A 230686-nucleotide genomic window follows, 5' to 3' on the forward strand; every position below is an offset into this window, starting at 1 on the left:
CGGTCAGCACCGGCGTCAGGGCAGCGCCGGTGCTGAGAGGCGGCGCCGGGGGGTTGCGCCGCTGGCTTATGGGCCCGTATGTCAGGGGTGTCTGAACGGCGTACGCCCGCGTGGTCGGACCAATGTCGGGGTGTGACCGGGGGCGTTGTCCCTCACTGCATCGTGGTGGATGTGGAGCGCCGGGCGCAACCATTTCGACCGGATACGGTCGGCCCCAGGCGTCCCCAGGGCCGACCGTCCTTTGGTGGTGACCGGGCTGCTGTCCCCTGCCGACCGGTCACCTCGCCGAAGCGAGGTCCCACGACGGGCCGCCTGAATCACCACAGGGGCCGCGTCTCATCGCTGCGGCGGATCTGAGCCACGCGTGGATTTTTCCGGGCCGCTCCTGGCTGGCGCGGCACCGGGCACAACGAGCCCGCGCGCGGGCCGGTCACGCGCCGTACGGGTGATGACATGCGAGGCAGAGTGCCCGTCGCGGATTCTGTGACCATTCTGTGAGCAACTGTGAAGGCAACCTTTCAGCCATTCGCTTGGTCATGTACGTGCAAACGCACGGCCATCCCGCGCCCCACCGCGACGGCCTTCCACACGCGTATCGCCCCCAGGGGATACGTACGGACCCAGAGAGGTCTTCATGAAGCTTCGCCGCGCCCTGGCGGCCGCCGCAGCTACGGCCGCCATAGCCCCCGCCGCGCTTCTCGCGGCCCCCGCTGCCTTCGCGGAGACGCCGCCGAGCGAGAGCCCGTCGCCGTCCGCCTCCGAGACCGTGACGCCGTCTCCGGATGACCCGTCGCCGTCGCCGACGGAGACCACTCCGACCGAGGAACCCACGCCGACCACCCCGGCGCCGTCCACGAGCGCCACCCAGGCGCCGACCCCCGGCGACCCCTCCGGCACTCCCTCGTCCACCCCGACCGAGACCGCCAGCCCGACCCCGACCCCGACGTCGACCGAGGAGCCGGGCGACGGCGAGTGCGCGGACGACGGGGACTACAACGAGGACCCGGAGCTCAGCACGACCCTGGTCGGCCTGCCGTCGAAGGTCGTGGCGGGCAGCGGCTTCCACGGCTTCAAGTTCCAGGTGAAGAACGAGTCGGACCGCAGCTACCAGCGGGTCGACTTCGGGGTCTTCGCGGGCACGGTGCACGAGTCCGCCCCGGACGGGACGGGCAAGTACCTGACGCTGCAGTACAAGGACCCCGAGTCCGGCGCCTGGAAGGCGATCTCCACCGACGAGAGCGACCCGGGCTCCGGCTACATCGGCTACACCGATGTGCGCCCCCACGAGACCCTTACGGTCGACCTCCGGCTGAGCGTCGCCAAGAGCGCGCCCGAGGGCTTCGGCTACGCCATCAGCGTCGGCGTGTACGCGGACGACGAGGGCAACTGCGTCTACTCGACCGGTGAGTACTACGAGTTCGACGTGCTGAAGGCGGGTTCGGAGCCGGGCCATGTGCCGCCGGCCGACCCGAAGCCGCAGGGTGGCAAGAAGCCGCTGCCGCACAAGCCGGAGGGCAACACGGAGATCAGCCCGAAGGGCAGCCTGGCCGAAACGGGTTCCTCCTCCGCGCTGCCGATGATCGCCGTGATCGGTGGTGTGGCGATGGCCGCGGGCGGAGGCGCGGTCTTCGTGGTCCGTCGCCGTCGCGCCACGGTCTGACGGTCCTCGCGACGGTTCTGAGGGGCGCCATACGGGCTGGTCTCCGGCCCGTACGGCGCCGCCGCGCTCAACTGCCCGGCGCTCAACTGCCAGGCGCTCAGGCGCCCGGCGGAGGCCCGTACGGCGCCCCGGCGCTCAGGCGCGCGGCGGGACCTTCGGCACCGGCAGCAGCGGGAGCCGCAACGCCCCGAACGCGTCCGCCGGTACGGCGGGGCCGCGCGGCGGGACGGGCCGCAGGCGCTCGTACGGCGCCTCCGGGGCCGGGCGCGGGTCGGACTCGCCCTTGTTGGGCCACAGGGACATCGCCCGCTCGGCCTGGGCCGTGATGGTCAGGGACGGGTTGACGCCCAGATTGGCCGAGACGGCGGCGCCGTCGACCACATGGATGCCCGGATGGCCGTAGAGCCGGTGGTACGGGTCGATGACGCCCTCCTCCGGGGACGCCCCGATCGGGCAGCCGCCGAGGAAGTGGGCGGTCAGCGGGGTGCCCATGAGCTCGCCGACGTTGCTGCCCGCGAAGCCGTTGATCGAGTCGGCGATGTGGCGGGCCGCTTCCGCGCCTTCGGGGATGTGGTCGGGATTGGGCTCGCCGTGCCCCTGGCGGGCGGTGAGCAGCCCCTTCCCCGGCCCCTTCGGCTTGCGGTAGGTGGTCAGCGAGTTGTCGTGCGTCTGCATGACCAGGCCGATGATGGTCCGCTCCGACCAGCGGCGGTTGGACAGCGAGCGCACGGCCAGGGTGGGATGCCGGAGGTTGGCGCCCAGGAAGCGCAGCCAGCGCGGAACACGCCCGCCGTGCGGGATCTGCAGGATGGAGAGCATCCCCATCGCGTTGGAGCCCTTGCCGTAGCGGACGGGCTCGATATGGGTGTTCTCGTCCGGGTGGATGGACGAGGTGATCGCGACACCCCGGGTGAAGTCCGCCCGCCCCTCCCCGCCCCGCGCGCGGCGGTAGCGGCGGTCGGTGGTCTGCGCGCCCACCAGGGCCTCGGAGTTGGTGCGGGTGAGGATGCCGAGCCGCTCCGAGACGCGCGGCAGCAGCCCCTTGTCCCGCATCGTGTGCAGCAGCGTCTGGGTGCCGTACGTACCGGCGGCGAGGACGACGTACCGGGAGCGCAGCGCCTTCGGCTTGCTCTTACGGCGGTTGTCGGTCGGGACGGTGGTGACCGTATAGCCGCCGTGCGGGTCATCGCACAGGGCGACGACGGTCGTCATCGGGTGGACCACGGCTCCGGCCCGCTCGGCGAGGTGGAGATAGTTCTCGTTGAGGGTGTTCTTGGCGCCGTGGCGGCAGCCGGTCATGCACTCACCGCACTCCGTGCACGCCTTACGGGACGGGCCCGCGCCGCCGAAGTAGGGATCGGGAACGGGCCCGCCCGGCGCGGCCTTCGTCGTGCCGTCGGCGTCGTGGCCGTCCCCGAAGAAGACCCCCACGGGCGCCATATGGAAGGTGTCGCCCACGCCCATCTTCTCGGCGGCCGCCTTGAGGTGGACATCGGACGGGGTGAGGGTGTGGTTGAGGCGCGCCCCGAGCATCCGCCGCGCCTGGTCGTAGTACGGGCTCAGCTCCTCCTGCCAGTCGGTGATGTGCCCCCACTGGCGGTCCCGGAAGAACGGCTCGGGCGGTACGTAGAGGGTGTTGGCGTAGTTGAGCGAGCCGCCCCCGACCCCGGCGCCCGCCAGCACCATGACCTTGCCCAGGACATGGATGCGCTGGATGCCGAAGCAGCCGAGGGCCGGGGCCCAGAGGTAGTTGCGGAGGTCCCAGGAGCTCTTGGGCAAGGTTTCGGGGGTGAACCGGCGGCCGGCCTCGAGGACGCCGACCCGATAGCCCTTCTCGGTCAGGCGCAGGGCCGATACCGATCCGCCGAATCCCGAACCGATCACGATCACGTCGTAGTCGAAGTCACCGTCGTCGGCGTGGGTGTCGGCATGGGCGTCGGCATGGGTGTCGGCATGGGTGTCGGCATGGGCGTTGAGACCGTTGGCGAAGTCCTCGTCGTGGCCGGGCTCTCGCACCCGCTTTTGGGCAGACCTCTCCCCTGACACTGGTACCTCCATTGAAATGTGCTGATCAGCGCAGGCGCAGTGCCTTGAGCGCGCGCAGGCTGCGGGTCATGAAGTCCGCGTATTTCTCGTCCGTCATCCCGAAGGCCGGGCCGAGCGGCATCAGCCGCTGCTGGGCGACCGTCTGCGGTTCGGTGAACCTGAGGATGCCCTCGGAGCCATGGCGGCGGCCGAGTCCGGAGTCGCCCATGCCGCCCATGGGCGACGCGACGCTGCCGAAGGCGGCGGCGTAGCTCTCGTTGAGGTTGACCGTGCCCGCGCGCAGCCGGGTGGCGATCGCGCGGCCGCGCCGGGCGTCCTTGGTCCAGACGCTGGCGTTCAGACCGTAGGACGTCGCGTTGGCGCGCTCGATGGCCTCGTCCTCGTCGCGGAAGCGGTAGACGGAGACGACCGGGCCGAAGGTCTCCTCGGTGCAGACGGCCATCGGGGACTCCACGCCGTCCAGGATCGTCGGCTCGTAGAAGTACGGGCCGATATCGGGGCGGGCGCGGCCGCCGGCGAGCACCGTGGCGCCCTTGGAGACGGCCTCGTCCACATGGCTGGTGACGGTCTCCAGCTGGCGCTCCGACACGAGCGAGCCCATCTCCGCCCCGTACGCCAGGGCGGTGCCGAGCCGCATGGCCTTCGTACGGGCCGCGAAGCGCTCCAGGAAGTCGTCCGCGATCGACTCGTGGACGTACAGCCGTTCCATGGAGATGCACAGCTGCCCGGCGGAGGCGAAGCTGCCGCGCACCGCGCCGTCGACCGCGCGGGCGAGGTCGGCGTCGCGCAGCACCAGCATGGCGTTCTTACCGCCGAGTTCGAGGGAGCAGCCCACCAGGCGGGCGGCGGCGACCTGGGCCACCTCACGGCCGGTGCGGGTGGAGCCGGTGAACGCGACGTAGTCGGCGCGCTCGACCACGGCCGGGCCGACCACCGGGCCGTCCCCGATCACGACCTGCCACACCCCGGCCGGAAGTCCGGCCTCCACCATGAGTTCGCGCGCCCACAGGGCGGACAGCGCGGTCTCGGTGTCGGGCTTCATCACCACGGCGTTGCCCGCCACGAAGGCGGGGATCGCATCGCCCACGGAGAGCTGGAGGGGGTAGTTCCAGGGCGCTATGAGGCCCACGACCCCGCGCGGCTGGCGCAGTTCGGTGACCTTGGTGAGGGTGGGCACCGCGCCCAGATGCCCCTTGGGGCGCAGATACGCGGGCGCCTTACGGCCGTAATGGCGGGCCACGATGGCGACGCCCTGGACCTCCTCCTGGGCGTGCAGCCGGGTCTTGCCGGTCTCCAGCTGGATCAGGTCCAGGATCTCCGGCTGGCGGCGCAGCAGCAGATCGTGGAAGCGGAGGAGGACGGCGGCGCGCCGGCGGACGGGCGTCGCGGCCCAGGCCCGCTGGGCGGCGCGGGCGTTCTCGAAGGCGGTGGCGACGTCCTCGGGGGTGGACTCGGGCAGGGCGGCGGCGAGGACTTCCCCGGTGAACGGGGTGTGGCTGACGGTGGTGCCGCTGCCGCCGACGCCCCGGGTGAGCCGGGTGATCAGCTCGGGAGTGACGACGTCGGCGGCGGTGCGGGTGCCTTCGGGGGCGACCGGGTTGCCGGCGCCGCCCTGCGTGATGTGCGAGTCCGTCATGGGGGCGAGAGTAGGCCCGCCCGGCGGCTTTGGGTACCCGGCGGTAACAACTTTCGCCCCGTGGCCCCGGGCGGGACCCGCCCAACTCCCTCAGGGCTTGTCGATACTCCCTCAGAGCTTGTCGATCTTCAGATTCCGCACGATCCGCTCGTAGAGCTCCTCGCCGTCCCTCTGTGCGTCGCCGTTGGCGGGCATGGAGACCGTCAGATCCCAGGCGACCTTGGCCTTGTTGACGTAGAGGTGATCGCGCTTCACGTACCGGATGGGGTTCTTGTTGCTGCTGGTGCCGTACGGCAGATAGGAGGTGGTGACGTCCCGCGCCTCCTTCCCCTGCTGCTTCGACCCGGCCTTCTCGCTCCTGGCCTCCTCGACCGTCGCCCCGCCGCCGTCCTTGTAGAAGGCCACGATCTGGTCCGCCGCCGCGTCGAGGTCCGCGGGGTCGTTCTCGCCGTCGGGGGTGGACCGCCGCAGGGAGACGCTGAAGACACCGCTGGGGTCGTAGTACGTGACCACCGGGTTGTCCGAGTCGCTGTCGTCCTGGACCCGCCGGTACTCGCCCGGCACGGCCACGGACGCGCCCACGACATCGCGCTCCTCCCGGACCGTCCAGCCCGGCGGCAGCCCCTCACTGGAGAACGGCTTCATGATCGTGAGCACCAGGGCGGCCGCCACCACCAGCACCAGACCGCCCAGCCCGAGCTGCGCCTTACGGTTCCGGTGCAGGATCGGCGGCACGAAGCGGCCGCCCGTGGACTGCCCGCCGCCCGGCGGGTATCCGGCCGTGGCAAGCATGGTGGGCACCGACTGCGGCTCCCGCGCCGCCGCCTCCAAGGCCTGCCGCACCTCGGGCGCCGCCGGGCGCATCGCCGGGTCCTTGCGCAGCAGTTGCATGATCAGCGTGGCGAGCGGGCCGGTGGCCCGCGCGGGGACCTGCGGTTCGGAACCGAGCACGGCCTGGAGGGTCGCGGGGGCGTGGGAGCGGCGGAACGGCGACATGCCCTCGACCGCCGCGTACAGCACGACGCCGAGCGACCACAGGTCGGACTCCGGCCCCGGCCGCTGGCCCAGCACCCGCTCGGGCGCGATGAACTCGGGCGAGCCGACGAAGCCGCCCGTCTCGGTGAGCCGCTGCTCGCCCTCGATCTGCGCGATGCCGAAGTCGGTGAGCACCACCCGGTCGCCCCGGCCGAGCAGCACATTGTCCGGCTTCACATCGCGGTGCAGCACGCCCGCCTCATGGGCCGCCGCCAGCGCGCCGAGTACGGCGAGGCCGATCCGGGCCGCCTCGCGCGGATCCAGCGTGCCCTCCGTCAGCCGGTCGCCCAGCGACTGGCCGCGCACCAGCTCCATCACGATCCAGGGGCGCCGGTTCTCGACCACCACGTCGTGCACGGTGACGACGGCAGGGTGGTCGATCCGCGCCGCGGCGCGCGCCTCGCGCTCCATCCGCTGATAGACGGTCTGCCGCTCGCGCTCGGGGAGTTGGTCGGGGACGCGCGGCTCCTTGACCGCGACATCGCGGTCCACGATCTGGTCGTGCGCCCGCCAGACGGTGCCCATACCGCCGTGGCCGAGGCGGGAGACGAGCTGATAGCGGCCGCCGATGAGCCGCCCGCTGCTCGGGTCCGGCGCGGCGGGCCGGGCTTCGGCTGACGCCTCTTCGCCGGGCCGCTGTCCGGCGGGCGGCTGGGCGCCACCGCGCGGATCGGCGAACTGCGTCGGCTCGTACGCGCCCCGCGACGGCCCCGCCGCCCCGGCCTCCTGGCCCGGCTGCCGGGCCCCCTGGGATCCCTGGGATCCCTGGGGCGCCTCACGCGCCTCACGCACCTCGGGTGGCGGCTGCGGCGCCGGCACCGGGGCGGCCGGAGCGTGCGGTGGCCGCAGGCTGTAGCTGGTGGGCTCGTTCACCCGTCCCCCGTCGTTCGTCATGCGCCCATCATTACCCAGTCGGCGGCACCGCTGTGGAGACGCCGTGGGCGCTCGTGACAAAGCCGTTGCGACGTCGCTCAGTTCTCCGCGCCGGGGCGCGTGAACGTGGCGGCGGCGGTGTCGAAATGCCGCTTGCCCAGGGATTTCTCACCCACGGGGGCGGATAGCCACAGGTCGTACATTTTGCCGTTTTCATTCCAGCTCAGGTCGTATGTCTGCCGTGAGCCGCCGTCGTCGGCCGAGCCGTTCCAGATGAACGCCCACAGGGCGGCGGGGCGGCCGTTGTGCTCGGTCTCGATGACCTGGCCGCTGCGGTAGCCCGGATAGTCCTGCGTGCCCTTGGCGTCCGCCTTACGGCTGAGCCCGAGCGGGCCCTCGGGGCTCTGCTCCTGGACGTGGATCCCGATCCGGAACTCCATACCGGGCGAGTTGTAGTAGACCCGGGGCGCCTTGTACTCGCGGGCGAACCCCTCGGGCACGGCGAGCGAGAAGCCGACCGGGTCCTTGATCAACTCATAGCCGTCGGGGATCCGGTCCGACGGGCTCGCCGTGGGCTCGGAGTCCTTCACGGGCCGCTGCGGCGCCTTCTCGGGGGCGCTCGGGCTCCGCGAACTCTCCTTGTCGGCGCTCTGGCTCGTACGCCCGCCCAAGGCCGCGTCGCCGTCACCGCCCCCGTTGTCCCGCAGCGCCACGACACCCGCGGCCACGCCGGCGAGCGCCACCACCGCGGCGGCGGCCATAAGGACGACACGGCGGCGCCCGCCACGACCGGAACGGGACCGGGCGGCGGGGGCGGCCGGAGCGGCTACGGGGGCGAAGGCGGCCGGGGGCCCGGAAGCGGGGAACGGCGCGGGCGGGGACACCGGAGACACCGGGGGCGGCACGCGTACGGACGCCGACGAACCGCGGCCGTCCGGCCCGAACGGCACGCTGGGCTGGGTCGGGGTGTACTCCAGCGGGATCTCCGGAGTGTCGCCCACCTCCTGGGCCATCAGCAGCATCCGCTCGACCTCGTCGGCGCTCAGCCGCTCCTCCGGAGCCCGCCGCAACAGCCCCTCGATGACCGGCGTCAGGGGCCCTGCCGCCTCCGGCATCGGGATCTCGTCGAAGACGACGGCGTGCAACACCCCGGCCAGCGACTCGCGGTGGAACGGGGATTCACCGCCCACCAGCGTGCAGAGCAGCACCCCGAGCGACCACAGGTCCGACTCCGGCCCGGTGCGCCGCCCCGACATCCGCTCCGGCGCGGTGTATTCGGGCGAGCCCACGAACGAGCCCGTCTCGGTGATCGTGGTGGACCCGGTGACCTGCGCGATCCCGAAGTCCGTCAGCACGACCCGGCCGGTGCCCGACTCCACCAGCACATTCGCCGGCTTGATGTCCCGGTGCAGCACACCGCGTGCGTGCGCGGCCCGCAACGCGCCCAGCAGCGCGGTCGCGATCCGCCCCGCCTCACGCGCCCCGACGGGGCCGTCCGCGCCCAGCCGGTCCGCGAGCGAGAACCCGTCGACCAGCTCCATGACGATCCAGGCGCAGTCGTCCTCCTCGATCACATCGTGGAGGACGATCACATTCGGATGCTTGATCTGTGCGACGGTCCGGGCCTCGCGCAGGGTGCGCTCACCGCGCAACTGCGAGTCGAAGGCCGTGAGCCCCTCGTCCACATGGAGTTCCTTGACCGCGACATCGCGGACCAGCAACTCGTCGACGGCCCGCCAGACCGTGCCCATTCCGCCGCGTCCGAGCCGTGTGGCCAACCGGTAGCGGTTGGCGATCAGGCGGCCTTCTCCCCCGGTACCCATGGGCTCATCTTGCCTCACCCCACCGAGGCCCTCGAACACCGGACCACCGAGCCGCCCTCACGGGCGATTGAGCCCGGGCGCGCCATACGGAAGCCTAGGACCCGCCGATGTTAAAGGGGCGGACCGCGGCCGCCCCCATCGGGCACAAAAGTGGGCCGCCCCGCAGCGGGGGTCCACGGGGCGGCCAGTCAGGGAGAACGGGAAGGTCAGTTGGTGACCTTCCACGTCCGGGAGCCGCTCAGCAGCTTGCGCAGGGCCGGGTCCTTCACCGCACTCGTGCCGTCCGTCGCCTTCGCGGTGACCTTGTGGCTCGCACCGTCGCTCGGGACGCCCAGCCCCGCCGGCGTGACGCTCGTCTTACCGTTCGCGGCGGTGACTTCCGCCCCGTCCACGTACCACTTCAGCGACGCGCCCTTGGGCACGTCCACCTCGATGCCCGCCGACCGCTTGACGGCCGTGGCGGTGGCCGTACGGCTGCTGAGCGCGCTGGCGTGGCTGTAGAAGCCCGCGATCATCGCCTCGCGGCCGGGGAGGCTGTACTCCCGCCCCAGAGTGCGCATGATCGAGTTGTCAGTGGGGCGGTTGATGCCCTTGGGGTAGTAGCGGCCGCCCTCGTAGGCGCCGACCGTGCCGCCGTCGGGCGAGGTCTGGCCGATCCAGCGGTACCACTTCTTCTGCTGGGCGGTCAGCTGCGCCGCGCTCAGCTTGGTGGCGTTGGACTCGCCGGGCTCGGCGCCCGTGTAGGTGCCGTACTCCGGGTAGAAGTACTCGTCGGCCAGCTTGCCGAGCGAGTGGCCGGTCTCGTGGACGGCGATCTGGTCGGAGTCGGGGTGGTCGGAGGCGGCGGTGGCGATGCCGTCATAGCCGACCTGCGAGGTGAGGGTGTAGCCCGCGCCGCCGTACTTGGTGGAGTTGGACAGCACGACCACCAGATCGGCCTGCGGCGCCTTGGCCGCGTACGACTCGACCTTGGCGGTGTCGACGCAGAGCAGCCGCTCGATGTCGTCGCACCAGAAGTACGAGCCGAGGGCGGTGTCCTTGACGACGCCCTTGGACGGGTCGCCGGAGACGCCGGACTGGTTGGAGACGGCGTCCACGGTCCAGACGTTGAAGAGGTCCTTGTACGAGGCGTAGGGCTGCACGGCGGACATCTGCTCCCACTTGGAGCGCGCGTCGGCGTGGAAGTCCTCCTGCTGGCCCGAGGTGTAGCCGTCGCCGATGAAGACGACGTCCAGCTTGTCGGCCGTGGTGCCGTTGTCGACGACCGAGCCGACCTGGCCGTCGGCGGCGGCCTCCTTGGCGGACAGGGAGCGGGCGGCGCGGGTCAGCCGTTCCGGAGTGGCGGCCGGGACCTCGGTGTGGCGGGGGTGGCCGCCAGGGCCGGTGAAGTACTCCACGTCCAGGGCGCGCCGCGACGAGGCGGCGTCAGCGGCGGCGGCCGAGCCGGACGCTCCCGGCGACGCCGTGGCCGGCGCGGACATGGCCGCGGCCGCCGCCAGGGCGATGCCTCCGGCGACGGCCGCGGTGCGCAGGGAGATGCGGCTGCGTATGCGGCTCCGTATGCGTCTGCGCACGGTGACTCCCGAAGTCCTCGCGATAAGCGGCCAGTTAAGCAGGATTAATTCGCCGCTCAACCTAAGGGGTCCGGGTGTCGGGGGCAATGGGAATTAGGGAAGTGGCTAGGAAATCGGGCACCGCACAACCATGCGGCGGGCTCCTCGCTCAGCCCCCTCCCCTCCTCCCGCTCAACCCCTCCCGACCTGCCGCTCAGCCCCTCCCCGCGCACTCCCTCCCCGCTCATCCCCTCCCGTCACGCGCCAGCCGCAGCAGCCGGTCCAGCACCCGGCGGCCCCCGGCCCGGATCCCGTCGTGCTCGAACTCGTCCGTCACCCAGGTGCGCAGGCCCCGGATCGCCCGCGCGGTGGCCAGGGAGTGCTCCGTCTCCACGTACAGGTCGTCGTGGTAGATCACGGCGGCCACCGGCACGGTGTTACGGGCCAGCCGCTCGGTGTCGTACAGCGGGCCCCAGCCGGTGCGCGCGGCGAGCAGCTCGGCGGTGCGGGCGAGCGGGCGCAGCGCCGCGTGGGTGTCCAGCATCCAGGGGTGCACCGTCTCGCCCGTAAGGAGCGCGGGACGGTCCTCCGCGACCGCCTTACCGGCGTCGAACGCGGGGAATTCGGCGCGGACCCGCTCCGCGGCCCAGTCGGTGGCCCGGCCGTCCTGGGCGTAGGTGGACTCCAGCAGCAGGCTGTAGAGCGGGGTGGCGGCGCGGGAGAGCACGGCCGCCGCCTGCTCGCGGAAGGCGTCGCTCAGCCGCGGCCCGTCGGCGGTGGGCACGAACGCGTCCTCCAGCAGGTAGTGCAGCCGGTGCGAGCCGTCGCCGCTGCCGAGCAGGAAGCCGAGCTGCTGGAGGGCGGGGACGGTGAGCCGGGTCCCGTCCGTCAGGACCTCCTCGTGGTCGGTCAGATGCCGGACCAGGGCCCGGACGGTGTCCGCGTCCCGCGGATAGCGGGCGTAGTGGGCGAGGGTCTTGCGCTCCATCCGCGGATAGGCGGTCCGGTAGACGGCGTCCGCGTCGGTGCCGGGGTCGATCGCGGGCAGTCCGCCGGCCAGCAGTACCGCGTCCAGTCCCTCGGGCGCGTGGGTCAGGTAGCTCACCGCGCAGAAGCCGCCGAAGCTCTGGCCGAGCACGGTCCACGGGCGGTCCCCCATGAGCCGGTGCCGGATCAGCTCGCAGTCGCGGACGATCGCGTCGGCGCGGAAGTGGGAGAGGTACGCGGCCTGTTCCCCGGGTCCGCCGCGCAGCGGCAGCGTCTGGCGGTTGGCCGGGGTGGAACGGCCGGTGCCGCGCTGGTCGAGCAGGAGCACGCGGTATTCGTCCAGCGCGCGGTCCAGCCAGCCGGAGCGGCCCACGGGGCGGTCCGCGCCACAGCCGGGCCCGCCCTGGAGGTAGAGCAGCCAGGGGAGCCGCTCGCGCTCGGCGGCGGATTTGCCCGCGGCGACGACCTCTCGTGCGTAAAGCCGGATCAGCTCGCCCTCGGGAGCCTTATGGTCGAGCGGTACGTCGAAGTGATAGTCGGCGAGGAGCAGTTCCGGCTGACGGACGGTCGTCACGGCGCCCGGCCCGGCCGGTACCGCTGTGCTTGCCTGCTGCATCCTTCAATCCTCACGTTAAATGGACTTAGCCCGGCGATTAAGTTACCGCCGGGGAGAAGAGGGCACGGTGGCCGACAGAAGCGCCGGTGACGGGCGGACGGCGGGAACGGCGACGGGGGCGGCCGGGGCGGAGTCGACCGCCGATATAGGGCGCCGGGTGCTCAGACTGCGTACCGAACGCGGCTTCACCCAGCGGCAGCTGGCCGAGCCCGCGTACACCGCCGCCTATGTCTCCACCCTCGAGGCCGGGAAGGTGCGGCCCTCCGAGGCCGCGCTGCGCCATCTCGCGGACCGGCTCGGCATCAGCTACGAGGAACTGACCACCGGCCGCTCACCCCGCGACGCCACCCGGCTGCGGGCCGCCGTCACCGACGCCCGGCGGGCGCTGGCGACCGGCGCCGCCGAGGACGCCGCCGTGCTCTTCGCGGGGGTGCGCGACGAGGCGGAGCGGCTCGGGTTCGCCGAGGAGCGCTCGGCGGCCCTGCTGGGGCTCGGCGACTGCGCGCTGGAGACCGGTGACCTCACCGTCGCCCGCGACCACTTCGAGGCCGTGGAGCGGCTGCTCGCCGGGGAACCGCTGCCCCGCCGGATCCCGGCGATCCGCGGCCGGGCCGTGGCCCATCTCCTCGCGGGCGAACTGCGCTACTCCTGCTATCTGCTGGAGAGCTCCATCGACGAGCTCAACGCCTCGGGGCTGCACGACCCGTACGCGCTGCTGCTGCTCTATACGGCGGCCATCGCGCCCTATATGGACATGGGGGCGCACGCCCGTGCCGTACGCGCCGCCGAGTTGGCGCTCGCGCTGGCGCCGAGCGTGGACGACCCGGGGCTCATCGCCCGGATGCACCGCGGAGTGGCCCGCACCCTGATCGCCGAGGGGCGGACGGCCGAGGCCGACGCCTCCCTGGCCAAGGCGCAGGAGCTGTACGAGCAGCTGCGCATCCACACCGACCTGGCGCACTGCCACTGGATGCGCGGCTATGTGCACGCCCAGGACGGCAATCTGGAGCGCGCCGAGCGCGAACTGCGCACCGCCCGCGACATGCTGGCCTCCAAACGGGCCGCGCTGTTCACCGGACAGGTCGAGGTCGAGCTGGCGGATGTGCTGCGCCGTCGCGGCCGTACGGCGGAGGCGGAGGCCCTGCTGCTGCCACTGCTGGCGAGCTCCCCCGCCGCGGGGGCCGCGGACACCGCCGGGGAGCCGGAGGCGGCGTCGGGCGAGGCCGGGCCGGGCGAAGCCGGGCTGACCGCCGACCGCGGCGCGGTCCACGCGGGCGGCGCCCACCGGCTGCTGGGCCTGATCGCGGACGAACGCGGCGACGCCGAGGCCGCGGAGGAGCACTACTGCGCGGCGCTGTCCCTGCTCGAACGCACCGGCGCCGCCGGTGACCTGGCCGACCTCTGCCGGCTGCTGGGCGATCTGCTGCGCCGGGAGGGCCGCCAGGAGGCCGCGATGGACGCCTATCGCACCGGGCTCGGCCACCGCGCCGCGCCCGGCACCACCACCCTGGGCCCGGCTCCCGCCGAGCCCCCCATGTGAGGCGTCCATCGGCCCCTCCCCGCCCCCACCGACCGCCCGCCCGGCCCCTCCCCGTAGCTTCTCGGGGGCCGGCCGGCGCCTGGGTCGCCGGGCCGAGCGCCTGGTCGGGGCGCACCGCACGGCAGGCGGTCGGAGAGATGAGCAGGCCGCCGCGTGTGGGGGTCGCGGCGGCCTGACCGCGGCAACGCCCCGCTGCCGTGTCCGCCGATCGCGCATCGGGAGGCACTCCGGCGCGGTCACGGGGCTGGGGTTCGGGACGACCCCACGGGGTGATGCGGCTTGACATCCACTCTGCCTGCCGGGAGCCGCCGGGGAAATCCACCATTGGTCTGCCGTCACCCCCTCCGACCGGCGGGGGTGTTCCCGCCCACTGACGGAGCCAACCACTCCATATTCGCTCTCCGATGAGGCAGGCTGTCCGGACAATGGGCATGACAGCTGAGGCGAGGGAGCGGCCGGTGATCCGTGTGGCTGTAGTGGACGACGAGGCGCTCGTACGATCCGGTCTGCGACTGATTCTGGGCACCGCCCCGGACATCGAAGTGGTCGCCGAATGTTCCGGAGCCTTCGCGGTGGACACGGTGCTGAGCAGCAAGGCCGATGTGGTGCTGCTCGACATCCGGATGCCGGACGCCGACGGGCTCAGCGTCCTCAGACAGTTGCGGGCCGCGCCCGCCTCCCCCGCCGTGGCGATGCTGACGACCTTCGACGTCCAGGAGTATCTGGCGGCCGCGCTGCGCGCCGGGGCCGCGGGCTTCCTCCTCAAGGACACCGATCCGGAGCAGCTTGTACGGGCCGTGCGCACGCTCGCCGACGGCGGCAGCGTGCTCGACCCGGCCGTCACCCGCGCCGTGATCGGCGGCTATCTCGCCGCCGAGGCGGAGGCGACGGCGGCCGAGGCCGTCGAGGCGCTCACCCCGCGCGAGCGCGAGGTGCTGACGCGGCTGGGCGAGGGTCTCGCCAATCCGCAGATCGCCGAGCGGATGGGGCTGGCGCCCAGCACGGTCAAGGACCATGTACGGGCGGTGCTCGGCAAGTTGGGCGGGCTCAACCGCGTCCAGGCGGCGATCGTCGCCGACCGCGCCGGGCTCGTCACCAGCCGTCCGCCGATAGGTGGCCCCCGATGACCGTCTCCCCGCTGCCCCCGCCCCGGAGTTCGTCCCCCGGTACGCCGGGCGCGTCTCCGGCCGCGTCGCCCGCGCCGGACCCGGCGCGCTCACCAGCGCCCGCCTCCTCCGCCCCCTCCGCCTCCTCGCCACCGCCCGCCCCGGCACCACGGCGGCGGCCGCCGCAGCGGGTCATGCGCTGGGGCTCGCTGATCGTCCCCGTCCTCCTCGCGATCGCCGACGCGCTGCTCGTCAACGGCGTCACCTTCGGCCTGGAGCTCAACGTCTCGCTGGCGGCGGCGGCCGCGCTGCTGGTGCGCCGGAAACTGCCCGCGCTGGTCTTCCTGGTCACGCTGCCGGGAATCCTCATCGGCTACGTCTGGTTCGCGCCGATGATCGCCCTCTACACGGTGGCCCGGCTCCGCCCCGACCGGCGGCTGCTGGGCATCTCCGCACTGCTGCTGGCCGCCGCGCACTTCATCCCGTGGCCGGTCTCCGACTTCGAGCCGACCGCGTACCGGGAGAACACCCTCACCCTGATCGACGCGTGTGTGACCTCGGTGGGACCCATCGCACTGGGCCTCCTGGTGCGTACGCGCGGGGAACTCGCCGCCCGGATCGAGGACCTGACCCGCAGCCGCCGCCACGCGGACGAGCTGATCGCCGAGCAGGTGCTGTCCACCGAACGCGCCCGGCTCGCCCGCGAGATGCACGACGTGGTCGCCCATCAGGTCAGCCTCATCAGCCTCCAGGCCGGTGCGGTGCAGATCAGCGCGGAGGACGCGAAGGCGCGGGAGGGCGCGCGGACCATCCGCGAGCTGTCCGTGCGGACCCTGGACGAACTCCGCCATATGGTCGGCATCCTGCGCGCGGCGGGCGGCGACCACGAGGAGCTGACCCCGCAGCCCCGGCTGGCCGATCTGCCCCGGCTGATCGAACTCAGCGCGCTGGACGTCAGCTTCGAGACGGACAGCGCGACCCAGCGGCCGGGCCACTCGGAGGCGGTGGAACGGGCCGCCTTCCGCATCGTCCAGGAGGCGCTCACCAACGTCCGCAAGCATGCGCCGGGGGCGCGGGTGACCGTACGGGTCAACGACGCGCAGCCGGAGGGGCCGGAGGCGGCGGACGGGCCGGGAGGGGATCGCGGGGCGGTTCGGAAAACGGCTCAGGAAGCGGCTCAGGAAGCGGCGCCCGGGAGGACCCCCGGGACGGCGCCCCGCACGGCGCCCCGGACGGCTCAAGCGGCGGAGGAGACACGGGGCCTGCGGGTCGAGGTGCACAACGGCCCGCCCGACGCCTCCGCCGTGGCCCCGGGGCTGCCGGGCGGCGGTCACGGTCTGGTCGGGCTGCGGGAGCGCGCACAACTGCTGGGCGGCACGCTGGAGGCCGGGCCCACGGAGGAGGGCGGCTTCGTCGTACGGGCCGACTTCCCCAAGACCCCGCGCGTCACGGGCCCGGCATGAGCGGGCCGCGTACCGCCCTCCTGGGCGCACCCGTAGCCGTACGGGCGCCCTTGGGCGGATGGACGGCTCTGGGCGGATGGACGGCTCTGGGCGCCCTAGGCCGACAGGGGGTCGGCCGCGTCCTCGTCGTCCTCGTCCAGCTCCGTGGCCGCCCCCAGGTCGGGGTAGACGTCGAACAGCCGACGCACCCCCAGGGCCGCCAGCACCCGGTGCACATGCGAACCGTGCGCGGCGTCCTGCGGCGGCAGGAGCAGCCGCAGCCGACCCGAGCACGACCGCATCAGCCGACGCGCCGCGATCAGTACGCCAACCCCGCTGGAGTCGCAGAACCGGACCTCCGAGAGGTCCAGAACCAGCCAATGGCGGCCCTCGGCGACCGCGTCGTGGACGTGTTGCCGGACTGCGGGCGAGGTCACCAGGTCCATCTCTCCCGAGACCTGGAGAACGACCCACTCCCCCCGCCGGTCCTCCATCACCTTCAACGTCACGCGCCCGAAGCCCTTCGCTCGCCGCTAACCGGAATTTGCTGTTCCCGGGCGGCTGCCCGCCCGTCGGCGCATGAAACTCCCCCAGGCATACGCCTTGAGGAACGACCCTATGCCGCGCCGAAGCGTTTCGTCTCCCCGATCCTGCGCAAAGCGACCGTCCCAATACCATGCGCAGCCTCGTTCTCACGCACTTTGCCTGATGGACGCGTGTTGTGAGAGCCACCGGCATTACATTCGATATGAACGTGGGCATAGTGCCTGGAGGGCCGGCCGGACAACTCGGGATTGGGGGCCGCATGGCGAATGACGCACCGCCCCGCTGGGACCGCAGGATGCAACAGCGCCTGGCACGCGGCGAAGCGGCCGCACTTGCCGAGCTCTATGACCGATTTGCCTCGCTTGTCCATACTTTGGCGTATCGGGTCCTCGAGGACGACACCGGTGCCGACCGCGTCACCCGGGAAGTCTTCGGCTACGTCTGGGAGAACCCGGACGCGTACGACCCCCAGCAGGGCTCGCTGCGCGCCTGGATCGCCATGCTCACCCAGCGCCAGGCCGTGCACCGGCTACGCGTGTCGCAGACCGCCTCGGCCCACGGGGACACCCTCACGAGCGAGGCCCTCGAGGAGCGGATCCACGAGGCGTCCGTGGCCGCCCGCGCCGACTACATCGTCACCTCGATGCCCGCCCCGCTGCGCGCCGCCCTGGAACTCGCCTACTTCGACCGCCGCGACTACCGCCAGGCCGCGGCCGCCCTCGGGGTGACCGAGGACGAGGCCAGGCGCCGCCTCCGGCTGGGCCTCCAACTGCTGTCCACGGCCCATGTCCAGCCGCCCCGCGCGGTCTCGCCTCCCGGCTACGGGCGGGCGCTGTGACCGGGCGCGGCGGGCCGGACCCGTACGACGACGCCTACGGCGAGAACTCCGGCGGCTCCGGCGACGGAAGAGACGGGCCCGGACGGGGCAGCGACGCGGATCTGCCGTCCCACCCCGCCGGGCCACCACGCATACCGCCGCCGCGGTCGGCCGCCGAGGACAGCGGCCACTGGCCGGGCGCCCTGGACGGCGGCATCCCCGCCCCGCGCCCGCCCACCGCGGACGAAGCATGGGCGGACAAGACACGGGCGGACGAGGCACCGGCGGACGAAGTACCGGCGGAACGGGCACCGGAGCCCGGACCGGAGCCCAATACGACACCCGACTCGGAGTCCGAAGCGGAGCCCGACACGGCCCCCGCCCCGGAACCTGCCGCAGGCTCCGAACCGGAAGCGACACCGACACCGGATCCGCGCCCAGGCCATGGGCCAGAACCAACCCTGGGCCCCGAACCGGAACCGACCCCGGGCCCCGGTCCGGAAGCGAATCCGGAACCGAAAGCGGAACCAGAACCGGAGCCGCGTCAGGCCCCGGAACCGCCCGCCTCCGCGGCGCTGCCCACGCCCGCGGTCACGCCCGCCCCACCGGCCGCGCCCGCTCCACCAATCACGCCCGCCCCACCGGCCCCGCCCCTGGCGGCGCCCACGCCCTCCGCGGCCCATCCGCTCTCGCACGATCTGCTCCGCTCGCTGCTCGGCGCCTGGGCGCTGACCGCGTGCTCACAGGAGGAGACCTCCGCCGTCGAGGCGCACCTCAACCACTGCCCCTCCTGCGCCGAGGAGGCGCTGCGGCTGCGTGACGCCGTCGGGCTGCTGCACACCGAGCACAGCCTGGACCTCGACCCGATGCTGCGCTCCCGGGTGCTCGCGGGCTGTCTGGGCCGCCGCCCGGCCCGGATACCCATGCCCGGCTGGGCCGGCGCCTACGACGCCGAGGCCGCCCGGCTGGACGCGCTGTTGCGCGACATGGGCGAGGCCGAGTGGCGTGCGCCGGTGCGGCTCAAGTGGTTCGACGGGCGGCGGCTCACCGGCCGGGACACCACCGTCGCCGGGGTGATCGCCCATCTGATGGTCGTGGACGGCATCGTCGCCGCCTCCCTCGGCCTCCCCGACCCGATGGGCGTCGGCGCCCCCGGCTCGCCCCTGGCCCGTACGGAGGCGTGCTGGCACCACGAGCCCGGCGCCGCGTACGGGGCCGGTCCGCCCGGGGCGGTACGGGAGTTGTGGCGCGAGCAGGGTCATGCCCTGGTCCGTACGGTGTCGTTCGCCGGGCGCGGGGTCGCCGAGCTCGATGTGGCGTACGGGGACTTCGCGCTGCCGATCCGCGACGCGTTCCTCGACCGCGCCCTGGAGTGCTGGGTGCACGCCGGGGACATCGCCGAGGCCATCGACTACCCCTATGAACCACCGGCCTCCGCCCATCTCAAGGCCATGATCGACCTGTGTGCCCGGCTGCTTCCGGGGACGCTGGCCGAGCGGCGCCGGGCCGGGCTCGCGTCCCCGCCCCGCCGGCTGGTCGAGGCGGGCACCCCGGGCCGTACGCTCCATCTCCAGGTGGAGGGCACGGGCGGCGGCGACTGGTATATCCCGTTGGACTCCCCGGCGGCGACGGCCGCGCCGGAGGAGGCGGTGGCGACGATCGCACTGGACCAGGAGGCGTTCTATCTGCTGGCGTCCGGGCATGTGCCGCCGCAGGAGGCGGCGGCAGGACTGTCCGGGGACACCGAGGCGATCCGGGACGTGCTCTTCGCCACAGCGTCCCTGTCCCGCCTCTGAGCGGGTCCCCCGAGACTCCCCCGACTCCCCGAGTCAGTCGAAGACGACCGTACGGTGCCCGTTGAGCAGCACCCGGCGCTCGCTGTGCCACTTCACCGCGCGGGCCAGCGCCTGGCACTCCACATCGCGGCCGACCGCCACCAGCTGGTCCGGGGTGAGCTCATGGCCGACGCGCTCGACCTCCTGCTCGATGATCGGGCCCTCGTCCAGATCGGCGGTCACATAGTGGGCGGTGGCCCCGATCAGCTTGACCCCGCGCGCATGCGCCTGGTGGTACGGCTTGGCGCCCTTGAAGCTCGGCAGGAAGCTGTGGTGGATGTTGATGATCCGGCCCGACAGCTCCTTGCACAGGTCGTCGGAGAGCACCTGCATATAGCGGGCCAGCACCACCAGTTCCACCCGCTCCGTGCGCACCAGGTCCAGCAGCCGGGCCTCGGCCTCCCGCTTGGTGTCCTTCGTCACGGGGATGTGGTGGAACGGAATCCCGTAGGTGCCGACCAGCTCCTGGAAGTCCGTGTGGTTGGAGACCACCGCGGCGATCTCGACCGGCAGCGCGCCGATCCGCGACCGGAAGAGAAGGTCGTTCAGGCAGTGCCCGAACTTGCTGACCATGAGCAGGATGCGCATCTTCTCGTCGGCGCGGTGGATCTCCCAGTCCATCTGGAAGGAGTCGCCGACCGCCGCGAAGCTGGCCCGCAGATCCTTCACCTTCACCGGCGAGACGGCGCGGAAGGCCACCCGCATGAAGAAGAGCCCGGTGTCACGGTCCCCGAACTGCTGGCTGTCCTCGATGTTGCAGCCGGTCATGAACAGATAGCTCGACACGGCGTGCACGATGCCCTGCTTGTCCGGGCAGGACAGCGTCAGGATGTACTGGTCGGGGACGGGATGCGACTCGCTCATGACTCCATAGCGTCCCACATCCGCGACCACGCCCGACACCCGCGACCGCGCCCCGCACCCGCGGCGTCGTTCAGACCGCCTGCGTCATGATCGCCAGTACTTCGAGGGTGCGCGGTGGGATGTCCGGATCCTCGCCGTCGTTGGTGGCCAGCCGCACATGGGCCTCGCGGGCCGCCCGTACGGCCTCCGGCCAGGCATGGTGCTCGAGGTACGCCGAGACGGGGGCGTCCGCGCCCGCCTGGTGCATGATCCTCAGCACCCGCAGCACGGCGACATCGACCAGCGCCGCCTCCTGCGAGTCACGGAAGATCGTGCCGACGTACTTCTCGGCGGACCAGTTGTCCAGCCAGGTGTCCTCGACCAGCCGGTAGACGGCGTCCGTCACATCCCCGTACCCGGGCTGGCCGCCCAGCCAGCACTCCTGCTGGAAGACGGGATCCGAGAGCATATGCAGCGCCGAGCGCACATTGGTGCGCCAGCGCCACCAGGGCATGTCGTTGACAGGCATGCCCCCCATGGTGGTCGAGCGACGGGCGCGACGGGAAGACTTCTCCGAACCTTGCACAGTCACTGATCGTACGTTCTTCACACATAGAGACGGATCGGCCCCCGCTGTTCACCCCTACGTCACCATCCCTTGTCTTGTCATAGCGGCTGCGTTCCTCGCGAAGCACCAAGCTCGGTTGCCATGACCGGACGGCGACGCCCCTCCTCCCGCCCCTTCCGAGCCGCCGTCGCGGCACTGTGTACGGCGGTCGGCGCGTCGCTGCTGTCCGGCTGCGGCGCGGTGCTGTCGGACAAGAGCGACAGCGACCCCATCACCGTCATGACCTGGGCCCCCGAGGGCACCAAAGCGACCAATATGCCGGGAATGCCCGCGATGGCGAAGGCATTTGCCCGCTGGGTCAACGACTCCGGCGGCATCCACGGCCGCAAGCTCCAGGTCATCACCTGCAACGAGCGCAACGACGCCGTCCAGGCCGCCGGCTGCGCCCAGGAGGCCAAGAAGGACAAGGCCGTCGCGGTCGTCGGCTCGTACAGCCAGTACGGCCGGTCCTTCATCTCCCCGCTGGAGGTGGCCGGCATCCCCTACATAGGCGGCTACGGGCTGACGCAGGAGGAGTTCGACAGCCCGTACTCCTATCCGGTCAACGGCGGCCAGGCCGCCCTGCTGGTGGGCAACGGCCGCCAGCTGGCCTCCCGCTGCGAGCGCACCGCGCTCGTCCGCCCCGACACCATCGCGGGCGACGAGCTCCCCCAGCTCCTCAACACCGGCCTCAGCGCGGGCAATCGCGCCGCCGCCCATGACGTCCGCGCCCCCGAGGACGCGGGCGACTACAGCAGGCAGGCCACCACCGCCCTGGAGGGCGTCGGCGCCGACAGCTCCCTCGGCGGCGCCGACCAGGGCGCGATCCTGGAGAGCTCCTGCGTCACCGCGGCGCTCGGCAACCGCACCGGCGCCTTCTTCGACTCCTTCCGCCGGGTCCAGGAGAACCATCCGAAGGTGCGGATAGCCTCCATCCTCGGCGGCGTCCGGCAGTCCCTGATCGACTCCACCGGCGGCACCTCCAGCCCCCTGGAGGGCACCTACGCCACCGGCTGGTACCCGGCCGGGGACGATCCGCGCTGGAACCCCATGAAGAAGGTCATCAACAAGTACGCCTTCGACGACAACCGCATCGACCCGGACGACCCCGGTACCCAGACCACCTGGATCGGCTACACGGTGCTGCGCTCGGTGCTGATGTCCCTGCACGCCGACGACATCAGCGCCCGCACCGTGCGCAACGCGCTGGACGACGGCCACGCGGTCAACACCGGCGGGCTGACGCCGACGCTGCGCTGGGGCTACGACGACACGCTGAACGTGCCCAACTACTCGCGGATCGTCAACGCGGACGTCACCTACCAGATGGTGCGCGACGGCCGGCTGGTGGCGGTGCGCAAGGGCTTCGTCAACGTGTCCAAGATCCTGGAGCGCTACCGCCCGGCGGACTGAGCCACGGACTGAGCCACGGGCCGGGCCGGGGACGGCGGCGGCGCCGCCCCCGGCCGCCCGGTCACAGATCGGTGGCCTGGTGCGAGGTGAGGCCGTACTGGGAGGCGATCGGGTTCCACAGCCCCGAGGCCGTCTTCTTGGCCTGGGTCGCCTCGCCGCTCGCCCGCTCGGCCGCCCCGACCCGGGGCGAACGGCGGGCCTTGCCCTTGGGGCAGCCCTTCTTGCCGCCGACCTGGTCGGCCCAGGCCGCGTACTCGTTGTCGGCCCTGGCCGAGGACTTCCACGCCCTGGTGAGCGACGCGGTCAGCCGCGCGTGATCGGGCAGCTTGTCCACCGACAGCTTGCCCAGCCGGGTCACCAGGTCATTGCGCTGGCCCGCGGCGGTCCGCAGATCCGATGCCGCGGTGGTCAGGTCCTTGCAGGACTTGATGTTGTCCACGGCCTTGATCACCGACGACCGGCTGTTGTTGCTGTCGGCGAGCAGCGCGTCCAGCGCCTTCGCCTGCGTCTCGACGGGGTCGGCGGCCTTGGACGGCTCCGCGGCGCTCGGCGAGGAGCTGCTCAGCGTCGAGTTGTCCTTACCGTCGTCGTCGCCGCCCATACTGAGCACGGCTCCCGCGGCGAGTCCGGCGACGGCGCAGCTCGCCACCACCACAACGCCGATGATCATGCCCCGCGACATCCGGCGCCGCCCACCGCCGCCGTGACCGCCATGACCGCCGTCACCACGGCCGCCGTACGGCGGTTGCGGAACGTCCGGGCCGAACTGCGGAAGCTGTTGCGTCTCATCGGCGCCCCCGCCACCGGCACCGCCGGAGTCGCGGAACAGACCGTCGAACTCCGAGGGCGGCGGCCGGTCCCCGGGGAGGCCGGGACGGATCGCGTACGGGGCGCTGCCGGGCCGCTCCGGAATCGGGGCGGGCGCGGCGGGCGTGGGCGGGAGCACCGCGGTCTCCTCCGCGGCCGCGGCCGGGGCCGCGGGGGGCTGCTGGCGGTGGGCGCCCCGGCGGCCGGGGCGGACGGCGCGCAGCTGGGTGGTGGACTCGGCCGGTGACTCGGGCCGGTTCTCGGGCGGCAGCGGCGCGCTCTTGACCGGGGCGAGCGTGGTGGTCGGGGTGTCCAGCGGCGGCGGGGCCTCACCCGGGACCGGGGGTATGACCTGGGTCGCGTCCGCGTCCCCCGCGGGCAGCGGCGGCATCACCTGGGTCTCGTCGGCGGCCTGGTACGGCAGCTGCTGGGGCTGGTACGGCGACGGGACGTTGTGTGGCGGCTGGGCGTTGTACGGCGACGGGACGTTGTGCGGTGGCTGGGCGTTGTGCGGTGGCTGGGCCGGTCTCTCCGGAGCCGTCCAGCCCTGCTGCTGCCCGTACGGCTGCACCTCGGGCGGCGGGGCGCCGAACTCGGCCGGCGGGGGCAGCTCCCCCTGCGGCGGCGGGGCGCCGAACTCACCCGGCGGCGGCAGATCGCCCTGCTGCGGCGGTTCCGGAGCGCTCTGCGGCCCCCAAGGCTGCCCCCACGCCTGTCCCCCGGCCGGGGCCCCCTGTTGGGCGTCCGAGTGCCTGTAGTCCCCCTGGGCAGGCAGCACAACCCCCTCGCGCACAGGCTGCGCGGGCGGGATCGCGGGAAGCCGCGGCTCATTCCCCTGACCGCTCTGCGTCACCGGGACTCCTTGGTTATACGGAACGACGGAATCGTCGGGTCACGCTACCGGTTCCCCAGAGGGCGCGGTGCCGATGAGCCCATCGGGACGGAGAGAGACTGGTCACCGCGACATGGGGCACATCGCCACGATCGGGGGCGATATGAACCCCACCCGTACCCGCGGTAAACACAACGCAACACACTCCACAACACCCATGCCTCACCACACGCGCATCAGCCACCACAACACAACGCACTCGCCGGACCTCAGGCCGGACCTCAGGCCGGACCTCAGGCCGGACCTCAGGCCACCTGCACCTGGAGCCGCGCCCCGAACTCCCGCACCACCGGCTCGTCCCGGTACGGCTCCAGCCGCTGCTGGAAGTCGTCCAGATACTCCGCCCCCCGGTTGGACCGCAGCGTGCCCAGCAGATCCACCGCCTGGGTGCCCACATGGCACGCCTGCTCCACCTCGCGCTGCTGCACATGCGAGGTGGCCAGCAGCAGCAGTCCGATCGCCCGCCGCCGCACCCGCCCCTCCGGAAGCCCCTCCAGGGCCTCCTCGGCGCGCCGCCTGGCCTGCTCGGCCTGGCCCAGGTCGCGGTGACAGTGGGCCAGCTCATCGGCGAGATAGGCATGGTCGAAGTGGCGGATCCAGTTGGGTTCGTCGCCCGTGACGGAGCCCGAACCGCTGCCCACCGCCCGCTCCATGGCGTCCAGCGCCCGCCCGGCCGAGGACTGGCAGGCCCGCGCGTCCCCCATCAGGGCGTGGCCGCGCGCCTCGGCCGCCAGGAACATCGATTCGGCACGCGGCGGCACCTGGCCCCGCGCGCCCTCCTGCGCGGCCTTCGCCAGTTGGGCGATCTCCCGGGGATTGCCCAGCTGGGCGGCGAGATGGCTCATGCTGGCGGCGAGCACATAGCCGCCGTAGCCCCGGTCCCCGGCGGCCTGGGCGAGCCGCAGCGCCTGGATGTAGTAGCGCTGGGCGAGACCGGACTGACCGGTGTCGACCGCCATATAGCCGGCCAGCTCCGTCAACCGCGCGACGGCCGCGAACAGTTCGCGGCCGACCGCCTCGGTGTACGAGCCGGCCAGCAGCCCGGAGACCACGCTGTTCAGATAGTGGACGACGACGGGGCGCACATGGCCGCTGCCGTAGCGGTGGTCCAGGTCGACGAGCGCGTCCGTGGTGGCCCGCACCGCCGCGACGTCGGACCGCCCCACCCGGGCGCCCGCGGTGCGCGCCACCTGGGCGTCCGCACCGGTGATCAGCCAGTCGCGGCTGGGCTCGACCAGTGCGGAGGCGGCGACGGTCGAGCCGCTGAGGAAGTCACGGCGCCCCACATCGCTGCGCCACAACTCGCAGACCTGCTCTATCGCGCCGAGGACGGTGGGCGAGAACTGCAGACCGACCCCTGAGGCGAGGTTCTTGCCGTTGGCCATGCCGATCTCGTCGATCGTGACCGTACGGCCCAGTTTGCGGCCGAGCGCCTCGGCGATGATGCCCGGCGCCCGGCCCCGTGGCTGCTGGCCACGCAGCCAACGGGCCACCGACGTCTTGTCGTACCGCAGATCGAGACCGTGCTCGGCGCCGCACATGTTGACCCTGCGCGCCAACCCGGCGTTGGAGCAGCCGGCTTCCTGGATGAGCGCCTGCAGCCGTTCGTTCGGCTGCCGCGCCACAAGCGGCCTAGCGGCCATGGCATTACCCCCAGTGACTGCTTGCGTTCTCGGCGTATCCGTCCCTGTTGCTGAGTGATGCCCCGCAGATATCGCAGGTATACGGCGAATGCGGAACTTGCCCGTATTGACCGCATAGACCGCATCGTTCGCGTACGGCGCCGATCCGAGTCCGGGACCGCCCTCCCCCTGGCGCTACGGCATGGCCGCCGGACACTCGCACGCCCGTCACGCATGGTGGCTACCCGCTCACGCAGGCGCAACCCCATACGCGCCCCCGCCCGTGCACCCATGCGCCCCGCCATGCCGTCACCGCGCACCCCGGACCCCCGGCCGCACCGCCCGTGCGGGGGCCCGGCCGTAACCCTCGTTGACGGCGGAAGTTGTCCTGTGCGTGGAAGAGACCATGGACGTGACAGGACCAACGCGGTTCCCCGCGGGAACCTCGCAGATCCCTCAGCAGCGCGGGGAGCGGCTGCGCGACACGGCGGTGCGCTACGCCGAGGAGCGGCATTGGGACGTGCTCTCCGGCGCCTGGCTCGAGGCCGTGGACGGAGTGGAGCGCTGCTCCTGCGGAACCGCCGACTGCCCGGCCCCCGGCGCCCATCCGACCGGCCGGGACTGGGTGAACCAGGCCACCGGCAGCGCGGTCGTGATCCGCCGCATGTGGGCCAGGACGCCGCGCGCCGCCATCCTGCTGCCCACCGGCCGCACCTTCGACGCGCTCGACGTCCCGGAGTCCGCGGGCTGTCTGGCGCTCGCCCGCATGGAGCGCCGCCAGGTCGAACTGGGCCCGGTCACCTGCACCCCCGGGCGCCGGATGCTCTTCTTCGTCCTCCCCGGCGCCGCCGCCAAGGTCCCCGACCTGGTACGGAATCTGGGCTGGCCGCCGAACTCGATCGACCTGACCGCCCGCGGCGAGGGCGACTACGTGGTCGCGCCGCCGACCCGGGTGGGTGTGCGCGGCCCGATCCAGTGGGCCCGGCGGCCCACCGCCGCCAACCGCTGGCTGCCGGACGCGGAAGAGCTGGTGAGCGCCCTCGCCTACGCCTGCGGCCGCGAGCGCCGCTGACGCCCCGGAGCGCTCCCCGGGACGGCCCCTATCGTGGAGCGACGGCGGGGGCGTCGCGACCGGCCCCCGCGTGATACGTCAGTGGGACACGTCCCACAGGAAAACGGGGTAAGCCGGTGCCGCAGGAGCAAGCAGCAGACAGCACGCAGCCACAGTCGTCCCGGGCCGCCGCCGTGCGGGTGAGCGGCCTGTGGAAGCGCTACGGGGAGCAGGTCGCGGTCGCCGGGATCGATCTCGAGCTGCCCGCCGGGCAGTTCATCGGACTCGTCGGACCCAACGGCGCCGGTAAGACCACCACGCTTTCGATGATCACCGGCCTGCTGCGCCCCGACAAGGGGACCGTGGAGATCGGCGGTCATGACGTCTGGCGGGACCCGGTCGAGGTCAAGGCGCGGATCGGGGTGCTGCCCGAGGGGCTGCGGATGTTCGAGCGGCTCTCCGGCCGGGAGCTGCTCACCTACACCGGGCGGCTGCGCGGGCTGCCCGGCGCGGAGGTCGACCGGCGCGCCACCCAGCTGCTGGACGTCCTCGATCTCGCGGTCTCCCAGAGCAAGCTGGTCATCGACTACTCCACCGGTATGCGGAAGAAGATCGGACTGGCCGCCGCGCTGCTCCACAACCCCGAAGTCCTCTTCCTCGACGAGCCCTTCGAGGGCGTCGACCCGGTCTCCGCCCAGACCATCCGCGGCGTCCTGGAGCGCTACACCGGCTCCGGCGCGACCGTCGTCTTCTCCAGCCATGTCATGGAGCTGGTGGAGTCGCTGTGCGACTGGGTGGCGGTGATCGCGAGCGGACGGATCCGGGCCCATGGCCCGCTGGCCGAGGTGCGGGGCGACGCGCCGTCCTTGCAGGACGCCTTCCTGGAACTGGTCGGCGCCAACCGGCGCGAGGCGGGCCAGAGCCTCGACTGGCTGGGCGGCGGCGCCCGATGACGCTCACCGACCCGCTCGACGCCAAGGGCCCGCTCGGCACCGCGGCTCCCGTACCGCCCGCGGTCCCCACCGGCTCCCCCACCCCCGTCTTCGTCTCGCTGAAGGTGGCGCTGCTGCGCAACGGGCTGCGCCAGTCCGGCGGCCGGCGGGCCGCGTACCTCACCTCGCTGGTGATGGCCATGCTGTTCGCCGTGTTGCAGCTGCTCGGCCTCGTGCTGCTGCGCGGTACGAACCACGTCGACGCGCTGGTCACGCTGCTGACGGCGGTGCTCGCGCTCGGCTGGGCGGTGATGCCGCTGTTCTTCCCCGGCGGCGACGAGACCCTCGACCCGACCCGGCTGGTGATGCTGCCGCTGCGGCCGCGCTCGCTGATCACCGCCCTGCTGGTGTCCTCGCTGATCGGCATCGGCCCGCTGTTCACCCTGACCCTGGTGGCCGGTTCGGCGATCGCCGTCGCCCACGGAGCGGCCGCCGCGGCGGCGGGGGTCCTGGCCGTGGTGCTGACGGTGCTGGTGTGCGTGGCGCTGGCCCGCACCGTCGCCACGGCCAACACCCGCCTCCTCACCAGCCGTAAGGGTCGCGATATGGCGGTGCTCAGCGGTCTGTTCGTGGCGATCGGCGCGCAGTTCGTGAACCTCGGGGCCCAGCAGCTCGGCGGCAAGAACGGCCTGTCCGCGCTGGAACCGGCGTCCGCGGTGCTGCGCTGGGTGCCGCCCGCGGCGGCGGTGGACGCCGTCCAGGGCGTGAGCGACGGCGCCTACGGGGTCGCCGCGGCCCAGTTCGCTATCACCGTCGCGGCGTTGGCGCTGCTGATGTGGTGGTGGCGCTCCACCCTCACCCATCTGATGACCACCCCGGACTCCTCCACGATCCAGGCGGCGGCACCGCGCGAGCGGCGGTCCTCCGGCGCGGCCGGCGCCCCGGACGCCTCGGGCCCGTTCGCCCGGCTGCTGCCCTCCGGCCGCACCGGCACGGTGCTGCTGCGCACGCTGCGCTATGCCGTACGGGACCCGAAGACCAAGTCGGCATGGGTCACCTCGCTGGGCGTCGGCCTGCTGCTGCCCTTCATCACCGCGGCCCAGGGCAACGGCTCGATCTACTGGGCCTGCTGGGCGTCGGGGATGCTCGGCATGCTGATGTACAACCAGTTCGGCCAGGACACCTCCGCCTTCTGGATGGTCGCGCAGACGATCTCCTCGACCCGTGACGCCTATCTGGAGCTGCGGGGCCGTGCGCTGGCGCTGCTCCTGGTCGCGGTGCCCTACGTGGCGGTGGCGGTGCTCGGCTGCGCCGCCTTCCTCGAGAACTGGTCGGCCGCCCCCGAGGCGCTCGGGATCGCCCTGGCGCTGCTCGGCTCGATGCTGGCGACCGGCGCCCTGACCTCGGTGCTGGCCCCGTACTCCATTCCGCAGGACAGCGGCTTCAAGAACGTCGTCCCGGCGCAGGCGGGGATCGCCTGGATCAGCATCCTCGGCGGAATGATCCTGGGTTCCGTGCTGTGCGCGCCGGTGCTGGGCCTGACGATCTGGCTGCATGTCTCCGGGACGCACGGCTTGCTGTGGGTGGTGTTCCCGCTGGGCGCGGTGTACGGCGCGGCGATCGCGGAGACCGGCCTGCGGGTGGCGGCGCCGCGGGTCGCGGCACGGCTGCCGGAGATCCTGGCCGCGGTCAGCAAGGGGTGACGACGCGGGTACGGGACTGGCACGGGCGGCGGGGCCGGGGGCGAACCCCCGGCCCCGCCGCGCGCCGTCGTACGAAGCCGCCGCGCACCCAACTGCCGTAACGTTCCGGCTAGTCGAGATACTTGCTGTAGACCCAGCCTCTGGTCCCGGGATGAATTCCGGTCGTTGTCCGCTTGAGAATCTTTCCGTACGACCAGCTGTTCTCAAAGCCCCGGGTGCGGCAGAAGTACCGGAAGGAATCCCCTCGGTAAAGCGTCCCTATAGCGCGGTACCGCTTTCCCGGTCCGGTGCGGAATCTCGCACCACTGGTCGAGACCTTGAAATTGACATCCGGAGAATTGAACTGACACGCCGATGACCCCACCGCCGACGCCGTTGGCGCCAGGGCGATGGAACCGCCCAGCATCAGCGCCGTCGAGAGCACGACCATCGAGGCTTTACGTTTGATCTTCACGCGACCACCCCCCATGATCAGTTAATTCATTGCGCGCCAAGGAGCGTAGCACCCGTCAATCCGGAAGCTGAGGACCCGGTAAAACCCCGACGCCCCCTCGGCGAGTCGCCGATGGAGCGGTGTGGCTGACAAGTTGAAAGCCGTAGGGAATTGTCAGCCGAGCGCCTCCGGGGTGAGCCCCGCTCCATCGGTATGGCCCGACAGCGCCAGCGTCAGCTCGAACTCGGCCAGCAGCGCGCGGATCACATGCTCCACCCCCGACTGCCCGTCCAGCCCGAGCCCATAGGCGTACGGCCGCCCCAGCAGCACCGCGCGGGCGCCGAGGGCGAGCGCCTTGAACACATCGTCACCGGTGCGCACTCCGCTGTCGAACAGCACCGCCAGCCGGTCGCCGACCGCCTCCACCACCCCCGGCAGCGCGTCGGCCGCCCCGATCGAGCCGCCCACCTGGCGGCCGCCGTGGTTGGACACGACGACGCCGTCCATCCCCGCGTCCGCCGCGCGCCGGGCGTCGTCGGGGTGCAGCACGCCCTTCAGCACGATCGGGCCGTCCCAGTGTTCGCGCAGGAACGCCAGGTCCTCCCAGGTCTTCCCGGGATCGCCGAACAGCTGCACGAAGTGCAGCACCGCGGCGTCAAGGTCCTCGTGGACCGGCTTGGCGAGTCCGGCCTGGAACGCCGGATCGGTGAAGTAGTTGGCGGTGCCGACACCGTGCAGGAACGGCAGATACGCCTGGTCGAGATCGCGCGGCCGCCAGGCCAGCAGCGGAGTGTCGAGGGTGACCACCAGGGCCGTGAATCCACCGGACTTGGCCCGGCTCAGAAAGCTCCTGGTGACCTCGCGGTCCTTGCCCCAGTAGAGCTGGAACCACCGCTCGCCGTCCCCCATCGCCTCCGCCACCCGCTCCATGGGCGTACTGGACGCGGACGAGAGGATGAACGGCACGCCCTGCGCCGCGGCGGCCCGCGCCGCCGCGCACTCGGCGTCCGGGTGCATGATCGACAGCACGCCGATCGGCGCGAGCGCGAGCGGCGCGGGCAGCCGGGTGCCGAACAGCTCGACCGACAGATTCCGCCGCCGTACGTCACGGAGCATCCGGGGCACGATCCGATGCCGGTCCAGCGCCGCCCGGTTGGCCCGCTCGGTGCTGCCGCTGCCCGCACTGCCCGCCACATAGCCCACCGGCCCCGGCCCCAGCCGCGCCTCGGCCAGCTCCTCGAGCCGGGTGAGATCGGCGGGAAGCCGGGGAACGGCGCCGGTCATCCCGTTCAGATAGATCTCGTACTGAAATGCCGCCCAGTCCTTGCCGGGTTCCGGTTCCGTGATGTCGCCACCGATCATGTGCTTCCCTTCACCTGTCCATCACTGGTCAATTTCCCATTGCTGTAAGGGAGTAGAGGACTCGTAGGATCGACGAACCGTCGATCGCGTTCAAGGGATCACACCCGAACGCGATGAGGCCACGTTCCCGCATTGGAGTTCCACTTGCCGTTGACCAAGACAACGTGGCTGCGTACCGGCGCGCCCGTTGCCGTACTGGCTCTCGCCCTGACCGCGTGCGGACCATTCGGCGAAAAGGGCGATACATCCGAGAACGCACGGCACACTTCCCCCTCGGGTGTCACCGATGGTCGCCAGAGCGGTACGCAGAAGGTCGGTATGCGGTCGGAAGGTGAGCCGCCGCTCCAGCCGGGCCAGACCGGTACGCGTGCGTTCAAGGAGGACACCGGGGTCGAGCCCACCTACCGGATCACGGCACAGAAGGTCGACATCGGCACGGCGGCCGAGGCGAAGGCGCTGGTGTCGAACCCGGCGGACGCCGAGGGCAAGGTGCCCGCGGTGGCCTATGTGAAGTACACCCATGTGCGCGGGGCCACCGTGAAGGAGTATCCGCGGGTCGGGGACTACGCGGAGGTGTACGCGGACGGGCGGCGCGGAGCGAAGGTCACCGGCACCGCCGGACGGCCCGAGGGATGCGCGGACTCGGATGAGATCAAGAACTGGAGGAGCGGGCAGAGCTATCTGCTCTGCAACACCTTCCTGATTCCCGCGCGGGCGAGGTCGGTCGAGGTCATGTGGACGGAGATCGGCGGCGAGCCCTTCGTCTGGACGTTCTGAACGGGACGTCCTGAACGGGACGTTCTGAACCGGGCGCCGCATCATCGGGGTTGGGCCCCCGCGGTGCCGTTAGACGGGCAGGACCGAGGCCAGGAAGGGTTCCACGGCGCGGCGCCAGCCGTCCGGCTGGTCGTAGTGGACGAGATGGCCCGCGTCCACGACCTCCGCATACTGCCCGCGGGGCAGCACCCGGACCATCTCCTGCGCCTCCGCGCGGCCCAGCTCACCGTCCAGCCCGCGCACGACCAGAGTGGGGCACTCGACCAGCGCGAGCTCCTCCCAATGGGCGTCATTGACCCAGGTGTCACGGACCTTCAGCATCTGGCGGCAGGAGAACGCCGGGCGCCAGCCGTCCGAGCGCTCGGCCATGACCTCGGCGAAGAAGTCACCCCGGGGCGGATTCGGGCGCTCCAGCGTCGGATCGTCCTCACCGAACCACTTGCGCACATCGGCGAGCGTCGCGAACGGCACCGGCCAGGAGCGGAACCACTCGGCCCACTCGCGCTGCGAGGCGGCGCCGAGGGCCGAGGCCCGCATATCGCAGATGACCAGCGCCCGGACCAGATCGGGGCGGCGGGCGGCCAGCTGCCAGGCGGTGAGGGCGCCCATGGCATGGCCGATCAGGGTGACAGGGGCGAGGCCGAGCTGCTCCACGGCCGCCTCGGCGTCGTCCACATAGCTGGAGCGGCCGAACGGCCCCTCGGCCGGCTTCTGGCTGCGGCCATGGCCGCGCTGGTCGAGGGCGACGGCCCGATAGCGGGTGGAGAGCCAGCGGGCCGTCTCCGCCCAGTGGGCGGCCCGGCCCAGCAGCCCATGGAGCAACAGCACTCCGGGGCCCCGCGCCCCCTCGCGGCCAGCGCCTGCCTTGGGCGGATCGGTGAACTCCCAGGCGGCGAGCCGCACGCCGCCGGCCCCGCTCACTTCGATACGTCGCACCATGTGGTCTGGCACCTCCCATCCTCTCGAACACCCTCACAGTATCGAACTCATATTCGAACACGGGGGCATTGCCGTCCAACACCCCTCGTTCGAGTGACCGTGCTCGGGGATTGATCGTCTGCGCCCTGGGGAGACAGCTAGCGGGAGGCGGACTGCTCGGGGAAGGGAGTCCGCGGGGGACGACCCTGGGAGCTCGGGGCTCCGGGTCACCAGGGCCCCGGGTCGCACCGGCCGCGTTCGCGCGGTCCGTGCGCACCGGGGCCCAGCGGGGGGACATGGGGAAGCGGGGCCCCGGCACCTGACGGCACCGGGGCCCTCGCTCGAGAACACCCCCTCGGCGGCACAGCCCACTGGGCCCACCGGACCCCCTCCCCTGACGATCCGAGCGTCAGCGACAGCGTCGCACGCGGCGGCCCGGCCCGCTCGGTTTCTGTCGACTCCGGTATCGGGAAAATCCGTCGTCGCAGGTCGTGACGGCCGAATGGCTTGAACCGGGTGTATCGGTCAGCGTGTCGAGGCGCGGGAGGGTGCGCGGGGGTGTGCGCGGGGGTGTGTTCGCGCGGTGTTGGGGAGCGCGGCCAGGGCGGTGTCAGGAAGCGAGGCCGGCGCGATGTTGGGAGGCGAGGCCAGGGCGGTGTCAGGAAGCGAGGCCGGCGCGGTGCAGGGGAAGCGAGGTCAGGGAGCGTCAGCGCTTGGCCACGAAGACATGCGAGGCGATCTCCGCCTCCAGCTCCGCCGCCTCACCGCTGCTGCCGACCAGCACCCCGCCCGGCGACTCGGTGACGCTCACCACGGAGCCCGGCTGCACCCCGGCCCGCCGCAGCGTGTACATCACCTGGGCGTCGGCCTGGATGGGCTCGCCGATGCGGCGCACCACCACCGTCTTGCCCTCCGAGCCCGGCTCCAGCTCCCGCAGGCTCACCATGGACTCGTCCAGGAACGGATCGGCCTCGGCCTTCTCGCCCAGCTCCTCCAGGCCCGGAATCGGGTTTCCGTACGGCGACTCGGTCGGATGGCGGAGCAGCTCCAGCACCCGCCGCTCCACCGCCTCGCTCATCACATGCTCCCAGCGGCACGCCTCGGCGTGGACCTGCTCCCACTCCAGCCCGATCACATCGACGAGCAGGCACTCCGCGAGCCGGTGCTTGCGCATCACGCGCGTGGCCAGCCGGCGGCCCTCCTCGGTCAGCTCCAGATGGCGGTCGCCCGCGACCGTGACCAGCCCATCGCGCTCCATCCGCGCCACTGTCTGGCTGACCGTCGGACCGCTCTGCTCGAGCCGCTCCGCGATCCGGGCGCGCATGGGGACCACGCCCTCCTCCTCGAGCTCGAGGATGGTGCGGAGATACATCTCCGTGGTGTCGATCAGTCCGGACATGCGTGCCCCTCGAAGTGTCGTGCGGTGGCCCTCAACCAATTCTGACGCATCCCACCGACAACGGGGCCGAGTCGGCCCCTTCCGCCGCAAGGGACCGGGCTGCTATTCACAGCGTCATGATCGAAACCCCCCACAGGGAAGGCGACGCTTTGATGAGCGAGTCCAAACCGGCCGGGCGATTCTTCGACGCGGCCATCGGCCTGCTGCGGCAGGTGCGGGACGAGGAGGGCGAGCATATCGCCGCGGCGGGCACTCTGATCGCCGATACCGTCGCCGCGGGCGGCCGCCTCTTCACATTCGGCGCCGGGCACTCCTCCCTGCCCGCACAGGACGTCGTCTACCGCGCGGGCGGGCTCGCGCTGATGAACCTGCTGCCGGTGCCGGGTGCGGTGGGCGTGGACGTCGTCCCCGCCACCCTGGGCAGCGCGCTCGAACGCGTCGACGGGCTCGCCACGACCGTCCTCGACAGCAGCCCGCTCCAGGCCGGGGACCTGCTGATCGTGATCTCGCTGTCCGGGCGCAACGCCCTGCCCGTGGAGATGGCCATCAGCGCGCGGGAGCGCGGCATCAAGGTGATCGGGTTGACCTCGGTCGGCTACGCGACCGGCACGACCTCGCGCAACCCGTCCGGTGGCTTCCTCAAGGACCACTGCGACCTGGTCGTCGACAACAAGATCGCGGTCGGGGACGCGGAACTCACGGCGGACGGCGTCGGCGCGCCCTTCGCGCCCGCGTCCACCGTCGTGACGAGCGCGATCATGCAGTCCATGGTGGCGGCCGGGATCGGGGAACTGGCCGAGCGCGGGATCGAGCCGCCCATGCTGAGGTCGGGGAACGTGGACGGCGGGCACGAGTGGAACCGTAAGGTGATGACCGAGTACGGGGACCGGATCTTCTACCGCCGATGACGGCCCGCCGGTGACGGTCCGCCGCCGGTGGTCCGCCGGTGACGTCACGCCGCCGGTGGTCCGCCGGCCGGCGCCCCCCGTGGGCGCCGGGCGCGCGGCGGTTGCGGGTGCCGCGTCAGCGCCGCCCAGCACGGTCTCAGCGCCTGCGTACGGCCAGGTCCACCGAGGCCGCGACCCGGGCCGCGACGTCCTCCGCGTACGTCGCGTCCGTCCGGTCGAAGGCCCGGCGGCTGGAGGTGCGCAGGAAGGTGACCACGCCGAGGGTGCGGCCGCGGCTGCGCAGCACCGCGCACAAACCGTGCACCGCGCCCTCCGGCCATTTGCGGGCCGCCGCCCACTGGGCCGCCCCCGACTCGTCCGAGCGTCTCGCGCTCGCCCGTACCGAACCGCAGCGCTCGGCCGCCTGGAGCGCCGGATGGCCCTCCGGATAGGCCAGCGGGATGCCGCCGGGGACGACGGGCGGGCAGGGACCGGGGGCGCCGTTGGGCGTGGCCGCCGCCCGGACCAGCCGGATCCGGTCGGCCGGGGCGCCCGGCGGCGGGTCCAGGACCAGGTCGATCAGGGCGTGGTCGGCGAAGCCCGCCAGTGCGAAGTCCAGGTGGACCGAGGCGGCCTCCATCGGGTCCTCGCATTCGGCCGCCGCCCGCGCCGCCCGGTGCAGCTGGTTGCCCCGGAAGCGCATCCGGGCACTCTCCTGCTCCTGGCCCTTCACCTCCGTCACATCCTGGAAGATCCAGGCCACTCCGAGCGGCGTCGGTTCCTCGGTGAGCGGTGAGGCCAGCCGGAGGAAGCCGCTGCGCCAGCAGCGGCGCCGCGCCGCCGCCCCGGTCTCGCCCCGGTCGCCGCCCTCGCCGCGCACCGCCTCGTCGTCGTCGAGCAGTTCGTAGCGCACGCCCTCCGCGCCCTCGAGGCCGTCCGCCGCGTCGGCGTCGGCGTCCCGCAGCGTCACCCACAGCTCGGTGGGCGCCGGGGGCGCGCCCTCCGCCAGGACGTGCTGGAGCGCGGCCTCCGCCTCCTCCACGCCCTGGTCCAGGAAGTCGCCCAGCGGCCGTCCGGGCGCGGCCTTACGGGCGGTGCGCAGCGCGCCCGCCGCGTTGGCGTTGACGACGGCCACCCGCAGATCCGCGTCGACCAGGACCACGTTCCAGGACGCGTCGTCCAGCAGCGCCTCGCTCAGCGCGATCGACCGCTCCAGGTCGACCTGGGCGTGCACCTCGCTGAAGGCGCAGTACACCCCGGCCGGGCGGCCGTCCGCGCCCGGCACCCCCGAGGACTGGGTACGGACCAGGACCCGGCCGCCGTCCTTGGTCAGCAGCGCGAACTCGTGCACGCGGCGCCCTGTGGCGCCCATGGCCTCCGTAAGGCGCGCCTCGACGTCCCGGGCGTCCCCCGGGCGGGCCGCCCAGCCGCCCAGCCCCTTGCGGCCGACCGCCTCCGCCGCCGTCCACCCGAGGATGCGCTCGGCCTCGTGGTTCCAGTGGGTCACCGTGCCGTCGGCGTCGAACGCGCACAGGGCGGCGTCCATCCCGTCGAGCAGCGCGGCGAGCAGTTCGGAGTCGGGCCGCTCGGGGCCGTCCGGACAGTCGGGGTGGCCGGACGCCGACGGGGCCGCGCCCGGCTGTCCCGGGACCCCCCGCGAGGACCGGGCGGAACGCGCTGGACGTGCGGGTTCGGAACGTTGTGAAGCGCTCACCTGACACCCCTTGCTGGACGTGGCTGTCTGTGGTGGGGCACGTCGGACATTGAACTCGAACGTGACACGCGCCACACCGCATTCGTCGAAATCGTTGCCTCACGGAAATTCGCTTGTGTGTGGCAGGAGGGGGTTCTTAGTGTGGCGGTACACGAGAAGGGAGGTGGTTCGGCCGATGTATGAAATCCGGACGCGTGAGGTGACTGCGGGCTAGCAGTCCGTCGTCGCGCTCAGCGCATTCGCCGGACAGGCGCACCAGAGGTGCGCGGCCGGCCAATCCCAAGCAGTCACCCGACCCGCGGGTCGCCGGTACGTCCGACCGGCCCCCTTCCGCCTCAGGGCGTCAGGGGAGAGACCCGCGGGTTGTCTGCGTTCTCAGGGCGTTCTCAGTGTGTTCCCGGGGCGTGTTGCCGGGGCGTGTTGCCGGGGCGTGTTGCCGGGGCGTGTTCCTGGGGCGTGTTGCCGGGGCCGAGCTACGGGTACAGCCGCTCCACCCGCCAGCCGCCCTCCTCCTCGGGCAGCCGGACGTACCGCAGCCGGTCGTGCAGCCGGTTCTCCCGGCCCTGCCAGAACTCCACCGCCTCCGGCACCACCCGGAACCCGCCCCACTCCGGCGGCACCGGCACCTGCTCGCCCGGCGGATAGCGGTCCGCCAGCTCCTCGTACGAGCGGTCCAGCTCCTCCCGCGAGCCCACCACCGTGGACTGCGAGCTCGCCCATGCCCCCAGCTGCGAGCCGTGCGGCCGGGTGCGGAAGTACGCCGCCGTCTCGTCCCGGCCGGTGCGCCGCGCGGTGCCCGTCACGATCACCTGCCGGGCGATGGGGTGCCAGGGGAAGAGCAGGGCGATATGCGGGTTCTCGCCCAGCTCACGGCCCTTGCGGGAGCCGTAGTTGGTGTAGAAGACGAAGCCGCGCTCGTCGAAGCTCTTCATCAGGACCGTGCGGGAGCTGGGGCGGCCCTGCGCGTCGGCCGTCGAGACGACCATGGCGTTCGGCTCGAACAGCCCGCTGCCCACGGCGTCCTCGAACCACCGGGTGAACTGGCGGAACGGATCACCCGCCAGGTCCGCCTCGTCGAAGCCGGCCGCGCGGTAGTGCTCGCGCATGGCGGCCGGGTCGTACGTACGCGCGGAGGAAGCCGAGGGCTCCGAGTCAACGTGAGGCACGGGCATATCTTGCAACATCATCGGTCCGTCGCACGGGCGACCCCGGAAGAGCGCTCTCCCTCCCCCGCCCCGGCACCCCGTAACCCTCCCGCGTTCCGGAGGGGATGTGCCACTTCTCACGCTTCCCCATGGGCAGTGCACGCACCAGACTGAGCGGACCACGCGCCGCCCGTTCGGCGCCTGGGCAAGGCGCCACCCCCCGTGTCCCGGAGGTCACTCCCCGCCGCGGTTGGGTGACCACCACCCGCACGGGGCACATCACGGAGTGACCGGTACGGACCGCGAGCCGTGTCAGGCGGCCGCGTAACCGTTCCGGCACCGTCCGCCGCCGACCGTCGTCCGCATCATGAGGAGCCGCCTGATGTCCGACTTCGTACCCGGACTCGAAGGAGTCGTCGCGTTCGAGACGGAGATCGCCGAACCCGACAAGGAAGGCGGCGCGCTCCGCTACCGAGGCGTGGACATCGAGGACCTGGTGGGCCATGTCTCCTTCGGGAACGTCTGGGGTCTGCTGGTCGACGGCGCCTTCAACCCGGGGCTGCCGGCCGCCGAGCCGTTCCCCATCCCGGTCCACTCCGGGGACGTCCGGGTCGATGTGCAGTCCGCGCTGGCCATGCTCGCGCCCGTCTGGGGCCTCAAACCGCTGCTGGACATCGACGAGCGGCAGGCCCGTGAGGACCTGGCGCGCGCGGCGGTGATGGCCCTGTCCTACGTGGCCCAGTCGGCCCGTGGCCAGGGGAAGCCGATGGTGCCGCAGCGGGAGATCGACAAGGCCGGAACCATCGTGGAGCGCTTCATGCGGCGCTGGCGCGGTGAGCCGGACCCCAAGCATGTGGCCGCCGTCGACGCGTACTGGACCTCGGCGGCCGAGCACGGCATGAACGCCTCCACCTTCACCGCCCGCGTCATCGCCTCCACCGGCGCCGATGTGGCCGCCGCGCTCTCCGGCGCGGTGGGCGCCATGTCGGGGCCGCTGCACGGCGGCGCGCCCTCCCGGGTGCTCGGCATGATCGAGGAGATCGAGCGCACCGGGGACGCCACCCGCTACGTCAAGCAGGCGCTGGACCGGGGCGAGCGGCTGATGGGCTTCGGCCACCGGGTCTACCGCGCCGAGGACCCGCGGGCGCGGGTGCTGCGGCGCACCGCCAAGGAGCTGGGCGCACCGCGCTTCCAGGTCGCCGAGGCGCTGGAGCGGGCCGCCCTGGACGAGCTCCACAACCGCAGGCCGGACCGGGTGCTGGCGACGAACGTGGAGTTCTGGGCGGCCATCGTGCTGGACTTCGCCGAGGTCCCGGCGCCCATGTTCACCTCGATGTTCACCTGCGCCCGTACGGCGGGCTGGAGCGCGCACATCCTGGAGCAGAAGCGGACCGGCCGTCTGGTGCGGCCGTCGGCCCGGTACATCGGCCCCGGCGCGCGCAGCCCGCACGAGGTCGACGGCTACGGGAACACCGCCTCGCGGTAGGTCAGGAGGCGGCCGGGGCAGAGTGGTCGTGGGCCGGGCGGTCGTGGGCAGAGTGGTGGTGGGCAGAGTGGTCGTCCGGGTCCCTCGGGGTCAGGATCCCCTCCAGGATCCGCGACCACTGGGCCACGACCCGCTCCCGACGGTGGCCGTCGTCCGTCAGCAGATTGGCCAGTCCCAGGCCCCGTCCCATGTCGAGCAGGCCCTGGACGGCCTCCCGGACGCCCGGCACCGACTCGTCGGCACCCAGCAGTTCCACCGCCATCCGATGCGTCTCCCGGCCGATCTTCGCCTCCAGGGCGGTCACCCGGGCGCCCAACTGCTCCTCGCACGAGGCCGCCACCCACAGCTGGAGGGCGGCCCGGAAGAGCGGGCCGGTGTAGAGGGTGACCAGCGCCTCGACAACCGCGGGGACGCGGCCCTCCCCGCGCGGGGCTGGGAGGGCGCGCACCTCGGCCGAGCGCTCCTCGGCGACATGCTCGACGGCGGCCGTGAAGAGGTCCTCACGGGTCGGGAAGTGGTGCTGGGCCGCGCCCCGCGACACCCCCGCCCGCTCGGCGACCACCGCGACCGTGGAACCGGCCCAGCCGCGCTCGGCGAGGCAGGCCACGGCGGCCTCCAGCAGCCGCCTGCGGGTGGCACGGCTGCGGTCCTGCTTGGGGTCGCGCAATGCCGTACGGGGGGTCATCGGGGCGCCCCGGCGGGGCCCGTGGTCCCCGTGTCCCCTGCGGCCCCCGTGGCCCCCGTGTCCCCTGCGGCCGCCGCGTCCGGTGCCCGTCCCGCGTCCGGTGCCGCGTCCGGTATCACCCGCGCCTCGGCCGCCGTCCCCGCGTCGGAAGCTGCCCCCGCGTCAGCCGCCGCCCCCGCCTCGGAAGCCGTCTGCCGCACCCACGCCGGGTCGCGCCGCTCCAGGAACGACGTCATGCCCTCACGCGCCTCCTCGGAGGCGAAGAGGCGGGCCGACAGCGCGGCCAGCGCCTCGCCGTCCCGGTCGAAGGCGCGCAGCACATCAGCGGTCACCAGCCGCTTGGACTCGGCCAGGCCCTGCGGGGAGCCGCGGCGCAGCCCGTCGAGGACGGGCGCCAGCGCCTCGTCCGCGTCACCCTCCGGGTCCGCGAGCGTCACCAGCCCGATCCGGGCCGCCTCGGCGGCGTCGAACCGCTCCCCCGTGAGGTAGTAGCGGGCCGCCGCGCGCCGGTCCAGCCGCGGCAGCAACGGCATCGAGATGACGGCCGGGGCGAGGCCGAGCCGCGCCTCGGTGAAGGCGAAACTGGCGCCGCGCCCGGCCGCCGAGATGTCGCAGGCCCCGAGCAGCCCGAGCCCACCGGCCCGTACGTGCCCGGTGACGCGGGCGACCACCGGCTTGGGCAGTTCCACGATCGACCGCAGCAGATCCACCAGACCGGACGCCCCGGACGCCGAGGGCGGTTCGCTCAGATCCGCGCCCGCGCAGAAGGTGGTGCCGGTGTGGGTGAGCAGCACCGCCCGCACGCGGTCGTCCCGCCCGGCCGCCGCCAGCGCCTCGCGCAACTCGGCGACCAGGCGCGAGGAGAGGGCGTTGCGGTTGTGCGGCGAGTCCAGGGTGAGGGTGGTGATCCCGCGTGCGAAGGCGGCCAGTACGAGCGGCTTTCGCGCGTCGGCCGTAAGGCCGTCAGCCGTGGAGCCGTCAGCCGTAAGGCCGTCAGCCGAGGAGCCGTCAGCCGTAAGGCCGTCGGTCAGCGGGCGGCCGGTCGTGGGGGCGGCCGTGGGGCCGGTCGTGGGGCCGTCGGTCATGGGGCGGTCGAACTCCTTTCCCTGGCGCGCAGTTCACGCCTGAGGATCTTGCCGGTGGCCGAGCGCGGCACGGCGTCCGTGAACTCCACACGGCGCACCTTCTTGTACGGGGCCACCTGTCCGGCAACGTACGCGATCAGGTCGTCCTCCGAGATCCGGGTCCCGGGCCTGGGCACCACATACGCCTTGGGGATCTCGTTGCCCGCCCCGTCCGTCACCCCGATCACGGCGGCGTCGACGACGGCCTCATGGGCGAGCAGCACGGCCTCCAGGTCGGCCGGGGCAACCTGATAGCCCTTGTACTTGATCAGCTCCTTCACCCGGTCCACCACATACAGCCAGCCGTCCGCGTCCACATGTCCGACGTCGCCGGTGTGCAGCCAGCCCTCGCCGTCGATCATCGCGTCGGTGTCCTCGGGGCGGCCCAGGTAGCCCTTCATCACCTGCGGTCCGCGGATGACGATCTCGCCGTCCTCGCCCACTGCCAGGTCCGCACCGCTGTCCGGGTCCACGATGCGCATCTCGGTGCTCGGCAGCAGCTTCCCGACGGTCCCGGGCGGGGCGTTCTTCGCGTCGCGCGGCACCAGATGGGAGCCCGGGGACAGCTCCGTCATCCCGAACGCCTGCAGCAGCGGCGGTACGCCGAGCCGCTGGGCGCACGCCTCCGCGAGCCGGGCGTCCAGCGGGGCCGCCGCGCTCAGCACGTACCGCACCGACGACAGGTCATGGCCGTCCACCGCCGGATGCTTGGCGAGCGCGAGCACGATCGGCGGGGCCACGTAGAGCGCCTGGGCGCGGTGCTTCTCGATCGCCGCGAGGAAGGTGTCGAGTTCGAAGCGGGGCAGCACGATCACCGTGCCGCCGTTGCGGAGCGGTGCGTTCATGAGCGCCGTAAGGCCGTAGCTGTGGAAGAACGGCAGAACGGCCAGCACCCGCTCCCCCGGCCGGCTGGGCACCAGCGTCTCCACCTGCGCGAGGTTGGTGGCCACGTTGCGGTGGGTGAGCATCACGCCCTTGGGGGTGCCGGTGGTGCCGGAGGAGTATGGCAGGACGGCGATGTCCTCGGCCGGGTCGATCTCCACCACCGGTTCGGGCGCGGTGCCGCTCAGCATGGAGCGCAGCGAGCGATGGCCGCTCGCCTCGTCGCACACGAAGACCTCCCGTATCCCCCCGGCACGTTCGGCGGCCTGCCGGGCCACGCCCAGCAGCGCCGAGACGGTGATGATCCAGGACGCGGCCGCGTCCCGGAGCTGCTTGGCGAACTCCTCGGGTGTGGCCAGCGGATGCACCGTGGTGACCGCGGCCCCGGTGCGGGTGGCGCCGTAGAACGCCGGTGGGTACATGATCGAGTTGGGGCTGTGCAGGGCCACCACATCGCCCTTGCGCACCCCCGCCTCGGCCAGCGCGGCCCCGATCCGGCGCGCCGCGCGGTCCAGCGCGGCATAGCTCAGGGCCGCCCCGGTCACGCCGTCCACCAGCGCGGTCAGGTCGCCGAACTCCTCGGCCGCGCGGGCCAGCACGGCGTCGTGGATGGGCAGATCGACGGGCGGTACATCGGGATACTCGCTGCGCAGCACCATGGCCGCTCCCCTCAGCTCGATGGACCTACCTGTCCGTTCTGCCCTATCCACGCGGTCCGTACGACTGCGGCGGGCCCGGCGCAGGCTCAGTACGACTCGGGAACGTTCAGTACGACTTGGGCAGGCCCAGGGTCTGGTGGGAGACGTAGTTGAGGATCATCTCCCGGCTGACGGGGGCGATCCGGGCCACCCGGGCGGCCGTGATCAGCCGCGCCAGCCCGTACTCGGCGGTCAGGCCGTTGCCGCCAAGGGTGTGCACGGCCTGGTCCACCGCCCTCACCGCGGCCTCCCCGGCCGCGTACTTGGCCATGTTGGCGGCCTCGCCCGCGCCCGCGTCATCGCCCTCGTCGTACAGGTACGCCGCCTTCGCCATCATCAGCCGGGCCAGCTCCAGCTCGATATGGGCCTGGGCGAGGGGGTGGGCGATCGCCTGGTGGGCGCCTATGGGCTCCTTCCACACCTGGCGGGTACGGGCGTAGACCACGGCCTTGTCGAGCGCGTAGCGGCCCATGCCCAGCGCGAACGCCGCCGTCATGATGCGCTCCGGGTTGAGCCCCGCGAACAGCTGGAGCAGCCCGGCGTCCTCGTCGCCCACCAGCGCGTCGGCGGGCAGCCGTACGTCGTCCAGCACCAGCTCGAACTGCTTCTCCGCGGCGGCCAGTTCCATGGGGATGTGGTGGTGGGTGAAGCCGTGGGTCTCGCGCGGGACGATGAACAGACAGGGCTTGAGCTTCCCGGTCCTGGCATCCTCCGTGCGGCCGACGATGAGGATCGCGTCGGCGTTGTCCACACCGGTGATGAAGACCTTACGGCCGTTGAGTACCCAGCCGCCGCCCTCGTCCCGGCGGGCGGTGGTGGTGATGCGGTGCGAGTTGGATCCGGCGTCGGGCTCGGTGATGCCGAAGGCCATGGTGATGCTGCCGTCGGCCAGACCGGGCAGCCAGCGCTCCTTCTGCTCGGCGGTGCCGAACCGGGCGATGACGGTGCCGCAGATGGCGGGCGAGACGACGAGCATGAGCAGCGGGCAGCCCGCCGCGCCCAGCTCCTCCAGGACGATGGACAGCTCGGTGATGCCGCCGCCCCCGCCGCCGTACTCCTCGGGGAGGTTGACGCCGAGGTAGCCCAGCTTTCCGGCCTCGGCCCACAGTTCGGCGGCCCCCTCGCCCTCCTGGGGGCCGCCCGGGGCGTGTCCCTTGGCGAAGGACGACACCGCGGCGCGGAGCGCCACGCGCTCCGGGGTGTCCACGGGCGTGTGCGGGCTGGTCATGGACGGCTCCTCCCACGTGCGTGCGTTGTGCGGGCCATGTGCGCTGTGCTGTGCGGGCCCCTTGCGGTGCGTTGTGCGGTCCAGCTGCTGTGACGCGTTGCGTCGCGGGCCGCTGCGGTGCCGCGCGACCCGTACGGACTGCGCGGGGGGTGCGACCCGTACGGACTGCGCGAGCTATGCGGCCCGTACGGACTGTGTGGCCCGTACGGTGTGCGGGGCCGGGTCACTCCCCCGCCGCCACGACGGCGAGCAGGGCTCCGACCTCGACCTGGCGGCCGGGGGCGGCGTGCAGGGCGGTGAGCACCCCGGCGGCGGGCGCGGTGACGCGGTGCTCCATCTTCATGGCCTCCAGCCACAGCAGGGGCTGTCCGGCCTCGACCCGGTCCCCGGCCGCCACCTCGGCGACCCGCACCACCGTGCCCGGCATGGGCGCCAGCAGCGAGCCGGGCTCGGTGCGGGCGGTGGGGTCGGGGAAGCGGGGCAGCGCGGTGAACACATGGCCGCCCTGGGGCGTGTCGACATAGCGGCGGTCCCCGTAGGCCGTCACCTCGAACGTCCGCCGGACCCCGGCCACGACAAGGACGACCCGCGCCGGATCGGCGTCTCGCCCCGGCTCGGCCTCCCGCCCCGGCTCGGCGCCCAGCAGCCGGACGTCGGAGAGGCCCTCCGCGAGCAGCCCGTCACGGGTGAGGCGGTAGCGCACCTCGTGCTCGGTACCGTCCGGTTCGGCGCGGTAGCTCCTCAGCTGCGGCTGGGAGGGCACATTGCGCCAGCCGCCCAGCCGCCCGGCCACGGTCGCCGGCCGCCGCGCCGCGTCGGCCAGGGCGGCGGCGAGGGCGGCGAGCGCAGCCGCCTCGTCGCCATCGGAGTCGTCATCGGAGTCGCCGTCGGAGGGAGCGTCGGAGGGAGCGGTCAGCTCGGGCAAATGGCGTTCGAGGAACCCGGTGTCCATACGTCCCGCCGCGAACTCCGGGTGGCGCAGCGCCCGTACGAGCAGCTCCCGGTTGGTCACCGGACCGTGGATCCGGGCCCGCTCCAGCCCGTGGGCCAGCCGCCGCACCGCCTCGGCCCGGGTGGGGGCCACGGCGATGACCTTGGCCAGCATCGGGTCGTAGTGCACGCCGATCGCGTCGCCGCCGTCCGGCCCGGAGTCCACCCGCAGCCCGGGGATCTCCAGCCGGTGCAGGATCCCCGTCTGCGGCCGCCAGTCGCGCGCCGGGTCCTCGGCGTACAGCCGCGCCTCGACGGCGTGCCCCCGGGGCTCCGGAGGCTCGGCGTCGAGCCGCTCCCCCTCCGCGATCCGCAGTTGCAGCGCCACCAGGTCGAGGCCGTGGATCTCCTCGGTGACCGGGTGCTCGACCTGGAGGCGGGTGTTCATTTCGAGGAAGTACGCCCGCCCCGAGGGCGAGACCAGGAACTCCACGGTGCCCGCGCCCTCGTAGCCGATCGCGCGCGCCGCGTTCGCCGCCGACTCGGCCAGGGTGTGCAGCGATTCCTCCGCCAGACCGGGGGCCGGGGCCTCCTCGATGACCTTCTGGTGGCGGCGCTGGAGGGAGCAGTCGCGGGTGCCGAGGGTCCATACGGTGCCGTGGGTGTCGGCGAGCACCTGGACCTCGACATGGCGGGCGCCCTCCATATAGGGCTCCACGAAGATCTCACCGTCGCCGAAGGCGGAGGCCGCCTCGGCGCGGGCGGAGTCGAGTTCGGCGGGGAGCGCGGCCAGCTCGCGCACCACCCGCATGCCCCGGCCGCCGCCGCCCGCCGCCGCCTTGACCAGCACGGGCAGATCACCGGCGGTGACCTCGGCCGGGTCGAGCGGATCGAGCAGGGGTACGCCCGCCTTGCGCATGATCTCCTTGGCGCGGGTCTTGGAGGCCATGGCCTCCATCGCCTCGGGCGGCGGCCCCACCCACACCAGCCCCGCGGCCCTTACGGCGCGCGCGAAGTCGGCGTGCTCGGAGAGGAAGCCGTAGCCGGGGTGGACGGCGTCGGCCCCGGCGGCCAGGGCGGCCTTCACCAGGAGATCGCCACGCAGGTAGGTGTCGGCCGGGGCGTCGCCCGGCAGCCTTACGGCGGAGTCGGCCTCGCGTGCGTGGGGCGCGTCGGCGTCCGCGTCGGAGTGCACCGCGACGGTGGCGATGCCGAGGTCACGGCAGGTGCGGACGATACGCCGCGCTATCTCGGCGCGGTTGGCGACCAGGAGGGAACGAATCACGGGTTCCTCACTCACATCCGGAAGACGCCGAAGCCACCGCGCGCGCCCTCGACCGGCGCGGTGTGCAGGGCGGACAGACACAGGCCGAGCACGGTGCGGGTGTCGCGCGGGTCGATGACGCCGTCGTCGTAGAGCCGCCCGGAGAGGAAGAGCGGCAGCGACTCGGACTCGATCTGCTGCTCCACCATGGCGCGCAGCGCGGCGTCGGCCTCCTCGTCGTACGGCTGCCCCTTGGCGGCGGCGGACTGCCGGGCGACGATCGACATCACCCCGGCGAGCTGCTGCGGGCCCATCACGGCGGACTTGGCGCTGGGCCAGGCGAAGAGGAAGCGGGGGTCGTACGCCCGGCCGCACATCCCGTAGTGACCGGCGCCGTACGAGGCGCCGATGAGCACCGACAGATGCGGGACGCGGGAGTTGGAGACGGCGTTGATCATCATGGCGCCGTGCTTGATGATCCCGCCCTGCTCGTAGTCGCGGCCGACCATGTAGCCCGTGGTGTTGTGCAGGAAGAGCAGCGGGATGTCGCGCTGGTTGGCGAGCTGGATGAACTGCGCGGCCTTCTGCGACTCCTCGCTGAACAGCACCCCCTGGGCGTTGGCCAGGACCCCGACCGGGTAGCCGTGCAGCGCGGCCCAGCCGGTGGCCAGGCTGTGCCCGTACAGCGGCTTGAACTCGTCGAAGTCCGAGCCGTCGACGATCCGGGCGATCACCTCGCGCGGATCGAAGGGGACCTTCAGATCGCTCGGAACGATGCCGAGCAGTTCCTCGGTGTCGTACTTCGGCGGCTCGGCGGGCCCCGGATCGGACTGCGCCTTGCGCCAGTTGAGGCGGGCCACGACCCGGCGGGCCTGGCGCAGCGCGTCGGGCTCGTCGGTGGCGAAGTAGTCGGCGAGCCCGGAGGTGCGGGCGTGCATCTCGGCGCCGCCCAGCGACTCGTCGTCGCTCTCCTCACCGGTGGCCATCTTCACCAGCGGCGGACCGCCCAGGAAGACCTTGGAGCGCTCCTTGACCATGATCACGTGGTCGGACATCCCAGGGATGTACGCGCCCCCGGCGGTGGAGTTGCCGAAGACCACGGCGATCGTGGGGATTCCCGAGGCGGACAGCCGGGTGAGATCCCGGAACATCGCCCCACCGGGGATGAAGATCTCCTTCTGGGAGGGGAGATCGGCGCCGCCGGACTCGACGAGGCTGACCAGCGGAAGCCGGTTGGCGCGGGCGATCTCATGGGCGCGCAGCGCCTTCTTGAGCGTCCAGGGGTTGCTGGCCCCGCCCCGTACGGTCGGGTCGTTGGCGCTGATCAGGCACTCCACACCGGAGATCACCCCGATGCCGGTGACGATCGAGGCGCCCACCGGATAGTCGCTGCCCCAGCCGGCCAGCGGCGACAGCTCCAGGAACGGGGTGTCCGGGTCCAGCAGCATCTCGATCCGCTCGCGGACCAGCAGCTTGCCGCGCTTGCGATGGCGCTGGACGTATTTCTCACCGCCCCCGGCGAGCGCCTTGGCGTGCTCGCCCTCCAACTCGGCGAGCTTGGCGAGCATCGCCTCCCGATGGGCCGTGTGGTCGGCGCCTGCGGGGTCGAGCGCGGACGCGAGCACGGTCACAGCGATACCTCCGGTATGTCCAGGCGGCGACAGGGCGGCCCATCGCCAACGGCTGTGGCCCGGAGGCCGGAACGGGGGTTCAAAGCAGTACCTCCGGTATGTCCAGATGGCGGGAGCGCAGCCATTCCCCGACGGCCTTGGCCTGGGGGTCGAAGCGGGCCTGCGCGGCGACGCCCTCGCCGAGCAGGCCGTCCACGACGAAGTTCAGGGCCCGCAGCCGGGGCAGCGGATGGCGGGTGATGTTCAGCTCGGCCGCCTCCGGGAGCAGTTCCCGCAGCCGGTCGGTGGTGAGGGTGTGGGCCAGCCAGCGCCAGGCGGCCTCGCCGCGCGCCCAGACGCCGATGTTGGCGCTGCCGCCCTTGTCGCCGCTGCGGGCCCCGGCGACCGCGCCGAGCGGGGCGCGGCGGGTCGGGCCCGGCGGCAGCGGGGGCGGCAACGGCAGTGGGGGCTCCGGCACCCGGCCCATGGCGGCTGGGGTGGGGGCCGGGGGAACGGACAGCCGGGAGCCGTCCGGCAGCACGGCGGAGTGCGGCACGGTGTCGGCCGGGGTCTCCACGGCCTCGAAGACGCCGTAAGGCGAGCCCTTTCCGGGCGGTGCGGTGACATGGAAGCCGGGGTAGCTGGCGAGGGCCAGCTCCACGGCCGCGCCGCTGATCACCCTGCCCACCGCTGCCGGGTCCCGGTCGCGTACCACCAGCCGCAGCAGTGCGCTCGCCTCCTCCTGCACGGCCGCGTCGGGATGGTCGGTGCGGGAGAGGGTCCAGCGGACCTCGGCGGGGCGGCGCTTGGTCATCGCCCCCTCCATCTGGTCCCGTACGAGCGCCGCCTTGGCCTCGATGTCCAGGCCGGTGAGCACGAACACCACCTCGTTGCGGTGGCCGCCGAGCCGGGTCAGCCCGGTCTTGAGGGTGCGGGGCGGCGCCTCGCCCCGTACGCCGTGGACGCGCACCCGGTCCGGGCCGTCCTGGGCCAGCCGCACCGAGTCCAGCCGGGCGGTGACATCCGGGCCCGGGTAGCGGGCGCCCGCCGTCTCGTAGAGGAGCTGGGCGGTGACGGTCCCGACCGTGACGGCGCCGCCGGTGTGCGGATGCTTGGTGATCACGCTGGAGCCGTCGGGGTGGATCTCGGCGAGGGGGAAGCCGGGGCGGCGGACGTCGTGCTCGGCGAAGAAGGAGTAGTTGCCGCCGGTCGCCTGGGTACCGCACTCCAGGACGTGCCCGGCGACCACGGCTCCGGCGAGCGCGTCCCAGTCGTCGGCGGCCCATCCGAAGTGCGCGGCGGCCGGGCCCGTCACCAGCGCGGCGTCCGTCACCCGCCCGGTGACCACCACGTCCGCGCCACCGCGCAGACAGGCCGTGATCCCGGCCCCGCCGAGATACGCGTTGGCGGTGACCACGCCGGCCCCCCAGTCGCGGGCGCCGAGGAGGTCGTCACCCTCGACATGGGCCACCCGGCAGCCGATCCCGAGCCGCTCGGCGAGCTCGCGGATCGCGTCCGCCAGCCCGGCCGGGTTGAGCCCGCCCGCGTTGGTGACGAGCCGTACGCCGCGCTCCATGGCGAGCCCCAGGGTGTCCTCGAGTTGGCGCAGAAAGGTCGTGGCATAGCCCCGCGCGGGGTCCTTGGCGCGGTCCCGGCCCAGGATGAGCATGGTCAACTCGGCGAGGTAGTCACCGGTCAGCACGTCCAGGGGCCCGCCGGTGAGCATCTCGCGCAACGCGTCGAAGCGGTCGCCGTAGAAGCCGGAGGCGTTGCCGATACGGAGGGGGCGGGGCGGAGGGGTCACGGGGCGCCTCCGGGGCGGTGTCCGGGAACGTCGCTCTGCGGGGCGGGGCTTATAGCGCGGGCATCACCGCCGTTGTGGTCCGTCCGCTGCCCCGGGGCGCGGCCCTTGCCGGGCGGGCCCGCGAACGCCTGGGCGATGTCCAGCCAGCGGTCCGTGTCCGGCCCTTCGGCGCGTACGGCCAGATCGTCGCGGTGAGCCCGCTGGGTCACCAGCAGACAGAAGTCCAGCGCGGGCCCGGTGACCCGCTGACCGGCGCCCTCCGGCCCGTACGCCCACACCTCACCGTCCGGGGCGGTGAGTTCGACCCGGAACTCCTCGGCCGGCGGCTCCATCCCCCGCGCCGCGTACGCGTAGCCCCGCGCCCGGACGCCGATCCGGGCCACATGGCGCAGCCGGGCGGTGGGGGCCCGGTGCACGCCCAGGGCGTCGGCGACGTCCTGGCCGTGTGCCCAGGTCTCCATCAGCCGGGCGGTCGCCATCGACATCACGCTCATCGGCGGCCCGTACCACGGCAGCCGGGCGCGCGGCGGCTGCGCGGCCAGCGTCCGGAGCAACCGCTCCCGCCCCTCGCGCCACTGGCCCAGCAGCACCTCGGGCGGCTCGGCCGCGCCGCGCTCGGCGCCCTCGTCCACGAACGCGTCCGGCGCGGCCCACGCCCGGCGCACCTCGTCCGCGAACCCCTGGACGTCCTCGGCGGCTTGTACGGCCCGCTCGTCGGTCCACGCGAGATGGGCGATCTGGTGGGCGATGGTCCACCCGGGCGCGGGCGTCGCCATCCGCCACTCCGCGCCCCCGAGCCCGGCCACCAGGCCGTCCAACTCGTCCCCCTCCGCCCGCAGATCGCCGAGCAGAGCCTCCGTCTCGGACACGCGTCGCTCCCGTCGTCGGGTCTGTCGTGTGTCGGCCTTCTCTTGCCCTCGCCGAGTGCTTCGAGTGCTCTCGTCGAGCGAGGGTGGCAGCGCGACGAGAAACAATCAAGCACGCTTGCATGATTCAGCCGGTTGAGACGGCCCGTCAGGGCGCGCTGACATCAGGGCGCGCCGACAGCTGGGCCGGTCGGCTCGATGAGGTGTGTGGCTCGGCCGACCAGCCCCCGGCAACCGCGACCGGCTCGCCTTACGGCAGCCGCTCCGCCAGGACCTCGGCCAGGTGGCGGCCCTTCCGGCCCGCCAGCTGGGTGAGTTGGGTGCGGCAGGAGTAGCCGTCCGCCAGGACTTCGGTGCCGGGGTCCGCGGCCCTTACGGATGGCAGCAGTTGCTCCTCGGCGCAGGCCGCCGAGACCTCGTAGTGGCCGTCCTCGAAGCCGAAGTTGCCCGCCAGGCCGCAGCAGCCGCCGCTCAAGGTGCCGGTAAGGCCGGCGCGTTCGCGGAGGCGGCGTTCGGCGGTGTCGCCCAGGACGGCGTGCTGGTGGCAGTGGGTCTGGCCGACGACGGGGCGGTCGATCCTAGGGGGCTGCCAGTCGGGGGCGTACCGCTCCAGTGTCTGGGCGAACGTCGAGACGGACTCGGCGAGGCGCGCGGCGCGCGGGTCGGTGGTGAGGAGTTCGGGGAGGTCGGTGCGGAGGGCGGCAGTGCAGCTGGGTTCGAGGCCGACCACCGGGAGCCCGGCGTCCAGGGCCGGGGCCATGACGTCCAGGGTGCGCCGCATGACCGTGCGGGCGCGGTCGAGCTGACCGGTGGAGACCCAGGTCAGCCCGCAACAGACGGGCTTCGGCGGGACGACCACCCGCAGTCCGGCCGCCTCCAGCACGGCGACCGCCGACCGGCCGACGGACGGGGAGAGGTGGTTGGTGAAGGTGTCGGGCCAGAGGACGACGGTCCGTCCGTGCTCGGGCCGTCCCGGTTCGGATACCGGTGGGGCTCCTGTCTCGCGTGCCGCTACCCGCCCGGCTCCGGTATCGCGTGCCGCCACCCGCCCGGCCCCCGCCTCGCGTGCCGCCTCGCGGACCCGGTCGCGCCACCACCTCGTGAAGGGCTCGTGGGCCAGTTCCGGGATGTCGCGTTCGGGGGCGATGCCGCCCAGGCGTTTGGCCAGGGTGGCGAGTGGGCTCACCCCGGCCAGCGCGTTGGCCGCCGGGGCCGCCCGCAGGAGGGACGCCGCGCGCAGCCACAGCGGGAGCCAGCCCATCGAGTAGTGGGCGGCGGGGCGCAGCCTGCCCTCGTAGTGGTGGTGCAGGAACTCCGCCTTGTAGGTGGCCATATCGACCTCCACCGGGCAGTCGCTGCGGCAGCCCTTGCAGGACAGGCACAGGTCGAGCGCGTCCCGTACCTCCTCCGAGCGCCAGCCGTCCTGGACGACCTCGCCCGCGAGCATCTCGTGCAGCAGCCGGGCGCGGCCGCGGGTGGAGTGCTTCTCCTCGCCGGTGGCGCGGTACGACGGGCACATCACGCCGTCGCCGGACACCGACTCGTTACGGCACTTGGCGACGCCCACACAGCGCCGGACGGCCGCCGAGAAGTCGCCCTTGTCGTGCGGATAGCCGAACTCGACATCCACCGGCCGCCTCGGCAGCGGATCGAAGCGCAGGTTCTGGTCCAGGCGCTGGGGGCGGGCCAGGACGCCGGGGTTGAGGCCGCCCTCCGGGTCCCACAGGTCCTTGAAGCGGGAGAAGAGGCCGACCATCTCCGTCCCGTACATGCGCGGCAGCAGCTCGGCGCGGGCCAGGCCGTCGCCGTGTTCGCCGGAGAGCGAGCCGCCGTGGGCGACGACGAGATCGGCGAGGTCGGCGGAGAAGGCGCGGAAGACCCGGATGCCGGGCTCGGTCAGCAGGTCGAAGTCGATACGGACGTGGATGCAGCCGTCCCCGAAGTGCCCGTACGGCGTGCCGCGCAGCCCGTGCTGGGTCATCAGGGCGCGGAAGTCGCGCAGATACGCGCCGAGCCGGGGCGGCGGCACCGCGCAGTCCTCCCAGCCGGGCCAGGCCTCGCTGCCGTCGGGCGTCCGGGTGGCGGTGCCGGAGGCGTCCTCGCGCACCCGCCACAGGGCGCGCTGTCCGGCCGGGTCGGCGACCACGGTGTGGTCCGTGGTGGCCTCGGCGGCGGCGCGGGCCACCTCCTGGGCGCGGGAGAGCGCCTCCTCGCGGGTGGCGCCGCCGACCTCGACGAACAGCCAGGCGCCGCCCTTGGGCAGCCCGGTCGTCCCGGCGACCAGGTCGGCGGCCATGCCCTCGACGGTCAGCGGACCGTACGGCAGCAGGGTGTGCGCGGCCTCGGCCGCCGCGCTCTCATCGGGGTAGCCGAGCACGGCGAGGGCGCGGGCGCCGGGCGCCTCCACCAGCCTTACGGTCGCCTCGGTCACCACGCCGAGGGTGCCCTCGCTGCCGGTGAGGGCGCGCGCGAGGTCGGCGTTCTTCTCGGGCAGCAGCTCGTCCAGGGCGTAGCCGGAGATCCGGCGGGGCAGCTCGGGGAAGCCGGTGCGCAGCAGGGCCAGATGCTGGCCGGCCAGGGACCGTATGCCGTCACGGAGCCGGGCGGGCAGGTCGTGGAGACCCTGGGCGGCCCGCACCCGCTCCCCGCCGTAGGTGAGGACGTCCAGCTCGTGGACGTTGTCGGCGGTGGTGCCCCAGGCCACGGAGTGGGAGCCGCAGGAGTTGTTGCCGATCATGCCGCCGAGGGTGCAGCGGCTGTGGGTGGACGGGTCGGGGCCGAACGTCAGCCCATGGGCGCCGGCCGCCGTACGGAGGTCGTCGCAGATCACGCCCGGCTGGACGACGGCGGTGCGCCGCTCGGGGTCGAGCGAGAGGATGCCGCGCATATGGCGGGTGAAGTCGAGGACGATACCGAGCCCGGTGGCCTGGCCCGCGATCGAGGTCCCGCCGCCGCGCGCGACCACCGGCACCCCGCGCTCCCGGCAGACGGCCAGCACCGCCGCCACATCGTCGCCGTCGCGGGGCGCGACCACCCCGGCGGGGACCCGCCGGTAGTTCGACGCGTCCATGGTCATCAGGGCCCGGCTCGCCGTATCGAAGGAGACGTCCCCGCGAACGGCTCGTCGCAGCGCCTGCTCCAGCTCGTCTGCCTGGTGATCAGCCATGCCCTCCATGGTCCACGGCGAGGCGGCCATTGAGAATGTCCAATTCCGATTCATGCCCGCTTCATGGTCAGCATGCATGACCTGTGCATGGCCCGTACACGGACGCTTCACAGCCTCGGCGCATGGCCGCTTCATGGTCGCCATGCATGGCCCGCATGGCCTGCGTGGCCTGCGTGGCCTGCGTGGCCCGCATGGCCGCCTTAAGGCCGCCCCCGCATGGCCCGCATGGCCGCCTTAAGGCCGCCATGTTCCGTGATCGGCCCCTTTACCGGCACACCCTCCATACCGGCACATCCTCCATATCGGCACATCCTCCATATCGGCACATCCTCCATATCGGCACATCCTCGCGCGTCAACAGGATGTGGACATACCGTCTCACCCGCTGGACGGACGGTCGGACCGCGGCGGCCGACGGATTAGGCTTCGGCTCGTGGCTGAGATCCGGATTCCCGATGACATCAAGCCCGCCGACGGACGCTTCGGCTCGGGCCCCTCCAAGGTGCGCACCGAGGCGCTGAGCGCCCTGGCCGCGACCGGAAGCTCCCTGCTGGGCACCTCCCACCGCCAGGCCCCGGTCAAGAACCTCGTCGGCGCCGTACGCGAAGGGGTGCGCGAGCTCTTCCAACTCCCGGAGGGGTACGAGGTCATCCTGGGCAACGGCGGCTCCACCGCCTTCTGGGACATCGCGACCCACGGGCTGATCGACACCAAGTCCCAGCACCTGTCCTTCGGCGAGTTCTCCTCGAAGTTCGCCAAGGCGGCGAAGCTGGCGCCGTGGCTCGAGGAGCCCACGGTGATCACCTCCGACCCCGGCACCCACCCGGAGCCGCGCGCCGAGAGCGGCACGGACGTCTACGCCTACACCCACAACGAGACCTCCACCGGTGTCGCCATGCCCATCCAGCGGGTGGCCGGCGCCGACGAGGGCGCGCTGGTGCTGGTGGACGCCACCTCCGGGGCGGGCGGTCTGCCGGTCGACATCGCCGAGACGGACGTCTACTACTTCGCGCCGCAGAAGTCCTTCGCGGCCGACGGCGGCCTGTGGATCGGCGTCTTCTCGCCCGCCGCGCTGGAGCGCGCCGCCCGGATCCACGCCTCCGGCCGGCACGTCCCCGAGTTCTTCTCGCTGCCGACCGCGATCGACAACTCGCTGAAGAACCAGACGTACAACACCCCGGCGCTGGCGACGCTCTTCCTGCTGGACGACCAGCTGAAGTGGATCAACGGCCAGGGCGGTCTGGACTGGGCGGTGCGCCGCACCGCGACCTCCTCGCGCACGCTGTACGGCTGGGCCGAGGAGTCCAAGTTCGCCACCCCGTTCGTGGCCGACCCGGCCAAGCGGTCGCAGGTCGTCGGCACGATCGACTTCAACGAGGAGATCGACGCCGCAGCGGTCGCCAAGGCACTGCGGGCCAACGGCATCGTGGACACCGAGCCGTACCGCAAGCTGGGCCGCAACCAGCTGCGGGTGGCGATGTTCCCGGCCGTCGACCCGGCGGACGTCGAGGCCCTGACGGCGTGCGTGGACTACGTCATCGACCACCTCTGAGGACTCGCTCCGCACGCGAAGGGGCCCGCGGCCGGTGACCGGCCGCGGGCCCCTTCGCGTGCGCTGACGACCAGCCCCGGGCTCAGCTCCGCAGCCCCGGGCTCAGCTCCGCAGCCCCGGGCTCAGCTCCGGCGGAAGAGCTTGCGCAGGCCGAGGAACACCACCAGCGCGCCGACGAACGTGAGCCCGGCCTTGACCAGGTTGCCGTTCTTCTCGCCGTCGGTCAGCTTGCCGTCGACGCGGTCGGAGTACTCACCGTTCTTCTTCTGCTCCTTCGCGGTGGCGTCCGGCAGCAGCTCCCCGCCCAGGTCCACCGGCGTCACCTTGGAGCCCGCGCCCTCGGTGCCGTACATGAGCGTGCCGCCGTCCGGGGTGAAGGTCACCGACTCGCCCTGCCGCTGGAGCGGCAGCCCCGGCTCCTCCTCCAGCCGCGTCGGCTTTCCGTTCCGCCAGCGGTACTCGGCGGCCGAGAAGTAGCCGCGGAGCACCAGCCGGGTGCCGTCCGGGGAGAACGCCCCGTCCGTGACCTCCATGTCGATGTCGGAGACCCGCTGGAAGACATTCACCCCCGAGGGGCTCAGCGTGGTCGGTCCGGCGTACAGCCCGCCGTCCTCGTCGCTCTTGCTGGCAATGTAGACACGGCCCGTCTTGGGATGGACCATCAGCGCCTCGGCGTTGCGCGGCCCGCCCTGGTACTTGACGGTGAACTGGGTCGCGGTGACGGTGGTGTCCTTCAGCTGCTTCGGCTCCGGGAAGCGGTAGATCCACACATGGGACCACTGACCGCCCAGGTTGTCGCCGATATCGCCGACGTAGACATTGCCGTCCGGCCCTATCGAGATCGCTTCCACATCGCGGGGATCCCCTATGCCGCGCAGGGTGACCCGCGCGACCGTCTTCCCGGTCCTGCCGTCCACGGCATAGATGTACGGGCCGTCCGAGCTGTCGTTGTGCGTCCAGTAGACGCCGGGGTGGAGACGGCTCGCGGCGAGGCCGCTGGACTCGGTGATCCGTGGATCCTGGATCGTGAAGGGAGACGGCGACGACGAGTCGTCGGCGGCGGCCGGGGCGGCTGCGGACACGGCCAGCAGCGCGGCGGCACCAAGTACGAACGGAAGCGGACGCATGGGCCCAAGCCTGCCATCCCGCCGGGGGCGTCCGGCGCCGGAACCACGCCGAGGGCCCCCTCCGGCCACGCACGGCTTCCGGTCCGGGCATGCCTGGCCTTCCGCCCGCGCCTGACTCCATGATCAAGCCGGACTTCCGTGATCGCGCATGACTTCCGCGATCACGGGCAGATAACGTCTGTCAATTATTTGTGCGGGCGACCACCCCGAAATAACCCCGAGATTATTTGACCTCATCCGAGGATTATTTCGGCGAGAAATTTATCGGTCATTGACGGCATAGCGGGCGGCGGCATTGCAATGCAGAAAGGCCCCGCTTACGGTCTGAGCTCATGAGCGAATACAGCCAGTCCTCTTATGCGCAAACCGCGCCGCCTACGCATTCCGCCGGTGCCCCGAACCATGGCGCGGCACCGGCCGCGCCGTCCAAGAAGATCGCGATCTTCGCGATCGTCGGCTCGGTCATCGCGCTGGTCGGCTCCATGGTGAACTGGGTGATCTCCGACGCCGAGGGCGCCACCGGGGGCATCAAGGGCATCGACGGCGACGGCATCATCACGCTGATCATCGCCCTGGTCGCGGCGATCCTGTTCATCGCCGCCATGGCCACCAAGAAGGCGGCGCTCTACCTGGTCGGCGGCGTTCTGGGGCTGGCCATGGCCATTGTCGCGGTCATCAACATGGCGGACACCGAGCGGCTGGTCGTCCAGAAGCTGAAGGACGAGGAGGGGGTGTCGCAGCAGGTCGCGGAGAAGGCTGCGGAGCAGGCCGCGAAGCTGTACGACATGACCGCGGGACCGGGGCTCTACATGGTCCTGGTCGGCGCACTGATGGCCCTCGCGCTCGGCGTTCTCGGCTTTATGAAGTCCCGCGCCGCCCGGTAATCCGAAAAGACCGGTCGCATTCGGCGACCATACTCAGCGGCCCTCTCCGGCGATCATGCTCGATTGAATTCCGACCGGAGCCGCGAAACCCCAAAGACGCCCGCTTTTTGACCGCACGGGGGGCCAAAAAGCGGGCTTTCGGGTTTTCCACAGGGAATTCCCGGCCGGGAACCTGCCGCCGCCGATGACCGGGCACCCGGCCCACCCCCCTTGATTAGAGCGCACTCCAACGGCTTGGCTGATCCCCATGGAGTACACGCAGCTCGGACGCACCGGTCTCAAGGTCAGCCGTATCGTCCTCGGCACCATGAACTTCGGTCCGCAGACGGAGGAGGCCGACAGCCACTCGATCATGGATGCCGCGCTCGACGCGGGCATCAACTTCTTCGACACCGCCAATGTGTACGGCTGGGGCGAGAACAAGGGCCGCACCGAGGAAATCATCGGGAGCTGGTTCGCCAAGGGCGGCGGGCGGCGCGAGAAGACGGTCCTCGCGACCAAGGTGTACGGAAACATGGACGCCGAGGGTGAGCCCTGGCCCAACAGCGACAAGCTCTCGGCCGTGAACATCCGCCGGGCCGTGGACGCCAGCCTCAAGCGGCTCAACACGGACTACATCGACCTCTACCAGTTCCACCACGTGGACCGCTCCACCCCGTGGGACGAGATCTGGCAGGCCATCGACGTCCTCGTACAGCAGGGCAAGATCGTCTACGCGGGCTCCTCCAACCACGCGGGCTGGCACATCGCCCAGGCCAATGAGGCCGCGGCCCGCCGTGGTTCGTACGGGCTGGTCAGCGAGCAGTGCCTGTACAACCTGGCCGAGCGCCGCGCCGAGATGGAGGTCATCCCGGCCGCGCAGGGCTATGGCGTGGGCGTCATCCCCTGGTCGCCGCTGCACGGCGGGCTGCTCGGCGGCGCGCTCCGCAAGGAGCGCGAGGGCGGCGGTTCGCGCAGCACGTCCGGGCGCAGCGCCGACGCGCTGAAGAACTCGACGGTGCGCGATCAGATCCAGCGGTACGAGGACCTGCTGGCCAAGCACGGCATCGAGCCCGGCGAGGCCGCCCTGGCCTGGCTGCTCACCCGGCCCGGGGTCACCGGTCCGATCGTGGGTCCGCGCACGGCCGAGCAGCTGGCGTCGGCGGTGCGGGCGTCGGAGCTGAAGCTGGGCGAGGAGGTGCTGGCGGAGCTGGACGAGATCTTCCCGGGTCCGGGGCCGTCGCCGGAGGCGTTCGCCTGGTAGCCGAGGGCGAGAGCTATTGAGGGGGTGTGGGCCGCGCCGCGGTCCACACCCCCTCCTTCTTCAGCCTCCGAGGGCGGCAGCCGCGGCGACGACGACGAGAATCAGCACCAGCGCGCCGCTCATGATCATGTTTCTGGTCTTGGGGTCCACACCTCGAGATTAGCCGGACCGCTCAGTGCCCCAGCGGCCAGGCCGCCACCACCTCGTAGCGCGGCTGCTGCCCGGGGACGCCCGGGGCCGGTGGATGGCTGCGCACCAGGTTGAGCTCGCCCACGGTCCACTCCCGGCCCGCGAAGTCCGTGAGCCCGTCGACGTACGGCGCGAGGCTGGTGGCGGAGGTGTGGCGCGGGAAGCCATGCCGCGAGGAGCGGGCGCGGGCGATGGTCAGATGCGGGTGGTACGGGCGGTGCCGGTCCATCGGGACCCCGGCCCGTCGGCCGCCCGCCTCGGCGGAGTCGGCCAGCCGTCGCAGGGCCTCGCTGTCGCCGTCGGCGCCCACCCACACCACCCGGTCGTCGAACCGGCCGCCGCCCGCGAGCCGCAGCTCATGGGGGTGGTGCCGATGGGCGGCGCGGGCCAGCCGGGTGTGCAGCTCGGGCAGTACGTCCTCGGCCACCTCGCCGAAGAAGGCGAGCGTGAAGTGCCAGCCCTCCCGCTCGGTCCAGCGCAGCCCGTCCGCCCCCGGCAGCGCCCGGAGCGCCTTGACCCGCGCGGCCAGCTCGGCGACGGCCGCCTCCGGCGGCAACACGGCGGCGAAGAGTCTCATCCGCCCAGTCTCCCGCACCGGGGTTGGCAACTCGGCCCCTCCAAAGGGCACCTCCCAGCGGTAGCTGGGGGAGTTTGAGGAGCGGGGTACGGGGCGGAGGTCCGGCGAGGCCAAAGAGGCGGAGCCCCGGCAAGGCCGAAGGGGCGGTTCAGGCCGTGGCGGCCAGCGGCTTCTCCTCCGCCTCAGGCGTACGCGGCACGAAGATCACATGCGGGTGGCCGCGGCGCAGATCCAGCTTCAGCCGCAGGCCGCCGGCCCGGACCAGGATCAGCCCCACCGCGGCCGCGGCGGCCGCCGAGATCAGGCCGCCCGCGGCGAAGCCGATGCGCGCGCCGTAGGTGTCGGTCACCCAGCCCACCAGCGGGCCGCCGATCGGGGTACCGCCGACGAAGACCATCATGAACAGGCTCATCACCCGGCCCCGCATCGCGGGATCCGTCGCGAGCTGGACGCTGGAGTTCGCGGTCACGTTGAACGTCAGGCTGAAGATCCCGATCGGCACCATGAGCGCCGCGAAGAGCCAGAAGTACGGGGTGGCCGCCGCGACCATCTCCAGCACGCCGAACATCAGCGCGGCCCCGACCAGCAGTCGCCGCCGGGCCACCACCCGCCGGGCGGCGAGCAGCGCGCCCGTCACCGAACCGATCGCGATCAGGGTGTTGAGCAGGCCGTACGTGCCCGGCCCGGCGTGGAAGACATCGTCGGCGAAGGCGCTCAGCCAGATCGGGAAGTTGAAGCCGAAGGTGCCGATGAAACCGACGAGCACGATCGGCCAGATCAGATCGGGGTTCCCGGCCACATAGCGCAGCCCCTCCCGCAGCTGCCCCTTGCCGCGCGGCGCCCGCTCGACCTTGTGCAGCTCGCTGGTGCGCATCAGCAGCAGCCCGATGATCGGGGCGACGAAGGAGACTCCGTTGATCAGGAAGGCCCAGCCGCTGCCCACGGCGGTGATCAGCACACCGGCGACCGCCGGGCCGATCAGCCGGGCGGACTGGAAGTTCGCGGAGTTGAGGCTGACCGCGTTCCGCAGGTCCTTGGGGCCGACCATCTCGTTGACGAAGACCTGGCGGGTCGGGTTGTCGACGACGGTGACCATGCCGAGCAGGAACGCGATGAGATAGACGTGCCAGACCTGGACGTGTCCGCTGAGGGTGAGGGCGGCGAGCGCGAGCCCGCACAGCCCCAGCGCGGTCTGGGTGAAGAGCAGCAGCCGGCGCCGGGGACATCGGTCCGCGAGGACCCCGCCGTAGAGGCCGAAGAGCAACATGGGCAGGAACTGCAGCGCGGTGGTGATGCCGACCGCGGTGGAGGAGCCGGTGATGCTCAGGACCAGCCAGTCCTGGGCGATCCGCGACATCCAGGTGCCGGTGTTGGAGATCATGGCACCGGTCGCGAACAGGCGGTAGTTGCGGATCCTCAGCGAACGGAAGGTCCCGCCCCGGGTGCGACCCGCGGTGACGGCGGGCGCGGGGTCGGATACGGAGATTCCCGGGTTTCCGGAGGTTCCGGTGAGTCCGGAGGTTCCGGTGAGTCCGGGAGTTCCGGAGGTTCCCGGGATTCCGGGGGGTCCGGAGGTTCCGGGGGGTCCCGGGTTTCCGGGGTTTGCGGGGTTCTTCGGTGCGGGTGCGGAGTCTGCTCCGGGTCCCGTACTCAAGTGCGTTCGCCTCCTGGCTGTCTCGGGTCGTTCTTACATATGCGCGAGCTTCTCCAGCACGGGCGCGGCGGCGCGCAGCACGTCCCACTCGTCCTCGGTCAGCTCCCCGACCAGCTCGGCCAGCCAGGCGTTGCGCTTGCGTCGGCTCTCTTCGAGCATGGCCTCTGCCCGCTCGGTCGGCGAGACGACTTTCTGCCGCCGGTCCTCCGGATGCGGCTCGAGTCTGACCAGTCCCTTGGCCTCCAGCAGCGCCACGATGCGGGTCATCGACGGCGGCTGGACGTGCTCCTTGCGGGCCAGCTCGCCGGGGGTGGCGGAGCCGCACTGGGCCAGCGTGCCCAGGACCGCCATCTCGGTCGGGCTGAGCGATTCGTCCACGCGCTGGTGCTTGAGCCGCCGCGACAGACGCATCACTCCGGACCGCAGGGCACTCACGGCGGCCGCGTCATCGGGGGGCGCCTCCGCCTGGTGCTGGAGACGGGACAGATCCGGCATGGTCTTTAGCATAACTCATTACCTCGTCTAATGAAAACCCTAGTGACATCCCTATTTCCATTTCACCCGAACGAGTGAGTCAACTCCGGGCAGTGACGTACGGCGGCACGCATGAGCGCCCAGGACCACGGGGGTCCGGGGCGCTCAGGGCGGAACGCTCATGCGCCAGGAGGGACGGCGTACCGGCGGGACGGCGTACACCAGGGCGGGACGACGACTCGGCCTAGGCGGGGCCGAGCCCGACTCAGGAGACTCGGCTCAGGAGACGCCGAGTGCCTGTTCGATCGGGTTGAGCAGGAAGTACACCAGGAAGCACAGCCCCACCACGCCCAGCAGCCACGGGATCTCCCGGGTCCGCCGGGTGGCGATGCGCAGCAGCAGGAACGAGAGGACACCCAGCCCGATCCCGTTGGTGATGCTGTAGGTGAACGGCATCGAGATCATGGTCAGGAAGGCCGGGATCGCGATCGTGAAATCGCTCCAGTCGATCTCCTTGACGTTCGCCGCCATGATCAGGAAGCCGACGACCACCAGCGCGGGGGTCGCGGCCTGCGAGGGCACCACCTTGGCCAGCGGGGTGAAGACCAGCGCGAGCAGGAAGAGCCCGCCGGTCACCACGTTCGCGAGTCCAGTGCGCGCCCCCTCCCCGACGCCCGCCGTGGACTCCACGAAGCAGGTGTTGGCCGAGGCCGAGCCGAAGCCGCCGCCCGCCACCGCGACGCCGTCCATCATCAGGATCCGGCCCATGCCCGGCAGCTGACCGCGCTCATCGGTCAGCCCGGCCTCCTCGCCGACGCCGATGATCGTGCCCATCGCGTCGAAGAAGCCGGAGAGCAGCACGGTGAAGACGAAGAGGCAGCCGGTGAGCAGGCCGACCTCATGGAAGCCGCCGAAGAGGCTGACATCGCCGACGAGGCCGAAGTCCGGGGTGTCGACCACCTTCTCCGGCACCGAGGGGATGGTCAGCCCCCACTGGGCGTCCGGGATCTGGGCCAGAGAGTTGATCACGATCGCGACCACGGTCATGGTCACGATGCCGATCAGGATCGCGCCGCGCGTCTTGCGGACGATCAGGATGAAGGTGAGCGCGAGACCGGCCACGAAGACCAGCACCGGCCAGCCATCCAGCCGCCCGGCCACGCCCAGGCCCAGGGGGACGGTGGTGTGCGCGGAGTCGGGGTTACGGCTGACGAAGCCGGAGTCGACCAGACCGATCAGGGCGATGAAGAGACCGATGCCGATCGCGATCGCCCGCCGCAGCCCGGACGGGATCGCGTCCATCACCCGCTGCCGCAGCCCCGAGGCGACGAGGATCATCAGCACCAGACCCGCGAGCACCACCATGCCCATCGCGTCCGGCCAGCTCATCTTGGGTGCGAGCTGGAGCGAGACCACGGCGTTGATGCCGAGACCCGCGGCCAGCGCGATGGGGACGTTGCCGATGATCCCCATGAGCAACGTGGTCAGGCCCGCGATCAGGGCGGTGGCGGTGACCAGCTGGCCGTTGTTGAGCTGATGCCCGAACTTGTCCGTACCGGCCCCGAGGATGATCGGGTTCAGTACGACGATGTAGGCCATCGCAAAGAACGTGGCCAGTCCGCCCCGGATCTCCCGGGAGATCGAGGAACCACGCTCGCTGATCTTGAAGAACTTGTCGATGCCGTTGGCGGGGGGAGTCGGAGCCTGCTTACTGGCGGCGTCGACCGGCGCGGGGGCCGAGGGGGACATGAAGGACCTCAGTGTGCGTGAACATCAACAGCGGGCCCTTTGGACGATCGAACAAGACATTCCGCTCAGACCCAGAAGTATTCAGTATGAAACTATCAAGGCCCGATCACCAAACCGGTCTCGGCGAGATCCCGGCGAGGTCGGCACGGCCCCGGTCGGGCCCATGACTGGCCCCCTTAAGCTGTGGCCATGACGAAGTGGACCCCCAAGCACGAGGCGCCGGAGCCCCTTGAGGGCAATGTCGTGGCCACCATCACCGGCGGCACGATCGTGTGGTTCGTCCTCTTCCTCGCCCAGCTGCCCTTCTACGGCTGGTTCCACGAGCACGGACATCTGTGGTGGCTGTGGACCTGCCTGGCCGGCGGCGGCCTCGGACTGCTCGGCATCTGGTACGTACGGGCCCGGGAGGCGGCGATCCACCGCGACTCGCGGAACGGCGACGCGCAGACGGCCGACGCACAGAACGGCTGACGCACAGCACAGCCGACGCACAGAACGGCTGACGCGCTGCACTGCTGACGCGCGGAACGCCTGGCGCACTCCGCGACGGCGCGGCGCCGGGCCGTCCGCCGTTCCCGGCGGCGGCCCGGCGCCCTGGCCTGGCGCGCGGGCGCGCTCCCCTCCTCATGGCGCACCCGCTCACCCGTCCGCGATGCGCGCAGAAAGATGGCGGCCCCGCCGCGGGGACGCGCGGGCGGGGCCGGATAGGCCAACTGTACGATCTTCACCGGCTGTTCACAATGTTGCGGAAGCCTCACGACGGGCACTTTGTTCGGGAACTACCGTCTTGCGGTCGTCAACTCACCAGTAATGTGAGGGATATGACCGGTAACCGCTTTCGTGCCGATGAGATCGACACCAGCAAGCCGCACTCGGCTCGCATGTACGACTACTTCCTGGGCGGCAAGACCCACTACGCGGTCGACACCCACGCCGCCGAACAGGTCGAGGCCGTCTGGCCCGAAGTCAAGCCGTGGACGCGTGCCAACCGGTCATTCATGCACCGCGCGACCCGCTGGCTCGCGGACGTGGCGGGCATACGTCAGTTCCTGGACATCGGCACCGGCATCCCCACCGAGCCCAACCTCCACCAGGTCGCCCAGAAGGCCGCCCCGGACTCCCGGGTCGTCTACGCGGACAACGACCCGATAGTGCTGGCCTACGCGCAGGCCCTGTTGCTCTCCACGCCCGAGGGCCGCACCGCCTACATCCACGCGGACGTCAGCGATCCGGAGGGGATCCTGGCCGCCGAGGATCTGAACGACACCCTCGATCTGTCCCAGCCGGTCGCCCTGTCGCTAAATGCGATCATGCACTTCATCGCGGATGAGCAGAAGCCGTACGAGATCGTGCGCCAACTGGTCGAGCCCTTGGCCCCGGGCAGCTATCTCGTGCTCTCGCACGGCGCGCTCGACCCCCGCCCCGGGGTCTCGGACGCGGTCACCAACCTCTACCGCAGCAGCGGCATCCATGTGCAGGGCCGCACTCAGGAAGAGATCCTTCCGTTCTTCGACGGGCTGGAGCTGGTCGATCCGGGCGTGGTGATGCCGCACCGCTGGAAGCCCGAGAGCGAGCAGGCCAGGGCCGAGGCGGAGGCCAAGGAGTTGTGGATCTTCGCGGGCGTGGCACGCAAGCCCTGACCCGGGAACGGGCCCTGCCCAAGGGCAAGCGAACGGGCCTTGCCCCGGGGCAAGGCCCACGCACACCCCGTACGCACGCACCCGTCAGTCGAACCAGCGGGCCCGCGCCAGCTCCTCCGTACGGGTCAGATCCTCCAGCAGGGCCGCCACCTCGAACCGGCGCGCCCAGTGCCCGGCGGCCCAGGACAGACCGGCCGCGACGCCCTCGACCGTCGAGGCGTGCAGCGTGCCGTCCACATACCGCCAGTCCAGCTCGATCTCACCGGCGCCCGAGCCCGACCCCTCGTCCTCCGAGCCCTCGCCCTCGCCCTCGATCAGCAGTTCCTCGTGCTCGATGTACGACAGCGGGGCGCCCGGGAGGAGTTCGCGGACCGCCTCGGGCACCTCGTGCGGATCGCCCTGTGAGATCACCCGCGCCGGGTACGCCTCGCTCAGCCGCCGCACCTGGAACAGCTCGGCCAGCTCCGCCGCCCGCGTCGGCCGTACGGGCAGCAGCGCCCGGCCGTCCGCCTCGGCCAGCGGCATCAGGTCGGGGGCGTCCGCGACCAGCGCCTCGCCCGCCTCGACCACGGTCGGCTCACCGTCCACGATGGCGCGCAGCTCGTCCGGCAGGGTCACCTGCTCGGGCTCCAGGTCGGCCAGCTGCCCGTAGATGGCGTGCAGCTGGGCGGGGGTCACCTCGCGGTCCGGGTCGGCGAGGCGCGCCAGCAGCTCGGCGGCGCCGCCCGGCTCGTCCAGCAGCGCGGCGACGGAGGTCCGTACGCCCAGCGCCCGCAGCACCTGCTCGTCCTCGAACCCGGCGGCGTCCACCGCCTCGTACAGCCCGGCCAGCAGCGGATCGCCCCCGGCCGCGCGCAGCCCGGCGGGGCGGCGGCCGTCCAGCACCGGATGGCCGCGCAGCCACCACGCGGTGTACGAGCGCACGATCTCCGTCGTGCCGTCCGGCAGCAGCACCCGCACCGGCGCGGTCAGCGCGTCGCGCAGCGGCGGCTCGGCGAGCATGGCGAGCGCCCGCGGCCAGGCGTCGTCGTCGACCAGGTCCAGGTCGCGTACGGCCACGATCTCGGTGGCCACCGGCGGCACCGGCGTCTCCGGCAGCCGGTCCAGCACGTCCTCGCACCACACGTCGACGGCGTCCAGCACGCCGACGTCGTCCGGTTCGGTGAAGTCGCCCTCGCGCGGCTCCAGTTCATCCGGGTCCAGCACCACATCGGTGGCCCTGGCCAGCGTGAAGCCCGCCAGCACACCGACCGCGGCGAGCGGCTGCTCACCCCAGCGTTCGGCCAGCTCGGTGTCGCAGGCGGCCAGTTCGCCCTCCCGCATCACCTGTTCGAAGGCGCTGCCGGGCAGGACCAGCTCACCGGCCGGGGCCAGCTCCCCGTCCTCGTCCGGCAGCGCGAGCGCGGCCAGCCACGGCTCGTCGCCGGGCGCCAGCCGGGCCTGCTGGACCAGGCCGAGGACGGTGTCGGCCAGCGTGTCGGCGTCCAGCGCCGCGCCCAGGCCGCCCTCGCCCTCCTCCGCGAACGGGTCGTACTCGTCCTCCGCCTCCAGCGAATGCGCGACGGCGGTCCGAACCTGCGGGGTCGTCAGCACGGCGCGGGGCGTGGCGGGGGTCGCGCCGAGCTTTTCCAGCAGCGGATGGGCGGCGTCCGGATGTGCAACTTTCAGGCCGAGGCGGGCGAGGGTGCGATGCGTATCGCTGACCGCGGCGCCGCGGTCGGGGGTCCGCGCGGGCACGGCGGACCCGACGGTTCCGGCGGGGGCGGCGATCCCGGCGGACTCGGCCGGTCCGGCGGACTCGGTAGGCCCGGTAGTGAAGACGGAACCGGTGATTCCGGCGGACTCGGCGGTTCCGATGCTGTCCAGGCTGTGCAGGCCGTCCACGCTGTGCAGGCCGTCCAGGTCGCCGTCGGCCTCGCCCGGCAGCGGCAGCAGCACCTGCCGGGGCCCGATCGTCGTCCGGCCGTCCGCCAGCGGCACCGGCAGCCCGCTGAGCCGGTCCGGGTCGATGCCGCCCAGCGAGTCGTACAGCCGCCGCCACCACGCCGGGGCGCGCTCCACCCCCGCGAGCCGGTCGATGAGCTCGCCCAGCGGCACCCGGGCCACGCCCAGCACCCGCAGCTCCGAGCGGCGCTCGAGACCCGCGGGCAGCAGCGTCGGGAACAGCTCGGCCAGCACCTCCACCGTCTCCGCGCCCGCGCCCTCGACGATCTCGGCGTCCCGGGGCCGCAGCGCGTACGGCTCACCCTCGGCGCCGCCGCGCGCCAGCACATCGTCGTCCCAGTCGGCCGGGGCGGGCGCGGGCGGGGCGGCAGCCGGCTCCCCCGCGACGGGGCCGCCCTGGGCGGCGTCCGGGCCGAGCGCCTCCGGCGAGCCGAGCCAGCCCGCCGCGGCCTCGGCCACGGCCACGGCCGCATCCTCCGTGCCCACGCCCACCGCCGGTGCGGCGGCGCTGGGCAGGAACGGCACCCTCGGCAGCCTCTCCAGCACCCGCTGGCGCAGCTCCCCATCCAGCTCGCCCCGGCCCAGCTGGCCCGGGACCAAGTCGATCGAGCCGACCGAGACCGGATGCCAGTCGCGCAGCAGCGTCGCGTACGCCTCGGCCGCGCGGTCCAGCAGGAAGTCCGTGAGCGGCCCGGGGGCGGTGTGGCGCCGGGTGGGCTCCAGCGGGAAGGACGCGATCAGCAGCGCGGGCATGCCCAACGGCTCGTCGGTCGGCGTCGGGGCGTGGACCACCGGGGCGGTCGCGCGCCGCGTCGGCGCGCCCTCCGCGTCCACCGGAACCGCCCAGGTCACCGACCACACCGGGCGCAGTCGCTCCTCCACCGGGCGGTCGGCGAGCAGCTCCGGCTCCAGCCGCCCGCCGGCGCTCTCGGTGCGCCAGCGCGTCGTACCGCGCGCGCCGCTGTCCTCGACGACGGTGTACGGGCCGTCCTGGCGGCGGCGCAGCGTCCGGGTGCCCTCGACGGTCTCGACCACGACCTCGGCCAGACCGGGGAGGGTCAGCAGCAGCGCGTCGTCGATCCCGGCCAGCAGCCGCTCCACCACGTCCAGCGCGGCGCCGTCGCGCAGCGGCAGCACCACGACGGTGTCGTAGCCCTCCGGGGCACTCCCCTCGGCGGGCAGCGGCAGCCGCAGCAGCGGTACGTGGCCGTCGCGGCGGCGCAGCTCCTCGGCGAGGCCGGGGCCGGCGGCGGTGGCCCGCTGGGTCAGCTCCCGCGCCTCGGCCAGCGACCAGCGCACCCCGCCGGTGCGGCCCACGACCGCGGGCTCGTCACTCACCGCGAGCACCGCCGCGAAGCCGACGCCGAACCGCCCGACCGCGCTCTCCGGCTCGTCCCGCTTGGCCGACGCCCGCAGAGTGGACAGCGACTCGACCCCGGCCGCGTCCAGCGGCGCCCCGGTGTTGGCGACGGCCAGCACGGCGGGCTCGCCGTCGGTGGCCGGCCGCAGGGTCAGCCGCAGCCGCCCCGACACCCCGGCGCGGGCGGCGGCGTCCGCCGCGTTCTGAGCCATCTCGACGACCAGCCGGTCCCGGTGGCCGCCCAGCGCCAGGTCCTCCTCGGCGTTGGCGTCCTCCCGGAACCGGGCGGGCGACGCGGCCCAGGCGTCCAGCACGCCGCGCCGCAGCCGCGCGGTCCCGAACGGGTCCGCGTCCTCGGTCGCGCCTCGCACCATCGCCGTGCTGCTCACGTCTCGCCTCCGGAAGTTCCTGGTCGGGGTCCGTCCTGCGCCACGGCGCCACACCGCCGAGTCCCCCGCGGTGCGGATCGCCTTACCGCGCTCGCCGTTCCCAAGCGTGCCGCCCTTGCTAGCCGCGAACGTACCGCTATCCGCCCTCAAACGACGCCCCGGGCCCCACACAACCGGATTCTCCCCCTCACCTTGGCCCCCTCGGGACCTTGGCCCCTCGAGACCTTGGGGCCCTCGGGCCCCTCCCGCCGGGTCCCTGCCTCGTGCGCCCAAGCGGAGGCGCACCCTCCACCACCGCCGGGGCCCCGCTGCGGCGGGCGCCCCGGTGCCGTCGTGACCGCTTACCCCGGGCGTGACCGCTTACCCCGGGCGTGACCGCTTGCCCCGGTGGATGTCCGACGGCTCGTGATGCCTGCGGCGGGCTGCTTTCCCCTCCCCGCCCCTTCCCGCAACTGGGGCTCCGCCCCAGACCCCGGGGTGCGGGGCGGAGCCCCTGGCATGCCCCTGGCCGCCGCCCGGCAGGGCCGAACCGGGGCAGCCGAACTCACCGTTGAGACCTGACGACAACGCAGCGGACGGGCCGAAGTGATACGGCGCGGCGCCGCGCGCGTCCGGACAGAGCGCGTCCGGGCAGGGCGCGTCCGGGCAGGGCTCGGCTGGTCCGCATCGCTCGAAGCCGCCGCCAGGGCGACGCGAGACCCCGCCAAGGCACGCGGGGCCCGGCCACCGGCCCGGCCACCCTGCCCACACGTCGCCCAGACGAGCCTGAGAGGCGGCGTAACCGGGACGACGGCGGTGGGCAGCGGCCCACCCGGCGGGGGCGGCAACCGCGGGCGATCGGGGGCGCTGACGCCGCGATGAGCCGGGATGTGCGCGCTCCCGCCGGGACGGGAGTCCACGGCCGCCGTCGCGGCGACGGTGGACCGGACGGGCGGCCCGGGACCGCCGCTCCCCAGTGACCTGGCCAGGGCCGGTGCGGGGCGGGCCCCGCGCCTTCTCTCAGCTGTGGCCCAGTTCCTCCGGGGGCGTGTCCGGCTCGACGGAGCCGCTCGTGCGGTCCGGGTGGAGGGGGAGGGGTTCGACGACGGTTTCGTCGACTACGGGTGGGGCCGGGCGGGGGGGCTTGGGCATGACGGCGGCCTCGGAGTGGGCGCCGCAGCCGTAGGAGAGGGAGACGACGCGGCCGTCCGCCGGGCTGAACTCGTTCGCGCAGACCCCGAACGCCTGTCCCAGCGAGCCGCCGAGGGCCACCAGGAAGCCGCAGCTCGCGCAGGTGCCGGGGGCCGCCTGGGCCATGGGGGTCTTGGGGCCGTACGCCTCGTCCCAGCGGTCGGCCGCGTCGTGGAGACCGTAGCGGGACAGCACCCGGGCGCGCCGCATGCCCAGTTCCTCGGCGATGGCCGCGATGGAGCCGGTCGCGGGCGCGGCGGTCTGCGCCGCGGGGGCGCCGGCCGTCACATCGGCCTCCTCCACCGCCGCGAGCTGCTGCATCTCCTCCGAGACCGCGGAGTTGGGCGGCGGGGCGTCCTCGCCGGAGTAGCCGGGTTCCAGGCGCAGGTCCTCGGCCTCGGTGGGGAGCAGATCGCCCGGCCCCATGTCGCCGGGGCGCAGCCGCTCGCTCCAGGGCACCCACTCCGGCGCGAGCAGCGCGTCGGGGCCGGGGAGCAGTACCGTCTCGTCCAGGGTGACGGCCTTCGCGCGGGAGGCGCGGGTCACCGTGACCGCCCAGCGCCAGCCGCGATAGCCCGGCTCGGGGCTCTCGAAGAGATGCGTGACCACGCGGTCGCCCTCGGCGACAGCGCCCAGATACTCGCCCACCTGCCCCGGATGGGCGGCTTCCGTGGCCGCCTCGCGGGCGAGTTCGACCGCCTCGGCGCACAGGCGGTCGGGGGTACGGCTTCGCATCGCACTCACAGGATCGATTCTCTCTTCCACGCCGTCGCAGCCGTCTGACCTGGTGCGCCAGCCGTACGGCCGTCGCGGGACCACGGACGGAGCGGACCATGGGGCCGCGTCGACGTCCGCGCCCATCCGGCCTTCGGGCGCACCTTGTACGTCCCATTCTGCGGGATGGCTACTCGGCACACGGCCAGGAACGACCCTCGGTGGCGCGGTTACGCACGCTACCTTGTCCGGCCGCACCGGCCCTACCCCCGTCTCATCCCCACCTCCGGCCGCGGCGCCGTACGCCCCCTCCCCTCCCGCCCCCGCGAAAGCGCATTTCCGCTGGACAGCGGGGTGTTGCCGATCTCTGCCGACGGCGCCGCCATCCGGAAAGCCGTCGAAGGTCTGACGCTTCGGCCGCGTTGGCTGCACCATGGTCAGGTGGCAGGAACGCGGTGGTACAGCGGCGGCTCGACCGGGAGGTCGGGCCGCTGGGTCGTCCACGCCCTCCGTCTCCCCTTCGCGCTCCGCCTCCCTTTCACCGCGGCCGGGCGGGGCATCCGCCGGGCCACTCACGCCCACGGCGCCGGCGAGTCGGGGCTCGGCAAGCTGATCGAACTGCACGCGGTGAACTCCGCGGGCGACATGCTGATCACCGTCGCCCTCGCCTCCACGATCTTCTTCTCGGTCCCGACCGACGAAGCCCGCGGCCGGGTCGCGCTCTACCTGGTCATCACCATGGCGCCGTTCGCGCTGCTCGCCCCCGTCATCGGCCCGTTCCTGGACCGCATTCCGCACGGCCGCCGCGCGGCGATGGCGGGCGCGATGCTGACCCGCGTGGTGCTCGCGCTGACGATGGCGGGCGCGGTGGCGGGCGGCGGGCTCGAGCTGTATCCGGCGGCGCTGGGCGTGCTGGTGGCGTCCAAGGCGTACGGAGTCGTCCGTTCCGCCGTCGTGCCACGGCTGCTCCCACCCCACTTCTCCCTGGTCAAGGCCAATTCACGGGTCACCCTTGCCGGGCTGCTCGCCACCGGCGCGGCGGCCCCGCTGGGGGCCGGGCTGCATCAGATCGGGCCGAGCTGGCCGCTGTACGGGGCGTCCGCGATCTTCCTGCTGGGCGGATTCCTGTCGTTCACCCTGCCGCACAAGGTGGACTCCTCGAAGGGCGAGGCCAGGGCGCAGCTGACCTCGGGACAGCGCCATCTGCATCTGCCGGTCACGGTGCGCAAACCCAAGGCCAGGGTCGGCGGGGCCAGGACCGCCCCGGCGGTCGGCGGGGACAGGACCGCCTTCTCCCGGACCGCGTTCTCCCGGACCGCCTTCTCACGGATCGCCTTCTGGCGGCGCCGGTCCCGGCGGCCCGGCCTCAGTACGGTCGGCCCCTCCGTGCTGCACGCCCTCCAGGCGTGCGCCGCGCTGAAGACCCTGTCCGGGTTCCTCACCCTCTTCCTCGCCTTCCTCCTCCGCGACCAGCCGCTGGCCGGGCTCGGCCCCGAGATCTCGCTCGGCCTGGCCGCGGTCTGCGCGGGCGGCGGCAACGCGCTGGGCACCGCGATCGGCGCCTGGCTGCGGGCGCGCGGCCCGGAGCTCATCATCGCGGTGGTGCTGAGCTCCGCCCTGGGCGTGCTCATCGTGTCGGCGGCCCTCTACGGCGCGGTGACTGTGGCCGCCGTGGCCGCCACCGCCGGGATCTCCCAGGCGCTGGGCAAGCTGTCGCTGGACGCGCTGATCCAGCGTGACGTCCCGGAGGACGTCCGCACCTCGGCGTTCTCGCGCTCCGAGACGACGCTCCAGATGGCGTGGGTCGTCGGCGGCGCCATCGGCATCGTGCTGCCCCTCCACGGGGTGCTGGGGATGGCGGTCGCCGCGGCGGTGATCGCGCTGGGCACGGCGCTGAGCGTCCGCGGACTGCTGAGCGCCTCCCGGCAGGGGGCGCCGTATCCGCGGGTTGCGTGAGTCCCGAGCCGCGCCCGAGCCCGGCGGGGACCGCCATCGGCGAGTCGTACCTGCGCGCACGGCGGTCCGGTAGTTTTGGGCAGGAAATAATTGAGGCCTGCGGAGTCCTACCCGCGCGTGAGGCGATCGGTGGGGCCAGATAGCCTGCCCGCATGACCGCTGCGCTGTTTTCCAGGGGCAAGGGCCGCCGCGCCGTCACCGCCGCCTGTGCTGTGTCCCTCGGGCTCGTCGCCCTCTCCGCCTGCGACAAGCCGACCCCGCTGGCAACGGTGACGGTCGGTTCGAACACCGTGACGGCCGAGGCGAGCAACGGCTGCTACGGCGACGGCAAGGACCTGAGCTCGAAGAAGTTCAAGGACTGCCTGTCCGCCAAGCCCGAGAAGACGATCAGGGTGACCCCTGGGGACAAGGTGCGGATCGGGGTGGACCCCGAGATCGCCAAGTCCAGCTGGGGCCTGATCGCCAACAACCCGGTCATGGCCGAGGCGAGCAAGGAGACGTACCGCAGCTTCGACAGCGAAACGCTCTTCGCCCGGCAGAACCCGCAGACCGGCCAGACCACGCTCGAGAAGAAGGTCACGATCACGGTTGCCGAGCTCGGCAAGAGCAGCCAGGGCGTCAAGGGCATCTGGCGCTTCACGCTGGAACGGGACTCCTGACGGGACGCTTGACGGGGCCTGGTCCTACCGGGTCACCGCCGCGCCGCCGTGACAGGGTTGTGTGTGACAAGGGGGAGTCACCCATGCGCGTACTGATCGTCACGGCCGTACCCGCCGAGCGGGACGCCGTCGTACGGGGCGTCGGCGCCACGGCCCCCGAGCCGGCCGAGCTCCCCGTCCCCGGCGGGGTGCTCCACCGGCTGAGCCCGGCGCCGCCCACCGGGCCGCCGCTCACCGTGGACGTCCTGGCCGCCGGAGTCGGCCCGGCGGCCGCGGCGGCCGGAACCGCCGCCGCCCTGACCGCGGCCGCGGTCGCCCGCACCCCCTACGACCTCGCCGTCTCGGCCGGTATCGGCGGCGGCTTCACCATCGCGGGGCCCGCCACCGCGCGCCCCGTAGCCGCGGGGTCCGTCGCCGCAGGGCCCGCCACCACAGCGCCCTCCACCGCGGGACCCGCCGCCGCGCCGCCCGCCGCCGCGCGCCTCGGCTCCGTCGTCGTCGCCGACGCCATCGTCGCCGCCGACCTGGGCGCCGAGACCCCCGACGGCTTCGCCGCCGTCACCGACCTGGGCTTCGGAACCGTCGAGCACCTCCCGCCCGCCCCGCTCGTCGCCGCCGTCGCCGAGGCGACGGACGCCGTGCGCGGCACTGTGCTCACCGTGTCGACCGTGACCGGGAGCGCCGAACGGGCCGCCGAGCTGCTGCGCCGCCATCCGCGCGCCGTCGCCGAGGCCATGGAGGGCTTCGGCGTCGCTGAGGCCGCCGCGGCGCAGTCCGTGCCCGCTCTGGAAGTACGGACAGTCTCCAACGCCGTCGGACCCCGCGACCGCGCGGCCTGGCGGATCGGGGAGGCGCTCGAGGCGCTCACCGGCGCCTTCGCGACCATCGCCCCCCTCCTCGGCACCTGGACCTTTGACCCGGAAGGAACCCGGCAGTGACTGAGCCCCTGAGCGATCCCCTGAGCGATCCCCTGACTGAGCCTTTGAAGATCGCCTACTCCCCCTGCCCCAACGACACGTTCGTCTTCCACGCCTGGGCCCACGGCCGCGTCCCCGACGCGCCCGCGCTCGATGTCACCTTCGCGGACATCGACATCACCAACGGGATGGCCGAGCGCGGTGAGTTCGACGTACTGAAGGTGTCGTACGCCGTACTGCCGTGGGTGCTGGACGACTACGCGCTGCTGCCCTGCGGCGGCGCGCTCGGCCGCGGCTGCGGTCCGCTGGTGCTCACCCGGCGGCCCGGCGAGGGGCAGCAGCTCACCGGGAAGGACCTGGCGGGGAAGACGGTCGCGGTGCCGAGCGAGCGTTCGACCGCGTATCTGCTCTTCCGGCTGTGGGCCGCCGCCGAGGTGCCGGGTGGGGTCGGCGAGATCAAGGTGCTGCCGTTCCACGCGATCATGCCCGCGGTGCGGGACGGCGAGGTCGACGCCGGGCTCGTCATCCACGAGGCCCGGTTCACCTATCAGAATTACGGACTGCACTGCCTGGCTGACATGGGCGAGCACTGGGAGCAGACCACCGGACTCCCGATCCCGCTCGGCGCGATCATCGCCAAGCGCTCACTGGGCGCCGATCGGCTGCGGGAGCTCGCCGACGCCGCCCGGACGTCGGTACGGATGGCCTGGGACGACCCGGAGGCGTCGCGGACGTATGTCCTGGACCACGCCCAGGAGATGGACCCGGCCGTCGCCGATCAGCACATCGGGTTGTACGTCAACGAGTTCACCGCCGACCTCGGCGAGAGCGGCTACGCCGCGGTCCGCGGGCTGCTGACCCGCGCGGCGGCCGAGGGGCTGGTACCGCCCCTCGGCCCCGGGGCGCTGGACGCGGTCTGACACTTCGGCAAACGGTCTGGCCCTTCGGCAAGTGGTCCGACGCTTCGGCAAACGGTCACACACCAAGCGGAGCCGGATGGATACCCATCCGGCTCCGCTGGCGGAATGTCGTATGACGGAATGTCGTATGTGCCGATGCGCGCCGGGCCGCTCAGGCCGAACTCGGACCAGACACGGCCCGGACTCAGCCCGGACTCAGGTCAGACGTCGAGCTGGTCGGCCACCGCCCGCAGCATGCCCGCGATTTTGTGGCCGTGTGCCTTGTCCGGATAGCGGCCGCGCTCCAGCTGCTGCGTCACATTCTCCAGCAGGGTGGTCAGGTCCTGGACGATGGACGCCAACTCGTCCGGCTTGCGGCGCTGGGCGGCCGCCACGGAGGGAGTCGGATCGAGAACGGTGACGGACAATGCCTGATCCCCGCGATTTCCGGCCACTACGCCGAATTCCACGCGCTGCCCCGGCTTCAGTGAGTCGACGCCTTCCGGAAGCACCGACGAGTGAACGAAGACGTCGCCACCGTCATCGCGGGAGAGAAAGCCAAAGCCCTTCTCACTGTTGAACCACTTGACCTTGCCGGTAGGCACGTCTGTCTCGTCCTCGTCGCTCGTCGGAAAACACGGAAAAACAGCTCTCGATAGCACTACAGCGGGTCGTAAGACCCGCCACCACCAAGGCTAATGGTCCCGAGCCTGGTGACAAGACGTACCCGGGTGGTTCCTATGCGCGCTCTGGCACGGATCTACCCTGGTCCGGTGAGTAATGAAACCCCGCACCGCGGCGGCTCCCCCAGCCACCCTCGAGAGGCGCCCCTTCCCGGCGACCGGCTCATCCGGTCCGGCGTCATCGTCTTCGCCATCGGAGCGGTGGCCACGCTCGTCACCGTCGCGCCGCTCTTCCTGGGCGCGGATCCACTGCCCTCGGTGGCGTACTTCGTCTGCATGCTGATGGGCGTCGGCTTCGCGCTCGCCGCCGTCGGGCTGCTGCGCTCCATCGCGGCACAGCGGCGGGAGGCCGCGGCCGCCGCCCGGGTGTCACCGCCCCCCGTACCGCCGTCCGGGTGAACCGGCCGCATCAGGCGAACCAGGTGCATCAGGTGAACCGGCTGGGCTCATGGGCTGGTGGGCTCATGGGCTGGTGAGTTTGTGAGTTTGTGAGCTGATGGGCCGAGCCGGTGAGTTCATGAGCCGGTGAGCTCGTGAACTGGGCAGGTCAGCCCGCCGTGCGATCGCCTATGTAGCCCGACAGCCAGACCGGGAACGCCGTCAGATCGTCCAGCACGACATCCGCGCCGGCCGTGAGCAGCTCGTCCGCCGCGCAGGGCCCGGTGGCGACCGCCACGGAGAGCGCACCGGCCGTACGGGCGCCCCGTACGTCACCCGTGTGGTCCCCGACGTACACCGTCGCCCCGTACTCCCGCAGCGCCTCCGCCTTGGCCTCGGCCCACAGCCAGCCGATGACCGCGTCCGCCTCGATGCCCAGGTGGCTCAGGTGCAGCTTGGCGTTGGGCTCGTGCTTCGCGGTGACGACGATGGCCCGGCCGCCCGCCCGCCGCACGGTCTCGATCGCCTCCCGCGCCCCCTTCATGGCCGGGGTGGGCGCGATCGCGTACTCCGGGTAGATCTCGCGGTAGAGCTCGCCCATCTCCTCGACGCGCTCATCGGGGAACCACTGCACCAGCTCCTGCTCCAGCGGCGGGCCGAGCCGGGTGATGGCGAGGTCGGAGTCGATGTAGGTGCCGGTCCGGGCCGAGAGCGCCTCGTACGCCGCCTTGATGCCCGGCCGGGAGTCGATGAGGGTCATGTCGAGGTCGAAGCCGACGGTGAGAGCGGAGTGCGAAGCCATGCCCGCCATTGTGCCTCGGCCCACCCCATACACTTAGCCTCGCCTAACTTCGTAGCCGACGAGCGAACGGACGCGATGACCGCCGACCGGACCAGCAACCGCCCTCCCAGAGCCCCCCTGGTCCGCGCCTCCCCGGTCCGCGCCTCTCCGGCCCCCAACTCCCCGGTCCCCGCCTCCCCGGTCCGCGCCTCCCTGGTCCGGCGCCGCCTCGGCTGGACGGCCGTGGCCGTCGTCGCCCTGCTGCTCGCCGTTCTGCTGAGCCTCGCCGTGGGCAGCCGCCAGATCGCGCCGAGCGCGGTCCTGGACGCGCTGCTGCACGGCGGTTCCAGCGACGCCGCCGACATCGTGCGGTCCCTGCGGCTGCCGCGGACCCTCATCGGGCTGATGGTCGGCGCGGCGCTCGCGATGGCGGGCACCGTGATGCAGGGCGTCACCCGTAACCCGATCGCCGACCCCGGCATCCTCGGCATCAGCCAAGGCGCCTCGGTGGGCGTGGTGCTCGCGATCGCCTTCGCCGGAGTGCATACGCTCAGCGGCTTTGTCTGGTTCGCCTTCGCGGGCGCGGGGCTGGCGTCGGTCGCCGTCTACGCCATCGCCACCAGCGGGCGGGGCGGCGCGACCCCGGTCAAGCTCGCGCTCTCCGGCGCCGCGATCAACGCCCTGCTGGTGTCCGTGACGACGGGCGTGCTGACGACGAAGGCGGCGGCCCTGGATGAGTTCCGCTTCTGGCAGATCGGCTCGCTCGCCGGGCGGGACACCGGGATCGTCGGCCAGATCTGGCCGTTCCTGCTGGTCGGCACGGTGCTGGTGATCGCGGTGGCACGCGGTCTCGACGCACTGGCGCTCGGCGAGGACGTCGCGAAGGGGCTCGGCCAGAACGTGGCGGTCGTACGGATCGTCGCCGCCCTCGGCGCCACGATCCTCACCGGCGTCGGGGTCGCCGCCGCCGGCCCGCTCGCCTTCATCGGCCTCGCGGTCCCCCATATCGCCCGCGCGATCGTCGGCACCGACCACCGCTGGGTGCTGCCGATGGCCGCCCTGATCGGCCCGGTGATGCTGCTGGTCTCGGATGTGGTCGGCCGGGTCGTCTTCCCGCCCAGTGAGGTCCCGGCGGGCGTGATGACCGCGCTGATCGGGGTGCCCTTCCTGGTGACGCTGGTGCGCCGGAAGGCGGTGGCCGCGTGAGCGCGACGGAGAGCCGTACTGACAGCCGTACGGTCCGCACGGGGGTCCGCCCGGCCGGGTACGGGCTGATCCGCGTCAAGAGCAAGGGGCACGGCGGACGTGGCGGAGGCGGCGGACATGGCGGAGGCGGCGGACGTGGCGGATCGTTCCTGCTGCACCGCCGCTCGGCCCTCGTCGCGATCGGGCTCGCTCTGGCCACCGCCGCCGTCTGCGTGACGTATCTGTGCGTCGGCGAGAGCTTCATCGCCCCCGGCGACGCCGTGAAGGCCGTCCTCCACACCCAGTGGGGCCTCGGCCGGGCCACCCCGAACGACCTCGTCGTCGGCACGCTGCGGCTGCCCCGGATGACGCTCGGCCTGATGGTCGGCGCCGCCTTCGGCATCGCGGGCGCGCTGATCCAGACGGTGGCCCGCAACCCCCTCGCCAGCCCCGACATCATCGGCGTCAGCCAGGGCGCGAGCGCGGTGACCGTGGGCGCGATGACCTACGGGGTCAGCTCCTACACCGTCCTGCCGTACCTCTCCGTCGCGGGCGGTCTCGCCGCCGCCGCGCTGGTGTACGTCTTCGCCTGGCGCGGCGGGCTCCAGGCGGCCCGCTTCGTGCTCATCGGCATCGGCTTCGCGGTCGCGCTGCGCTCGATCACCCATCTCTTCCTGACCAAGGGCGACTATCTCGTGGCCCAGCAGGCGAAGGTGTGGATGACCGGTTCGCTCAACGGACGCGGCTGGGGCGAGGCCGCTCCGCTCGGCTGGGCGCTGCTGGTGCTGCTGCCCGGTGTGCTGTGGGCGGCGCGGGCGCAGCGCACGGTGTCCATGGACGACGACACGGCGACCGCGCTGGGCGTACGGCTCGGACGGGTGCGGCTGGGCCTGGTGGCCCTCGGCGTCGTCCTCGCGTCGATGGCGACGGGCGCGGCAGGCCCGGTGGACTTCGTGGCGCTGCTCGCCCCGCAGATCGCCCGCCGGATGACCCGGACCGCCCAGATCCCGCTGCTGTGCTCGGCCCTGACCGGAGCGTTCATCGTCGTCACCGCCGATCTGCTGGCCCGCAAGCTGTTCGCGCCGACCGAACTGCCGGTGGGTGTGCTGACGGCCGCCGTCGGCGCCCCGTATCTGATCCATCTGCTGCTGTCTTCCGGGGGACGCGGCCGTAAGGGAGGCACCGCCGCATGACCGCTTCGGCGTCCACAACGGGAACGAGCCCGGAAGCCGATCCGGCGAGTCCGGCGGAAACCGGTCCGGCGGAAGCCGCTTCCGTGAACCGGCCGAACCAGCCGAATCGGCCGAACCAGCCGAACCGGCTCAGCGCACGCGCGCTGACCCTCGCCTACGAGGACCGCACCGTCGTGGACGGGCTGGACCTGGAGATACCCGATGGCGAGGTCACGGTCATCGTCGGCCCCAACGCCTGCGGCAAGTCCACCCTGCTGCGCGCCCTCGGGCGGCTGTTGCGGCCACGCGGCGGCGCCGTGCTCCTCGACGGCACGGATCTCGCGCGCATCCCGACGAAGAAGATCGCCCAGTCCGTGGGGCTGCTTCCGCAGACCCCGGTCGCGCCCGAGGCGATCACCGTCGCCGATCTCGTCTCCCGTGGCCGCCAGCCGCATCAGCGGTGGTGGCAGCAGTGGTCGGAGGAGGACGAACGGGCCGTCACGGACGCCATGGAGCGCACGGACGTGACGGCGCTCGCCGACCGCCCGGTGGACGAGCTGTCGGGAGGGCAGCGGCAACGCGTATGGATCGCGATGGCGCTCGCGCAGGAGACCGATCTGCTGCTGCTGGACGAGCCGACGACGTACCTGGACATCTCCCACCAGGTGGAGGTGCTGGACCTGGTGCGCCAGCTCAACCACGAACGCGGCCGTACGGTCGTCGCGGTCCTGCACGACCTCAACCAGGCCGCCCGCTACGCCGACCATCTGATCGCGATGAAGGGCGGCAGCATCGTGGCACGCGGCCGCCCGGAGGGCATCGTCACGGCGGAGCTGGTGCACGAGGTCTTCGGCCTCGACTCGGTGGTCGTCCCGGACCCGGTGACCGGCAGCCCCCTGGTCGTCCCGGGCACGCCTTGGCAGGCCGCCGAGCAAGACTGACCGCGCGGGCCGAGCAAGGCTGAGCGCGAGGGCCGAGCAAGACTGAGCGCGAGCGGCCGACCACGGCTGAGCGGGACCAGGGCCGGCGCCCGGCGTCAGCGCTTGCGGCTCGCGCGCCAGAGGAGGAACAGCACCGAGGCGATGGCCGCGCCCCGGACGACGAAGGGCCAGGTCTCGGTCAGGGCGTCCTTCCAGCCGTGTTCGGGGATCGCCTTGCCCCACTTGTGGTCGGCTCGGCCGTACAGCCAGATCGCGGCCCCGGCCGCGACCAGGCCGGGCATGCCCAGGGCGGCCCACCTCGCCTCGGCCGGGGAGCGGCGGTAGGTGCTGTAGTACGCGATCACCCAGCCGAACGCGATCGGGATGATGTTGCCCAGGGCGGCGCCCGCCACGAGGAGTCCGACCGCCACCAGCAGCACCGGGCCGAGCCCGGACACCCATTTGGGGACGCCGCCCCCGCCCGCGGGCTGACCGGCCGCCTTACCCGCCTTACCCGCCTGACCGGGCCCGAGCAGTACGCGGCGCAGCCCGCTACGCGGCTTGCCTCCGGCCTCCGCCTTCTTGGCCTCGGCCTTCGCCTCCGCCTCCGCGGCGGCCTCGGCCTCGGCGGCCTCCTTCTCCGCCGCCGCCTTCTCCTCGGCCTCCCGCCGCTCCTGGCGCTCCTGCTCGGCCGACTTGCCCTTACCGAGCAGTTCGGGGATCTCGATCCCGCCGGTGAACCCCTCGACCGCGCCGTACTGCGCGTCGCGCTGCTCGGGCTGGGCGAACGGGCCCGGCTCGACGTGCCACCAGTCCATGTCGGACTCGCCGGGGCCCAGTTCGTCCTCGCCCGCGAGATGCGGCGGCGAGGCGGCGTTGGACGGGGGCGTGGCGGGGGTGGCGGGCCTCGGCTTGATCAGGGAGGGGGTGCCGTCGCCCGGGGTGCGGTTGGCGCGGCCGTCCCTGTTCCGGCCGTCCCCGTTCCGGCCGGTGCCGGGCACCCCCGGGGCGTCCTCCTCGCGCGGAGCGGGCACCTTACCGGTGAGACCGCTGCTCTTGGCGAGCCCGGCCAGCTTCTCCCGGGCCGCCCGCGCCGCCCCGGCGGCCCCTCGCGGCGCCACACCGCCACCCGCACCGCTGCCCTCCGTACTGGGGTCACCGCCCATTCCCCCCGACCCCGGGTCGGGGACCCGGCCGCCCGCGGCGGCCACCACATCGGCCGGTGAGCCCAGCTTGGACAGGATCCGCTTCACCCCGGCCGGGCTGTCCGCCCCTCCGGTGGCAGTGGCCCGTCGATGGTCGATATCGGCACGAAGCCCGGAGACCAGCCGCATACGTTCACCGGACGACAGACCTTGCTGCTGAGCCAGGTCACCGACACGGCTCAGATAGTCGTAGACGAGCTTTTCGCTCTCGATCCCCACCAAGACCCCTGAGAATGCGCACCGTCGGCGTATCAGTCGGCTCCGACGGTACCGCGCGGAACCGGAATCCCGCCGCACCCCCTCCGTCCCGCACCCCGCGGGTACTGTGGATCGAATGAGCAGTTCATGGAATCGAGAGGGCTGACATGCCCGAAGAGACCAGCTCGCGCAACCGGGAGGCATGAGTTGCCCGCAGACACCGGCCACGGGGGCAGCGGTCCGCAGGATCGCGTCCCCCCGGGCGGCGGCCCACGAGACGGCGGCCACGGCGACCGTGGCCGCGGGGTGCCGCGCACCCTCGCCGATGAGCTGCGCACCCGGCCCGACGACGCCCTCGCCGCCCTGCTGCGCGCCCGCCCCGATCTGCTCTCCCCGGTCCCGAACGACCTCACCCAGCTCGCCACCCGCGCGGGCACCCGCGCCTCGGTGGTACGAGCCGTGGAGCGTCTCGACCGATTCGCGCAACAGACCGCCGAGGCCCTGGCCGTCGCGCCCGACCCGTGCTCGTACGAGACCCTGCGGGACCTGCTGACCGGCGACGAGGGCCCGGAGCCGGAGGAGGCCGGGGTCAGCGGAGGCAGCGGGGACTCCCGAAGCCCGGAGGAACCCGGTGGCCCCGGAGGCGCCGGGACCCCCGCGAGCATCGGCGCGCCCTTGCCCGCCGAGGAACGCGCCGCGATCGTCGCCGAGTTGCCGCGGGCCGTCGCCACGCTGCGCGAGCAGGCCCTGATCTGGGGTGGGGACGATCGGTTTCGGCTCGTCCGGACCGCTCGGGAGCTACTCGCGCCCTCGCCCACCTCGCCCTCCCCGACCGGGCTCGGCCCGACCGTGCAGGAGGCCACGTCCGGGATGTCGCCGGGGCGGCTTCAGGAGCTGCTGGCGGCGGCCGGGCAGTCGCCGACCCACGATCCCGTCACGGCGGCGGCGGCCCTGGCCGAGCTGTTCCGGGACCGCGCCCGGATGGCGGCGCTGCTCGACGGGGCGCCGGCGGGAGCGGCGGGCGTGCTGGCCAAGCTGACCTGGGGGCCGCCGTACGGGGAGGCGTCCGTCGCCTCGCCCACCCCGCCCATCGGCTGGCTGCTGGACCACGGGCTGCTGCTGCCGTCCGGCCCGCGCAATGTCGTACTGCCCCGCGAGGTCGCCCTGCATCTGCGCCACGGCCGCGCGCACCGCACCCCCGAGCCGTTCGCTCCGTCGCTCTCGCCCACCACCGAGCACGATCCACAGGTTGTGGACAACACCGCGGCGGGCCAGACCTTCACCGCCCTGGCCACCGTCGAAGAGCTCCTGGGGCAGTGGGAGACCGCCGGGCCGCCCGTCCTGCGCGCGGGCGGGCTGAGCGTCCGCGACCTCAAGCGGACCGCCGTGGCACTCGACGTGTCAGAACCGGTGGCCGCCTTCTGGATCGAGCTGGCGTACGCGGCCGGGCTGGTGGCCTCCGACGGCGAGACCGACGAGCGCTACGCCCCCACCCCCGCCTACGACGACTGGCTGCGGCTGCCCGCCGAGGAGCGCTGGGCCCGGCTCGCCGCCGCCTGGCTGCCCGCGACCCGTACGTCGGGCCTGGTCGGTGGCCGGGACAGCAGGGGTCGCACCCTCGCCGCGCTCGGCCCGGAACTGGACCGTTCCCCGGCCCCCGAGGTCCGCCGCCGGGTCCTGGAACTCCTGGCCACCCTCCCGCACGGTGCCGCGGCCGCCCCCGATGTCCTGCTGGCCCGGCTGCGGTGGGAGCGGCCGACCGGCCACCGCGGGGCCCCGGCCCCCACCGCGGCCGCCCCCGGTGCGGCCACGCCTTCCGGGTCCGCCCCCGGGGCCGCATCGTCCACCCCCGGGGCCGCATCGTCCGCCGCCGGAGCCACATCGTTCGCCGCCACCTGGTCTTCCGCGGCCGTCCCCGGAACCGCCTCCACCGCCGCCTCGCCCACCGGCGCCCCGCCCACCGGCGGCTTCCCCACCGGTGAGGACCTGCGCTCGCGGCTGGCCCGCTGGGCCGTCGCCGAGGCCGAAATGATCGGGGTCACCGGCCGGGGCGCGCTCTCCGCCCACGGCCGCGCCCTGCTGGAACGCCACCCGGACGAGCCGACGGCCGCCGAAAGCGACCTCGCGTCCGCGCAGGCCGCGCGGCTGCTCGCGCCGCTGCTTCCCGAGCCCCTCGACCACGTCCTGCTCCAGGCCGACCTGACCGCCGTCGCGCCCGGCCCGCTGGAACGGCCGCTCGCCGAGACGCTGGGCATCCTCGCCGATGTCGAGTCCAAGGGCGGCGCGACCGTCTACCGCTTCACGCCCGAGTCCGTACGGCGCGCACTCGACGCCGGGCGGACCGCCGACGATGTGCACACCTTCCTCGCCGCGCACTCCCGCACCCCGGTGCCCCAGCCGCTCGCCTACCTCGTGGACGACGTGGCCCGTAAGCACGGCCGACTGCGCATCGGCGCCGCCTCCGCGTATCTGCGCTGCGACGACGACGCGCTGCTCGCCGAGATCCTCGCCGACCGCCGTTCGGCGGGGCTGCGGCTGCGCCGCCTCGCCCCCACCGTGCTGGCCGCCCAGGCGCCGCCGGACACCCTGCTGGAGGGGCTGCGGGCCATGGGATACGCCCCGGCGGCCGAGTCCGCCGAGGGCGATGTGCTGGTCAGCCGCGCCGAAGCCCAGCGCACCCCGCCCCGTAGGCCGCCCGTCCCGGTCCCTGAGGGCCCGCCGGTACCCGACGCCACCCTGCTGGGCGCGGCGGTGCGCGCCATCCGTGCCGGGGACCTCGCCGCGACCGCGCCCCACAAACCGGTGGTCGCGGCCGAGGCAAGGTCGGAGACCGCCACCGGCTCACGGGCAGGGGCCGGGGCCGGATCCAGGTCCGGTTCCGGATCCAGGTCCGGGGCCGGGGTCGGTTCCGGGTCCGCCGCCGGTGGCGACCGGCTGCCCCGCACCACCTCCGCCGACACCCTCGCCACCATGCAGGCCGCCGCCCTGACCGGCTCCAACGTCTGGATCGGCTACGTCAACGCGAACGGCGCGGCCACCCAGCGTGTGATCGCCCCGGTCCGGGTCGAGGGCGGCTTCGTCACGGCGTACGACCACACGGCCGACGAGGTCCGTACGTACCCCCTCCACCGCATCACGGGCGCCGCCGAACTGGCCGAGGACGCCACGTAACACGCCGGGAGGGCCGTCCGCCCGGAGGGCGCTCCGGTCCAGGGGCGGGGTGGGGCTGCGACACGCAGGGACAGCTCACGCCGCGGGCGGTGTCTCGGTCTCTCGCCGGGTCCATCGGTGCCACCAGTGGCGGCGGCGCGGGTGCAGGGCGTGGCCGAGCCAACGGCCGACCACGACATAGCCGAGCAGCGCGCCCGACGTGTTGAGGATGACGTCGTCGATGTCGAAGGCCCGGCCCTCGACGATGAGCCCCTGAACGGTTTCGACGGCCACCATCACCAAAGCCGTCACCACGACCACCCGCACCGCGCCCCGCGCCTTGGGCACCAGCATCGGCAGCAGCACCCCGAAGGGCGCGCCGAGCAGCACATTGCCGCCGATCTGCTTCACCGTGTCCTGGAAGGCGGGCTGGTCGACGTAGGCGCGCAGCGAGCGTCCCGGATGCAGATTGGTGTGGACGAGGTCGACGGAGGCGGGCGAGGGCACGAGCGTGGCCTTGGCGAGCGCCGCCGCGAAGCCGACCATGCAGACGAACGCCAGGAGCAGCACCATCACCCGCGCGAAGCGCGCGCCGAACGAGGTGCGCTGCAGCAGCGCCTTCTCCGGGGCGCCCTGGGGCTCGGGGGTCTCGGTGGTCCGGCCCGTGGTGGACTGGCCCTTCGCGGGCTGCGTCTTCGTGGGCTGGGCCTTCGCGGACTGCGCCTTCGCGGGCTGGCCCTTCACGGCCGGCGACTTCGCAACCCGGGCCTTCGCCGTCGGCGACTTCGCGCTCTGCATCTTCCCGGTCGCGGGCGCCTTCTTCTGACCGCCCGGCGCCTTCTTCTGGCCCTGTCCGCTCGCCTTCTTCTGGCCCTCCGCCGTCCGGGAACCCGCCTGCGGCTTCTTCTCCGCGGACTGCCTCTCCCCCGACCTCTTCTCCGCCGTCGGCTTTCCCGCCGTCCGCTTCACCGTCGTCCGCTTGTCCGCCGTCCGCCGGATCTCCCATCCAGCGATGCTGATCACAGGGACTCCCTCCCGCCCATGTAGTTCGGGCTGTTGTCGTGGCCCCGTCGATCCATATCCGTCTTCGCCGCTTGCCCGTAGCCGCCCGGAGTATCCCTGTGGCTCTCCGCCACGCCTTCTCGATGGGGGACACTGGTTCTTTGGCCGGCTGTACGAAAGGACCCAGGCGCGTGAATGGACCCCTCATCGTCCAAAGCGACAAGACGCTCCTGCTCGAGGTGGATCACGAGCAGGCGGGCGCCTGCCGCCGCGCCATCGCGCCCTTCGCCGAGCTGGAGCGAGCGCCCGAGCACATCCACACCTACCGGGTGACCCCGCTCGGGCTGTGGAACGCCCGCGCCGCCGGGCACGACGCCGAGCAGGTCGTGGACGCCCTCGTGGCGTACTCCCGCTACCCCGTCCCGCACGCCCTCCTCGTGGACGTCGCGGAGACCATGGCCCGCTACGGGCGGCTGCGGCTGCTCAAGCACCCCACCCACGGGCTGGTCCTGGAGACCAGCGACCGCCCGATCCTCGAGGAGATCCTGCGGTCGAAGAAGATCCAGCCGCTGGTCGGCGCCCGGATCGACCCGGAGACGGTCGTCGTCCACCCCTCCGAGCGCGGCCAGATCAAGCAGACTCTGCTGAAGCTGGGCTGGCCCGCCGAGGACCTGGCCGGCTATGTGGACGGCGAGGCGCACCCCATCGAGCTGCGCGAGGACGGCTGGGCGCTGCGGCCGTATCAGACGCAGGCCGTGGAGGGCTTCTGGCACGGCGGCTCGGGCGTCGTCGTGCTGCCCTGCGGCGCCGGAAAGACGCTGGTCGGGGCGGGTGCGATGGCCACCGCCAAGTCGACCACGCTGATCCTGGTCACCAACACCGTCTCCGCCCGCCAGTGGAAGCACGAGCTGGTGCGCCGCACCTCGCTCACCGAGGAGGAGATCGGTGAGTACAGCGGTACGCGGAAGGAGATCCGCCCGATCACGATCGCCACGTACCAGGTGCTCACCACCAAGCGGAAGGGCATCTACCCGCACCTCGAGCTGTTCGACTCCCGCGACTGGGGCCTGATCGTCTACGACGAGGTGCATCTGCTGCCGGCGCCCGTCTTCAAGTTCACCGCCGATCTGCAGGCGCGGCGGCGGCTCGGGCTCACGGCGACGCTCGTCCGGGAGGACGGCCGGGAGTCCGATGTCTTCTCGCTCATCGGACCGAAGCGCTTCGACGCCCCCTGGAAGGAGATCGAGGCGCAGGGCTACATCGCGCCCGCCGACTGTGTCGAGGTCCGGGTCAATCTGACCGAGGCCGAGCGCCTGACGTACGCGACCGCCGAGACCGACGAGAAGTACCGCTACTGCGCCACGACCGACTCCAAGCGGCGGATCACCGAGGCGCTGGTCGCCCGGCACAAGGGGCAGCAGACGCTGGTCATCGGGCAGTACATCGACCAGCTCGACGAGCTGGGCGAGCACCTGGACGCGCCCGTCATCAAGGGCGAGACCACCAACGCCCAGCGGGAGAAGCTCTTCGACGCCTTCCGGCAGGGCGAGCTGTCGGTGCTCGTCGTCTCGAAGGTCGCCAACTTCTCCATCGACCTCCCCGAGGCCACGGTCGCCATCCAGGTCTCCGGCACGTTCGGATCGCGCCAGGAGGAGGCCCAGCGGCTCGGCCGGGTGCTGCGCCCGAAGGCCGACGGCCACCCGGCGGTCTTCTACTCGGTGGTCGCGCGCGACACGATCGACCAGGACTTCGCGGCGCACCGCCAGCGGTTCCTGGCCGAGCAGGGGTACGCGTACCGGATCGTGGACGCGAGCGAGCTGCTCGCGGACGAGGACGTCTGACGTCCGGGCCGTCGCCGCCGTGACCTTCCGCGCGCCGCGGCTCGCCTGACTGGCCGAGGGCGACCGGCCCGAGGGCGACCGGCCCGAGGGCGACCGCCCCGAGGGCGACCGGGCCGAGGGCGACCGGGCCGAGGGCGACCGGGCCGAGGGCGACCGGGCCGTCATAATTCATTCGCCTCCCCGACATGCCCTGGCTACAATCGCCGGTCTTGCCGCCTCCCGCGTTCCGAACGGGAGAGCCGCCGCCCGGACGGAAACCGGTCGGCATCTCGTATCGCGCGTCATGTACGTACCGCTACGTACCGCGCATCCGTTTTGTGCACTCGCTTTTGTGTACTCGCTCGCCGGAGGCTACGCCGTGCCCTCGCACGCCCCTGACCACCCAGACCCCCTCGCGCGGGAGCGCGCCCATCTGACCGCGTCCCGCGCCGCGCTGCGCGCCATGCGCGCCGACGTGGAGGCCCTCGACCTCCGGGACGTCGCCGCGAACTGGGTCAACGCCGAAGCGCTGCACCACCAGGTCAGCGAGCGCATCAAGGCCCTCGCCGACCTCGCCGACACCCCGCTCTTCTTCGGCCGCCTCGACTATCTGCACGCGCCGGGCGCGGAGGTGGCGGAGGGCGCCGAGGGAGAACGCTTCTATATCGGCCGCCGCCATGTGCACGACGCGGACGGCGACCCCATGGTCATCGACTGGCGCGCCCCCGTCTCCCAGCCCTTCTACCAGGCGTCCAAGAAGGCGCCGATGGAAATCGGGCTGCGCCGCCGCTTCGGCTATACGGGCGGCGAGTTGACGGCGTACGAGGACGAACGGCTCTCCGACCCCACCACTGAGACATTTTCCGGCTCCGCCGGGGGGTCGCAGACCAGCAAGCTGCTCCAGTCCGAGATCGAGCGCCCGCGTGTCGGCCCCATGCGGGACATCGTCGCGACGATCCAGCCGGAGCAGGACGAGATCGTCCGCCAGGGGATCGGCGGCACCATCTGCGTCCAGGGGGCGCCGGGCACCGGTAAGACGGCCGTGGGGCTGCACCGGGTGGCGTATCTGCTGTACGCGCACCGCGAGCGGCTGGCCCGCTCCGGCACCCTGGTCATCGGCCCGAACCGCTCCTTCCTCCATTACATCGAGCAGGTCCTGCCCGCCCTGGGCGAGCTGCAGGTGGCCCAGGCGACCGTCGAGGACCTGGTGACCCGGCCGTCCCTGGGCGCGGTGACGCGGGGCACCGACTCCGCCGACGCGGCCCGTATCAAGGGCGACGCCCGGCTGGCCGAGGTGCTGCGCCGCGCCCTGCGCTCGTACGTCACCCGGCCCACCGAGCCGTGCGTCGTGGTGCGCGGCTCACGCCGCTGGCGGGTGCCCGCGTACGAACTGGAGGAGATCGTCGAGGAGTTGCTCACCCGCGACATCCGCTACGGCGCGGCCCGCGAGGCGCTTCCGCGGCGCATCGCGCACGCCGTGCTGGTCCGGATGGAACAGGCGGGCGAGGCACCCGACGACCGGGTCCAGGACACGGTGGCCCGTAACCCCGCCGTGAAGGCGGCCGTCAAGGCGGTCTGGCCACCGGTCGACCCGGCCAAGCTGGTGCTGCGGCTGCTCTCCGACGCCGACTTCCTGGCCGAGCACGCGGAGGGCGTCCTCGACGCCGACGAGCAGAAGACCATCCTGTGGGCGAAGCCGTCGCGCGGGGTGAAGTCCGCGAAGTGGTCCCCGGCGGACCTGGTGCTGATCGACGAGGCCGCCGATCTCATCGAGCGCACCCCGTCCCTCGGCCATGTGGTCCTGGACGAGGCGCAGGACCTCTCCCCCATGCAGTACCGCGCGGTCGGCCGCCGCTGCAGCACCGGCTCGGCGACCGTGCTCGGCGACATCGCCCAGGGCACCACCCCGTGGGCGACGGCCAGCTGGGAGGAGGCCCTGATCCACCTCGGCAAGGAGGGGGCGGGGATCGAGGAGCTGACCCAGGGCTTCCGGGTGCCGCGCGAGGTGATCGCGTACGCCTCCCGGCTGCTGCCCGCGATCGCCCCCGGCCTGTCGGAGGCCACCTCGATCCGCGAAGCGGCGGGCGACTTCTCCGTACGGGCCGTGAGTTCCGCGGAGCTGGACGCGGCCGTGATCGCCGCCTGCCACGAGGCCCTGAGGCACGAGGGCTCGATCGGGCTGATCGCGGCCGACGCCCGCATCCCGGCCCTGGCCCAGGCCCTCGACGCGGCGGGCCTGACCCACCTCACCCCCGGCGAGGAGACCAGCGCCGAGTCCCGCCTCACCCTCGTCCCGGCGACGCTGGCCAAGGGCCTGGAGTACGACTACGTGGTCCTGGACGAACCGGCCGCGGTGGTCGACGGCGAACCCGACGAACGCACCGGGCTGCGCCGCCTGTACGTGGCCCTGACGCGTGCGGTGTCCGGGCTGACGGTGGTCCACGGCGCACCCCTGCCGGAGCGGCTGAGCTGACCTGGCCTGACCTAACCTGGCTGAGCTGACCTGGCCTGACCGTTATGCCTCGGCTTCAGCGGTCTGCTGCTCGTATCGCTTGAGGGCGTCCGGGGTGACGGGCGCGAAGAAGTTGACCAGATTGCCGTCGGGGTCCCTGAACAGCAGCGAACGGTTGCCCCAGGGCTGCGTGGTGGGCTCGTTCACGATCTCGACGTCGAACTCCTTGAGCCTCTCGTACTCACCGTCGACATCGGCGACGCGGAACTCCACGATCACGCTCTGGTTCGCCGCGGGCCGGGGCGCCTGCTCACCGAGCACCCGCACCGTGCGGGTGCTCGCAAGGGCGAGGGTTCCGCTCGATGTCATGAGCTCGGCGAAGTCGTCCGTATACCGCTTCGCGGTCAGGCCCGTGGCCCGCTCGTAGAAGTCGACGATCCGGGCGACGTCCTCGGTGATGATGCGGATCGAGGCAAAGTGCATGGCAAGCTCCCGTGAGGTGTTGTGTGCCGTGCGGATGACCGTACGGTCGATACCGGGCAGAAGCCGCCCGGTATCGAACCCCGGTTTCTGGGCTCGGTGTGCGGGCCCAGCACCCAGCCCAGCAGGAGCTTGTCGGCACAGCCGCCACGCAGCCCGCCTCAGCGCCACGCAGCCCGGCGCCACGCAGCCCGCCTCAGCGCCGCGCAGCCCGTCTCAGCGCCGCGCGGCACGCCCTCAGGCGACCGGAACGGGCGCGTCCAGGGCCGTACGCCACTGGCCGACCGCGGTGGCGGCCACCGGGCCGGCCCATCCCGCCGGGCGGGCCGCGCCGCCGATGTGGAAGGCGTTGATCCCGGCGGCGCGCAGGGCGGGCAGGTGGTCGAGGCGCAGCCCGCCGCCCGCCATGATGCGCGCTTCGTAGCCCGGGGTACCGGCCCGCTCGGCCTCGGCGTGCAGGGTGGGCAGACCGTCGTCCACGCCGCGCGCCGACCCGGCGGTGAGATACGTGTCGAGGCCGGGGATGTCGGCGAGCCGCTTGCGCAGGCCGTCGCGATCGGCGGCGCGGTCGATGGCCCGATGGAAGGTCCAGCGGCTCTCGTCCACGCCGCCACCCGCGCCCACGACCTCGGTCAGCGCGGTCACGGCGGCCAGGTCGACCCCGCCGTCGTCGGTCAGGAAGCCCAGGACGAACTCGTCCGCCCCCTCCGAGTGCAGCGCGGCGGCGGCCTCGCACAGCGCGTCGAACGCGTTCCCGGTCGCGAAGCCGTCCGACGCGCGGAGCATCACCCGCACCGGCAGATCGACGGCCGAACGAACGGCGGCGAAGGTCTCACGGGATGGGGTGAGCCCGTCGGCGGCCATGTCGGTGACCAGTTCGAGGCGGTCCGCCCCTCCGGCCTGTGCGGCGATCGCGTCCGCAGGGGTCAGGGCGATCACCTCGAGCAATGGTCTAGACATGCAGGACAGCTTGCCACACCGCACAAGAGGGCAAACCGCTACCCCACAATTGGCTCATGCCCGCACCCGCACCCACCCGCCATCCGGCCCATGACGCGCTGCTCGCCCGCTGGACGGACCTCCTCACCAGCGCCCGCGACGCCACGAACCCGTCTCCCGTTCCCTACGGCGAAGACCTCCTGACCCGCTGGGCCGAACCCCAGCGCCGCTACCACACCACCGATCACCTGCTCGCGGTCCTGGACCGGGTGGACGAGCTGCTCCCCCACGTCCAGGCCCCCGACCCCGCCGCGATCCGCCTCGCCGCCTGGTTCCACGACGCCGTCTACCTCCCCGACCGCTCCACCAACGAGGAACGCAGCGCCCGCCTCGCCGAACGCGCCCTCCCGGAAGCCGGCGTCCCGGACCCCCGCGTGACCGAAACCGTCCGCCTCGTCCTCGTCACCCGCGACCACGACCCCGCCGACGGCGACACCAACGGCGAAGTCCTCTGCGACGCCGACCTCGCCGTCCTGGCGGGCTCCCCCGAGGACTACGGCGCCTACGCGGCCGCGGTCCGCGAGGAGTACGGATTCGTCCCCGACGACGCCTTCCGCGAGGGCCGCGCGAACGTCCTCCGCCATCTGCTGGGGCTGTCCCGTCTGTTCCGCACACCGATCGGCCATGACCGCTGGGAGACCGCCGCACGCCACAACATGGCCACTGAGCTGGAGCTGCTCGGTGCGTAACATATGCCGTTCGCGGCTCTGAATTCGCGGCTCCAAAACTCCGGCCCCGGGACCGCTGTTGCCAGATAGGCGGCCCATTCGTCCGGCGTGCCCGGGCCGTTCAGGTCGCTGGTCGTCTCCTCCGTCACGTCGATCACCCCCCATGATCTCCTCAACCCGCCTCCCCCAGCGGGTTCACATCTCCATCCTTCCTCACTCAGCGTGACGACACCAGGCCACAACCTCCAGTCCACACGATCGAGTGAACGTTCGAGAAACGCACATCCCGATGTTCCGCGCAGGAATGCCGACGTCGTTCCACGATGTTGAGCCTGGCATGCCCTCCTCCTCCCCAGCGGATTCCGCTCGCTCCCGCATGCCCCTGGCGGTCTACGTCCTCGGGCTGTCCGTGTTCGCCCTCGGTACCTCCGAGTTCATGCTGTCCGGGCTGCTGCAACCCGTCGCGCGGGACATGGGGGTGTCGATCCCCACGGCCGGGCTGCTGATATCGGCGTTCGCGATCGGGATGGTGGTCGGGGCGCCGGTGCTGGCGGCGGCCACGTTGCGGTTGCCGCGGCGGACCACGCTGCTGGCGCTGCTGGCGGTGTTCGGTCTCGGGCAGATCGCGGGGGCGGTGGCGCCGTCGTACGGGGTGCTCTTCGCGTCCCGGGTGGTGAGCGCGCTCGCGTGTGCCGGGTTCTGGGCCGTGGGCGCCGCGGTGGCCGTGTCGCTGGTGCCGGTGAACGCGCGGGCCAAGGCGATGGCGGTGATGGTCGGCGGGCTGAGCATCGCGAACATCGCCGGGGTCCCGGCCGGGGCGTTCCTCGGGCAGCACGCGGGATGGCGGGCCGCCTTCTGGGCGGTGGCCGGGCTGTCGGTGCTCGGGCTGGTCGGGGTCGTCGCGCTCGTTCCGCGTACAGAGGTGCCGACCGGGGACGACCAGCCGCGGCTGCGGACCGAGTTGCGCATCTACCGCGACCGGCAGGTGTGGCTGGCGCTGGCCGCCACCGCGCTGAGCGGTGGCGCGGTCTTCTGCCTGTTCTCCTACCTCGGGCCGCTGCTGACGGATGTGGCGGGGCTGGACGAGGGCTGGGTGCCCACCGTGCTCGCGCTGTTCGGGGTCGGCGCGCTGCTGGGTACGGTGATCGGCGGGCGGATCGCGGACGCGCATCTGTTCGGCACCATGTTCTGGGGCATCGTCGCCTCGACGGTCGTGCTGAGCGCGCTGGCGCTCACCGCGCACAGCGCCGTCGCGGCCGTGAGCCTGGCGCTGATGCTCGGCTTCACCGCCTTCTTCACCGCGCCCGCGCTCAACGCCCGGATGTTCAACCTCGCCAACGCCGCGCCCACGCTCGCGGGCGCGACGAACACCTCGGCCTTCAACATCGGCAACACGGTGGGCCCGTGGCTCGGCGGCCTCGTCATCGACGCGGGCTGGGGCTACCCGGCCGTGGCCTGGACGGGCGCGGCCCTCGCCGGTACGGGCGCGGTGACGACGGTCGCCGCGATGCGCGTACACCGCACGACGGCCGCCTCGCGCGTCATCGCCACGTCGGCCTCCCCGGCGGGTACGGAAGCGGCGTACGGCGCGGCCCCCGACCCTTCGCACACCACGCGCACCACGCGCTGAGAGAACCCGCTCCGGTCAGTCCGCGTTCGCGGCCCGCTTGGGGCGGCGGAGGCCCGCGGCCTTGAGGCGGCGGAGGAGTTCCTTGCTGCCGACCTCCTCCGCGCCCGCCCGTACCGCCTTCGCGTACAGCTCGCTCGGCACGTCGTAGTGGTCGCGGTCGAAGCCTCGGCGCGGGGCGCCGATGCGGGCGGCGAAGGCGTGGAGTTCGGTGTAGGAGACATCGCTGACGAGGTGGGACCACATGCGGCCGTGGCCCGGCCACGAGGGCGGGTCGATCAGGACGGCCATCAGAGGGTGGTGCCCAGCGATCCCACGGGCGCCACTGCGACCGCCGTCTTGCCGCAGACCCAGTGCGGGTCGGGGCCCAACTCGGGCTCCACGTCGAGGGCGTGGAGGTCGCCGCCCTGGGTACAGACGGGGCACAGCGGCCAGCGGCCGTATCGTTCCAGCAGGGCGTCCTGGACGTCCTGGGCGACCAGACCGGCCACGTACGCGACGCCTTCCGGCCACTGCTCGACCCACCACCGCCGGTGCGCGATCGCGTCTTCGACCAGCGAGACGATGTCGGCGCGGGCGACCTCCCCCGCCGCGAGGTCGGCCAGGACTAGGGCGCGGGCCGCGTGCAGTGCCTGTTCGAGCTTCATGGGTCCCATTGTCACCTTTGCTTCCTCCCGGCGCCTGTTCGCTTCGTCCGCTGTTTGCTTCGTCCGTGTTCGTTTCGTCCGCGGTCACGGTCCACCCCGGCTCGCCCCGTCCGCCCCGTCCGCCCCATCCGCCCCGGCCGCCGCGCGCCCGCTCGCCGACTCGCCGCGTCGTCGTCCGGAGGGTTGACGGGCACCGTGGCCGGAAATAGTTTTCGCTGGTGAGTAGCGATCTGAAGGAAACTTTCATGCCTCCTCCACAGCCCGACCCCACACCGCCCGCCCCACCCGCCCCGGCCGCCCTCGCCGCCAAGGTCCGCACGTTAGCTCCCTCCATGACCCGCTCCATGCACCGCGTCGCCGAAGCCGTGGCGGGCGATCCGGCCGGTTGCGCGGCGCTCACCGTCACCGGGCTCGCCGAGCGGACCGGCACCAGTGAGGCCACCGTCGTCCGCACCTCCCGGCTGCTCGGCTACCCCGGATACCGGGATCTGCGCCTCGCGCTCGCCGCGCTCGCCGCCCAGCAGGCCGCCGGCCGGGCCCCGGCCGTCACCGCGGACATCGCGGTCGACGATCCGATCGCCGACGTGGTCACCAAGCTGGCGCGGGAGGAGCAGCAGTGTCTCGCCGACACCGCCGCCGGGCTGGACACCAGCCAGGTCGAGGCGGCCGTCTCGGCGCTGGCCGCCGCCCGCCGGATCGATGTGTACGGGGTCGGGGCGTCCAGCCTGGTCGGCCAGGACCTGGTCCAGAAGCTGCTGCGCATCGGGCTGATAGCCCACGCCCACGCCGATCCGCATCTCGCGGTCACCAACGCGGTCCAGCTGCACTCCGGTGACGTCGCCATCGCGATCACCCACTCCGGGCGCACGACGGACGTCATCGAGCCGCTGCGGGTGGCCTTCGAGCGCGGGGCGACCACCGTCGCGATCACCGGACGGCCGAACGGCGAGGTCGCGCAGTACGCGGACCTGGTGCTCACCACCTCCACCGCCCGCGAGAGCGAGCTGCGCCCGGCGGCCATGTCCAGCCGGACCAGCCAGCTGCTGGTGGTGGACTGCCTGTTCATAGGGGTCGCCCAGCGGACGTACGAATCGGCTGCGCCCGCGCTCTCCGCGTCGTACGAGGCGCTCGCGCACCGCCACGATCCGCGTCCCGGGCACCGCTGAGCCCGGCCGGTCCCGCCCGACGGTCTCCCTGGCCCCGCTGGTCCCGCTGGCCCCGCCCTCGCGCTCCCACCCCCGATACCGGTCACTGTTCCGCCCGGTGACTGCCCATCCAAGTCACCGTCACCCCCACCCTCACGCTGACGTACCGGAAAGAGCCGCTTCGCCATGACTACCGCCGACTCCGCACGGCTCCGCGCCCAGCTCGACACCTTGACCACCGAGGCGTTCCGCCCCGAACTCGCCGAGATCGACCGGCTCGAAACCCTCGAGATCGCCCGGATCATGAACGCGGAGGACGCCGCCGTCCCCACCGCCGTCGCCGGTCAGCTCCCCCGTATCGCCGCCGCCATCGACGCCATCGCCGTACGGATGTCCCGTGGCGGCCGCCTCCTCTATACGGGCGCGGGCACCGCCGGACGGCTCGGGGTGCTCGACGCGAGCGAGTGCCCGCCCACCTTCAACACCCGGCCCGAGCAGGTCGTCGGAGTGATCGCGGGCGGCCCGGACGCCGTGGTGACCTCGGTCGAGGGCGCGGAGGACAGCGCGGAGCTGGCCGCCCGGGACCTCGACCGGCTCGGCATCGGGCCCGACGACAGCGTGGTCGGCGTCTCGGCCTCCGGCCGCACCCCGTACGCCGTGGGCGCGGTCGAGCACGGCCGGCGGCGCGGCGCGCTCACCGTCGGGCTGTCCTGCAACGCCGGGTCGGTGCTCGCCGCCGCGGCCGACCACGGCATCGAGATCATCGTGGGGCCGGAGCTGCTCACCGGCTCGACCCGGCTGAAGGCGGGCACGGCCCAGAAGCTGGTGCTCAACATGATCTCGACCATCACCATGATCCGGCTGGGCAAGACCTTCGGGAATCTGATGGTCGATGTGCGCGCCTCCAACGACAAGCTGCGCGCCCGTTCGCGGAGGATCGTCTTCCTGGCGACCGGCGCCTCCGACGAGCGGATCGAGAGCGCGCTGGCGGCCACGGACGGCGAGGTGAAGAACGCGATCCTCACCATCCTGGGCGGGGTGGACGCCCCAACCGCCGAGAAGCTCCTCGCCGAGGCGCACGGCCATCTGCGCGCCGCCCTGGAGGCGGCCACGGGGTGACGCCCTGGAGGCGGCCACGGGTGACCCCGGGGCTGGGCCCGGATCCGCACGGGCCGGGATACGCACGACCCCGCATCCGCACGGCCCCACTTCCACACGGCCCCGCATCCGCACAGGCCCCGCATCCGCACGGGCCCGGATACGCCGTCGGGGCGGCACCCCTGGGAGAGGGTGCCGCCCCGACGTTGGACGGTACGACCGACCGGCGAACGAACGCGCCGGATCGATCAGAAGTCCATGTCACCGCCCGGCATGCCGCCCGGAGCGCCCGCCGGGGCGGCCTTCTCCGGCTTGTCGGCGATGACGGCCTCGGTGGTGAGGAACAGCGCGGCGATCGACGCGGCGTTCTGCAGCGCGGAGCGCGTGACCTTGGCCGGGTCGATGATGCCCTCGGCGATCAGGTCCACGTACTCACCGGTCGCGGCGTTGAGGCCGTGACCCGGGGTCAGGTTGCGCACCTTCTCGACCACGACGCCGCCCTCGAGACCGGCGTTGACCGCGATCTGCTTCAGCGGGGCCTCCAGGGCCAGGCGCACGGCCTGGGCACCGGTGGCCTCGTCACCCTCGAGCTCCAGCTTCTCGAAGACCGAGACGGTCTGGAGCAGGGCCACGCCACCACCGGCGACGATGCCCTCCTCGACGGCGGCCTTGGCGTTGCGCACCGCGTCCTCGATGCGGTGCTTGCGCTCCTTGAGCTCGACCTCGGTGGCGGCACCGGCCTTGATGACGGCCACGCCGCCGGCCAGCTTCGCCAGGCGCTCCTGGAGCTTCTCGCGGTCGTAGTCCGAGTCCGAGGACTCGATCTCGGCGCGGATCTGGTTGACGCGGCCCTGCACCTGCTCGGTGTCGCCGGCGCCGTCCACGATCGTGGTCTCGTCCTTGGTGACCGTGATCTTGCGGGCACGGCCGAGCAGGTCGAGACCGGCGTTCTCCAGCTTGAGGCCGACCTCCTCGGAGATGACGGTGCCACCGGTAAGGATGGCGATGTCACCGAGCATGGCCTTACGGCGGTCACCGAAGCCCGGGGCCTTGACGGCGACGGACTTGAAGGTGCCACGGATCTTGTTGACGACCAGGGTCGCCAGGGCCTCGCCCTCGACGTCCTCGGCGATGATCAGCAGCGGCTTGCCCGACTGCATGACCTTCTCGAGCAGCGGGAGGAGGTCCTTCACGCTGCTGATCTTGGAGTTGACGATCAGGATGTACGGGTCGTCGAGCGACGCCTCCATACGCTCCATGTCCGTCGCGAAGTACGGGGAGATGTAACCCTTGTCGAAGCGCATGCCCTCGGTGAGCTCGAGCTCGAGCCCGAAGGTCTGCGACTCCTCGACGGTGATGACACCTTCCTTGCCGACCTTGTCCATCGCCTCGGCGATGAGCTCACCGATCTGGGTGTCGGCGGCGGAGATGGAGGCGGTGGAGGCGATCTGCTCCTTGGTCTCCACGTCCTTGGCCTGCTCGAGCAGCTGGGCGGAGACGGCCTCGACGGCCTTCTCGATCCCGCGCTTGAGCGCCATCGGGTTGGCGCCCGCGGCGACGTTGCGGAGGCCCTCCTTGACCAGCGCCTGGGCGAGGACGGTCGCGGTCGTCGTGCCGTCACCGGCGACGTCGTCCGTCTTCTTCGCGACCTCCTTGACCAGCTCGGCGCCGATCTTCTCGTACGCGTCCTCGAGCTCGATCTCCTTGGCGATGGACACACCATCGTTGGTGATCGTGGGGGCGCCCCACTTCTTCTCGAGGACGACGTTACGGCCCTTGGGGCCGAGGGTGACCTTGACGGCGTCGGCGAGCTGGTTCATCCCGCGCTCGAGGCCGCGCCGCGCCTCCTCGTCGAACGCGATGATCTTGGCCATGTGAAGTGGTCCTCCCAGAGACGGGGTGGATTGCTCCGGACCGCGCTGGCGCCCGCGACGGACGGCCTGCCTGCCTCACGGTTCCTTGCCCCGCGTGGCCGTGGCGGGCCTCACCGACCCGGTCCTTCTGTCACTCTCAACGTCAGAGTGCTAACGCCAATGATTAGCACTCGGGCCATTCGAGTGCAAGCGCCCGAAGGGCGTCCTTGAGGGGCGGTGGCCGGTCGACGGGTGGGCGCAAGCGCCTGAAGTGGCGTCCTCAAGGGGTGGTGGCCGGGCGACGGATGGGAGCAAGCGCCCGCAGGTGGTCCGGAGGACCGGGGGGGGAGGGTCCGGGCATGCCGAAGGGCCCGTATCCTGTTCGGGACACGGACCCTTCGAACTTCTTCGTTTCAGCTGCGTCGCGTCGGCGCGTCAGCCTACGGCCACGCGGACCATGTCGGCCTGCGGGCCCTTCTGACCCTGCGAGATCTCGAACTCGACCCGCTGGCCTTCCTCGAGGGTGCGGTACCCGTCCATCTGGATCGCGCTGTAGTGGACGAACACGTCCGCACCACCGTCGACCGCGATGAAGCCGTACCCCTTCTCCGCGTTGAACCACTTGACGGTGCCCTGAGCCATTCCTAACTCCCCTATTGCTGGCCCTTGCACAGGACCGCACTCCGCGGACCCGGGTCAGACCTCACCCCCCGTATGTGGGGGGTGTGCGCCGGAACGCGTCGACCGCCGCTGAATGTATCCGTCCCAACGCCCTCTGCAACAGGTCAATCGGACGAGAATTCTGGGCACGGCCGAACGGTTAAAAGTGAGAAATTATGTGAAGTTCGGGCAAGCCGGGCCGGACATAGGGAACCAACCCGACAATTCGCGCTCACACTTTACGCACAACTTGACGAGTTCTCATATGTGGCTCCGACCCCGGAACCGTCGGGGAATCCGGGCAACTGTATCGCGATTCCACACACGGAATCGCCCCGTCCGGTTATCCCCGGACGGGGCGATGTCAAAGGTGAGAAGGGGGACGCGGGGTCAGCAGCCGCCCGCGACCGCCGGGATGATCGAGATCCCGGCGCCGTCCGGGGTCGCCGTGGCCAGGCCGTCGGCGAAGCGGACGTCGTCGTCGTTGACGTAGACGTTGACGAAGCGGCGGAGCTTGCCGGTGTCGTCCAGGACGCGGGCCGAGATGCCCGCGTGGTTCTTCTCCAGGTCCGCCAGGACCTCGGCGAGGGTCGCGCCCTCGGCCGGGACCTCGGCCTGACCGCCGGTGTAGGTGCGGAGGATGGTCGGGATTCGGACGTTGACGCTCATGCGAGGCCAGCCTCTCGGAACGAGTCAAGGGTGGGGCGGATGATGGCAGAGGGACCCGTGGTGGGGGCAACCGCGTCGAGGGTCTTGAGGCCGTCGCCGGTGTTGAGCACGACGGTCGTCAGGGACGGGTCGAGCAGACCGTCCTCGATCAGCTTCTTGGTCACGCCGACGGTCACGCCGCCCGCGGTCTCCGCGAAGATCCCCTCGGTGCGGGCCAGCAGCTTGATGGCGTCGACGATCTGCTCGTCGTTCACGTCCTCCACCGCGCCGCCCGTACGGCGCGCGATGTCCAGGACGTACGGGCCGTCCGCGGGGTTGCCGATGGCCAGCGACTTGGCGATGGTCCGCGGCTTCTGCGGCCGGACGACGTCATGGCCGGCCTTGAAGGCGGCGGAGACCGGGGAGCAGCCCTCGGCCTGGGCGCCGAAGATCTTGTAGGGCCGGTCCTCGACCAGACCGATCGCGATCAGTTCCTTCAGCCCCTTGTCGATCTTGGTGAGCTGGGAGCCGGAGGCGATCGGGACGACGATCTGGTCCGGCAGCCGCCAGCCGAGCTGCTCGCAGATCTCGTACGCCAGGGTCTTGGAGCCCTCGCCGTAGTACGGCCGCAGATTGACGTTGACGAAGCCCCAGCCCTCGCCCGCCGGGTCGCCGATCAGCTCGCTGCAGAAGCGGTTGACGTCGTCGTAGGTGCCCTCGATGCCGACCAGCTCACCGCCGTAGACGGCGGCCATGACGACCTTGCCCGCCTCCAGGTCGTGCGGGATGAAGACGCAGGAGCGGAAGCCCGCGCGGGCGGCCGCGGCGCCCACCGCGCCGGCGAGGTTGCCGGTGGAGGAGCAGGAGAGGGTGGTGAAGCCGAAGGTGCGGGCGGCCTGGACGGCGATGGCGACGACCCGGTCCTTGAAGGAGTGGGTCGGGTTCCCGGAGTCGTCCTTGATGTGCAGCTCACCGGTGACGCCGAGCTCACGGGCGAGGTTGTCGGCCTTGACCAGCTGGGTGAAGCCGGGGTGCAGGCTCGGCAGATCCGCCACGTCCGCCGGGACGGGCAGCAGCGGGGCGTAGCGCCAGATGCTGTTCGGACCGGCCTCGATCCGCCGACGGAGCCCCTCCGGGTCGCCGGCCGGGAGCTCGTACGCGACCTCGAGGGGCCCGAAACAGGCCTCGCACGCGAAGATCGGACCCAGCTCGAACCGCTCACCGCACTCCCGGCAGGACAATGCGACGGCGGGGCCGAAGGCACCGGAGGCGGAGGGAGTGGTTGAGCTTTCTACTGACTGCACAGCCATGGATGGCGAGGCCCTTTCTCCTCATCTTCCTCGCGACGCATTTCGCCACGAGACGGAATTGGCACCTTCCCGAGCTGGGAGCCTCGCTGCGGAATGCGAGATCAGCTGGAGGGTTGCCGGGGCTTCAACGGGCCGTTCCCTCTGCCCCTCTGGATGAGCGGTATGGCGCCGGGCGGACCCGGGGCGTTTGTCGGCACGGGCTTCGTCGGTACGTCGGTAAACATCGAGGTCGACCCCGACATACGACGGCCATATGCGTTGTTCAAGACTGTAACCGAAGGCCCGGATGGTTGAGCTAGCCGTCCGATGCGCGAGATGGATCACAGCGATCACAACAGGCCCGATCACAACAGGGGAGACACACAGGTGCTGGATGAGGTGGAGCGCTGGCTGAAGCGCCGCTCCTGGTCTGCCGACGACCGTCCGCTGGATCGCCTGCTGGCCGCGAAACGGGCCGCGGCGACGACGGTGAGCGTGGTCCTGCCCGCCCTGAACGAGGAGGCCACGGTCGGCGAGATCGCCGACATGATCCGGCGTGAGCTGATGGGCGAGGCGGTGCCGCTGGTGGACGAGCTGGTGGTGCTGGACTCCGGTTCCACGGACCGCACCGCCGAGGTCGCCGCGGCGGCGGGCGCCACCGTCGTCCCCCGCGACTCGCTGCTGCCCCGGCTGCCCGCGCTGCCCGGCAAGGGCGAGGTGCTGTGGCGGTCCCTGCTCGCCACGAGCGGCGACATCGTCTGCTTCATCGACGCCGACCTGCGGGAATTCGAACCGCGCTTTGTCTCGGGGATCGTCGGTCCGCTGCTGACGGACCCCACGCTGGAGCTGGTCAAGGGCATGTACGACCGCCCGCTCGGCGAGGTGGCGGGCCAGGGCGGCCGGGTCACCGAGCTGGTCGCCCGCCCGCTGCTGAATCTGCACTGGCCCCAGCTGGCCGGATTCGTCCAGCCGCTGGGCGGGGAGTACGCGGCGCGCCGTTCGCTGCTGGAGCGGCTGCCCTTCCCGGTCGGCTACGGCGTCGAGCTGGGACTGCTGGTGGACGCGCTGCACACGGTGGGGCTCGACGCACTCGGCCAGGTGGACATCGGGGTGCGCAAACACCGCCACCAGGACGGGCAGGCGCTCGGCCGGATGGCGGCCGCGATCTACCGCACCGCACAGCTGCGGCTGGCCCGGGGCCACTTGGTGCGGCCGCGGCTGACCCAGTTCGACCGGGGCGAGAACGGCTTCGAGCCGCGCACCACGGCCGTGGACACCGAGGAGCGGCCGCCGATGATCGAGATCCCGGAATACACGGCGCGGCGCGCGGCGTGACGCCGGGCCGGCGGGCGGGCGGCTCGGCGGGCCGGCGGCTCGGCGCTCCACGGACGGAATACGTCTTGGCGCTTACGTGGCCGGAACCGGAATAGCACCTACGGGGCAAGAAACCGTACGTACGTTTGCGCGGGGCCGCGCCTGGCTAGGCTCGCGACATGGCAGTTCCGCGCACCGCCCCGATCCTGGTCGCGTCCAACCGCGGCCCGGTCTCGTACACCCTGGGCGAGGACGGCTCGCTCACCGCCCGGCGCGGCGGTGGCGGGCTGGTCTCCGGGCTCAGCGCGATCGGCCCGGACGCGAACGCGGTGTGGGTGTGCGCGGCGCTCGGGGAGGGCGACCGCGAGGCGGCCCGGCGGGCCGGGGACAGCCATCTGAACCCCGGTGACACCGGCGGCCGGCAGGTGCGGATGCTCGACATCGCGCCGGACGTCTTCGCCGCCGCGTACAACGGCGTCGCCAATTCGGTGCTGTGGTTCGTCCACCATCTGCTCTACCAGACCCCGGTCGAGCCGGTCTTCGACGCGGAGTTCGCCGAGCAGTGGGCGGCCTACGAGAGCTATAACGCGGCCTTCGCGGACGCGCTCGCCCAGGAGGCGGTGGACGAGGCCGTCGTCCTGGTGCAGGACTATCACCTGGCGCTGGTGCCCGCGATGCTCCGCGAGCGCCGCCCCGATCTGCGGATCGGTCACTTCTCCCACACCCCCTGGGCCCCGCCGGACTACTACCGGCTGCTGCCGGACGACGTCGCGGCGGGTGTGCTGCGCGGCATCCTCGGCGGCGACCGCGCCGCGTTCCTCACCGAGCGCTGGGCCAACGCCTTCGCCGACTGCTGCGCGGCGGTGCTGGGTGCGGAGATCGTCCGGGACGGAGACAGCAGCGGGGACCGCAACAGGGACGGGCACGGTGACGGCATGGCGACGGCCGTGCGCTTCGAGGGCCGGGAGACCCGGCTGGGCGTCCACGGCCTGGGCGCCGACGCGGACTTTCTGCGGGAGCGGTCGCGCCGGGCCGATGTGGATGAACGGCTGAGCACTCTGCGGGCGCAGATCGGGCCGGGCCGGAAGTCGATCGTCCGGGTGGACCGCACCGAGCTGTCCAAGAACATCGTGCGCGGGCTGCTGGCCTACCGGCGGCTGCTGGAGACCCACCCCGAGTGGCGCGAGCGCGTGGTGCACGTCGCCTTCGCCTACCCCTCGCGCCAGGACCTCGCGGTCTACCGCGACTACACCGAGCGGGTGCGGCGGATCGCGGACGAGATCAACGAGGAGTACGGCACGGAGGGCTGGACCCCGGTCGCCCTGCATGTGAAGGACGACTTCGCGCGGTCCCTCGCGGCCTACCGGCTGGCGGACGTGGCCCTGGTCAACCCCATCCGGGACGGGATGAACCTGGTGGCCAAGGAGGTCCCGGTGGTCTCCGAGCGGGGCTGCGCGCTGGTGCTGTCGCGGGAGGCGGGCGCGTACGCCGAGCTGGGCGAGGACGCGCTGGTGGTGAACCCGTACGACGTGGAGGGCACGGCCCGCGCGCTGCACGAGGCCCTGCGCATGAGCGACGACGAGCGCGCGGATCGCACGAAGCGGCTCGCCGCCGCGGCGACCGCGCTACCGCCACAGGCATGGTTCCTGGCGCAGCTAGGGGCGCTGTAAACCGGCGCCGTCCGGGTACAGCGCTGCAGACCAGCCGGGTACAACGCTGCAGACCGGCGCCGGCCAGGTACAGCGCTGCAGACCGGCGCTGTCCGGGTAGCGGCCGCCGTCCCGCCGAGCCCTACGCGGCTTCGCCGCTGACCGCGGTGGCCAGAGCCGACAGCAGGTCCACCACGCCCGCCGGACCATCCACCACCAGGTCGGCCCGCTTCGCGAGCTCGGTCACCTCCGTGCTGCCGCTGCACACCAGCACCCCCGGCACGCCCTCCTCGCGCAGCCGCTCCACCGCCGCGAACGCGGCCAGGTCACCCAGGTCGTCGCCCGCGTAGAGCACGGCTTCCGCGCCCGTCCGCCGTACGTAGTCGGTGAGCGCGACGCCCTTGTCCATGCCCGGCGGGCGCAGCTCCAGCACGAAGCGGCCGGGCTCGACGATCAGCCCATGGCGTTCGGCGAGGGCGTGCAGCGGCGCGCGCAGCCGCTCGAACGTGGCCTGGGGGTCCTCGGCGCGGCGGGTGTGGACGGCGACGGCGCGTCCCTTGTCCTCGATCCAGGTGCCGCGCGAGGCGCCGTGCTCCTCGAGGACGGCGGGGAGTTCGGCCTGGACGGCGGCGACGCCGGGGTGCGGTTCGGGCGCCTGGACCTCGCCGCTGCCCGCGTCCCAGCGTTCCGCGCCATAGAGGCCGAGGACGACGAGCCCGTCCAGCCCCTCGGCCCCGGCGAACCCGCCGTACCGTACGGCGATCTCGGCCGGGCGTCCGGTGATCACCGCGACGGAACGGATCCCCGGGGCCAGCCGGGAGAGCGCGGGGACGGCGCCTGGGTGGGCGCGGGCCTGGTCGGGGTCGGGGACGATCTCGGCGAGGGTGCCGTCGAAGTCGAGTCCGACGACGGCGCGTCCGGGCCGTTCGAGGAGGGCGGCGAGGCCCTCACGGCCGGCGGAGGTGGTGGGTACGGGGACGGGGTGACTTCCCATAGCGCTGCCCATGGCGGTGACCCTACCGGGCCCGGCGACACGGCGGGCTTCGCCCGAGCGTCCCCCGCGTGAACGCCCCCGGGCGCCCGGCCGGTGAACGGCTCGCGCGGGCCCGGCCGGTGAACGCACCACGGTCGTGCGGCCGGTGAACGCGCCGCGGGTGTCCCGCCGTGCACGGCCGGTGAACGCGCCGCGGGCGTCCCGCCGTGCACGGCCGCACGACCGCCCGGCCGCCGCATCGGTGAACGCCACACGGCCGTCCCACGGGTCGACGGCCCGGCCGTCTCGCCGACGATGCGTGTCAGCGCCGTTCGCGGCGCTCGTCCCTGATCCGGCGCAGCCGGTTGACGGTCACCGGGTCGTGCTCCAGGGCCCTGGGGTCGTCCAGCAGCGCGTTCAGCAGCTGGTAGTAGCGGGTCGGGGAGAGGCCCAACCGCTCCCGTATCGCCCGCTCCTTGGCGCCGGGGCCCGGCCAGCCGCGCCGCTCGACGGCGAGCACGGCCAGGTCGCGCTCCGACAGCCCGGCATCCGGGCCCGGATCCTGTTCCTGTTCCTGCTCCCGCCCCTGATCCCGCTCCCGCCCCCGGTCCTCGGCCTGATCCTGGTCCCCGGCCTGGTCGGCGGGGTCGTCGGAAGGGCCGGGGCCGGGCGTGTCCACTGTCATGCCCCCGCATTCTCCATGGCGTCGGCCTCCCGCTGGATCTGGCCCAGCACGCTCGCCGGGTCGCCGCCCTTGGCCACGGTCGAGCCGATCTTCTGCTTGATCAGCTTGCTGACCTCCGCCCATGAGGTCTTGTCGGCCGGGTAGAACTCCGCGCTCTCCAGCTCGTCCAGGAACCGCCACAGCCGCTTGTACTCACGGTCGCCGAGCATCGTCTGCTCGACGGCGGTGGTCACCGGCAGCAGGTCGTACTCGGTGACGAAGTCCAGCACGTTGTCCTCGGTGTAGACGAAGTCGAGGAACTTCCCGATCTCCTTACGGTGGCCGTTCTGCTTGAAGGCCATCAGCCAGTCGGCGACGCCCATCGTCGACGGGGACTTGCCCCTGCGGCCGGGCAGCGGCGCGGTGCCGTACGTGATGCCGCGGCCGGACGCCTGCTGCATCAGAGTGGGGTGGCCGTTGAGCATGCCGACCTCGCCGCGGGCGAAGGCGTCGAAGATGTCCTGCCGGTTGGTGCGGGCCGGGGAGCCGGGGCCGGTGAGGTCCGCGCCGACGAGTTCGTCCCGCAGCCATTCGAAGGCTTCGATGTTCTGGGTGGAGTCGATGGTGTAGCTGCCGTTGCCGTCGGTGTAGCCGCCACCGCCGCTGAGCATCCACATCATGGTCTCGGCCTGGCACTCCTCGGGGCCGAGCGGCAGCCCGTACGGGATCTTCACCCCATTGGCCTTGAGCCGGGTGGCCGCCTCCTTGAGCTCGTCCCAGCTGGTGGGGGCGGAGGATATCCCGGCCCGGTCGAAGAGCTTCTTGTTGTAGAAGAGCAGCCGGGCGCTGGCCACGAACGGCACCCCGTACTGCACCCGCCGCACCTCACCCGCATGGGCGATCGAGGTGATGAAACCGGCCTGGGTGGGGATGGAGAGCATCTCGTCGGCGCGGTAGAGCTCGCCCTGCGCGGCGTAGTCGGCGTACGCGCCGATCTGTGCGATGTCCGGGGCCTGACCGTTCTTGACCATCTCGGCCACCCGCCGGTCCACCTCGGTCCAGCTGTAGACCGTGACGTCGACCTTAAGGCCGCCGTTCTTGGCCTCGAAGGCGCGGGCCACCTTGTTCCAGTACCTCTGGGAGCCGTTGGCGGTGCTGTCGCCGTAGTCGGCCGCGACCACCTTCAGGGTGACATCACCGTCGGAACCGGAGCTGTCACTGCCGCAGGCCGTGAGTCCTGGTGCCGCCGCCACCGCCGCGACACCCGCCGTTGTCAGACCCAAGAACCGTCGCCGCTGCACCGCTGTTTTCCCACCCTATGGATTGTTTCATCCTCAAGAGTCCTCCCCCGAGGTCGAGCGAGTCTGTCTTGCAAACCTCCACAAGGTCTACACCATGGGCATATCGCTTCGGTATCGGAGCCCAATTGCCCAGGTGAGCGGGGTGCTACACGCGTAAGTGGGATGTATCACCCAGTCACAAACGGAGGGGTTGGTTCACACCAACTCCGCTACGGGCGACGGCGTGATCTCCCGACGAGAAGCGGCGAGTGGACTAGACCTCTCATGGTGGATCGCGCGAGACTGTTCCATGTGAAACACGTCATCGCCCTGGATGTGGGCGGCACCGGTATGAAGGCCGCCCTGATCGGGGCGGACACCACACTCCTCCACGAGGCCAGGAGGCCCACCGAGCGGGAGCGCGGACCCGAGGCGGTCGTGACCGCGATCCTCGACTTCGCCGCCGAGCTGCGCGCGATCGGCGAGCGGCGGTTCGGCGGGCCCCCGCTGGCCGCGGGGGTTGGCGTGCCCGGGGTCCTGGACGAGGACCGCGGGGTGGCCGTCTTCGCCGCCAACCTCGGCTGGAGCGACGTCCCGCTGCGGGCGATGCTCACCGATCGGCTGGGCGGGATCCCGGTCGCGCTCGGCCATGACGTCCGGCTGGGCGGACTGGCCGAGGGGCGCATAGGAGCGGGCGAGGGCGCCAGGCGCTTCCTGTTCGTCTCCGTCGGCACCGGCATCGCGGGCGCCATCGGTGTCGACGGGCGCATCGACCCCGGAGCCCACGGCTCCTCCGGCGAGATCGGCCATATCGTCGTCCGGCCGGGCGGCGCCGCCTGCGGCTGCGGTCAGTCCGGCTGTCTGGAGACGCTCGCCTCGGCGGCCGCGGTGGGCCGCGCCTGGGCCGACGCGAGCGGCGATCCGGCCGCGGACGCCGCCGACTGTGCCAAGGCCGTCCGGTCCGGCGATCCCAGGGCCGTGGCCGTGTGGGGGGAGATGGTGGGCGCGCTCGCCGACGGCCTGGTCACCGCCCTCACCCTGCTGGACCCCGGTGTGCTGATCGTCGGCGGTGGGCTGGCCGAGGCCGGGGAGACGCTGTTCGCGCCGCTGCGCACCGCGGTCGAGGAGCGGCTCACCTTCCAGCAGCTCCCCCGTATCGTCCCGGCGGCCCTCGGGGACACCGCCGGCTGCCTGGGCGCGGGTCTGCTCGCCTGGGACCGACTCTCCACGGAGGTAACCGCCTGATGGTCCAGCGAACGCATCTCACCGGCGCCCGGGTGGTCCTGCCGGACGGCGTGGTCGACAACGGGCGGGTGACGGTCGAGGGCACGCGCATCACGGCGGCGGGACCGGTGGCCGCGCACGCTGCGGGATCAGCGGCCGGGTCCTCGACGGGCTCCGTGGCCGGGTCCTCGACGGGCTCCGCGTCCGGCGGCGAGCGGGCGCTCGACCTGGCGGGCGGCTGGATCGTCCCCGGCTTCGTGGACCTGCATGTGCACGGCGGCGGCGGTGCCTCGTTCTCGGCGGGCACCCCCGAGGAGGCCCTGACCGCCATCCGTACGCACCGGCGGCACGGCACCACCACGATGCTCGCCTCCACCGTCACCGGCGATCTGGACGACCTCGCCCGACAGGCCGCCGCCCTCTCGGAGCTGGTGGAGCAGGGCGAGTTGGCGGGCATCCACTTCGAGGGACCGTTCATCTCCCCCGACCGCTGCGGCGCCCACCAGCCCTCGCTGCTGCGCGCGCCCGACCCGGCGGATGTGCGCAAGCTGGTGGACGCGGCGCGCGGCACCGCGCGGATGATGACCCTCGCCCCCGAACTGCCGGGCGGGCTGGAGTCCGTACGGCTGCTGGCCGACAGCGGGGTCCTCGCGGCCGTCGGCCACACCGACTCGACGTACGAGGCGACGCTGGAGGCCATCGACGCGGGCGCGACCGTGGCGACCCATCTGCTCAACGCGATGCCGTCGCTGCTGCACCGCGCCCCCGGCCCGGTGGCCGCGCTGCTGGAGGACGAGCGGATCACCGTAGAACTGATCAACGACGGCACCCATCTGCACCCCGCCGTCCTGGGGCTGGCCTTCCACCGGGCGGGCGCGGACCGGGTCGCCTTCATCACCGACGCGATGGGCGCGGCGGGCATGAGCGACGGCCGCTATCCGCTCGGCCCCATGGAAGTCGAGGTCAAGGACGGTGTCGCGCGGATCAGCGACGGGCCGACGGCCGGTTCCATCGCGGGCTCCACCCTCACCCTGGACCAAGCCTTCCGGCGGGCCGCCACGATCGACGGGCTCGGCGTCGAGGCAACCGTAAGGGCGCTGTCCGCGACTCCCGCCCGGGTGCTGGGCATCGCCGACCGGGTGGGTTCGCTCGAGCCCGGCAAGGACGCCGATCTCGTCGTGCTCGACGACGACTTCCGGCTGCGGGGCGTAATGCGCCGGGGCACTTGGGTGGTCCATCCCGAACTGGACTGAAGTGCCCTGATTTCAGGCCGGGGTGACGGTGTGCTGACACTGTCCGAGACTGTCCGGAACGACGCGGAGGTCTGGGCCGAAGCCACTCGTTTTGGCATGATCGCTCGGGCACGGGAACGGGCACGCACGACTCGGGTACGCACTGCTCGGCACGGGTACGGCTCGGGTACGAGTACGGCTCGGGTACGGCACGAGTACGGGTACAGCTCGGGTACGGGTACGGCTCGCGCATGGGTACAGCTCGGGTACGGCTCGCGTACGGCTCGGCACACAGTCGCATTCAGCACAGGAGTCTCCGTCCGGCGGGGGGACGGGAGAGGGGATGCCAGGGTGATCCTCACGGTCACGCTCAACACCGCCCTCGACGTCACCTACCGGGTGCCGGAACTGCGCCCGCACGCCACCCACCGCGTCACCGAGGTCACCGAACGGCCCGGCGGCAAGGGCCTCAACGTGGCCCGGGTGCTGGCCGCGCTGGGCCATGACACCGTCGTCACCGGCTTCGTCGGCGGGGTCACCGGCGCGGTGCTGCGGCAGCTGCTCGCCGAGATCGCCACGCCCGGCAGTGGTCCCAAGGCCCCTCGCGGCACGATCACCGACGCGCTGGTCCCGATCGCCGGCACCACCCGGCGCACCATCGGCGTCGTGGACGCCGCCACGGGCGACACCACCCAGTTCAACGAGCCGGGCCCGATCGTCACCACCCCCGAGTGGTCCACCTTCATGGACGGTTACGGCCGGCTGCTGCGCGAGGCGTCGGCGGTCGCGCTGTGCGGCAGCCTGCCGCCCGGGGTCCCCGTCGGGACGTACGCCCAGCTCATCCGGGAGGCGCATGCGGCGGGCGTGCCCACCCTGCTGGACACCAGCGGCGAGCCGCTGCGCCGGGGCATCGCCGCCCGCCCCCATCTCGTCAAGCCCAACGCCGACGAGCTCGCCGGGCTCACCGGCTCCACCGACCCGCTGCGCGCCGCGCGCGACGCCCGGCGGCGCGGCGCACGCGCGGTGGCCGCCTCGCTGGGCCCCGACGGCATGGTCGTGGTCACCGCCCACGGCGCCTGGCGCGCCACCCCGCCGCGCCGGCTGACGGGCAATCCGACGGGCGCCGGGGACGCGGCGGTCGCGGGGCTGCTGTCCGGGCTGGTCGAGGAGGCACCCTGGCCGGACCGGCTGGCCCGCGCCGTCGCCCTGTCGGCGGCGGCCGTAAGGGCCCCGGTGGCGGGCGAGTTCGACCCCGCGGTCTACGACGAGGCGCTGGCGCGGGTCGAGGTGACGGAGCACCCGGCGGCGGCCTGAGCAGCCGCCGAGCGCCGCCCCGCTCCTAGCCCTTGCCCTTCTCCAGCCACATCTGATCGATGTTGGCGTCGCACTTGTCGCCGGGGTCACACGACACGGTGATCGTGTTGGTGCCCTTGGAGAGCTGGACGATCGACCAGGTCTCGGTCCAGCCCTTCTCGTAGTCACCCTTCGGCGCGCCCGAGAAGTTCTTCATGTTGAGCGGCCGCGCCTCCTTCTTGCCGTTGATCGTCAGCGACATGCTCTGGTCCTCGCCCGGCACGCCGTAGGTGACGTACAGCCGGTAGGACTTCGCCTTGGCCACGTCCAGGCTCCAGGTCGCGGACGAGCCCGGGGTGTTGAGCCCGCCGACGTAGGTGCCGCCCGCGGCCTTGGCGCCCTTGATGTCGCTCGCGGCGGCCGCGCCGCCGGTCAGCTTCATCTTCGCGGCGTCCTCGGTGGGCAGCTTCCCGTCACCCGGTCCCTTGGCGGGCCCGGAGGGCTCGCTGGGCCGGACGGAGGAGCCCGCCGTGGGCTGACCGGTCGGGTCGGCCTGGTCGTCCTTGTTGTCGTCACCGTTTGTGATCATGGCGACGCCGATGCCCACGAGGACCACCGCTACCACGGCGATGGCGCCGATGAGCAGTCCCTTGTTGTTGGGGCCGCGGCCGCCTCCGCCATGGCCGCCGCGCGGGGCGGCCGCACCGGGCTGGCCGGGCGCGCCGCCGGGCAGGGTCTCGGGGGCGGCGTAGTGGGCGTTCTGCCGGCCGTAGCCGCCCTGCTGGCCGTACCCCTGCGGCTGCTGGTTCGGGATCTGCTGGCCGTAGTTGCGCTCACCCACCGCGCGGACATGGTTGTACGAGGTGCGGGGAACCCCTGGCTGGGCCGGGCCCGGGTAGCCATAGCCACCGGTGCGGGGGGCGGCACCCGGCTGGCCCGACTGACCGCCCTCGTTCCCTTGATCGCCCTCCGAGCGATACAGGTAGGCGAACGGGTCGTCGTTCTCCGGTGTGTCCGAGCCGTTGTTGCCGGCCGTCATCCCTCGTCACTCCCCTATGCATATGGCCATCGGCGCAGGATCAGAACGCGCCACGACAGCTCATATCAGGGTCGAGAGGGCCTCAACAGGGCGTGTGCTGTCCGGATGGCCAATATTCACGATCGGTTCACTGTCGGCGGCAGGGCCGCATCGGCGCAGCCTACCGCGACCGACCGCCCCCCTACCTCATCCAGCCCGGCGGCGCTCCTTGGAGCGGGACCGCTTCTCGATGTACATCCGCTGGTCAGCGGAGTGCAGCACTTCTTCGGCCGACATTCCGCAGCCCGCCCAGCCAATGCCGAAGCTGGCGCCGACCCGGACGGCCCGGCCGTCCACCCGGATGGGCGGAATGATCGCGTTGCGCAGCCGTACCGCCAGGTCAGCCGCGTCGGCCCGGCCGAGGCCGTCGGCGAGGACGACGAACTCGTCACCGCCGAGGCGGGCGACCGTGTCCCCTTCCCGCACTCCGTTGGTCAGCCGGCGGGCGACCTCGATGAGTACGGCGTCGCCCGCGTGGTGCCCGAACCGGTCGTTGATGGACTTGAAGCCGTCGAGGTCGCAGAAGAGCACCGCGAGGCCCTTGTGGCCGTCGTCGATGTCGGAGTCCTCGTTGGGCGGGACGGTATGCACATGGCCGTCGAACGGGGCGGTCTCGACCGGGGGCGGGGTGCCGAAGAACTCGAAATCGTCGAAACCGTGCAAATGCCCCGCCGCGTCCACATAGACCCCGCCGGAGCCCGCGACACCGCCGTCCGACGCGCCCCCGCCCTCGTACCCCCCGCCCGGCCGGGGCGGGGTGGCGCACAGCCGGGCGGCCAGCCGGGCGCGCAGCTCGGCGCTGTTGGGCAGGCCGGTCAGGGAGTCATGGCTGGCGCGGTGGGCGAGCTGCAGCTCATGGCGCTTGCGCTCCTCGATGTCCTCGACATGGGTGAGCAGGAAGCGCGGGCCGTCGGCGGCGTCGGCCACCACCGAGTTGCGCAGCGAGACCCAGACGTATGAACCGTCGCGGCGGGCCAGCCGCAGCTCGGCGCGGCCGCCCTCGGCGGAGGTGCGCAGCAGGGTGCCGATGTCCTCGGGGTGGACCAGGTCGGAGAAGGAGAAGCGGCGCATCGTGGAGGCCGGGCGGCCCAGCAGTCGGCACAGGGCGTCGTTGGCCCGCAGCAGCCGGCCGTGCTGATCGCCGCCCATCTCGGCGATGGCCATGCCGCTGGGCGCGTACTCGAACGCCTGCCGGAAGGACTCCTCGCTGGCGCGCAGCGCCTGCTGTTCGCGCTCCAGGCGCAGCAGGGCGCGCTGCATATTGCCGCGCAGCCGGGCGTTGCCGATCGCGACGGCGGCATGGAAGGCGTACATCTGGAGGGCCTCGCGGCCCCAGGCACCGGGGTGGCGGCCGTTGCGCGGTTTGTCGACGGACAGGACGCCTATGAGCTCACCGCCGGAGGCGCCCGCCGCGTGGAGCGGCGCGAACAGGCGGTCCATCGGATGCCATTCGTCGGGGAAGCGGGGCGCGGGTCCTGTGGTGTGCCACTGCGGGACGTCGTCGTCGTCGAGGACCCAGCCCTCGCTGTACGGGATGAAGCGCAGATCGCCCCAGCGCTCACCCATGGACAGCCGTCGCTCCCAGGAGCAGCGGGAGCCGACCCGCCCGGCCATCAGCGCCTCGGCCCCGGCGCTGCCACCGACCGCGGCGACGACGAGGTCCCCGTCGGGGCGGACGAGGTTGACGGCCGACAACTCGAAGCCGAGCCCGGCGATGACACCGTCGGCGACGGCCTGAAGCGTGTCGGCGAGGCTGCGTGCGGTGTTCAGATCGGCGACCACCTGGTGCAGCTGCCGCAGTGTCGTAAGGCGGATGTACGGCTCCGACTCGGTCTCCATCGATCGCACTCCCCCGAGACCTCGACAGCAAACTCCTGGCGTCTTGTCGTCCCATTGCCACGGCCACTGAATCACAGCGAGCTGTCCACTCGGTACACAGGGTCAACAATTACTGCCTGCTGTGACTCATGTCACAGACCGTGTTCACTTCTTCAACAGCGCGGGTGGGAGCGCTCCTAGTTTTTGTGATCGCAAATCCCGGAACGAGGGCGCCTGGCCATGCAAGGCGGCCGCCCGGGAAGCCCGGACACCCTCCGGCTCGGCGCCGGGCCTACGGCCCGCGACCTACACCCTGAGTGGTCCCCGGGCCCGATGCGGGGACCGGCCGGGGGCGGTTAGCGTCGAAGGGTGCTCCCAACGACTCCTTCCAGCCCAGCCGAGCCCGCCGTCCCCCATGCTGGTGGGGTGAGCGAGGACGAGTTCCGCATCGCGCTGTCGCGGTTCACCGCGGGCGTGGTGCTGGTGACCGCGCACGACCCGGAGGAGGGGCCGCGCGGCGAGGACGTCGGCATGACGGCCACCGCGTTCATGTCAGTGTCACTTGACCCGCCGCTGGTGATGGTGAGCGTTCGCAACGGGTCCCGGATGGACGAGCTCCTGGAGCGACAGCCCCACTGGGCGGTATCGGTCCTGTCGCAGGGTCAGCGGCACATCGCGGGACGATTCGCCATGAAGGGTCGCATCAGCGACAGATTGCTGTTCGAGGACATGTCCGTGGTGCGGGGCGAACATACGGACGCGCCGCTCGCGGTGGGCGCGCTGGCGACGCTGGAGTGCCGCACCGAGCAGCGGGTGACGGCCGGGGACCACACGCTGGTGGTGGCCCGGGTGCTCGCCGCGGCGGCACCGGCCGCGGAGGGCGGGCCGCTGACGTACTTCAGGGGGCGCTACCGGACGCTGGGGTGAGGGCGCCGGGGTGAGGAGCGCCGAAGAGGTGGCGGCCGGGGAACGGTGACCGGGCGGACCGGGCGGCTCGGCCCGGGGCTACGTCCGGCCCGACCCGGGGCTACGTCCAGCGCCGCCCGGGAACACATCCAGCCCCGCCCGGGGCTACGTCCAGCCCCGCCCCGTACGCCCACGCTTGGTCTCGCTCCGCTGCTTCTTCTCACGCAGCCGCCGCTCGTTGATGCCCCGGGGGATCCGGGTGGGGCGGCGCGGCTTGGGCGGTGGCGCGGTCGCCTCCGCGAGCAGTGACGCGAGCCTTACGGCGGCCGTCTCGCGGTTGCGCCACTGCGAACGGTGCTCGGAGGCCCGTACGGTCACCACCCCGTCCACCAGCCGGCCCGCCAGCCGCTCCAGGGCGCGCTCCTTCCATACGGACGGCAGCGCTTCGGTGCGGGCGAGGTCGAAGCGCAGCTCGACCTGGCTGTCACTGGTGTTGACGTGCTGTCCGCCGGGCCCGGAGGACCGCGAGAAACGCCACATCAACTCGGCCTCCGGCAAGAAGACCGAACCTCGGATGACATAGGGCGCGGGCATGTCCCCCATGGTCGCCTGCCGACCCCGGCGGCGTCATCTCGTTATCTCGTCGTACCCCGACATCAGGGTTTGGCAAAGAAAGTAAAGAGAGCTGGAACCTGTCGGGGCGTTCATGGCGTTGTGGAGGGTGACGACGGCTTCGCCCGTCGCCTCGGACCATAGAGACCACGAAAGGGACTCCCCATGGCTGTAAGCCTGTCCAAGGGCGGCAACGTCTCGCTCACCAAGGAGGCACCGGGCCTGACCGCCGTCACGGTCGGCCTCGGCTGGGACGTCCGCACCACCACGGGCACCGACTTCGACCTCGACGCGAGTGCCATCGCCGTGAACACGAACGGCAAGGTCTACTCCGACCAGCACTTCGTGTTCTTCAACAACAAGTCCACGCCGGACCAGACCATCGTCCACACCGGTGACAACGTCACCGGCCAGGGCGAGGGCGACGACGAGCAGATCAACATCAACCTGGCCGGTCTGCCGGCCGACGTGGAGAAGATCGTCTTCCCGGTCTCGATCTACGAAGCCGAGTCCCGTAGCCAGAACTTCGGCCAGGTGCGGAACGCGTTCATCCGCATCGTCAACCAGGCCGGCGGCACCGAGATCGCCCGCTACGACCTGAGCGAGGACGCGGCCACCGAGACCGCCATGGTCTTCGGCGAGCTGTACCGCAACGGCGCGGAGTGGAAGTTCCGTGCCGTGGGCCAGGGCTACGCCTCCGGCCTGGTGGGCATCGCCAAGGACTTCGGCGTCAGCGTCTGAGGTTCCACCAGCGCACCACCACCGAGGGCCGCCCCGCATCCGGGGCGGCCCTCGCCGTGTCCGCGGCGAAAGTCACCCCTGCTCCCGTCCGGCACCGAAGGCGCCCGAGACCGCCTGGGAGAGGGCCCGCTTGCGGCGGGTGTGGGCCTTGGGCGGGTCGTCGGGGGCGGCGGTGGCGGAGAGGCCGGCTGCGGACCAGGTCAGGGCCATGGCGAGGACCAGCGCGAGGACGTCCTGGGGGTCGATCGAGGCGGTGACACGGCCGGCGCGCTGGGCCTCGGCGATCGCCTGGAGTTTGACGGTGACGGCGGATGACTCGGTCGCCAGGTCGTCAGTCGCCAGGCTGCCGGTCGCCAGGCTGCCGGTGACCAGGTTGTCGGTGACCACTCCTTCGAGCTTGGCCCAGGTGGCCAGGCGGATCAGTTCCGGCCGTTCGACGGCGGTCTCGTAGAGCCGCACGGCGTACTGGGGGAGGTCGTCGGCCGTGAACGGGACGGCGTCGACGACGGCGTCGGCGTGGAGGCGGAAGACGGCGCCGAAGAGGCCGAGCTTGTCCCCGAAGTAGGCGTACAGCTGCGCCTTGTTGACACCCGCGGCGGCCGCGATGCGGTCGACCCGTGCGCCCGCGATGCCATGGGCGGCGAAGTCGGCGGTGGCCGCGTCGAGCAGGCGGCGGCGGGTGGCATCGCTTTTCCGGGGAGACACGGGGGTCAGATTACCAACTGGTTAGTTGCCAGCGCTGGGCGTGGGCGCGTAGCGTACAAAAAACCAACCAACTAGTTAGTTAGAAAATGAGGTGGGGACGCATGTCCGTGCGCGCGTACGCGGTGGAGCGGGCCGGTGGGCCCATACAGCGGCTCGAGTACGAGCCGGAGCCCCTGGGCCCCCTGGAGGTCGACGTCGCCGTGACGCACTGCGGCGTCTGCCAGACCGATGTCAGCCTGGTGGACGACGTGTACGGCTTGTCCCGGTACCCGGTGGTCGCGGGGCATGAGGCGGTCGGTGTGGTCGAGGCCATGGGCGGCGCCGTCGACGGCACGCGGCTGGCCGTGGGTCAGCGCGTGGGTATCGGCGCGGTGGCCGGGGCGTGCTTCACCTGCGAGTGGTGCCTCACCGGCCGACAGTATCTGTGCCCGCACAAGGACGACACGGCGCTGCGCGGCGACCGCGGCGCGTTCGCCACCCGGGTGCGGGCGAGTGACTGGCGGTATGTCCAGCCGCTGCCCGACACGCTCGCCTCCGAGCACGCGGCGCCGCTGCTGTGCGCCGGGATCACGGTCTTCTCGTCGATCGCCCGGAACGGGGTGCGGCCCACGGACCGGGTCGCCGTGGTGGGCGTGGGCGGCCTGGGCCACCTCGCGATCCAGTTCCTCGCCAAGTGGGGCTGCCATGTGACCGCCATCTCCTCGACGGCGGCGAAGGCGGACGACGCCCGGCGGTTCGGCGCCCATGAGTTCATCGTCGCGGATGAGGGGCTGGAGCGGGCCACGGGCTCGTTCGACTTCATCCTCTCGACCGTCTCGGCCGATCTGCCGTGGGACGCGTACCTCGCGGCGCTGCGCCCGGAGGGGACGCTGTCCGTGGTCGGCGTTCCCCACGGGCCGTTCAGCTTCCACCCGTTGAGCCTGCTGCCGGGCGAGAAGCGGATCGTCGGCGGCGTCGTGGGATCAGCGGAGGAGAACCGGCGGATGCTGGACTTCGCGGCGCGGCACGGCATCCGCCCGGCCGTCGAGACGTTCCCGGTCGCGCGCATCGACGAGGCGCTCGACCACGTCCGCCACGGACGCGCGCGCTACCGGGCGGTGCTGGAGTTCTGACGCCGGACCGGCGGTGCTGGAGTTCTGACGCCGGGCCGTGCCCCCGGTAAACGCGGCCGCGCCCGCGCCCCGCGCACAGATCGCCTTCTCGTCGCGTACACAGCAACGCACGGCAACCCCGCCCGCCGCGCCCGCCGATCGCCCCGCCGCGCTCGTCACCTGGGCGATCGGCCGGGCCCTGCCCCCGCCCCGGCCGGCGGCACCGATGCGGCAGGGGCATGACGTAGTGGCATAAGTCGGCATCAACCAGCCGTTGTTGCCTCATGCCTCGCTGACCGAATTCGCCCCTACTTGAATAACGTCGAGTCAAATTCTTGTTACGCGTCTATCCCAACCGATCGTTCAATGACAATCTCTGGTCGGCCCGCCGCACGTCTTCTGACCCCGCGGTAAGGCCCTCATGCACCTCTCTGTGCACCACTCGCACCACTCCTGCTCGACCGGACGGCCCACCCATGGCCGTCCGTACCCCCTACACAGGGCCGCGACCCGGCGGCCCCAAGGCAAGGAGACCGAGTGAGACCCATCGCTTCCTCCCCCCGTAAGAAGACCGTCCGCGTGGCGGCGCTCGTCGCCTCCGCCGCCATGGTCGTCATCGGCGTGCAGACCGGCCAGGCCAGCGCCCAGCCGGAGCACTCCCGCGAGGCGGGCGCCACGGCGCTTCCGCTGACCGCGGGCGAGCGCGCCACCGCGATCAAGGCGGCCCAGGCCGACGCCTCCGCGCAGGCCGAGTCCCTCGGGCTCGGGGCCAAGGAGAAGCTCCTCGTCCGCGACGTCATCAAGGACGCGGACGGAACCGTTCACACCCGCTACGAGCGCACCTACGCGGGGCTGCCCGTCCTCGGCGGCGACCTGGTCGTCCACGAGAAGACCAGCGGCGCGCGCTCCGTCAACAAGGCCACCGACGCGCGGATAGCGGTCAAGAGCACCGACGCCGCCGTGGCCTCCTCGGCCGCCTCCGGCACCGCGCTGAAGGCCGCGCCGAAGGCGACCACCGGCGAGAAGGCCAAGTCGCCGCGGAAGGTGGTCTGGGCGGCCACCGGCACGCCCGTCCTGGCCTGGGAGACCGTCGTCACCGGCACGCAGGCCGACGGCACCCCGAGCGAGCTGCACGTCGTCACCGACGCCACCACGGGCAAGAAGCTGTCCCAGTGGGAGGGCGTCGAGACCGGCACCGGCACCAGCAAGTACAGCGGCACGGTGCCCCTGGGCACCACCAAGAGCGGCTCCACCTACAGCCTCACCGACTCCACCCGGGGCAACCACAAGACGTACGACCTGAACCAGGGCAGCTCGGGAACCGGCACCCTGTTCACCGACGCGGACGACACATGGGGCGGCGGACGCCAGACCGCCGGTGTCGACGCGCACTACGGCGCGGCCGAGACCTGGGACTTCTACAAGGAGTTCCTCGGCCGCAACGGCATCAAGAACAACGGCGTGGGCTCGTACTCCCGCGTCCACTACGGCAACAACTACGTCAACGCCTTCTGGCAGGACTCCTGCTTCTGCATGACGTACGGCGACGGCTCGGGCAACGCCAACGCGCTGACCGCGATGGACGTGGCCGGCCACGAGATGAGCCACGGTGTGACCGCGGCCACCGCGAACCTCAACTACGCCGGTGAGCCCGGCGGTCTCAACGAGGCCACCTCCGACATCATGGCCACCGCGGTGGAGTTCTACTCGGGCAACTCCGCGGACGTCGGTGACTACCTCATCGGCGAGAAGATCAACATCAATGGCGACGGCACCCCGCTGCGCTACCAGGACAAGCCCAGCAAGGACGGGGCGTCCAAGGACTACTGGTCCTCGACGCTCGGCAACATCGACGTCCACTACTCCTCCGGCCCCGCCAACCACTTCTTCTACCTGCTGTCCGAGGGCAGCGGCGCGAAGGTGATCAACGGCGTGAGCTACAACAGCCCGACCTACGACGGCTCGACCGTCACCGGGATCGGCCGGGACAAGGCCATCAAGATCTGGTACCGGGCCCTGACCACGTACTGGACCTCGACGACCAAGTACGCGGGCGCCCGCACCGGCACCCTCAGCGCCGCCTCCGACCTCTACGGGGCCAACTCCACCGAGTACAAGGCGGTCGCCGCCGCCTGGACCGCGATCAACGTGAAGTAACCGGTCCGCTGAAGCGATGACGGGCCGCACCGGGGGACCGGTGCGGCCCGTTCCGGACGGGCCTCGTCATCCCTGTCGTAGCCGCTGGTCGCCACTTACGCTGCTGTCATGACTCAACAGGTACGCGGCGTGGTGGCCCCCGGCAAGGGCGAGCAGGTCAGGATCGAGACGATCGTGGTGCCGGACGCCGGCCCCGGCGAAGCGGTGGTAAAGGTCCAGGCGTGCGGCGTCTGCCACACCGATCTGCACTATCGGGAGGGCGGGATCAACGATGAGTTCCCCTTCCTCCTCGGCCATGAGGCGGCGGGCATCGTGGAGTCCGTCGGCGAGGGCGTCACGGAGGTGGCCCCCGGGGACTACGTGATCCTCAACTGGCGCGCGGTCTGCCACGAGTGCCGGGCCTGCCGCCGCGGCCGCCCCTGGTACTGCTTCAACACCCACAACGCGAAGCAGCCCATGACCCTGACCGACGGCACCGCGCTCACCCCGGCGCTCGGCATCGGCGCGTTCGCCGAGAAGACGCTGGTGGCCGCCGGGCAGTGCACCAAGGTCGACCCCTCGGCCTCGCCCGCCGCGGCCGGGCTGCTCGGCTGCGGGGTGATGGCCGGCATCGGCGCCGCGCTCAACACCGGCAACGTCCAGCGCGGTGACTCCGTCGCCGTGATCGGCTGCGGCGGGGTCGGCGCCGCCTCGGTCGCCGGGGCGCGGCTGGCCGGGGCCGCGAAGATCATCGCGGTGGACGTGGACGACCGGAAGCTGGAGTGGGCCCGCTCGCTGGGCGCCACCCACACCCTCAACGGCAAGAGCGCCGACGTCGTCGAGGCCGTCCGCGAGCTGACCGACGGCAACGGCGCCGACGTCGTCATCGAGGCGGTCGGCCGCCCCGAGACCTACAAGCAGGCGTTCTACGCCCGCGATCTGGCCGGCACCGTCGTCCTGGTCGGCGTCCCCACCCCCGAGATGAAGCTGGAGCTGCCGCTCCTGGACGTCTTCGGGCGCGGCGGGGCACTCAAGTCCTCCTGGTACGGGGACTGTCTGCCGGACCGCGACTTCCCCATGCTGATCGACCTCTACCAGCAGGGCCGCCTCGACCTGGACGCGTTCGTCAGCGAGACGATCGGGCTCGAGGACATCGAGGAGGCGTTCGCCAAGATGCACCGCGGCGAGGTGCTCCGCTCGGTGGTGATGTTCTGATGACCCCTCCGCCCGTACGCGTCGACCACCTCGTCACCTCCGGCACCTTCTCGCTGGACGGCGGCACCTGGGAGGTGGACAACAACGTGTGGCTGATCGGCGACGACCACGAGGTGTACGTGATCGACGCCGCGCATGACGCCGACGCCATCGCGGACGCCGTCGGCGGCCGCCGGCTGCTCGGCATCATCTCCACCCACGGCCACGACGACCACATCGACGCGGCCCCCGCGCTCGCCGAGCGCACCGGCGCGCCGATCCTGCTGCACCCGGAGGACGAGGTGCTGTGGCGGATGCGCCACCCGGACCGCGCCCCGGACAAGCCGCTGGCCGACGGTGACGTCCTTACCGTGGCCGGGACGCGGCTGCGGGTGCTGCACACCCCCGGCCACTCCCCCGGCGCCGTCTGTCTGTACGCACCGGCGCTGACCACGGTCTTCTCCGGGGACACCCTGTTCCAGGGCGGCCCGGGGGCCACCGGGCGCTCGTACTCGTCCTTCCCGACGATCATCGAGTCGATCCGGGAGCGGCTGCTGACGCTGCCCCCGGAGACGGTGGTCCGCACCGGCCACGGCGACTCCACGACCGTCGGGGACGAGGCCCCGCACCTCGAGGAGTGGATCGCGCGCGGGCACTGAGCCGCGCTCGAACGGCGAGCGCGGGGCCGCCCGCCCGGCGGGCGGCCCCGCGCCCCATGACACCATCGACCGCGTGATCGACCTGGGCTACTCCCTCTCCCGCCGCTTCCCCGACCCGCCACAGACCGACTACCGGCGCGCGGATCCGCACACCCTGCGGCACGACCTGTTCTGCGGCGATGTCTACCTCGCCGATACGGAGACGGACCGCGAGCTGTCCACAGCCTGGGGATGGGTGCCGGTGCTCGACTTCTCCTGGGCGCTGTGCGACATCGTGGAACGGCTCGACCGGGACCCGCGCGGCAGCCGCTCGGCCACCCCGGTCCACGCCGAGCTGGACTTCACCGAATCGACCGACCGGCTGCTCTTCGAGCGCCGCTTCGGCTGGGTGGACATCACCGCCGACTGGGCGCCGGCCGAGGAGGCGCCGCTGACCTTCAACCACGCGGCGCTGCGCCGCGAGGCCCGCGACTTCCTGCACGATCTGATCGCCGACCTCACGGATCTGCACGAGGGGCTCGGTGACAACCCCGTGGTGTGGGATCTGCAGTCGCGCTTCCCGCGCGTATGAGGACCGGCGATACCCGCGAGGTCCTGGCGGGTGCCGCGAAGTCCCGGCGGGTGCCGCGAAGTCCCGCGAGGTCCCGCGAGATGCCGTGTGTCCCGCGAGAGTTCGCGGAGGTCCGGTGGGGCTGGAAACCGTCGCCGAACCTCCGCTCCGGCAGCGTTCTCGGGGGTTGAATGCCGCCGGCGGGGAAACTCCCCCGCGCCGCGGCACGGGGGCTGAATTCCCTCGTCGCCATATGTATCGACCGCCGAGAACCCTCCGCAAAGGGCGCTACAGGAAGCTGCCAGACCCGAGCGGGACCTCGCCGATCACCGGCGTTTCCGGCCACCGGAGGCCCCGCTCGGCTCGCCGTTTCCGGCCATCATGACCATGGCTTCGGCGGGTCCTCATCATGACCATGGCTTCGGCGGGTCCTGGGACGGTGTCATGGGCAGCAGGCCCAATTCCGCCGCCCGTACCCCCGCCTGAAACCGTGAGTTGGCCCCCAGCAACGCCATGATTTCGGCCACATAGCGACGGTATGTACGAACGGAGACCGCCAACTCGCGGGCCGCGACCTCATCGGTGGCCCCCAGCCGCAGCCGCTCCAGGATCGGCCGCACCAGTTCGCCGCGCGATCGCTCGCCCAGCTCGATGCGCTCGCTGACCGACAGCGCGGTCCGCCAGATCCCGTCGAACAGCGTCTGGAGCGTCTCGATGACGCCCGAGTCGCGGAGGGTGGAGGCGCGCCGGCCCGCGGCCGAGTCCGCGCACACCAGCGCGGCCCGGCCGTCCACGATGAGGGCGGCGAGCAGCGGAATGCGCGCCACCCGGACCTCCAGGGCGTTCTCGTCCCCCACATGCCGCTGTACGAAGCCCCAGTCCACGGTGTTCTGGGCGCACAGCATCCGAGTGCGCACGGTGTCGCCGCCCGACCGCAGCCAGCCGTCGAGCGCGCCGTGCAGCACGTGCACATGCGCGGCCTCCGCCGCCAGCACCACGTCCACCCGTTCCGTGGCCGTGCGCAGCAGGTCCTGCGCGGCGGCGTGCACTTCCTTGTCGTCCGCCTCGACGGCCGCGACCCATGAGTTCCGCAGCTGCCGGTCGCGGTGTTTGACCACCGTGGACTCGATGAGCGCGCGGACCGCGAGGAGTTCCTCGGTGATGTCGTCCGCGGGGCGCCCGTCGTCCTCGGAGCCACCGGAGGGCCCGTCGTCCCCCGGGTGCCGGGGCCCGTCGTCCCCGTCGTCGTCATCGTGCTGTCGCTGGACCCCGGCCCCCGCCGGCGTGGGAACCCTCATTGCCCTCACCCCCGTGAATTCGCTCAATCCACCAGCTCGCGGTCGGCCGCGGAGAGCAGCCCGAGCTCGACCGCGCGCACGCCCGCCTGGAAGCGGGAGCTCGCGCCCACGTCCCGCATGATCGTCGCCACATGGCGGCGGTAGGTGCGCAGCGAAATCTGGATCTTCTTGGCCGCGACGTCGTCGGTGTGCCCCTCGCTGAGCCGCTCGAGGATCACCCGCATGGAGTCCGAGCGGAGCCGCTCGGCCAGCCGCAGATGTTCGTGCACCGGCATCGCGCTGCCCCAGGCCCCGGCGAACATCAGATACAGCGCGCGCACGGAGGCGAGGTCGGTGTTGACGGTGGCGTAACGGCCGTCGCGCTCGGGTCCGGAACGCCCGAACGCCGCCTTGCCGTCGACGATGACGGTCCCGTGCAGTTCGGCGTCGGTGACCCGGACGTCGAAGCCCAGCTGGCCGGTGCGCACCGCGGCGAGGACGCCGTGGGGGACCGCGAGCACCTGCGGGGTGCACAGCAGCCGTACGGTGACTCCGGACTTGGCCACCGCGGCGAACCGCCCCATCATCGCGAGCATCGGCCTGGCCCGCTCCAGGTCGCCCGGCACGATCACGCTGACGCTGTACTTGGCACCGGCCAGCAGACGCCCGACGGCCTGCGCGACCGCCACGCCATCGGTGACGAGCACCATGGGCGAGGGCTGTGGCGGAATGCTGCGATGCAGGGTCACCGCCGATTCGATGAGCTCACATACCTGCTTGAGCGTCTCTTCTACGCCGTCGGATCTTCCACTCGAATTCGACAGTTCTGACATGACTCCCCCACTGGCACACGACAGACCTGCCGCGTACCCGTCGATGAACACCGAGCGGCCGCACGGCCGAGCTGCGGCCGCATGACGCCCGACGATTTCCCCAGCGTTTTAATCCACGAATGACACGGGCATCGGAACTGCCCGCTCCCCCCTGCATCGCCGTACATTCACGTACGTTCAAGTGCGCGTTAACCAGCGTGCGTTCTCTCCAGAAGGCCGCCCCCCAGGCCGTGCGGCGGCGAGATTAGTTCGCTGGCCGCACCTCAGTCAACGCATCATAGTTGATAACGTTCGGATAAATCGGCCACGTCAGGAGCGGAAACCGACCCCGCTCCGCATCCGGGCCACGGGATTGACATCAAGTTGCACATCTGTCCGGAAACACAGCTCGGACGATCGCGCTCCGGGTGCGCAACGCAGCGGTAGGGGCACGGTGCGCAATCACGGCGATGCCCGATGACCGCTTGCTGTCAGCTATGCGCCCACGCCGCCCCGACACGGCCCGCTATCTTCGCCCACTGCCGGTCAACACTACGAAACCCCAGGTCACTTAGGGTTTCACCGTACCCCGCGACGCATTTCGCAGCGGACCGCACCGCCCCGGCTGTGACGCGCTTTACACCGATGACAGCGCCGTCCATACACGGGCGCGGACGCGGCGCAAGGGTGCGATCCACCCCGTACCGGCCGAGACCGGCCCACCGGGTACACCGCCGCGCTTCCGGTGACAAGCCACCTCAGGCCGCCGCACACGCGTCCTTCATGTCATCAATGAGCGCCAGTACGGCCCGCGCTGACGGCAGAATCGCACGCCCCGCCTTGGTCAGCTGAGTACCGGTGGAGTCCCGCCTGAAAAGCCGCACGCCCAAGGCTTGTTCAAGACACTTGATCTGGTAACTGATGGCCGGCTGTGAATAGTCGAGTGCCTTCGCTGCCTCGTCCATGCGGCCGATCTCGGCGATGGATACGAAGGCACGGAACTCACGCTCATGCATTTCTTCCCCCTGATATCCGCGTGCAGGCCATATCAACGGATCGAATCCCGATCGGCAACAGCGGATGCAGGAAGCTGCAAGGGCCAACATGATCAATCCATGCGCCCGGACGGGCCCCGCCCCCGCCCTCGCCACCCGCCCTCGCCGCCCGACCGGCACACCCCCGACCGGCACACCCCTGGCCGCGACACCGGCCCGCGACACCGGGGACCTCCCCCTGGGGCGCCGTGGCAATGAAAAAACCGCAGAGTCACATGGGTGATCTGCGGTTTCGAGAGCCGACTGTCGGGTTCGAACCGACGACCTTCGCTTTACAAGAGCGGTGCTCTACCAGCTGAGCTAAGTCGGCGTCCCCTGCAGTGTACCCGGCCCCGAGGCGTGATCCGTTCGAAAATTCCCGGGTCCTGGCTAGAGACATGGCCGCCCTCGCCGGTATAGCGTCACGCCAATCCACCTCCGGTGGACTAGACCCCTCCTTTACTCGGATCGTCCGGCACGTTCCTGCCGGTGAAGGGACAGATCACCATGGCCACGGTCACGTACGACAAGGCAACCCGGGTATACCCGGGCACCGAGAAGCCCGCTGTCGACCAGCTCGACATCTCCATCGAGGACGGCGAGTTCCTCGTACTCGTCGGCCCCTCCGGCTGCGGGAAGTCGACCTCCCTGCGGATGCTCGCGGGGCTGGAGGACGTCAACGGCGGGGCCATCCGGATCGGGGACCGCGATGTCACCCATCTGCCGCCGAAGGACCGGGACATCGCCATGGTGTTCCAGAACTACGCGCTGTACCCGCACATGTCCGTCGCCCAGAACATGGGCTTCGCGCTCAAGATCGCCGGCGTGAACAAGACCGAGATCCGGCAGAAGGTCGAGGACGCGGCGAAGATCCTGGACCTCACCGAGTACCTCGAGCGCAAGCCGAAGGCGCTGTCCGGTGGTCAGCGGCAGCGTGTCGCGATGGGCCGGGCGATCGTCCGGGAGCCGCAGGTGTTCCTCATGGACGAGCCGCTGTCCAACCTGGACGCCAAGCTGCGTGTGCAGACGCGTACCCAGATCGCCAGCCTGCAGCGGCGGCTGGGCATCACGACCGTGTACGTCACCCACGACCAGGTCGAGGCCATGACCATGGGCGACCGGGTGGCGGTGCTGAAGGACGGTCTGCTCCAGCAGGTCGACTCGCCGCGCAACATGTACGACCGTCCGAACAACCTCTTCGTCGCGGGCTTCATCGGCTCGCCCGCGATGAACCTGGTCGAGGTGCCCATCACCGACGGCGGGGTGAAGTTCGGCAACAGCGTCGTCCCGGTCTCGCGTGAGGCGCTGAGCGTCGCGTCCGACAACGGCGACCGTACGGTCACCGTGGGCGTCCGGCCCGAGCACTTCGACGTGGTCGAGCAGAACGGCGGCGCCGCCCAGGGCCTCACCAAGGCGTCCGAGGACGCCCCGGCCGGTCTCGCCGTCACCGTCAACGTCGTCGAGGAGCTCGGCGCCGACGGCTACGTCTACGGCACCGCCGAGGTCGGCGGCGAGGTCAAGGACCTGGTCGTCCGCGTGAACGGGCGCCAGGTGCCGGAGAAGGGCGCGCAGCTGCACGTCGTGCCGCGGCCGGGCGAGACGCACGTCTTCTCGACCTCGTCCGGGGAGCGGCTCAGCGACTGAGGCCGCTTGCCCGTCAGTTCGTACCGACGGCGCCGTTCGTCCGCTTCCCGCGGACGGGCGGCGCCGTCGCGTTGGGTGGGGTGCCGTTGGGTGGGGTCGCGTTGGGTGGGCAGGGAGCGCGTCGCGGTGTTGCGTTGTCGATAAATTCCCCGACATTCCGCGTATTTCGCCCCCGAGCGTCAACACTCCGAACGCCAAGAGTGGGTTTCCATCACCCGGCCTGGTGACTGAATGTCGCCAAATCGTCGCTCCTCGCTACGATCACCGCGTACCGCAGTTCCGCACCACCCACTCCGCACCACCCACTCCGTACCACCCACTCCGTACCACCCACCCGCGAGGAACCACCCCGTGAACCACGCAGCCCGCCGCATCGGCAGAACGCTCGCCCTCGTCCTCCCCGTCGTGCTCGTCCTCTCCGGCACCCTCGCGGTCACCCGCGTCCCCTGGGCCTCGCCGAGCGCCGAGTCGCAGATCCTCACCGCCTCCTCCGACCGGGCGTCCACCCATGCCACCCACCGGGCCCCGCATGAGCTGCTGCGCGACCGGCTGCTCGCCGAGCTCCAGGAGAAGAACCCCTCCGTGGCGCTCACCCACCTCCAGGTGGCGACGGCCGAACGGCCCTCACTCGCCAAGCACTGCGCCTCCATCGCCCGTGCGCTCGGCCGCGCCGCGGTCGCCAAGTACGGCGGGGTGAACCGCGCCCAGGCGTACGCACGGCCCGTCTGCGACACCTCGTTCGCGTCCGGGACCACCCAGGCGTACCGCTGACCGCGCCCCACGCCGTACCGCCGGGGCTCTTCCGGCCCTTCCCGCCCATCTCATCCTTCCTGTCCTTCTTCCTGTCCTACTCATCCTTGTTCTCGCTCCGGCTCCGCCTGTGGCGGTCCCCGCACCGCATATGGTGCGGTTCATGAGCGATGACGACGAGCGCAGGCCCGGGCATCACCACCAGACCGCGCGCCCCACACAGGCCGTCGTCCTGGCCGGAGGCCAGGGCTCACGGCTGCGTCCGTACACCGACGACCGACCCAAGCCGATGGTCGAGATCCCGGGCACCGGGACTCCGATCATCGGCCACCAGCTGGCCTGGCTGGCCGCCGAGGGCGTCACCGACGCCGTGGTCTCCTGCGGCCACCTCGCCGCCGTCCTCCAGGACTGGCTCGAGGCGGCGGAACTGCCGCTGCGGGTGAGGACCGTCGTCGAGAAGGAGCCACTGGGGCGCGGCGGCGGCCTGAAGTTCGCCGCCGCCAGGCTTCCGGAGCCCGACCAGCCCTGGTACGCCACCAACGGCGACATCTGGACCCGCTTCTCGCTCCGCGACATGGCGGACTTCCATGACGAGCGCGGCGCCACCGCCACGCTCGCCCTCGCCCGGCCGCGCATTCCGTGGGGGGCGGTGGAGACCAACGAGTTCGGCCACGTCCTGGACTTCATCGAGTCGCCGCCCTCCCCGTACCTCATCAACGCGGGCGTCTACGTCTTCTCCGCCTCCTTCACCGCGCTGCTGCCCGACCGGGGCGACCACGAACGCACCACGTTCCCGCGCCTGGCGCGGGAACGTCGGCTGGCGGGCTTCCCACTGCCCCAGGGCGCGTATTGGCGGGCCATCGACACGGCCAAGGACCTGACCGAGGCCGCCAAGGAACTGGCCGCGGGCCCTCCGCCCCACGGCCACGGCCCCTTCGACACGACCCCTGTGCCACACGGCTGAGCCCTGGATACGCGGCGGTGCGGCGGTGCGGCGCCGGCAGGGTTGGGCGCTGCTCAGCGTCCACCCGGCGGTTCGCCGTCCGCTCACCCGGCGGACCGTGACGCCTGCGGCGGGCTGTTCCCCTCCCCGCCCCTTCCCACAACTGGGGCTCCGCCCCAGACCCCGGGCCCTGCCGCGCGGGAAGGGGCGGGGAGGGGAAAACACCGCTGTGCGGTTCCGCCGCGTGGCCCGCCGCCCGCGCCTAGGCTCGGGCGCCGTGGCAGGCGGGCATCGCAGGCATCGCGGCCGTCGCGGGCGTCGGTGGGGCCCCAGGCGCGGGAGCGGGGTCGTGCTCAGCCGAGGAGGCCGCCCAGGGCGGCTTCCTCGGCGGCCGGGTCGCTGTAGTTGTACGTGTTGTCCTCCGGGGGCCCGCCCTCCGGGCCGCCCCCCGACAGGCCGCCGCCGGCGCCGCCCAGCGAGGACGGGCCCGGCGCCGTCGGGGCGAGGGGGTGGCGCGGGGAACGGGGGGTCGTCCCCAGGCCCGGACGGGGCCGGGATGCGCCGCTGGGGCGACCGGACCTGCCGGACGCCGAATCCGTCGCGCTCGGCACCCCGGACGAGGATGTCGACGCCGAGGAGTCCGAGGCGGACGGCTCGGGGCGGTGCGACACCCGCTCGCGCGGCGACAGCGCGCCCGCCGTACCACCGCCCGTGCCCACCGTCCCGCGCTGCCCGCCGCGCGGGCTCTCCGCGGGCTTGCTGGGCAGCGGCGAGCCTGGCAGGTTGTTCGTCGGCATATCGCTCGGCTCCGGCGCCTTCACCACCTCCGAGGACCGTACGGCGGCGCCCAGCATCGAGCCCACCAGCAGCGTCAGCCCGGCGACCACCATCGCCATCACGCCGCCGCGGCGCAGCACCCGGCGCCGCAGCTCCCACAGTTCGGCCCGGGGGCCGAGCCGCCGCCACGCCTCGCCGGCGAGGCGGCCGTCCACCGAGTAGACCGGCGCGCCCGCGATGATCAGCGGGCTCCAGGCGGCGAGGTAGATGATGTCGGGCGCGTCGTAGACCGGCACCGTACGCCAGCTCACGGTGACGATCAGCGCGGCGGACAGCAGCGCGCCGAACGAGGCGGCCAGCCGCTGCCACAGCCCGAGCACGGTGAGCACCCCGACCACGATCTGCAGGAACGCCACGGTCAGCCCGGCGCCCACCGGATGCTCCAGCGCCAGGTCGCGCAGCGGCTCGGCGATCGGCCAGGGGTGCAGCCTGCGCAGCCAGGTGACCATCGAGCCGCGCTCGCCGCCGTCGAAGTAGACGGGGTCGGAGAGCTTGCCCATCCCGCCGTAGACGGAGATGAAGCCGAGGAAGATGCGCAGCGGGAGCAGGACGACGCCGAGGTTCATCCGGCGCCCGGGGTAGTAGGCGTGGCGTACGGACTCGGAGTGGCGGCGCGGGCGCGGAACCGCGGCGCGCCGCGGCTCGTCCCGCTCGCCGTCGTGGGCGCCCGGCCGTCCGGAGGACGCGCCGCGCCGCTCCGCCCCGGCCGCCCTGGCCACCGCGCTCGCCGCGCTCGCCGTGCCCGCCGTGCCCGCTCCGCGCGGTCCGCCCGGCTCGGCCGGGCCGTTCGCGCCCGGACGCCGCCGCCCGCCGGACGGCCGGGGCACGCTCTCCGTACGCGGGCTGCGCGGGCCGATGACCGTGGGCGCCGTGTCGTCGTCGAAGGCGATCCGCGGCAGCACCTGCGTGGCGCCCACGTCCTCGGCGCCCTCGCCCGGCCGGGAACGGCCCAAACCATCGTTCAGGCCATCGGACAGACTGTCGGTCAGACCCTCGGAGGAGTACCGCACGGCCTGCAACAGCCGGGTCGCCGCGGTGTCCCCGCCGGGGCGGGTGCGGCCGCTCCACACCACGGGCGGCCGACGCCGGCCGGGGGCCGGGACGCGGGTGAGCCGGGCCGTGTCCGTCAGCGTGTTGCTGACGACCGGGACGCTGAGCTGCACCCGGAAGCTCGGGGCATTGACGGCGACCTGCGCCGGATCGCATGGCACCTTGGCCATGGTCAGCTGTGGTTCGTCGTCGAATCCCCCCGCGCGTCCCGCCAGGGGCGAAGGCATGCGGGCTTTTCTGGTCTCCACGTCCAACTAACCGAGTGACGGACGGGAAAGACACTGCCGAGGACGTCCCGATCTGTCCGAGGCCCGTCAAGATCATCGGCCGGATGGCACATGACGGACCGGCGCAACACCCACGCCCCGGCCCACGCCCGCGCCAGGCCTACCCACGCCCGGCAGCACACCGCCCACGCCCGCACCCGACCCGCCCACGCCCAACGGCGCACCGCCCATGCCCGTGCCAGACCTGCCCACGCCCGGCGGCGCACCGCCCGCGCCCGTCGGCGCACGCCTCACGCCCGACGGCACACCGCTCACGCCAGAGAATTCAGCCCCGGCGGCGTGCCGCCTCGTACAGGACGACGCCCGCCGCCACGCCCGCGTTCAGCGACTCCGCGCCGCCCGGCATCGGAATCCGCACCCGCAGATCGCAGGTCTCGCCCACCAGCCGCGACAGCCCCTTGCCCTCGCTGCCGACGACGATCACGACCGGACCGTCCAGCACCTCGAGGTCCTGCAGCTCGACATCGCCGTCCGCCGCCAGCCCGACCACCGTCAGGCCCGCCTTCTGGTAGGCCTCCAGGGTCCGGGTGAGGTTGGTCGCGCGGGCGACCGGGGTGCGGGCGGCGGTGCCCGCGGAGGTCTTCCAGGCGCCCGCGGTCATCCCGGCCGCGCGCCGCTCCGGTACGACCACGCCATGGCCACCGAAAGCGGACACCGAGCGGACCACCGCGCCCAGGTTGCGCGGATCCGTGACGCCGTCGAGGGCGACGATCAGTGGGTCCTCGCCCTCGTCGAAGGCGGCCGCGCTCAGGTCCTCGGGGTGGGCGTACTCGTACGGCGGGACCTGGAGCACCAGGCCCTGGTGGTTCAGGCCGTTCGTCATCCGGTCCAGCTCGGCCTTGGGCGCCTCCATGAGGTGGATGCCGCCGCGGTCGGCCGCGAACTTCAGCGCCTCGCGCACCCGGTCGTCGCTGTCGATGAACTGCTGCACATACAGCGTGTTCGCCGGAACGCCCTCGCGCAGCGCCTCGACCACCGGGTTACGGCCCACCACCAGCTCGTTCGAGCCCTTGCCGCCGCGCCGCGGGACGGGGCGCTTGGCGGCCTGGCGGGTGCGGGCGTTGGCCATGCGCTGCTTGGCGTGGCCCTTGCGCGCCTCGGCGGGCGGGGTGGGCCCCTTGCCCTCGAGGCCGCGGCGCCGCTTACCGCCGCTGCCGACCGTCGCGCCCTTCTTGTTGCTGGTACGGCGGTTCCTGCGCTGGCTGTTGCCGGCCATGAATGTCACCTGTCTCTTCACTGCTCAGCGCTGCTCGGCAAACGGCAACGGAAAAACGTCGAACGCCACACGCGTCTACGGTCGTACGGTCGTATGTACGGTCACAAGTGTGCCGCCCGACGCGGCGGGCGGCACAAACAGCGAGGTCAGCGGTTGCCCAGCTCCCAGCGCGGCCCGGACGGGGTGTCCTCGATCACCAGACCCGACTGCTGGAGCTGATCGCGGATCGCGTCCGCCGTCGCGTAGTCCTTACGGGCCCGCGCGGCCTGCCGCTGCTCCAGGACCAGCCGGACGAGGGAATCGACCACGCCGTGCAGATCCTCACCCCGGTCCGATCCGCCCGACCAGTGCTCATCGAGCGGATCGAGGCCCAGCACGCCCAGCATGGCCCGCACCTCGGCGAGCCGGGCGACCGCCGCCTCCTTGTCGTCGGCGGTCAGGGCGGAGTTCCCCTGGCGGACGGTGGTGTGGACGACCGCGAGCGCCTGCGGCACCCCGAGGTCGTCGTCCATCGCCTCGGCGAAGGCGGGCGGCACCTCGGCGGCGGGCTCGACGTTCCCGGCCTTCTCCACCACGCGCTGGATGAAGCCCTCGATCCGCGCGAACGCGGATTCGGCCTCGCGCAGGGCCTCCTCGCTGTACTCGATCATCGACCGGTAGTGCGGGGTGCCCAGGTAGTAGCGGAGCACGATCGGACGCCAGCGCTTGACCATCTCGGAGACCAGCACCGAATTCCCGAGCGACTTGCTCATCTTCTCGCCGCTCATGGTCACCCAGGCGTTGTGCGCCCAATAGGCGGCGAAGTCGTCGCCGAACGCCTTGGCCTGCGCGATCTCGTTCTCATGGTGCGGGAAGATCAGGTCGACGCCGCCGCCGTGGATGTCGAAGGCTCGCCCCAGGTACTTGTGCGCCATCGCCGAGCACTCCAGGTGCCAGCCGGGACGGCCGCGCCCCCACGGGGTCTCCCAGCTGGGCTCCCCCGGCTTCGCCGCCTTCCACATGGCGAAATCGCGCGGGTCGCGCTTGCCGGTCTCGCCCTCGCCGGAGGGCTGGCGCAGTCCGTCCAGATCCTGGTTGGAGAGCTTCAGATACTCGGGGAACGAGCGCACATCGAAGTAGACATTGCCCTCGGCGGCATATGCATGACCCCGGTCGATCAGCTCCCGCATCATCTCGATCATCTCGGGGACGTGACCGGTCGCCCGCGGCTCATAGGTCACGGGCAGGCAGCCGAGGATGTCGTACGCCTGGTTGAAGGCGCGCTCGTTCTCGTAGCCGATCGCCCACCAGGGGCGCTTCTGCTCCGCCGACTTCGCGATGATCTTGTCGTCGATGTCCGTGACATTGCGGATGAACGTCACGTCATAGCCGCGGTGGACGAACCAACGGCGCATGATGTCGAAATTCAGCCCCGACCTGATGTGCCCGATATGCGGGGCAGCCTGCACGGTCGCGCCGCACAGGTAGATCGAGACGCAGCCCGGCTTGAGCGGGATGAAGTCACGGATCTGCCGGGCGCTGGTGTCGTACAGGCGAATAGTCACGCATCAAGGGTAGTGGGAAGAGAACGGTGCCCCGCGCCCCTTCCCCTACGGGGACACAGAAGCGTGACACTCGGGACGCGGGTGACACTCCGGACGCACCCGCGCGCCGTCCAGAACGCCGGAGCACCGGAGCACCGGAGCACCGACGCCACCGCCGGAGCACCCGCGCCCCCCGCGCCCCCTGCGGACCACCGGTCGTCTCTACCGCCGGAACACCAGCGCCGTCGCGATCGCCGCGAGCCCCTCGGCACGGCCGGTCAGCCCCAGCCCGTCCGTGGTGGTACCGGACACCGAGACGGGGGCGCCCACGGCCGCCGTCAGCGCCTTCGTCGCCTCGTCGCGCCGTTTGCCGATCTTCGGGCGTACGCCGATCACCTGGATCGCCACATTGCCGATCCCGAAGCCCGCGTCCCGGACGATCCGGGCGGCCTCGGCGAGCAGCGTGGTGCCGGCCGCGCCGGACCACTCGGGGCGGTCGGTGCCGAAGTGGGCGCCGAGATCACCGAGACCGGCGGCGGAGAACAGCGCGTCGCAGGCGGCGTGCGCGGCCACATCGCCGTCGGAGTGCCCGGCGAGTCCGTACTCCTCGCCCTCCCACAGCAGCCCGGCGCACCACAGCTCACGGCCCTTCTCGAAGGCGTGCACATCCGTGCCGATGCCCACCAGGGGGAGCATCGCCGCGTCAGAAGCCATCGTTCGCCCTCCTGCGGGCCAGGACCGCCTCGGCCAGCACCAGGTCCAGCGGGCGGGTCACCTTGAACGCCTCCTCGTGGCCAGGGACGACCACGACTTCGACGCCGAGCCGCTCCACCATGCCCGCGTCGTCCGTGGCGCCCTCGCCCTCCAGGACGATCTTCTCGTGGGCGGCCACGAGCGTGGCGCGGTCGAACCCCTGGGGGGTCTGGACGGCGCGCAGCAGCGCGCGCTCGGGAGTGCCGACCACCGGCTCGGGCTCACCGGCCCGCTCCCCGGTGCGCGGCTCGACCTGCTTCACGGTGTCGGCCAGCGGCAGCGCCGGGACGACGGCGGGCGCCCCGTCCCGTACGGCGGCGACGACCGCGTCCACCGTGTCCACGGGCACCAGCGGCCGCGCCGCGTCGTGCACCAGCACGGTGGTGACGTTCTCGGGGACGGCGGCCAGCCCCCTGCGCACCGACTCCTGGCGGGTCTCGCCGCCGGGCACGACGACCAGCTCGGTGGTGTCGCCGAGGCTGCCGCTCAGCGGATACGCGTCCAGCAGCCGCCGCACCTCGTCGGCGCCGTCCGGCGGGGCGACCACGACGACGAGGGAGACGGAGCGGGATCCGGCCATCGCCCGTACGGCGTGGACGAGCATGGGCGTGCCGCTCAGCGGGCGCAGCGCCTTGGGGGCGCCCGGGCCCAGCCGCACTCCGCGGCCCGCGGCGGGGATCACGGCGGCGGTGCGGGCGGTGCGGGCGGTTCGCCCGGACGCGCCGTAGCCGCCGTGATCCGGAGTTGCGGACATTGAGTTGGCGTTCAGGTTTGCTTCCTCAGCCGAGATGGGTATGGCCACAGCGTGCCGGGCGCGATGCCCCGACCGGCCCCTTCCGTGACGACTGGTCGAGCCAGCTGCCCGGGCCCGGCACACCTATACCGCGCACCGTGCGCGCGGTGGCACATCGGCACCAGGTGCGATGGACCACCAGGTGCGGTGCGATGGACCGGGGGCTCGGAGATCGCTCGGGGGATCAAAGGAGATCGCCCAGGGGGTCAATGACGTCCAGGTCAATGACATCGTCCAGGTAGGTCAATGACATCGGGGATCAATGACGTCCGGCACGTACGCATGCCGCAGCGCCCGGCGACAGACGATTTAGCGGGAATTCACGTCTGAGTCACTCGGGCACCACGGCATTGATTTGTCAGGACGCGAGAACCTCATCGAGCAGGGCCTCGGCCTTGTCCTCGTTGGTGCTCTCGGCGAGGGCGAGCTCGCTCACCAGGATCTGGCGGGCCTTGGCGAGCATGCGCTTCTCACCGGCGGAGAGTCCGCGCTCACGCTCTCGGCGCCACAGGTCACGCACGACCTCGGCAACCTTGATCACATCGCCGGAGGCGAGCTTCTCGAGATTTGCCTTGTAGCGACGGGACCAGTTCGTCGGTTCTTCCGCATACGGTGCACGCAGCACCTCGAAGACCCGATCCAGCCCGTCCTGGCCGACCACATCACGCACACCGACGAACTCCGCATTGTCCGCCGGCACACGAACCGTCAGGTCACCCTGAGCGACCTTCAGCACCAAGTAGGTCTTGTCCACGCCTTTGATCTGGCGAGTTTCGATGGCCTCGATCAGCGCGGCCCCGTGATGGGGATAGACCACGGTGTCGCCAACCTTGAACGTCATGTGACAGGTACCCCTTCCGTGGCTATCCAGGGTAACACGGGAACGCCTTCTTCTGAATGGCGTTTTCGCAGGTCAGGGCATATCTCGGGGCTTGACAAGTGCGGCAGGGACGTGCTGCACGGGGCCTGCGGAACCGGGTATTCGCAGGTGGGGGCCGCTGTCCGGGCACCCCGAAACCCACCCGTTACGCGTCGGAAGAAGCCCGGACGAGTGGCCCTACGTCCCGTTTTGCCGGAGTCCAGTCGATGGACTTCCGCTACTCCGTTCGGATCAGGAGCGAGGGATCCGGCCCCGATTCGCGAATTGATCACAACGATGATCACGCAGAGCGGATCAAGTCTGTGATCAATTCTCGGGCATGCATGGATTCCTTACCGATAATCTCCCGCGCGGCCGGCCGAGCCGATATTCGGGACTTCGGGGCGGCGCCGTACGGACCGCGTAACGCACGCGGGAAGCGCGCCGGAACCATGTCCGAACCACACCGGAACCACACCGGAACCAGGCCGGAACCACAGCGGAACCGGCAGCGTACGGGCGTGCCGCCCCGGGGGGCGATCGCCTTGGGGCGGGTCGGGTGCGGGCCGAAGAGGGCGGATCGGTAATCTAAGCGCGCTGATCCAACCTTTACCTCGTCCTAGGAGATGCCGCCGCCGTGAGCAGCAGCCTTCGACGCGGCGCCCTCGCCGCAGCCGCCATCGTGGTCTCGATCGCCCCGCTCTCCGCCTGCGCGGCGGGGAACGACGCGCAGACGCTGGAGGTCAAGCCCGACAACGCCGCGACGTCCGTCGGGGACATCAAGATCCAGAACGCCACCGTGGTGACCCAGCCGGACCGCGCGGCCAAGGGCCCGGCCGTCGTCACCGGCCGGATCTTCAACAACGGCAAGAACGACCAGACCGTCAAGGCCATCACCCTCCCCGGCACCAGCGCTCAGGTGAAGCTCTCGCCGGCCAAGGGCAAGGGCCCGGTCGTGGTCCCGCACGGCGGCTCGGTGGCCTTCGGCGGCGAGGGCAACGCGTCCGCCGTCGTCAGCGACGGGCGCGAGGCCACCCAGGACGGCAACGCGCAGCGGGTCGTCTTCGACCTGAGCTCGACCGGCGACATCCCGATCACCGCGTTCGTGGTCCCGGCCAAGAGCTACTTCAAGGGCTGGGGCCCGTCCGAGCTGCCGACCGCCAAGCCGTCGGGCTCGGCGACGCCCAGCGGCAAGCCGAGTGGTACGCCCAATGGCACCGCCAGTGGTACGCCCAATGGCACCCCGTCCGACACGGCGAGCGGCCAGCCCGGCGGCGAGGAGAGCAGCGGCACCCCGAACGGCATCGCGTCCGGCGAGCCCAACCCGAACGGCGGCGGTCACTGAGACCCGTCGGCGGGTCTCCGCGGGTCTCAGCGACCCGCCCAGGCATGCGCGAGGGCGGCCCTGGAGGTTTCCAGGGCCGCCCTCGCGCATGAGCCGGTCTTCACGGCCGTATGAGCCACGGCTCGTATGAGCCGGCCTTACGGCTCGTATGGCCGGTTTTACGGCTCGTATGAGCCGGCCTTACGGCTCGGCCGAGCCGGTTTACGGCTCGAACTTGTAGCCCAGGCCCCGCACCGTCACCAGGTACCGAGGCGCGCCCGGGTCGGGTTCGATCTTCGCCCGGAGGCGCTTGACGTGGACGTCGAGGGTCTTGGTGTCGCCCACGTAGTCCGCGCCCCAGACGCGGTCGATCAGCTGCATACGGGTCAGCACCCGGCCCGCGTTGCGGAGCAACATCTCCAGCAGGTCGAACTCCTTCAGCGGGAGGTCCACCTTGCCGCCGCCGACCGTGACCACGTGCCGGTCGACGTCCATCCGGACCGGTCCGGCCTCCAGGGCGGCCGGGGTGACCTCCTCCGGCTCGCCGCGGCGGCGCAGCACGGCTCTGATCCGGGCGACCAGTTCGCGCGAGGAGAAGGGCTTGGTCACATAGTCGTCGGCGCCTATTTCCAGCCCGACCACCTTGTCGATCTCGCTGTCCTTGGCGGTCACCATGATCACCGGGACATTGGACCGGCCGCGCAGCTGGCGGCAGACCTCCGTACCGGGCAGGCCCGGCAGCATCAGGTCGAGCAGCACCAGGTCGGCGCCGTTCCGCTCGAACTCATCGAGCCCCTCGGGGCCCGTAGTCGCGATCGCGACCTCGAATCCCTCCTTGCGAAGCATGTACGACAGTGCGTCGCTGAACGATTCCTCGTCCTCGACGACCAGAACTCGGGTCACGGAAGGACCTCCGGGGCTGAGAGTGGTTCATTGGTGAAGGTCTCGTACGGCCGGCCTTGGTCCTCGCCATCGAGGTCTCCGGTGTCGTACGACTCGCTCGACTCGCGCGGCTGGCTCCGCGAGCGGTCCCGGTCCCGCGCCGCACCGGCTTCCGGGAGTCTCAGGGTGAAGGTGGAGCCCTGTCCCTCGGCGCTCCACACGGTCACCTCCCCGCCGTGCGAGGCGGCCACATGCTTGACGATGGCGAGCCCGAGCCCGGTTCCGCCGGTCTGCCGCGAGCGGGCGGGGTCGACTCGGTAGAAGCGCTCGAAGATCCGCTCGCGGTCCTTCTCCGAGATGCCTATGCCCTGGTCGGTCACGGCGATCTCGATCAGGTCGCCGCCGGTCGCGGGGATGCGGCGGGCGGCGATGCCGACGCGGGTGCGGGCCGGGCTGTAGTTGACCGCGTTCTCGACGAGATTGCCGAGCGCGGCGGCCAACTGGCCGCGGTTGCCCCAGACGTGCAGTTCGGCGGTGCCGCCCGTGGCCATCGTGATGTGTTTGGTGCCCGCCTGGTGACGGCACCGGTCGATGGCCTCGGCGACGAGCTCGTCCACCCGGACCGGCTCGGCGTCCTCCAGCGGGTCGTCGTTCTGCACCCGGGAGAGGTCGATGAGCTCCTGGACCAGGCTGGTCAGGCGGGTGGCCTCGACCTGCATCCGCCCGGCGAAGCGGGTGACTGCCTCCGGTTCGTCGGACGCGTCCATCACGGCCTCGGACAGCAGGGACAGCGCGCCGACCGGGGTCTTGAGCTCATGGCTGACGTTGGCGACGAAGTCGCGTCGTACGGCCTCGATCCGGCGGGCCTCGGTGAGGTCCTCGACGAGCAGCAGGACCAGCCGGGAGCCCAGCGGGGCCACTCTGGCGGAGACCGCGAGCGCGTCGCCGCCCCGGCCGGTGCCGCGGCGCGGCAGATCGAGCTCGATCTGCCGGATCTCGCCGTCCCGCCGGGTGTCGCGGGCCATCGCCAGCATCGGCTCGACGGCCAGCTTGCCGCCGCGCACCAGGCCCAGCGCGTACGCGGCCGAGCTCGCCTTGACGACGGCGTCCGCTTCGTCGAGGACGACGGCCGAGGAGCGCAGGACCGAAAGCACGGTGTCCACGCCGGGCGGCAGCACGGCGTCGGTATGCAGCGAGGAGCGCGTAGGCTTCGCCTGTTCACGCTCGCTCCAGCGGAACGCCAGCATGGCGATGACGCCGGTGCACAACCCGGCGAGCGCCGCCACTGCGGCGATCGCCGCGTTCACGTTCATGCGTCCAGGTTATGCGGGCGGCGAGACCCCTCCACAGCCCCGTGACGATCCCCTCGGTCAGACGTTGCCGAGAGTTCACCGAGGAGTCGGTATCGGTTCACTCCGGACGTTTCGTCGAGCGGGCGTCACACGGGGCGGCCGGGGCCGCGTTGCCGAGAGTTCACCTGTGCATCAGGTGTGATTAACGCCCGATGCCGGAAGCGGACGCGTTTCGGCCGGAGCGTGGAAGTGTGGGGCCCCGGGGCATGAGCCACGGAGACTGCCAGGAACCTGTCAGAGCCTGTCAAAGATCGTCACCGAGAGTCAGTGAAAGAGGTCAGTGATGCGGGACGCGTACCACGAGGAGCTTGATTCGATCGGGGACGGCCTGGTCGACATGGCCCGGCTCGTCGGTTCGGCCATCGGCCGTGCCACCACTGCCATTCTCGACGCGGACCTCAAGCTCGCCGAGAGCGTCATCGCCGCCGATGAGAAGGTCGATGTTCTGCAGCGGGATCTGGAGGGACGGGCGATAGCCCTGCTCGCCCGGCAGCAGCCGGTCGCCACCGATCTGCGGATCGTGGTGACCAGCCTGCGGATGAGCGCCGACCTGGAGCGCTCCGGCGACCTCGCGCAGCACGTCGCCAAGCTGGCCCGGCTCCGCTTCCCGGACTCGGCCGTGCCGCACGACCTGCACGCCACGATCCTGGAGATGGGCCAGCTCGCCCAGCGGCTGATGGCGAAGGCCGCCGAGGTCATCATCACCAAGGACGTCGACCTCGCGCTCCAGCTGGAGCAGGACGACGACGCGATGGACACCCTGCACCGCGCCCTCTTCCAGCACCTGATGGACGACCGCTGGAAGCACGGCATCGAGACGGCCGTGGATGTCACGCTGCTCGGCCGCTACTACGAGCGGTTCGCGGACCACGCGGTCTCGGTCGCCAAGCGCGTGGTCTACCTGGTCACCGGTGAGCACGCCGACGAGATGTCCCCGCAGGGGGACGTCGAAGGGGCGTGACCGCCGAAGGGGCCGTGCCGGTCGAAGGGGCCGTGACCGTCGAAGGGCGCGAACGGCTACGGGGCGTGAGCGTCTGCGACGGTGTGCACCAAAGCGCCGTCGACGCGCCCCTGCGCTCGGCCGCCGGGTCGTCGGCACCATGAGCAGCAGATGACGTGACCCCTCCCGAGGAGGAGACGCATGGCGGACCTCTCCAAGCCCGAACCCGCTCCGACCCACCCCGTCGGCGCATGCGGCTGCGGCTCGGGCTGCGGCTGCGGCTGTCAGTCCGGCGGCCCGTGCCAGTGCGGCGGCAACTGCGGCTGACCGGCGACGACCGGCTCGACCCGCTCGACCGATACGACCCGTATGTACGACCCGTATGACAGAGGGCCTGGGACCGATGACCGGTCCCAGGCCCTCGCGCGTCGGCCACGATTTCGTCGGCGCGTCCCGCCCGAGGTGCGGTCGACGCCGTGAGCGGCGAGCCTGGTCGTATGGAGGACAAGACCCCGGCCCCGGCTCGCGTCGTGGTGGACGAACCGCTGGACGGCCGCCGCCGTGTGCTGATCGACGGCGCCGACGTCGGAGTGGTGGTGAGCCCGGACGAGTTCCGGCGGCTCCTGCACCGCGCGGGTGTGATGGAAGAGGACGCGCCCCTCGACAACCCCGAGCTGATCGAATGGCACGGTGGCGGCCCCGACGACTGGCCCGCCGCGCCCCGATGACACACGCCGCCCGGCTCACGCACGCGCCCTGCTCACGTACACGCCCGGCTGACGCACGCTCGGCTGACGCGCGCGCTCAGGTGACGTAGCAGAGACGACAGAACCGCCACAACGTCCGGCGCCGGTCCCTCCCCTCGTGGGGACCGGTGCCGAACGCTGGAGCGGTGCCGATCCGCGCCGTACGGCTGCGGATCAGGGGGCCGGATCCGTGGTCGATGCGACCGCCGCCCCCGAGGGGACCTGCTTCACGGATCTCCGGGGCTCACGCGACGCGCCCGCGCCCACCGTCTCGTGACCGAGACGAAAGCTGACCGAGAACATGCGGTGCCATGGGTTGTCTCTCCGTGCGCTGAGCTGATGGCCTGGCTGGACGGCTCGTGGTGGATGCGCTATCGCGCCATGATCCTGCCAGCTGTGCCTCCCACCGAGGAGGTTCCGGTATCACGCCGCCGGTTTCTCCGCTGGTCAGCCATATAAAGTGAGTTTTCCGGTCCGGATGTCCAGCGCGGGGGAAGTAAGGAGTGGAGACCTTGAGTTCCGACTCGGGGGCACGCATAGCCTTCGCGGAACGCCTCGCACTGCTGTACAGGGAGGCCGGTAATCCTCCCCTCAAGAGCGTGGCCGAGGCAGTCGTCCGACTCCAGCGGACCGATGAGCGGGGGCGGCCCGTACGGGTCTCCGCCCAGCGGATCAGCGACTGGCGACGAGCAAAGAACGTACCCGCCCAGTTCGCCGCCCTCGCGGCCGTCCTGCATGTCCTGATACCCGACGCACGGCGCTCGCGGCCCGTACCGGTGTCCCCGGGCCTGTACGACATGTCCCGCTGGCAACGGCTGTGGGAGCGTGCGCTGGCCGACCCGGTCGGCGAACGCCCCGCGCCGGCCGCGGAAGAGGAGGAAGGGCCCCCGGCCGAGGGCCCGGCGGTCCCCGGCGGCGTATGCCCGTACCGGGGCCTGGCCTCGTACCGCCGGCAGGACGCCCGGTGGTTCTTCGGCCGGGAGCGGAGCACGGACGCCCTCGTCACCCAGCTGCACGCGGCGGAGCAGACAGGCGGCCTGGTCGTGCTCGTGGGCGCTTCGGGGGCGGGGAAGTCCTCGCTGCTGAACGCCGGTCTGGTGCCCGCGCTGCGCACCGGGGCACCGGGCGACGGGGACGGCCGGGCGAGGGGCGTACTGCAACTCGTCCCGGGCGGCGACCCGCTCGCGGAGCTGGCCCGCCACATCCCCGAACTCGCGCGCATGGTCCCCACGGCGGAGGAACCGGAACCGGACCAACCGGAACCAGACCAGCCGGAACCGGACGAACCGGAACCGGACGCGGACGAGCGGGCGGCTGACGGACCACCAGCAGACGCACCGACAACAGACGCGCCACCAGCAGACGCGCCACCAACAGAAAAATCGGCAACAGACAAACCGGCAGCAAACAATCCAGCCACACACGAACCAGCCGCCGAGCCCGGCACCCCGCAATTCACCCACGCGGTCCGCGAGGCCGTCACCGCGTGGGCGGACCGCGAGACGTCGTCCTCCGACGCCCGCCCCGTCGTGATCGTGGATCAGTTCGAGGAGGCGTTCACCCTCGGCTCCGACGAGGCCGACCGGCGTACGTTCATCCAGCTCCTCCACGCCGCCTGCACCCCCGCCGGCCCCGGCGAGCCGCCCCCCGTGCTCGTCGTCCTCGGCATCCGCGCGGACTTCTACGAGCTGTGCCTGGGCTACCCCGAACTGGCCGACGCGCTCCAGCACCGGCACATGGTGCTCGGGCCGCTGACCACCGCCGAGTTGCGCGAGGCGGTGACCGGCCCGGCCAAGGCGGTGGGTCTGGAGCTCGAACCGGGGCTCGCGGAGCTGATCGTCCGGGAGGTGAGCGCCGACGGCCCCCGTGGGACGCATGACGCGGGCGTACTGCCGCTCCTCTCCCACGCCCTGCTCGCCACCTGGCAGCGGCGGAAGGGCGGACGGCTGACGCTGGCCGGTTACCGCGCGGCGGGCGGCATCCAGGGGGCGGTGGCGGCGACCGCCGAGCGGGCCTGGTCCAGCCTCGACTCCGAGGCGCGCACGGCCGCGAGGCTGCTGCTCCTCCGGCTGGTCCGGCTGGGCGAGGACACCCAGGCCACCCGCAGACGGGGGACACGGCACCAGCTGGCGAGGGAGTCGACGGATCCGGGCAAGACGGAGGAATCGCTCGAAACGCTGGTCCGCGCCCGCCTGGTGACCCTCGACGCCGAGACCGTGGAGATCACCCATGAGGCGCTGCTCCACGCCTGGCCACGGCTGCGCGACTGGATCGACGAGGACCGCAACGACCATCTGGTGCGCCAGCGGCTGGAGGAGGACGGCCGGTCCTGGGAGGGCTCGAACCGCGACTCGTCCCTGCTCTACCGGGGCTCCCGGCTGGAGCAGGCCCACACCTGGGCGAAGGCCGCGGGTGGCACCTATCTGACCCGTAGCGCGGTGGAGTTCCTCGCCGCCTCGGTCCGGCTGCGCAAGCGCACGGTGTGGCTCCGCCGTGGCGCGGTGTCGGCTCTGGTCGTACTGGCGGTGCTGGCCGCCGGTACGGCGGTGGTCGCGTGGCAGCAGCGGGACGACGCGGTGTTCGAGCAGGTGGTCACCGAGGCCGATCGCTACCAGAACACGGATCCGTCGCTGTCCGCCCAGCTCGCCCTGGTGGCACACGATTTGCGGCCGCACGACGAGGCCACCAGGAACCGGCTGCTGTCGGTGGTGAACGCGCCGCTGGCCACGCCGCTGCACGGGCACACCGGCGCCGTCTACCTCACCTCGTTCAGCCCGAACGGGCGGCTGCTGGCCACCGCCAGCTACGACCGGACCGTCCGGCTGTGGGACGTGCGGGACCGGGCCCGCCCCAAACCGCTGGGCAAGCCCCTCACCGGCCATAAGAGCTGGGTGAGCAGTGCGGTCTTCAGCCCGGACGGCCGCACCCTCGCCAGCGCGGGCGACGACGGCACGATCCGGTTGTGGGACGTACGGGACCCCCGCCATCCGCGCCCGCTCGGCGCGCCCCTCTCCCACCACGACGGCACGATCTATCTGCTCGCCTTCAGCCCGGACGGGCGCACGCTGGCCACCGCCACGGAAGGTCGCGTCGTTCGCCTCTGGGACATGAGGCGCCCGGACCGGCCGACGGCGATCGGCGCGCTGACCGGCGCCAACGCCGCCGTGCGCTCCGTGGCGTTCAGCCCCGACGGGCGCACGCTGGCGGCCGCCGGCGACGATGCCTCGATCAGGTTGTGGAACATGGCCGATCCGCGCCGTCCGAAGCGGATCGGCAAGGTGCTGACCGGCCACAAGGACCTGATCCACTCCGTGGCGTTCAGCCCGGACGGCCGGACCCTCGCCAGCGGCAGCGCGGACAACACCATCCGGCTGTGGGACGTCGGCGATCCGCGCCACGCGGAGCCGCTGGGCTCGCCGCTCACCGGGCACATCGGCCCCATCTGGTCGGTGTCCTTCAGCCCGGACGGATCCATGCTCGCCGCCGCCAGCCAGGACAGTACGGCGAGTCTGTGGAACGTCAGCGATCCGGCGTACCCGTCGCAGGTCGGCGAGCCGCTCGCGGGGAGCAGCGGTGAGATGTACGCCCTGGGCTTCAGCCCCGACGGGCGGACCCTCGCCACCGGGAGCGGCGACAACACGGTCCGGCTGTGGTCGATCCCGACGTCGGACATGGTCGGCCGGATCGGGGTGTTCCGCCCGGACGGGCGGGTGCTCGCCACGGCCGGGCGCGACGAGAAGGTCCGGCTGTGGAACGTGAAGGATCCCAACCGGCCGGTGCCGCTGGGCGAGCCGTTCGACCCCGGGGAGGGCACGGTGCGGGAGCTGACGTTCACCCCGGACGGCCACACCCTCGCGATGATGACCGGAGACCGCCAGGTGCGGCTGTGGAACGTCACCGATCCGACCCGGCCCGTTCCGTACCAGCCGCCCCTCCCCCTGCGGACCAGGTTCGCGGGCGCGCTGGGCTTCACGCCGGACGGGCGCATGATGGCGACCGCGTACAACGACAACACCATCCAGCTGTGGAACGTCAGCGACCCGTCGCACGTCCGCCGGCTCGGCAAACCGCTCACCGGCCACCGGGGCTACGTCAACTCCCTCGTCTTCAGCCCGGACGGCCGCACGCTGGCCAGCGGCAGCGCGGACAACACCATCCGGCTGTGGAAGGTGACCGACCCGCGCCACGCCACCCCGCGGGGCGGGCCGGTCACGGGCCACCTCGGACCCGTCAACGCGCTCGTCTTCACCCCGGACGGCCATACGCTGGCCAGCGGCAGCGACGACAACACGGTCCGGCTCTGGGACGTCACCGACCCCGGCAGGGTGACCCGGCTGCGGTCCCCGCTCACCGGCCACACCGACGCGATCGTGTCGCTGACCTTCAGCCAGGACGGAAACACGCTCGCGAGCGGCGGCAACGACAACGCGGTCCGGCTGTGGGACGTCACCGTCCCGTCCAAGGCCACGTCCATCGGCCAGTCGCTGAGCCCCAACGCCAAGACCGGCAACTTCCTGTCGTTCAGCCCGCACAGCCAGATGCTCGGGGTGTCCAGCGGCGCGGACACGGTCCGGCTGTGGAGCCTGGACGTGGACGAGGCGGTGCGTCGCATCTGCTCGATGACGCGAGGTGTGCTGACCCCGGAGAAATGGGACGAATACCTCCCCCGGCTGTCGTATGCGCCTCCGTGCGGTCGGTAACGACGTTGCGCGAACGTTGCGTGATCGCGGTCACAACTGCTCCCGCGAGGGAGGAGTCGGCTTCCCCACCCCGGTGGCCGCGTTACGCTTAGGTACAGCCCGACCGCTGGTGCATCCCCCGTCGCCAGCGGTCGGGCGCTTCCATGTCCGGGGCATGCTCGGGCCATGTCCAGGGCGTGCCCGGGGCCATGTCGGGGGGACACTGGGCACCGGTGCGGCGGCGCGACAGCGCACGAGACCGCACCCCGCACCCGCACCCCGCACCCCGCACCCCGCACCCAAGAAGACACCTCCCCACCTGGAGACCCCGTGATCCGCAGGCTCGACCAGGCCGCTCTCGACCTCGGCCGTGAGTACGTACGCCACGCGCCCTGGAGCGCCGGAAAGCGGGCCCTGGTCGAGCGCCACCTCAACGCCGCGCTGCGGGACCGCCCCCTGCACCGCCTGGCCCGTACGCGCTTCGGCGCCACCTTCGCCGTCGACACCCAGGACCTCATCCAGCGGTACCTCTACCTCTTCGGCGTCTGGGAGCCCCATATGACGCGGTGGCTCCAGCGCCGGCTGAAGCCCGGGGACGTCTTCGTGGACGTCGGGGCCAACATCGGCTACTACAGCCTCCTCGCCTCCCCCCTCATCGGGCGCGCCGGGACGGTGGTGGCGATCGAGGCCTCACCGACGTTCCACCAGCTCCTCCAGCGCCACGCCCGGCGCAACGACCGCACCAACATCCGCGCCCTCAACGCGGCCGTCTCCGACCGCGACGAGCAGCTGACCTTCATCCTCGCCAGCTCCCGCAACATGGGCGCCAACAGCGTCGTCCCCTACGACGGCCCCGCCGAGTCCACCTTCGAGATCGCGGCCCAGCCCCTGCCCGACCTCCTCACCGACGACGAGATCACCAACGCCCGGGTCATCAAGATCGACGTGGAGGGCGCGGAGGGCAGTGTGATCCGCGGCCTCGTCCCCCTCCTCGACAAACTGCGCCCCGACGCCGAACTGACCGTCGAGGTCACCCCCCAGCGCATGTCCGACCTGGGCGACTCCGTAGAAGACCTGCTGACCACCCTCAAGGGCCACGGCTTCCACGTCTACCGCCTGCCCAACGACTACGCGGCAGGCAGCTACCCCGACGCCCTGCGGCGCGCACCGGAGGTTCCGGTCCGCTGGCGGGGGCCGGTCACGGAGGAAAGCGACCTGGTCTTCTCGCGGGTCGACGCGGAGACCCTGCCCTGAGGGCTCGGGCGGCTACTGGTCGCCCTGGGGCAGGTGGGTCTTGGCGTCCTCGTAGGTGGCGTCGGCGGTGGACTCGGCCGGGGCGTAGACGAGGTGCAGCACACCGGTGCTGAACGTGGCGGAAGAGAGCAGTTTCAGCGGAATCGTGGTCTCGGCCTCGTCGAACAGCCGCATGCCCTTGCGGACGGCGATCGGGTGGACCAGCAGGTGCAGCTCGTCCAGCAGGCCGTGCGCCATGAGCTGCCGGACGACGGAGACCGAGCCGCTGAGGGCGATGTCCCCGCCCGGTTCGTTCTTCAGCGCGGTGACGGCGTCCGCGAAGTCGCCCTTGAACAGCTCGGAGTTCCGCCAGGTGAAGCTGAGGTCCTGGCGGGACAGGACGATCTTGCGGGCGTCGCCGAGCTTCTTGGCGAAGTGGGCGTCCTCACCGCCCGCCGCCTCGCGGTCCGGCCAGGCTCCGGCGAAGCTGTCGTAGGTCTTGCGGCCGATGAGGAGGGTGTCGGACGCGCCGAGGACCGCGTCGACGGCGGCGCCCATCTCGTCGTTGAAGTAGGGGAAGTGCCACTGGTCGGGCGCCTCCACGACCCCGTCGAGCGAGATGAACAGGCTGGCGATGATCTTCCTCATGATGCCCCTCCGTGGGATCCGTGGGATGCGGTCGGTGAGCTCTTCCTCCTCTCAGACCGGGGAGGCCGCACAAACTCATCGGTGGGGGCGAGCGGGTTTTCAGCGGGTGTCGTAGCGCCAGCCGTCCATGGCGGCCAGGACCCGGGCCCGCGCCTCGACCACCGCGAAGCGTGCCGCGCGCTCGGCCGCGTCGGTATGGGCGGACTGGCTGGTGACCTGGCCGGGCCACTTGCGGTAGAGCAGACCCGTCTCGGCGGTGAACCAGCCGCGGCTGACCGCGTTGAGGGCCATGAGGAGGCCGGTGTCCTCGGAGGCGGGGAGGGCCATCCAGCCGCCGAGGGCGAGGAGCAGGTCCCGGCGTACGAAGAGGGTGGCGGGGTGGACCTGGGCGCGGTGGTCGTTCGCCCGCCAGAATTCGAGGACCGCGCCGCGTGCGACGGGCCCCTGCGGCGGGTCCCCCTCGAAGCCGACGGTGGAGCCGTCGGGCAGCAGATCCAGGGCGCGGGAGGTGGCCCAGCCGAGATCGGGGTGGTCGGTGAGCGCGCGGAGGTCGCGGGCGAGGGCGCCGGGGGTGAGCATGTCGTCGGCGTCCAGCACCTTGACGTAATCCCCCTCGGCCCGGGAGAGCCCCATCATGCGCGCCATCGCGGCCCGGCCGGCCCGCCCCTGACCGAAGCTGACCCGGGCGTCATCGGGTACGTAAGGGCGTACGGCGTCGGTCTCGCCGTCCTCCTGGATCACCCACTGCCAGTCCCAGCCGTCCGGCAGTTCCTGCTCGCGCAACGACTTGTGGGCGTCCGGCAGATGCGCGGCACCCGGGGCGTGCACCGCGGTGATGACGGTGATCGTGTTCGGCATGGTCACCACCTCCTCAGGGGCGTGGTGAAGACGAGTTCCGTACGGTCTCCGCACAGCGTCACGTCGGAGACCTCGACGACCCGATCGCCGATGTCCGTGCAGATCTTCCGGAGAACGATCACCGACACTCCCTTCTTGAGGCCGAGCGCCTCCGCCTCCTCCACCGTCGGCGGCCGGGCCGTGATCCGTTCCGCTATGCGGTCCAGCTCGATGCCGATCGTGTAGAGCTGATTCTGCGTGCCGCCGGGCCAGGGCTCATGGGCGGCGTCGAGCAGGTCGGGGTTGACGGCCACGACATCGTGGACCAGGTAGGAGTGCACGAGCGCGAACGGCGCGTCCTCCTCGCGGCAGTTGGTGCGGTAGATCCGCTCCAGCAGCCGCGTGCCCAACGGGATCCCGAACACCGACGCCAGGTCCTCATCGGCCTTCGCGTCGCGGTACTCGGCGTGAAAGGCGAGGTCACCGACCTCCAGCCCGGTGTCGTGCTCGGTCGACCCGGTCCGCAGCCGCTCCGCCCTGGACCGGCGGGCCCGGTCCTTCTCCCACTGGTGCCGCTCATTGCTCCGCTCGACCCGCCGGCGCGGGGTCCGTACGAACGTCCCCACCCCGTGCCGCCTGTCGATCAGCCCCTCGGCCACCAGCTCCGACAGCGCCCGCTGAAGCGTCGGCACACTCGTCCGATACCGCGCCGCAAGCTTGTCCTCGGCCGGAAGCCGCTCCCCGGGACCGAGCTGACCTGCGCGGATGCTCTGACGAAGGGCATCCGCGATCTGCTCGTACTTGGCCATGAGTGCTCACCGTCCTCGGTCGTACGGCCGCTGCGGACACTCTCAGCGTAAGTCCTAAAGACGTCTTAAGGACTGGTACTGGACCCCTACAGGACCGCCACCAAAAGGGCCACCACCCACCCATTGGCCCGTGCCCCGACCACAGCACACCTGAGAGGCTGAGCCACCCTGCCGTCGTCAAGGTCGAGGGAGATGTCATGCAGCAGGTAGCCGTGGTCACCTTTGACGGATTCAACGAGCTCGACAGCTTCATCGCCTCGGCGCTGATCAACCGGTGCCGAAAGGACGGCCTGGAGGCGTTCATCACGACGCCGACGCCGGTCATCACCTCCATGAACGGCGTCGAGGTCACCGGCCAGCGCCCGATGGAGTTCGTGCCGGAAGCCGACGTCGTACTGATCGGCAGCGGCGTGAAGACACGCGACGTCGTCGCCGACGACCACCTGATCTCCAGGCTCCCCCTCGACCCGTCACACCAGCTGATCGGCGCCCAGTGCTCCGGCGCACTGATCCTCGCCAAGCTAGGGCTGCTCGACGACATGCCCGCCTGCACGGACATCAAGACCCGCCCCTTCGTCGAAGCCGGCGGCGTCACCGTCCTGGACGTCCCCTTCCACGCCGAGGGCAACATCGCCACGGCGGGCGGCTGTCTGGCCTCCCAGTACCTCGGCACCTGGGTCATCACCCGCACCCTCGGGGACGACGCCGCCCGCGCCGTCCTCGACTACGTGGCCCCGGTCGGCGAAAACGAGGAGACCGTCGAGCGCGCCCTACGAGCGGTCCACACGGGGGAAGCCGCCCTGAGCTGACACCCTGCGCCCCACCCCGCGCAGCTGATTGGCGGACGGCGCTAGTCGTCGTCCGCTTCAGGGGGCAATGTGAGCTGGGGACGCTCCTGGTCGGGCAGCACAACAAGGCGGACGGCCATGTTGCGGGAGCCCGAAGGACGATCCCCCGGTTCGGTCGCGTACTTGCGCAGCAGCGTCTGGTACTCCTCGACAAACGCTGCCACCTGATCCTTGGTCATCCACAGGCCGGAGCGCTGGATCTGGTTCCAGCCTGCCGAGTTGTCATAGCCGGTGTACGCACTCACGACGAGACTCAGATCTTGCGTCATCTTGAGCGCGCCGATCTTCACCGCCGCTTCCCGTTCGTCGGCCGTCATAACGAGCCCTGGAGGCGTGAAGATGTCCGTCATCAGCGACTTCCACCAGCGTTCACGGCCGCTGGACTTCTCCTCGATCTCGGCGATCAGGTTGAGTTCCGCGAGCTTGCGCAGGTGGTAGCTGGTGGTGCCGGTGCTCTCGCCGAGCGCCTTGGCGACGCTGGTCGAGTTCGCCTCGCCGTGCTCGCCGAGATAGCTCAGGATGTCTCGGCGCACCGGGTTGGACAACGCCTTGTAGAAGGCCTTGAGGTCCGGGCCGGTGAGAACCCGTGTCTCAGGACGCTCAGCCATGCGGCAACCCTACTGCAGAGAGTCTCTGCAGAGTTGCAGAGATTGTTTGCAGAAATCCTCTGCAATAGCTAGCGTAAGGACAAAGGTGCGGACAGGCGGGCCGGACGCACAGGCTGTGATGCCGCTTGCCCTTACACAGGGGGTTGTCCATGTCTAACTCACTGGATACTCGGATACGCGACGAGATCGACGACCAAGTCGCGGAAGCGTTCGACGCCTATCTGGCGGACCGGCTTGCCGAACCGGGACCGCTACGCACAGCCCTCGCAACGAAGCGCAACGCCAAGGTGGTGCTGGGCACGATCGGGCTGGGCGCACTGACCACAGCCTTGGCCCCGGCGGACGTCACGGTGATCTGCTGGATCTGGGGCGCGATCGCCTCGATAGACGTCGCCTTCTTGTTGGGCGCCCGCCGCCGTTGATGTGTGGCAGTTGTACCGCCGCGCCGATGGCGCGGCGCCTTGAACGCGTGGGGCGGGCGCAACTCACCCCCGGCGCCTGGTGCGTTCATGTTCCGCGTCGCCGATGATGGCCTCGGTGCCATCGATTTGGCGCCTGAGCTTGCTGAGGACGTCGGTGCGGGCCGACTCGATCAAATCCTCCGTGGTCGGGGTGGCGCCGGTCGCTGTTCCGGTGGGGACCCAGAAGGCCTTGTGGCTGTGGTCGCGGATGATGTCCTGGCAGGTGCGGATGACCCAGTTCATCGCCACGGTGATCTCATCGCGGTGGAGCCGGTCGAGATCCGAGCTGCTGTTGGTCTCGGAGTGGACCGTCATTGGGCCCGCCCCTGGGCTTGCGTTGCCTTGACGGTGAACCAGACCGTCTTGCCGACCGTGTGCTCGATGTCGCCCCAGGCGTCCGCGAGTTCGCCTACGAGTAGCAGGCCGCGGCCGTTCTCGCTGTCCGTGCGCGGGGATTGGGCCGCCGGTCGGCCGGGGCCGGAGTCGCGCACTTCGATGCGTACCTCTTCCTCGGCTGCTTCGATCCGTACCCGGAACAGCCGGCCGGGCGGGACACCGTGCAGGAGGGCGTTGGTGGCGATCTCCGACACGCATAACTGGATCTCCTCCAAGCGATCTACGTAACCCCATTCGGAGAGCGTGCCGGTGACGAACTGTCGCGTTGCGCGAATGGATGGCTTACGTCGCGTGAAGAACTGCTGCCGCATCAGGGGCATGGCGAGTCACCGCCTCAGAGCTGGGTGTGAGAGCGACATCACCTTACCGCTATTCGCGAAAGGTAGCGAGGTACTCTCTGGGGGTGATGGCCAAGGGGTCGCTTACTGTGTAAAGCGGCAAGGTCGGCGAGTGTCGATCACGCTTGAGGAGGGGCTCAGTGGCCAGCGATGCGTGGATCAGTTCCTCGATGCCCTATCTGCGGCCTGTTGAGGGCGATCGGGGCGACGCATGGGGTGAGGAAGCGGCAGCGCGCGGCAGGCGTGGGACGCAGCGCATCCTGCATGCCGGGGAGGTTCCCACTCCGGCTGTCGTGGCCCGCCTTCTGGGGCTCGGGGACGGGGATACGGTCGTCGTACGGCGCCGGATCATGTACCTCGACGAGGAGCCGTGCGAGCTGACCGACTCCTACTACCCGGCGCATATCGCCGCAGGCACTGGCCTCGCGGGCACCGCGAAGATCCGAGGAGGAGCGGTGGCGCTGCTCGCCGAGCTGGGGCATGTGGGTCGCCGGGTGCGCGAGGACGTGACGGCGCGCATGCCGGACGCGCAGGTGCGGGAACTGCTGCGGACCGGCACGGAGGAACCGGTGCTGTGCCTGGAGCGGGTCGTGCTCGACGAGGACGAACGGCCCATTCAGGCCGACCTGATCACCATGCCCGCCCAACGCCAGCGCCTGCGCTACGAACTCAGGATGGGATGACCGTGCCGAAGGCAGAACAGAACGCAGTCGACCAGCGGTCGCTGCACGAACGGATCGCCGCCGACCTACGCGACGAGATCATGTCCGGCGACCTTCCTCCCGGCGCCAAGCTTCCCTCGACCGCCCAGCTCAAGGAGCGGTTCACCGCCTCGAACGCGACCGTACAGAAAGCCTTGCAGCTCCTGAAGGACGAAGGGCTGGCGGTCGGCCGCGCCGGAGCAGCCGTCACCGTACGCGAACACCGGCAGCGCACCATGCGCCCCGCCTCGTACATGGCCCCGGCCGCGCCCGGAGAGCCGTACCGATGGATCAGTGAGGCTGCGGCGGGCCACCAGGCTCGCGGCAGCAGCCAGCTCCTCGACGTCACCGAGATCCGCCCACCCGCCGACGTGGCCGAAGCGCTGCGGCTCCCGGAGGACGGCATGGCGCTGCTGCGGGCGCAGGTGCTGCTCCTGGACGACGAGCCGGTGGAACTGGTGAAGTCGTACTACCCGCTGGAGCTGGCTCGCGGGACGGCGATGATGGACCGCCGCAAGATCAAGGGCGGCACCCCGGCTCTCCTCGCGGAGCTGGGCTACCCACCCCGCCTCAGCGTCGACAAGGTCTCCGCGCGCGTACCGACGCAGGAGCAGTACACGGTGCTCGGCCTGCCGGGGAACCTTCCCGTCCTGCGAACGCTGCGCGTCGTCTACAGCGATGGCGAGCGCCCCATCGAAGCGACGGTGATGACCAAGGCCGGGCATCTCTACGAGCTGCAGTACGAGTTCACTCCTTCCTGACCGTCTCCTGAGGGTGCCCGGCCGATAGACCTACGCGCTGATGGGCAACTCCCGTGCCCGCTGGCGTGCTTGAGCCCGCAGTTCCTTCAGGCGGCTGTGGAATGCGTTGTGGCCGTTCTGGTCGAGGTTCAGCGGTAGGTCGAGTCGGGAGATGAGCTGTGTCTCCAAAGCCCATGGCTCCTCCTGCTCAAGCCAGCACACTCGGGCGTTGTCCGCCATCCACTGGCTCAGGGTGGCCTCGCCGACCTTGCCGAAGGTCATCCGCTTACCGCTGCCCACGCGGCGCAGCTCAAGTCCGAGCAGGCAACCGAGCGTGAGCCGCAGCGTCGAGCCGGCCGCATTGCCTCGGTAGTGATACCGCACCCGCTTGCGCAGGTTCTGGGTGCTGGTGCGGTTCGCCATGTACCGCGGCGCTATGCCGACGTAGAGCAGGCATCGGGCGTCCAAGTCCGGGTGGGGCGGCTGCTCGAAGTACCACCCGTAGACTCCCGCGACCGCCGGGACAGAGCTTGGGCGCGTCAGGACCTCCTGCGCCGACCACAACCGGTCGGGGCTGGTGAGAGCGGTAGCTTCCACGAAACCTCCAGGCGCGCCACGGCTGACAGTCCCAGGCTATTGCTCGGCGCCGACAAACCACTCCTGGCCTTTCCTCCCATACGCTATGGCGCACGTCACGCCACGCCGTCGCCGTGGCCCCGGGGGGATCATGATGGAGCAGCTTCAGAAGCTCGTTGACCGCTATCGCGATTGCAGGCAGGAGCCAGTGCGCTTCCGCCCAAGCACGTGGCGCCCACGGCTGGAGCCGTACGGAGCGGCGCACGTACTCGATATCGGCGTTGAATCTGTGAGCGGGCGGAGCGGAGACCGTCTCATCAGCCGGGGCGACCTGGTCGACCTCCGTGACCACGTCGGCGACGATCCTGACGGTCTACGCGACCTGTTCGTGGCTGTCATGATCTGGGGCTCGGGTACTACGAACGGACGCGGCCCGCGATACACCGAGGCTGCCCTGTCCGATGCCCGCCTGCCTGCTGTCCTCCGGACCACGCGCCAGTCGGTCCGAAGCGGTGACCTGAGCGGGGCCTACAGGCAGTTCGTCCTCAACGGGGTGGGGCGCTCCTTCTTCACCAAGTGGTTCGCGGCCGTCGACGACCGCGACGCCGGATGTGACCGGGCCCTGATCCTGGATGCTCGAGTCTTTCACTCACTGAATGCCCATAAGTGGTTCAGCTGGGAGGCGGCCGGCACGCGTCATTGGCCAACCCGTTACGCCACCTACGTCAGCACCATGCACGAGTGGGCCTCGTTCCTCGGAGTCACAGCCAACCGGCTTGAGTGGCTCCTCTTCCATCTGAACGGCCACATGGACGGGCCCTGCCTTTGCGCATCACGGGACGATTGAACGCGGCGCCGCCTCCAGCCCCACGTCCCAGCCTCGTCCTGCCGGTGCAACCATTCCGGGGGTTCGGCAGTCGTCTTCCGTGCCGTCCGGGCACCGAGCGGATGAGGCCGCCTTTACCCGGAGGAGTCGGCCTCCCCTGCGTCGGATGCGCCTCGCCGGTTTTGGTCCCGGACCTCCCGGGGCCATCAGAGTGTGGGGGAACACACTTATGCGTAAGCGCGCCACCGTGGCCGCCGTTGCCAGCGCCCTGGCCCTGTCCGCGTTCGTTGTTCCAGGCGCCGCCCAGGCGGATGAGGCCGTGGGCGACACCGAAATCACCAAGGTGGTCGTCAACGGCGGGTCCAACATCGTCCTGGGCACCACGAACCCGAAGACCTTCACCATCGCGGTGACCGCCACCGACGACTCGGGTATCAAGGAGGACTACACCTTCCCCGTACTGTGGCACGGGCCCGGCCAGAAAATGCCCGACGCCCCCTACGGGCTGGTTATCCCCGACGACGTGTCCGGTGACTGCGTGGCTCACAGCACCACCACGACCACCTGCACCTACGCCTTGACCATGAACCCGCGGATCGACCCTCAGGACAACACCACGGCCGGAACCTGGAAGGTGTGCGCCAGCGCCAGTGGCAACGACTGGGACTATGTCAGCAAGGACGTCGCCGCCACGGTGAAGGTCAGGCGCTACGCCAAGCTGACGGTCAACGCCTCGCCGGAGCCGGTGAAGAGGGGCAAGACCCTCAGTGTCACCGGCAAGCTGACCCGCGCCAGCTGGGAGACCTACAGGTACGCCGGCTACACCGGCCAGCCGGTGAAACTGCAGTTCCGCAAGAAGGGCACCAGCACCTACACCACCGTCAAGACGGTGACCACGGGTACCGGCGGCGCTCTGAAGACCACGGTCAAGGCCGCCACCGATGGTTACTGGCGCTGGTCATTCGCCGGCACCTCCACCACCGGCACCGCCACCGGCACCGCCGACTACGTCGACGTTCAGTAAGCGACGAGGAAGGGGGCGATGCAGGTCCGTGAGGTTTGCGCGGCAGCCGTCGCGTTCTCCGGCACGTTTCGGCTTGGAAACGAGGTGACGGCGAGGTGGGTCTTGCCGGTGCCCGGTGGGCCGAGCAGGATCACGCTCTCGCGGGCGTGGAGGAAGTCGAGCTGTCCGAGGTGCTCGACGGATCCATCCACATGACCTGCCAGCCGTGGCCGTCGAGGTCGTAGAAGCTGCGTGAGTACATGAAGCCGTGGTCCTCGGGGCCATCCGCCTCGGAGCCGCCCGCGGCAAGCGCGGCCTCGGCGACCGTGTCGACCTCATCGCGGGCTGACACGCTGAAGCAGTAGAGCGCCAGCGTGTGCGTGGTGGGATCGGCCATCGGCAACTTCGCGAACTGCGCGAACTTCTCGTGGCTGAGCAGCATGACGGAGGCTTGCTCGCCGACCAGCATGCAGGCGGCGGTCTCATCGGTGAACATCGGGTTGTAGCCGAACCCGAGCCGCGCGAAGAACGCCTTGCTGCGCTCGATGTCCGCCACGGGCATGTTCACGAACAGCATGCGACCGGCGTGTGCGGGAGTGGTCATGGTGAGTCTCCAGTCCGAGGTCCGATGGTGTACGACGGGGTAGACCGGCCAAGTCCGCGGAACTCATCGGTGGAATACGGAACCGGCGTCAGCGGGCACGAAAATGCCTCCCACTCGCACCGTAAGTGCGGGTGGGAGGCATGATCACAAAGGCTACTTCTTCTTGCCCTGGTTCTTGACCGCCTCGATGGCGGCCTTCGCGGCGTCCGGGTCGAGGTAGGTGCCGCCCGGGTTGACCGGTTTGAAGTCGGCGTCCAGTTCGTAGGAGAGCGGGATGCCCGTCGGGATGTTCAGGCCCGCGATGTCGGCGTCGGAGATGCCGTCCAGGTGCTTGACCAGGGCGCGGAGCGAGTTGCCGTGGGCCGCGACCAGGACCGTCTTGCCTGTGAGGAGGTCCGGGACGATGCCGTCGAACCAGTACGGGAGCATGCGGACGACGACGTCCTTGAGGCACTCCGTCTGCGGGCGCAGCTCCGGCGGGAGGGTCGCGTAGCGCGGGTCCGCGAACTGGGAGTACTCGGCGTCGCGGTCCAGCGGGGGCGGCGGGGTGTCGTAGGAGCGGCGCCACAGCATGAACTGCTCCTCGCCGAACTCGGCGAGGGTCTGGGCCTTGTCCTTGCCCTGGAGGGCACCGTAGTGGCGCTCGTTGAGGCGCCAGGAGCGGTGGACGGGGATCCAGTGGCGGTCGGCGGACTCCAGCGCCAGCTGGGCCGTGCGGATCGCGCGCTTCTGGAGCGAGGTGTGGACCACGTCGGGGAGCAGGCCGGCGTCCTTCAGCAGCTCACCGCCGCGGACTGCCTCCTTCTCGCCCTTCTCGTTCAGATTGACGTCCACCCAGCCGGTGAACAGGTTCTTCGCGTTCCACTCGCTCTCGCCGTGGCGGAGGAGGATCAGCTTGTACGGTGCGTCGGCCATGCCGTCGAGCCTACTGGACCGGTCTGAGGGGGTCGGTTGACGGACCCCGTCAATTGACTGGCGGGGTGGGGGCCGTATCGGTAAGTTGCGCATGCTGGTTGCACCACTTACAGGCTGCGCCGCTCATGGGGTGCGCCGCTTATGGGATGCGCCGCTCACCGGGTGTGGCATTCACAGGGGGAGTCGTCCGTGTCCGTCGTCCGACTGAGGCAGGCCGCGAAGGAGAGTGTCTCGGGGCTGCCCCGGGAGTTCTGGTGGCTGTGGACCTCCACGCTGGTCAATCGGCTGGGCGGGTTCGTGGCCACCTTTCTTGCCATGTACCTGACCGTGGATCGCGGCTATTCGGCGATGTTCGCCGGGCTGGTCGGCGCGCTGCACGGGCTGGGCGGGGCCGTGTCGGCCGTCGTCGCCGGGGTGCTGACCGACCGGCTGGGGCGGCGGCCCACGCTGCTCGTCTCGCAGCTGTCGACCGCGGTCACGGTCGCCGTGCTGGGGTTCGTCCAGAACCCCGTCGCCATCGCCGTCGTGGCCTGCCTGGTGGGCATGACCAGCAACGCGTCACGGCCCGCGGTGCAGGCGATGATCGCCGACATCGTCCCGCCCGGGGACCGGGTGCGGGCCTTCGCGCTCAACTACTGGGCCATCAACCTCGGCTTCGCCGTCTCCGCGGCGGCGGCCGGGCTGATCGCGCGCCATGGCTATCTCACGCTCTTCCTGGCGGATGCCGGGATGACGCTGCTGTGTGCGGTCATCGTCTTCGGCAAGGTTCCGGAGTCCCGGCCCGAGCGCGAGCCTGCCGCCGAGGGGGCGGCGGTGGAGCCGGAGCGCGAGGTCGGCTTGGGCACGGTGCTGCGGGACCGGCGGTTCATGGCCGTGGTCGCGCTGTCGTTTCTGGTCGCGACCCTCATCCAGCAGGCGTTCGTGGCGCTGCCCGTGGCGATGGGGGCGGACGGGCTGTCCAGTACGGACTTCGGCGTCGCGATCGCGACGAACGGCGTACTGATCGTGGCCGTACAGATCCCGGTGACGCGGTTCCTCGAGCATCGCGATCCGGCGCCGCTGCTGATGGTGTCCGCGCTGCTGACCGGCGCCGGCTTCGGGCTGACCGCCTTCGCCGGGTCGGTCGGGATGTACGCGCTGGCCGTGCTGGTCTGGACGATCGGCGAGATCATCAGCTCCCCCACCCAGATGGGGCTGGTCGCCCGGCTCTCCCCGACCCATGGGCGCGGCCGCTATCAGGGGATGTACACCCTGTCGTGGTCCCTCGCCTCGCTCGTCGCCCCGCTCGCGGGCGGGGCGGTGATGGACCGCTTCGGGGCGGACGCGCTGTGGGCGGCCAGCGCGGTGGTGGGGGTGGTGGCGGCCGGGGGGTACGCGGCGCTGGGGCGCGCCCTGCGGAGCCGGCCTGCGGCCGGGGAGTGCGGGGGTGGAGTGGGTGCGGTTGCGGCTTCGGTTGCGGCTTCAGCCTCGGCTTCGGTTGCGGCTTCGGGTTCGGCTTCGGTTGCTGCTTCGGTTGCGGCCTCGGCTTCGGCTGGTGAGGTTGGTGAGGTTGGTGCCGTCTCTGGGGGTGGGGTGGGTGCTGCTTCCGGTGGTGGAGTGCCTGCGGTTGGGGCGGGCTCCTCATAGCGGGGCTGTGCTGTCTCCGGTGAGGATCAGGGGGTGGATCTCGGGATGACCGGCGCGATGTGGATGCTCGGCACTGAGCCTGAGGGCAGGTGGTACGCCGGGGGCGTCGGCCACGCCGGGAAGGTGGGCCGCTGGTACGTCGGGAACGGAGTGGGTTCCGTTCCCGTGCCGCCGCCCGGCTGGTAGCGGTCGTTCCAGCGGGTCACCGGGGTGCCGGGGTAGCTCGGCTCGTCCCGGTTCGCCCATAGGACGAACGTCAGCCCCGTCAGCCCCAGCAACACGGTGAGCGCCAGCGCGCGTACGGCGGTGATGCGTTGGCGTGCGGGGCCGGTGACACCGGGTGAGATGCTGATCCGTCGTGCCTTCTCCCCCGGCACCGGCCCGTCCGCCGTGCCCCCTGCACTGCCGGCGGTGGGCAGCGGTGCGCGTTCGTCCACGCCCAGGGCGGCCAGGTGCAGCCCGAGCCGCTGGGTCTGGCCGGGGAGCCGTACGGCGGTGTCGGCCCAGGTGCGGATGGTCTCGGGGGCGATGCCGTCGGGCGGTACGAGGATGCTGGGGCCGGTCCAGTTCATGGCCCAGTAGGCGGTCCCCCGCGCTACCAGTTGCGCCCCGATCAGTACGGCCAGGGCCCCGGCCAGGGGGGCGAGCGGGTCCTGTTCGGTCTGATCGCCACGGGGCATTCGCTCGCCCTCGGGCAGCCGGGCGTTGAGCGCGCGCGCCAGCGGCATGCGGCGGCCGCCGTCCAGCAGTCGCAGCACCCGGTGGATTGTCAGCCTCTCCGGCTCCCCGTCCGGCTCCGCCTTCTTCCATACCATCGCCTCCGTCTCCTCCACCCCGCGCACCGCCTCCGCCAGCGGGGTCAGGATTCGTGCCGCGCGGTGCTCCGCCAGCTCGGTGAGCCAGTCCCGCCAGGGCATCCTCGTGCCCGCGTCCGGGCCGGACAGCAGGACGCGGCCCAGCGCGACCGCGTACCGCGGCTGTACGGAGAGAGGCTCCGGGGAGGGGAAGGGGTCCGTTCCAGGCCCCCGCGCGGGCAGGCGTGACAGCCGTTCCAGCCGGACGGCCAGGGCCGGATGCGCGTCATCCGGGTCCGCGGGCCGCTCGACGGCTCGGGCGCGCAACGCGGCCATCGGCTCCCGCAGTTCGGGCGCCTCGACCATATGGGCGAAGGCGCGGAACGGATCGTCGGGGATCCGGCCCGTCGCCCGGCGCATCGGGGCGAGGAAGTCCGCAAGGAACTCCTGCCACGCCGCCTCCAGCGCCGCCGTGGAGCACAGCGCGTCGGCTACGGCGCCCGGACCGGCCACCCGCGCCGCCTCGCGATCGGCCTCCAGCTCCTGCCGCCGCCGGACCGGGCGGGTGAGCCAGCGGAAGACGTGGGTGTAGAGGCCGAGCAGCAGCAGCGGTACGCCCGCGTACAGCCGCACCAGGTCGTTCGCGGCCGACGCGTCCTGGATCGCCTGCCGGGCGGCGACCAGGCCCGCCGCGCCCCGGTGGGCGACCGCGCCGAAGCGGCTGTGGCGGCCGGAGTAGTGGCCCAGCTCGTGCGCGAGGACGGCGCGCAGTTCGGCGGGCGACAGACCGGCCAGCAGGGGCAGTCCCAGGTAGAGGACACGTCGGCCGGGGGCCAGGCCGAGGAGCGGTGCGTCCTCGGTGACGGAGGCGTTGACCTCGGCGGTCAGCTTGATGTGGCCGGGCGGCCGGGTGCCGACCTCGAGGGCCAGCTCCTCGACCGTGCGCCATAACTCCGGCGCCCCGCGCCGGGTCACCGTCACCGCGTCCGCGCGCGGGGCGGCGGGGCGGGCGGTGCGGATCACCGCCCACACCATGCCGAAGACGATCGGGGCGAACGCCGCGCAGGCGGTGACGACGGTGGTGGGCGGCGTCGTGGCCTCCGGCGTTCCCGCGGTCCATAAGGCGGCCACGAGAAAAGCCGCCCAGAGCAGCGCCATGGCCGCGACCAGCGCGTAGAAGACGGCGAGCAGGGCGAGGGCGAGGAGCGCGCGGGCGGTGGCGATCATCGACGCCCCCGGATGCCGTCGCGGGCGCGGTTCGGGGCAATGTTCCGGACGTCGTCGCGGGCCCCGTCGCGGCCTCCGCCTTCGCCCCCGCCTTCGCCCCCGCCTCGCAACGCCCGGTCCTCGCCGCTGAACCCGGCCGACAGCCACTCCGCGGCCCCGTACAGGGCCACGCTCAGTGGGTCCTTCGGGGTGCGGGTCAGGAGGCGGTCGGTCGCGCGGCCGAGTTCCGGGGAGACGTCGAGCAGCAGGCTGAGCCGGGCGCGGGCCTTGTGGAGGTTGCTGCCGACGCTGCCTACGGAGATCCCCAGCTCAGCCGAGATCGCCTGGTAGCTCATGCCCTCGAGCGAGTGCATGACGACCACCTGGCGCTGGCGCGGCGGCAGCGTGCCGAGGGCGCGCAGGGCGGCCAGCGCCTCGGCGGTCTCCTCCACGCTCGCGGTCGTGGCGGCCGGGACGGTCATCTCGGCCGGCTTCCAGCGGAACCACCAGCGCCGCCCGTCCCGCGAGAGCTTGCGCCGCATGGTGGTGGTCACCCATGCCTCGGGCGAGGCGCACGCCCTGACCTCGGGCCAGCGGCGCATCGCCTCGATGTACGCCTCCTGCACCGCGTCCTCGGCGTTCTGCCGGTTGTCGCTGAGCATCACCGCGCGGGCGGCCAGCCAGGGGTAGGTGCGGGCGTAGAAGGCGTCGAACTCCTCCTCGGGCCGCCCGCCGCGCGTAGTCTCCTCGACGGTGTCGCTCATTCCGATCGACCCCCGTCCCGCTCGCCGCGCTCGCCCCGCCCGTCCCGCTCGCCTCGCTCCTCCGGCCGCCGCCGTATCGTCAGCGCCGCGCCGTCGGGGCGGCGGTCGGTGAGGACCGTGCCCGGCTCCGTTCTGTTCACCAACTCGGCCAGCGTGCGCGCTCGGAGCCGTTCGCCCGAACGCGCCGCCAGCCAGCGGATGACGTCCCCCATCAGCCGTAGCACCCCCACCGTCACGACCGTTGCCACCGTGAGCCACGGATTGTCCATGAGCACCGTTGTGTCTCCTCTTCATGGTTCCCGGCCGCCGGAGCCGGTTCACCATGAAGAGCCCTCATGGACCGTATTTCTTCACCGCGTTTCTCACCGTGTTTTCCGGGAGGTGTCGGCGGGAGGTGTCAGTGGGGGGTGGTGTCGGCGGTGATGTCAGTGGGGTCTCAGTGGCTCAGTGGAGGGCGCGCTGCGCCTCGTAGAGGTTGCGGGGGTGGACCGCCTCCGGGTGGCCGTAGGACTCGATACGGGAGTGGAGCGGACCGGTGAAGTCCGGGACGTCGATCTGGCCGAACTGCCGGACCTCGCTGATCCCGACCGTCGCGCTGTACGGCGCGATGTCGTCGATCCTGACGCACCCGGCCCGCTGATTGGTGACCGTGACGTTCCAGTGGGCGAACCGCGCACCGTAGAGCGGACCGGCGCTCGCGTCGCCGCCGTGCGACCCCGTGTTGTCCACGGTGATCTCCGTACGGACGTTGGCGAAGGGCATCCCGCGGTGAGTGTCGAAGGTGCCCATCTCCATCCGGCCGCGCGACCAGACGTTGTAGCTGGACAGCCCCTCCACGTTGATCCCGTGCAGCTGGGTCCCGGCCGGGGCCGGGACGGTGCGCTGGGCCAGGACGAAGTCCTCCACGAGGTTGTCGTGCGAGCCCTCACGGCAGCAGTAAGGATGGTGGCTGCCGCGGCCCGTCACCCGGGTGCGGCGCAGGGTGCACGCCTTGGCGGCGACGAGCAGAAAGCCGTTGTCGACGTTGTTGACGGTTACGTCGTCCACCCAGCAGTCCCACGCACACTGCAGCGCGACGCCGTTGTACCCCTTGTCCAGCAGGTGCTGCGACTGCGGGGTCTCGACGACGTCGAGGGTGATGCCCTCGACCCCGGAGCCGGTGACCGGCCGCACCAGCGTGGTGAACCGGGGCTTCCAGGCGGACCGGGCGTCGAGCGGCAGCGGGCGGTCGAGGGTCACCCGGCGGCGGCGCCGGTCGACGGCGACGACGCGGCACGGCCACTCGTAAGGGACGTACGAGGTGAGCTTGGTCTTGTCGGCCCAGACGTAGTCGGCGGCGCCCTCGACATCACCGGCCATATGGGCCAGCAGCGAGTGCGCGTCGTCGTCGGTGAGTTGGAGCAGCACGCGGTCGCCGCGGCGCAGGGCGGACGGGTCCTCGACGGTCACCGTCCAGTCGCCGCGGCGGGCGGGGGCGGCGAAGTCGGTAAGGGTGTGCCATTCGTCGCGCCGGTTGCCGGTCCAGCCCTCGAACGGCCACGCCTGGGCCCGGATCGCGTCGGTGAGGGAGCGCCAGCGGGCGTCCGGGCAGATCCAGATGAGCCCGCCGGCCCAGGACCAGGACGACTTGTTGCCGCCGTAGCGGCTGCCGTACGGGCCGATCAGCTCGGTGAGGTTACGGGTCGCGTGGAGAGTGGTGCGGCCACTGCCCGCGCCGCGCAGTACGACGTTGTCGTAGCCGAGGCGGATGACGTCGTCCACGCGGTACGTCCCGGGCGGCACCAGCACCGTGCCGCCGCCGCGGCGGCCGGCCGCCACGATGGCGCGGTTGATCGCGGGGGCGGCGTCCGCGGAGCCGTCGGGCCGGGCGCCGAAGGCGCGGACGTCCGCGACGACGGGCAGGCGGGGGAAGCTCGTGCGGCCGCCGAGGTATCCGGCGCGGCCGACGTAGGGGATCTGGGGGTGGGTGTACGGGCGGGCGCGGAACTCACGCCAGAGGGCGGACGTACGGGCCTCGCCGGACGTGCCCGTCCCGCCGGACGTACGGGCCCCGCCCGGTGTAGGCGGTGCGACCGCCGCCGCGTCCGTGGCGGTCAGGAGCGGGGCCCCCGCCCCCAGGAGCGTGGCGCCCGCCGCCAGTCCCATCGCACCGCCGAGCAACTGCCTTCTGCCGATCTCCGTGCCCATGAGCCAGCCCCGCCTTCCATGGATGTGAACGCAGTTCAGGTGAGAGACGGCGTGAGAATGCCATGGGGCAGGGGCGCGCGGAAGGGGTCGCGTCAGGATGGGCTTAGGTCACATGGGCGTAGGTCAAGCAGAAAGGTCGGGGTCGGGCGAAGATCGGGCCGGGGCCCGGTCGTTCACTTCGCCGCGCCCCGGGTCAGATTGCTGAACGCCTCAAGATTCCGGGTCGATTCGCCCCGCGCGGTACGCCACGCGTACTCCTTGCGAATGGCCGTGGCGAAGCCCATCTCCAGCAGTGTGTTGAAGCTGCCGTCCGCGTTCTCCAGCACCGTGCCGAGCAGCCGGTCCACTTCCTCCGGGGTGACGGCCACGAGCGGCAGCTTGCCCACCAGATAGATGTCGCCGAGCTGGTCGATCGCGTAACTCACCCCGTACAGCCGGGTGTTGCGCTCCAGCAGCCAGCGGTGGACCGCCTCGTGGTTCTCATCCGGGTGACGGACGACGAAGGCGTTGACCGAGAGGGAGTGCCGGCCGACCCGCAGTGAGCAGGTGGTCGACAGCTTGCGGGTGCCCGGGAGCGTGATGACGTAGGTGCCGTCCTCCGGACTCTCCCACTCCAGTTCGGCGTCGTTCAGCGTCCGTTCGATGACGGCCCGGGGGTCGCCCTCGGGGGCGGTGTCGGCCTTACGGTCACCCTCCGGGGCGGTGTCGACCGTGGTATCGGCCTTACGGTCGGCCTCGGCCGTGGTGTCAGCCTTACGGTCAGCCTCGGGCTCGGCCTTGGGGTCAGCCTTGGGGTCAGCCATGGGCCGATCGTAGGCGACGCCGCTCGCGCATCGCCTCCGTGTACACCTCCGCCGTCGCCGCGGCGGCCGTGTCCCACCCGAAGGACTCGGCGTGCCGCGCCGCCGCCGCGCCCATCCGGTCCACCCGCCCCGGGTCCTGTACGAAGGGGCGCAGGGCGCGGGCGTAGTCGGCGGGGTCGTGGCCGTCGATCAGCGTGCCGCTGACCCCGTCCCGTACGGCCACCGGAAGGCCGCCCACCGAGGCCGCCACGACCGGGGTGCCGCATGCCTGCGCCTCGATGGCCACCAGCCCGAACGACTCGCTGTACGACGGCATGACCAGCACGGACGCCGCCCGGTACCAGTCCGCGAGCTCGTCCTGCGCACAGGGCGGCCGGAACCGGACCACATCGCAGATCCCGAGCCGCGCCGCCAGCTTGTGCAGCCCCTCGGGCTTGGCCATGCCGCTGCCGCTGGGGCCGCCGACCACGGGCACGACCATGCGCTCGCGCAGCGAGGGGTCCTCCTCCAGGAGGTGGGCGACGGCGTGCAGCAGGATGTCGGGGGCCTTCAGCGGCTGTATGCGCCCGGCGAACAGGGGTATGAGCGCGTCGGCCGGGAGCCCCAGCCGGGCGCGGGCGGCGGCCCGGCCGTCGGCGGGCCGGAAGCGGTCGAGGTTCACCCCGGGGTGGACGACCGCCACCAGCTCGCGCGCCGCCTCGTAGTGGCGCACCAGTTCCTCCGCCTCCTCGGTGGTGTTGGCGATCAGCCGGTCGGCGGCGCGGACGATCTGCTGCTCGCCGATGACGCGGGCCGCGGGCTCGGGGGTGTCGCCCGCCGCCAGCGCGGCGTTCTTGACCTTGGCCATGGTGTGCATGGCGTGCACCAGCGGCACTCCCCAGCGCTCGGCGGCCAGCCAGCCGACGTGCCCGGAGAGCCAGTAGTGGGAGTGGACGAGATCGTAGTGGCCCGGCCGGTGCCCGGCCCACGCCTGCATGACGCCGTGGGTGAACGCGCACAGCTGTGCCGGGAGGTCCTCCTTGGCCAGCCCCTCGTAGGGCCCGGCGTCCACATGCCGGACGAGCACCCCGGGGGCCAGTTCGACGGCCGGGGGCAGCACGGCGGTGGTGGCCCGGGTGAAGATCTCCACCTCGATGTCGATGGCGGCCAGGCGCCTGGCCAGCTCCACGATGTAGACGTTCATGCCACCGGCGTCGCCGGTGCCGGGCTGATGCAGCGGCGAGGTGTGGACGCTGAGCATCGCGATCCGCCGCGGCCGCCGTGGAATACGACGTAGCCGCTGGTGGGACGGGGCGCCGAACGGTATATGGGACCGGCCTCGCAGGCCGCCGAGCCGGGACGCGTGCTGGCTCACCGCGCGTTACCTCCTTGCCGGGGCGGGCTCCCTCCACGGCGTCAACACCGGAACGTATGGTTCCCATTTCCGCTTTGCCAAAGCGTGACGTTCTGATGTCCGAGGGCCACCCCCCGGCCGCCCCGGCATGGGCTCCCCGACCGCCCCGGCATGGGCTCTCCGCCTGCCCCGGCATGGGTTCCCCGCCTGCCTCGCCACAGGCTCAGCGTCCGCCCCGGCACCGGCTCCCCCTCCGCCCCGCCACAGGCTCAGCGCCCGCCCCGGCATAGGCTCAGCGCCATGCCCGCCCGCGTTCCCCCGCCGTCCCGCCCGATCGGTTCGGCGACCCGCGGGACCACCAACCCCAACCGGCTGCGCCGGATGGACCGGTGGATCGCGGCGGCGCACGGGCCCGCGCTGCGCCGGGCCGCGGACGCGCCGGTGGCGGTGGATCTGGGCTACGGGGCGGCCCCCTGGACCGCCGTCGAGCTGCTGGACCGGCTGCGGATCGTACGGGCCGGGGCCCGCGTCGTCGGGGTCGAGATCGACCCCGGGCGCGTGCTCGCCGCGCGGCCGTACGAGCGCGAGGGGCTCACCTTCGCGCACGGCGGTTTCGAGGTGCCGCTGCCCGGCGGGGCCCGCCCGGTGCTCATCCGGGCGGCCAATGTGCTGCGGCAGTACGAGGAGGGCGAGGTCGCCGCCGTGTGGCGGCGGCTGTGCGCCCGGCTGGCGCCCGGCGGGCTGCTGGTGGAGGGCACCTGCGACGAGATCGGGCGGCGGCACGTATGGGTCGCGCTGGACGCGGCGGGCCCGCGCACCGTGACCTTCGCGGCCCGCCTCGGCTCCCTGGAACGCCCCTCCGACCTGGCCGAACGGCTCCCCAAGGCGCTGATCCACCGCAATGTGCCGGGCGAGCCGGTGCACACCTTCCTGCGCGATTTCGACCGCGCCTGGGCGGCCGCCGCCCCGTACGCGCCGCTCAGCGCCCGTCAGCGCTGGATACGCAGCGCCCAGTCGCTGCGCGCCGAGGGCTGGCCGCTCACCGACGGCCCGCGGCGCTGGCGTCAGGGCGAGGTCACGGTGCGGTGGGAGGCGTTGGCGCCCCGGGGCTGACGGCGCCGTTGGGGCCATTCGGGCCGTCCGAGCCATTCGGGCCGTCCGAGCCGTTCGGGCCATCCGAGCCGTTCGGGCCATCCGGGCCGTTCCCCGTGCCCCGGGTGCCCCCTTCCGTGTCGGGGTCGGCCCCGGCCGCGTACTCCTCGCTGATCTCCTTCGGGCCGAACGGCCACACCTTCTCCATCCGCGCCCACAGCACGAACGCCACACACCCCGCCGCGACCCAGGCGAGCGACCATTCGATGGGGTGCCGCCCGGGGGAGTTCTTGTCCGCGTAGCCGTAGATCACCAGCCAGCCCACCAGCGCCACCACGCTCGGCAGCGGATAGAGCCACATCCGGTACGGCCGCCGCAGGCCGGGCTGGCGGCGGCGCAGCACCGTGACGGCGACGACCTGCGCCAGGGCCTGCACGATCACCATGACCGTGGTCAGCAGCTGGATGAGGGTGGCCAGATCGGTGTGGCGGCCGATGAGGAAGCCGATCGCCGTCACGACACCCATCGTGGCCAGGCCCAGCACGGGGAAGCGATGGCGCGGGTGGAGCGTGCCGAACGGCCGGAAGAAGACCCGGTCGCGGGCGGCGTCGTACGGCACCCGGGAGCCACCCAGCAGCCCGGCGAAGACGGACGCGAAGGCCGTGATGAGGATGAGCACGGTGACGACGTCGGCCGCGCCCTTCCCCCAGGTCTCCTCCAGCACCGCCGAGGCGACGGACTGGGCGGCCACCGAGTCGGGGTCGGTCATCTCGTGCCAGTCGACGACGCCGAGGGTGCCGATCTGCAGCAGCAGATAGATCCCCATGATCCCGGCGATCGAGGTGACGATCGCCCGCGGCAGGGTGCGGCCGGGGTCCTTGATCTCGGCGCCCATGTACGCGGCGGTGTTGTAGCCGAGGTAGTCGTAGATGCCGATGGTCAGGCCCGCGGCGAACCCGGTCCAGAAGTGACCGCTGGTCAGCTCGAAGGCGTGGTCCGGATAGGTGAACGCCTGCCCCGCGTCGAAGTGGCTGAAGGCCGCCACGATCACCAGGACCACGGAGGCGATCATCACGCACCACATGACGGCCGTGATCCGGGCGATGTGCTCGACGCCCCGCCACAGCAGCCCGATGACCAGAACGATGACGCCGAGCCCGACCAGATCGCCCTGGGTCTGCGTCATATCCGGCCACAGATAGCCCAGATACTGCACCAGACCGACCACACCCGTGGACATGATCAGCGGGATGAACAGCATCGCCGTCCAGACGAACAGGAACGGCATCAGCTTGCCGCTGCGGTACTGGAACGCCTGGCGCAGATACGCATAGCTGCCCCCGGCCCCGGGCAGCGAGGCGCCCAGCTCGGCCCAGATCAGCCCGTCGGCGAGCGCGAGCACCGCGCCCGCGACGAAGCCGATGACGGCCTGTGGTCCGCCGAAGGCGGCGACCATGAGGGGGATCGTGACGAACGGCCCGATGCCGCACATCTGGCTCATGTTGATGGCGGTCGACTGGAACAGGCCGATACGGCGGACGAATCCGCCCTCGGTGCCGGACATCCGGACCTCCATTGCCCTCTCGCGCCACTGGCGCCACCGTGGGAGGAAATGAAAGTAAGGAAAGTTTCCAGTCGCGTCAAGGAGGTGGGACGCGGCAAAAAGGGATCGCGTCCCGGGCCGTCAGCGGCCGCCAGTGGCCCTCAGGCCACCGCCGCCGCGCCCGCCAGCACCTTCAGCGCCTCCGCCGTCGCCGACCCCTCGTCGGCCGTATAGGTACACAGCATCTGCCCCGGATCCGCGGGCAGCACGAACGCCTCGAACCGCAGCACCAGCTCCCCCGCCCCCGGATGGCGGAACCGCTTGACGCCCCGCGTCCGCTCCTGCACCCCCTGCGCCTCCCACCGCCGCCGGAACTCCTCGCTCCGCTCCAGCAGCTCATGGGTCACCCGGCACACCCGCGAACTGCCCGGGTGGCGGCCGGTCTCCGCGCGCAGCCCGGCCACCGTGTCATCGGCGACCTCGGCCCAGTTCGGATGGAGCTCCCGCAGCCGGGGGTCGAGGAAGACCAGCAGCGGGCCGTTGCGCCGCTCCTCGGGGATCGCGGCGTAGTCGATGCCGAGCCGGGTGCCGAGGGTGTTCCAGGCCAGGATGTCCATCGCCGGTCCGTAGACATAGGCCGGGACGGTGCCGTCCATCGCGTTCAGCAACTGCTGGATCTCCGGCCGCACCCGCGGCCGCGGGTCGGGGTCGGGCTCCCCGGCGCGCCGCCGGGGCAGGGTGATGTTGCGCAGATAGGTGTGCTCGGACGGGGTCAGCCGCAGCGCCCGCGCCAGTCCGTCGACCACCGAGTCCGATATGGCCGGGGCCCGGCCCTGCTCGATACGGGTGTAGTAGTCGACGCTGATCCCGGCCCGCTGAGCGACCTCCTCACGGCGCAGACCGCGCACCCGGCGCCGGACGACCCCGTCCGGCAGCCCCAGCTCGGCCGGGTCGAGCGCGGCGCGGCGCGTCTTGAGAAACCCCTTGATCTCCGGTTCGGAATGGCCCATCGCTCCATTATCCCGGGAACGCCGGATTCTGGGCCGGACAGGTGGTTCTGGCAGACCCAGGTTGAGCCGGGCCTGGTGAGGTCCCCGCCCGGCGCCGAGGCTGAAGGCGCAGGACGCCACAGAAGGCAAAGGCCACGGAAGACAAAGGCCGCAGAAGGCAAAGGCCGCGGAAGGCAAAGGAAGGCAGCTGCCATGAAGCGCAGGATCCTGGGCGGAACCGGCATCTCGGTGAGCGAGTACGCCCTGGGCGCGATGATGTTCGGCGCCCTGGGCAACGCCGATCATGAGGACTCGGTACGGATCATCCACCGCGCCCTCGACGCGGGCGTCAACTTCGTCGACACCGCCGACGTCTACTCCGAGGGCGAATCCGAGGAGATCGTCGGCAAGGCCCTCAAGGGCCGCCGTGACGACATCGTCCTCGCGACCAAGGCCCATTTCCCGATGGGCGACGACCCCAACCACGGCGGCAACTCACGGCGCTGGATCACCCATGAGGTGGAGAACAGCCTGCGCCGTCTGGGCACGGACTACATCGACCTCTACCAGATCCACCGGCCGGACCCGACGACGGACGTCGACGAGACGCTGTCGGTCCTGTCCGACCTGGTCAGGGCGGGCAAGGTGCGCGCCGTCGGCTCCTCCACCTTCCCGGCGGAGCAGATCGTGGAGGCCCAGTGGGTCTCCGAGCGGCGCGGGCACGTGCGGTTCCGCAGCGAGCAGCCGCCGTACTCGATCCTGGCGCGCGGTGTGGAAGCGGCGGTGCTGCCGACCGCGCGGAAGTACGGGATGGGCGTGCTGAGCTGGGGTCCGCTCTCGGCGGGCTGGCTCACGGGCCGCTACACCAAGGCGTCCGACATCGATCTGTCCGGCGGCCGGGCGGCCGTGGAGAGGCACAAGTTCGACCCGTCGCTGCCCGACAACGCGCGCAAGCTGGAGGCGGTCGGCGCGCTGGCCGAGCTGGCCTCCGACGCCGGGCTCTCGCTGCCGCACATGGCCATCGCCTTCGTACGGGCGCATCCGGCCATCACCTCGGTGATCATCGGCCCGCGCACGATGGAGCACCTGGAGGATCTGCTCGCCGGGTCCGAGGTGGAGCTGAGCGAGGACGTCCTGGACCGGATCGACGAGATCGTCCCGCCGGGTACCGACCTCAACCGGGCGGACAACTACTACGTGCCGCCGTCGCTCGCGGACAAGAGCCTGCGCCGACGCTGAGCGTCTGCCTTTGAGCAGACACCGCTGACCGGCCGGGGGGTCACTCCATCCGGCCGGCGGAGGAGGACGCGGCGAGTGCGATCAGCTCGGCGATCTCGTCGAGCGGCGTCCCGTCCCGGGTCAGCCTGCTGGTGGCGACCCTCACATGGGGACGCGCGTAGGAGACGCAGAACCGGCTGCCCGGCGAAACGGTGATTCCCCGGGCGGCCAGGGTGACCAGCGCGGAGGTCTCGTCCACCACCGGCACCCACAGCATCAGACCGTCCCGGTTGGCGGTGTGCACCCCACGCTCGGCCAGTCGTACGGCCAGCGCGGACCGCCGGGCGTCATAGCGCCGGGCGGCCTCGCGCACGCACCGGCCCGCCTCCTCGTCGGCGAGCAGATGCGCCAGGGCGTCCTGAAGGATGCGGCTGGTCCATCCCGTGCCGAAGGTGCGCAGCACCCGCGCCCGTTCGATCATCTCCCGCGGGCCTCCGACCACGGCGATCCGCAGATCCGGGCCGTATGCCTTGGAGTACGAGCGGACCAGGGCCGTCCGGTGCGGCAGACGGGCGCCGAGGACGGCGGCCGGGCCGGTGGTCAGGGGGCCGAGGCCGTCGTCCTCGACGATGACGACGTTCGGCGCCCCCTCCAGCACCCCGGCCAGCTCGGCGGCCCGTTCGGGGCCGAGCGACCAGCCGCAGGGCACCTGGGCCCTGGACTGGTGCAGGTAAAGCGCCGGGCGGGCCCGCAGCGCCTGGGCCAGTGAGTCGGCAAGCGGCCCCTGGTCGTCGCAGGCCACGGGCACGGTCTGGGCATCCAGCGCCTCGAGGATGTCCAGCAGCCGCGCCGCCGTCGGATCTTCCACCGCCACCCGGTCCCCCGGCACCAGCAGGGCCTGGCAGAGCAGTTGCACCCCCTCGTAGCCACCGCCCACCGCCATCCAGGCGTCCGGCCGGTAGGGCCAGGTGTCCCGTACCGCCGCCAGCAGGCCGTCGGTGATGGCCGTGCGCGCGTAGTCGTTGAGCCGCGGGGTCCGGGCCCCCGCGAGCAGGGCGTTCTCCAGCGGGGGCAGCAGGGCGGGGTCGGGGGCGGCGACGGCGAGGTCCAGTGCGAGATGGTCGCCGAAGTCCCCGACGCGTTCGTAGCGGGTGGGATGCGGAACGGTCGGCGGACCGCTGACGACGCTGCCGCGGCGGCCGAGTGTGGCGATCATCCGGTGCTTGCGCAGCACCGCCCATGCCTCCGCCACGGTGCCGGGGCTCACCCCCAGCCCGGCGGCGAGCGCGCGCACGGTGGGCAGCGCACTGCCCGGCGCCAGCTCCCCGGCCCGGATGAGATCGGTCATGGCGGCCGCGATACCGCGTGCGCTGGTGTCCGGGATACGGGCGGCCAGCCCGGCCACGGAGGCCGGATTCCCCGGCCGGGTGGCGGCCGGATCCGCGGTGTTCTCCTGCATCGGCGCACCCCTCGTCGGTCTGTCGGCCGGCGGCCGGTCAGCAGGTTACGACACGGAAAAACTATGTTCGGTAACAAAACAGATCTTGTCTGGTCGATTCCCTGAACAATAGCCTGCCTGGCATCGCGCAGCCGAATGCGAGCTTTGCGCCGAAAATGCCATGTGCAAGGAGTGCGTACTGTGTCATCTCCCGTGATACGCCTGGGACTTCGCGACTGGGACCATCTGGTTCCCCTCGCCTCCGGGCTCGTCGAGATCCCCGGCTTCACGGTCCGGATCGATGCGCGGGACGTCACCCCCGACGTCCTCACCGAACCCGGTCTCGACGGCGGTGAGACCTCGTTCAGCCGCTATGTCCAGGCCCGCGCGGCGGGCGACGACCGTCTCGTCGGGCTCCCCGCGTTCGTGATGCGCGGCTTTCGCCACCGCTGCGTACTGGTCCGCGAGGACAGCCCGCTGCGCTCCATCGGACAGCTCGCCGGGGCCCGCGTCGGGCTCACCGGCTGGCCCGACTCCGGCAACACCTGGACCCGGGCCCTGCTGCGCGGCGCCGGAGTGGACCTCGCGGGCATCCAGTGGCTGATCGGACCGCTGACCGCCGACGAGACCGGCAAGGACCGGGTGGGCAATCGGCCGCTGCCCGCCAATGTCTCGGTCATGGCCGAGGGCGAATCCCTGGTGGACGAGCTGGCCGCGGGCCGGCTGGACGCGCTGCTCTCCCCCTTCATGCCGCGGGAGCTGTTCACCAGGACCAGCCGCTTCCGCCATCTGCTCGACGACCACCGCGCCGAGGAGCGCGCCTACTGGGAGGCCACCGGGTTCGTCCCCGGCATCCACCTGGTGACGCTCAAGCGGGAGGTCGTCGAGGCCCATCCGGCGCTGCCCGCCGCCCTGCTCACGGGCCTGGAGGAGTCCAAGCGCCGGTGGCTCGGCAGGCGCCGGCTGCTCGCCGACACCACACCGTGGCTGCTGCACGAGCTGACCGAGTCGGCGCGGCTGTTCGGCGACGACTGGATGCCGTACGGGACGAAGAGCAACGCGGAGATGACCCGGGCCTTCTGCGAGGAGCTGTACGCCCAGGGCGTCTGGCCCGAGCCCATAGACCCCGATGTGGTCTTCCCCGACCCCACCCTCGCCGCCGTTCCCGCGCTCTGACCCCCGCCCCCCGCCGCCGTTCCCCCACTCCGCACCCCGTCCCCCACCGCCCTTCCCGCACTCTGAACCGCTCCGGAGCACCCCATATGCGCATCGCCGTAGGACAGTTCGCCGCCTCCCCCGACTGGAAGGACAACCTGGCCGCCTGCCAGGAGCTCACCGCCGAGGCGGTGCGGGGCGGCGCGGATCTGCTCGTCCTCCCCGAGGGCGTGCTGGCCCGCTTCACCGAGGACCGCCACCGCATCCGCGAGGTGGCCCAGCCCCTCGACGGCCCCTTCGTCACCGAGATGCTCGCCGCCACCGCCGGGTCCGCCGTCACCGTGGTGGTCGGCATCCATGAGCCGTCCGAGGACGGCCGGGTGTTCAACACCCTGGTGGCGCTGCGCGACGGTGAGCTGATCGCCCGCTATCGCAAGATCCATCTCTATGACGCCTTCGGCGATCTGGAGTCGGCCAACGTCCGCCCGGCGGACGAGCCGCCCGTCGTCATCGATGTGGCGGGCACCAAGGTGGGCCTGATGACCTGCTACGACGTCCGCTTCCCCGAGCTGGCCAGGCTGTTGGTGGACGCCGGTGCCGAGGTGCTGGCCCTGCCCGCGGCGTGGGTGCGCGGCCCGGCCAAGGAACGGCACTGGGAGGTCATGGTCACCGCACGGGCCCTGGAGAACACCTGCTGGGTGGCGGCGAGCGGCGAATGCGGTCCGCGCAACATCGGCAACAGCCTCGTCGTCGACCCGCTCGGCACCGTCCGCTCCCGCCTCGCCGCCGCCCCCGGGCTGGCCTGGGCGGACGCCGCTCCCGACGCCACCGCCGCGGCCCGTCGCACCCTTCCCGTCCTGGCCAACCGCCGGTTCGCCGTCGACCCCACCGTCATCCCCCTCGGAGCGCCCCAGTGAGCATCCCCATGAGACGTCCCCTGGCCACCGCGGCCACCGCCCTGTCCTGCTGTCTCGCCCTGGCCGCCTGCGGGGCCAACCCGCCCCAGGCGGAGGGCGCCACCGACTCCGGCGGCTCCAAGGCGGTATCCGCCAAGCTCCCCGAGGACAAGGCGCTGCACGCGCGGCTGCCCGCGAAGAACCGCACCTCCGGCACGCTGGTGTCGGTCAACAACGGTTCCTTCCCGCCCTACGAGATCGCCGGTTCGGACGGCCACAGCCTCACCGGGGCCTCCGCCGACCTCGCCGATGCACTCGGGCAGGTCCTCGGCGTGAAGATCCGGCATGTGACCACGGACGGGCTGCCCAGCCAGCTCACCGGCATCAAGGCGGGCCGCTACGACTTCGCCCTCGGCCCCGTCGGCGACTTCAAGGACCGGCAGGGCGCGAACGACTTCGTCGACTGGGTGCGGGAATTCGTCGTCTTCGCCGTGCCCAAGGGCAATCCGCACCACATCAGCTCCCTGGCCGACACCTGCGGGCAGCGGATCGCGGTGATGGCGGGCGGGTCCGCCGAGGGCGTCATCAAGAAACAGGCGCTCACCTGCGAGAAGGACGGCAAGGAGGCCGTGAAGGTCCAGTCGTACAAGGACCAGCCCGGCTCCATCCTGGCGGTGCGCTCCGGCCGCGCGGACGCCTTCTTCTCCTCCCAGGCGCCGCTGACGTACTTCGTGGCGCAGGCCAAGGACCAGCTCGAACTGACCGGCACCGGCAAGGGCAACGGCTTCGACGACCTCTACCAGGGCGCGGTCGTCGCCAAGGGATCCCCGCTGCGCGATGTGCTCCTCAAGGCGCTCGGCAAGCTCATCGACGACGGCACCTACGGAAAGATCATGAAGAAGTGGGGCCTGTCCGCCAACACCCTCGACAAGCCGGGCGTCAACCTCGGCGGCGAGTCCTGATCCTGTGAGGAGGTGAGCCCACCCATGGCCACCACACAACCGCCGGCCACCCGGGACGACCCCGGGAAGGCCGAGCTCCCGCCCGGTGCCGTCCCCGTCGTCGACGTGGCCGGGGCGTCCCCCGTCCGCCATCCGCTGCGCTGGCTCGCGGTCCTGCTCCTCGCGGTCCTCGGCGCCCAGCTCGTCCACTTCCTGGTCACCAATCCGCACTTCGAATGGGGGACCGTCGGCGCCTACTTCGGGGCCCAGGTCATCGGGCAGGGCATCGTCACCACGGTCGAACTGACCGCGATCGCCATGCTCATCGGCATCGCCGGCGGGGTGCTCGTCGCGGTGGGGCGGATGTCGGAGAACCGGGTGCTGAGCACGGTCTGCGGCGCCTACGTCTGGTTCTTCCGCGGCATCCCGGTCCTGGTGCAGCTGGTCTTCTGGTACAACCTCTCGGCGCTGCTGCCGAGGATCTCCTTCGGGGTACCGTTCGGCCCCGAATTCATCAGCGGGCACACCAACACGCTCATCACCCCCTGGCTCGCCGCCATCCTCGGCCTCGGGCTCAATGAGGCCGCGTACATGGCCGAGATCGTGCGCGGCGGTCTGCTGGGTGTCGACCAGGGCCAGACGGAGGCCGCCGCCGCGCTCGGCATGGGCCGCGCGAGGATCCTGCGGCGGGTCATCCTCCCGCAGGCCATGCGCTTCATCATCCCGCCGACCGGCAGCCAGGTCATCAACATGCTGAAGGCGACCTCGCTGGTGAGCGTGCTCGCTCTGGCCGACCTGCTCTACACCGTCCAGTCGATCTACAACCGCACCTTCGAGACCATCCCGCTGCTGATCGTGGCGTGCCTGTGGTACCTGGTCATGACGTCCGTGCTGTACGTCGGCCAGTCGTTCATCGAGCGGTACTACGCGCGCGGGGCGACCCGCCACGCCCCTCAGGGGTTCTGGAACTTCGCGCTCTTCCGCCGACGCCCGGACGCCCCGTCCCCGGCGGCGGACAGCCCCCTCGCCAAGGAGGAGACATGACGGTCCAGGACACCCAGGCGGCCACCGCCCCCGAGGCGGCCGCCGCGGAGGTGCCGATGGTCGTGGCCCAGCGGGTCCGCAAGCGGTTCGGGCAGCTGGAGGTGTTGCGCGGTATCGACCTCGAGGTGGGCCGGGGCGAGGTCGTGGTGCTCCTGGGGCCGTCCGGTTCCGGTAAGTCGACCTTTCTGCGCTGCATCAACCACCTGGAGCAGATCGACGCGGGCTCCATCCATGTGGAGGGCAGGCTGATCGGCTTCCGGCGGTCGGGCGAACGCGTCCACCATCTGCGCCCGCGCGAGGTGACCCGGCAGCGACGCGACATCGGCATGGTGTTCCAGCACTTCAACCTCTTCCCGCACCAGACGGTCCTGGAGAACGTCATCGAGGCCCCGGTCGGCGTGCTCGGCCTCTCCAAGGCCGAGGCGCGGAAGACGGCGATGGAGCTGCTGACCCGGGTGGGGCTGGCCGAAAAGGCGGCGTCGTATCCGCGCCAGCTGTCCGGCGGTCAGCAGCAGCGCGTGGCCATCGCCCGCGCCCTGGCCATGCGGCCGAAGCTGATGCTCTTCGACGAGCCGACCAGCGCCCTGGACCCGGAACTCGTCGGCGAGGTCCTGGCGACCATGCGCGACCTGGCCCGGGACGGCCTCACCATGCTCGTGGTGACGCATGAGATCGGGTTCGCGAAGGAGGTGGCGGACCGGGTCGTATTCATGGACGACGGCCAGGTGCTGGAGACCGGCACCCCGCAGGAGGTGCTGGACAGCCCGGCCAACCCCCGCACCCGGGCCTTCCTCTCGCGCTTCCTGTAGGGCTGTCGTTCAGGACGGCCGCAGGGCGTGCAGCAGCGCGTCGATGAGGGTGCGGTCGTGGTCGTAGGTGAGGCGGCGGCGGGCCGCGTCCGGGGGCAGCCAGACGAGGCGGTCGACCTCGCGGTTGGGCACGAAGACCTCGTCGTGGTCGACCGCCTCCGCCGCCCAGTAGCGGACCTGTTTGGGGCGGCCCTTGGCCATGTAGTGGAGGGTGGGCAGCGCCTCCCCCGGGGCGCAGCCCATACCGGTCTCCTCGGCGACCTCGCGCACCGCGCCGTGCAGCGCTTCCTCGCCGTGCTTCAGCTTGCCCTTGGGATGGGACCAGTCGTCGTAGCGGGGGCGGTGGACGAGGGCGACCTCGAGCCCGCCACCGCGCGGGGACCGGCGCCACAGCACACAGCCCGCCGCCAGAACCGTTCCGGTGTCCATTCCGGTATCCGTTCCGGTATCCGTCCCGACCAGCCCGTCATCGCGGGAATTCCGCCGGTTCATCCGCCGTCTCTCCCTCCCCGGTTCTGTTGTGTCGTGGTGTCGTCCGCCGTTTGTACGGGCCGTAGGCCGTCAGGAGGGTCTGGCGGCGGACACGCGCCGCCAGATCCGGCCGAACGCGAAGCGGGCCGCCTCGACCTCATGCCGCTGATCGGCGTGGAGCACCCCGAGGGCGTACGCCGTCGCCGGGGCGATCCGGGGCGTACGGGCGGCCGCCGCCGCGGCGGCGGCCGCCTCGGCCGCGTCGCGATGGCGCTCCAGCGCCTGCCCGGCGGCCAGCAGCCGCACCGACAGCGGCGGCTCGGCGTCCACGGGACCGGAGCCGCCCGGCCCGGAGCCGCCCGGAACGGAGCCACTGGGCCCGGATCCATTGGGCCCGCTCGCCCCGTCCGGCTGCTGCCACGCCTGGTCGAGCACCTCCAGCGCGTACCGCCGCAGCCGCAGCAGATGGCGCACCTGGTGCCAGGGGGCGTCCTGGCGCTCGCTGGCGGGCGGGGCGTCCGCCGCGGGAGTCGCCGCCAGGCCGTGGACCAGCGCCTCCGCGTTGTACGGATGCCCGGCGCGGACCAGTGGCAGCGCCTCCACCGACTCGGCCAGCCGCCGGTTCGCCAGTTCGGCGAGCGGCGGCAGCACCTGCCCGGCGGGGCGGGCGGCGTTGGCCTCGTCGAGCGGGACATCGGAGGCGAGCAGGGCGACGGTGTCGGCGACCGCGTGGAAGCGGGAGGAGCCGAGCGCCTCCAGGCCGGCGGTGTGGGCCCGGGTCCGGGCCAGCGTGAGCTGGCGCTCCAGCAGCGCTCCGGCGCGGGCCGCGCCCACGGTCAGCGCCCCGCCGCGGGCCTCCTCCTCGGCACCGGCCCGCTGGTGGGCCGCGCCCGGCTGGCCGGACCGCTCGCCCTTCTCGCCCTTGGCGCCCCGGCCGCTCTTGTCGCCGCGCTCGCCGCGGCGCCGTCCGGCCGCCCGGCCCTCGTCCCGGTCTCGATCCCTGTCCCGGTCCCGGTCCCTGGTCGTTCCGGTCGCGCCCTCGGCACCACCGCCCGCTTCGGCCGGACCGGGCCGCGCACCCTGCCCCCCGACAGGGTCCGCGGCCCCGCCTCCCGGCGCACCGGCGGCCAGGGAGACGCTGCGGCGGGAGGCACGGGTGGAGCGGGGAATCGGGCCCGCGGTGCCGGAGGGGCCGCCCGCGCCGTCGACCGCGAGCGTGACCCCGCCGCGCGCGGTGCGCGCGGCGCTCGTGGCATGCGCCGCGTTCACAGGCTGTGTGTCGGAGGATCGCTCACCCGGGCGCGCGCTCTCGGCGGCCGTTCCCTCGCCCTGCCCCCCGCCCTGTCCCTCGCCCTGCGCTGAGCGGTCCGAGGGGCCGCCCGCGCCCGAGAGCCGGTGCAGGGCGCCGCGCAGCCGGTCCAGCCGCTCCGCGTAGGCGTGCTCCCGCGCCAGCGTGCCGGACAGCCAGGCCAGCTCGGTGCGCAGCTCATCGGACCAGGCCGTGTCGGTGATCGGGCGGTAGACGTAGAGCGCGCCGCTGATCCGCCGCGCGGCGCGGCGCAGCAGCCGGGCGGCCTCGGCCGCCTCCTGGACGTCGGAGCCGCTCTCGCGGTGCAGCCGCAGGCTGCGCAGGAAGTCCCCGGCCTGGCCGTGCAGATACACCGACAGCACCTCCCCGGCCGTCGCCGCCTCCCACGCAGGCGCGCCCGAGGCCCCCGAACCCGCGGCGGATGCCGAACCCGCCGAAGCCGCGGAAGGCGCCGTCGTGGCCTCCGCCGCCCGGTCCGTCACGCCGTCGGCCCCTGGGCCGGACGGGCCGGACGGGCCGGCGGCCGGGTCCGCGGCGCCCGTCATCCCGGCCGGCGGCAGGTCATGTCGTTGAACCACGCCGTCGCCTCCGGGCGTCGATGAGCATCTCCTGAACGTTCCGCAGCGGCTGGCCGTCCGCGTCCGTGGCGTGCCGGGTCCACTCGCCGTCCGGGCCCAGGTGCCAGGAGGAGGTGGAGTCGGCCATCCCGGTCTCCAGCAGGCGGTTGAGGGCGGCGCGGTGGCCGGTGTCGGTGACCCGCACCAGCGCCTCGATGCGGCGGTCGAGATTGCGGTGCATCATGTCGGCGCTGCCGATCCACACCTCCGGCTCGCCGCCGTTCCCGAACGCGAACACGCGCGAATGCTCCAGGAAGCGTCCGAGGACCGAGCGGACCCGGATGCTCTCCGAGAGCCCGGGGACGCCCGGCCGCAGCGCGCAGATGCCGCGCACCCACACATCGACCGGCACCCCGGCTTGCGAGGCCCGGTAGAGGGCGTCGACGACGGCCTCGTCGACCATCGAGTTGACCTTGATCTTGACGTAGGCCGGGCGCCCCGCCCGATGGTGGGTGATCTCCTTGTTGATCCGGGTGATCAGCCCGTCGCGCAGCGACTTGGGGGCGACCAGCAGCCGCCGGTAGTTCTCCCGCCGGGAGTAGCCGCTCAGCCGGTTGAAGAGGTCGGAGAGGTCCGCGCCGACCTGGGAGTTCGCCGTCAGCAGCCCCAGGTCCTCGTACAGCCGGGCGGTCTTGGGGTGGTAGTTGCCGGTGCCCACGTGCGAGTAGCGGGTGAGGGTGTCGCCCTCCTGGCGGACCACCAGCGACAGCTTGCAGTGGGTCTTCAGGCCCAGCAGACCGTAGACGACGTGGCAGCCGGCCTCCTCCAGCTTGCGCGCCCACTTGATGTTGGCGTGCTCGTCGAAGCGGGCCTTGATCTCGACCAGCACCAGCACCTGCTTGCCGGATTCGGCGGCGTCTATGAGCGCGTCGACGATCGGCGACTTGCCGGAGGTGCGGTACAGCGTCTGCTTGATCGCCAGGACGTCCGGATCGGCGGCCGCCTGCTCCAGGAACGCCTGCACGGAGGTGGAGAAGGAGTCGTACGGGTGGTGGAGGAGGACGTCCCGCTCGCGCAGCGCCGCGAAGATGTCCGGCGGGGAGGCGGACTCCACCTCGGCGAGGTCCCGGTGGGTGCCCGCCACGAACTTGGGGTACTTCAGCTCCGGCCGGTCCAGCGCGGCTATGCCGAACAGGCCGGTGAGGTCGAGCGGCCCGGGCAGCGGATAGACCTCCGCGTCCGAGACCTTCAGCTCGCGCACCAGCAGGTCCAGCACATACGGGTCGATGGACTCCTCGACCTCCAGCCGCACCGGGGGCCCGAAGCGGCGCCGCAGCAGCTCCTTCTCCAGGGCCTGGAGGAGGTTCTCGGCGTCGTCCTCCTCGACCTCGAGGTCCTCGTTGCGGGTGACCCGGAACATATGGTGCGCGAGCACCTCCATCCCCGGGAACAGCGCCTCCAGATGCGCCGCGATCACGTCCTCGAGCGGCACGTACCGCTGCGGCGACGCCTCCAGGAACCGGGAGAGCGACGGCGGAACCTTCACACGTGCGAAGTGATCATGCCCGCTGACGGGGTTGCGTACCACGACCGCGAGATTCAGCGACAGCCCCGAGATATACGGGAAGGGGTGTGCCGGGTCCACGGCGAGCGGGGTCAGCACCGGGAAGATCTGCTGCCGGAAGAGGGTGAAGAGGCGGGACTGCTCCTTCTCGGTGAGATCCGGCCAGCGGACCAGATGGATGCTCTCCTCCGCGAGCGCCGGGGCGACGTCCTGCTGGTAGCAGGCGGCATGCCGGGCCATGAGCTCACGGGACCGGTTCCAGATCAGCTCCAGCACCTCGCGCGGCTGCAGCCCGGAGGCCGAGCGGGTGGCGACCCCGGTGGCGATGCGCCGCTTGAGGCCGGCGACCCGCACCATGAAGAACTCGTCCAGATTGCTGGCGAAGATCGCCAGGAAGTTGGCCCGCTCCAGCAGCGGCGTGGACGGGTCCTCGGCCAGCTCCAGCACCCGCTCGTTGAACGCGAGCCAGCTGCGCTCCCGGTCCAGGAACCGCCCCTGCGGCAGCTCCCCGCCCTCCGTGCCGGGCCCGGTGCCCTCCTCGTACGAGTCCAGGTCGGCGTCGAGATCGGGGTCGAGCGACCGCACCGGTGCGGCGACAGCATGCGGCCGGTGGGCCGCGATGGACCCGACCGAAGGCTGCGAGTGGGGCTGGGGCTGCGGGGAAACCGATGCCTGACCGCTTGTGTGGCTCATGAACTCATTGTTCCGCGCCGGAGGTGAATACGGCGTGGCGGAAGCGGGTGCGGAAACGGCACGGAGCCTCCGGTTCGACGAATTCGGCACAGCGGGCTGCATTCAGTGATGCTCGCAACCAAGGTTGAATCGCCGGTAACGGACACATGGCGCGTAGGAAATCGGGACCCATCCCCCAGGGGTCCCGCCCTCTTCACGCCCCCGGGGCCCCCTTCACGCCCCCGGGCTCAGGTCCCGCTCAGATCCCGCCCAGGTCCCGCCCAGGTCCCGCTCAGGTCTCGATCAGGTCTCCGTCCGATACATCAGATCCGTCTCATGGGTGACGAAGCCGAGCCGCTCGTAGACCGCGACCGCGGCGAAGTTGTCGGCGTCCACATAGAGCATCGCGGTCGGCAGCCCCCGGGCCGCCAGATGCCGCAGCCCGATCGAGGTCAGCGCCTTGCCGAGGCCGCCGCCCTGCGCGTCCGGCCGCACCCCCACGACGTAGACCTCCCCCAGCCGCTCCTCGGCATGCACCTTCGTCCAGTGGAACCCGACGATCTCCCCACCCCGCTCGGCCAGGAAGAACCCCTCCGGGTCGAACCACGGCTCACCCTTGCGGTCGTCCAGGTCACGCTGGGTGAGCGAACCCTGCTCGGGGTGATGGGCGAAGGCCGCCGCGTTCGCCGCCAGCCACCCGGCGTCGTCCACACCCGGCCGGAAGGTCCGTACGGTCACCCCCTCCGGGAAGGTGGGCTCCGGAAAACCCAGCTCCGCGAGCGACCCCAGCGGCCGCCGCATCTGCCGCAGCTCCCGGAACAGCGTCAGCCCCAGCACCTGCGCGAGATGGCGCGCCGAGGCATGCCCCCCGTGCGCCCAGATCCGCAGCCGCTTCCCCGACTCCCTCAGCAGCGTCACCCCCAGCGCCCGGCCGTGCCCCTGCCCGCGGTGCCCCGGATGCACGACCAGCTCCGCGGCCGGAGCCTCCACCGGGTCGGTGTCCTCCAGCTGCGCGTACCCCACGAGCTCCCCGCTGGGCTCCCGCACCGCCAGATGACGCACCCCCTCCCGCCGCCCCCGCAGCTGCAGCCGCCCCTGCTCGGACACCGCCTGCTGCCCATCGGCCCGCGCGGACTCCGCGATCAGCCGCAGCACACCCTCCACCTCGGCCGACGTCAACTCCTCCAGCACATCGAGCCGCCGGGCACCGGATGTCTCATTCACCACGTCATTCATGGGGCCGAGCCTACGGCGGCCCAATTGTGCAGCAAGCTGCTGCACAATTTATTACCGGCGAGTCACCCGGCTGCCCCATCCCCGTCGAGGATGTCATCGGCGCACAGCCTTCCCGAACCAGCGGAGTTTCGGTGCGCGGAATCTCAAGTACATGCAGCAGATGGCCCGAACATGGCCCGAACAAATTGGGCAACAAGCTGTTGCCCAACTGCCCTGGGGCGACCCTCGGGATCCAGCTCCATCCACACCGTTGACCATCGGCCACCAGCTCTTAACCTCATGCCCCTGCCCCGCTACGCGCGTTGACCGTAAGCTGCGCTCCACCATCCACCACGGTGCACACAAGGGGACGACATGCCAGCGAGACCTCAACGGCGCGGGGCGGGACGCCGGTTGGCCACGGGAGTCGCGGTGCTGGCCGCCGCGGCCGGGGTGCTGACCGCTGTGAGCCCGGCGGGTGCGGACACCGGCGCCGCCGCCTCGGACAAGCACCGGCCCGGGCGCACCGTAGACGTGCAGCTGCTGTCCTTCAACGATCTGCACGGAAACCTGGAGCCCCCGCAGGGCTCCTCGGGCACCGTCACCGAGACCCAGGCGGACGGCACCACCAAGGCCATTCCGGCGGGTGGCGCCGAATACCTCGCCACCTCTCTCCGTAACGCCCGTAAGGGTCACGAGTACTCGGTCACCGCCGCCGGTGGCGACATGATCGGGGCCAGCCCGCTGCTGTCCGGGCTCTTCCACGACGAGCCGACCGTCGAGGCGCTCAACAAGCTGGACCTCGACGTCACCACGGTCGGCAACCACGAGTTCGACGAGGGCCGCGCCGAGCTGAGCCGGATGCAGAACGGCGGCTGCCACCCCAAGGAGGGCTGCTACGAGAAGGGCAAGACCTTCCCGGGCGCCGACTTCCCCTACCTCGCCGCGAACGTCACCGACGAGAAGACCGGCAAGCCCATCCTCAAGCCCTACACCGTGTGGGAGCACAAGGGCGTGAAGATCGGCTTCATCGGGGTCACCCTCGAGGGCACCCCGGACATCGTCACCGCCGAGGGCGTCAAGGGCCTGAAGTTCCACGACGAGGTCGAGACGATCAACAAGTACGCCAAGGAGCTCCAGGGCAAGGGCGTGAAGTCGATCGTCGCGCTCATCCACGAGGGCGGGCTGCCCGCCTCCCCCTCGTACAACTACGACTGCGACAACGGCGGTGCGGGCAAGGGCGTCTCCGGCCCCATCGTCGACATCGCCAAGAACATCACGCCCAAGGTCGACGCCCTGGTCACCGGCCACACCCACCAGGCGTACAGCTGCACCGTCCCGGACCCGTCCGGCACCCCGCGCACGGTGACCTCCGCGGCCTCCTTCGGCCGTCTCTACACCGACACCACGCTCACCTACGACCGCCGCACCGGCGACATCGTGCGGACGAACGTCAAGGGCGCGAACGCGGCCAACCACGTCGTGGACCGCGAGCAGCCCAAGGCCCCCGACATGACCTCGCTCATCGGGCGCTGGAACAAGCTGGCCGCCCCGGTGGCCAACAAGCCGGTCGGCTACATCTCCGCCGACGTCAACGGCCGCGGCTCCACCGCCTATGAGACGCCCCTGGGCGACACCATCGCCGACGGCCAGCTCGAAGCGCTCGCCCCGGCCGACAAGGGCGGCGCCCAGCTCGCCTTCATGAACCCCGGCGGCATCCGCTCCGACCTCGCCTACAAGGCGTCGGGCAGCGAGGGGGACGGGGTGGTGACCTACGGCGAGGCGTTCACGGTCCAGCCGTTCACCAACATGATGAACGTGATCGACCTGACCGGCTCCCAGCTCATCACCGCGCTCCAGCAGCAGGTCAGCGGCTCGAACGAGGCCTCCCCGAAGATCCTCCAGGTCTCCAAGGGCCTCACCTACACCCTGGATCTGACCAAGTCCGGCAAGGACCGGATCGTCACGGACTCGGTGAAGCTGAACGGTGCGGCGATCGACCCCGCCAAGACCTACCGCGTCGCGATGAACGAGTTCATCGCGGGCGGCGGCGACGGCTTCCCCGTCTTCAAGGACGGCAAGAACAAGCTCGTCGGCGCCTCCGACCTGGACGCCTTCACGGCGTACCTGGGCGCGCACTCGTCGCAGTCCTCGCCCCTGGACCCGCCGAAGGCGGACCGCATCACGATCGTGAAGTAACCGCCCGGCACCTGCCGATGGCCCGGCCGCCACAAGCGGCCGGGCCATCGTCGTGTCAGCGCAGCGCTTCTTCGATCAGATCGGCCGCCCGCCCGGTGCCGCCCTCGGCCCGCACCTCGTCCCGCAGCCGCGCCGAGGTGCGCGCGACCTCCGGGTCCGTGGTGAGCTCGAGCAGCGCGGCACGCAGCACCTCGGCCGTGGCCTCCGCCGTCTCGAGGCGACGGGCCACGCCCAGTTCGACCAGCCGGTCGGCGTTCATCGGCTGCTCGGCACTCTGCGGTACGGCGATCATCGGCACCCCGGTGTACAGCCCTTCGCCGCTGCTGCCCATCCCGGCATGGGTGACGAAGGCGTCAGCCTCGTTCAGGATCGCCAACTGCGGCACCCAGCGGCGCACCTCGACGTTGCCCGGGATCTCCCCCAGCTCGGCCGGGTCGACGTACTTCCCGATCTGCAACACCACATGCCATCCGGGCAGCTCCCCGAAGGCCGCCACGCACTCCCGGTAGAAGCCGGGCTGCCGGGTGAAGGCCGAGCCCAGCGAGACCAGCAGCACCTTCTCCGCCCCGGCGGGCCGTTCCCACCGGCCCTGCCCGGCCCGGTCCCCGAGGCACGGCCCGACGAACGTCACCACCTCCTCGTCCACCCGGTCCGCGTTCGGCTGCATGGCCCGGGGGATCACCGCGACGGCCCGTTCGGGCCGCCCGCTGAAGACGTCGGGGTCCAGCGTGGTCGCCCCGCAACCCGCCAGCCACGACGCGAACTTCTCCTGATACGCGTCGGCCCCCGGCAGCGCCTTGAGCGCCGCCCCGACCTCCTCCATGTAGCCCTCCCAACCCACGAAGGACGGCGAGAGCTGCAGCGTCGGCCGACCCTGCGCCTCGGCCAGGGCACGCCCGGCGTAGCCGCCGATGTCGTAGAGGTAGAGGTCGGCCGGATCGTCGTCATACGCGGCGCGCAGCTGCGGCAGCGCCTGGATCGCGTCGTCCAGGAAGACGGTGCCGGCGGCGATGGGGTCCTCGGGCCAGCTGTTGTCCGCGACGGGCAGCGTGGACCGGTACGGCACCAACGCGGCACCGGTGGGCTCGATGACGTCCGCGACGAAGGGATCGTTGGCGTAGGTCACCCGGTGACCGCGCGCCACGAGCTCGCGGATGACCTCGAGGCTGGGCAGGGTGTGGCTGATCGCGGGGATGCCGACCATGGCGATATGGGCACGGCGACGGGACGGGCGTGACATGAGAGATCACTCGTTTCAGGTCTACGGCGATATGGACACGACGAGCCGGCGCACGGGCGTGGTCACCGGTGCGCCGGAGAGAGCGGCGTGTCAGCCGTAGATCTGAAGAAACGAGTCCATGCGCGGAACGGTACCCCGGCCGGTCATCCCGCCGCCGCCCCTTTTCCTCCCGCCCCGCGGCCCGACTCAGCCCCGCGTAAGCACCCGCTCAGCGCCGGACCCTAGAGTCACGGAACGCGACGGGCCGTCTGTTCTCCCCCCCCTCTGACGGGCCGTCGCGCCTTACTACGCCCAGTCCTCCTGGATGCGATCGAACGCACCCGCCTTGGCCCCCCGTATGAAGGCGCGCAGGGCGGCGGGGGTGGTGGTCAGGACGACGTCGGGGTCGTCGCTCTCGCGCAGCGCTATGCCGTTGCCGTCGGCGGCGACGTTCACGCAGTTGCCCGCGTCCCCGCTGTAGGAGGACTTCCGCCACGCGATCGCAACGTTGACGCAGTTGGACGAGTCTCCGCTGTACGAAGACTTCCGCCACTGGTACGTGGACACTCTTCTCCCCTTCACATGGTGCGCAAGATGCCATGGATGAAGTCCCGCGACTCTCGCGGCTTGAGGGCGGTCATCTCCATCCGTTCCAAGACAGCCCGATACTTGGCCAACTCGGCCTCCGCGTCCATGAACTGGGTCCCTTGGGCAGAGTCGAGCTGCACTGTGTCGAGTTGCGGTACAGGTCCCACGACATAGTCGAACGATTGCCCGGTCCCGGGGAAGGTCCCGCCGCCGAACGGAATCACCCGGATGGTGACGTTGTTCATCTCGCTCATGGCGAGGAGGTGCTCAAGCTGGACGCGGACCGTGTCCATCCCGCCGAACTCCATCCGCAGAGCGGCCTCATGGATGATCGCGGTGTACGGCACCGGCCTGTCGCCGTAGAGGATCGCCTGCCGCTTCATCCGGTGCGACAGCCGATGCTCCACTTCGTATGCCCGCAACGGTGGAGCTACTTCCCGGATCACCGCGCGGGCATGGTCCACGGTCTGGAGCAGGCCCGGGATGTGGATGACCAGCGCGACGCGCAGCCCTCGGGCCCGGTGCTCCAACTCGGCCATATCCGCGAAGCTGGCCGGGAGGTGTTCCCGGTACTCGTCCCACCAGCCCCGCGCGCGGCCACCCGTCATGTCCGCCAGCGCGTCCACAAGGTCCTCATCCGCACACGAGTAGGTGCGAGCCATCACGCGCACACGATCGCCACCCACGGCGTACCGGCCCGCCTCGATCATGCTTACGCGGGCCTGCTGGACACCCAGCTCGGCGGCGGCCGCAGTGGAGGTCAGACCCGCGCGCTCACGAAGCTTCCGCAACTCGGCTCCGAGTCGTCGCTGCTTGAGCGTAGGACTACTGGTGGTCGCCATCGGTCTCCCTTGTCACCCACACGAGGGCAATCGTGAGCCATATCTCCGTATCGACGTTAGAACTAACACGACTGGCCCTACTGTGTGGCGCAAGTGCCCCAACTCCACCCGACCGAGGGAGACTCCATGGCCAACGTACCGCCGCCGTCCTCCGACCCCTGGACGTACTCCCTCCGCCTCCCCAACGATCCACGGGCCGCACGCATCTCACGCGCCACCCTCCGGGCGGTCCTCTCCTCCCACGGCATGACGGAACTGACCGACACGGCGGAACTCCTCACCTGCGAGCTGGTCACCAACGCCGTCCGCCACTCCGACGGCCCGGCCCAACTCCGCATCCGACACCTCTGCGAAAGCCGCCTCCGCGTGAGCATCTGGGACACCAACCCCACCATCCCCGCCCCGTTCGACGCCCCGCCCAGCCCCCTCGACCGTTTCACCGCCCTCACCGAGGCCGCCGCCAACCTGGACGCGACCTCCGGCCGGGGCCTGCTCATCGTCCGGCTGTGCGCCGACAACTGGGGCGGTTACCCCCTCGCCGACGACCTCTTCGGCATCAGCGGCAAGCTGCTCTGGTTCGAGCTCACCCCTCAGCAGCACGCGTACGAGATCGCCGCCTGACCCCACACGGGCCTTTCCCCCAATCGGGTGATCACCGGTCATTTGCCCCGAGCACATGCCCCGATGACCCTACGTTCACCCACATGGTCAGTTCGCGGCACGAGGCCGCACATCGCATCTTTCAAGAACGACCGGAGTTACTCGCGCCGGTATTCCGGATATTGGACGTCCCGCTGCCAAAGGAAGCAGCCGTCGAGGTGCTCACCCCCGACGCCACGGAGATCCGCCCGCTGGAGCGGCGCGTGGACAGCGTGCTGCGCGTCGATCCGCCTGATGGTGGCGGCTTCCTCCTGGCGATCGAGGCACAGGGTCGTCCCGACCCGGACAAGGCCGTCAGCTGGGCCTACTACCTGGCGTTTCTCAAGGCGAAGCACAAGCGCCCGGCGCTTCTCCTGGTGGTCTGCCAGGACAAGTCAACCGCCGACTGGGCGGCGGGGCCCTTCCAACTCGGCCTGGACGACTGGACGGCGCTGTCCGTACATCCACTGGTCCTGGGCCCTGGGAACGTCCCGGTGATCCTCGACCCGGACGAGGCCGCCCAGGACCTGACCCTGGCGACCTTCTCGGCCCTGACACATGGCAGCCACCGGGACGCCCCGGCCATACTGAAGGCATTGGCTCGCGCCATGGGAACGGCCGACCCGGAGTCCGTCAGCTACTACTCGGAATTGCTGGAGATCGGCCTGGAGGGCTTCCCGGCCAAAGAAACTTGGAGGAACGAGATGAGCGTGGGTACCTACTTCCCCGGCCGTGGCACCCTCATCGAGGAGACCTTCCTGAAGGGGAAGGCAGAGGGTGAAGCCCATGGGGTCTTGCGCGTCCTGGAGAAGCGAGGCATCACCATCCCCTCCGAAACCCGCGACCGCATCACCGACTGCACCGACCTCGACACCCTCGACCGCTGGTTCGACCGCGCCTTCACCGTCTCCCAGGCGAACGAACTCTTCGATGTGGATGACTGACAACAATGGCCGTAGTAGGTAGCTATTTCCCCGGTCGGGGGACCCTGATCGAGGAGACCTTCCTCAAGGGCAAGGCCGCAGGGAGAGCCGAGGTGCGTGCGAAGATCGTGCTGCGCATCCTGAAAGCTAGGGGGATCCCCACCTCGGACGAGACACGCGACCGCATCACCAACTGCACCGACCTCGACACCCTGGACCGCTGGTTCGACCGCGCCATCACCGTCGCTACCGCCGACGAGCTCTTCGCGGAGGAGGAGCCGGGCCAGTAGCCGCCGTACGGCGGGAGGGGGTGTGGTCGCTCCCACCCCCTCCCAGCGCCCCCGGGCTGAACTCGGGCCGGGCAGGCTCCTGCGCCACCGGGCCGCGGTCGCCGACGCGGCGGGAGGGGGCGGGGTCGGAGGGGTGGTGTCCTGGACGCTCGGGGTTCCCCATGCCGAAGGCCAGGGGCGTATTTGTGGCGCCAATCTCCGGCCCACGCAAGCCCCCGGCCAATGGCGCCGTAAATATACGGTCCAGGGCGCCGCCCCGGAGGCCCCGCCCCCGGCACCACCCACGCACCCCAGGCGCACCACCCACGCACCCGCACCCAGCGGACCCCGCGCCCCGCGCCCCCCGCACCCGCACCCGTCACCCGCACCCGCACCCGCACCCGCACCCGGCAACGCACCGCAACCACCGCCCGGCGCACCCGCCCCGTGCCACCGGCCGCCCCCGGAACCCACGCCGAACCCCCACCCATCCGGCACCGACCGTGCCTACCCTGGTGGCTTCTGAACGGCGAACAACAGTCACCGGGGGGACGGGGCCTCATGGATCCCGCAGCCATAGCCACACTGGTCCAGGAACTCTTCGTCGCCGACGGGCCGGTGGACCGGCCCGTCCGCATCGCCTCCCTCGTCGCCTTCCAGGGCGACCACCGCACGCTCACCGAACGGGACCTGCCCCGGATCGCCTCCGCCCTCGTCGAGGACGTCGCCAAGGAGATCGACGAAGAGATCACGGATCAGGCGCGGCCCGAGCTGACCGACGCGCTCGCCCGCACCCTCCACACCCTCGGCACCGTCGACCTGGACGACCTGCGGGCAGTCCGGCTCGGCCCCGAAGCCTTCGCCCGGCACCTGGCCGTCGGCGCGCCCGACGCCGACGAGGGGCTGGACGCGGCCGACGCCCGGACGCACGCCGCGCTGCGGGAGGCCGTCTGCGCGCACCTGCTGCGCTTCCTCACCATCCGCTCCCCCTTCGTCGCGGCCGCCGAGGACGCCGGGTTCGAGGAGCGCTACGCCCGGGACATCGTGGCCGCCCACGACCATCTGACGATCTACGGCATCGATCTGACCCACTCCCCCGACAGCTGGCCGCTGGACGCCGCCTATCTCAGCCTGGAGACCGAGATCGACGGGGGCGGCCCCAGCGCCCCCGCCGAGCAGGCCCTCGCCGGGCGCACCCGGGTGCTGCTGTGGGGTGTGGCGGGGTCGGGCAAGACCACGCTGGTGCAGCGGCTCGCGGTGTCCGTGGCGCGCGGCGACCTCCCGGCCCCGCTGGAGGGGTTGCGCGGGCGGGTGCCGTTCGTGCTCCCCGTGCGCCGGTTCCGCCGCGACGGCTTCCCGGAGCCGGAGGGCCTCCTCTCCGCCGTCCGCTATCCGCACGCCGCCGCGCAGCCGCCGGGCTGGGCCGAACGGGTGCTGTCGCGCGGGCGCGGGCTGCTGCTCGTGGACGGCGTGGACGAGGCGCCGGAGGACGAGCGGGAGCGGCTGCGGGAGGCGCTGCGCGAGCTTCCCGCGCGCTATCCGGGAAATGTCTGGCTGGTCACCTCGCGCCCCTCGGCCGTACGGGAGAACTGGCTCGCCTCGGAGCGCTTCACCGAGCTGAAACTCTCCCCGCTCAGCCGCGAGGGCGTCACCGCGTTCATCCGGCGCTGGCATGCGGCGGCCCGCCAGGACATCACCGACGGGGCCGATCTGGACCGGCTCAGCGGTTACGAGGAAACGCTGCTGGACGCCGTAAGGATTACCCGGGACCTCGGGCGGCTGGCCACCAATCCACTGATGTGCGGTCTGCTGTGCGCACTGCACCGGGACCGCCGCGGCTATCTGCCGCGCGGCCGGAAGGCCCTCTATGACGCGGCCCTTTCCATGCTCCTGGAACGGCGCGACCGCGAGCGCGCCATGCTGTCGCCGGATGGAATCGACCTCCCTCAGGAACCGAAGATCCAGCTGCTGCAGAAGCTGGCGCACTGGATGCTCGTCAACGGCCGGTCCGAAATGGACCGGGCCACCGCCCTCGAGACGCTCGGCCGGTACATCCCGGCCATTCCGCACGCGGAGCGGCAGGGCGGGCCGGAGGAGATCTACCGCCATCTGCTCAACCGGACCGGTCTATTGCGCGAGCCCACACCCGGTTCGGTCGATTTCGTGCACCGAACGTTCCAGGACTATCTCAGCGCGAGAGCGGTCGTCGAACGGCACGATTTCGACTTCCTGATCGACCACGCGCACCTGGACGACTGGGAAGAAGTGATCAGAATGTCCGTCTCTCTCGCCCGTCCCGATGAATGCGCCTACCTCCTGGAGGGGCTGCTGGCGGCCCGTAAGGACGCCCGGCCGGTCCATGCCCGCCATCGCAAACTCCTGGCGGCCGCATGTCTGGAACACGCTACGGAGCTGGACCCCGAGGTACGTTCCCGGGTTCATCGCTATACCCGTGATCTGGTACGCCCGACCTCGCTCGAAGGAGCCCGTGCGCTGGGCTGGATCGGGCCTATCGTGCTGGAAATGCTGCCCGATCCCGGCGCGGTATCCGATGAGGAAGCCCATCGGCTGGCCGTCACCGCCACCTCGATAGCCGACGACCGCGCGATCGACTATCTGGTCCGGCTGCGGGACCGCGCCTCCTGGGCGGTACGGGCGCGGCTCGCGGGCGCCTGGCGGCGATATGACACCGACCGTTACGCCGAGGAAATCATCGCCCATCTCGATGAGCGGGAACTCGACTTTCCGGTGTCGGACCTGGAGGAGCTGCGGGCGCTGCGCCGGCTCGGCGGCCGCCCCTGCGTCCAGATAGCCGGGGCGTTCACCCCGGAGCAGCTGGCCGAGGGCCTGGTGGCCGAGCGGCTGACCGAGCTGTGGCTCGCCTACGACCTGGGCCCGGACCTGGACCTGAGCTGGCTGGCCGTCTTCCCGCGGCTGGAGATCCTGCGGCTGAGCCACCGCAACGCGGAGGTGACCGGGGTCCCGGAGGGCGTCCAGGTCATCGTGGCGGGCGCGTGAGGGGAGCCCCGGAGGGTTCGACGCGTCCGGCCTCCCAGGACGTCACAGGGCCCCTCAGGCCGCGCCTGCGCGGCACCAGCACAAAAGGGGGCCGCCCCGGACCGGGAAACGGTCCGGGGCGGCCCCGAGGCGACGGACGGCTACGCGTCACGCCTCCTTGCTGAGGTTCGGGCCCGCGCCACCGGCGGCGGACTCGATCGGCGGGGTGTCCGGCAGTGCCGACTTCTCCTCGCCGCGGAAGGTGAACTTCTTCTCCTCACCCTCACCCTCGGTGTCCACGACCACGATGTGGCCCGGACGCAGCTCCCCGAAGAGGATCTTCTCCGAGAGCACGTCCTCGATCTCGCGCTGGATCGTCCGGCGCAGCGGCCGGGCGCCCAGCACGGGGTCGTAGCCCCGCTTGGCCAGCAGCTTCTTGGCGACGCCACTGAGCTCGATGCCCATGTCGCGGTCCTTGAGCCGCTCGTCCACCTTGGTGATCATGAGGTCGACGATCTGGATGATGTCTTCCTCGGTGAGCTGGTGGAAGACGACGGTGTCATCGACACGGTTCAGGAACTCGGGGCGGAAGTGCTGCTTCAGCTCCTCGTTGACCTTGTTCTTCATCCGCTCGTAGCCGGTCTTCACATCGCCCTGGGCGGCGAAGCCCAGGTTGAAGCCCTTGGAGATGTCCCGGGTGCCGAGGTTGGTGGTCATGATGATCACCGTGTTCTTGAAGTCCACGACCCGGCCCTGGGAGTCGGTCAGCCGACCGTCCTCCAAGATCTGCAGCAGCGAGTTGAAGATGTCCGGGTGGGCCTTCTCGACCTCGTCGAAGAGGACCACGGAGAACGGCTTGCGGCGCACCTTCTCGGTGAGCTGGCCGCCCTCCTCGTAGCCCACGTATCCGGGCGGGGAGCCGAAGAGCCGCGAGACGGTGTGCTTCTCGCTGAACTCCGACATGTCGAGCGAGATCATCGCGTCCTCGTCGCCGAAGAGGAACTCGGCGAGGGTCTTGCTGAGCTCGGTCTTACCGACACCGGACGGGCCCGCGAAGATGAACGAGCCACCGGGGCGCTTGGGGTCCTTGAGGCCCGCACGCGTGCGCCGGATGGCCTGGGAGAGCGCCTTGATGGCGTCCTTCTGGCCGATGACGCGCTTGTGCAGCTCGTCCTCCATGCGCAGCAGCCGGGAGGACTCCTCCTCGGTGAGCTTGAAGACCGGGATGCCGGTGGCCGTGGCCAGGACCTCGGCGATCAGCTCCTCGTCCACCTCGGCGACGACGTCCATGTCGCCGGCCTTCCACTCCTTCTCCCGCTTCGCCTTGGCGGCCAGGAGCTGCTTCTCCTTGTCGCGCAGGCCCGCGGCCATCTCGAAGTCCTGCGAGTCGATCGCGGACTCCTTCTCCCGGCGCACATCGGCGATCTTCTCGTCGAATTCGCGCAGGTCCGGCGGTGCGGTCATCCGGCGGATCCGCATCCGGGAACCGGCCTCGTCGATCAGGTCGATCGCCTTGTCCGGCAGGAAGCGGTCCGAGATGTAGCGGTCGGCCAGGGTGGCGGCCGCGACCAGGGCCGAGTCCGTGATCGAGACGCGGTGGTGCGCCTCGTAGCGGTCCCGCAGGCCCTTGAGGATCTCGATGGTGTGCGGCAGCGACGGCTCGGCGACCTGGATGGGCTGGAAGCGGCGCTCCAGGGCCGCGTCCTTCTCCAGGTACTTGCGGTACTCGTCGAGCGTGGTCGCGCCGATGGTCTGGAGCTCGCCCCGCGCCAGCATCGGCTTCAGGATGCTCGCGGCATCGATCGCGCCCTCGGCGGCGCCCGCACCCACCAGGGTGTGGAGCTCGTCGATGAACAGGATGATGTCGCCGCGGGTGCGGATCTCCTTGAGCACCTTCTTCAGGCGCTCCTCGAAGTCACCGCGGTAGCGGGAGCCGGCGACCAGGGCGCCCAGGTCCAGGGTGTAGAGGTGCTTGTCCTTGAGGGTCTCGGGCACCTCGCCCTTGACGATGGCCTGGGCCAGTCCCTCGACGACCGCCGTCTTGCCGACGCCGGGCTCGCCGATGAGGACCGGGTTGTTCTTGGTGCGGCGCGAGAGCACCTGCATGACCCGCTCGATCTCCTTCTCGCGCCCGATGACCGGGTCGAGCTTGGATTCGCGGGCGGCCTGGGTGAGATTGCGGCCGAACTGGTCCAGGACGAGCGAGGTGGAGGGAGTGCCCTCCGCCGGGCCGCCGGCGGTGGCGGCCTCCTTGCCCTGGTAGCCGGAGAGCAGCTGGATGACCTGCTGCCGCACCCGGTTCAGATCGGCGCCCAGCTTCACGAGGACCTGGGCGGCGACGCCCTCGCCCTCGCGGATCAGGCCGAGCAGGATGTGCTCCGTACCGATGTAGTTGTGGCCGAGCTGAAGGGCCTCGCGGAGCGACAGCTCCAGGACCTTCTTGGCACGGGGGGTGAAGGGGATGTGCCCGGACGGGGCCTGCTGGCCCTGCCCGATGATCTCCTCCACCTGCTGGCGGACCGCCTCGAGCGAAATCCCGAGGCTCTCCAGGGCCTTAGCGGCGACACCCTCACCCTCATGGATCAGGCCCAGGAGGATGTGTTCGGTGCCGATGTAGTTGTGGTTGAGCATCCGGGCTTCTTCCTGAGCCAGGACGACAACCCGCCGCGCGCGGTCGGTGAACCTCTCGAACATCGTTAATCGCTCCTCAGAGCGGTCAGAAAGATCGGGGACGATCCCCTCCCTGTCCTTCCGCATGCTAGTCCCGCAACCCGGGACAGCTCATTCCAACTGCCGACAACCGTCCGGATCACCCCCGCTCGCACGGGGCAAACAGCCACTGCCTCCTGCCCGAACAGCCGACAACTGCTTCAACCCGATGGTGCGAGACGATGTTCCCGCAGGCCAGGCATCTACGCCCACCGTCAGTACGCCGATGGCGAACGCCGCTTTCTCCCGACACGCGGACCGCCCCTCCCCACTAGGGATGTCTTACCCGCAAGCACAGATACTCCATGCCGTGGGGGCCGGTTCCATCCGCTATGGGCGAACAACCTTGCGCCCGTTCACCGGCCCTGCAGCACCCCTTACGGGCACGGGGCGCGCACGGGCCGGTACGGAACGTCATCGCGTACGGAGATCATCACGTACGAACGTGACCGCCCGCGTAACCGAGCGGGCGGGCGGGGAGTTCTGCTGGGCATGATCCTCAGGGCCCACGGCGCGGAGCCGTCCGCACCGGCCGCCCGGTCACGCTGGTACGAGCGGGAGCTGGGCTGGCCGACGGCCGGCAGCGATCCCGTCGAATTGCTCACGGGGGTGGCATTCGACGTCATCGAACTGCCGGCCGTGGCCGGTTTCGCGATGCTGCGGCGCGTACCGCGGACCGGTCCGGTCGCGGTGGAGGGCGCCTGGATGCGGCTCCTGGTGGCCGCGGGCAGCGCGGACGAGCTGCCAGGGCTGCTCGACTGGCTGGAGTGGGGCGGTGTGGCCCTGGACCTGGGCGCGATCGGCGCCGGAGGCCGGATCACCGCGCCGTGCCCCGCCCGTTCCCGGCCATCGTCCCTGGCCGCCGGGGCGCCCGGTGAGCGATGCCCGCAGGAGGTCGCCGTATGGCTGCGACCTCCCGATACGAGGGGCGAGGTGGAGCCGACGCTGCCGAGGGCAGGCTTCGGGGGCGATGGGGGCGCCCCCGATCTCGTACGGCTCGTGAGCACGGCGGCCACGGAGTGCCACCGAGCCCGGTTGGTGCGCGCCCTGCCACTGCCCAGGCAGCGGCGAGCCGGGGAAGGGTGACGCGCTCAGCCGTTGGCCTTCTCGTACGCCTCACGGACGGTCGCCGGAACACGGCCGCGGTCGTTGACCTCGTAGCCGTTCTCCTTCGCCCAGGCGCGGATCTTCGCGGTGTCCTGACCGGCGCCACCCGCCGCCGCCCGCGCCTTGCCCCGGCCGCCGGAGGCCCGGCCACCGGTGCGCCGGCCGCCCTTGGTGAACGGCTCCAGGGCGTCACGGAGCTTGTCCGCGTTGGTGGTGGTGAGGTCGATCTCGTAGCTCTTGCCGTCCAGAGCGAACGTCACGGTCTCGTCCGCCTCGCCGCCGTCGAGGTCGTCGACAAGAAGGACCTGAACCTTCTGTGCCATGGGGTTCCTTTCAGGGAAAACGGGGGGCTCGGGGGCGCGGCGTTAGCCGCTGATGACTCACCCCCCAGGTAATTACACTACGAGAGAATAGGAAACCGCTTTTCCTGGAAAAACACAAACCCCCCGCGAAGGTTCGACCGATCCGCCAAGCGGGAAGCCTCATGGAAGGTCATGTTCCGGAGCTATGTGATAGGGGAGCGATTCGGACATAGGGCCCGCGATCACAGTTGCAGAAGCATCCGGCTGTTGCCAAGGGTGTTCGGCTTCACCCGTTCGAGACCTAGGAACTCGGCGACACCCTCGTCATAGGAACGCAGGAGCTCGCTGTAGACATCGCCGTCGACCGGCGTCTCGCCGATCTCCACGAAGCCGTGCTTGACGAAGAAGTCGACTTCGAAGGTGAGGCAGAAAATGCGCCGCACGCCCAGCCAGCGTGCGGTCTGCAGCAGCTTGTCAAGCACCAGATGCCCTACACCGGTGCCCTTGAGAGTCCGATCGACGGCGAGAGTGCGGACCTCCGCGAGGTCTTCCCACATGACGTGCAGCGCTCCGCAGCCAATGAGCTCAGCGTCCTCGTCGCGCTCGGCGACCCAGAACTCCTGGATGTCCTCGTAAAGCGTCACGGTCGCTTTGTCGAGCAGGATGCGATCGTCCACGTACGAGTCGATGAGGCGACGCACCGCCCGAACATCGCTGGTCCGGGCACGGCGGACGGTGACTACTTTTGATAGTGGGGAGGACATGAGCGGACGCTATCGCCCCGGGTCATCGCCCCGACTCACCGGGGCTCTCCCCCGGCTCCCCCAGTTGTGCGACACGCATGGCATCCCGTAGTGCGTCGCGCTGCTCTTCGGACATCATCCCGAAGAACGCGACGAGTGCGGCCGCGGGGTTGTCACTGGTCGACCACGCTTCGTTCATCAGTGCGGCCGAGTAGGCGGCGCGCGTGGAGACCGCGGCATATCGATAGGCGCGGCCTTCCACCTCACGGCGCAGCCAGCCCTTGTGATGCAGGTTGTCCATTACGGTCATGACCGTCGTGTAGGCGATCGAGCGTTCCCGCTGAAGGTCTTCCAGGACTTCCCGGACCGTGACCGGGCGGTTCCACTTCCACACCCGCGTCATGACCGCGTCTTCGAGATCTCCCAATGGCCGAGGCACACCGAGAATAATAGTGGGAGATGTCCCGAATGTCCGGAGGGTTGGACGGGAAATGCCGCACGCCCCGGGACGCGACGCGTCCACGGGGCGTGATCCGGCGTGATCGATCCGGTCAGGAGGTCTCGCGCTCCGGCGCCGGGCGCTCGGCCTCGGCGCGGGCCGCCAGCGCGGCGTCCACCGCGGCGTCCTCCTTGGACTTGTTGGCGCCGCCCTGGCTCTTCACCATCGTCACGATGAGCGCGGTGAAGGCCACGGCCATCACCACGGGCGGGACCAGCGCGGAGACGTAATCCATTGCTCTCGGCCTCCTTTTGCTCGAGACCACCAGATTACGCGGCGCGCCGCGGCCTCCCGGAGCCGGGCACCGGTCCCGGGCGGGGCGCCCCGGGGACGCCAGGTCAGGCGGAGCGGACCCCGGCGCCGGGCGCGAGCCTCGACTCGTGCTCCGGGGGCGGCGAGGGACGGCGGCGCTTGGGCGGGAAGACCTCCGCCGGCGTGGGCACCGGACGCCCCGGGCGCGGCGCCCGGCGGCCCGGCTCCCTCCGCTTCGGCTCCTCGCGGTCGCCGTGCTCCGGCGGCGTGGGCTTCTTACGGGGCTCACGCTTCGGCTCGCCGGACTGGAGCACGGCCTCCCGCGCGCCCTCTGGCCCCTTCCGGGCGGCGTGCTCAGGCCCCTTCCGGGCAGCGTGCTCAGGCCCCTTCCGGGCGGCCTCCTCGGACCCCTTCCGGGCGGCCCCCTGCGCGGCCGTCCCGGGCGCCGCCGAGACCCCGCCGGGCAGGGCGCGCAGCCGGGGCGCCACGGGGCGCGTGCGCGGCTCCACGACGGCGCCGACGACTCCGGAGCGCTCCGCGAGCCGGGCGCGCACGCCCCGCTCGGCAAGGCGCTCGCAGTGGCTCAGCAGCGCGCGCCGGCGCGTCGTCTCACCGCCCCCGGCGGCCGACCCGCACAGCGCGCGGAGCGCGGCCAGATCCTCGGCCAGCGGCTCGTAACCGGCCTCGAGGGCGCCCTGGAGCTGCTCGAGATAGCCAACGGCGGCGCCGGGCAGGGCGGCGCGATAGCGGGCGAGCTCGTCGAGCAGGAACGCTCGCAGCCGCCCGCCCTCGCGGACCGCTTCGTCCACGGCCTCGGCGAGCCGGAGACAGTCCTGGACCTCCTCCGCCCGGTCCGGGCCGAGGCGGCCGGCGGAGGGGGTGACGGGGTCGGGTTGGAGGGCGATGGCGAGGGCGCGTCGGAGCACACGCAGCTCATCCGCACTGAACGCCATTCCGCCGCGGGATCCATATGGCGTGGGCATGGGGCGACTTTAAGTGCTAAGCGGACAAATTTCGCTCAGCGCCGGACGGTGCGGCGCGTTGCGGACGCCGAGCGGCCATACGGGGGAAGCGCCGGACGGGACCGCGCCGAGGCGGTCCCGTCCGGACCCGACACCCGGGGGCGGACCGTCGCATCCGGGTGCCGGTGTACATGGTCGACGGCCGTTCCGCTTGTCAATACGGAATTCGCTGTGCCGTCTTTCCCTTGACCGCCCCTTGCCCCATTGGCGAAGAGCGATCAGTTGCGCAGGACGAATCCCGAGTGCGGGAATTCGTTTCGGAATGCCGTCAATGCGGTCGAGCACCCGGGTGAAGAGCAGGTGAAGAGCTGATCGCCGGTGCTCAGCCGCGCGAGACGTTCCGCTCGTAGACCAGTCTGAGGCCGATCAGGGTCAACCAGGGCTCATGCTCATCGATCACTGAGGATTCTCCTAGCACCATGGGCGCCAGCCCACCGGTGGCGATCACGGTGACATCCTCCGGGTCCTGGGCGAGCTCGCGCGCCATACGCCGGACGATTCCGTCCACCTGGCCCGCGAAGCCGTAGAGGATGCCGGACTGCATGGCCTCCACCGTGTTCTTCCCGATCACGCTGCGTGGGCGGGCCAGCTCGATCTTGCGCAATTGCGCCCCGCGTACGCCCAGCGCCTCGACCGAGATCTCGATGCCCGGCGCGATCACCCCGCCCACGTACTCCCCGCGCGCGCTGACCGCGTCGAAGGTCGTCGCGGTGCCGAAGTCGACCACCACGCACGGGCCCTCGTACAGCTCCACGGCGGCCAGCGCGTTGATGATCCGGTCGGCGCCGACCTCCTTGGGGTTGTCCACCAGGATCGGCACACCGGTCTTCACGCCCGGCTCGACCAGGACGGACGGCACATCGCCGTAGTAGCGGCGGGTCACCTCGCGCAGCTCGTGGAGGACGGAGGGGACGGTGGAGCAGATGGAGATGCCCGCGATGCCGTCGCCCAGCTCCTCGCCGAGCAGCGGGTGCATGCCCATCAGGCCCTGCAGCAGGACCGCGAGCTCATCGGCGGTGCGGCGGGCGTCGGTGGAGATCCGCCAGTGCTCGATGATCTCGTCGCCGTCGAAGAGGCCCAGCACCGTATGGGTGTTCCCGACGTCGATGGTCAACAGCATGGGCGGCACCGCTTCCGGTCGGGCTCACGGCCGAGGGCGAGCCCTGGGGTGGTGGGTGGGACGACGGGCGGGCGGGCATTGCCGACGTCGATGGTCAGGAGCATCGCTTACTTCTCCTCGGCCTCGCGCAGGTCCAGGCCGATGTCCAGGATCGGGGAGGAGTGGGTGAGCGCGCCGACCGCCAGATAGTCGACGCCCGTCTCGGCGTACGTACGGGCATTGGCCAGCGTCAGCCGTCCCGAGGACTCCAGCGCGGCGCGCCCGGCGACCAGCTCGACGGCCTCGCGGGTCCGCTCCGGGGTGAAGTTGTCCAGCAGGATGAGATCCGCGCCCGCCGCCAGGACCGGCGGGATCTGCTCCAGGGTGTCGACCTCCACCTCGATCGGCACATCCGGGAACTCGGCCCGTACGGCGCCGAACGCCTCCGCGACACCGCCCGCCGCGATCACGTGGTTGTCCTTGACCAGCGCGGCGTCCGAGAGCGACATCCGGTGGTTGACCCCGCCACCGCAGCGCACCGCGTACTTCTCCAGGGCGCGCAGCCCCGGGGTGGTCTTACGGGTGTCACGGACCTTGGTCTTCGTCCCCTCCAGGGCGTCGGCCCACGCACGGGTCGCGGTCGCGATGCCGGAGAGCCGGCACAGCAGGTTGAGCGCGCTGCGCTCGCCGGTGAGCAGATCGCGGGCGCGGGTGCGGACGCTGAGCAGCTTCTGGCCGGGCTCCACCCGGTCGCCGTCCGCCACATGCCGCTCGACCTCGAACTCGTCCGTGCAGACCACGGACAGGATCGCCTCGGCGATCCGCAGCCCCGCGACGGTGCCCGCCTCACGGGCCGTGAAGTCGCCGGTGGCGAAGGCGTCCTCGGGGACGGTGGCCACCGTGGTGACGTCCACGCCCTGGTCGAGGTCCTCCTCGATGGCCATATGGGCGATGTCCTCGACCTGGATGGGGTCGAGTCCCGCGCGGATCAGCAGCTCGGCCAGGTCGGGGTCCAGACCGCACTCCATCGGGTCGAGTTCACCGTCGTCACCGCCGCAGCCGCAGGCATCGCCGCAACCGCCCCCGTCGCCGGGGCCGCCGATCTGGAGCAGCGGCAGGGACACGAGTGGCTGGCGGTCTTCGGAAGTGCTGCTGCTCACGGGTGGGACTCCGTCTCGGCTCGGGGGGTGGTCGATGGGGGAAACGCTTCGGAGTCCGTGGAACGGACGTCGAGGGCGCCGTCCGGGCGGAGAGTGACCAGCAGATGGCGGCGCCAGGCGGCGTCGTCCCGCTCGGGGCGGTCCTCGCGCCAGTGGCAGCCGCGGGTCTCCTCGCGGCGGAGCGCGGCGGCCACCAGGACCCGGGCGACGAGATGGAGGTTGGTGGCCTCCCACGTCTCGACCCCGGGCTCGGCCGTCTTGCCGTCCCGCCGCAGCTGCGCCGCGGCGTCGTCCTGGACGCGCTCCAGCCGGTCGGCGGCGCGGGCCAGGCTCTCGGCGGAGCGGAGCACCCCGGCGCCGTGGGTCATGATGTGCTGGATCTCGTAGCGGGCCTCCGAGGCGAGCAGGGGCGCGTCGCCGGAAGCAGCGGGAGAAGCGGGAGAAGCGGCGGGAGCCGATGGCCCGGTCCGCCCCGCGGGCCGCTCGCGTCCCCCGGCCCCGGCGGACACCGCCCCAGAGGACTCCGGCCCGGCGGACTCCGTCCCAGCGGACCCCGGCCCGGCAGGCTCCGACTCAGCGGTGATGTCCTCCGCGATGCGCTCCGCGAAGACCAGGCCCTCGAGAAGGGAGTTGGAGGCCAGGCGGTTGGCGCCGTGGACGCCGGTGCAGGCGACCTCCCCACAGGCGTAGAGACCGGGCACGGTGGTGCGGCCGCGCAGATCGGTGCGGACCCCGCCGCTCGCGTAGTGCGCGGCCGGGGCGACCGGGATGGGCTCGGTCACCGGGTCGATGCCATGGGCGCGGCAGGCGGCGAGGATGGTCGGGAAGCGCCGCTCCCACATCTCGGCCCCGAAGTGGCGCGCGTCCAGGTACATATGCTCGGCGCCGCGCTCCCCCATCCGCCGCATGATGCCCTTGGCGACGATGTCACGGGGCGCCAGCTCGGCCAGCTCGTGCTGCCCGAGCATGAACCGCACCCCGTCGGCGTCGACGAGATGGGCGCCCTCGCCGCGCACCGCCTCCGAGACCAGCGGCTGCTGGCCCTCCGCCTCGGGGCCCAGCCACAGCACCGTGGGGTGGAACTGCACAAACTCCAGATCGCTGATCTCGGCCCCCGCGCGCAGCGCGAGCGCGACGCCATCGCCGGTGGAGACGGCGGGGTTGGTGGTGGCGGAGAAGATCTGGCCCATGCCGCCCGTGGCGAGCACGACCGCGTCCGCCGAGACCGCGCCCACACCGTCCCGCTGGCCCTCGCCCATGACGTGCAGGGTGACCCCGGCCGCCCGGCCGGAGCCGTCCCTGAGCAGATCGAGCACCAGGGCGTTCTCCACGGTCTCGATACCGGCCGCGCGGACCGCGTCGACCAGGGCCCGGGAGATCTCCGCGCCGGTCGCGTCGCCGCCCGCGTGGGCGATCCGGCGGCGGTGGTGGCCGCCCTCGCGGGTCAGCAGGATCTCGCCCGTGGCGTCGTCGGCGTCGAAGCGGGCGCCGGTGGCGATGAGCCGGCGCACCGCGTCGGGCCCCTCGGTGACCAGCGCCCGTACGGCCTGCTCGTCGCAGAGCCCGGCACCGGCCACCAGCGTGTCGTCCAGATGCTGCTCGGGGGTGTCGCCCTCGCCGAGGGCGGCGGCTATGCCGCCCTGGGCCCAGCGCGTGGAGCCGTCGTCCAGGCGGGCCTTGGTGACCACGGTGACCTTGGCCCCGGCCGCGGCGCAGCGCAGCGCCACGGTCAGCCCGGCGACCCCGGAGCCGACGACCACGACATCGGCCTCGGTGGCCCAGCCGGGGGCGGGGGCGCGCAGGGCGGCGGCGGGGGCGGTGGCCCCGGCCGCCGGGCGCCCGGTCGGACGGGTCATCGGGCGGCTCCGATCCACAGGCGGATGTTGTCTATCAGGCGGGTGGCGCCGACCTTGGCGGCGACGGCCAGCACGGCCTCGCCAGTGTGTCCGTCGGAGACGTCGGTGAAGTCGGCGGGGTCGACCAGGGCCAGATAGTCCAGGACGAGCGGCGGTTCGAGCCCCGCCGCCTCGTCGAGCACCGCCCGCGCCGCGGACCGCACCGCGGCGGGCGACGCGACCCGTATGAGCTCGTGCTCCTCGGACCCGGCCGGGCCCTCCCCGGCCGCCAGCAGCCCCGCGTCGCGCCCCGCGAACAGCGCCCGGGACAGGGCCAGCGCGGTGTCCCGCTCCTGGGCCGTCAGATAGCGGTTACGGCTGGAGAGGGCGAGCCCGTCGCCCTCCCGGACGGTGGGGACGCCGACGATCTCCACGGGGAAGTTCAGGTCGTGGACCATCCGGCGGACCAGCGACAGCTGCTGGGCGTCCTTCTCGCCGAAGAAGGCGATGTCGGGGCGGGTGAGATGGAGCAGCTTGCCGACGACGGTGAGCATCCCGTCGAAGTGGCCGGGGCGCGAGGCGCCCTCATAGCGCTCGCCCAGGGTCCCGGCGGTGATCCGGACGCCCGGCTCGCCGTCCGGATAGACCTCCTCGGCGGTGGGGGCGAAGACGATGTCCGCGCCCGCCTCGGCCGCCACCCTGAGGTCGGCGTCGAGGGTGCGCGGATAGCGGCCGAGGTCCTCGCCCGCGCCGAACTGCAGCGGATTGACGAAGACGGTGACGGTCACCATGCCCTTGGCGCCCACCCGGGCGCGGGCGGCGCGGATGAGCGAGGCGTGCCCGTCGTGCAGCGCGCCCATGGTCATCACGACGGCCGTGCGCCCCGGCACGGCGAAGTGGGCGAGCGCCGCGTCCAGATCCGGGCGATGACGGAACAGCTCCACATCCGGCTCCCCTGGAAGCGCCTTGGTCCACAGCCTCGGGCTCATGCCTCACTACCTCCCCGGCCCCGCGCGTCGGTCACGTCCGAGAGCACGCCCAGCAGGTCCTCGGCGAGCTCCGGCTTGAGCAGACCGTGCGCGAGCGCCCGGTCCGCGGTCGTACGGGCCATGGCCAGATAGCCGGCGACGGCGTGCGGGGCGTGCCGCCGCAGCTCGGCGACATGGGCGGCGACCGTGCCGGCGTCGCCGCGCGCGACCGGCCCGGTGAGCGCGGCGTCGCCGCTGCGCAGCGCGTTGTCCAGCGCGGCGCCGAGGAGCGGGCCGAGCATCCGGTCGGGGGCCTCGACCCCGGACGCGCGCAGCAGCTCCAGGGACTGGGCGACCAGTGTGGTGAGGTGGTTGGCGCCGATGGCGAGGGCCGCGTGGTAGAGCGGACGGGACTTCTCCGCGATCCACTCGGGCTCCCCGCCCATCTCGATGACCAGGGCCTCGGCCGCCAGCCGCAGCTCCTCGGGAGCGGTGACGCCGAAGGAGCAGCCGGCCAGCCGCTGGACGTCCACCGAGGTGCCGGTGAAGGTCATGACGGGGTGCAGCGCGAGCGGCAGCGCACCGGCCCGCAGCGCGGGCTCCAGCACGCCGACGCCGTAGCGGCCCGAGGTGTGCACCAGCAGCTGGCCGGGGCGCACCGCGCCGGTTTCGGCGAGGCCGCCGATCAGCTCGGGCAGCGCGTCGTCGGGGACGGTGAGCAGCACCAGCTCGGCCCGCGCCAGCACCTCGGCGGGCGGCACGATGGGTACTTCGGGAAGCAGGGCGGCGGCCCGGCGCACGGAGGCGTCGGAGACACCGGACGCGGCGACCGGGCGGTGCCCGGCGAGTCTCAGCGAGGCGGCGAGGGCCGGGCCGACGCGGCCCGCGCCGACGACCCCGACGGTGAGCCGGGCAGGCCGGTCCTGCGGCTCAGGCAGTGGTTGAGCGTTCACGCGACAACAGGCCTTCCGTTCCAGTCCTCAGGGGTACCGGACGATTCCCCGCCATGCTACGCGAGTGTTTCCGGGGGGTTTGGCCGCACGCCCGGGCCTGTGGACAACTCTGTGGTCCGATGGACAGGCGTGCGACATGATCAGCCCATGACGGACGGGACGGACGAGGCAGCGGCAGACGAGGCGGACGAGATGGTCGGCACGGGCGGCGAGACGGAGCGGTCCGTGCGGGCGCGACGCCTCGCGGCCTGGCACGGCGCCGAGCGGACGCTCGCGCGCGGGCCCGCCGAGGTGCGGATCGCCGAGCGTCTGGCCACCCTCACCACCGCCCTTACGGCCGACACCGCGTCGTACGACGGGGACGGCTGGGTGGACATCTACGGCGACGGCATCGTCGAGGAGCTGGAGCGGCGGGTCGCCGAGCTGCTCGGCACGGAGGCCGCGGCGTTCTTCCCCACCGGCACCATGGCGCAGCAGGTCGCGCTGCGCTGCTGGGCGGGGCGCACCGGCAGTCCGGTGGTGGCGCTGCATCCGCTGGCCCATCTGGACGTGCACGAGCGGGACGCGTATCTGACGGTGAGCGGGCTGCGCGCGGTGCGTCCGACCAGTGAGCCGCGGCCGCCCACGGCCGAGGAGATCCTGGGCCTGGACGAGCCGTTCGGCACCCTCGCCCTCGAACTCCCGCTGCGCGACGCCGGATTCGTGCTGCCCGGGTGGGACGAGCTGGTCGCGACCGTGGAGGCGGCCCGGGAGCGGGACGCGGTGGTGCACTTCGACGGGGCGCGGCTGTGGGAGTGCACGGCGCACTTCGGCCGGGAGCTGACGGAGATCGCCGCCCTGGCGGACTCCGTCTACGTGTCCTTCTACAAGTCGCTCGGCGGCCTCTCGGGAGCGGCACTGGCCGGGCCCGAGACCCTGGTGACGGAGGCCAGGGCGTGGCGCCACCGGTACGGCGGCCAGCTCTTCCAGCAGTGGCCGGCGGCGCTCGCCGCGCTGGACGGCCTGGACCACGAGCTGCCGAGGCTGCCGTCGTACGTGGCGCACGCGCGGGTCGTGGCGGAGGCGCTGCGGACGGCGTTCACGGCCGCGGGGGTGGGGTGGTCCCGGGTGCACCCGGAGGTGCCGCACACCCACCAGTTCCAGGTGTGGCTGCCGTATCCGGCGGCGGTGCTGGACGAGGCGGGGGTGCGGCTGGCGGAGGAGACCCGGACGGTGCTGTTCCGTCGCTGGCGGGAGCCGGGGCCGCCCGGCCTGGCCATGACGGAGCTGACGGTCGCCTCATCCGCACTCGAGTGGACGGCCGACGACGTCACGGCCGCGGCCGACGCGTTCCTCGCCCTGGTCCGTGAGCTCATGGAGGTCCGTGAGCTCATGGAGGTCCGGGAGCTCACGGAGGTCCGGGAGCTCCCGGAGGTCCGGGAGCTCCCGGAGGGCTGACCGGCGCCGCGCGAACACCTCCCTGACCGCCCTTACGGAGCGCAGCGCATCCGTAAGGCGGCCACGGCGGCCCCGGCGGCGGGCCGGGCGCCCGGCCGTCACGGCCCGGAAGTCGCGGTACTCCCGCAGCTCCCGGAGGGTGCGCCAGTCGTGCCGGCCCGGTGCGGGCGGGGCGGGCTCGCCGCGCTGGGCGGCCCGGTACAGGTCGAGTGCGTAAATCTCGGTGAGGGACATGGCTCAACGGTCCGCCCGGCCCCGGACACCGGTCACGCCGTTTGACGATGGGCGTCAAACGAGGGCGGCGCCGGGGCCGGGCTCCCGCACCATGGGTTCATGGCCAACGTCATCGACATCGCCGGGCTGCCGCCCGAGCGCATCGTCTTCAGCCCGTCCCCGCTCGCCGAGCTGGGCGCCGCGCTCCATGTGCTGTCCGAGCCCGGCCACCACCCCGGGCTGCACGGCTGGGCCACCGCCACCACCTCGGCGCTCAAGCCGGACCTCGCGGACCGGCTCTGCGAGGCGGACTTCCTCTGGCGCACCGCCCGCTCCGATCTGCTGCTCCCGGCCGCCCCCGGGGCGACGCTCGCCGAGGAGCTGGACGCGCTGGACCGGATCGACGACGAGACGTTCGTGGCGGCCGCCTTCGAGATCGCCTGCTCGCCCTCGTACACCCGGCACACCCCCTCGCCGCTGGTCGACGCGGGCGAACGGGCCCGGGTCCTCGAGCTGGCGGCCGCCCGGGGGCCGCGGCAGGCGGCCTTCACCGAGCGCATGCTGGAGGACCCGGACGGGCTGCGGGTCTGGCTGCGGCGGCTGCTGGAGGACTGCGACCAGGCGTTCTTCGCCGACACCTGGCGGCGGACGCGGATCCAGCTGGCCGCCGACGCCCGCCACAAGGCCGAGCTGCTGCAGCGCAAGGGGCTCGCGGAGGCGCTGGCGTCGGCCTCCGCCGCGCTGTCGCTGTCGGACGACGGGGACAGCATCCTGGTCGACAAGCTGGCGGGCGGCCGTACGACGGCGTACGGCGACGGCGTCACCTTCATCCCGACCGCCTTCGGCTGGCCGCACCTCATCGTCCTGCACGCCCCCGGCTGGCGCCCGGTGATCCAGTACCCGGTCGCCACCCCCGAGCTGCCTCCGCCCGCCGCCCTGGAGCTCGTCCAGCGCCGTCTCGAGGCCCTGGCCCATCCGATGCGGATGCGGCTGTGCCGCTCCCTGGCCCGCGGCCCGCACACCACCGGTGAGCTCTCCGAGTCGTACGGCATCACGCCCCCGGAGGTCTCCCGCCATATCGCCGTGCTGAAGAAGGCCGGTCTCCTCACCACCCGCCGCCGTGGCCGCTATGTGCTGCACCAGCTCGATCTGCCGTCGGTGGCCCGGCTGGGCAGCGACTTCCTGGAGAGTGTTCTGCGGTAGGGCGCCGACCCCGCCTAAAGTGTTCACCGCACAGTGGACGCGGTCGGAACGGCGAGCGGCGGAGGAGCGGCTATGAGCAATCGAAGCCACCGGTCCGCGCCGCTCCACACCCACCCCGACGACGTCCACGTGCAGACCGCGCTCGCGGCGCTCGCCGACCCCGTACGGCTCCAGCTGGTCCGCGAACTCGCCACGGCGGCCGACTGGGAGCACACCTGCGGCACCTTCGACGTGCCCGTGGGCAAGGCGGCCCTCAGCCACCACTTCTCGGTGCTGCGCGCGGCCGGTCTGATCGAGCAGCGCGACCTGGGCCCCAGGCGGGTCAACCGGCTGCGCCGCCCCGAGTTCGACCAGCGCTTCCCCGGACTGCTCGACCTGGTGCTCCGCGAGCGGCCGTAAGCGGCCGTAAGCGGCCGTGCCGACCGTAAGACCGCGGTGCCAACCGTAAGGACGGCCGTAAGACTGCGGTGCCGACCGTAAGGACGTCGCCTCGACCGTAAGGACGGCGTCTCAGCGGGCCGGGCCGGTCGGCCCGCCGGCCCGGACCAGTCCGGTCTCGTAGGCCATCACCACCACCTGCACCCGGTCCCGCAGCTCCAACTTGGTGAGGATGCGGCCGACATGGGTCTTCACGGTCGCCTCGGACAGCACCAGCCGTGCCGCGATCTCGCCGTTCGACAGCCCCTGCGCGACCAGCAGCACCACCTCGCGCTCCCGGTCGGTGAGCCGGTCCAGCTCCGGACGGGCCCGGCCCCCACCGGCTCCGGCGCCCGGCAGTATCGGCGCGAACCGGTCCAGCAGCCGGCGCGTCGTGCTGGGCGCGACCACCGCGTCGCCGCTGTGCACCGCGCGGATCGCCGCGAGCAGCTCGCCCGGCGGCACATCCTTGAGCATGAAGCCGCCCGCCCCGGCCTTGAGCGCGGAGAAGGCGTACTCGTCCAGGTCGAACGTGGTCAGGATGATGACCTTGGGCGCCCCGTCCCGCTCGCATATCCGCCGGGTCGCCTCCACCCCGTCCAGCTTGGGCATCCGGACGTCCATCAGGACGACGTCCACCTCGGTGGAGCGCAGCACCTGGAGCGCCTCCACCCCGTCGCCGGCCTCGGCGACGACCTCCATATCGGGCTGGGCCGCGAGCACCATCCGGAAGCCGGTGCGCAGCAGCACTTGGTCATCGACGAGCATGACGCGGATCGACATCCCGGACGGTCCCTTCCCTCTGGCCTGCCTCTGGCCTGACAGCCGGCCTACAGCACGTATCGAATGGCTCAACGAACCGGCTTCAGCGGCAGCAGCGCACTGATCCGGAAGCCGCCGCCCGGTCGCGGGCCCGCGTCGAGCGTGCCGCCCACCATGCCGACGCGCTCCCGCATCCCGATCAGACCATGGCCGCTGCCGTCGACGCCGCCGTCCTCGTACATCTCGCGCTGCGCGCCCCGGCCGTCGTCCTCGACCAGCAGCCCGAGCCCGTCGTCGAAGTAGGTGAGGCGGACGCTCGCGCCCACGTCCGGGCCGCCGTGCTTACGGGTGTTGGTGAGCGCTTCCTGCACGATGCGGTACGCGGTCAGCTCGACCCCGCTGGGGAGCTGGCGCGGGCTCCCCACGACCTTGAAGTCCACCGGGAGCCCGGCGCCGCGCACCTGCTCCACGAGCTCGTCGATCTGCTCGACGTCCGGCTGCGGTACGTAGTCGTTCTCCTCGCCCGGCTCCCCGGTGCGCAGCACGCCCAGCAGCCGCCGCATCTCGGCGAGCGCCTGGCGGCCGGTGCCGGAGATCGTCTCCAGCGCCTGCCGGGTCTGTTCGGGCGAGGAGTCCAGGACGTACGCGGCGCCGTCCGCCTGCACCACCATCACCGACACGTTGTGCGCCACGACATCGTGCAGCTCCCGCGCGATCCGGGCGCGCTCGGCGGCCACCGCGACCTTCGACTGCGCCTCGCGCTCCTTCTCCAGCCGGGCGGCCCGCTCCTCGAGCTGCGCGTAGTAGGCGCGGCGGGTGCGGATCGAGTCGCCGAGCACCCAGGCCAGCACGAAGGGGATGGAGACGAAGACCGCCGAGACCACGTCCTCCCACCAGCCCTGCTGGGAGTGCGGCCAGCGGAGGGTGGCGAGGGGGGCCGCGCTGATCGCCACGCCCAGCGCGAAGCGGGAGGCCGGGCGCGACGAGGCGACCGCCACCGTGTAGACGATCACCAGCATGGCGAAGTCGGCCACATTGGGCTGGACGTTCGCGGCCATCTGGGCGAGACCGCACAGGATGGCCAGCAGCAGCATCTTCTCGGGGGCGCGGCGACGCAGCGCGATCGTCGCCCCCAGCGCCAGCACGATCGGCACGCCCGCGACGCGGGAGCCCCGGCCCAGCGACGCCTCCACGAGCCACAGGAACCCAGAAGCGACAAGGAGGACGGCCCAGAAGGTGTCCACCCCTGTCGGATGCCTGCGGAGAAATTCGTAGAGGCGCTGCACGTCACCCAGCGTAGGCATCGCCGGACCCCTCCCGGGTCAGCCCGAGGGGCGATCCGCAGCCCCCGGCCCTACTCCCCAAGGTGGAGACCACTCCGCATAGCGTGGCGGTGTGGCGAGTGAGAAGCATGAGTGGAGCGGATGGCGTACGGCGACCGAACGCGCGCTGTACGGAGCGGGCGGCTTCTTCCGCCGTCCGGAGGGCCCGGCAGGGCATTTCCGCACGTCGGTGCATGCCTCACCGCTGTTCGCCCGAGCGGTCGCGGAGCTGCTGTGCCAGGTGGACGAGGCGCTGGGGCGCCCCGCCGAGGTGGCGCTGGTGGACCTGGGCGCCGGCCGCGGCGAACTGCTCACCCGGGTGCTCGCCCTGGCCCCCGGTCTGCCGCACGGGCTGGCCCGGCGGCTGCGTCCGTACGCGGTGGAGCGGGCGCGGCGGCCGGCCGGCCTGGACGGGCGGATCGCCTGGCTCGACACCCCGCCGGAGGGGTGCGCGGGGCTGCTGTTCGCCAATGAGTGGCTCGACAACGTGCCCGTGGACGTGGCCGAGACCGACGCGGACGGCGTGCCCCGCCGGGTCGAGGTGGATCTCACCTCCCTGGACGGCACCGAGCGGCTGGGCGACCCGGTGGACGGCGAGGACGCCGCGTGGCTGGCCAGCTGGTGGCCCCTGGCGGGCGCCGAACCGGGGCTGCGCGCCGAGATCGGCCATCCGCGCGAGGCGGCCTGGGCGCGGGCCGTCGGCTCCCTGCGGGCGGGCCTCGCGGTCGCCGTCGACTACGCCCATGAACGCGCCACCCGGCCCCCCTTCGGCACACTGACCGGCTTCCGTGAGGGGCGCGAGGTCCGGCCCGTACCCGACGGGTCCTGCGATCTGACGGCGCATGTCGCGATGGACGCGTGCGCCGCGGCGATGGACGCGACCGCTGCCACGGTGGACGCGACCGCCGCGGCGATGGACGCGCCCGCCCCCACGGTGGACGCGTCCGCCGCCGCGTCCGGGCCCGGCGCCGGGCTCGGACGCGGGCCCGGCGCCGGGCTGATGACCCAGCGCGAGGCGCTGCGCGCCCTGGGCCTCGACGCCCGCCGCCCCCCGCTCGCCCTGGCCTCCACCGACCCCACCGCCTACGTCCGCGCCCTCAGCGCGGCGGGCGAGGCCGCGGAGCTGACCGACCCCGCGGGCCTGGGCGCCTTCACGTGGCTCCTGCACCCGGTGAACCTGCCCCGGGACGTGCTCCGGCCGTAGGGGGTGTACGGCGGGTCTTGGCGCCTGCGGCGGGCTGCTTTCCCCTACCCGCCCCTTCCCGCAACTGGGGCTCCGCCCCAGACCCCGAGCCCTGCCACGCAGCGGAGCGATGTGCGGCTCCCGCCGCGTGGGGGTTCCACGCCCCGGGGGGGGCTCCACCGCCCAGAGAGGGCCCCACCGCCCGACGGGCCTCCGCCACCCAGGGAGGGCCCAACCACCCGACGGGGCTCCACCGCCCGAGGCGCCTCCACCGCCCAGGGAGAGCCCAACCACCCAGGAGGGCCCAACCACCCGACGGGGCTCCACCACCCGACGGGGCTCCACCGCCCGACGGGCCTCCACCGCCCAGGGGACCTCCGCCGCCCAGGGAGGGCCCCACCGCCCGACGGGGCTCCGCCACCCAGGGAGGGCTCCACCGCCCGAGGGCCCCGGGGTTCAGGGGCGGAGCCCCTGGCGGGGTTCAGGGGCGGAGCCCCTGGTATCGGGAAGGGGCGGGGAGGGGAAAGGCCCACGGGACGGCTGACAGACTGGTACGCATGACGGAGACGACAGTCGGCATCGGCGGCGCCGCCGAGAGCACGGACATGGTGCTCAACATCGGCCCACAGCACCCCTCCACCCATGGAGTGCTACGGCTGCGGCTGGTCCTCGACGGGGAGCGGATCCAGAGCGCCGAGCCGGTGATCGGCTATATGCACCGGGGCGCGGAGAAGCTCTTCGAGGCGCGCGACTACCGCCAGATCATCATGCTCGCCAACCGTCACGACTGGCTCTCCGCCTTCTCCAACGAACTCGGCGTCGTGCTCGCCGTCGAGCGGATGCTGGGCATGGAGGTCCCCGAGCGCGCGGTGTGGACCCGTACGCTCCTCGCCGAGCTCAACCGGGTCCTGAACCACCTGATGTTCCTCGGCTCCTACCCGCTGGAGCTGGGCGGCATCACGCCGATCTTCCACGCGTTCCGGGAGCGCGAGGACCTCCAGCACGTCATGGAGGAGATCTCCGGCGGCCGGATGCACTACATGTTCAACCGGGTCGGCGGCCTCAAGGACGACCTCCCGGCGGGCTGGCTGGGCCGGGCCCGGCAGGCCGTGGCCGAGGTGCGCTCGCGGATGGGCGTGTACGACGACCTGGTGCTCGGCAACGAGATCTTCCGGGGCCGCACCCGCGGTGTCGGCGTCCTGGCCCGCGAGACGGTGCACGCGTACGGGGTCAGCGGCCCCATCGCCCGGGCCTCGGGCGTCGACTTCGATCTGCGGCGCGACGAGCCGTATCTGGCCTACGCCGAGCTCCAGGACGTCCTCAAGGTCGCCATCCGCGAGGAGGGCGACTGCCTCGCCCGGTTCGAATGCCTGCTGGAGCAGACGCACGCCTCACTGGCGCTGGCCGACGCGTGTCTGGACCGGCTGGACGAGCTTCCGCCGGGGCCGATCAACCAGCGGCTGCCGAAGGTGCTCAAGGCGCCCGAGGGCCACACCTACGCCTGGACCGAGAACCCGCTCGGCCTCAACGGCTACTACCTCGTCTCCAAGGGCGAGAAGACGCCGTACCGGCTGAAGCTCCGCTCGGCGTCGTACAACAACATCCAGGCGCTCACCGAGCTGCTGCCGGGCACTCTCGTCGCCGACATGGTGGCGATCCTGGGGTCGCTCTTCTTCGTCGTCGGCGATATCGACAAGTAACCGACAAGGCGGCATCGACAAGTGGCCGGTCAACACGCGGGCGAGCCGCGCGGGCGATCCCTCACGAGATCGCGCTGCGCAGCTCCCCGAGGTCGATCTGCTCCGTCTCGTCGTGCTCGGTCAGGTCGATGACCTCGCCCACCGCGCCCTTCTTGGTCTCCGCCAGGGTCTCGTCGCCGATCACATCCGCGAGGTCCTCCTCGGCGGCCGGTTCGGGCTCCCGCTTCTGCTTCTTCGATTGCTTCTTCTGGGTGCCGAAGTAGTCGAAGCCGCTCTCCGAACGGGAGGCGGCCCGGCGCGCCGCGGCATACGGCACCACCGCCGAGGCGGCCGTACGGGCGTGGGCGCGCGGCTCCTGCGGGCCGTCTTCGTCCTGCCCGCCGGCCGCCGGGGGCTTCCCCAGCGTGGCGGCACCGTCCTTGCCCCGGCTCTCGCGCGGGCCCTTACGGTCGTCGTGCTCCGCGTTCTGCTCCGCGTTCTGCTCCGCGTTCTGTTCCGCGTTCCGCTCCGGGGCCTGGTCCGAAGCCGCGGCCGTCCGGGCCGAGGCTTCGGCCTGCTCGCGCCGCTCCTTCTGCCGCCGGGCGCTCTCCCTGAGCCGGCTCAGGGCCTCGTCGGCCTTGGCGTACGCGGCGGCCGACGGCAGCCCGGCGGGGACCTCGTCCCGCTCGTCGGCGGAGTCGACAGACCCGGCGGACCCAGCGGAGTCGACAGACCCGGAAGACCCGGAAGACCCGGCGGCCTCCAGCGCCTTCGCCGGGGACGCGGCCTCCAGCGCGAGCCGACGGCGGCCCTCCAGGGCGCTGGCCCGCTCGGTCTCGGCCGTGGCGTAGCGGCGCAGCAGTTCGGCGTGCTCGTTGCGCAGCCGGGCGAGTTCGGCGCGCTTGGCGCGCAGCCGGGTGTTGAGCGCGCCGCGGAGCTCGCTCGCCTTCTCGGCGTCCGCCTCGAGCTCCGCGATCCGCTCCTCGTACTTCATCTCCTGGCGCGCGGTCTCGCTCACGGCCTCCGCGACCCGGCGACCGGCCGAGCGGTCCCAACGGCGCATCAGGACGGCGCCGACGACCGCGGCGCCGGCCGCGGTCGCGGCCAGCCCACGGATCACGACCGTATCGCCGACCAGCCAGGTACCGGCGGCGCAGGTTATTGACGCGACTGCGACCGAAGCGGCGGGGAGGAGCCTGTGCAGGGGTGGGGATTGGCGGTGGCGTCCACGTGGCATGGCCCGAAACTTACCGTGCTATGGGGTCGCTTGGGTGCCCGCCGGGCCAGATCTGTTGTCAATCCGTTGGCAAATGCGGCGGTTGCGCGGCCGAGATCCCTTGCCGAGCCCTTGCCAAGCCCTCCCGAGCGGGGATTTGATCCTACTTCACCAGCCCCTTGTCCCGCAGGTAGTCGGCGGCGACATCCGCCGGCTTGAGCCGCTCGGCGTCAACTTTCTTGTTGAGTTCCCGCAGATCGGCGGTCGTCAGCACCTTGGTGAGCTTGTTCAGCGAGTCCGCGATCTTCTGCGAACCGGCGGACTTCGCATTTACCACGGGAAGTACGTTGTCGGCATTCTGCAGATTTTTGTCGTCGCCGAGCAGCACGAGCCCGAACTGATCCAGCGTGCTGTCCGTGGTCGTGGTCAGGACCATCTGGTCCTTGCCGTCCTTGACGGCCTGCTTGGCCTGGACGCTGCCGATGTCCAGCGGGTCGATCCCGGCGATGTCGATGCCGTACTTCTTCTCCAGACCCGGCTGGCAGAAGGGCCGCTTGGGGCATTCGTCGCCCGCCGCCAGGGTGACCTTCTGCTTGGACTTCCCGAGGTCGGAGAGCGTCTTGAGACCGTGTTTCTTCGCGAAGTCACCGCTGACCGCGAAGGCGTTCTGGTCCACGGCCTTGCCGGGCTCCAGCACCTTCAGCCCGCGCGGTTCGGCGAGCTTCTTCAGCGCCGCGACCGTCTTGGTCACGTCCGAGGAGGCCACCGGGGCGGCATTCGACCCGTTCTTCTTCTGGTTGAGGAATTCGGCCAGCGTCGCCGCGTACTCCGGCACGACATCCATCTGGCCCTTCTCCAGGGCCGGTTCATACAGCTCACGGGCGTCCACCGTCTTGATCGAGGTGGAATAGCCGGTGTCCTTCAGAACCCCCGCGTACAGCTCCGCGAGGATCTTCGACTCGGAGAAGGAGGCGGAGCCGATCACCAGCGAGCCCTTGCCCGGTTTACCGGAACTGTCGCCGCCGCTCGACTTCTCCAGGCTGTCCCCGCCGCAGGCGGTCAGCCCGGCCGCCAGCGCCGCGACCCCCGCCACGGCAACCGCCGCCCGATTGATCTTATCCATGGTTCCCCATCCGTAGTTGTGGCCGCGGTTGTGTGGCCGCGTTGTCGGCACGTTCCGCGTTGTCGGCGCGTTCCGCGTCATCCGCGCTTTCCGCGTCGTCCGCGATCTATGCGTCGTCCGCGATCTATGCGTCATCCGCCTATGTATGCGTCATCCGCGCTCCGCGCTGTCCGCCCTGGGTGTCCGCACGCCTTCGCGCCCGGTCGCGGGAGGGCTCGGCCCGCGGGTTCTACGTCGTGAGCGCCGGTGAGGCCGGCGCCTGGTCGGCGGGCGGACGCCGGGCCGCGGTCAACCGCCGCCCCGCCCTGCGCCGCATCGGGTCGAGCACCAGGCCCAGCACCACGAAGACGCCCTCGACCACCAGCGCGAGGGACGCGACCAGCACCGCACCGGCCACCACCTGCGGGGTGTCGGTGAGCCGGAAGCCCGCCGTGATGATCCGCCCGAGACCGCCGCCGCCGGGCAGCGCGGCCAGCGTCGCGGTGGCCACGACCTGCACCGCGGCCGTCCGTACGCCCGTCATGATGAGCGGGAACGCCAGCGGCAGCTCGACCCGGCGGATCAGCTGGCCGCCGGTCATCCCCATGCCGCGGGCCGCCTCCACGACCTCCCGGTCCGCCTCGCTCACCCCGACATAGGCGTTGGTGAGCAGCGGCGGGATGGCGAACAGCACCAGCGCGATGATCGTGGGCCACTGGCCGTGCGTGCCCAGCGGGCTGAGCAGCAACAGCACCAGTACGGCGAAGGTGGGCACGGCGCGCCCCGCGTTGGAGATGTTCACCGCGAGCGCGCCGCCCTTGCCGATGTGGCCGAGGGCCACGGCGATCGGCAGCGCCACCGCGCAGGAGATCGCCAGGCAGACGAAGGTCAGGAACAGATGCTGGCCCAGCCGGTGCCACACCCCGTCGGGGCCCGCCCAGTGCGACCCGGTGGCCAGCCAGGTCCACGCCTTGGCGACGACGTCCATCAGGTGGTGCCCTTCCGACTCTTGCGTGCCCACGGCGTCAGCAGCCGCTGGAGGCCGAGCAGCAGCAGGTCCGCCACCACCGCCAGCGCCACGCACAGCACCGAGGCGGTGAGCACCTCGGCCTTGAAGAAGCTGCGCATGCCCTCGTAGATGAGGTTGCCGAGGCCGCCGTATCCGATGATCGCGCCCACCGTGGTGAGCGAGACCGTGGAGACGGTGGTGATCCGCAGCCCGGCCATCAGCGCGGGCAGCGCCAGGGGCAGCTCCACGCCGAAGAGCAGCCGCAGCGGGCCGTACCCCATGCCCCGGGCCGCCTCCCGCGCCTCCTCGGGCACCGAGGCGAGACCGGCCATGATGTTGCGCACCAGGATCGTGAGCGAATAGAGCACCAGACCGGTGACCACCACCGCGGCCGATACCCCGAACACGGGCAGCAGCAGCGAGAACATCGCCAGCGACGGCACCGTGTAGAGGATCGTGGTCAGCCCCAGCACCGGCCCCGCCACCGGCCGCCAGCGGCGGGCCAGCAGCGCCAGCGGAAAGGCGACCAGAAGGCCGATCGCCACCGAGGCGAGCGTGATCCCTACGTGCTCGAGCGTCGCGTCCGTCAGCTCTTGACCGCGTGTGCGTACATACTCACCGCATATCCACTCGTTACTGATCAGACAGTTTCCGTCGGCCATACGCTCACCTCCCCCGTCGGGTCGCGGGCCGGTTGCTCATCACAATTCCTGGGTGACCCTAACCCCGGGAGATGACAATCTCGTCCGATCGCCACACAACAGCAACAATGTCTGCCACGAATGCGGCAACAATGGGGAGCCATGATCCGTTTCGAGCATGTCACCAAGCGCTACGCCGATGGCACGACGGCCGTGGACGACCTCTCCTTCGAGGTGGAGGAGGGCGAGCTGGTCACCCTCGTCGGCCCCTCGGGCTGCGGCAAGACGACGACGATGAAGATGGTGAACCGGCTCATCGAGCCGACATCGGGGCGGATCCTGGTGGACGGCGAGGACATCGCCGAGGCGGATCCGGTCGCCCTGCGCCGCCGTATCGGCTATGTCATCCAGCAGGTCGGGCTCTTCCCGCACAAGACCGTGCTGGAGAACACCTCGACCGTGCCGCATCTGCTGGGCTGGCAGCGGAAGAAGGGGCGGGAGCGCGCCGCCGAGCTGCTGGACCTGGTCGGCCTCGACCCGTCCGTCTACGGCGACCGCTACCCCGACCAGCTCTCCGGCGGTCAGCGGCAGCGCGTCGGCGTGGCCCGCGCGCTGGCCGCGGATCCGCCGGTGCTGCTGATGGACGAGCCGTTCGGCGCGGTCGACCCGGTCGTCCGCGAACATCTGCAGACCGAATTCCTGCGACTTCAGTCACAGGTGCGTAAGACCGTGCTCTTCGTCACCCATGACATCGAGGAGGCGGTCCGGCTCGGGGACCGCATCGCGGTCTACGGCTCGGGGCGGATCGAGCAGTTCGACACCCCGGCCACGGTGCTGGGCGCGCCCGCCACCCCGTATGTGGCCGACTTCGTCGGCGCGGACCGGGGGCTGAAGCGGCTTTCGGTCACCCCCATCGAGCCCGGCGACCTGACCCAGCCGCCCGTGGTCCACCTGGACGACCCACTCACCAAGGCGGCCGCCAAGCTGACCGCCGACGGGGCGCGCTGGGCCGTCGTCCTGGACGACGCGGAGCGGCTGCACGGCTGGATCCCGGCGGAGGCGGCCGACGGCGCGCGGGGGACCGTACGGGACCACGCGCGCCGGATGGAGGCGTGGCTACCGGTGGGGGCGCCGCTCAAGCAGGCGTTCAGCACGATGCTGCAGCACGACGCGGGCTGGATCGCGGTGCTGGACGACGACCGCTTCCTCGGCGTCCTCACCCCGGCCCGGCTCCACGAGGCCCTCCGCCGCTCGATCGACGCCGACGCGGGCGGCATCGCCCGGGGCGACGTCCAGCTCCAGACCGTCGCCGACGTGTAGGGCCGACGTGTAGGCCCATCCCGGGCCCCCGAGCCCCGGGGGTTCAGCGGTCGGCGAGCCGGCCGCCGAGCCACTCCAGCGCGGCGGGGACCTCCCGCTTCCAGGTGTTGAAGTTGTGGCCGCCGGTGTTCAGGATGATCGACGAGACCCGGGTCGGCTCCCCGCGCCGGTTGAGCCGCTTCACCTTGTTCACGAAGCGCACGGTGTCCTTGTAGTTCTCCTCACCGTGCTCGCTGCTGGACACCAGCAGCGAGACCGGCGGCGCCGGTTTGTGGTCCAGCCGCCACATCAGGTCGTTCTCCCGCTCCAGCCGCTCGCTGCCGCCGAAGAGATCGCCCGTGGTCGCGTCGATCGGGGCCTTGTACGAAGGGGAGAGCCCGGCCGCCGCCGAGAACGCGTCGGGGTGGCGCATCGCCATCTTCAGGGCGCAGTAGCCGCCGGTGGAATTTCCGATGACGCCCCAGTTACGGGCCCGCTTGCCCACGCGGTAGTGGTCGGCCACCGCCTTCGGCAGGTCCTTGGTGAAGAACGTCTCGGCCCGCGGCCCGCCGGGCACGTCCACGCACTCGGTGTCGCGCGGCGACGCGACCGTCGGCCGCATCATCACCAGGACGAGGGGCTGCATCCTCCCCGCTTTGACCAGCCGGTGCGACTGCTGTGGATACTTCAGGCCATTGATGAGCGACTCGGTGGTGCCGGGGTACCCGGTCAGCACCAGCGCGGCGGGGAAGGTCCGCCGGGCGTACTCGGGCCGGAAGTACTCCGGCGGCAGATAGATGTACGCCGGGCTCGCGATCCCGGAGACCGGCCCCTGGACCTTCACCTTCTCGATGCGGCCGGCGATCCTGGGCGAGGAGCCGCCGTCCATGGCCAGGTGGCGGGTCTCGGTGACTCGCACCCGGGTGCCCGGGGTGTCATGATCCACCACGACACCCGGCTCGTCCTGCGTACCGAAGAGGTCGGACCAGGATCCGTAGAATCCGAAGGACTGATTGGCGAACAGTCCGAACGCCATGAACACGGTCAGCTGCGTGCCCAGTAGCATGCCGACCCGGCCGAGCACGGGAGCCACGCCGCGCCCGGCCAGCCGGGGCCACAGCCATATCGTGGCCGCGAACAGCAGCAACGCCGCGACGGCTGCCGCGATCACGATGTTGTTGCTCGTGAGACCCATCACTATCTTTCTGCCGGGCGGCCGGCCCCCCGTGCCGCCGGGGAACCCCCCAGCCGTGGCCGGGGAGTGAACCCCACTCCTTCAAACGCCGTCTTACTGGACGCAAATCGTGCGGATGCCGCGCAACAGAACCGAAGATCCTCTTGACCGAAGCGACGGGAATACAGATGTCTGACAGTCAAGATGCCGAAACATCCGGGAAGGTTCCCACCCGGATACGGCGCCTGCCACGCGGCCCCAGGCCGGAGGCGGTGCCCACCGGCGTCGGCACCGCGTGCACGCTGATCGGGCTGATGGACATCGTCTTCCCCCGGCTGCGGCACAGCAGGGTGCACGCGCTGGCCGAGCTGCTGCCGGGGGCCGTGAGCTCCCTGGCGGCCGCCGCCTCGATCGTGGTCGGTCTGCTGCTGCTGATGCTGGCCCACGGCCTCAAGCGGCGTAAGCGGCGGGCCTGGGTCGCGGCCGTGGGGCTGCTGCCGGTCGGCGCCGCCGCACAGCTGCTCTACCGGCACTCGGTCATCGGCATGGTCCTCTCCCTCGTGCTGATGGGGGTGCTGATCCGGTACCGCGCCGAGTTCGCGGCCCTGCCGGACCCCCGCAGCCGCTGGATGGCGCTGGCCAACCTCGTGGTCATGGGCGCGGTCAGCGTCACCGTGGGACTGCTCATCGTCCGGTCCCATCCGGACGCCATCGAGGGAAGCCCGTCGCTGGGCGAGCAGCTGGAGCACGTCCTGTGGGGCCTGTTCGGCTTCGAGGGGCCGGTCGACTACCGCCATGGCGCGGACTACACCGTCGGCTACTCCCTCGGCGCGCTGGGCCTGCTGACCGTCGCCACCACCGCCTATCTCGCCTTCCGCCCCGAGCACCCCGCCGCCCGTCTCACCGGCGAGGACGAGGAGCGGCTGCGGGGTCTGCTCGCCGCCCACGGGCGCCGCGACTCGCTCGGCCACTTCGCGCTCCGCCGCGACAAGGCCGTGGTCTTCTCCCCCACCGGCAAGGCCGCGGTCTGCTACCGCGTGGTCTCCGGGGTGATGCTCGCCAGCGGCGACCCGGTCGGCGACGTGGAGGCCTGGCCCGGTGCGATCGCCCGCTTCATGGAGGAGGCGCGGGCCCACTCCTGGACCCCGGCGGTGATGGGCTGCAGCGAGACCGGCGGCGAGGTGTGGACCCGCGAGACCGGCCTGGACGCGCTGGAGCTCGGCGACGAGGCCATCGTCGATGTGGCGGACTTCACCCTCTCCGGGCGCGCGATGCGCAATGTGCGCCAGATGGTCAAGCGGATCGAGCGGGCCGGCTACCAGACCCGGGTGCGGCGCGCCTCCGAGCTGAGCCCCGAGGAGCTGGAGACCATCCGGCGCGCCGCCGCCGACTGGCGGGGCACCGACACCGAGCGCGGCTTCTCGATGGCGCTGGGTCGGATCGGTGACCCGGCGGACGGGGACGCGGTCATCGCCACCGCCCACAAGGCCGCCGACGAGGGCGCCGAGGAGGGCCCGTACGGGGACCTCAAGGCCGTGCTGCACTTCGTGCCGTGGGGCCGGGACGGGATGTCGCTGGAGCTGATGCGGCGCGACCGGAGCGCCGACCCGGGCATGAACGAGCTGCTGATCGTGGCCGCTCTGCGGGCCGCCCCCGAGCTGGGCGTGGAGCGGGTGTCGCTGAACTTCGCGATGTTCCGCTCGGCGCTGGCGCGCGGCGAGAAGCTGGGCGCTGGCCCGGTGCTGCGCGGCTGGCGGGCGCTGCTGGTGTTCCTCTCCCGCTGGTTCCAGATCGAGTCGCTGTACAAGTTCAACGCGAAGTTCCAGCCGCGCTGGGAGCCGCGCTTCGTGGTCTTCCGCAACACCCGCGACCTGCCGCGGATCGGCCTGGCCGCGATGCAGGCCGAGGGGTTCGTCTCGCTCGCCCTGCCCCGGCTGCTGCGCCGCGGCCGCCGCCCCGAGCCCCGGCCCTGCGCCCATCGGCACCGGGCCGAGGGCCGGGAGCTCCAGCAGGCGGCCTGATCCAGAACGCACCCCAGGCCCCGTCCGGTGGATCTTCGCGCCCGCGACATCAGCGGCTGACGCCGCGGGCCCCGCGTAGATCCGCCGGACGGGGCCTACGCCTAGGCTGGGCACATGAGCACGTTGCATGGGCGGGGACGGGTGGCGGGACTGCCGGAGTGGAGCCGGTGCGCGGTGATGGGCGTGGTGAACGTCACACCCGACTCCTTCTCCGACGGCGGGAAGTGGTTCGACACCGATCTGGCCGTCAAACACGGTCTCGATCTGGTCGCCGCCGGGGCCGACCTGGTGGACGTCGGCGGTGAGTCGACCCGGCCCGGCGCGGCGCGCGTCGACGAGGCCGAGGAGCTGCGCCGGGTGATCCCCGTGGTCCGGGAGCTGGCCGCGGCCGGGGCCGTGATCAGCGTGGACACCATGCGGGCCGCGGTGGCCGAGCGGGCCGTGGCGGCCGGGGCCCGGCTGGTCAACGACGTCAGCGGCGGCGGCGCCGACCCCGCGATGGTGCCCATGGTGGCCGCGGCGGGGGTGCCGTTCGTGGTGATGCACTGGCGCGGCCAGTCGATCGACATGAACAACCGGGCGGTGTACGCGGACGTGGTCGGCGAGGTCGTCGCCGAGCTGCGCGCCGGTCTGGAGCGGGCCGTCGCGGGCGGTATCGACCCGGAGCGGATCGTGGTCGACCCGGGCCTGGGCTTCGCCAAGGACGCCGACCACGATCTGGCGCTGGTGGCCCATCTGTCCGCGCTGCGGGAGCTGGGCCGGCCGCTGCTGGTGGCGGCCTCCCGCAAGCGGTTCCTGGGGCGGGTCCTGGCCGGTGACGGGGGCAGCCCGCCGCCCGCCCGGGAGCGGGACGCCGCCACGGCGGCGGTCTCCGCGCTCGCGGCGCGCGAGGGCGCCTGGGCCGTCCGGGTGCACGAGGTACGGGCCAGCGCGGACGCGGTGCGCGTGGCGCGGGCCATCGAAGCGGCCGAGACCACGGCGGGAGCGCTGTGACTTCCCTTACGGACAACGAGCGTGTGGCGCTGGTGAACACCGCGCTGTACGACGCCATGGAGCAGGGCGACCACGCCACGCTGCAGCGGCTCTGGCTGGACTCCCCCGACACCGAGGTGTCCTGTGTCCACCCGGGCTGGCCGGTGCTGCGCGGCCGGGGCGAGGTGCTCCGCTCCTACGCCCTGATCATGGCCAACACGGACTACATCCAGTTCTTCCTGACGGATGTCGAGGTGTCGGTGATGGCCGACACCGCCATGGTGACCTGCACCGAGAACATCCTCAGCGGCGCCCCCGCGGAGGAGGAGGGCCAGCTCGGCCCGCTGGTGGGCCAGCTGGTCGTGGCCACGAACGTGTTCCGCCGAACGGAGGACGGCTGGAAGGTCTGGGCGCACCACGGCTCCCCGGTGCTCGCGGAGAGCGACGACGAGGAGCCGGGCGGCCCCGAAGGCCCCGCCGACGACGGACTGCTGCCGGGCTGAGTCCACCGGAGTTCGCGCCCCGCGAGGTGGGGGTAGGAGGCTGTGGCGCGGAGCGTCGGCAGCCGGCGCCGCCCACCCCATGGGCGAGTGCCGCCGGAGCTCGCAGGTAGATTCGAGGCAGGTACCCCCGCATACGGCAGGGGACGGGTGGTGCGTTCCGGATGGGACGTGCCCGCGTACCGACGACCAGCAGGAGTGGTTCAGGTGGATCGTGTCGCGCTGCGCGGCCTGAGGGCTCGCGGGCACCACGGTGTGCTGCCCCATGAGCGCGAGGAGGGCCAGGACTTCGTCGTGGACCTCGTGCTCGGCCTGGACACTCGGCCCGCCGCGGCCGACGACGACCTCGGCAAGACCGTCCACTACGGCGTGGTGGCGGAGGAGGTCGTGGACGTGGTGCGGGGCGAGCCGGTCGATCTGATCGAGACGCTGGCCGAACGGATCGCGGACCGGTGCCTCAAGCACGACGTGGTGCGGGAGGTCGAGGTCGTGGTGCACAAGCCGCAGGCCCCGATCACCGTGCCCTTCGACGACGTGACCATCACCATCACCCGGAGCCGAGTATGAGCAGCAGCGACCCGACCGTGCAGCCCGTTCCCGCCTCCGTGGTGGAGCAGGTGGACGCCGCCGATGTGACGTTGAGCAACCCCAAACGGGCGGTGATCTCGCTCGGCAGCAACCTGGGCAACCGTCTGGAGACCCTCCAGGGCGCGATCGACGCGCTGGAGGACACCCCGGGCCTGCGGGTCAAGGCCGTGTCGCCGGTGTACGAGACGGATCCGTGGGGCGTGGAGCCCGGCACCCAGGCCACGTACTTCAACGCGGTGGTGCTGATCAAGACGACGCTGCCGCCGTCCTCGCTGCTGGAGCGCGGCCACGCCATCGAGGAGGCGTTCGAGCGGGTGCGGGACGAGCGCTGGGGCCCGCGCACCATCGACGTGGACATCGTGGCGTACCAGGACGTGGTCTCCGACGACCCGCAGCTGACCCTGCCGCATCCGCGCGCCCATGAGCGCGCGTTCGTCCTGGTGCCGTGGAACGACGTGGATCCGCAGGCCGAGGTGCCCGGACGCGGCCCGGTCGCGGGGCTGCTGGCGGCGATGGGCCTGGACGGGGTCCGGGTCCGCACCGATCTGGAACTGCGACTGCCCGAGTAGACGTTGATCCGGATAGGTTCCGGGAGACGCTGGTACGTACTGGATTGAGGGGCGACCGCTCGGTGAAGCAACTTCGGATCGGGGTGCTGGTCGGGCTGTTCGCCGTGGCCGGTGTGGTGTCGTGGGCGGGCGCCCGGCTGTGGGACACCTTCGGGTCGCTGCCGAGCGTCCCGGTGGCCGCGCCGATCGTGCTGGCCCTGATCGCGGTGGTGCTGGCCGCCACCGCGCTGTCGCTGCGGGCCCGGCTGCGCGCCCAGCGGGAGCGGCAGCCCGACGCCAAGGGCGTGGACCCGATGGTGGCCGCCCGCGCGGTGGTCTTCGGACAGGCCAGCGCGCTGGTGGCGGCGCTGATCGCGGGGATGTACGGCGGAGTGGGCGTCTTCCTGGCCATGGAGCAGCTCGATGTGCCCGCCCGCCGCGATCAGGCGCTCTACGCCGGGGGCTCGGTTCTGGCGGGCGCGGGCGTGGTGGCGGCCGCGTTCTTCCTGGAGCGGGTGCTCAAGCTTCCGGAGGACGACGACAACGACGGCAACGGCCCGAGCGCGACGGCCCGCGCCTGAGAGCCTGGAGCACACCGTCGTACGCGGCTGAGCCGCGTCGTCATACGCGGCTGAGCTCATATACGCGGCTGAACCGCGCGGAGCCGCTCAGCGGGCCATGATGAGGCTCATCGCCTCGGCCCGGGTGGCCGGGTCGCGCAGCTGGCCGCGGACGGCCGAGGTGAGGGTCTTGGCGCCGGGCTTGCGCACCCCGCGCATGGTCATGCACATGTGCTCGCACTCGACCACCACGATCACCCCGCGCGGTTCCAGTATCCGCATCAGGGACTCGGCGATCTGGGTGGTGAGCCGCTCCTGGACCTGGGGGCGGCGGGCGAAGACATCGACCAGCCGGGCCAGCTTGGACAGCCCGGTGATCTTGCCGTCGTGGGACGGGATATAGCCCACATGGGCCACGCCCACGAAGGGCACCAGGTGGTGTTCGCAGGAGGACATCACCTCGATGTCCTTGACCAGCACCATCTCATCGTGGCCCAGGTCGAACGTGGTGGTCAGGACGTCCTCGGGCTCCTGGCGCAGCCCCGCGAAGATCTCCTTGTACGCACGGGCCACCCGGCCCGGCGTCTCGCGCAGCCCCTCCCGGTCGGGGTCCTCGCCGACGGCGATCAGCAGCTCGCGGATCGCGTTCTCGGCGCGCTTCTCGTCGAACACGCCAATGGGGCTCTCGCCGTCCAGCGTCACCGGGTCGGTCATGGACTGCCTCGTTCCTCACATACACGCACACGAACGCGAAAATGCCGCGTCCACCAGGCTAGAACCTGGTGGACGCGACATTCATTCCGGGGCCACCAGGAGCGGAAGGCCGCCCCCGGTGGTGGGGATCAGCTCTCCGAACCGGAGTCCGAGCCCTCGGGACGCTCGGCGGCGTCCTCCGGGGCGGTGCTCTTGGTCAGCGAGGCCGCCGAGGTGGGCTGGGCGCCGTTGGCCGGGGCGAGCTCCCGGGGGGAGAGCACCGGCGGACGGGTGGAGGGCGTACGCCGCGAGGAGCCGGTCCACGCCGGGCGGGCCGGGCGCTTGACGATCGGGGCGAAGATCTCGGCGATCTCCTCCTTGTTCAGCGTCTCCTTCTCCAGCAGCGCCAGCACCAGGTTGTCCAGGACGTCCCGGTTCTCGACGAGGATCTCCCACGCCTCGTTGTGCGCGGCCTCGATGAGCTTCTTGACCTCCTCGTCCACCAGCGCGGCGACCTCTTCGGAGTAGTCGCGCTGGTGAGCCATCTCACGGCCGAGGAAGGGCTCGGAGTTGTCGGAGCCGAACTTGATCGCGCCGAGCCGCTCGGTCATGCCGTACTGCGTGACCATCGCGCGGGCCGTGGTGGTGGCCTTCTCGATGTCGTTGGAGGCGCCCGTGGTCGGGTCGTGGAAGACGAGCTCCTCCGCCGCCCGGCCGCCCATCATGTAGGCGAGCTGGTCCAGCATCTCGTTGCGCGTGGTCGAGTACTTGTCCTCGTCCGGCAGGACCATGGTGTAGCCCAGGGCCCGGCCTCTGGAGAGGATCGTGACCTTGTGCACCGGATCGCTGTTCGGAGACGCCGCCGCGACCAGGGCGTGACCGCCCTCGTGGTACGCGGTGATCTTCTTCTCCTTGTCGCTCATGATCCGGGTCCGCTTCTGCGGACCGGCCACGACTCGGTCGATCGCCTCGTCCAGGAAGTGGTTGTCGATCAGCTTCCCGTCGCTGCGGGCCGTCAGCAGGGCGGCCTCGTTCAGCACGTTCGACAGATCGGCACCGGTGAAGCCGGGGGTGCGACGGGCGACGGCCGACAGGTCGACGTCCGGGGCGACCGGCTTGCCCTTCTGGTGGACCTTGAGGATCTCCAGCCGGCCCTGCATGTCCGGGCGGTCGACGGCGATCTGCCGGTCGAAGCGGCCCGGGCGCAGCAGCGCCGGGTCGAGGATGTCGGGCCGGTTGGTGGCGGCGATCAGGATGACGCCGCCCTTCACATCGAAGCCGTCCATCTCGACGAGCAGCTGGTTCAGCGTCTGCTCGCGCTCGTCATGGCCGCCGCCCATGCCCGCACCGCGGTGCCGGCCGACGGCGTCGATCTCGTCGACGAAGACGATGGCCGGGGCGTTGGCCTTGGCCTGCTCGAACAGGTCGCGGACGCGGGAGGCACCCACACCCACGAACATCTCGACGAAGTCGGAGCCGGAGATCGAGTAGAAGGGGACACCCGCCTCGCCCGCGACGGCACGCGCGAGCAGCGTCTTACCCGTACCGGGCGGGCCGTAGAGCAGCACACCCTTGGGGATCTTGGCGCCCACGGCCTGGAACTTCGCCGGCTCCTGTAGGAACTCCTTGATCTCCTGGAGCTCCTCGACCGCCTCGTCGGCCCCCGCCACATCGGTGAAGGTCGTCTTCGGCGTGTCCTTGGTGATGAGCTTGGCCTTCGACTTCCCGAAGTTCATCACCCGGGAGCCGCCGCCCTGCATCTGATTCATCAGGAACAGGAAGACCACGACGATCAGCACGAACGGGAGCAGCGAGAGCAGAATCCCGACAAAGGGGTTCTGCTTCGACGTCGAGACGTTGTACCCGTCGGGGATCCCGCCCTGCTTCTGGGCGTTGGCCTGCAGAGTCTTGGCGAGGTCGACGCCCTGGTCACCGATGTAGGTGGCCTGGAGCTTGTCGCTGCCCGAGATCTTGGCGACGTTGTCCTTGAGCTGGATCTTTACCTTGTGCTCGTCGCCGGTCGTCAGTTCGGCGGACTGGACCTGGTTCTGGTTGATCGCCTTGACGACCTGACTGGTGTCCACCGACTTGTAGCCGCCGGACGAGCCGACGACCTGCATCAACACGACCACGGCGAGGACGGCCAGCACGATCCACATGACCGGCCCACGGAAGTAGCGCTTCACGTCCATCCATACGGGGCGAAGCCGCCCCGTCCCTCCTGCCACAGTGAGGCACGGCAGCCCTGGAGAGGCGCCTGTGCGTGCGGTGTATTGCGGTGTATTTGCGGTGTATGAGCTGTGTAATCCTCAGTCTCGAAAAAGACTGACCTTCGGACGGTACCCCAGCATTGTCACCCGACGCCGCCGTGGACTGTTAACAAAACCGCCTTCCCCAGCTCCAACGGCGGAAAACCCCGCCAGGTTCCCAGGGAGCGGCGGCGCCCGTCAGCCGCCGTAGACGTGCGGGGCCAGGGTGCCGACGAACCGAAGGTTCCGGTACTTCTCGGCGTAGTCCAGCCCGTAGCCGACGACGAACTCATTGGGGATGTCGAAGCCGACCCACTTCACCTCGATGGCGACCTTGGCCGCCTCCGGCTTGCGCAGCAGAGTGCAGACGTTCAGCGAGGCCGGCTCGCGCGAGCCCAGGTTCGACAGCAGCCACGACAGCGTCAGTCCGGAGTCGATGATGTCCTCGACGATCAGGACGTGTTTGCCCTTGATGTCGGTGTCCAAGTCCTTCAGGATACGCACCACCCCGGAGGACTGGGTGCCCGCGCCGTAGGACGACACGGCCATCCAGTCCATGGTGACGGGCGTGGAGAGGGCACGCGCCAGATCCGCCATCACCATCACCGCGCCCTTGAGTACGCCGATGATCAGCAGATCCTTGTCCGCGTACTCCTCGTCGATGGCGGCGGCCAGCTCGGCCAGCTTCGCGTCGATCTCTGCCTCGGTGATGAGGACCGACTTGAGGTCGGTGCCCATGTCCTTGTCGTCCACCCGCGCCACTCTCGTTCGACTACCGGCTCAACTGGCACGGGCGGATCAGCCCTGCCGGATGACCAGTCTGCCACCCTCCCGGCGGACCTCGACGCGGCCGGGGAGGTTGATGGCCCGCTGCCCCCGCCAGCCGGTGATCAGCCGGTCCACCTCTTCGATGTGACGGGCGAAGAGCGAACCGGCGGGCGCGCCCGCGGCGATGGCGGCCCGGCGCAGCACCCGGCGGCGGACGGCGGTGGGCAAACCGTGCAGTCCGACGGTGTCGAGGTGCACGGCCCGCGCGCCACCGGCCGCCGCCGGTGCGGTGGTCATCACATCGGCCTCGGCGCGGGCGGCCCAGGCGTCGAGGGCGTCGGCGTCGTCACGGGAGAGCTGGGCGGTGCGGGCGAGCGCCTCGACGACGCCCTTGCCCAGCGCCTTCTCCAGGATGGGCAGCGCCTCGTGACGGACCCGGGAGCGGGTGTAGGAGGGGTCCACGTTGTGCGGGTCGTCCCAGACGGGCAGCGACTGGGCCAGGCACGCCTCGCGGACGGTGTGCCGGTCCAGCTGGAGGAAGGGGCGGCGGTAGCGGCCGCCGGTGCCGGAGACCCAGGCCATACCGGACAGCGAGCGGGTGCCGGAGCCGCGGGCGAGGCCCAGCAGAACCGTCTCGGCCTGGTCGTCACGGGTGTGGCCGAGCAGCACGGCGGCGGCTCCGTGGCGCTCGGCGGCGGCGTCCAGCGCGGTGTAGCGGGCGTCCCGGGCGGCGGCCTCGGGGCCGCCGCTCCGGCCGACGGCCACGGCGACCGCCTCGACCGGCGCCAGGCCCAGGTCCCGCATCCGGTCGGTGACCTCGGCGGCGCGGGCGTCGGACCCCTGCTGGAGACCGTGGTCGACGGTGACCCCGCCGGCCCGCAGCCCGGCCCGCGGGGCCTCGAAGGCGAGGGCGGAGGCGAGTGCCATGGAGTCGGCGCCGCCCGAGCAGGCGGCGAGCACGAGCGGTGCGTCGTCCCGCGGGGCGGAGCCGCGGGGGCCGGGGGCCGAGGCCGCCGGGGAGAGCGAGGGGGGAGCGGAAGGCGACGAGGCGGCCGAGGACGCGGCCGAGTGGGCGACGAGGATGTCGTGGAGGACGCGGCGGACCGCGAGGCGTATCGCGGCGACCGCTGGATGGGGACCCATGTCCGTTTCCCATCTGTCATTCGAGGGGGTGCCTCGGGGGGTACGAGGAGTACGAGCGGTACGAGCCTTTCGTCACGCTGCGTATGTCGATGGTGACAGAAGTGAGCTGTTCCCCGAGCATCGCACGCCTACCCGTCGCCAACGGTCCCTCGGACGAGTGATTAAAGGGGGCGTTCGTCCGTTTCCGCGTGTGCCGGTTGTGTGCCGGTTCTAGGACTCCGCCTTGCGGTGCACCCGCGCGACCCACTCGGCGGGTTTGCTGATCTCCGTCTTGGTCGGAAGGGTGTTGGGCGAGGTCCAGACCCGGTTGAAGCCGTCCATGCCGACCTGGTTCACCACGGCCCGTACGAACCGCTCCCCGTCACGGTACTGCCGCAGCTTGGCGTCGAGCCCCAGCAGTTTGCGCAGCGCCTGGTCGAGCCGGCCCGCGCCGCTCGCCCGGCGCTTCTGGAACTTCTCCCGGATCTCCGCGACGGACGGCACGACCTCCGGCCCCACCCCGTCCATGACGTAGTCGGCGTGCCCCTCCAGCAGCGACATCACCGCGGTCAGCCGGGCCAGGATCTCCCGCTGGGCCGGGGTCTGCACGAGCTCGATGATGCTGGGCGCGCCGCGCCCGTCCGCCTCGTCCCCCTCGTCGGCGGGACGGCCGCCGCTCAGCGACTGGACGGCCTCGCGGACCCGCTCCAGCAGGGTGGCCGGGTCCACGTCGGTCTCGCCGAGGAACGCCTGGATCTCCGACTCGATGTGGTC

Annotated in this window: 197 protein-coding genes, 1 tRNA gene, 1 pseudogene and 1 riboswitch (1 of these 200 cut by a window edge); of the genes and pseudogenes, 86 read left to right on the top strand and 113 right to left on the bottom strand. The window is 71.8% G+C overall.

Features of this window, described 5'->3' with window-relative positions; genetic code table 11:
- The first annotated feature begins 634 nt into the window (after positions 1-634).
- Entirely contained in the window at positions 635-1660 is a 1026-nt protein-coding gene (locus tag JK364_RS19395; protein ID WP_201852376.1) for an LAETG motif-containing sortase-dependent surface protein, read from the top strand.
- Between the two features lie 135 nt (positions 1661-1795).
- On the opposite strand, the gene JK364_RS19400 is transcribed toward JK364_RS19395, so the two are convergent.
- The 6 genes from JK364_RS19400 to JK364_RS19425 form a co-directional block, all read right to left on the bottom strand.
- The gene (locus tag JK364_RS19400) at positions 1796-3718 is read right to left on the bottom strand and encodes a GMC oxidoreductase (RefSeq protein WP_230992190.1); all 1923 of its coding nucleotides are present in this window, start codon (positions 3716-3718) and stop codon (positions 1796-1798) included.
- A 13-nt stretch (positions 3719-3731) separates the two neighbouring features.
- A complete protein-coding gene (locus JK364_RS19405; RefSeq protein ID WP_201852377.1) occupies positions 3732-5342 on the bottom strand; it encodes a succinic semialdehyde dehydrogenase in 1611 nt (536 codons plus the stop codon).
- A gap of 111 nt (positions 5343-5453) precedes the next feature.
- Positions 5454-7271, bottom strand: a complete 1818-nt coding sequence (locus JK364_RS19410; RefSeq protein ID WP_201852378.1) for a serine/threonine-protein kinase — start codon at positions 7269-7271, stop codon at positions 5454-5456.
- Positions 7272-7348: 77 nt separating this feature from the next.
- Entirely contained in the window at positions 7349-9073 is a 1725-nt protein-coding gene (locus JK364_RS19415) for a serine/threonine-protein kinase (protein ID WP_201852379.1), read from the bottom strand.
- 206 nt (positions 9074-9279) lie between these two features.
- Positions 9280-10647, bottom strand: coding sequence for a M64 family metallopeptidase (locus JK364_RS19420; RefSeq protein WP_201852380.1), 1368 nt, complete (start codon positions 10645-10647; stop codon positions 9280-9282).
- Between the two features lie 223 nt (positions 10648-10870).
- A complete protein-coding gene (locus JK364_RS19425) occupies positions 10871-12229 on the bottom strand; it encodes an alpha/beta fold hydrolase (protein ID WP_201852381.1) in 1359 nt (452 codons plus the stop codon).
- Positions 12230-12296: 67 nt separating this feature from the next.
- On the opposite strand from JK364_RS19425, the gene JK364_RS19430 reads away from it, so the two are divergent.
- From JK364_RS19430 to JK364_RS19440, 3 genes are all read left to right on the top strand, one after another.
- Entirely contained in the window at positions 12297-13769 is a 1473-nt protein-coding gene (locus tag JK364_RS19430) for a helix-turn-helix domain-containing protein (RefSeq protein WP_307841328.1), read from the top strand.
- A gap of 458 nt (positions 13770-14227) precedes the next feature.
- Positions 14228-14896 carry a response regulator gene (locus tag JK364_RS19435; protein ID WP_201852382.1) on the top strand — a complete coding sequence of 223 codons (669 nt, stop codon included), beginning with the start codon at positions 14228-14230 and terminating at the stop codon, positions 14894-14896.
- Positions 14893-16338, top strand: a complete 1446-nt coding sequence (locus JK364_RS19440; protein ID WP_201852383.1) for a sensor histidine kinase — start codon at positions 14893-14895, stop codon at positions 16336-16338. The genes JK364_RS19435 and JK364_RS19440 overlap by 4 nt, the downstream gene beginning before the upstream one ends.
- A gap of 95 nt (positions 16339-16433) precedes the next feature.
- Here JK364_RS19440 and JK364_RS19445 read toward each other — a convergent pair whose 3' ends face one another.
- The gene (locus tag JK364_RS19445; RefSeq protein WP_201852580.1) at positions 16434-16811 is read right to left on the bottom strand and encodes an STAS domain-containing protein; all 378 of its coding nucleotides are present in this window, start codon (positions 16809-16811) and stop codon (positions 16434-16436) included.
- 311 nt (positions 16812-17122) lie between these two features.
- Between JK364_RS19445 and JK364_RS19450 the strand changes: the two genes are divergently transcribed.
- Positions 17123-17701: a sigma-70 family RNA polymerase sigma factor gene (locus tag JK364_RS19450; RefSeq protein WP_201852384.1), complete on the top strand. Its 579-nt coding sequence runs from the start codon at positions 17123-17125 to the stop codon at positions 17699-17701.
- Positions 17698-19476, top strand: coding sequence for a zf-HC2 domain-containing protein (locus JK364_RS19455; protein WP_201852385.1), 1779 nt, complete (start codon positions 17698-17700; stop codon positions 19474-19476). Before JK364_RS19450 ends, JK364_RS19455 begins: the two co-directional genes overlap by 4 nt.
- A gap of 33 nt (positions 19477-19509) precedes the next feature.
- Here JK364_RS19455 and purU read toward each other — a convergent pair whose 3' ends face one another.
- Both purU and JK364_RS19465 read right to left on the bottom strand, forming a co-directional pair.
- Entirely contained in the window at positions 19510-20379 is an 870-nt protein-coding gene (gene purU / locus JK364_RS19460) for a formyltetrahydrofolate deformylase (RefSeq protein ID WP_201852386.1), read from the bottom strand.
- A gap of 70 nt (positions 20380-20449) precedes the next feature.
- On the bottom strand, positions 20450-20896 hold the full coding sequence (locus tag JK364_RS19465; protein WP_230992193.1) for an SCO4402 family protein: 447 nt from the start codon (positions 20894-20896) through the stop codon (positions 20450-20452).
- A 171-nt stretch (positions 20897-21067) separates the two neighbouring features.
- Here JK364_RS19465 and JK364_RS19470 point away from each other — a divergent pair, with 171 nt between their 5' ends.
- Positions 21068-22378, top strand: coding sequence for an ABC transporter substrate-binding protein (locus tag JK364_RS19470; RefSeq protein ID WP_201852387.1), 1311 nt, complete (start codon positions 21068-21070; stop codon positions 22376-22378).
- Between the two features lie 61 nt (positions 22379-22439).
- On the opposite strand, the gene JK364_RS19475 is transcribed toward JK364_RS19470, so the two are convergent.
- Together JK364_RS19475 and JK364_RS19480 are read right to left on the bottom strand one after the other, a co-directional pair.
- On the bottom strand, positions 22440-24038 hold the full coding sequence (locus JK364_RS19475) for a hypothetical protein (protein WP_201852388.1): 1599 nt from the start codon (positions 24036-24038) through the stop codon (positions 22440-22442).
- Positions 24039-24322: 284 nt separating this feature from the next.
- Entirely contained in the window at positions 24323-25720 is a 1398-nt protein-coding gene (locus tag JK364_RS19480) for an NsdA family TPR-like regulatory protein (RefSeq protein WP_201852389.1), read from the bottom strand.
- 385 nt (positions 25721-26105) lie between these two features.
- Between JK364_RS19480 and JK364_RS19485 the strand changes: the two genes are divergently transcribed.
- The 3 genes from JK364_RS19485 (at position 26106) to JK364_RS19495 (ending at position 29385) form a co-directional block, all read left to right on the top strand.
- On the top strand, positions 26106-26771 hold the full coding sequence (locus JK364_RS19485; protein ID WP_201852390.1) for a bifunctional DNA primase/polymerase: 666 nt from the start codon (positions 26106-26108) through the stop codon (positions 26769-26771).
- A gap of 116 nt (positions 26772-26887) precedes the next feature.
- Positions 26888-27703, top strand: coding sequence for an ABC transporter ATP-binding protein (locus JK364_RS19490; protein WP_307841329.1), 816 nt, complete (start codon positions 26888-26890; stop codon positions 27701-27703).
- A complete protein-coding gene (locus JK364_RS19495; protein WP_201852391.1) occupies positions 27700-29385 on the top strand; it encodes a transporter in 1686 nt (561 codons plus the stop codon). Before JK364_RS19490 ends, JK364_RS19495 begins: the two co-directional genes overlap by 4 nt.
- Before the next feature lie 109 nt (positions 29386-29494).
- Here JK364_RS19495 and JK364_RS19500 read toward each other — a convergent pair whose 3' ends face one another.
- Positions 29495-29839 carry an SH3 domain-containing protein gene (locus tag JK364_RS19500; RefSeq protein ID WP_201852392.1) on the bottom strand — a complete coding sequence of 115 codons (345 nt, stop codon included), beginning with the start codon at positions 29837-29839 and terminating at the stop codon, positions 29495-29497.
- Positions 29840-29992: 153 nt separating this feature from the next.
- Entirely contained in the window at positions 29993-31180 is a 1188-nt protein-coding gene (locus tag JK364_RS19505) for a lactate 2-monooxygenase (protein ID WP_201852393.1), read from the bottom strand.
- 318 nt (positions 31181-31498) lie between these two features.
- On the opposite strand from JK364_RS19505, the gene JK364_RS19510 reads away from it, so the two are divergent.
- Complete coding sequence (locus JK364_RS19510; RefSeq protein WP_230992194.1) at positions 31499-31957, top strand: hypothetical protein; 459 nt, start codon at positions 31499-31501, stop codon at positions 31955-31957.
- 69 nt (positions 31958-32026) lie between these two features.
- On the opposite strand, the gene JK364_RS19515 is transcribed toward JK364_RS19510, so the two are convergent.
- Both JK364_RS19515 and JK364_RS19520 read right to left on the bottom strand, forming a co-directional pair.
- Complete coding sequence (locus JK364_RS19515) at positions 32027-32896, bottom strand: alpha/beta fold hydrolase (protein ID WP_201852395.1); 870 nt, start codon at positions 32894-32896, stop codon at positions 32027-32029.
- 685 nt (positions 32897-33581) lie between these two features.
- The gene (locus JK364_RS19520) at positions 33582-34274 is read right to left on the bottom strand and encodes an iron-dependent transcriptional repressor DtxR (RefSeq protein ID WP_020870546.1); all 693 of its coding nucleotides are present in this window, start codon (positions 34272-34274) and stop codon (positions 33582-33584) included.
- A gap of 152 nt (positions 34275-34426) precedes the next feature.
- On the opposite strand from JK364_RS19520, the gene JK364_RS19525 reads away from it, so the two are divergent.
- A complete protein-coding gene (locus tag JK364_RS19525) occupies positions 34427-35182 on the top strand; it encodes an SIS domain-containing protein (protein WP_201852396.1) in 756 nt (251 codons plus the stop codon).
- A 136-nt stretch (positions 35183-35318) separates the two neighbouring features.
- On the opposite strand, the gene JK364_RS19530 is transcribed toward JK364_RS19525, so the two are convergent.
- Together JK364_RS19530 and pdxH are read right to left on the bottom strand one after the other, a co-directional pair.
- Positions 35319-36875, bottom strand: a complete 1557-nt coding sequence (locus JK364_RS19530) for a PAS domain-containing protein (RefSeq protein ID WP_201852397.1) — start codon at positions 36873-36875, stop codon at positions 35319-35321.
- Between the two features lie 473 nt (positions 36876-37348).
- Entirely contained in the window at positions 37349-38047 is a 699-nt protein-coding gene (pdxH, locus tag JK364_RS19535) for a pyridoxamine 5'-phosphate oxidase (protein ID WP_230992195.1), read from the bottom strand.
- 355 nt (positions 38048-38402) lie between these two features.
- On the opposite strand from pdxH, the gene JK364_RS19540 reads away from it, so the two are divergent.
- Entirely contained in the window at positions 38403-39506 is a 1104-nt protein-coding gene (locus tag JK364_RS19540) for a citrate synthase 2 (RefSeq protein ID WP_201852398.1), read from the top strand.
- Position 39507: 1 nt separating this feature from the next.
- Here JK364_RS19540 and JK364_RS19545 read toward each other — a convergent pair whose 3' ends face one another.
- From JK364_RS19545 to JK364_RS19585, 9 genes and pseudogenes are all read right to left on the bottom strand, one after another.
- Positions 39508-40191 carry a TetR/AcrR family transcriptional regulator gene (locus JK364_RS19545; protein WP_230992196.1) on the bottom strand — a complete coding sequence of 228 codons (684 nt, stop codon included), beginning with the start codon at positions 40189-40191 and terminating at the stop codon, positions 39508-39510.
- Between the two features lie 194 nt (positions 40192-40385).
- Positions 40386-41129 (bottom strand): annotated as a pseudogene (locus JK364_RS19550) (enoyl-CoA hydratase family protein); the annotation flags it as partial.
- A gap of 143 nt (positions 41130-41272) precedes the next feature.
- Entirely contained in the window at positions 41273-42856 is a 1584-nt protein-coding gene (locus JK364_RS19555; protein ID WP_201852399.1) for a 4-coumarate--CoA ligase family protein, read from the bottom strand.
- A 106-nt stretch (positions 42857-42962) separates the two neighbouring features.
- A complete protein-coding gene (locus tag JK364_RS19560) occupies positions 42963-44123 on the bottom strand; it encodes an acyl-CoA dehydrogenase family protein (RefSeq protein WP_201852400.1) in 1161 nt (386 codons plus the stop codon).
- A 223-nt stretch (positions 44124-44346) separates the two neighbouring features.
- Positions 44347-46338, bottom strand: coding sequence for an ATP-binding protein (locus JK364_RS19565; protein WP_201852401.1), 1992 nt, complete (start codon positions 46336-46338; stop codon positions 44347-44349).
- 11 nt (positions 46339-46349) lie between these two features.
- Positions 46350-47948, bottom strand: a complete 1599-nt coding sequence (locus JK364_RS19570; protein ID WP_201852402.1) for an acyl-CoA carboxylase subunit beta — start codon at positions 47946-47948, stop codon at positions 46350-46352.
- 79 nt (positions 47949-48027) lie between these two features.
- Complete coding sequence (locus JK364_RS19575) at positions 48028-49653, bottom strand: acyclic terpene utilization AtuA family protein (RefSeq protein WP_230992244.1); 1626 nt, start codon at positions 49651-49653, stop codon at positions 48028-48030.
- 74 nt (positions 49654-49727) lie between these two features.
- Positions 49728-50600: a TIGR03084 family metal-binding protein gene (locus JK364_RS19580; protein ID WP_201852404.1), complete on the bottom strand. Its 873-nt coding sequence runs from the start codon at positions 50598-50600 to the stop codon at positions 49728-49730.
- Positions 50601-50847: 247 nt separating this feature from the next.
- On the bottom strand, positions 50848-53763 hold the full coding sequence (locus JK364_RS19585) for an FAD-binding and (Fe-S)-binding domain-containing protein (RefSeq protein ID WP_201852405.1): 2916 nt from the start codon (positions 53761-53763) through the stop codon (positions 50848-50850).
- A gap of 433 nt (positions 53764-54196) precedes the next feature.
- Here JK364_RS19585 and serC point away from each other — a divergent pair, with 433 nt between their 5' ends.
- Positions 54197-55315, top strand: coding sequence for a phosphoserine transaminase (gene serC / locus JK364_RS19590; RefSeq protein WP_201852406.1), 1119 nt, complete (start codon positions 54197-54199; stop codon positions 55313-55315).
- A 122-nt stretch (positions 55316-55437) separates the two neighbouring features.
- On the opposite strand, the gene JK364_RS19595 is transcribed toward serC, so the two are convergent.
- Complete coding sequence (locus JK364_RS19595; RefSeq protein WP_201852407.1) at positions 55438-56442, bottom strand: hypothetical protein; 1005 nt, start codon at positions 56440-56442, stop codon at positions 55438-55440.
- Between the two features lie 332 nt (positions 56443-56774).
- On the opposite strand from JK364_RS19595, the gene JK364_RS19600 reads away from it, so the two are divergent.
- Positions 56775-57326, top strand: coding sequence for a hypothetical protein (locus JK364_RS19600; protein ID WP_201852408.1), 552 nt, complete (start codon positions 56775-56777; stop codon positions 57324-57326).
- A 247-nt stretch (positions 57327-57573) separates the two neighbouring features.
- A complete protein-coding gene (locus JK364_RS19605; protein ID WP_201852409.1) occupies positions 57574-58569 on the top strand; it encodes an aldo/keto reductase in 996 nt (331 codons plus the stop codon).
- Positions 58570-58741: 172 nt separating this feature from the next.
- Here JK364_RS19605 and thpR read toward each other — a convergent pair whose 3' ends face one another.
- The 4 genes from thpR to JK364_RS19625 form a co-directional block, all read right to left on the bottom strand.
- Positions 58742-59335, bottom strand: a complete 594-nt coding sequence (gene thpR, locus JK364_RS19610) for an RNA 2',3'-cyclic phosphodiesterase (RefSeq protein WP_201852410.1) — start codon at positions 59333-59335, stop codon at positions 58742-58744.
- A 148-nt stretch (positions 59336-59483) separates the two neighbouring features.
- A complete protein-coding gene (locus tag JK364_RS19615; protein ID WP_201852411.1) occupies positions 59484-60989 on the bottom strand; it encodes an MFS transporter in 1506 nt (501 codons plus the stop codon).
- 33 nt (positions 60990-61022) lie between these two features.
- Positions 61023-61484 (bottom strand): MarR family winged helix-turn-helix transcriptional regulator, encoded by a 462-nt coding sequence (locus tag JK364_RS19620; protein ID WP_046090048.1) that lies wholly within the window; start codon positions 61482-61484, stop codon positions 61023-61025.
- 258 nt (positions 61485-61742) lie between these two features.
- Positions 61743-63212 carry an NCS2 family permease gene (locus JK364_RS19625; protein ID WP_201852412.1) on the bottom strand — a complete coding sequence of 490 codons (1470 nt, stop codon included), beginning with the start codon at positions 63210-63212 and terminating at the stop codon, positions 61743-61745.
- Between the two features lie 189 nt (positions 63213-63401).
- Between JK364_RS19625 and JK364_RS19630 the strand changes: the two genes are divergently transcribed.
- Together JK364_RS19630 and JK364_RS19635 are read left to right on the top strand one after the other, a co-directional pair.
- Positions 63402-63683 (top strand): DUF2530 domain-containing protein, encoded by a 282-nt coding sequence (locus JK364_RS19630; protein ID WP_201852413.1) that lies wholly within the window; start codon positions 63402-63404, stop codon positions 63681-63683.
- Between the two features lie 350 nt (positions 63684-64033).
- Positions 64034-64852 carry an SAM-dependent methyltransferase gene (locus tag JK364_RS19635; protein WP_201852414.1) on the top strand — a complete coding sequence of 273 codons (819 nt, stop codon included), beginning with the start codon at positions 64034-64036 and terminating at the stop codon, positions 64850-64852.
- An 84-nt stretch (positions 64853-64936) separates the two neighbouring features.
- Here JK364_RS19635 and JK364_RS19640 read toward each other — a convergent pair whose 3' ends face one another.
- Both JK364_RS19640 and JK364_RS19645 read right to left on the bottom strand, forming a co-directional pair.
- Complete coding sequence (locus JK364_RS19640) at positions 64937-68530, bottom strand: sacsin N-terminal ATP-binding-like domain-containing protein (protein ID WP_230992248.1); 3594 nt, start codon at positions 68528-68530, stop codon at positions 64937-64939.
- A 1014-nt stretch (positions 68531-69544) separates the two neighbouring features.
- A complete protein-coding gene (locus tag JK364_RS19645; protein ID WP_201852584.1) occupies positions 69545-70450 on the bottom strand; it encodes a DUF3027 domain-containing protein in 906 nt (301 codons plus the stop codon).
- Positions 70451-70870: 420 nt separating this feature from the next.
- On the opposite strand from JK364_RS19645, the gene JK364_RS19650 reads away from it, so the two are divergent.
- From JK364_RS19650 to JK364_RS19665, 4 genes are all read left to right on the top strand, one after another.
- Positions 70871-72385 carry an MFS transporter gene (locus tag JK364_RS19650; RefSeq protein ID WP_201852416.1) on the top strand — a complete coding sequence of 505 codons (1515 nt, stop codon included), beginning with the start codon at positions 70871-70873 and terminating at the stop codon, positions 72383-72385.
- 152 nt (positions 72386-72537) lie between these two features.
- Positions 72538-73044, top strand: coding sequence for a hypothetical protein (locus tag JK364_RS19655; RefSeq protein WP_201852417.1), 507 nt, complete (start codon positions 72538-72540; stop codon positions 73042-73044).
- Between the two features lie 83 nt (positions 73045-73127).
- On the top strand, positions 73128-73982 hold the full coding sequence (mqnB, locus tag JK364_RS19660; RefSeq protein ID WP_201852418.1) for a futalosine hydrolase: 855 nt from the start codon (positions 73128-73130) through the stop codon (positions 73980-73982).
- Positions 73983-74014: 32 nt separating this feature from the next.
- Positions 74015-74881, top strand: a complete 867-nt coding sequence (locus JK364_RS19665; RefSeq protein ID WP_201852585.1) for a 1,4-dihydroxy-6-naphtoate synthase — start codon at positions 74015-74017, stop codon at positions 74879-74881.
- Between the two features lie 200 nt (positions 74882-75081).
- Here the strand turns inward: JK364_RS19665 and JK364_RS57565 are convergent, their stop codons facing one another.
- Positions 75082-75465 carry a cold-shock protein gene (locus JK364_RS57565; protein WP_014177506.1) on the bottom strand — a complete coding sequence of 128 codons (384 nt, stop codon included), beginning with the start codon at positions 75463-75465 and terminating at the stop codon, positions 75082-75084.
- A 168-nt stretch (positions 75466-75633) separates the two neighbouring features.
- Between JK364_RS57565 and JK364_RS19675 the strand changes: the two genes are divergently transcribed.
- Positions 75634-75942, top strand: coding sequence for a hypothetical protein (locus JK364_RS19675; RefSeq protein ID WP_307841330.1), 309 nt, complete (start codon positions 75634-75636; stop codon positions 75940-75942).
- Positions 75943-76090: 148 nt separating this feature from the next.
- On the opposite strand, the gene JK364_RS19680 is transcribed toward JK364_RS19675, so the two are convergent.
- Positions 76091-76732: an HAD family hydrolase gene (locus tag JK364_RS19680; RefSeq protein WP_372461962.1), complete on the bottom strand. Its 642-nt coding sequence runs from the start codon at positions 76730-76732 to the stop codon at positions 76091-76093.
- Between the two features lie 66 nt (positions 76733-76798).
- Here JK364_RS19680 and JK364_RS19685 point away from each other — a divergent pair, with 66 nt between their 5' ends.
- Genes JK364_RS19685 through JK364_RS19695 form a run of 3 tightly spaced genes read left to right on the top strand, consistent with a single transcriptional unit; the run spans position 76799 to position 80000 of the window.
- Positions 76799-77908, top strand: coding sequence for a FecCD family ABC transporter permease (locus JK364_RS19685; protein ID WP_230992199.1), 1110 nt, complete (start codon positions 76799-76801; stop codon positions 77906-77908).
- Positions 77905-79080, top strand: coding sequence for a FecCD family ABC transporter permease (locus JK364_RS19690; protein ID WP_201852420.1), 1176 nt, complete (start codon positions 77905-77907; stop codon positions 79078-79080). Before JK364_RS19685 ends, JK364_RS19690 begins: the two co-directional genes overlap by 4 nt.
- Entirely contained in the window at positions 79077-80000 is a 924-nt protein-coding gene (locus JK364_RS19695) for an ABC transporter ATP-binding protein (protein WP_230992200.1), read from the top strand. Before JK364_RS19690 ends, JK364_RS19695 begins: the two co-directional genes overlap by 4 nt.
- A 95-nt stretch (positions 80001-80095) precedes the next feature.
- Here the strand turns inward: JK364_RS19695 and JK364_RS19700 are convergent, their stop codons facing one another.
- A complete protein-coding gene (locus JK364_RS19700; RefSeq protein ID WP_201852422.1) occupies positions 80096-81403 on the bottom strand; it encodes a hypothetical protein in 1308 nt (435 codons plus the stop codon).
- A gap of 285 nt (positions 81404-81688) precedes the next feature.
- Here JK364_RS19700 and JK364_RS19705 point away from each other — a divergent pair, with 285 nt between their 5' ends.
- Positions 81689-84553 (top strand): helicase C-terminal domain-containing protein, encoded by a 2865-nt coding sequence (locus JK364_RS19705; protein WP_372461968.1) that lies wholly within the window; start codon positions 81689-81691, stop codon positions 84551-84553.
- Positions 84554-84628: 75 nt separating this feature from the next.
- Here JK364_RS19705 and JK364_RS58045 read toward each other — a convergent pair whose 3' ends face one another.
- The gene (locus JK364_RS58045; RefSeq protein WP_372461963.1) at positions 84629-85555 is read right to left on the bottom strand and encodes a VanZ family protein; all 927 of its coding nucleotides are present in this window, start codon (positions 85553-85555) and stop codon (positions 84629-84631) included.
- Positions 85556-85725: 170 nt separating this feature from the next.
- Between JK364_RS58045 and JK364_RS19715 the strand changes: the two genes are divergently transcribed.
- Both JK364_RS19715 and JK364_RS19720 read left to right on the top strand, forming a co-directional pair.
- Positions 85726-87375, top strand: a complete 1650-nt coding sequence (locus tag JK364_RS19715; RefSeq protein ID WP_201852424.1) for a DNA repair helicase XPB — start codon at positions 85726-85728, stop codon at positions 87373-87375.
- 358 nt (positions 87376-87733) lie between these two features.
- A complete protein-coding gene (locus JK364_RS19720; RefSeq protein ID WP_201852589.1) occupies positions 87734-89827 on the top strand; it encodes a HelD family protein in 2094 nt (697 codons plus the stop codon).
- Positions 89828-89869: 42 nt separating this feature from the next.
- Here JK364_RS19720 and JK364_RS19725 read toward each other — a convergent pair whose 3' ends face one another.
- Together JK364_RS19725 and JK364_RS19730 are read right to left on the bottom strand one after the other, a co-directional pair.
- Positions 89870-90289: a VOC family protein gene (locus JK364_RS19725; RefSeq protein ID WP_201852425.1), complete on the bottom strand. Its 420-nt coding sequence runs from the start codon at positions 90287-90289 to the stop codon at positions 89870-89872.
- Positions 90290-90523: 234 nt separating this feature from the next.
- Complete coding sequence (locus JK364_RS19730) at positions 90524-91246, bottom strand: copper homeostasis protein CutC (RefSeq protein WP_201852426.1); 723 nt, start codon at positions 91244-91246, stop codon at positions 90524-90526.
- A 56-nt stretch (positions 91247-91302) separates the two neighbouring features.
- Here JK364_RS19730 and JK364_RS19735 point away from each other — a divergent pair, with 56 nt between their 5' ends.
- Both JK364_RS19735 and JK364_RS19740 read left to right on the top strand, forming a co-directional pair.
- Entirely contained in the window at positions 91303-91974 is a 672-nt protein-coding gene (locus JK364_RS19735; protein WP_201852427.1) for an HD domain-containing protein, read from the top strand.
- Between the two features lie 355 nt (positions 91975-92329).
- A complete protein-coding gene (locus tag JK364_RS19740; RefSeq protein ID WP_201852428.1) occupies positions 92330-93583 on the top strand; it encodes a Cmx/CmrA family chloramphenicol efflux MFS transporter in 1254 nt (417 codons plus the stop codon).
- Between the two features lie 15 nt (positions 93584-93598).
- Here JK364_RS19740 and JK364_RS19745 read toward each other — a convergent pair whose 3' ends face one another.
- A complete protein-coding gene (locus JK364_RS19745; protein WP_201852429.1) occupies positions 93599-93871 on the bottom strand; it encodes a DUF4031 domain-containing protein in 273 nt (90 codons plus the stop codon).
- The gene (locus JK364_RS19750; RefSeq protein WP_020870494.1) at positions 93871-94227 is read right to left on the bottom strand and encodes a DUF8819 family protein; all 357 of its coding nucleotides are present in this window, start codon (positions 94225-94227) and stop codon (positions 93871-93873) included. Before JK364_RS19750 ends, JK364_RS19745 begins: the two co-directional genes overlap by 1 nt.
- A gap of 218 nt (positions 94228-94445) precedes the next feature.
- Here JK364_RS19750 and JK364_RS19755 point away from each other — a divergent pair, with 218 nt between their 5' ends.
- Positions 94446-95393: a MurR/RpiR family transcriptional regulator gene (locus JK364_RS19755; RefSeq protein ID WP_201852430.1), complete on the top strand. Its 948-nt coding sequence runs from the start codon at positions 94446-94448 to the stop codon at positions 95391-95393.
- 165 nt (positions 95394-95558) lie between these two features.
- On the top strand, positions 95559-96491 hold the full coding sequence (gene murQ, locus JK364_RS19760; protein ID WP_201852431.1) for an N-acetylmuramic acid 6-phosphate etherase: 933 nt from the start codon (positions 95559-95561) through the stop codon (positions 96489-96491).
- Between the two features lie 227 nt (positions 96492-96718).
- Here murQ and groL read toward each other — a convergent pair whose 3' ends face one another.
- The 4 genes from groL to thrC all read right to left on the bottom strand — a co-directional run bounded on the left by groL (position 96719) and on the right by thrC (position 100941).
- Positions 96719-98344, bottom strand: a complete 1626-nt coding sequence (gene groL, locus JK364_RS19765; RefSeq protein WP_020870491.1) for a chaperonin GroEL — start codon at positions 98342-98344, stop codon at positions 96719-96721.
- A 414-nt stretch (positions 98345-98758) separates the two neighbouring features.
- Positions 98759-98965 carry a cold-shock protein gene (locus JK364_RS19770; RefSeq protein ID WP_009716982.1) on the bottom strand — a complete coding sequence of 69 codons (207 nt, stop codon included), beginning with the start codon at positions 98963-98965 and terminating at the stop codon, positions 98759-98761.
- Between the two features lie 408 nt (positions 98966-99373).
- Positions 99374-99652 carry a MoaD/ThiS family protein gene (locus JK364_RS19775; protein WP_037960442.1) on the bottom strand — a complete coding sequence of 93 codons (279 nt, stop codon included), beginning with the start codon at positions 99650-99652 and terminating at the stop codon, positions 99374-99376.
- Entirely contained in the window at positions 99649-100941 is a 1293-nt protein-coding gene (thrC, locus tag JK364_RS19780) for a threonine synthase (protein WP_201852432.1), read from the bottom strand. The genes JK364_RS19775 and thrC overlap by 4 nt, the downstream gene beginning before the upstream one ends.
- Positions 100942-100959: 18 nt before the next feature.
- A riboswitch (SAM riboswitch) is annotated at positions 100960-101101 on the bottom strand.
- A gap of 206 nt (positions 101102-101307) precedes the next feature.
- Between thrC and JK364_RS19785 the strand changes: the two genes are divergently transcribed.
- Both JK364_RS19785 and JK364_RS19790 read left to right on the top strand, forming a co-directional pair.
- Complete coding sequence (locus JK364_RS19785) at positions 101308-102255, top strand: glucosyl-3-phosphoglycerate synthase (protein ID WP_201852433.1); 948 nt, start codon at positions 101308-101310, stop codon at positions 102253-102255.
- A 158-nt stretch (positions 102256-102413) separates the two neighbouring features.
- Entirely contained in the window at positions 102414-103904 is a 1491-nt protein-coding gene (locus JK364_RS19790; RefSeq protein ID WP_201852434.1) for an alpha,alpha-trehalose-phosphate synthase (UDP-forming), read from the top strand.
- 121 nt (positions 103905-104025) lie between these two features.
- Here the strand turns inward: JK364_RS19790 and otsB are convergent, their stop codons facing one another.
- The 3 genes from otsB to JK364_RS19805 all read right to left on the bottom strand — a co-directional run bounded on the left by otsB (position 104026) and on the right by JK364_RS19805 (position 106821).
- Positions 104026-104877: a trehalose-phosphatase gene (gene otsB, locus JK364_RS19795; protein ID WP_201852590.1), complete on the bottom strand. Its 852-nt coding sequence runs from the start codon at positions 104875-104877 to the stop codon at positions 104026-104028.
- A gap of 301 nt (positions 104878-105178) precedes the next feature.
- Positions 105179-105397, bottom strand: coding sequence for a DUF3263 domain-containing protein (locus JK364_RS57570; RefSeq protein ID WP_121825225.1), 219 nt, complete (start codon positions 105395-105397; stop codon positions 105179-105181).
- A gap of 140 nt (positions 105398-105537) precedes the next feature.
- Complete coding sequence (locus tag JK364_RS19805; protein WP_201852435.1) at positions 105538-106821, bottom strand: extracellular solute-binding protein; 1284 nt, start codon at positions 106819-106821, stop codon at positions 105538-105540.
- A gap of 291 nt (positions 106822-107112) precedes the next feature.
- Here JK364_RS19805 and JK364_RS19810 point away from each other — a divergent pair, with 291 nt between their 5' ends.
- The 3 genes from JK364_RS19810 (at position 107113) to JK364_RS19820 (ending at position 110570) form a co-directional block, all read left to right on the top strand.
- Positions 107113-108045 (top strand): ROK family protein, encoded by a 933-nt coding sequence (locus tag JK364_RS19810; RefSeq protein ID WP_201852436.1) that lies wholly within the window; start codon positions 107113-107115, stop codon positions 108043-108045.
- Positions 108045-109277, top strand: coding sequence for an N-acetylglucosamine-6-phosphate deacetylase (gene nagA, locus JK364_RS19815; protein ID WP_201852437.1), 1233 nt, complete (start codon positions 108045-108047; stop codon positions 109275-109277). The genes JK364_RS19810 and nagA overlap by 1 nt, the downstream gene beginning before the upstream one ends.
- A gap of 330 nt (positions 109278-109607) precedes the next feature.
- A complete protein-coding gene (locus JK364_RS19820) occupies positions 109608-110570 on the top strand; it encodes a 1-phosphofructokinase family hexose kinase (protein WP_201852438.1) in 963 nt (320 codons plus the stop codon).
- 25 nt (positions 110571-110595) lie between these two features.
- On the opposite strand, the gene JK364_RS19825 is transcribed toward JK364_RS19820, so the two are convergent.
- Both JK364_RS19825 and cdgB read right to left on the bottom strand, forming a co-directional pair.
- Entirely contained in the window at positions 110596-111588 is a 993-nt protein-coding gene (locus JK364_RS19825; protein ID WP_201852439.1) for a carbohydrate-binding protein, read from the bottom strand.
- A gap of 186 nt (positions 111589-111774) precedes the next feature.
- Positions 111775-113466, bottom strand: a complete 1692-nt coding sequence (gene cdgB, locus JK364_RS19830) for a diguanylate cyclase CdgB (RefSeq protein WP_201852440.1) — start codon at positions 113464-113466, stop codon at positions 111775-111777.
- A 348-nt stretch (positions 113467-113814) separates the two neighbouring features.
- On the opposite strand from cdgB, the gene JK364_RS19835 reads away from it, so the two are divergent.
- Positions 113815-114372, top strand: coding sequence for a flavin reductase family protein (locus JK364_RS19835; RefSeq protein WP_201852441.1), 558 nt, complete (start codon positions 113815-113817; stop codon positions 114370-114372).
- A gap of 144 nt (positions 114373-114516) precedes the next feature.
- On the opposite strand, the gene arfB is transcribed toward JK364_RS19835, so the two are convergent.
- On the bottom strand, positions 114517-114954 hold the full coding sequence (gene arfB / locus JK364_RS19840) for an alternative ribosome rescue aminoacyl-tRNA hydrolase ArfB (RefSeq protein WP_372461964.1): 438 nt from the start codon (positions 114952-114954) through the stop codon (positions 114517-114519).
- Positions 114955-115128: 174 nt separating this feature from the next.
- Between arfB and JK364_RS19845 the strand changes: the two genes are divergently transcribed.
- Complete coding sequence (locus JK364_RS19845) at positions 115129-115704, top strand: TerD family protein (protein WP_201852443.1); 576 nt, start codon at positions 115129-115131, stop codon at positions 115702-115704.
- Between the two features lie 72 nt (positions 115705-115776).
- Here the strand turns inward: JK364_RS19845 and JK364_RS19850 are convergent, their stop codons facing one another.
- Positions 115777-116409, bottom strand: a complete 633-nt coding sequence (locus tag JK364_RS19850; RefSeq protein ID WP_201852444.1) for a TetR/AcrR family transcriptional regulator — start codon at positions 116407-116409, stop codon at positions 115777-115779.
- Between the two features lie 101 nt (positions 116410-116510).
- Between JK364_RS19850 and JK364_RS19855 the strand changes: the two genes are divergently transcribed.
- From JK364_RS19855 to JK364_RS19875, 5 genes are all read left to right on the top strand, one after another.
- Positions 116511-117521 carry an NAD(P)-dependent alcohol dehydrogenase gene (locus tag JK364_RS19855; protein WP_201852445.1) on the top strand — a complete coding sequence of 337 codons (1011 nt, stop codon included), beginning with the start codon at positions 116511-116513 and terminating at the stop codon, positions 117519-117521.
- A 516-nt stretch (positions 117522-118037) separates the two neighbouring features.
- Positions 118038-119657 (top strand): M4 family metallopeptidase, encoded by a 1620-nt coding sequence (locus JK364_RS19860; protein WP_201852446.1) that lies wholly within the window; start codon positions 118038-118040, stop codon positions 119655-119657.
- A gap of 108 nt (positions 119658-119765) precedes the next feature.
- Complete coding sequence (locus JK364_RS19865; protein ID WP_201852447.1) at positions 119766-120851, top strand: S-(hydroxymethyl)mycothiol dehydrogenase; 1086 nt, start codon at positions 119766-119768, stop codon at positions 120849-120851.
- On the top strand, positions 120851-121489 hold the full coding sequence (locus tag JK364_RS19870; protein ID WP_201852448.1) for an MBL fold metallo-hydrolase: 639 nt from the start codon (positions 120851-120853) through the stop codon (positions 121487-121489). The genes JK364_RS19865 and JK364_RS19870 overlap by 1 nt, the downstream gene beginning before the upstream one ends.
- A gap of 73 nt (positions 121490-121562) precedes the next feature.
- Positions 121563-122060 carry a hypothetical protein gene (locus JK364_RS19875; RefSeq protein ID WP_201852449.1) on the top strand — a complete coding sequence of 166 codons (498 nt, stop codon included), beginning with the start codon at positions 121563-121565 and terminating at the stop codon, positions 122058-122060.
- 386 nt (positions 122061-122446) lie between these two features.
- On the opposite strand, the gene JK364_RS19880 is transcribed toward JK364_RS19875, so the two are convergent.
- From JK364_RS19880 to JK364_RS19895, 4 genes are all read right to left on the bottom strand, one after another.
- Positions 122447-123337 carry a LuxR family transcriptional regulator gene (locus tag JK364_RS19880; protein WP_230992207.1) on the bottom strand — a complete coding sequence of 297 codons (891 nt, stop codon included), beginning with the start codon at positions 123335-123337 and terminating at the stop codon, positions 122447-122449.
- A gap of 23 nt (positions 123338-123360) precedes the next feature.
- Positions 123361-124065 carry a helix-turn-helix transcriptional regulator gene (locus JK364_RS19885; RefSeq protein ID WP_201852450.1) on the bottom strand — a complete coding sequence of 235 codons (705 nt, stop codon included), beginning with the start codon at positions 124063-124065 and terminating at the stop codon, positions 123361-123363.
- Positions 124066-124886: 821 nt separating this feature from the next.
- Positions 124887-125144 (bottom strand): LysR family transcriptional regulator, encoded by a 258-nt coding sequence (locus tag JK364_RS19890; RefSeq protein WP_201852451.1) that lies wholly within the window; start codon positions 125142-125144, stop codon positions 124887-124889.
- Between the two features lie 276 nt (positions 125145-125420).
- Positions 125421-125493: transfer RNA gene (locus JK364_RS19895), tRNA-Thr, on the bottom strand.
- A 176-nt stretch (positions 125494-125669) separates the two neighbouring features.
- On the opposite strand from JK364_RS19895, the gene JK364_RS19900 reads away from it, so the two are divergent.
- The 3 genes from JK364_RS19900 (at position 125670) to JK364_RS19910 (ending at position 128520) form a co-directional block, all read left to right on the top strand.
- Complete coding sequence (locus tag JK364_RS19900) at positions 125670-126806, top strand: ABC transporter ATP-binding protein (RefSeq protein ID WP_201852592.1); 1137 nt, start codon at positions 125670-125672, stop codon at positions 126804-126806.
- 351 nt (positions 126807-127157) lie between these two features.
- Positions 127158-127577: a hypothetical protein gene (locus JK364_RS19905; RefSeq protein WP_037961470.1), complete on the top strand. Its 420-nt coding sequence runs from the start codon at positions 127158-127160 to the stop codon at positions 127575-127577.
- A 142-nt stretch (positions 127578-127719) separates the two neighbouring features.
- Entirely contained in the window at positions 127720-128520 is an 801-nt protein-coding gene (locus JK364_RS19910) for a nucleotidyltransferase family protein (protein ID WP_201852452.1), read from the top strand.
- Between the two features lie 332 nt (positions 128521-128852).
- Here the strand turns inward: JK364_RS19910 and JK364_RS19915 are convergent, their stop codons facing one another.
- The 6 genes from JK364_RS19915 to JK364_RS19940 all read right to left on the bottom strand — a co-directional run bounded on the left by JK364_RS19915 (position 128853) and on the right by JK364_RS19940 (position 135799).
- Positions 128853-130613 (bottom strand): DoxX family protein, encoded by a 1761-nt coding sequence (locus tag JK364_RS19915; RefSeq protein ID WP_201852453.1) that lies wholly within the window; start codon positions 130611-130613, stop codon positions 128853-128855.
- Positions 130614-130938: 325 nt separating this feature from the next.
- Complete coding sequence (rlmB, locus tag JK364_RS19920) at positions 130939-131889, bottom strand: 23S rRNA (guanosine(2251)-2'-O)-methyltransferase RlmB (RefSeq protein WP_201852454.1); 951 nt, start codon at positions 131887-131889, stop codon at positions 130939-130941.
- 146 nt (positions 131890-132035) lie between these two features.
- Positions 132036-133433: a cysteine--tRNA ligase gene (cysS, locus tag JK364_RS19925; RefSeq protein WP_201852455.1), complete on the bottom strand. Its 1398-nt coding sequence runs from the start codon at positions 133431-133433 to the stop codon at positions 132036-132038.
- Between the two features lie 201 nt (positions 133434-133634).
- Positions 133635-134126, bottom strand: a complete 492-nt coding sequence (gene ispF, locus JK364_RS19930) for a 2-C-methyl-D-erythritol 2,4-cyclodiphosphate synthase (protein ID WP_201852456.1) — start codon at positions 134124-134126, stop codon at positions 133635-133637.
- A complete protein-coding gene (gene ispD / locus JK364_RS19935) occupies positions 134116-134919 on the bottom strand; it encodes a 2-C-methyl-D-erythritol 4-phosphate cytidylyltransferase (RefSeq protein WP_201852457.1) in 804 nt (267 codons plus the stop codon). The genes ispF and ispD overlap by 11 nt, the downstream gene beginning before the upstream one ends.
- Before the next feature lie 397 nt (positions 134920-135316).
- Positions 135317-135799, bottom strand: coding sequence for a CarD family transcriptional regulator (locus JK364_RS19940; protein ID WP_009716930.1), 483 nt, complete (start codon positions 135797-135799; stop codon positions 135317-135319).
- A 655-nt stretch (positions 135800-136454) separates the two neighbouring features.
- Here JK364_RS19940 and JK364_RS19945 point away from each other — a divergent pair.
- On the top strand, positions 136455-137162 hold the full coding sequence (locus tag JK364_RS19945) for a DUF461 domain-containing protein (protein ID WP_201852458.1): 708 nt from the start codon (positions 136455-136457) through the stop codon (positions 137160-137162).
- A 201-nt stretch (positions 137163-137363) separates the two neighbouring features.
- On the opposite strand, the gene phoP is transcribed toward JK364_RS19945, so the two are convergent.
- Both phoP and phoR read right to left on the bottom strand, forming a co-directional pair.
- Positions 137364-138044 (bottom strand): two-component system response regulator PhoP, encoded by a 681-nt coding sequence (gene phoP / locus JK364_RS19950; RefSeq protein WP_037960596.1) that lies wholly within the window; start codon positions 138042-138044, stop codon positions 137364-137366.
- Positions 138041-139336, bottom strand: coding sequence for a two-component system sensor histidine kinase PhoR (gene phoR, locus JK364_RS19955; protein WP_201852459.1), 1296 nt, complete (start codon positions 139334-139336; stop codon positions 138041-138043). Before phoR ends, phoP begins: the two co-directional genes overlap by 4 nt.
- A gap of 322 nt (positions 139337-139658) precedes the next feature.
- On the opposite strand from phoR, the gene phoU reads away from it, so the two are divergent.
- From phoU to JK364_RS19975, 5 genes are all read left to right on the top strand, one after another.
- Positions 139659-140336, top strand: a complete 678-nt coding sequence (gene phoU / locus JK364_RS19960; protein ID WP_201852460.1) for a phosphate signaling complex protein PhoU — start codon at positions 139659-139661, stop codon at positions 140334-140336.
- Positions 140337-140566: 230 nt separating this feature from the next.
- A complete protein-coding gene (locus JK364_RS57035; protein ID WP_269146276.1) occupies positions 140567-140701 on the top strand; it encodes a hypothetical protein in 135 nt (44 codons plus the stop codon).
- A 111-nt stretch (positions 140702-140812) separates the two neighbouring features.
- A complete protein-coding gene (locus JK364_RS19965) occupies positions 140813-141043 on the top strand; it encodes a hypothetical protein (RefSeq protein ID WP_201852461.1) in 231 nt (76 codons plus the stop codon).
- Between the two features lie 521 nt (positions 141044-141564).
- On the top strand, positions 141565-145761 hold the full coding sequence (locus JK364_RS19970; RefSeq protein ID WP_307841332.1) for an nSTAND1 domain-containing NTPase: 4197 nt from the start codon (positions 141565-141567) through the stop codon (positions 145759-145761).
- 309 nt (positions 145762-146070) lie between these two features.
- Positions 146071-146994, top strand: coding sequence for an FkbM family methyltransferase (locus JK364_RS19975; protein ID WP_201852463.1), 924 nt, complete (start codon positions 146071-146073; stop codon positions 146992-146994).
- 12 nt (positions 146995-147006) lie between these two features.
- On the opposite strand, the gene JK364_RS19980 is transcribed toward JK364_RS19975, so the two are convergent.
- The 3 genes from JK364_RS19980 to JK364_RS19990 form a co-directional block, all read right to left on the bottom strand.
- Positions 147007-147621 (bottom strand): dihydrofolate reductase family protein, encoded by a 615-nt coding sequence (locus JK364_RS19980; protein ID WP_201852464.1) that lies wholly within the window; start codon positions 147619-147621, stop codon positions 147007-147009.
- 99 nt (positions 147622-147720) lie between these two features.
- Positions 147721-148479 (bottom strand): glycosyltransferase family 2 protein, encoded by a 759-nt coding sequence (locus JK364_RS19985; protein WP_201852465.1) that lies wholly within the window; start codon positions 148477-148479, stop codon positions 147721-147723.
- Between the two features lie 2 nt (positions 148480-148481).
- On the bottom strand, positions 148482-149267 hold the full coding sequence (locus JK364_RS19990; RefSeq protein ID WP_201852466.1) for a GntR family transcriptional regulator: 786 nt from the start codon (positions 149265-149267) through the stop codon (positions 148482-148484).
- Positions 149268-149464: 197 nt separating this feature from the next.
- Here JK364_RS19990 and JK364_RS19995 point away from each other — a divergent pair, with 197 nt between their 5' ends.
- Entirely contained in the window at positions 149465-150076 is a 612-nt protein-coding gene (locus JK364_RS19995) for a DJ-1/PfpI family protein (RefSeq protein ID WP_201852467.1), read from the top strand.
- Positions 150077-150117: 41 nt separating this feature from the next.
- Here the strand turns inward: JK364_RS19995 and JK364_RS20000 are convergent, their stop codons facing one another.
- A complete protein-coding gene (locus JK364_RS20000; protein ID WP_201852468.1) occupies positions 150118-150723 on the bottom strand; it encodes an ArsR/SmtB family transcription factor in 606 nt (201 codons plus the stop codon).
- Positions 150724-150872: 149 nt separating this feature from the next.
- Here JK364_RS20000 and JK364_RS20005 point away from each other — a divergent pair, with 149 nt between their 5' ends.
- A complete protein-coding gene (locus tag JK364_RS20005; RefSeq protein ID WP_201852469.1) occupies positions 150873-151145 on the top strand; it encodes a hypothetical protein in 273 nt (90 codons plus the stop codon).
- A 63-nt stretch (positions 151146-151208) separates the two neighbouring features.
- Here JK364_RS20005 and JK364_RS20010 read toward each other — a convergent pair whose 3' ends face one another.
- Together JK364_RS20010 and JK364_RS20015 are read right to left on the bottom strand one after the other, a co-directional pair.
- Entirely contained in the window at positions 151209-151499 is a 291-nt protein-coding gene (locus tag JK364_RS20010) for a hypothetical protein (protein ID WP_201852470.1), read from the bottom strand.
- Positions 151496-151900 (bottom strand): ATP-binding protein, encoded by a 405-nt coding sequence (locus tag JK364_RS20015; protein ID WP_201852471.1) that lies wholly within the window; start codon positions 151898-151900, stop codon positions 151496-151498. Before JK364_RS20015 ends, JK364_RS20010 begins: the two co-directional genes overlap by 4 nt.
- Before the next feature lie 158 nt (positions 151901-152058).
- Here JK364_RS20015 and JK364_RS20020 point away from each other — a divergent pair, with 158 nt between their 5' ends.
- Positions 152059-152601 carry a GntR family transcriptional regulator gene (locus JK364_RS20020; protein WP_201852472.1) on the top strand — a complete coding sequence of 181 codons (543 nt, stop codon included), beginning with the start codon at positions 152059-152061 and terminating at the stop codon, positions 152599-152601.
- Positions 152598-153380 (top strand): GntR family transcriptional regulator, encoded by a 783-nt coding sequence (locus tag JK364_RS20025; RefSeq protein ID WP_201852473.1) that lies wholly within the window; start codon positions 152598-152600, stop codon positions 153378-153380. Before JK364_RS20020 ends, JK364_RS20025 begins: the two co-directional genes overlap by 4 nt.
- Before the next feature lie 30 nt (positions 153381-153410).
- Here JK364_RS20025 and JK364_RS20030 read toward each other — a convergent pair whose 3' ends face one another.
- A complete protein-coding gene (locus JK364_RS20030) occupies positions 153411-153956 on the bottom strand; it encodes a GIY-YIG nuclease family protein (RefSeq protein ID WP_201852474.1) in 546 nt (181 codons plus the stop codon).
- Positions 153957-154086: 130 nt separating this feature from the next.
- On the opposite strand from JK364_RS20030, the gene JK364_RS20035 reads away from it, so the two are divergent.
- Together JK364_RS20035 and JK364_RS20040 are read left to right on the top strand one after the other, a co-directional pair.
- Positions 154087-154782 (top strand): 8-oxoguanine DNA glycosylase OGG fold protein, encoded by a 696-nt coding sequence (locus tag JK364_RS20035; protein ID WP_201852475.1) that lies wholly within the window; start codon positions 154087-154089, stop codon positions 154780-154782.
- A 208-nt stretch (positions 154783-154990) separates the two neighbouring features.
- Positions 154991-155785 (top strand): DUF5707 domain-containing protein, encoded by a 795-nt coding sequence (locus JK364_RS20040; RefSeq protein WP_201852476.1) that lies wholly within the window; start codon positions 154991-154993, stop codon positions 155783-155785.
- Here JK364_RS20040 and JK364_RS58050 read toward each other — a convergent pair.
- The 3 genes from JK364_RS58050 to JK364_RS20050 form a co-directional block, all read right to left on the bottom strand.
- A complete protein-coding gene (locus JK364_RS58050; RefSeq protein ID WP_372461965.1) occupies positions 155779-155976 on the bottom strand; it encodes an ATP-binding protein in 198 nt (65 codons plus the stop codon). The genes JK364_RS20040 and JK364_RS58050 overlap by 7 nt on opposite strands.
- On the bottom strand, positions 155916-156368 hold the full coding sequence (locus tag JK364_RS57575; protein WP_201852477.1) for a VOC family protein: 453 nt from the start codon (positions 156366-156368) through the stop codon (positions 155916-155918). The genes JK364_RS58050 and JK364_RS57575 overlap by 61 nt, the downstream gene beginning before the upstream one ends.
- Positions 156369-156521: 153 nt before the next feature.
- The gene (locus tag JK364_RS20050; RefSeq protein WP_201852478.1) at positions 156522-157283 is read right to left on the bottom strand and encodes a phosphoglyceromutase; all 762 of its coding nucleotides are present in this window, start codon (positions 157281-157283) and stop codon (positions 156522-156524) included.
- Between the two features lie 189 nt (positions 157284-157472).
- Between JK364_RS20050 and JK364_RS20055 the strand changes: the two genes are divergently transcribed.
- Complete coding sequence (locus JK364_RS20055) at positions 157473-158909, top strand: MDR family MFS transporter (RefSeq protein WP_201852479.1); 1437 nt, start codon at positions 157473-157475, stop codon at positions 158907-158909.
- A 26-nt stretch (positions 158910-158935) separates the two neighbouring features.
- On the opposite strand, the gene JK364_RS20060 is transcribed toward JK364_RS20055, so the two are convergent.
- The 6 genes from JK364_RS20060 to mshA all read right to left on the bottom strand — a co-directional run bounded on the left by JK364_RS20060 (position 158936) and on the right by mshA (position 166017).
- On the bottom strand, positions 158936-160930 hold the full coding sequence (locus JK364_RS20060) for a M48 family metalloprotease (protein ID WP_201852480.1): 1995 nt from the start codon (positions 160928-160930) through the stop codon (positions 158936-158938).
- The gene (locus tag JK364_RS20065) at positions 160927-161673 is read right to left on the bottom strand and encodes an RNA polymerase sigma factor (protein ID WP_230992209.1); all 747 of its coding nucleotides are present in this window, start codon (positions 161671-161673) and stop codon (positions 160927-160929) included. Before JK364_RS20065 ends, JK364_RS20060 begins: the two co-directional genes overlap by 4 nt.
- On the bottom strand, positions 161670-161948 hold the full coding sequence (locus JK364_RS20070; protein ID WP_201852481.1) for a hypothetical protein: 279 nt from the start codon (positions 161946-161948) through the stop codon (positions 161670-161672). Before JK364_RS20070 ends, JK364_RS20065 begins: the two co-directional genes overlap by 4 nt.
- A gap of 169 nt (positions 161949-162117) precedes the next feature.
- Positions 162118-163860 (bottom strand): glycosyl hydrolase family 28-related protein, encoded by a 1743-nt coding sequence (locus JK364_RS20075; protein WP_201852482.1) that lies wholly within the window; start codon positions 163858-163860, stop codon positions 162118-162120.
- Between the two features lie 173 nt (positions 163861-164033).
- A complete protein-coding gene (locus tag JK364_RS20080; protein WP_201852593.1) occupies positions 164034-164504 on the bottom strand; it encodes a type III secretion system chaperone family protein in 471 nt (156 codons plus the stop codon).
- Between the two features lie 151 nt (positions 164505-164655).
- Positions 164656-166017: a D-inositol-3-phosphate glycosyltransferase gene (gene mshA / locus JK364_RS20085; RefSeq protein WP_201852483.1), complete on the bottom strand. Its 1362-nt coding sequence runs from the start codon at positions 166015-166017 to the stop codon at positions 164656-164658.
- A gap of 279 nt (positions 166018-166296) precedes the next feature.
- Here mshA and JK364_RS20090 point away from each other — a divergent pair, with 279 nt between their 5' ends.
- A complete protein-coding gene (locus JK364_RS20090; RefSeq protein ID WP_201852484.1) occupies positions 166297-167109 on the top strand; it encodes a class I SAM-dependent methyltransferase in 813 nt (270 codons plus the stop codon).
- Here the strand turns inward: JK364_RS20090 and JK364_RS20095 are convergent.
- A complete protein-coding gene (locus tag JK364_RS20095) occupies positions 167072-168652 on the bottom strand; it encodes an APC family permease (protein ID WP_230992210.1) in 1581 nt (526 codons plus the stop codon). The two genes, JK364_RS20090 and JK364_RS20095, sit on opposite strands and share 38 nt — an antisense overlap.
- Before the next feature lie 140 nt (positions 168653-168792).
- Positions 168793-169641: a helix-turn-helix transcriptional regulator gene (locus tag JK364_RS20100; RefSeq protein WP_201852485.1), complete on the bottom strand. Its 849-nt coding sequence runs from the start codon at positions 169639-169641 to the stop codon at positions 168793-168795.
- 192 nt (positions 169642-169833) lie between these two features.
- Between JK364_RS20100 and JK364_RS20105 the strand changes: the two genes are divergently transcribed.
- Positions 169834-170859, top strand: coding sequence for an aldo/keto reductase (locus JK364_RS20105; RefSeq protein WP_201852486.1), 1026 nt, complete (start codon positions 169834-169836; stop codon positions 170857-170859).
- Positions 170860-170899: 40 nt separating this feature from the next.
- Here JK364_RS20105 and JK364_RS20110 read toward each other — a convergent pair whose 3' ends face one another.
- On the bottom strand, positions 170900-172297 hold the full coding sequence (locus JK364_RS20110) for an aminotransferase class I/II-fold pyridoxal phosphate-dependent enzyme (protein WP_201852487.1): 1398 nt from the start codon (positions 172295-172297) through the stop codon (positions 170900-170902).
- A gap of 180 nt (positions 172298-172477) precedes the next feature.
- On the opposite strand from JK364_RS20110, the gene JK364_RS20115 reads away from it, so the two are divergent.
- The 5 genes from JK364_RS20115 to JK364_RS20135 all read left to right on the top strand — a co-directional run bounded on the left by JK364_RS20115 (position 172478) and on the right by JK364_RS20135 (position 177121).
- Positions 172478-173452, top strand: a complete 975-nt coding sequence (locus JK364_RS20115; RefSeq protein ID WP_201852488.1) for a substrate-binding domain-containing protein — start codon at positions 172478-172480, stop codon at positions 173450-173452.
- Between the two features lie 86 nt (positions 173453-173538).
- On the top strand, positions 173539-174348 hold the full coding sequence (locus JK364_RS20120; protein WP_201852489.1) for a deaminated glutathione amidase: 810 nt from the start codon (positions 173539-173541) through the stop codon (positions 174346-174348).
- 8 nt (positions 174349-174356) lie between these two features.
- Positions 174357-175289 (top strand): ABC transporter substrate-binding protein, encoded by a 933-nt coding sequence (locus JK364_RS20125; protein WP_201852490.1) that lies wholly within the window; start codon positions 174357-174359, stop codon positions 175287-175289.
- Between the two features lie 24 nt (positions 175290-175313).
- Positions 175314-176312, top strand: coding sequence for an amino acid ABC transporter permease (locus JK364_RS20130; RefSeq protein WP_201852491.1), 999 nt, complete (start codon positions 175314-175316; stop codon positions 176310-176312).
- 56 nt (positions 176313-176368) lie between these two features.
- Positions 176369-177121, top strand: a complete 753-nt coding sequence (locus tag JK364_RS20135; protein ID WP_201852594.1) for an amino acid ABC transporter ATP-binding protein — start codon at positions 176369-176371, stop codon at positions 177119-177121.
- Between the two features lie 9 nt (positions 177122-177130).
- Here the strand turns inward: JK364_RS20135 and JK364_RS20140 are convergent, their stop codons facing one another.
- The 4 genes from JK364_RS20140 to mshD form a co-directional block, all read right to left on the bottom strand.
- Positions 177131-177550, bottom strand: coding sequence for an NUDIX hydrolase (locus tag JK364_RS20140; RefSeq protein ID WP_201852492.1), 420 nt, complete (start codon positions 177548-177550; stop codon positions 177131-177133).
- A 132-nt stretch (positions 177551-177682) separates the two neighbouring features.
- On the bottom strand, positions 177683-179446 hold the full coding sequence (locus JK364_RS20145) for a CHAD domain-containing protein (protein WP_230992266.1): 1764 nt from the start codon (positions 179444-179446) through the stop codon (positions 177683-177685).
- 16 nt (positions 179447-179462) lie between these two features.
- A complete protein-coding gene (locus JK364_RS20150; RefSeq protein ID WP_201852493.1) occupies positions 179463-181715 on the bottom strand; it encodes an RNA degradosome polyphosphate kinase in 2253 nt (750 codons plus the stop codon).
- Between the two features lie 282 nt (positions 181716-181997).
- Positions 181998-182930, bottom strand: coding sequence for a mycothiol synthase (gene mshD / locus JK364_RS20155; protein ID WP_201852494.1), 933 nt, complete (start codon positions 182928-182930; stop codon positions 181998-182000).
- Between the two features lie 354 nt (positions 182931-183284).
- On the opposite strand from mshD, the gene JK364_RS20165 reads away from it, so the two are divergent.
- Positions 183285-185108, top strand: coding sequence for a bifunctional metallophosphatase/5'-nucleotidase (locus tag JK364_RS20165; protein WP_201852495.1), 1824 nt, complete (start codon positions 183285-183287; stop codon positions 185106-185108).
- Between the two features lie 55 nt (positions 185109-185163).
- Here JK364_RS20165 and JK364_RS20170 read toward each other — a convergent pair whose 3' ends face one another.
- The 3 genes from JK364_RS20170 to JK364_RS20180 form a co-directional block, all read right to left on the bottom strand.
- Positions 185164-186348 (bottom strand): macrolide family glycosyltransferase, encoded by a 1185-nt coding sequence (locus tag JK364_RS20170; protein ID WP_201852496.1) that lies wholly within the window; start codon positions 186346-186348, stop codon positions 185164-185166.
- 285 nt (positions 186349-186633) lie between these two features.
- The gene (locus tag JK364_RS20175) at positions 186634-186894 is read right to left on the bottom strand and encodes a DUF397 domain-containing protein (RefSeq protein ID WP_201852497.1); all 261 of its coding nucleotides are present in this window, start codon (positions 186892-186894) and stop codon (positions 186634-186636) included.
- Positions 186895-186905: 11 nt separating this feature from the next.
- The gene (locus tag JK364_RS20180) at positions 186906-187757 is read right to left on the bottom strand and encodes a helix-turn-helix domain-containing protein (RefSeq protein ID WP_201852498.1); all 852 of its coding nucleotides are present in this window, start codon (positions 187755-187757) and stop codon (positions 186906-186908) included.
- 126 nt (positions 187758-187883) lie between these two features.
- On the opposite strand from JK364_RS20180, the gene JK364_RS20185 reads away from it, so the two are divergent.
- The 4 genes from JK364_RS20185 (at position 187884) to JK364_RS20200 (ending at position 192606) form a co-directional block, all read left to right on the top strand.
- Positions 187884-188378, top strand: a complete 495-nt coding sequence (locus JK364_RS20185; RefSeq protein WP_201852499.1) for an ATP-binding protein — start codon at positions 187884-187886, stop codon at positions 188376-188378.
- Between the two features lie 83 nt (positions 188379-188461).
- The gene (locus tag JK364_RS20190) at positions 188462-189340 is read left to right on the top strand and encodes a hypothetical protein (RefSeq protein ID WP_201852500.1); all 879 of its coding nucleotides are present in this window, start codon (positions 188462-188464) and stop codon (positions 189338-189340) included.
- A gap of 5 nt (positions 189341-189345) precedes the next feature.
- Positions 189346-189609, top strand: coding sequence for a hypothetical protein (locus tag JK364_RS20195; RefSeq protein ID WP_201852501.1), 264 nt, complete (start codon positions 189346-189348; stop codon positions 189607-189609).
- A 540-nt stretch (positions 189610-190149) separates the two neighbouring features.
- Positions 190150-192606, top strand: a complete 2457-nt coding sequence (locus JK364_RS20200) for an NACHT domain-containing protein (protein ID WP_201852502.1) — start codon at positions 190150-190152, stop codon at positions 192604-192606.
- A 147-nt stretch (positions 192607-192753) separates the two neighbouring features.
- On the opposite strand, the gene JK364_RS20205 is transcribed toward JK364_RS20200, so the two are convergent.
- The gene (locus tag JK364_RS20205; protein ID WP_020870380.1) at positions 192754-195279 is read right to left on the bottom strand and encodes an ATP-dependent Clp protease ATP-binding subunit; all 2526 of its coding nucleotides are present in this window, start codon (positions 195277-195279) and stop codon (positions 192754-192756) included.
- Between the two features lie 507 nt (positions 195280-195786).
- Here JK364_RS20205 and JK364_RS20210 point away from each other — a divergent pair.
- Positions 195787-196380, top strand: a complete 594-nt coding sequence (locus JK364_RS20210; protein ID WP_201852503.1) for an SCO3374 family protein — start codon at positions 195787-195789, stop codon at positions 196378-196380.
- Between the two features lie 5 nt (positions 196381-196385).
- Here the strand turns inward: JK364_RS20210 and JK364_RS20215 are convergent, their stop codons facing one another.
- From JK364_RS20215 to JK364_RS20260, 10 genes are all read right to left on the bottom strand, one after another.
- Complete coding sequence (locus JK364_RS20215) at positions 196386-196724, bottom strand: histone-like nucleoid-structuring protein Lsr2 (protein ID WP_020870378.1); 339 nt, start codon at positions 196722-196724, stop codon at positions 196386-196388.
- 221 nt (positions 196725-196945) lie between these two features.
- Positions 196946-197467: an amino-acid N-acetyltransferase gene (locus JK364_RS20220; protein ID WP_044573350.1), complete on the bottom strand. Its 522-nt coding sequence runs from the start codon at positions 197465-197467 to the stop codon at positions 196946-196948.
- A gap of 22 nt (positions 197468-197489) precedes the next feature.
- On the bottom strand, positions 197490-197885 hold the full coding sequence (locus tag JK364_RS20225) for a BlaI/MecI/CopY family transcriptional regulator (protein ID WP_075200364.1): 396 nt from the start codon (positions 197883-197885) through the stop codon (positions 197490-197492).
- 112 nt (positions 197886-197997) lie between these two features.
- Positions 197998-198180, bottom strand: coding sequence for a hypothetical protein (locus JK364_RS20230; RefSeq protein WP_044573347.1), 183 nt, complete (start codon positions 198178-198180; stop codon positions 197998-198000).
- A gap of 103 nt (positions 198181-198283) precedes the next feature.
- Entirely contained in the window at positions 198284-199180 is an 897-nt protein-coding gene (locus JK364_RS20235) for a hypothetical protein (RefSeq protein WP_230992211.1), read from the bottom strand.
- Between the two features lie 361 nt (positions 199181-199541).
- Complete coding sequence (locus JK364_RS20240; RefSeq protein WP_201852504.1) at positions 199542-200339, bottom strand: type III pantothenate kinase; 798 nt, start codon at positions 200337-200339, stop codon at positions 199542-199544.
- A gap of 107 nt (positions 200340-200446) precedes the next feature.
- Positions 200447-201478 carry a carboxylating nicotinate-nucleotide diphosphorylase gene (gene nadC / locus JK364_RS20245; RefSeq protein WP_307841333.1) on the bottom strand — a complete coding sequence of 344 codons (1032 nt, stop codon included), beginning with the start codon at positions 201476-201478 and terminating at the stop codon, positions 200447-200449.
- Positions 201475-203334: an L-aspartate oxidase gene (locus JK364_RS20250; protein ID WP_201852505.1), complete on the bottom strand. Its 1860-nt coding sequence runs from the start codon at positions 203332-203334 to the stop codon at positions 201475-201477. The genes nadC and JK364_RS20250 overlap by 4 nt, the downstream gene beginning before the upstream one ends.
- Complete coding sequence (panC, locus tag JK364_RS20255; RefSeq protein ID WP_201852506.1) at positions 203331-204302, bottom strand: pantoate--beta-alanine ligase; 972 nt, start codon at positions 204300-204302, stop codon at positions 203331-203333. Before panC ends, JK364_RS20250 begins: the two co-directional genes overlap by 4 nt.
- Positions 204299-205234, bottom strand: a complete 936-nt coding sequence (locus tag JK364_RS20260) for a Rossmann-like and DUF2520 domain-containing protein (RefSeq protein ID WP_201852507.1) — start codon at positions 205232-205234, stop codon at positions 204299-204301. Before JK364_RS20260 ends, panC begins: the two co-directional genes overlap by 4 nt.
- A 147-nt stretch (positions 205235-205381) precedes the next feature.
- Here JK364_RS20260 and JK364_RS20265 point away from each other — a divergent pair, with 147 nt between their 5' ends.
- The 3 genes from JK364_RS20265 (at position 205382) to JK364_RS20275 (ending at position 208486) form a co-directional block, all read left to right on the top strand.
- Positions 205382-206671, top strand: coding sequence for a threonine aldolase family protein (locus JK364_RS20265; protein ID WP_372461966.1), 1290 nt, complete (start codon positions 205382-205384; stop codon positions 206669-206671).
- Between the two features lie 333 nt (positions 206672-207004).
- Positions 207005-208087, top strand: a complete 1083-nt coding sequence (locus JK364_RS20270; protein WP_201852508.1) for a DUF5937 family protein — start codon at positions 207005-207007, stop codon at positions 208085-208087.
- A 72-nt stretch (positions 208088-208159) separates the two neighbouring features.
- A complete protein-coding gene (locus tag JK364_RS20275; RefSeq protein WP_201852509.1) occupies positions 208160-208486 on the top strand; it encodes an ArsR/SmtB family transcription factor in 327 nt (108 codons plus the stop codon).
- A 111-nt stretch (positions 208487-208597) separates the two neighbouring features.
- Here the strand turns inward: JK364_RS20275 and JK364_RS20280 are convergent, their stop codons facing one another.
- Both JK364_RS20280 and JK364_RS20285 read right to left on the bottom strand, forming a co-directional pair.
- Positions 208598-209287 carry a response regulator transcription factor gene (locus JK364_RS20280; protein ID WP_201852510.1) on the bottom strand — a complete coding sequence of 230 codons (690 nt, stop codon included), beginning with the start codon at positions 209285-209287 and terminating at the stop codon, positions 208598-208600.
- Positions 209288-209355: 68 nt separating this feature from the next.
- Positions 209356-210552, bottom strand: coding sequence for a sensor histidine kinase (locus JK364_RS20285; protein ID WP_201852511.1), 1197 nt, complete (start codon positions 210550-210552; stop codon positions 209356-209358).
- A 109-nt stretch (positions 210553-210661) separates the two neighbouring features.
- On the opposite strand from JK364_RS20285, the gene JK364_RS20290 reads away from it, so the two are divergent.
- Together JK364_RS20290 and JK364_RS20295 are read left to right on the top strand one after the other, a co-directional pair.
- Entirely contained in the window at positions 210662-211792 is a 1131-nt protein-coding gene (locus JK364_RS20290) for an SAM-dependent methyltransferase (protein ID WP_201852512.1), read from the top strand.
- Between the two features lie 536 nt (positions 211793-212328).
- The gene (locus tag JK364_RS20295) at positions 212329-213471 is read left to right on the top strand and encodes an NADH-quinone oxidoreductase subunit D (protein WP_201852513.1); all 1143 of its coding nucleotides are present in this window, start codon (positions 212329-212331) and stop codon (positions 213469-213471) included.
- A 61-nt stretch (positions 213472-213532) separates the two neighbouring features.
- Here JK364_RS20295 and JK364_RS20300 read toward each other — a convergent pair whose 3' ends face one another.
- The 4 genes from JK364_RS20300 to JK364_RS20315 all read right to left on the bottom strand — a co-directional run bounded on the left by JK364_RS20300 (position 213533) and on the right by JK364_RS20315 (position 217439).
- Complete coding sequence (locus JK364_RS20300; protein ID WP_201852514.1) at positions 213533-214687, bottom strand: coiled-coil domain-containing protein; 1155 nt, start codon at positions 214685-214687, stop codon at positions 213533-213535.
- Positions 214688-214829: 142 nt separating this feature from the next.
- Positions 214830-215789, bottom strand: coding sequence for an ABC transporter substrate-binding protein (locus JK364_RS20305; RefSeq protein WP_201852515.1), 960 nt, complete (start codon positions 215787-215789; stop codon positions 214830-214832).
- Positions 215790-216018: 229 nt separating this feature from the next.
- Positions 216019-216756: an ABC transporter permease gene (locus tag JK364_RS20310; RefSeq protein ID WP_201852599.1), complete on the bottom strand. Its 738-nt coding sequence runs from the start codon at positions 216754-216756 to the stop codon at positions 216019-216021.
- Positions 216756-217439 (bottom strand): ABC transporter permease, encoded by a 684-nt coding sequence (locus tag JK364_RS20315; protein WP_201852516.1) that lies wholly within the window; start codon positions 217437-217439, stop codon positions 216756-216758. Before JK364_RS20315 ends, JK364_RS20310 begins: the two co-directional genes overlap by 1 nt.
- 141 nt (positions 217440-217580) lie before the next feature.
- Between JK364_RS20315 and JK364_RS20320 the strand changes: the two genes are divergently transcribed.
- Complete coding sequence (locus JK364_RS20320) at positions 217581-218738, top strand: betaine/proline/choline family ABC transporter ATP-binding protein (protein WP_201852517.1); 1158 nt, start codon at positions 217581-217583, stop codon at positions 218736-218738.
- A gap of 43 nt (positions 218739-218781) precedes the next feature.
- On the opposite strand, the gene JK364_RS20325 is transcribed toward JK364_RS20320, so the two are convergent.
- Positions 218782-219912 (bottom strand): alpha/beta hydrolase, encoded by a 1131-nt coding sequence (locus JK364_RS20325; RefSeq protein ID WP_201852518.1) that lies wholly within the window; start codon positions 219910-219912, stop codon positions 218782-218784.
- Between the two features lie 167 nt (positions 219913-220079).
- On the opposite strand from JK364_RS20325, the gene JK364_RS20330 reads away from it, so the two are divergent.
- From JK364_RS20330 to JK364_RS20355, 6 genes are all read left to right on the top strand, one after another.
- Complete coding sequence (locus JK364_RS20330) at positions 220080-221912, top strand: phosphatidylglycerol lysyltransferase domain-containing protein (RefSeq protein ID WP_201852519.1); 1833 nt, start codon at positions 220080-220082, stop codon at positions 221910-221912.
- A gap of 114 nt (positions 221913-222026) precedes the next feature.
- The gene (gene folP / locus JK364_RS20335) at positions 222027-222905 is read left to right on the top strand and encodes a dihydropteroate synthase (protein ID WP_201852520.1); all 879 of its coding nucleotides are present in this window, start codon (positions 222027-222029) and stop codon (positions 222903-222905) included.
- The gene (locus tag JK364_RS20340; protein WP_037964699.1) at positions 222902-223387 is read left to right on the top strand and encodes a nuclear transport factor 2 family protein; all 486 of its coding nucleotides are present in this window, start codon (positions 222902-222904) and stop codon (positions 223385-223387) included. Before folP ends, JK364_RS20340 begins: the two co-directional genes overlap by 4 nt.
- A 204-nt stretch (positions 223388-223591) precedes the next feature.
- The gene (gene folB, locus JK364_RS20345) at positions 223592-223951 is read left to right on the top strand and encodes a dihydroneopterin aldolase (protein ID WP_372461967.1); all 360 of its coding nucleotides are present in this window, start codon (positions 223592-223594) and stop codon (positions 223949-223951) included.
- Positions 223948-224541 carry a 2-amino-4-hydroxy-6-hydroxymethyldihydropteridine diphosphokinase gene (folK, locus tag JK364_RS20350; RefSeq protein ID WP_201852521.1) on the top strand — a complete coding sequence of 198 codons (594 nt, stop codon included), beginning with the start codon at positions 223948-223950 and terminating at the stop codon, positions 224539-224541. Before folB ends, folK begins: the two co-directional genes overlap by 4 nt.
- A 62-nt stretch (positions 224542-224603) precedes the next feature.
- Positions 224604-225101, top strand: a complete 498-nt coding sequence (locus tag JK364_RS20355) for a DUF3180 domain-containing protein (protein ID WP_201852522.1) — start codon at positions 224604-224606, stop codon at positions 225099-225101.
- Positions 225102-225188: 87 nt separating this feature from the next.
- On the opposite strand, the gene folE is transcribed toward JK364_RS20355, so the two are convergent.
- The 5 genes from folE to JK364_RS20380 all read right to left on the bottom strand — a co-directional run.
- Positions 225189-225794, bottom strand: coding sequence for a GTP cyclohydrolase I FolE (gene folE, locus JK364_RS20360; RefSeq protein ID WP_059142458.1), 606 nt, complete (start codon positions 225792-225794; stop codon positions 225189-225191).
- A gap of 128 nt (positions 225795-225922) precedes the next feature.
- Entirely contained in the window at positions 225923-227965 is a 2043-nt protein-coding gene (ftsH, locus tag JK364_RS20365; protein ID WP_201852523.1) for an ATP-dependent zinc metalloprotease FtsH, read from the bottom strand.
- Positions 227966-228220: 255 nt separating this feature from the next.
- On the bottom strand, positions 228221-228760 hold the full coding sequence (gene hpt / locus JK364_RS20370) for a hypoxanthine phosphoribosyltransferase (RefSeq protein ID WP_201852601.1): 540 nt from the start codon (positions 228758-228760) through the stop codon (positions 228221-228223).
- 60 nt (positions 228761-228820) lie between these two features.
- Positions 228821-229933 carry a tRNA lysidine(34) synthetase TilS gene (tilS, locus tag JK364_RS20375; RefSeq protein WP_201852524.1) on the bottom strand — a complete coding sequence of 371 codons (1113 nt, stop codon included), beginning with the start codon at positions 229931-229933 and terminating at the stop codon, positions 228821-228823.
- A 210-nt stretch (positions 229934-230143) separates the two neighbouring features.
- Positions 230144-230686, bottom strand: partial view of an Rv3626c family coenzyme F420 biosynthesis-associated protein gene (locus JK364_RS20380; RefSeq protein ID WP_201852525.1) — the end only. It continues 597 nt past the right edge of the window; the window shows 543 of its 1140 coding nt (coding positions 598-1140); its start codon lies off the right edge, out of view — the gene reads right to left on this strand; the stop codon is at positions 230144-230146.

The organism is Streptomyces endocoffeicus, assembly GCF_016741935.1.
GTDB lineage: Bacteria > Actinomycetota > Actinomycetes > Streptomycetales > Streptomycetaceae > Streptomyces > Streptomyces endocoffeicus.

What these genes read in the sequence shown, in the direction of transcription:
- JK364_RS19395 (WP_201852376.1), top strand. Translation starts at nt 635, where the DNA reads ATGAAGCTTCGCCGCGCCCTGGCGGCCGCCGCAGCTACGGCCGCCATA.
- JK364_RS19400 (WP_230992190.1), bottom strand. Translation starts at nt 3,718, where the DNA reads ATGGAGGTACCAGTGTCAGGGGAGAGGTCTGCCCAAAAGCGGGTGCGA.
- JK364_RS19405 (WP_201852377.1), bottom strand. Translation starts at nt 5,342, where the DNA reads ATGACGGACTCGCACATCACGCAGGGCGGCGCCGGCAACCCGGTCGCC.
- JK364_RS19410 (WP_201852378.1), bottom strand. Translation starts at nt 7,271, where the DNA reads ATGACGAACGACGGGGGACGGGTGAACGAGCCCACCAGCTACAGCCTG.
- JK364_RS19415 (WP_201852379.1), bottom strand. Translation starts at nt 9,073, where the DNA reads ATGGGTACCGGGGGAGAAGGCCGCCTGATCGCCAACCGCTACCGGTTG.
- JK364_RS19425 (WP_201852381.1), bottom strand. Translation starts at nt 12,229, where the DNA reads ATGCAGCAGGCAAGCACAGCGGTACCGGCCGGGCCGGGCGCCGTGACG.
- JK364_RS19440 (WP_201852383.1), top strand. Translation starts at nt 14,893, where the DNA reads ATGACCGTCTCCCCGCTGCCCCCGCCCCGGAGTTCGTCCCCCGGTACG.
- JK364_RS19445 (WP_201852580.1), bottom strand. Translation starts at nt 16,811, where the DNA reads ATGGAGGACCGGCGGGGGGAGTGGGTCGTTCTCCAGGTCTCGGGAGAG.
- JK364_RS19450 (WP_201852384.1), top strand. Translation starts at nt 17,123, where the DNA reads ATGGCGAATGACGCACCGCCCCGCTGGGACCGCAGGATGCAACAGCGC.
- purU (WP_201852386.1), bottom strand. Translation starts at nt 20,379, where the DNA reads ATGAGCGAGTCGCATCCCGTCCCCGACCAGTACATCCTGACGCTGTCC.
- JK364_RS19465 (WP_230992193.1), bottom strand. Translation starts at nt 20,896, where the DNA reads ATGGGGGGCATGCCTGTCAACGACATGCCCTGGTGGCGCTGGCGCACC.
- JK364_RS19470 (WP_201852387.1), top strand. Translation starts at nt 21,068, where the DNA reads ATGACCGGACGGCGACGCCCCTCCTCCCGCCCCTTCCGAGCCGCCGTC.
- JK364_RS19480 (WP_201852389.1), bottom strand. Translation starts at nt 25,720, where the DNA reads ATGGCCGCTAGGCCGCTTGTGGCGCGGCAGCCGAACGAACGGCTGCAG.
- JK364_RS19485 (WP_201852390.1), top strand. Translation starts at nt 26,106, where the DNA reads ATGGACGTGACAGGACCAACGCGGTTCCCCGCGGGAACCTCGCAGATC.
- JK364_RS19495 (WP_201852391.1), top strand. Translation starts at nt 27,700, where the DNA reads ATGACGCTCACCGACCCGCTCGACGCCAAGGGCCCGCTCGGCACCGCG.
- JK364_RS19505 (WP_201852393.1), bottom strand. Translation starts at nt 31,180, where the DNA reads ATGATCGGTGGCGACATCACGGAACCGGAACCCGGCAAGGACTGGGCG.
- JK364_RS19510 (WP_230992194.1), top strand. Translation starts at nt 31,499, where the DNA reads ATGCGGTCGGAAGGTGAGCCGCCGCTCCAGCCGGGCCAGACCGGTACG.
- JK364_RS19515 (WP_201852395.1), bottom strand. Translation starts at nt 32,896, where the DNA reads ATGGTGCGACGTATCGAAGTGAGCGGGGCCGGCGGCGTGCGGCTCGCC.
- JK364_RS19520 (WP_020870546.1), bottom strand. Translation starts at nt 34,274, where the DNA reads ATGTCCGGACTGATCGACACCACGGAGATGTATCTCCGCACCATCCTC.
- JK364_RS19525 (WP_201852396.1), top strand. Translation starts at nt 34,427, where the DNA reads ATGAGCGAGTCCAAACCGGCCGGGCGATTCTTCGACGCGGCCATCGGC.
- pdxH (WP_230992195.1), bottom strand. Translation starts at nt 38,047, where the DNA reads ATGCCCGTGCCTCACGTTGACTCGGAGCCCTCGGCTTCCTCCGCGCGT.
- JK364_RS19540 (WP_201852398.1), top strand. Translation starts at nt 38,403, where the DNA reads ATGTCCGACTTCGTACCCGGACTCGAAGGAGTCGTCGCGTTCGAGACG.
- JK364_RS19545 (WP_230992196.1), bottom strand. Translation starts at nt 40,191, where the DNA reads ATGACCCCCCGTACGGCATTGCGCGACCCCAAGCAGGACCGCAGCCGT.
- JK364_RS19555 (WP_201852399.1), bottom strand. Translation starts at nt 42,856, where the DNA reads ATGGTGCTGCGCAGCGAGTATCCCGATGTACCGCCCGTCGATCTGCCC.
- JK364_RS19560 (WP_201852400.1), bottom strand. Translation starts at nt 44,123, where the DNA reads ATGACCAGCCCGCACACGCCCGTGGACACCCCGGAGCGCGTGGCGCTC.
- JK364_RS19575 (WP_230992244.1), bottom strand. Translation starts at nt 49,653, where the DNA reads ATGCTCACCGGCGGGCCCCTGGACGTGCTGACCGGTGACTACCTCGCC.
- JK364_RS19585 (WP_201852405.1), bottom strand. Translation starts at nt 53,763, where the DNA reads ATGGCTGATCACCAGGCAGACGAGCTGGAGCAGGCGCTGCGACGAGCC.
- JK364_RS19595 (WP_201852407.1), bottom strand. Translation starts at nt 56,442, where the DNA reads ATGCGTCCGCTTCCGTTCGTACTTGGTGCCGCCGCGCTGCTGGCCGTG.
- JK364_RS19600 (WP_201852408.1), top strand. Translation starts at nt 56,775, where the DNA reads ATGAGCGAATACAGCCAGTCCTCTTATGCGCAAACCGCGCCGCCTACG.
- JK364_RS19605 (WP_201852409.1), top strand. Translation starts at nt 57,574, where the DNA reads ATGGAGTACACGCAGCTCGGACGCACCGGTCTCAAGGTCAGCCGTATC.
- thpR (WP_201852410.1), bottom strand. Translation starts at nt 59,335, where the DNA reads ATGAGACTCTTCGCCGCCGTGTTGCCGCCGGAGGCGGCCGTCGCCGAG.
- JK364_RS19620 (WP_046090048.1), bottom strand. Translation starts at nt 61,484, where the DNA reads ATGCCGGATCTGTCCCGTCTCCAGCACCAGGCGGAGGCGCCCCCCGAT.
- JK364_RS19625 (WP_201852412.1), bottom strand. Translation starts at nt 63,212, where the DNA reads ATGTCCCCCTCGGCCCCCGCGCCGGTCGACGCCGCCAGTAAGCAGGCT.
- JK364_RS19630 (WP_201852413.1), top strand. Translation starts at nt 63,402, where the DNA reads ATGACGAAGTGGACCCCCAAGCACGAGGCGCCGGAGCCCCTTGAGGGC.
- JK364_RS19635 (WP_201852414.1), top strand. Translation starts at nt 64,034, where the DNA reads ATGACCGGTAACCGCTTTCGTGCCGATGAGATCGACACCAGCAAGCCG.
- JK364_RS19640 (WP_230992248.1), bottom strand. Translation starts at nt 68,530, where the DNA reads ATGGTGCGAGGCGCGACCGAGGACGCGGACCCGTTCGGGACCGCGCGG.
- JK364_RS19645 (WP_201852584.1), bottom strand. Translation starts at nt 70,450, where the DNA reads ATGCGAAGCCGTACCCCCGACCGCCTGTGCGCCGAGGCGGTCGAACTC.
- JK364_RS19655 (WP_201852417.1), top strand. Translation starts at nt 72,538, where the DNA reads ATGACCGCTGCGCTGTTTTCCAGGGGCAAGGGCCGCCGCGCCGTCACC.
- mqnB (WP_201852418.1), top strand. Translation starts at nt 73,128, where the DNA reads ATGCGCGTACTGATCGTCACGGCCGTACCCGCCGAGCGGGACGCCGTC.
- JK364_RS19680 (WP_372461962.1), bottom strand. Translation starts at nt 76,732, where the DNA reads ATGGCGGGCATGGCTTCGCACTCCGCTCTCACCGTCGGCTTCGACCTC.
- JK364_RS19685 (WP_230992199.1), top strand. Translation starts at nt 76,799, where the DNA reads ATGACCGCCGACCGGACCAGCAACCGCCCTCCCAGAGCCCCCCTGGTC.
- JK364_RS19695 (WP_230992200.1), top strand. Translation starts at nt 79,077, where the DNA reads ATGACCGCTTCGGCGTCCACAACGGGAACGAGCCCGGAAGCCGATCCG.
- JK364_RS19725 (WP_201852425.1), bottom strand. Translation starts at nt 90,289, where the DNA reads ATGCACTTTGCCTCGATCCGCATCATCACCGAGGACGTCGCCCGGATC.
- JK364_RS19730 (WP_201852426.1), bottom strand. Translation starts at nt 91,246, where the DNA reads ATGTCTAGACCATTGCTCGAGGTGATCGCCCTGACCCCTGCGGACGCG.
- JK364_RS19735 (WP_201852427.1), top strand. Translation starts at nt 91,303, where the DNA reads ATGCCCGCACCCGCACCCACCCGCCATCCGGCCCATGACGCGCTGCTC.
- JK364_RS19740 (WP_201852428.1), top strand. Translation starts at nt 92,330, where the DNA reads ATGCCCCTGGCGGTCTACGTCCTCGGGCTGTCCGTGTTCGCCCTCGGT.
- JK364_RS19745 (WP_201852429.1), bottom strand. Translation starts at nt 93,871, where the DNA reads ATGGCCGTCCTGATCGACCCGCCCTCGTGGCCGGGCCACGGCCGCATG.
- JK364_RS19750 (WP_020870494.1), bottom strand. Translation starts at nt 94,227, where the DNA reads ATGAAGCTCGAACAGGCACTGCACGCGGCCCGCGCCCTAGTCCTGGCC.
- murQ (WP_201852431.1), top strand. Translation starts at nt 95,559, where the DNA reads ATGACTACCGCCGACTCCGCACGGCTCCGCGCCCAGCTCGACACCTTG.
- groL (WP_020870491.1), bottom strand. Translation starts at nt 98,344, where the DNA reads ATGGCCAAGATCATCGCGTTCGACGAGGAGGCGCGGCGCGGCCTCGAG.
- JK364_RS19770 (WP_009716982.1), bottom strand. Translation starts at nt 98,965, where the DNA reads ATGGCTCAGGGCACCGTCAAGTGGTTCAACGCGGAGAAGGGGTACGGC.
- JK364_RS19775 (WP_037960442.1), bottom strand. Translation starts at nt 99,652, where the DNA reads ATGAGCGTCAACGTCCGAATCCCGACCATCCTCCGCACCTACACCGGC.
- thrC (WP_201852432.1), bottom strand. Translation starts at nt 100,941, where the DNA reads ATGGCTGTGCAGTCAGTAGAAAGCTCAACCACTCCCTCCGCCTCCGGT.
- JK364_RS19790 (WP_201852434.1), top strand. Translation starts at nt 102,414, where the DNA reads ATGGCAGTTCCGCGCACCGCCCCGATCCTGGTCGCGTCCAACCGCGGC.
- otsB (WP_201852590.1), bottom strand. Translation starts at nt 104,877, where the DNA reads ATGGGAAGTCACCCCGTCCCCGTACCCACCACCTCCGCCGGCCGTGAG.
- nagA (WP_201852437.1), top strand. Translation starts at nt 108,045, where the DNA reads ATGGTCCAGCGAACGCATCTCACCGGCGCCCGGGTGGTCCTGCCGGAC.
- JK364_RS19825 (WP_201852439.1), bottom strand. Translation starts at nt 111,588, where the DNA reads ATGACGGCCGGCAACAACGGCTCGGACACACCGGAGAACGACGACCCG.
- cdgB (WP_201852440.1), bottom strand. Translation starts at nt 113,466, where the DNA reads ATGGAGACCGAGTCGGAGCCGTACATCCGCCTTACGACACTGCGGCAG.
- arfB (WP_372461964.1), bottom strand. Translation starts at nt 114,954, where the DNA reads ATGGGGGACATGCCCGCGCCCTATGTCATCCGAGGTTCGGTCTTCTTG.
- JK364_RS19845 (WP_201852443.1), top strand. Translation starts at nt 115,129, where the DNA reads ATGGCTGTAAGCCTGTCCAAGGGCGGCAACGTCTCGCTCACCAAGGAG.
- JK364_RS19855 (WP_201852445.1), top strand. Translation starts at nt 116,511, where the DNA reads ATGTCCGTGCGCGCGTACGCGGTGGAGCGGGCCGGTGGGCCCATACAG.
- JK364_RS19865 (WP_201852447.1), top strand. Translation starts at nt 119,766, where the DNA reads ATGACTCAACAGGTACGCGGCGTGGTGGCCCCCGGCAAGGGCGAGCAG.
- JK364_RS19870 (WP_201852448.1), top strand. Translation starts at nt 120,851, where the DNA reads ATGACCCCTCCGCCCGTACGCGTCGACCACCTCGTCACCTCCGGCACC.
- JK364_RS19880 (WP_230992207.1), bottom strand. Translation starts at nt 123,337, where the DNA reads ATGAGGGTTCCCACGCCGGCGGGGGCCGGGGTCCAGCGACAGCACGAT.
- JK364_RS19890 (WP_201852451.1), bottom strand. Translation starts at nt 125,144, where the DNA reads ATGCATGAGCGTGAGTTCCGTGCCTTCGTATCCATCGCCGAGATCGGC.
- JK364_RS19900 (WP_201852592.1), top strand. Translation starts at nt 125,670, where the DNA reads ATGGCCACGGTCACGTACGACAAGGCAACCCGGGTATACCCGGGCACC.
- JK364_RS19910 (WP_201852452.1), top strand. Translation starts at nt 127,720, where the DNA reads ATGAGCGATGACGACGAGCGCAGGCCCGGGCATCACCACCAGACCGCG.
- JK364_RS19915 (WP_201852453.1), bottom strand. Translation starts at nt 130,613, where the DNA reads ATGCCTTCGCCCCTGGCGGGACGCGCGGGGGGATTCGACGACGAACCA.
- rlmB (WP_201852454.1), bottom strand. Translation starts at nt 131,889, where the DNA reads ATGGCCGGCAACAGCCAGCGCAGGAACCGCCGTACCAGCAACAAGAAG.
- ispF (WP_201852456.1), bottom strand. Translation starts at nt 134,126, where the DNA reads ATGGCTTCTGACGCGGCGATGCTCCCCCTGGTGGGCATCGGCACGGAT.
- ispD (WP_201852457.1), bottom strand. Translation starts at nt 134,919, where the DNA reads ATGTCCGCAACTCCGGATCACGGCGGCTACGGCGCGTCCGGGCGAACC.
- JK364_RS19940 (WP_009716930.1), bottom strand. Translation starts at nt 135,799, where the DNA reads ATGACGTTCAAGGTTGGCGACACCGTGGTCTATCCCCATCACGGGGCC.
- phoR (WP_201852459.1), bottom strand. Translation starts at nt 139,336, where the DNA reads ATGAACGTGAACGCGGCGATCGCCGCAGTGGCGGCGCTCGCCGGGTTG.
- phoU (WP_201852460.1), top strand. Translation starts at nt 139,659, where the DNA reads ATGCGGGACGCGTACCACGAGGAGCTTGATTCGATCGGGGACGGCCTG.
- JK364_RS57035 (WP_269146276.1), top strand. Translation starts at nt 140,567, where the DNA reads ATGCGGCTGCGGCTCGGGCTGCGGCTGCGGCTGTCAGTCCGGCGGCCC.
- JK364_RS19965 (WP_201852461.1), top strand. Translation starts at nt 140,813, where the DNA reads ATGGAGGACAAGACCCCGGCCCCGGCTCGCGTCGTGGTGGACGAACCG.
- JK364_RS19980 (WP_201852464.1), bottom strand. Translation starts at nt 147,621, where the DNA reads ATGAGGAAGATCATCGCCAGCCTGTTCATCTCGCTCGACGGGGTCGTG.
- JK364_RS19985 (WP_201852465.1), bottom strand. Translation starts at nt 148,479, where the DNA reads ATGCCGAACACGATCACCGTCATCACCGCGGTGCACGCCCCGGGTGCC.
- JK364_RS19990 (WP_201852466.1), bottom strand. Translation starts at nt 149,267, where the DNA reads ATGGCCAAGTACGAGCAGATCGCGGATGCCCTTCGTCAGAGCATCCGC.
- JK364_RS19995 (WP_201852467.1), top strand. Translation starts at nt 149,465, where the DNA reads ATGCAGCAGGTAGCCGTGGTCACCTTTGACGGATTCAACGAGCTCGAC.
- JK364_RS20000 (WP_201852468.1), bottom strand. Translation starts at nt 150,723, where the DNA reads ATGGCTGAGCGTCCTGAGACACGGGTTCTCACCGGCCCGGACCTCAAG.
- JK364_RS20005 (WP_201852469.1), top strand. Translation starts at nt 150,873, where the DNA reads ATGTCTAACTCACTGGATACTCGGATACGCGACGAGATCGACGACCAA.
- JK364_RS20010 (WP_201852470.1), bottom strand. Translation starts at nt 151,499, where the DNA reads ATGACGGTCCACTCCGAGACCAACAGCAGCTCGGATCTCGACCGGCTC.
- JK364_RS20015 (WP_201852471.1), bottom strand. Translation starts at nt 151,900, where the DNA reads ATGCCCCTGATGCGGCAGCAGTTCTTCACGCGACGTAAGCCATCCATT.
- JK364_RS20025 (WP_201852473.1), top strand. Translation starts at nt 152,598, where the DNA reads ATGACCGTGCCGAAGGCAGAACAGAACGCAGTCGACCAGCGGTCGCTG.
- JK364_RS20035 (WP_201852475.1), top strand. Translation starts at nt 154,087, where the DNA reads ATGATGGAGCAGCTTCAGAAGCTCGTTGACCGCTATCGCGATTGCAGG.
- JK364_RS20040 (WP_201852476.1), top strand. Translation starts at nt 154,991, where the DNA reads ATGCGTAAGCGCGCCACCGTGGCCGCCGTTGCCAGCGCCCTGGCCCTG.
- JK364_RS57575 (WP_201852477.1), bottom strand. Translation starts at nt 156,368, where the DNA reads ATGACCACTCCCGCACACGCCGGTCGCATGCTGTTCGTGAACATGCCC.
- JK364_RS20050 (WP_201852478.1), bottom strand. Translation starts at nt 157,283, where the DNA reads ATGGCCGACGCACCGTACAAGCTGATCCTCCTCCGCCACGGCGAGAGC.
- JK364_RS20060 (WP_201852480.1), bottom strand. Translation starts at nt 160,930, where the DNA reads ATGATCGCCACCGCCCGCGCGCTCCTCGCCCTCGCCCTGCTCGCCGTC.
- JK364_RS20065 (WP_230992209.1), bottom strand. Translation starts at nt 161,673, where the DNA reads ATGAGCGACACCGTCGAGGAGACTACGCGCGGCGGGCGGCCCGAGGAG.
- JK364_RS20075 (WP_201852482.1), bottom strand. Translation starts at nt 163,860, where the DNA reads ATGGGCACGGAGATCGGCAGAAGGCAGTTGCTCGGCGGTGCGATGGGA.
- JK364_RS20090 (WP_201852484.1), top strand. Translation starts at nt 166,297, where the DNA reads ATGCCCGCCCGCGTTCCCCCGCCGTCCCGCCCGATCGGTTCGGCGACC.
- JK364_RS20095 (WP_230992210.1), bottom strand. Translation starts at nt 168,652, where the DNA reads ATGTCCGGCACCGAGGGCGGATTCGTCCGCCGTATCGGCCTGTTCCAG.
- JK364_RS20100 (WP_201852485.1), bottom strand. Translation starts at nt 169,641, where the DNA reads ATGGGCCATTCCGAACCGGAGATCAAGGGGTTTCTCAAGACGCGCCGC.
- JK364_RS20105 (WP_201852486.1), top strand. Translation starts at nt 169,834, where the DNA reads ATGAAGCGCAGGATCCTGGGCGGAACCGGCATCTCGGTGAGCGAGTAC.
- JK364_RS20110 (WP_201852487.1), bottom strand. Translation starts at nt 172,297, where the DNA reads ATGCAGGAGAACACCGCGGATCCGGCCGCCACCCGGCCGGGGAATCCG.
- JK364_RS20120 (WP_201852489.1), top strand. Translation starts at nt 173,539, where the DNA reads ATGCGCATCGCCGTAGGACAGTTCGCCGCCTCCCCCGACTGGAAGGAC.
- JK364_RS20125 (WP_201852490.1), top strand. Translation starts at nt 174,357, where the DNA reads ATGAGACGTCCCCTGGCCACCGCGGCCACCGCCCTGTCCTGCTGTCTC.
- JK364_RS20130 (WP_201852491.1), top strand. Translation starts at nt 175,314, where the DNA reads ATGGCCACCACACAACCGCCGGCCACCCGGGACGACCCCGGGAAGGCC.
- JK364_RS20135 (WP_201852594.1), top strand. Translation starts at nt 176,369, where the DNA reads ATGGTCGTGGCCCAGCGGGTCCGCAAGCGGTTCGGGCAGCTGGAGGTG.
- JK364_RS20140 (WP_201852492.1), bottom strand. Translation starts at nt 177,550, where the DNA reads ATGGACACCGGAACGGTTCTGGCGGCGGGCTGTGTGCTGTGGCGCCGG.
- JK364_RS20145 (WP_230992266.1), bottom strand. Translation starts at nt 179,446, where the DNA reads ATGACGGGCGCCGCGGACCCGGCCGCCGGCCCGTCCGGCCCGTCCGGC.
- JK364_RS20150 (WP_201852493.1), bottom strand. Translation starts at nt 181,715, where the DNA reads ATGAGCCACACAAGCGGTCAGGCATCGGTTTCCCCGCAGCCCCAGCCC.
- mshD (WP_201852494.1), bottom strand. Translation starts at nt 182,930, where the DNA reads ATGAATGACGTGGTGAATGAGACATCCGGTGCCCGGCGGCTCGATGTG.
- JK364_RS20165 (WP_201852495.1), top strand. Translation starts at nt 183,285, where the DNA reads ATGCCAGCGAGACCTCAACGGCGCGGGGCGGGACGCCGGTTGGCCACG.
- JK364_RS20170 (WP_201852496.1), bottom strand. Translation starts at nt 186,348, where the DNA reads ATGTCACGCCCGTCCCGTCGCCGTGCCCATATCGCCATGGTCGGCATC.
- JK364_RS20180 (WP_201852498.1), bottom strand. Translation starts at nt 187,757, where the DNA reads ATGGCGACCACCAGTAGTCCTACGCTCAAGCAGCGACGACTCGGAGCC.
- JK364_RS20185 (WP_201852499.1), top strand. Translation starts at nt 187,884, where the DNA reads ATGGCCAACGTACCGCCGCCGTCCTCCGACCCCTGGACGTACTCCCTC.
- JK364_RS20190 (WP_201852500.1), top strand. Translation starts at nt 188,462, where the DNA reads ATGGTCAGTTCGCGGCACGAGGCCGCACATCGCATCTTTCAAGAACGA.
- JK364_RS20195 (WP_201852501.1), top strand. Translation starts at nt 189,346, where the DNA reads ATGGCCGTAGTAGGTAGCTATTTCCCCGGTCGGGGGACCCTGATCGAG.
- JK364_RS20200 (WP_201852502.1), top strand. Translation starts at nt 190,150, where the DNA reads ATGGATCCCGCAGCCATAGCCACACTGGTCCAGGAACTCTTCGTCGCC.
- JK364_RS20205 (WP_020870380.1), bottom strand. Translation starts at nt 195,279, where the DNA reads ATGTTCGAGAGGTTCACCGACCGCGCGCGGCGGGTTGTCGTCCTGGCT.
- JK364_RS20210 (WP_201852503.1), top strand. Translation starts at nt 195,787, where the DNA reads ATGATCCTCAGGGCCCACGGCGCGGAGCCGTCCGCACCGGCCGCCCGG.
- JK364_RS20215 (WP_020870378.1), bottom strand. Translation starts at nt 196,724, where the DNA reads ATGGCACAGAAGGTTCAGGTCCTTCTTGTCGACGACCTCGACGGCGGC.
- JK364_RS20220 (WP_044573350.1), bottom strand. Translation starts at nt 197,467, where the DNA reads ATGTCCTCCCCACTATCAAAAGTAGTCACCGTCCGCCGTGCCCGGACC.
- JK364_RS20230 (WP_044573347.1), bottom strand. Translation starts at nt 198,180, where the DNA reads ATGGATTACGTCTCCGCGCTGGTCCCGCCCGTGGTGATGGCCGTGGCC.
- JK364_RS20235 (WP_230992211.1), bottom strand. Translation starts at nt 199,180, where the DNA reads ATGCCCACGCCATATGGATCCCGCGGCGGAATGGCGTTCAGTGCGGAT.
- JK364_RS20240 (WP_201852504.1), bottom strand. Translation starts at nt 200,339, where the DNA reads ATGCTGTTGACCATCGACGTCGGGAACACCCATACGGTGCTGGGCCTC.
- JK364_RS20250 (WP_201852505.1), bottom strand. Translation starts at nt 203,334, where the DNA reads ATGACCCGTCCGACCGGGCGCCCGGCGGCCGGGGCCACCGCCCCCGCC.
- panC (WP_201852506.1), bottom strand. Translation starts at nt 204,302, where the DNA reads ATGAGCCCGAGGCTGTGGACCAAGGCGCTTCCAGGGGAGCCGGATGTG.
- JK364_RS20265 (WP_372461966.1), top strand. Translation starts at nt 205,382, where the DNA reads ATGACGGACGGGACGGACGAGGCAGCGGCAGACGAGGCGGACGAGATG.
- JK364_RS20270 (WP_201852508.1), top strand. Translation starts at nt 207,005, where the DNA reads ATGGCCAACGTCATCGACATCGCCGGGCTGCCGCCCGAGCGCATCGTC.
- JK364_RS20275 (WP_201852509.1), top strand. Translation starts at nt 208,160, where the DNA reads ATGAGCAATCGAAGCCACCGGTCCGCGCCGCTCCACACCCACCCCGAC.
- JK364_RS20280 (WP_201852510.1), bottom strand. Translation starts at nt 209,287, where the DNA reads ATGTCGATCCGCGTCATGCTCGTCGATGACCAAGTGCTGCTGCGCACC.
- JK364_RS20295 (WP_201852513.1), top strand. Translation starts at nt 212,329, where the DNA reads ATGACGGAGACGACAGTCGGCATCGGCGGCGCCGCCGAGAGCACGGAC.
- JK364_RS20300 (WP_201852514.1), bottom strand. Translation starts at nt 214,687, where the DNA reads ATGCCACGTGGACGCCACCGCCAATCCCCACCCCTGCACAGGCTCCTC.
- JK364_RS20305 (WP_201852515.1), bottom strand. Translation starts at nt 215,789, where the DNA reads ATGGATAAGATCAATCGGGCGGCGGTTGCCGTGGCGGGGGTCGCGGCG.
- JK364_RS20310 (WP_201852599.1), bottom strand. Translation starts at nt 216,756, where the DNA reads ATGGACGTCGTCGCCAAGGCGTGGACCTGGCTGGCCACCGGGTCGCAC.
- JK364_RS20315 (WP_201852516.1), bottom strand. Translation starts at nt 217,439, where the DNA reads ATGGCCGACGGAAACTGTCTGATCAGTAACGAGTGGATATGCGGTGAG.
- JK364_RS20320 (WP_201852517.1), top strand. Translation starts at nt 217,581, where the DNA reads ATGATCCGTTTCGAGCATGTCACCAAGCGCTACGCCGATGGCACGACG.
- JK364_RS20325 (WP_201852518.1), bottom strand. Translation starts at nt 219,912, where the DNA reads ATGGGTCTCACGAGCAACAACATCGTGATCGCGGCAGCCGTCGCGGCG.
- JK364_RS20330 (WP_201852519.1), top strand. Translation starts at nt 220,080, where the DNA reads ATGTCTGACAGTCAAGATGCCGAAACATCCGGGAAGGTTCCCACCCGG.
- folP (WP_201852520.1), top strand. Translation starts at nt 222,027, where the DNA reads ATGAGCACGTTGCATGGGCGGGGACGGGTGGCGGGACTGCCGGAGTGG.
- folK (WP_201852521.1), top strand. Translation starts at nt 223,948, where the DNA reads ATGAGCAGCAGCGACCCGACCGTGCAGCCCGTTCCCGCCTCCGTGGTG.
- folE (WP_059142458.1), bottom strand. Translation starts at nt 225,794, where the DNA reads ATGACCGACCCGGTGACGCTGGACGGCGAGAGCCCCATTGGCGTGTTC.
- ftsH (WP_201852523.1), bottom strand. Translation starts at nt 227,965, where the DNA reads ATGGACGTGAAGCGCTACTTCCGTGGGCCGGTCATGTGGATCGTGCTG.
- hpt (WP_201852601.1), bottom strand. Translation starts at nt 228,760, where the DNA reads ATGGGCACCGACCTCAAGTCGGTCCTCATCACCGAGGCAGAGATCGAC.
- tilS (WP_201852524.1), bottom strand. Translation starts at nt 229,933, where the DNA reads ATGGGTCCCCATCCAGCGGTCGCCGCGATACGCCTCGCGGTCCGCCGC.